Here is a 230,686-nt window from a genome sequence, read left to right as displayed (position 1 = left end):
CAGGATCGCCCCGGTGGCCATCGACACCAGCACCGGGGTGTTGATCAGGTAGATGCCGGTCAGGGAGGCCACCACGGTCAGGCCGGACAGCACCACGGCCAGTCCGGATGTCGCCATGGCCGCGTCGGCGGCCTCCTGCGGCTGGCGGCCGGCCCGCAGTTCTTCGCGGTAGCGCATCAGGATGAACAGCGAGTAGTCGATCGCCAGCGCGATCCCGAACATCGACACCGTCGAGGTGACGAACACCGACATCGCGGTGAACATCGACAGCAGATAGACCAGCCCCATGGTGACGATGACGGTGCCGATCCCGAGCGCCAGCGGGATGGCGGCGGCGGCCAGCGAACCGAACACCGCCAGCAACACGATCAGCACGATCGGCATGTTCCATTGTTCGGCGTCCGCGATGTCCTGCTTGGTCTTCGCCGACGCCGCCGCCCCCAGCGCGCCCTGGCCGATCACATACAGATTCACCGAGCCGTTCTCGATCCGGCCGGGCTGGTCGCCTTCCACCCCCAGCTTGGCCCGCAGCTTCTTGGCGACGTCGACCGCGCCGGTGTTGTTGAAGTCCACCCGCAGCGACACCACGTAGGGCCGGTCGGGGCGCGGCGGCGGCTGGGTCCGATCGGGCAGCACCGTGACGCTGGACGCCTCCGCGGCGACGCGCTGAAGCAGTGCGACGGCGTTCTTCATGTCCTGGTAGGTGGCATCGGCGCGGGGCGCGGCCACCAGAGCGAGCGGCGAGGCGCCCTGGTCGGGGAAGTGTTCCTCGAGCTGATACTGCACGTTCAGCGACTGGGACCCCGCCACCTCGAAGCCCCCGCCGGTGAGGTGGCCGGATTGGGTTCCGGCCAGGTAGAGGGAGGGGATCACAGCCAGAAGCCAACCTGTGAAGACCACCCAGCGGAATCTGCGCAGGTTGCTGCTGAAGCGCATCATGAACTGCTGGATCTCGGCTCTCCCCGCTCTCGCCCGCACCGGTGCGTCGCGTGCTGCGAGCCTACCGCAGCCGACCACTGCGCCGGGGGTTTCCCGTCGCCTCTGAGCTGGTCTGATGCCGTCCGGGAACCGCACTGTGACCAGGCCGACGTGCGCTCGGGTGGCGACGCTCGATCAAGGCTGACAGGATGGCGCACGGACCCCCGGATCGTGCCGTTGCTGCCGGGAGACGTCCCACCGATACCGAACACCCCGAGTGTTGTCCGCAACGTGGCGGACCCGAGGCGCAAATCCCCGGCCCTGAGGAGAATTCGTGAAGACCACCCGTGCCCTGTCCGGCCTCGGTGTCATTGCCGCCTGTGTGGGAGGCGGCGTCACTGCCGCGGTGCTGGCCGGCCCGTCCACGCCGTCGGCGACCGCGTCCAAGGATCCCTGCGTGGCCAGCGAGGTGGCCCGGACAGTGGGCAAAGCCGTCACCTCGGCCGGTGACTACCTCGACTCGCACCCCGACACCAACCAGGTGCTGACCGGGGCGCTGCAGCAGCAACCCGGCCCGCAGACCCTGGCGAACCTCAAGGGCTACTTCGACGCCAATCCGAAGGTCGGCGACGACCTGGCCAAGATCACCGCGCCGGTGCAAGAGATGAGTGACCGGTGCAAGCTGGCCGTCAGCCTGCCGCAGGTGCTCGGGCTGTTGCAGGCCGCCCAGGCCCAGGGTGGCCTGCCGGGCGGTCTGCCCGGCGGCGGCCTGCCGGTGAGTGGCCCGCCGGCCGGGGGCGTAACCCAGCCGGTGGCGGTTCGGTAGCGCCGTCCTCGGCCGCGTCGTCGGTGCGGAAGACGAAGAAGAACACCACCCAGCCGATGGCGCCGACCAGCAGCCAGCTGATCATCCGGTAGATCAGCACCGCGGAGATCGCTTCCGGCAAGGTCAGCCCGCTGGACACCAGGCCGGGTACCAACACGGCCTCGACGACCAGCAGTCCGCCCGGCATGACGGGAATCGTTCCCGCGGCGCGGGCGGCGGCATAGGCCACCGTCAAACCGGCCACCGATGCCCGCCCCCCGGCGGCGTAGGCCGCGCAGGCCAGGCAGGCGACGTCGGCGACCCAGTTGAACAACGACCAGCCGAATGCCGTCGACGCCGCGCGGCGGCCCAGGCTGACCGACTCCAGTTGCCCCAGCAGCCGGCGCCAGGTCGCCAGGCCGGTGTCGGCGGGCTTGTCGCGCACCGAGTTGACCCAGCACAGCACCCGCACACCGATACCGTCGATCAACTCCGGCCGGGCCGCGACCGACTGGGCCAGCAACAGCAGCGCGACGAAGCCGCCGAGGGTGAACAGCAGCGAGAACGGGTTGCTGCGCGCACCGAGCAGGAAAGCGCCACCGAGCCCCAATAGCGCCAGCCCGAGCGCCTGCAGCACTCCCGACATCACCAGCTGCCACGACGCCACCACCGGCGAGGCACCCCAGCGCCGCTGCTGGCGATACAGGAACGTCGTCGACAGCACCGGACCGCCCGGCAGCGTGGTGGACAGCGAGTTGGCGGCGTAGAAGGCGGCCTCGGATCGCCACTGGGTGACGCGCACCCCCGCCGAGCGCAGCAGGGTGCGCTGGATCTGGGCGAAGCTGTGCATGGACGCCGCTGCTGCCAGGATCGCGCCGAACAGCCAGCGCCGGTCGGCGCTGCACAGGCTGCGCCACGCCGCGGCGAGCTGATCCCACACCAGCACCACCTCGACGGTCAGCACCACCGCGACCAGACCGAGGACCACCGGACGCGCCCAGGTGCGGACGCCGGTGAGACGTTGCGGGACCCGGGTCGGGACACCGATTACGTCGTGGGACACGAAACTAGAGGTTAGCCGGGCACCACCGATATTCTCACTAGTCGATGTGCTCCTGCTGCGGCATCGTTACGCTACCGGGATGTCAGCCAGCACAGACGAATCCGTACATCCGACGGTGCGCAAAGCGGCGGCGTGGGCCTGGCGCCTACTGGTGTTGTTCGCCGCGGCGCTGGTGGTGCTGTTGATCGCCCGGCGACTGGAAGTGATCGTCGTCCCGGTGGCGCTGGCGATGATGATGTCGGCGTTGTTGCTGCCCGGCGTGGATTGGCTCGACCGGCGCGGCCTGCCCCGCGGCCTGGCGGTGTTTCTGTTGCTGCTCGGCGGGGTGGCGGTGCTCGCCGGATTGCTGAGCTTCGTGGTCGACCAGTTCATCGACGGGGTGCCCGGGCTGGTCGAACAGGTCACCCAGGTGGTCAACTCGACTCAGCGGTGGCTGACCGAGGGCCCCCTGCATCTGAGCAGCGAGCAGATCGACAGCGCCGGCGAAACCGTGATCAACGGCTTGCGCAACAATCAGGCCAAACTGACCAGCGGGGCGCTGTCGACCGCGGAGACCATCACCAAGATCTTCACCGGCGCCTTCGTCGTGCTGTTCACCCTGATCTTCTTCCTCTACGGCGGCCGTAACATCTGGCAGTTCGTCGTCAAGTTCTTCCCGAGCGAGGTGCGCGACCGCGTGCATGCGGCCGGGGTCGCGGGTTTCGAGTCGCTGATCGGTTACATCCGGGCCACCTTCTTGGTGGCGCTGGTCGACGCCGTCGGCATCGGCGTCGGGCTGGCGATCATGGCGGTGCCGTTGGCCTTGCCACTGGCCTCGCTGGTTTTCCTGGGAGCTTTCGTCCCGCTGGTCGGTGCGGTACTCACCGGCCTGCTGGCGGTGCTCGTCGCCCTGATAGCCAAGGGCTGGGTCTATGGGCTGATCACTCTGGGCGTGATCATCGCGGTCAACCAGCTGGAAGCCCACGTGCTGCAGCCGTTGGTGATGGGCCGCGCGGTGTCGATCCACCCGCTGGCGGTGGTGCTGGGCATCTCCACCGGCGGGATCCTGGCGGGCATCGTCGGCGCGCTGCTGGCGGTCCCGACGATCGCCTTCATCGACCGGGCGGTGCGGGTACTGGTCGGTTCGTCAGACGACGACGCGTCCGAGGGCGGCTTGCTCGAAGCCGAACCCGACGAGGTCAGTACCGGCCCTCCCGGCGCAGCAGCTCCGCCGCACTGAGACCACCGGCGGCACCGCGGCGCTGCGGGTTGTCCCCGCCCTTGTCGCCCTTGTCGGTCTTGTCGGCCTTGTCGCCCGGAGCGGTGAGCTTCTCGGTCGGCGGGTTGTCCGGATCGGAAGGGGCGCCTTGGGACCCCGGAACCGGGATGGCGGTGGTCGGGGCGTTTTCGTCGTCGCCGGCGTCCTGCGGCGGCACCGGCAGCGAGCGCGTGCGCTCGTCGCCACGCCCGCCCCGCAGTTCGCCGAGCCATGACTCGATCTCGCGCTCCGGAACGTCGCCCGGTGATTCCACCCGCTCGGTCACCGCATCGGTGGCGGAGAACCGGGTGGTCGGCGCATCAGGCGAACCGGTGTTGATCCGGCTGGTCCGGGCGCCCGACGGGTTGCCGGTCACCGGCCGGGTCGGCAACTGCTCACTGGCCCGTGAGCGAGCCTGGGTCGACCCGCTCGGGGCGGGGTGAGTCGGATCGTGCGCGGGGCGCGGGGCGCCGGCGCCTACCCCTGCCGGCGCGGGCGTCGCAGCCGGGAAGCGGCGGGTCACCTTGCGCCGCTCGTCGGGCAGCCGGATCTCGCCCAGCCCAATCCGGTTCTGAAGGCGCTTCATCCAGCGTGGAGCCCACCAGCAGTCGTCGCCGAGCAGTTTCATCACCGACGGCACCAGGAACATCCGGACCACGGTGGCATCCAGCAACAGCGCCGCCATCAGGCCGAACGCCAGATACTTCATCATCACCAGATCGGAGAACACGAACGACGCCGCGACCACCGCCAGGATCAGCGCGGCCGCGGTGATAAGACGACCAGTGGTTGCCGTGCCGATCCGGATCGCCTCGGCGGTGGACATCCCGGATTCTCGGGCCTCCACCATCCGGGAGACCAGGAAGACCTCGTAGTCGGTGGCCAGACCCCAGCCGACCGCGACCACCAGCGCGATCACCACCACCATCAGCGGCGTGGGGGTGAAGTTCAGCAGCCCGGCGCCGTGCCCGTCGACGAATATCCACGTCAGGATGCCCATCGTCGACCCAAGGGTGAGCGCGCTCATCACCGCGGCCTTCAATGGCAGCACCAGCGACCCGAACGCCAGGAACATCAACAACGTGGTGGTGGTGAGCAGGATGAACAGCATCAGCGGCCCTTGGCTGACCAACGCGTGGATGCTGTCCTGCTCAAGTGCGGGGGTGCCCCCGACCAACACGTCGAGGCCCTTGGGGGTGCTCATATGGCGCAGCGCCTTGATCTTCTGCGCGGCGTCGTCGCGGTCGATCAAGCCGTTCTCGATCACCCGGGTTGAAGTTTCCTTCGAAGCCCCGGGCAGATAAGGCCGTTCCTTCCACATCTCGTCGGGGTCGTCCTCGGGGACGACGAACCCGCTGATCGACATCGCCCGACTGCGCACCTCGGCGACCTGCTGGTCGGTAACCGGTTTGTCGTTGTCGCTCTTGATCACCAGCGTCAGCTTCTCGGTGCGGAAGCCGGGGAAAATCTCGTCGAATTGCTCCTGGGCCATCCGGGCGGTGTTGTCCGGCGGGAGATACTTCTCGCTCATCCCGCCGAACGTCAGCTTGCCCAGCGGGATGATCAGCAGGATCATCGCGACCACGATGGGGATCGCGAAGACCAGCGGTCGTTGCATCACGAAGTTGACCAGCTTGCCCCAGAACCCGGCCTCGACCTCTTCGCGGGTCTTGGTCTTCTGAGTCTTCTCGGCGAACCAGCCGATGATGCGGTTGGAGAACTCCCAATCCCGCAGGAACGGAATGCGGTAGAGGGTGCGCACCCCCAGCGCGTCCACGTTGGTGCCCAGCACGCCGAGAATGGCCGGCAGCAGGGTGATCGACAGCAGGGCCGCCAGCCCCACCGAGGCGAAGATCGCGTACGTGATCGCCTTGACGAAGCCCTGCGGCAGCACGAGCAGGCTGGCTCCCGACACGATGATCAGCACCGCCGAGAACACCACGGTGCGTCCGGCGGTCATCACCGAACGGCGGACCGCCGCCTCGGTGTCGTAGCCCTCGGCGATCTCCTCACGAAATCGGCTCACCACGAACAGGCCGTAGTCGATCGCGATACCGAGGCCGATCAGCGACACCACCGGTTGGGCGAAGAAGTTGATCGGCCCGAACATGGCAGCGAACCGCAGGATGCCGGTTGCGCCGGCAATGCTCAAACCGCCCACGATGACCGGCAGGCTGGCGGCGATCACCCCGCCGAACACGAAGAACAGCACCACCGCCACCAACGGCAGCGCCAGCACCTCCATCCGCTTCTGGTCGCTGGCGATGGTGCCGGTCAATTCACTGGCGATCGGCTGCAGGCCGCCCAGTTCGACCTTGCCGCCGTCGAGTTTTTGCAGATCGGGCTCGACCGCCTGGTAGTTCTTCAAGATGGTGTCGTCGTCGTCGCCCTTGAGCTGGATCGACGCGAACGCGTGCTTCTTGTCGGGGTCGGCCATGGTGGCCAGCGCTTCGGGATTGGTGAAGTAGCCGACCCAGCTCATGATCTGGTCGGGATGGTCGCTTTTGACCTGGTTCAGCCCATCTTTGACGCCGTCGAACCACCGCTTGTCATCGACGGTCTCGCCTTTCGGCGCGGTGAAGACCGCCACCACATGGCTGGTGCGGTCGCGGCCGTAGGCCTCGTCGCCGAGCACCGATGCCTTCACCGACTGGCTGCCGTCGTCGTAGAAACCGCTCTGGGTGACGTGGTTGCCCAGGCTCATCCCGTAGACCCCGCCGCCCAGACAGAGCGCCACCATCACGCCGATTACGATGAACCGGTAGCGGTATACAGTTCGACCCCACCAGGCGAACACCTATACGCTCCTCACTAAAGTCTGTTGAGAGATCTTTCGACCCGCGCGCCCCATTTCAGGCTCTCCAGTTATCACTCGCGCGAGGCCAGCAGTGAGCTCAGCGGCCGGAACGGCTGCAGCCATGCCCCTTGCTCCGGCAGCGAATCCAAGCTGATCCGCGGCAGCCGCTCCCGGAACACACCAGGAATGTCTTCCAGGTCGACAAACTCCAAGGTATCCGAGGCTAGCGCCCAGCTGGCATGTTCGCGAAATCCGAGCACGCAGACCGCGATGCCCAGCCCGCAGAGTTCTTCCAGTGGTTCCCGGAACGCCTGGCCGTCGGCAGATGCCACCGCCACCGCGGCCAGCCCTTGCTCCTTGCGCAACGCAATGTGTTCCAGCATGTCGGAATCGACATCGCTGTCCTCGTCGATCTTCGGCTTGGCGAAGACCGCGAAACCCACGTTACGCAACGCCTCCACCCACGGCCGGACGACGTCGGCGCTGCCCGGGGCGATGTTGGTGAACACCGTGGCCTCGGGTTCGACCGGCCATTGCGGGTGGCTCGCAGAGATCTCGGCGGTGCGATTGAGCAGCCAGCGGCCCAGCGCGTCGAACCGGGGCCGCTCCACCCCGGTCGGACGCCGGCCCAGGATCGCACCCAGACCCATGTCCAGATTCGGGGCGTCCCAGACGAGCAGCACCCGACGGGCCGGTGGCCCCGGGGAGGCCGGTTCGTGCGGGATGTCCGTCGCTGGGCCCGGCACCTCCGCCACGGTGTCGCTCACAGCGGCTTCTCCCAGATCAGCTCGGTGATCGCGCTGCCCGCGTTGCGGCCCTTCGCTTCGTATTTGGTGGTGGGCCGGGCGACCGAGATGGGTAAGCCGGCACCTTTGGAAGGGTCTGTCACTCGGCGCAGGCCGGGCTCGCCGTCGCCGGACTCGGCGATCTGTTCGGCGTAGCCGGCATGGTCGGTCGCCGCGTGCAGAACCCCGCCCGGCCGCAGCCGATCGGCGATCAGGGCCATGGTGGACGGTTGCAGCAGCCGCCGCTTGTGGTGCCGCGCCTTGGGCCACGGGTCCGGAAAGAACACCCGCACCCCGATCAGCGAAGCCGGGGCGATCAAGTGTTCGAGCACGTCGAGGCCATCGCCACGCAGCAGCCGGATGTTGCCCACCTGTTCGCGCTCGATCGCGCAGAGCAACTGCGCCAGCCCGCGCTCGTAGACCTCGACGGCGATCACGTCGAGATCCGGTTCGGTGCGGGCCATCGCGACCGTGGAGCTACCGGCTCCACAGCCGATCTCGAGCACCACCGGGGCCTCACGGCCGAACCAGCGGTGCGGGTCCAGCGGCTCGGGACGGTCGGTCCCCTCCGGCGGCAGCACGTCGGCGCCCAACTGAGGCCAAAGCCGCTCCCAGGTTTGTCGCTGGCCGGCGGAGAGCGCGGAGTGGCGGTAGCGGACACTGAAATTGCGGGCGCGTCGTGGAGTCGGCGCTTCGATACCGGCGACGTCTGATGGCGTCTCGACGTCGCGCTGCGCATGCATGCAGTCCATGGTGGCCCATGGACTGTTGTGTACCCACGGCGCGGTGCACATTGATACCCAACAGTTAGCACCGTGGTGACTCGCTTCACACGGGCACAGCTGACAACATGGCCTCAGTGGGGCGGGCCGATGGGGCGATGTGGGAGGCATGGTCGTGACGCAGGGGCACCAGCTCTTCGCTGCCGAGCTGACCCGGCTGGCCGGCGAGATCTGCGATCCGGGATTGTCGTCGATCGCGGCGGAGATCACCGCGCCGCTGACGATCGCGGTGTGCGGCCGGCGCGGGGTGGGTAGGCGCAGCGTCGCTGCGGCACTGGCCGCCGCCGGAGTGCGCGTCGCCGACCGGCCTGACGCGGAAGCGGACGCCGTGGTCTACGTGGTCGCCGAAGCGGTCAAGCCGGAGGATGCCGCGGCGGTGGTACGCGTGGCACGGCGTGCGCCGCTGCTGGTGGTGCTGAACAAGGCGGACCTGGCCGGGCATTGCGGTGTCGCCGGCGTCGCAGCCGCCACCGGGGCGCGGGCCGAACCGCTCTCGGCGTTGTTCGCGCGCGCCGCGCTGGAGGAACGGCTGGACCCTGGGCTGTGGGCGGCGCTGCGCAGGATCGCGGCGGAACCGGCCGACCTCAGCTGCGCCGAACACTTCGTCAGTTGCCGGCACGGCGTGCCACGGCAGCTGCGCGAGCGGCTCTGCGCCACCCTCGACCTGTCCGGGATCGGGCGAGTCCTCGAGCTGGCCCGGCGCGGCGGCACGGTGGCCCAGGCCGGGACGGTACTGCGTCGGCTCAGCGGCGTCGACGGCGTGCTGGCCCGGCTGGCCGCGCTGGGCGCCGGGGTGCAGCACCGGCGGATGTCGGAGGCGGTGGCCCGGCTGGAGGCGCTGGCGGTCGGCCGGGATTTCGCGGCACGCATCGATGAGTTCTTGACCCGCGACGCGACGGTGGCGGCCCGGATGGCCGCGGCGGTGGCCGTTCTTCCAGAGCACGCAGTGGCGGGTGGACCGCTGCGGGGGGCGCGCCGGTGGCAGGCCTACCGCAGCGCGCCGATGGGCATGACCCAGCGTGCCTGCGCCGGGGACATCACCCGCGGATCGTTGCGGGCCTGGGCGGCGACGCGGGGCCGCTCATGACCGCCCCTGAAGGCGCCGACGACCCGACCGCCGCCGTGGACGCCTTGGTGGCCGAGATCGCCCCGGGGATTCGCCCGCCGGCGGTGCGGCGCTGCGACGCGATCATGGTGACCGGGCCCTGGCTGGCCGGGGTGAGCGCGGTGGCCTCCGCACTGGCCGACCGGCTGCCGGAGTGGCGCGTGCTGGAAGCCACCGACCTGATGCCGGGCGAAGTGCCCTCGGCGGTGGTGTTCGTGGTGTCGGCCGCAGCGGCACTGACCGACTCGGACTGCGCGCTGCTCGACGCCGCCGCCGCCCACACCGACGTGGTGATCGGCGTGGTGTCCAAGATCGACGTGCACCGCCAGTGGCGGGAGATGCAGGACGCGGCTCGCGAGACCCTTGCCGACTACGCGCCCCGCTATCGCGACGTGCCGTGGGTGGGGGCGGCCGCGGCGCCCGAGCGGGGCGGCCCGCGGGTGGACGACCTGGTTGCCGAACTGGCCAAACAGCTCGGTGACAGCGACGTGCAGCGACGGAACCGGCTGCGGTCCTGGGAGTTCCAGCTGCGCACCGACGCCGACCGGATCGACCGCGACGCCCGCGCCGAGGGGCGGCGCGCGCGAGTGGCGTTGCTGCAGGAACAACGCGACGAGGTGGTGCGGCAGCGGCGGATGTCGAAATCCGAGCGGGTGATCGCGTTGCGCAGCCGCGTCGCCCAGGCCAAGGTGCAGCTGTCCTATTTCGCCCGCAAGCGTTGCGCCTCGGTGCGCGGCGAGCTCGCCGAGGACGCCGCGGGCATGACTCGGCGCCGGTTGCCCGAGTTCGAGACCTACCTGCGAAGCCGGCTGGAGCAGGTCGTGACCGAAGTCGACGAAGGGGTCGCCGAGCACCTGGCCGACGTGGCCCACGAGTTGGGCCTGTCCGGCGACGCCGCGGCGTCGGCCTCGACCCCGCCGCAGTTCGAGACCGGTGCGCCGGCGCTGACGTCCCGGCGCCTGGAGACCCAGCTGATGACGCTGCTCGGCGTCGGCTTCGGTCTGGGGGTGGCATTGACGCTGAGTCGGCTGTTCGCGCACCTGGCCCCGGGGTGGACGGCGGCCGGTGCGGTGCTGTGCGTCGTCGTCGGGGTGGCGGTCACGGTGTGGGTGGTCCGCATCCGCGGGCTGCTGCGTGACCGGGCGGTGCTGGATCGCTGGGTGGGTGAGGCCACCGCCGCGCTGCGTTCGGCGCTGCAGGAGCTGGTGGCCCTTCGGGTGGTGGCCGCCGAGTCGGCTTTGAGCGCCGAACTGGCCGAGCGCAACGAAATCGAGGCGGCGCGGGCCGCGGATCGGATCGCCGGGCTGGACCGGGAGCTGCGCGAGCACGCCGCGGCGACCGCCCGGGCCGCCGCGGTACGAGATCGGCACCTGCCGACGTTGCAGCGGGCGCTGGCCGCGGTGCGGTCCGAACTCGGCGGTTCAGCGAGTCTCGACGGAGGAGAGGCGACGCTGGGTTCGCCGCATGAGCCGAGCGGTTCAGCGAGTCTCGACGGAGGAGAGGCGACGCTGGGTTCGCCGCATGAGCCGAGCGGTTCAGCGAGTCTCGACGGAGGAGAGGCGACGCTGGGTTCGCCGCATGAGCCGAGCGGTTCAGCGGGTCTCGACGGAGGAGAGGCGACGCTGGGTTCGCCGCATGAGCCGAGCGGTTCAGCGAGTCTCGACGGAGGAGAGGCGACGCTGGGACCGGCGGATGAACTGGGTGAATCGGGTCCGTCAGAGACCGCCCGGAGGGTTGCCGACTAGGTGGGTGTATGCCCGCTTCGCCGCGCGCCGCTATCCACGGTAACCTCTTATCTAATGAAGCATTAAGAGGTGGACTGCGGCGCACCCAGCGGCAACGCCACGAAGTGACACAGGTTACAACAGGAGAGCTCATGACCTCAGCGACCATCCCCGGTCTGGACACCGCCCCGACGAAACACCGCGGGTTGCTGGCCTGGGTCCAGGAGGTCGCTGAGCTGACCCAGCCGGACCGGGTGGAGTGGTCCGACGGTTCCGAGGGCGAGTGGGACCGGCTGATGGCCCTGCTGGTGGAGGGCGGCACCGCGGTCAAGCTCGACGACGCGAAGAAGCCCAACTCCTACCTGGCGCTGTCCGACCCCGCCGACGTGGCTCGGGTCGAGTCCCGGACCTTCATCTGCACCCGCACCAAGGAGGGGGCCGGCCCCACCAACAACTGGATGGACCCCGACGAGATGCGGGCCACCATGACCGAGCTGTACCGGGGCTGCATGCGGGGCCGCACGATGTACGTGGTGCCGTTCTGCATGGGGCCGCTGGGTGCTGAGGACCCGAAGCTCGGCGTCGAGATCACCGACTCGGCCTACGTGGTGACGTCGATGAAGATCATGACCCGGATGGGCACCGCGGCGCTGGAGAAGATCGGTACCGACGGCGCCTTCGTCAAGGGCCTGCACTCGGTGGGTGCGCCGCTGGCCGAGGGGCAGCAGGACGTGCCCTGGCCCTGCAACGAAGAGAAGTACATCACCCACTTCCCGGAGACCCGGGAGATCTGGAGCTACGGCTCCGGCTACGGCGGCAACGCGCTGCTGGGCAAGAAGTGCTACGCGCTGCGGATCGCCTCGGCGATGGCCCACGACGAGGGCTGGCTGGCCGAGCACATGCTGATCCTCAAGCTGATCTCGCCGGAGAACAAGGCCTACTACATCGCCGCTGCCTTCCCGTCGGCCTGTGGCAAGACCAACCTGGCGATGATCCAGCCCACGATCCCGGGCTGGCGGGCCGAGACCCTCGGCGACGACATCGCCTGGATGCGCTTCGGCAAGGACGGCCGGCTGTATGCGGTGAACCCGGAGGCCGGCTTCTTCGGGGTGGCGCCGGGCACCTCCAACAGCTCCAACCCGAACGCGATGAAGACCATCGAGGCGGGCAACACCATCTACACCAATGTCGCCCACACCGACGACAACGACATCTGGTGGGAGGGCATCGACGGCGAGAAGCCTGCGCACCTCACCGACTGGAAGGGCAACGACTGGACGCCCGAGTCGGGAACCCCTGCCGCCCACCCGAACTCGCGCTACTGCACCCCGATGTCGCAGTGCCCGATCCTGGCGCCGGAGTGGGACGACCCGGCCGGTGTGCCGATCTCGGCGATCCTGTTCGGCGCCCGCCGCAAGACCACCGTCCCGCTGGTCAGCGAGGCCCGCGACTGGCAGCACGGGGTGTTCATCGGCGCCACCATGGGATCCGAGCAGACCGCCGCCGCCGAAGGCAAGGTGGGTGCGGTGCGCCGCGACCCGATGGCGATGCTGCCGTTCATCGGCTACAACGCCGGCCACTACATGCAGCACTGGATCGACATCGGCAAGAACTCCGATGAGTCCAAGCTGCCGAAGGTGTTCTTTGTCAACTGGTTCCGCCGCGGCGAGGATGGACGCTTCCTGTGGCCGGGCTTCGGCGAGAACAGCCGGGTGCTCAAGTGGATCATCGAGCGGGTCGAGGGCAAGGGCTCCGGAGAGTCCACCCCGATCGGCACCGTGCCGCACGCCTCCGATCTGGAACTCACCGGGCTGGACGTGGACCCCGCTGATGTGGAGCAGGCGCTGGCCGTCGACGCCGACGAGTGGCGCGCCGAGTTGCCGCTGATCGAGGAGTGGTTCGAGTTCATCGGCGACCAGCTGCCCACCGGCCTGCGCGACGAGTTCGACGCCCTCAAGCAGCGCCTGGGTTAATACCCGGCGAAGCAGACACATAAGCCCCCAAACGCCCGTCGTTTGGGGGCTTATGTGTCTGCTCGGCAACGTGCTTAGTCCGACTGGACTAAGTCCGGTAGGCTCGGGTCATGGCGACGGTCAACATTCACGAGGCGAAGACGCATCTGTCCAGCCTGCTCGCCCGCGTCGAAAACGGTGAGACGATCACGATTGCGCGCGCCGGCAGGCCGGTCGCCGATCTGACACCGCACTCGCGGATCGACATCGCCTTCGGAGCTCTATCCGGCCGGCTCCACTACGACGACGAACACTTCGACGACGTCGACGGCGCCCTCAACGCCCAGTTCGGGCTTGAATGACCGGCTTCCTGCTCGATACCCACGTACTGCTCTGGTCGCTGGACGACAGTCCACGTTTGGGTCACCGGACGCGCGCCCGAATGACTTCTGCCCCGGCGGTATTCGTCTCTGCGGCCAGCATCTGGGAGATCTCCATCAAAGCGGCTACCGGCAAGCTCGCGATGCCCGCAGACTTTGAGGACGCCGTCGGGAAATCCGGCTTCCGCATGCTGCCGATGATCGGTCGTCACGCCATGGTGTGCAATATCGCTGCGCTGCCACACAAGGATCAGTTCGACGCGATGCTAGTGGCTCAGGCCGAGGTCGAGCGCCTCGATCTGCTGACGGCGGATGCGAAGCTGCTCAAGGCGCTGCCCGCCGCAGTGGATGCGCGGCTCTGATCACTGGAGCGAACTCGGCCCGAACCCGACCACTTGACACCCGTCAAGTTTGACGACGGTACAGTCTGCGCATGCAGATTCGGGAACACGTCGGCGCCGGCAAGCCGGCCATCATCTTGCACCCGTCGGGCATCGTCATCACCTTCGACGATCTCGAGGCCCGCGCCAACCGGTTGGCGCACTTCTTCCGCCGCGCCGGCCTCGTCGAGGGCGACACCGTAGCGATCCTCATGGAGAACAACGAGCACATGCACGCGGTCATGTGGGCGGCGCGCCGCAGCGGCTTGTACTACGTACCGATCAACACCCACCTGACCGCGGCCGAGGCCGCCTACATCATCGACAACAGCTCCGCCAAGGGCATCGTCGCTTCAGCGGCGCTACGCAAGACGTGTGAGAACCTGGCCGAGCACTTGCCGAATGGCCTTCCCGACCTGCTGCTGATCGCAGATAACGACTTGCCGGGCTGGCAGCGTTACCCCGAATGCGTTGCCGATCAACCCGATACGCCCATCGACGACGAGATCGAGGGCGACCTGCTGCAGTATTCGTCCGGCACCACCGGCCGGCCCAAGGGCATCAAACGCGCACTGCCGCACCTACCGCCGTCGGAGGCGCCGGGCCTGATGTCGATGCTGGTGGCGGTCTGGATGACGCCCGACTCGGTCTACCTGAGCCCGGCGCCGCTGTATCACACCGCCCCCTCGGTGTGGTCGATGCAAGTGCAGGCCGCCGGCATCACCACGGTGGTGCTGGAGAAGTTCGATCCGGAGGGCTGCCTCGACGCGATCCAGCGCTATCGGGTCACCCACGCCCAGTTCGTGCCCGCTCATTTCACCCGGATGCTGAAACTGCCTGAGGCGGCCCGGAATTCCTACGACGTCTCCAGCCTGCGACGGGTGATGCACGCCGCGGCACCGTGTCCGGTCGAGATCAAGAAGCAGATGATCGACTGGTGGGGGCCGATCGTCGACGAATATTACGCCTCCTCGGAGGCGCACGGCTCGACGTTGATCAGCGCCGAGGAGTGGCTGGCCCGTCCGGGCTCGGTCGGCAAGCCGATGATGGGCGGGGTGCACATCCTCGACGAGGACGGCAACGAACTGCCCGCCGGCCGGCCCGGCGAGATCTACTTCGAGGGCGGCAACGCCTTCGAATATCTCAATGACCCGGACAAGACGGCCAATTCGCGCGACAGCCGCGGGTGGGCCACCGTCGGCGACATCGGCTACCTCGACGAGGACGGCTATCTGTACCTCACCGACCGCCGCCACCACATGATCATCTCGGGCGGTGTGAACATCTACCCGCAGGAAGCCGAGAACCTGTTGATCACCCACCCGAAGGTGATGGACGCGGCGGTGTTCGGGATTCCTGACAACGAGATGGGGCAGCGCGTCAAAGCGGTGGTGCAGACCGTCGATCCGTCCGACGCCACCGACGACTTCGCCGACGAGCTGTCGGCCTGGCTGCGGGATCGGCTGGCGCACTACAAGTGTCCGCGTTCGATCTCCTTCGAGGCGCAACTGCCGCGCACCGACACCGGCAAGCTGTACAAGAACGAGCTGGTGGCGAAATACTCCGTGTGATCACGTGCTGTAGCGCAGCCACAGCGGCAGAGCGTCGTCGAGCAACTGCATGAACTTGTACAAGCCGACCCGGTACTCACCGGATCCCAACGGGTTTATCCGGTATTCGGGAAACGCGATGCCGATCCCGAACAGCCCGGGCGCCAAGATCCCGTTGCTGTCGTCGTAAGTCAGTGGGCCCCATTGCGGCGTCAGCGGAAGCTGTCTGCGCTCGAACCCCACGGTGTAGACGACGTGGCTGCACTCCTGGAGGCGTTCGCCGAACTCAGGACCGTCCACCCAGCACCTGTGCAGGCGCGGCGGATAGGTCCCGTCGATGTTCTCCCGAGCCCACCGGGCGGCCTCCCCTTTGAGTCCGGTGTCGTCGAAGAGAATCCAATCCTTCAGGTACACCGCGTATTTGAGCGGGCTCCGGTAGAAATTGATCACCTTCCGTACCGGGGTCTGCAGCAGGTTCGGTAGGGCGATCATCGACGAGTGCGACGAGCCGAATACGGCGACGGTCGCACCGTCGAGGGCCAGCTGCGAAAGTTCGCCGGGATCCAGTGCCACCTCGAGCGGGATCTCCTCGAGTCCGGGATAGCTGAGGCTCTTGGGAACCGACCCGATAGCAAGGATCACATTCGTCGAGCGGAGCTTTCCGCTTTCGGTGTGCACGGTCCAACGCCGGTCCTGCAGCGTGAGTTCCGTCGCCACCGTCCGCAACGGAACAACGCGCTCGCACAGCCGCCGGGTCACCCAGACCAGGGGATCGGCGACCATGCCGAGCGCACAGGTCTGTTCCGGGTCGAGGGTAGTGACCTCGAACGCCGGCGCCTCATCGAAGCGAAACGATGGAGACGCGTTCAAGTAGTCCAGGAACAGCCCGACCTTGGTGTTACTGGAGACCACACGCCATTTGCCGCCGACATCACCTGCCCCGAAACCCGGGTCTATCCAAGCGATCTCATTCCCAGCAATGCCATGGTCGAGCAGCCGGCCCACCGCGGCGATGCCGGCCGGACCTGCTCCGACCACGGCCCAGGAATAGGTGTCCATACCTCGATGGTCCCTCCGCCCGCCGCCGGCTGGTAGGGCCGGACCGCTTGGCAGGCCGCAACCGGGACTTGTGGCGGTGCCTGCCGGTCTGCTCGCGGGATGCACCGCCGACCGAGCAGGCCAAGTGGCCGGCAATGCGCCGGGCGTCCCGTGAAGCACAGCCCGTTCTCGAGGTGACGGAAGCTAAACATGAACAAGAGACCTTTTTCCGAGCGAACGGTTCTCTAAAATGGACACCCTGCCGAATTGACGCTAACGTCAGCACCCGCCCGACAGGGGCTCAGGATTCATTAAGGGACACGCTAGGTTCGGCGAGGATTGAGGAAGGGGTCGCCAGCGATGGCAGACGATCGGCGCGGTAACGAGGGCGCACAGACTTGGCAGAAGCGGTCGCGGCGGCGTGATCGCGCCATCGGGGCCGCGGCCTCGGTTGGGGCGTTCTTGACATTCGGGATGGCTCCCCTGGCGGCCGCGCCGGCTGCACAAGCCGACGACTTCGGCTTGGACGCGTTCTGGGATTTCTTCGGCCTTGGGGGCAGCAGCACCACGTCCAACTTCGACCTGTTCGACGCCACCGCGTGGGGCATCCCGGGCGCTGCCGACGGTGGGCTGTTCGACGCCGACTTCGCCCAGATGTGGCAGGACAGCTTCTATCTGCCGTTGCATGGCTTGTTGCAGGACTGGATCAACTCTGACTTCGGCTCGAGCGTCAACGGCGTGATCAACCAGATGTTCGCGCCCTTCACCGACGGCTTCTGCGGCATGATCTGCAACGGCGCCGACGGCACCGCGGAGAGCGTCGACGGCCAGGCCGGTGGCCTGTGGTTCGGCGACGGCGGCAACGGCTGGTCGTCCAACCTCGACGAGGTGGCCGGCGGTAACGGCGGCCACGCCGGTGGTATCGGCAACGGCGGCGACGGCGGTGCCGGTGGCCTGGGTGCCGACGGCGGCAACGGTGGCCACGGCGGCGAGATGTGGGGCAACGGCGGCGACGGTGGCGCCGGCGGCAACGGCACCGCCACGCTGGCTGCCGGCGACGGCGGTACCGGTGGTTCGTCCGGTCAGGCCCAGGACTTCTTCGGCATGGGCGCGTGGGGTAATGGCGGCAACGGTGGCGCCGGTGGCGCCGGCTGGACCGGCACCAACGGCTCCACGGGCTCCGACGGCAACGGCACCAACGGTATTGCCGGTGGGGTCGCGGGTAACGGTGGCGCCGGTGGCGCTGGCTCGTCCTTCGTCGGTATCGGCGGTAACGGTGGCGCTGGCGGTGTCGGCGGTAGCGGTGGCCACGGTGGTAACGGCGCAACCGGTGACGCCGGGACGTTCGACAACAACGGCTCCGGAAACGGCGCGGTCGGCGGTAACGGTGGCGACGGCGCTGTCGGCGGCAAGGGTGGCGTCGGTGGCGCGGCCGGTATCGGCGGTTCGGCCAACGGCTCGGTCGGTGTCGACGGCGACGGTGGTCTCGGCGGTAACGGTGGCCTCGGTGGCGACGGCGGTACGGGTGCCAACGGCCTGGCGGTGAACGGCCTGGGCGCCAACGGTGCCAACGGTGGCGATGGTGGCCAGGGCGGTAACGGCGGGGCTGCGGCTGCCGGCGGTGCGGCCGGTGGCGCCAGCGCCAACGCAGGTGCCGACGGTGTCGACGGCGACGGCGGTAACGGCGGTAACGGCGGTAACGCGTCGGCCGGCACCCACGGTGTGGACGGCATCAACGGCTCGACTGCTGCCGGTGGCGGCACCATCAACCCGTCCGTCCCGGCGACCAGTGGTGGCAACGGCGCGGTCGGTGGTAACGGTGGCGCCGGTGGTAACGGCGGCGGCGTGGCCGGCAACGGCGGCAACGGCGGCGTCGGCGGTGCCGGCTCCGACGGTGGCGACGGTGGTCAGGGCAGCACCCGGATCCACGAGGACACCGACTCCGTGCACGGCCTGTACAACCCGCCGGGCAACGGCGGCACCGGTGGCGCCGGCGGCGACGGCGGTGCGGCGGGTGCCGGTGCGGCCAACGGTAGCGACGGCCAGATCGGTGACGGCGGCAACGGCGGCAACGGCGGCAAGGGCGGCAACCTCGCGGACCCGACCGACAACGCATCCGTTGAGGGTCCGGATGGCGCCGGCACCATGGGGCCGCAGGGCTCTGCCGGTACCGGTGGTGCGGGCGGCGCAGGTGGCTCCGGAGCCACAGGCGGTGCCGGTGGTAACGGCGGTGACGGCGGCAGCGACCTGAAGGCCGGCGGTGCGCACGGCGGTAACGGCGGCCAGGGTGGCGCCGGTGGCGCGGGCCTGGAGAACACCGACGGTTCCGGCGGTGTCGGCGGCGACGGTGGCGCCGGTGGTAACGGCGGCGAGGGCAGCAACATCCGCTGGGGTGACCCCAACTGGGCCACCACCTCCGGTGACTCCTCCTCGGGCCCGATCGACAACGTCCACGGTGGTGCGGGTGGCGACGGTGGCGCCGGTGGCGCCGGTGACGTTACCGGCGGTAACGGCGGTAACGGCGGCAACGGCGGCGACGTGCTCACCCCGCACCTGGGCGACGACGGCCTCAACGGCGGCGCGGGTGACACCCCGGGTACCGGCAGCACGGGTGGTACCGCGGGCACCGGTGGTGCCGCCGGTACCGGCCCCAACGCCGGTAGCGCAGGAGACGCCGGCACTCCCGCCACCGTCCTCCCGTAGTAGTCCGGACAGCGCAAGGGAAACACCCCGCACAATCGTGCGGGGTGTTTCTCGTTGGGCCTTCGCTGGGCGTGCCGGGCGGGGCTAGATCCCGCCGCGCAAAACCAGTTGCGCGGCAATAACGTTGCGCTGGATCTCGTTGGTGCCTTCGCCGACGATCATCAGCGGGGCATCCCGGAAATAGCGCTCGACATCGTATTCGGTCGAGTAGCCGTACCCGCCGTGGATGCGCACCGCGTTCAGCGCGATCTCCATGGCCACCTCGGAGGCGAACAGCTTGGCCATGCCGGCCTCCATGTCGCAGCGCTGGCCGCTGTCGTAGCGTTCGGCGGCGTAGCGGGTGAGCTGGCGTGCGGCGGTCAGCTTGGTCGCCATGTCGGCCAGATAGTTGCCGACGCTTTGATGCTTCCAGATCGGCTGGCCGAAGCTCTCCCGTTGCTGGGCGTAGGCCAGTGCGTCCTCCAGCGCCGCGGTGGCCACCCCCAGCGCGCGGGCCGCAACTTGAATGCGACCGGTCTCCAGGCCCTTCATCATCTGCGCGAAACCGTGGCCGGGTGCGCCGCCGAGGACCGCCGTGGCCGGCACCCGGCAACCGTCGAAGCTGAGTTCACAGCTCTCGACGCCCTTATATCCCAGCTTGGGCAGATCACGCGAGACCGTCAGCCCCGCAATCGGGTTGTCCACCAACACCACCGAGATGCCCCTGTGCCGCGGGGTGGCTTTCGGATCGGTCTTGGCCAGCAGCGCGATCAACCCCGAATAGCGGGCATTGGAGATCCAGGTCTTGGAACCGTTGATCACCAGGGTGTCCGGGGTGGCCGGAGAAGATACCGCGGTGGTCGTCATGTTCTGCAGGTCGCTGCCGCCGCCCGGTTCGGTCAGCGCCATGGTGGCCCGCAGCTCCCCGGTCGCCATGGCCGGCAGGTAGCGGCGCTTCTGCTCGGCGGTCCCGAACAGGGTCAGCAGTTTGGCGACGACGGTGTGCCCGCCCATCGCCCCGGCCAGACTCATCCAGCCACGCGCCAGTTCCTGCGTGACCTGCACATAACACGGCATCGACACCGGTGTGCCGCCATATTCTTCGGGCACGGCCAGGCCGTAGATCCCCAGGTGCTTCATCTGCTCGATCCACGCCTCCGGGTAGGTGTTGGCGTGCTCGACGTCGCGGACCGACGGCTTGACCTCCCGGTCGATGAATTGGCGCACGGTCTCGACCAGAATCGACTCTTCGTCGCTCAGCGGGGACGTCATCGGTTCACCGTATGTCAGGATTTTGAGATGACCAGCGAGCCCTACTTCGACGAACTCCATGTCGGCCAGGTCTTCGACGCGGCTCCGTCGATGACGCTGACCCCAGGAGCCGCGGCGCTGCACCAGGCGATCCTGGGCGACCGGTTGCGGCTGCCGCTGGACACTCAGCTGTCCTACGTTGTCACCGGGGCGACCGCGGCGCTGGCCCACCCGGGGTTGGTGTGCGACGTCGCGATCGGGCAGTCGACGCCTGCCACCCGGCGGGTCAAGGCCAACCTGTTCTACCGAGGCCTGGCTTTCTTTCACTTCCCGGTGATCGGTGACACCCTATTCACCCGCACCGAAGTCGTCGGGCTGAAGCAAAACTCCGCCAAACCCGGCCGCGAACCGACCGGGTTGGCGGCCCTACGGGTGACCACCATCGATCAGGTCGACCGGCTGGTGCTCGACTTCTACCGCTGCGCGATGCTGCCGCTGTCGCCCGGCGCCGAAAACACCGGGCACCGCGACGACCTGTCGGCCGTCGGCAGCGGACTCGCCGCACCACCGGATGTCACCGCGCACTGGGACGCCGACGAGTTCCGGCGGCGGGTGCCCGGGCCGCACTTCGACCCGGGCTTGGCGGGTGCCGTGTTGACCAGCACCGGCGACGTGGTCAGCTCGGCACCCGAGTTGGCCCGGTTGACCCTCAATATCGCTGCCACTCATCATGATTCGCGGGCGGCGGGCCAGCGCCTGGTCTACGGTGGGCACACCATCGGGCTGGCGCTGGCCCAGGCCTGCCGGTTGCTGCCGAATCTGGTCACGGTGCTGGGCTGGCAGTCTTGCGATCACACCGGGCCGGTCCATGAAGGCGACACTCTTTACAGCGAACTGCACGTCGAATCGGCCGCCGACAACATCCTGGGTTTGCGGTCGCTGGTCTATGCGGCCGGGGATGAGTCGGATCGCCAGGTGCTGGACTGGCGCTTCACCGCACTGCAGTTCTAGTGCGGCAGGTCGCGGAACGGGGCATCCCGGTAGGGATCCGGCTCCTTGGGTAGGCCGAGCACCCGCTCACCGATGATGTTGCGCTGAATCTGGTCGGTGCCGCCACCGATGGAGGTGAAGTAGGCGTTGAGCGCCCGGAACGTGACCGCGTCACCGACCGGATTCTCCGGTCCGCTCAGCATGGCCTCGGCGCCGACGATCTCGGTCGCCACCCGGGCCGTCTCGTGCAGAATCCGCGACATCGCGATCTTGCCGAGCGCCAGCAGGGTCGCGGCCTCGGCGCGGTCGGGACTGGTCTTGGCCCGCTGGGTATTCCACCGGTTCACGCCTGCCAGCGCGTGCGCGCGGGCGATCTGCTGGCGGATGTGGGAGTCGTCGAGGCAGCCGGCGTCGCGCGCCAATTCGAGCAGGTCGCTGGACTTGTCGCGGCGGCCGCGGGTGGTGCGGGCGGTGTCGCCCATCAGCCGGCGCTCGTAGCCCAATGCGACCTGCAGCACCGACCAGCCGGCGCCCGGCTCGCCGATCCGGTTCGCGTCGGGCACCCGGGCGTCGGTCAGGAATACCTCGTTGAACTCCGATTCGCCGGTGATCTGATGGATCGGGCGGATCTCCACGCCGGGCTGTCGCATCGGCAGCATGAAGAATGTGATGCCGTTGTGCTTGGGCACATCGGGGTCGGTGCGCGCCACCAACATGCCGTAGTCGGCGGTGGTCGCGAACGACGTCCACACCTTCTGCCCATTGACGATCCAGTCGTCGCCGTCGCGTTCGGCGCGGGTGCGCAGGCCGGCTAGATCCGACCCGGCGCCGGGCTCGCTGTAGAGCAGGCACCATTTGCTCTCCCCGCGCAACGCCGGGGGCAGCAGCCTGCGCTTCTGCTCTTCGGAGCCGCAATCGTGCACGGTGCAGGCGAACAGGTCGGCCCGGTCGTGCCCGGTACCCGGGGCTCCGGCGGCCGCGAATTCGGCTGCCACCAAACGTGATTGCCGGTCGGTGAGACCACGGCCGTAGCCGGACGGCTCCCATGACGGCGCCGTCCAGCCGTCCCGGAACACGGCCGCGGCGAAGGTCGCCCGGTCGGCCTCGGGTGACCAGTTCGCGGCCAGCCAGTCGCGGACCTCGGCGCGCAGGGCAGCGTCTTCGGTCATCTCACGCTCCGATCTCACGCAGGTAGCGCTCGCGGTGCCAGGACGGGCTGCCGAACAGCTGGGCATCGCCGCGCGCCCGGCGCAGGTACCGGTGGGCGGGGTGCTCCCAGGTGAACCCGATCCCGCCGTGCACCTGAATGTTGGTGGCGCCGACGAAGACGAACGCGTCCGAGCAGTAGGCCTGCGCCAGCGCCAGATCGGCGACCCAGCCCGTCGAACCAGCGGTTGCGGCGACGTGGCGCGCGGCCGACACCGCGGACTCGGCCTCCAACAGCATGTCGGCGCACATGTGCTTGACGGCCTGGAAGCTGCCGATCGCCCGGCCGAACTGGTAGCGGGTCTTGGCGTAGTCGCGGGCCATCTCCATGGCGTGCCGGGCCGCACCAGCCTGCTCGCCGAGCAGCGCAATAGCGGTGTGGTCCAGCGCCGTGGTCACCGCCTGCACGCCGCTTCCCGGCGCGCCGACCGCGGTGGCCGGGGCGTCGGCGAAGCGGACGACGCAGAGCCGGCGGGACGCATCGACCGTCGTCAACGGCTCCACGGTGACGCCCGGTCCGGCGGGATCGACGGCGAAAACACCCGGTCCGCTCTCGGCTGCGGCCAGGACGTAGAGCAGATCGGCGGAGTCGGCGTCCAGCACGTATCGCTTCTCGCCGGTCAGCAGGGGCCGGTCGGCGTCACTGCGGGCCGAGGTCGCCGGTTCAGCGGGCGGGCGGGTCGAGTTACCCTCGGCGAACGCGACCGCAACCCGCGTCGTCCCGGCGGCGATCGCCGGCAACACCGCGGCACACTGCGCCAAGTCATCCAGGGCCGTAAGAAGATTCACCGCGAGCACCGCGGTCGACAAGTACGGGCCGGCGAACAGGACCCGGCCCAGCTCCTCGGCCACCACGCCCACCTCGACCGGTCCGGCGCCGGCACCGCCGTACTCCTCGGGCACCAGCAGCCCCAGCAAGCCCATCGCGGCCAGCTCGTCCCAGCCGTCGTCGGAGCGCTTGGCCATCAAGTCGGCGACCGCGCCGCGCAGCGCGCGCAGCTCCTCGGTACCCGCCACCGGATCAGCCTTCCCGGGTGAAGGCGTTGCGCAGGCCGGCGCACTGGCTGGCGAAGAACGACCGCGACACCGGTGCCTTGGCCAGCAGCAGATCGAAACCGTGGAATGCGCCGGCGATGGTTTCGACCTCGCACGGCACGCCTGCCTGCCGAAGCCGCTCCGCGTACGCCAGGTTCTCGTCGTGGAACAGATCCAGGGTGCCCACCCCGATCCAGGCCGGTGCCAGCCCGCTCAGATCCGCACGCCGGGCCGGCACCGCGGCGTCGGGATCGGCATCGCCCAGATACGCCGTCCAGCCGAACAGATTGCTCCGCGGACTCCACAACCGGTAGCCCCGGTGGGCCGGCAACGAAGCGCTGCGGTCATCCAGCATCGGATACACCAGCAGCTGCAGCACCGGTTGGACCTCGCCGCGGTCGACGGCCAGCTGCGCCAGCGCGGCCGCCAATCCGCCGCCTGCGCTGGCCCCGCCGATCGCCACCCGCGCCGGGTCGACTCCGGGCAGCCCGGCCAGCGTCGTCAGCCCTTCCCAGCAGTCCTCCAACCCGGCGGGGTAGGGGTTCTGGGGTGCGAGCCGGTAGTCGACCGACGCGACGGTGATCCCGAGTTTGTGGCTGAACCTGCGGCAGAGCCGATCGTCCTGGGCGGCCTGGCCGAGCACGTAGCCACCGCCGTGGATCCACAGCAGCGCGGGTGCGGGGGCGGCGAACCCATGGTGAGGCTTATGTGGCCGAAAAATCCGGATGTTGCCGCCCGAGGGCAGCGTCAGGACCTCGATGCCGCGGGGCGTGCGACGGCCCTGGATGCCCGCGAGCGCTCGGATCATCGGCAGTGTCCGGGGCCCGATCCCGCCACGCGGCAGGAATCGGGCGGCTCTGCGCAGATCTGGATGGAACTCGGTGCTTACCATCGGCTCAGTATTGCCGGTGCCCGTTGCTTACGGCCGACAACCCGCCCGATTGTCGTTTACTCTCGGGCCAGCGCGGTACTCTCCCTTAATGACCGCTGCACCGCAGACCGGGCAGACCGGTTGGAACCTGACCGGTCGCCTGCGCTGGCTGAAGCGGGCCCGGCCCGCCGACTACCTGCTGGCTTTCAGCGTCGCTTCAGCTTCGCTGCCGGTGGTCGGGAAGCAGCTGGAACCCCTGGGCGGGATGACCGCGATGGGAGTGTGGGGCACCCGCCACATGCCGGAGTTCCTGTCCAGCGCGGCCAAAGCGTGGCTGACGCCGGGGGCCGCCACCGCCCGCAAGCGGGACCGCGAGCAGACCCAGGCGGTCTCCGAGGCCGCGTTACGCGGCGTCGTCACCGCCGCCGAGCTCGACATCGCCTGGCCGCAACCGGAGCAGGCCCCGCCGGTGTGGAAGGCATGGCAGCACCGGCGCCACATCCACCGTTCCGGCGTGCGCTACGGCAGTGACCCCGCCCAGGTGCTCGACGTGTGGGCGCCCCGAGAGCTGCCGACGACACCGGCTCCGGTGCTGATTTATGTCCCCGGCGGCGCCTGGGTGCACGGCAGCCGGATGCTGCAGGGCTACGCGCTGCTGTCGCACCTGGCCGAGCGCGGCTGGGTCTGCCTGTCCATCGACTACCGGGTCGCGCCGCACAACCGCTGGCCGCGCCACATCATCGACGTCAAGACCGCGATCGCCTGGGCGCACGCCAACGTCGACAAGTTCGGCGGCGACCGCAACTTTGTCGCGGTGGCGGGCTCCTCGGCCGGCGGGCATCTGGCCGCCCTGGCCGGGCTGACCGGCAGCCCAGTCGGCGATCGGGAATTCGCCGACCAACTCCCCGACGGCGCCGACACCTCGGTGGACGCCGTGGTCGGCATCTACGGCCGCTACGACTGGCAGGACCGGTCCACTCCGGAACGGGTCGCCTTCGTCGACTTCCTGGAGCGGGTGGTGGTCGGCAGGTCGCTGCGGCGCCACCGCGACCTCTACCGCAGGGCATCGCCGATCGCGCGGGTGCATCCCAAGGCGCCCCCGTTCCTGGTGGTGCACGGCAGCGCCGACACCGTCATCCCGGTAGCGCAGGCCCGGGTCTTCGCGGACCGGTTACGGGCGGTGTCGCGCTCCAAGGTCGGGTACCTGGAGCTGCCCGGAGCAGGGCACGGTTTCGACATGACCGACGGCGCTCGCACCGGCGCGGTGAGCACGGCAATCGGGTTGTTCCTCAATCAGATTCACCGGGACCGCGCCATGATCGGCGGCAAACAGGTCATCTGAGCGCCGCCCGCCGCGGTATGGTCCCTGCATGGGGATGGTGCGACGGTGAAGCGACTCAGCGGGTGGGACGCGGTGCTGCTCTACAGCGAGACGCCGAACGTGCACATGCACACCCTCAAGGTCGCGGTGATCGAGCTCGACGCTGACCGGCGCGGGTTCGACGTCGAGTCCTTCCGCCGGGTGATCCACAGCCGGCTCTACAAGCTGGATCCGTTCCGCTACCAACTGGTGGACATCCCCGGCAAATTCCACCACCCGATGTGGCGGGAGAACTGCGAAGTCGACCTGAGCTACCACATCCGGCCGTGGTCACTGGCCGCCCCGGGCGGTCGTCGCGAACTCGACGAGGCCATCGGGCAGATCGCCAGTACGCCGCTGGACCGTAGCCGCCCGCTGTGGGAGATGTATTTCATCGAGGGCCTGGCGAACAACCGGATCGCGGTGGTCGGCAAGATCCACCACGCCCTCGCCGACGGGATCGCCTCGGCGAATCTGATGGCCCGCGGCATGGATCTGTTGGGCGGTCCGCAGTTCGAACGGGATTCCTACGAAACCGATCCGGCCCCGAGCGGCGGCCAACTGGTGCGCTCGGCGTTTCGCGACCACCTGCGGCAGCTGGGCAAGATCCCGGCGACGATCGGCTACACCGCGGCCGGCGTCGGGCGGGTTCGGCGCAGCACCCGAAAACTGTCCGCCGAACTGACCCGGCCGTTCACGCCGCCACCGAGCTTCATCAACCACATGCTCACCCCCGAACGCCGGTTCGCCACCGCGACCCTCGCCCTGGCCGACATCAAGGCGACCAGCAAGCAATTGGGCGCCACGATCAACGACCTGGTGCTGGCCATTTCGGCGGGGGCGTTGCGCACGCTGCTGCTGCGCTATGACGGCAAGGCGGACCATCCGCTGCTGGCGTCGGTGCCGATGAGCTTCGACTTCTCCCCGGACCGGATCTCCGGAAATCGGTTCTCCGGAGTGCTGGTCGCGCTGCCGGTCGACGCCGAGGATGCGCTGGAGCGGGTGGGAAAGGCCCGGGAGGCAGCCAATCTGGCCAAGGAAGCCCACCACCTGGTCGGACCGGAGTTGGTCAGCAGGTGGTCGGCGTACCTGCCGCCGGCGCCGGCGGAGTCACTGTTCCGGTGGCTGTCCAGCCGCGACGGGCAGAACAAGGTGCTCAACCTCAACATCTCCAACGTCCCCGGTCCGCGGGAGCGCGGCAGGGTCGGCGGTGCTCTGGTCACCGAGATCTACTCGGTGGGGCCGTTGACCGCCGGCAGCGGTCTGAACATCACCGTGTGGAGTTACGTCGACCAGCTCAACATCTCGGTACTGACGGACGGCGCCACCGTCGACGACCCGCACGAGGTGACCACCGCCATGGTCGACGAGTTCATCGCAATCCGCCGGGCCGCAGGGCTTTCCGAGAAGCTGACGCCGGTCGAGACCGCGATGGCCCCGGCCTGAGCGTCAGGCGCGGGCCTGCAACTCCCGCCGCAGGACCTTGCCGGTGTTGTTGCGCGGCAGCTCCTCCAGGATGGTGATCTCGCGAGGCACTTTGTAGCCGGCCAGGTTGTCCCGGACGTGCTGCTTGAGTTCCTCGGGTGTGACGCGAGCGCCCGGCTCCAAGACCACGAAGGCCACCAGGCGCTGCCCGTAGTCGGCGTCGTCGACACCGATGACGGCGGCCTCGGCGACGGCGGCATGCTGGGTCAGCGCCTTCTCCGTCTCGATCGGGTAGACGTTCTCGCCCCCGGAGACGATCATCTCGTCGTCGCGACCGACCACGAAAAGCCTTCCGGTGGAATCGAAATAGCCCAGATCGCCGGAGGCCATGAAGCCGTCGTCGAACTGCTTCGAGTCGCCACCGGTATAGCCGTCGAACTGCGAAGAGTTCCGCACGAAGATCTGTCCGGTCTGCCCGGCCGGCACCTCGGCGAAATAGCCATCGAGGATCCGGATCTCGGTCCCCGGTGCCGGACACCCGGCGGTGTCGGGGGAGTAGCGCAGGTCCTCGGGGGTGGCCAGCGCGATCATGCCGGCCTCGGTCGCGTTGTAGTTGTTGTAGACCACGTCGCCGAAGGCATCCATGAACGCCGTCACCACATCCGGACGCATCCGTGATCCCGATGCGGTGGCGAACCGCAGTGAGGTGCAGGGGTATTCGGCGCGGACCTCGTCGGGCAACGCCATGATGCGGTCGAACATCACCGGGACGACGCACAATCCGCTCGCCTGGTTCTCGGCCACGAGCTTCAGAATGGCTTCGGGATCGAACTTGCGCCGGGTGGCGATGGTGCAGGCCATCGTCAAGGCCAACGCCAGTTGGGAGAACCCCCAGGCGTGAAACATCGGTGCGGCGATGACGACGGTTTCCTCGGTGTGCCAAGGGATTCGGTCGAAGATGGCGGCAAGGTCGGCGATCCCGCCGCCACCGCGCCCGGAGCGACGGGCGCCTTTCGGCGTACCGGTGGTTCCGGAGGTGAGCATGATCAGTTTGCCGGACCGGTCCGGTTTGACTGGGCGCCGTCCGATATTGGCGTCGATCAGCTCATCCGCCGTCAGGCCGGCAACAGCATCGTCGGCCCAGCTCACCACCCGGATGCACGCGGAGTCGGCCGGCAGCGCCAGATCCACTGCCGCGGTGAACTCCTCGTCGTAGCAGATCAGGTCGACGTCTTCGCGGGCCACGACTTCGGCCAGCGCCGGCCCGGCGAAGCTGGTGTTGAGCAGCAGTACGTCGGCGCCGATCCGGTTGGCGGCGGCCAGCGCCTCGACGAAGCCGCGGTGATTGCGGCACATCAGCGCTATCGCTCGCGGCGTCCGGCCGGGCAGCCGCTGCAAACCAGCGGCCAGCGCGTCGCTGCGGCGGTCGAGCTGGGCATAGGTCAGCGTGCCGCGTTCGTCGATGATCGCCGCACGTTCTCCGCAGCGCTGCGCCGCCATGGCGATCCCGGTGGTGGTGGTGCCGCCCTCACGGGCTGCGGCGGCAGCGATGCGCAGGTATTTGTCCGGCCGCAGCGGTGCCAGCAACCCGGCCCGGGTGAACGTCGCCAGCATCGAGCCGGCCCGATTGAGCGAGTCGACCAGGGCCATTTCGCTCAGCCCAGGATCGGGAGGCGACGCTCGCGCGCGAGCTGGTCCAGTGCGTCCTGCATGACGGCGCGCACATGCGCGTCGACGACGTCGATATCGGGATCCTCACCGAACTCGGCGACGATGTCGATCGGCTCGCAGACCTGCATGACGATCTTGGTCGGCAGCGGCAGGTTGATCGGCAGCACCGCGGACAGCCCGAACGGGAAGCCGAACGAGATCGGCAGGATCTTGGCCCGCATCAGCTTGTCCAACCGCAGCGCCTTGGCCAATCCGGTGCCCCGCGACAGGTAGAGCTGGCTTTCTTGGCCGCCGATACCGACCGTCGGCACCAGCGGCACGCCGGCGTTGATCGCCGCGCGGATGTAGCCTTTGCGGCCGCCGAAGTCGATCTTGTTCTCCTGCAGCGTCGGCCGGTAGACGTCATAGTCCCCGCCGGGGAACACCACCACCACACCGCCGGAGCGCAGCGCCTCGTCGGCGTTGTCGTGGTTGGCCGGGATGAAGCCGGTCTTGCGGAAGAAGTCGGCGGTGATGCCGGTGAAGATCAGGTCGTGGCTCAAGGTGTAGACCGGACGTTCGTAGCCGAACTTGTCGTAGAAGCCGGTGGCGAACACCGGGACGTCCATCGCGAACAGGCCGCCGGAGTGGTTGGACACCACCAGGGCACCGCCGTGGGGAAAGGACTCCAGGCCCCGCACCTCGGCGCGGTGGTACCCCTTGATCAGGGGCCGCAGCAAACCCATCACCCGCTCGGTCAGGCCCGGATCCCACTTGGTGATAGGCCTGGGCACGTCATCTGACCAGTCGTTGTCCGGTGTGTCCACCACGGGCCCCTTCAATTGAAACGTGTTCTAGTTTCGTCCATGCTACCGGCCCGCCCGCCCCCTGAGCCGGCATCGTCCTGGATGCGCCGAAACCCCGGAAGTCGCCGGGGTGTAAGAGCATGCTTGACCCATGGGTCATTACAAGAGCAATGTCCGCGACCTGGAGTTCAATCTGTTCGAGCTGCTCGGGTTGCAGCAGTGCCTGGCAGACGGCGCCTTCGGCGACCTCGACGGCGACACGGTGCGCCAGATGCTGGCCGAAGCCGCCCGGCTCGCCGAGGGGCCGGTGGCCGAATCGTTCGCCGACAGTGACCGCCACCCGCCGGTGTTCGACCCGGCCGCCCACACCGTGACCCTGCCCGAGCCGTTCAAGGCGTCGCTGCGGGCCTGGCAGGAGGGCGAGTGGTTCCGGATCGGCCTGACCGAGGACGTGGGTGGCGTGCCGGCGCCGTCGATAGTGGCCTGGGCGATCAACGAACTTGTGCTGGGCGCCAACCCGGCGGTGTTCATGTTCATGGCCGGCCCGATCTTCGCCAACATTCTCTACGGCCTGGGCAACGAACAGCAGCGGCACTGGGCGGCCATGGCGATCGAGCGAAACTGGGGCGCCACCATGGTATTAACGGAGCCGGATGCCGGCTCTGATGTGGGGGCCGGCCGGACCAAGGCTATTGAGCAGCCCGACGGCAGCTGGCACATCGACGGCGTCAAGCGGTTCATCACCAACGGCGACAGCGACGACCTGTTCGAGAACATCATGCACATGACGCTGGCCCGCCCCGAGGGCGCCGGGCCGGGAACCAAGGGGCTCAGCCTGTTTCTGGTGCCCAAGTACCTGCCCGATCCCAAGACCGGTGAGCCCGGCGAGCGCAACGGGGTGTTCGTGACGGGTCTGGAACACAAGATGGGGCTGAAGGTTTCGACCACCTGCGAACTGACTTTCGGCCAGCACGACGTTCCGGCGAAGGGCTGGCTGGTCGGAGACACCCGCAACGGTATCGCGCAGATGTTCCACGTCATCGAGTACGCGCGAATGATGGTGGGCACCAAGGCGATCGCCACGCTGTCGACCGGGTATCTCAATGCGCTGGAGTACGCCAAGACCCGTATCCAGGGTGCCGACCTGACCCAGATGACCGACAAGACCGCGCCGCGGGTGACGATCATCCACCACCCGGATGTGCGCCGCGCCCTGATGATGCAGAAGGCCTACGCCGAAGGGATGCGGGCGCTGTACCTCTACACCGCAGCTCACCAGAACCCGCAGGTCGCCATGCAGGTGTCGGGCGCCGACGCGGAGATGGCCGAGCGGGTCAACGATCTGTTGCTTCCGATCGTCAAGGGCGTCGGCTCGGAACGGGCTTATCAGTATTTGACCGACGCGCTGCAGACGTTCGGCGGGTCCGGCTTCCTGCAGGACTATCCGATCGAGCAGTACATCCGCGATGCCAAGATCGACAGCCTCTACGAGGGCACCACCGCCATTCAGGCGCAGGACTTCTTCTTCCGCAAGATCGCCCGCGACCGCGGCGTGGCATTGGGGCATCTGGTCGGCCAGATCGAAGGGTTCCTCGACAGCGGAGAGGCGCGCTCGGAGCTGACTGACTCCCGCAAGCTGCTGGCCAGCGCTCTCGACGACGTGCGGGCAATGGCCACCACCATGACCGGCTACCTGCTCGGTTCGCAGCAGGATTCCCGCGAGCTCTACCGGGTCGGCCTGGAGTCCGTGCGGTTCCTGCTGTCCGTCGGTGACCTGGTGATCGGCTGGCTGCTGTTGCGGCAAGCCGAGATTGCGCTGGGTGCGCTGGATGGCGAGGTCGCCGATGGCGACAAGAATTTCTATGCCGGAAAGATCACGGCGGCAACGTTTTTCGTCGGAACGGTGCTGCCCAGGCTTGGCGCGGAGCGGCGCATCCTGGAAAACAATGACCTTGCTGTGATGGACCTGAGCGAGAAGGCGTTCTGAACGCTCGCCGCCGTACCCGCGTCGGTGGTGGCGATCAACACCAAGTCGGCCCCGAGTTCGCCGTTGCGAGTAGGTGTTCTGCGCCTACGATGCGCAATTTTCGATATGCCTCAATTTAAGGACAAGCCGCCTTTTTGACGCTAGCGTAAACGCGACCTGAGTTTCCTGGGCGTTTCCGTTTAGAGAGGGCTATCCAATGGCTGAGATCAAGCGTCGCGGGGGCAAGCGCAAGTCGGCTCGGAGGCGGGTGATCGGTTCCGCGGCATCGGTGGGGGCTTTCCTGTCGTTCGGGTTGGGGCCGTTGGCGGCGCCGGCGGCCAACGCGGATTTCGAGGATTTCCTCAATGACCTCTTTGACCCCAGCGCCTGGGGCAATCTCTCGACGGACTTCAACGGCCTGTTCACCGTGGACTCGAGCATCGGTGCGGCCGATGACAGCGGAGCCGATTGGGCCCAGATGTGGGACACCTACTTCTACGCCCCGTTGCACGACAGCCTGCAGGACTGGATCAATTCTGACTTCGGCTCGCAGGTCAACGGCGTGATCAACCAGTTGTTCGCACCGCTCACCGAGGGCTTCTGCGGGATCATCTGCAACGGTGCCGACGGCACCGCCGAGAGCATCAACGGCCAGGCCGGCGGCCTGTGGTTCGGCGACGGTGGCGACGGCTGGTCCTCGAACCTCGAAGGTGTCGCCGGCGGTAACGGTGGCCATGCCGGTGGTATCGGTGACGGTGGCGACGGTGGCGCCGGTGGTTTCGGTGCCGACGGTGGCAATGGTGGCCATGGCGGGGAGATGTGGGGCAACGGCGGTGATGGTGGTGCCGGCGGTGCCGCCACCGCGACCCTGGCGGCCGGTAACGGCGGCATCGGCGGCAGCTCGGGTCAGGCCCAGGACTTCTTCGGCATGGGCGCCATCGGCAACGGCGGTGACGGCGGCGTCGGCGGCGCGGGCTGGAACGGCACCAATGGCACCACCGGCAGCACGGCCGGCGCCAGTGGCGGCAACGGGCTGGCCGGCACCAACGGCGGTAATGGCGGGGCCGGTGGTGCCGGTTCGTCGATTCTGGGTCTGGGCGGCAACGGTGGTGCCGGCGGTGCCGGCGGTAACGGCGGCAACGGCGGGGCTGGGGCGACCGGGGCAGCCGGGACCTTCGATGACAACGGGGATGGGAGCGGCGGCACCGGTGGCAACGGCGGTGACGGTGCGCTCGGCGGCAACGGCGGTAAGGGCGGCGCGGCCGGTATCGGCGCGTCGCTGTTCGGCGCCGGCGGCACGCAGGGCGTCGGTGGCAATGCCGGCAACGGCGGGGCCGCCGGAGTGGCCGGTGACGGTGGTGCCGGCGCGGCCGGGACCGCCGCGCACGTCGACGGCGGTAACGGCGGCCAGGGTGGCGACTCGGGCACCGCTGCGGCTGCGGGCAGTGCCGGCACGGGTTCGACCAACGGCAACGCCGGCACCGCCGGTGCCGGGCCGACCGGCGGAAACGGCGGCGTCGGTGGTAACGGCTATGACGCATCGACGGGCACCGTCGCCGGTGCCGTCGGCGGCAATGGCGGCCTTGGGGGTGACGGTGGCGCCTACGGCAACGGCGGTGACGGCGGAACGGGCGGCAGGGGCGCCAACGGTCTGGCCGGCGACGCGAGCATCGGCACCGATGGCACCACCGGCGGCGCGGGCGGTACCGGCGGTGCGGGCGGTCTCGGCGGTTCGATCGCCGGCAATGGCGGCAACGGCGGTGTCGGCGGCGCGGGTGGCACCGGTGGCGCCGGCGGCAGCGGCACCAACGGCAATGACGGCGCCAACGCGGCTGCAGACAGCGGTGCCGACGGCGGGAACGGCACCGACGGCACCGACGGCACGGACGGCGGCGATGGTGGTGCCGGTGGCGCCGGAGGTGTCGGTGGCACCGCTGCCCATGGCAACGCCGGCAGCGACGGCGCCGGCGGCGTGGGCGGCGACGGCGGCGCGGCCGGCAACGCCGGTAACGGCGGCAACGGCGGCAACGGCGCCAACAGTCTCACCGAGCCCGTCGGCGGTAAGGGCGGCAACGGCGGCCAGGGCGGCGACCGCGGAACCGCAGGCACTGGCGGCCAGGGCGGCCTGAGCGGTGACAGCCAGACCCGGTCTGCTGACGGTGCTGACGGTGCCGCCGGGACCGGCGGAAACGGCGGAAACGGCGGCGATGGCAGCGGCGGCCAGGTGATCACCGTCGGCGGCGTGCAGATCGTTCAGAACGGCGCCGACGGTGGCGCCGGCGGTGCGGCCGGGGCGGAAGGCACCGGCGGTGCCGGCGGCAACGGCGGTGCCGGCGCGAATGGCGCCAGCGGCAGCACCGACCCGGTGACGGGCGACGGCACGGCCGGTCTGGCCGCCGGCAACGGCGGTAGCGGCGGTGCCGGCGGTGCCGGCGGCACCACGTCGGGCGACGGCGGCGCGGGCGGTAACGCCGGTGCGGGCGGCAAGGGCGGCAATGGTGGCGCCGGCGCGGACGCCGCTGCCGACAGTGGCCTCTCCGGCGGTAACGGCGGCGACGCCGGGGCCGGTGGCGCCGGTGGAGTCGGTGGGCAAGGCGGCTCGGCGACCAATGGCAACGGCGGCTCCGGTGGCAACGCCGGGGCCGGCGGTGATGCCGGCACTGCCGGAAGCGGCGGCGACGGGGCCGGCGGTGGTAGCGGGGCCACGGCGGGCTCCGGTGGTACCGGCGGTGCTGGTGCAGATGGTGGCGCCGCGGGTGGGGCCGGCAACGGCGGCAGCAGCGTCGCTGGCGGCAGCGCCGGCAATGTCGGTGACAGCGCTGCCGACGGTGCCAACGCCGACGGTGGTACCGGCGGCAACGGTGGCGATGGTCAGGTGGTTGACATCGGCGGTGTGCCGGTCTCGCAGGCCGGTGGCGACGGCGGCGCCGGTGGTGCGGCCTCGACCGTCGGCAACGGGGGTGCCGGCGGTAATGGCGGCACCGGCGCCGATGGCGTTGACGGTGGCACCGACGCCAACGGCATCGGCACTCCCGGAACCGACGGCGGGGCCGGTGGCACGGGTGGAACCGGCGGTGCCGGCGGCACCACCTCGGGCAACGGCGGGGCCGGCGGCCAAGGTGGCGACGCCGGTGACGGTGGCGCCGGCGGTAGCGGCGCCGACGGTCCTAGCGGTGGCCCTGGCGGTGCCGGCGGTAGCGGCGGAACGGCCGGAAGCGGTGGCACGGGTGGTACCGCCACGCACGGGACCGGCGGTGGCGGCGGTGATGCCGGCAACGGTGGTAACGGCGGTACGGCCGGCAATGGCGGCGACGCCACTGACCCGGGCGGACTCGGCGGCGCCGGTGGCATCGGCGGCAACGCGGGCAATGCCGGCGACGGCGGCACCGGTGGTAGCGGTTCGGTCGGCGGTGGCGACGGCGGCGACGGCGGTGACCGCGGAACGGCGGGCTCTGGTGGCTCCGGTGGCACCAACGGCGACGGCAGCACGGCTGCGGACGGCGACGACGGCGCGGAAGCCACCGACGGCGGTGACGGCGGCGCCGGCGGGGCGGGTCTGGACGGCCTGCTTATCACCAACACCGATGGCAGCGTGACCGCGCAGGCCGGCGGCACCGGCGGTGACGGCGGCAACGCCGGCCGGATCGGCAACGGCGGCGTCGGCGGTGACGGCGGTAAGGGCGCCTCCGGGTTCGGCGACGGTGGCGTCGGCGGCGCGGGTGGTGACGGCGGCAACGGCGGGTCGGGCGGCACCGAATCCGGCGACGCCGGCAACGGCGGCAACGGCGGCGACGGTGGCACCATCACCGGTGCCAACGGCGCCAACGCCGCGGCGGGTTCCAACGGCAATGGCGAGGACGGCGGTACCGGTGGCAACGGCGGCGACGGCGGTGTCGGGGGCAACGGTGGCAACGCCGCCCACGGTGCCGGTGGCCTCGGCGGCAATGCCGGCAATGGCGGTGATGCCGGTAACGGCGGCAATGGCGGCAACGGTGCTGGTGGCCCTGCGATCAGCAACCAGATCGACGGCCCGGCCGGTAACGGCGGCAATGGCGGTGACGCCGGCCAGCACGGTGGCGCGGCGGGCACCGCCGGGCACGGCGGCACCGGAGAGAACGGTCAGCAGGCCGCCGACGGTCAGGCCGGGAGCGCGGGCAGTGACCGCGCCAACGGCGGCGACGGCGGCAAGGGCGGCGACGGCGCCAGCAGCCGGGTCACGCTCAAAATCGTTGACGGCCAGCGGGTGTACACGCTGGCGTCCATCCCGCAGGCTGGCGGTGACGGCGGTGCCGGTGGCGACGCCACCACGCTCGGCGACGGCGGGCACGGCGGCGACGGGGGCAAGGGCGGCGGCGTCGGCCTTGGTGGGCAGGGACCATTCGATATTTCCGGACGTGTCGGTGGCCAGGGCGGCAACGGCGGTGCCGGCGCCGGCGAGGGCGGCAACGGTGGTGGCGGAGGCAACGGCGGAAACGGCGGGGGCACCAGCAGCGCCTCGAATGCCAATGACAGTGTCCTGGGCGCCGGTGGCGCCGGCGGCGACGGCGGCACCGGTGGCGTCAACGGCACCGGCGGCGACGGCGGCTCCGGTGGCACCGGCGGCACCTATCCCCAAAATCACGGGATCGGCGGCACCGGTGGCTCCGGCGGTTCCGGCGGTACCGGCACCAACGGCGGCCACGGCGGCGGTGGTGGCGGCGGCGGTGGTGGCGGTGCCGGCAACCACGAAGGGAACCCGAATACCACGATCGTCTTCGGCCACGGCGGCGCCGGCGGTGCGGGGGGCGCCGGTGGTGACGCCGATGGTGCCGGCGTGGTCGGCGGTGTCGGCGGGACCGGCGGGACCGGTGGTGCGGGCGTGGGTGTCGGTACCGGCCCCGTCTCTATCGGCACCGGCGGCGCCGGCGGAACGGGCGGCGCCGGTGGCGTCGTCGGCCCGAACGGCGACGGCGCCGGTGGGACCGGTGGGACCGGCGGCACCGGCACCAACGGGGCCACCGGTGGCGACGGCGAGGCTGGCACCGCCGGCGGTCCCGACGGCACCCCCGGCACCGCGGGAGCCCCGGGGCCGAACCAGTAGCAGAGCTGATCCACCGCCCCGGCCACTACGCTCGGGGCGGTGGACCTCTACACCCGCCGCTACGGTCTGCCCGACCACGGCTACACGATCGTCCGGTGGGCGCACGAGCTGGCCAAAGGCCGCGGCGCAGTGGTGGTGGAGCCCGACGTCGAGCGGATCCGGCGCGCGGGTGGCGCACTGGCTTTCGTCGACGCCGCACCGTTCAAAACGGTGGCCGATGGGCCGGCGTCGGTGCTGCGCGAGCTGCTCGATCTGGAGGCCCGGGAGATCCGGTCCTGGAGCAAGGCCGGATTCGCGCGCTTCCACAAGGGAGCCGCCGCCCGGCGGGTCGACCGGATCTGCCGCGCCCAGGGCAGCGAAGCCGCCGTCGACTGGGTGCTGGCCAACGCCACCACCGACGGCGCCGACCTGGATCAGCTACGTGGCCGCCTGGGGCCGCGGCTCTACACCGCCGGCGGTTTCGACGAGGACCATTACCGCGCCGAGGTGGGGCGCTGTATCGAATACCGCCGCCGGAAGCGACTGACGCAGAGCTGATTTACGCCTTGTCCCCGCGGGTTGCAAGTATCTCCCGCAGGGTCGGCAGCACGCGCTGATCTTTCGGCCGGTTGGCCGCCTGCTTCGAGCGGACCACATCGGCGAGCGAGGCGATGAGGACCGGCGCGTCATAGATCTGGACCCGGGTGGCGTCCCGCTTCAGATCCGTATAGCCGTGGGTGCCGGCCGGTTGGAAAGCCAGGTCGAGATCGCCGACGTCGGTGGTGAGGTTCCACGTCTGGGCTGCCGCCAGGGTCTCGGCGTCGCACGCGAACGGGAAGCCGTCCGGTTCGGCGTCGGTGCGAACCCGGGCATGGACATCGCGTAGGGCAGCGGCGAGCCGCACCAGGTTCTCGCGGTCGGTCGCCGGGGTGATGTCGGCGTCCTCGGTCGGAAACGGTGAGCCGTGGTAGACCGCCGCCAGGCCGCCGATCAGTACGTAGTCCACCCGGTAGCGGTGCAGGGTCGTGAGCAGCTGCGGCAGGTCGAGTTCCCGAGCTGTCATGCGCGGCGTAGGGCGGTGAGCTGCCCGGCGAGCCGCGCATGCCGGTCCAAACGTTCCTGGCCCGTCAAGTCTGACAATCGGGCGGCTTGCGCCAGGTCGCTCTCCTCGCGTGGGACCAGTGCCAGCTCGAGGTCGAGTCCACAGAGCCGCACCAGACGCAGGACATCTTCGAGACTGACCGCGGTGCGACCGGACTCCCAACGTGCGATTGCCGGCTGGGCGGTTCCGGCCAGTGCCGCGAGTTCGCGCTGCGTGAGCCCGGCGCGTCGTCGCGCCTCCCGGATCAGATCACCGCCGTGTGAGCCCATTCATTCAATATAACTAAACTGCTATATTGACCGCACTCAGTTTCGGCGTTGCCGCACCTTGTAGGTGGATGGCCACGACACCCGGGTCTCGTCGCCCACCAACGCCGTTCCCTTCGCGCCGACGGTGACGTTGTAGGCCTCCTGGCCCGGGCCGACTTCGCGGTTGGCGTGTTGGTGAGCCAGGTAGTACAGCTGATCGATCTCCAGGTCGACGAACGCGACGAAGCTGGTCTTGCGCACCGCGTCGCCGAAGCCGGCCGTCATCCGGTCGGCCACGATGACCGACGCGATCGCCGCCACGGCCAGGACCATGAACGGGATCACCCAGGAACACAGGTAGGTCAGCGGTGCATCGGCGTGGCTCCGCAGGATCGGCGGAATCAGCGCCGACACCGACATGGCCGCAGGCGTCGCCAGCCAGAGCCAGGTCAGCCGGTTCACGACCGGAGCGAACAACTCGGTCTGCACCACTGCTGCGGGCAGATCCGCCTTCACGACGCCGTCCACCACGGATTTGCCCAGCACCGTGCCAGCGAGCAACGTCGCGAGCAATCCGGCGAAACTCAGCGGCAGCGTCCACCGCTGCGCACACTCCCACACCAGCGGCAGCACCGCCAGCGCGAAGAACGTCGCGACGGCGCCGGTCCCCAGGAACCGTGTCGTGGACTCGCGGTTGCTGACCAAGACGGCCGCCGCAATGGCCAGCGCCGCTGCCACCGCGATCGGCAGTGGCACATTTCCGGCGAGAACCCAATACACCGCCCACGGCGCAAATCCCAGCAGAACACCCACGGCCGGAGTATATGGCCTTACCGTTGCGTCGACGGCAGGGATCGTGGGTGATCAGGACTCCAGTGTGTAGCCCATCGGCATCAGCACGCTCTTCTGCTGGGTGAAGTGCTCGACGCCCTCTTTGCCGTTCTCCCGGCCGATGCCGGAGTTCTTGTAGCCGCCGAACGGGCAGCACGGGTCGAAGGCGTACCAGTTGATCGCGTAGGTCCCGGTGCGGATCTTCTGCGAGATCTCGATCCCGCGCGGGACGTCGGAAGTCCACACGCTGCCGGCCAGCCCGTACACCGAGTCGTTGGCGATCTTGATCGCGTCGTCCTCGGTGTCGTAGGCGATGATCGACAGCACCGGGCCGAAGATCTCCTCCTGGGCGATGGTCATGGAGTTGTCGACGTCGGCGAACACCGTCGGCTGCACGAAGTAGCCGCCATCCAGGCCCTCGGGACGGCCGCCGCCGCACACCAGCCGGGCACCCTCCTCGATGCCCTTGGCGATGTAGCCCTCGACCCGCTCGCGCTGCTTCTCGCTGATCAACGCGCCGACCTGCGCGCCCGGATCACTGGGCACTCCGACCGGCATGGCGGTGACGAAGTTCTTGACCGCCTCCACGATCTCCTCGTAGCGCGAGCGCGGCGCCAGGATGCGGGTCTGGGCCACGCAGGCCTGGCCGGTGTTCATGATCCCGGAGAACACCAGCATCGGGACCGCCGACGCCAGGTCGACGTCTTCGAGCACGATGGCCGCCGACTTGCCGCCGAGCTCCAGAGTGCACGGCTTGAGCATCTCGGCGGCGCGCTTGCCGATCTCCTTGCCGACGGCCGAGCTGCCGGTGAAGGAGAAGACATCCACATCGGCGTTGGAGGTCAGCGCCTGGCCGGTCTCCACGCCACCCGGCACCACCGACAGCACCCCTTCGGGCAGGCCCGCGTCGGCGAACGCCTGCGCCAACAGGTTGGCGCTCAACGGGGTCTCGGCGGCCGGCTTGAGCACCACCGTGCAACCGGCCAGCAGCGCCGGCCCCAGCTTGTTGACCGCCAGGAACAGCGGCACGTTCCAGGCCACGATCGCACCGACCACACCCAGCGGTTCCCGGCGCACGATCGTCTGGCCGTAGGCGCCGGTGCGGACCTCTTCCCAGCTGACCTCGTCAACGGCGGGGCCGGCGAAGAAGTTCAGTGCCCCCAGCGAGCTCATCCAGTGCATGGTCTCAACGCCCATCGGCGGCTGCCCGGTCTCGGCGGCCAGCAGCGAGGTGAACTGCTCTTTGCGCTCCTCCATGAGCTTGATAGCGGCGGCGATGACGGCGGCCCGCTCAGCCGGCGGGGTCGACGGCCAGGGCCCGGAGTCGAAGGCGGCGCGCGCGCCCGCCACTGCCGCATCGACATCGGCCTTGGCCGCCAGCGGCACCTTGCCGACGTACTCGCCGGTGGCCGGGCAGTGAACCTCGATGACCTGGTCGGTGGACGGGGCGGTCCACTTGCCGCCGATGAAGAGGGTGTCGTATTCGGTGATGCTGGAGTCGCTCATGGGCGTCACCCTACCTAGCCGACGGACGGATTAGAACACGTTGCAGTCAATCCGTCATCGGGGTTGCAGAACCAGCACCAGATTGCTCACCAACAACTCCCGCAGGCCCGGCGCCGAGGTCATCCACCACGCCCATCGCGGGTGATAACGGGGGAAAGCCGCGACCAGTGCGCCGGTGTGGCGGGCCCACTGCAGCCCCTCGGCCGCCGACACCGCAAACAGCGACGAACCGTAGTTGTTCTTGGGTGGATGGCCATGCTTGCGGGTGTAGCGCGCGGCGGCGCGCATGCCGCCCAGATAGTGGGTCAGGCCCATCTCATGGCCGCCGAACGGACCCAGCCAGACCGTGTAGGACAGCACCACCAGCCCGCCCGGCCTGGTGACCCGCAGCATCTCGTTACCGAGTCGCCAGGGCCGCGGCACATGCTCGGCGACGTTGGACGACAGGCAGATGTCCACGCTGTCATCGGCGAGCGGCAACGCCATCCCGGAGGCCCGAACGAAGGCACCCGGGGGAGCAGCGGATCCGGCCGCCTGCATGGTGTGCATCGCGTGTACTTCACGGGGGTCCGGCTCCACCCCGATGTAGCGCAGGCCGGCCTCGGCGAATGCGGTGGCGAAGTATCCCGGCCCGCCGCCGACGTCGAGCAGGGTTCTGCCGGCCGGATCGTCCCCGTTGACGCCCCACCACAGGTCGGTGACCAGGGTGGCGGTGTCCGCGGCCAGCGCACCGTAGAACCGGGCCGGGTCGCTCTGTTCGTAGCGGAACTGTCCCAGCAGGCGCATTGAGCGGCCCAGCGTCGCGCGTCGTGCGAACAGCTCGGTGGCGGCCACCGGGCCAAGCCTAGGCGGACTACCCTGTAGTCCTGTGTCCGCTGTGCGCTCCGTCCTGCTGTTGTGCTGGCGTGACACCGGACATCCGCAGGGCGGCGGCAGCGAGACCTATCTGCAGCGCATCGGCGCCGAGCTGGCCGCCGCCGGAGTCGCGGTCACACTGCGCACCGCCCGCTACCCCGGCGCACCCAAGCACGAGGTCGTCGACGGGGTGCGGATCAGCCGCCGCGGCGGCCCCTACACGGTGTATCTGTGGGCGCTGGCGGTGATGGCGGCGGCGCGCGTCGGTCTGGGACCGCTGCGGCGAGTGCGGCCGGACGCGGTGATCGACACCCAGAACGGGCTGCCGTTTTTGGCGCGGCTGATCTACGGGCGCCGGGTGGCGATGCTGGTGCACCACTGCCACCGGGAGCAGTGGCCGGTGGCCGGGCCGGTGTTGAGCCGGATCGGCTGGCTGGTGGAGTCGAGGTTGTCGCCGTGGCTGAACCGGCGCAACCAGTACCTGACGGTGTCGTTGCCGTCGGCGCGCGACCTGATCGAACTGGGGGTGAGCGCCGAACGCATCGCGGTGGTGCGCAACGGGCTCGACGAGGCGCCGCCACCGACGCTGACCGATCCGCGGGCCGACGCGCCCCGGGTGGTGGTGCTGTCCCGGCTGGTGCCGCACAAGCAGATCGAGGATGCGCTGGACGCGGTCGCCGCCCTGCGCACCCGGGTGCCCGGCCTGCGCCTCGACGTCATTGGCGGTGGCTGGTGGGCCGACCGGCTGGTGCAGCACGCCGCGGCGCTGGGGATCACCGACGCGGTCACCTTCCACGGCCATGTCGACGAGGACACCAAACATCGGCTGGTGCAACAGGCGTGGGTGCATGTGCTGCCGTCCCGTAAGGAGGGCTGGGGCCTGGCCGTCATCGAGGCCGGCCAGCACGGGGTGCCCACCATCGGCTACCGGGATTCCGGGGGGCTGTCCGATTCCATCGTCGACGGCGTGACCGGTCTGCTGGTCGACGACCGCGACCAGCTCGTCGAGCAGCTGCGCCGCCTGCTGGCCGACCCGGTGTTGCGCGAACAGCTCGGCGGCAAGGCGCAGGACCGCAGCGCCGAATTCTCTTGGCGGCAAAGCGCTGACGGGTTCCGCGAGGTCTTGGCGGCGGTCTGCGAACGGCGCTACGTCAGCGGGGTGGTCTGAACGACGTGGAGGTGCACCGATGACGAACGACGACGCTGCTCCGGTGCTGCTCTACGACGGCGTCTGTGGGGTCTGCAACCGATCGGTCCAGACCATCCTTCGCCACGACCGGCACGGCACCCTGCGATTCGCCGCTTTGGAGAGTGACTTCGCCCGCGCAGTGATCGAGCGCCATCCGGATCTGCAGGACATCGACTCCATGGTGTTCGTCGACAACCCAGGTCGACCCGACGAGCGAGTCAGTGTCCGATCAGCGGGTGCCCTGGAGGTGGTGCGCTATCTGGCCGGGCCGTTCCGGCTACTTCTGGCGGCCCGCATCATTCCCGCCGGAATCCGCGACCGGCTCTACGACCGTTTCGCCGCCATCCGTTACCGAATCGGCGGCAAGCACGACACCTGTCCGGTGCCGGCGCCGGAAGTACGCGCCCGGTTCCTGGGTTGAGGTCCCCGCCGGTCAGGATGGCGGGGGCCTGGTGTTGAGGGCGCGTTCGGCGATGATCGCCCGGGCGCGGTTCTGGGCCCGAGTCCGTCGTCGGGTGGGCATCATCAGGGTTCGGCCGGCCGAATCCGATTGTCGGTCAGTCGGTGCGGGTAGACGGCCGGTCGGTTCACAGAGGGCGGGGAACAACAATCGACTGCCGGGGCGGGTGGTGTAGGTCTGGCCGGTCGGACTGAGCCAGTCGATGGTGCCGTCGGCTTGCTGGCGGTCACGCCAACCGTGAAATGTCTTGAGCAAGTGGTGTTTTCGACACAGGCAACGCAAGTTTGACGGATGTGTCGGCCCGCCGAGCGCATAGGCGATGGCATGGTCGAGGTCGCAGAATTCCGCCGGCCGGTCACAACCGGGCCACCGGCACGTCATGTCCCGGCAGCGCACAAACTCATCCAATGCGGTCGAGGGCCGGTACCTCGGCTCGGGGGGACTATCGGGTCCGGGGTGTCGCACCGGTTTGACGGTGGCGCCGGCGGCGATCAGTTCGGCCAGCATCGGTGCCGGGATCAGCGGTCCGCCCAGCAGCAGCGCCGGCGGGGCCTTCGGGGGCGGGTCGGGCTCCGCGGGGCGCTCTACTGGCGCAAACAAGTTCCGTGGGTTGATCGGCGGCGGCGGTGGGTCTTCACCGTTGCGGTGCGCGTCGACACCGGTGGCCATGCTTTCGGCGCTGGCGACCACGTGGATCAGCACCGAGCTTGCCGGACGGTCCTGGGTGCCGGGGCAGTCCTCGTTGCCGCACCCGCAGACCAGGATCTGCCCGCCGGCGGCCAGCGCGCCGAGGGCGTCGGCGCGACGTTGGGCGATGGTGCGCGGATCGTCGTCGCACACGCTGTGCGCCATTGCCATCAGCCGCCGGTCGAGGGCTTCGGCGTCGTGGGCGTGCAGCCGGCCCCACAGCGGGGTGGTGGCATGGTCGGTGTTGCGTTTGTCGACCACCAGGTCGCGGGAGCGGGCATGTTGACGGCTGCGGCGCAGGGCTTCCGGGTCGTGCGCCTCGATGATCGCGTCGATGGCCTGCCCGGTCTTGAACGCCGACAGTGGCCCGTAGTGCAGGGCGTCGGCTGCTAGTGCGGTATCGACGGCGGCAAGGGCCCGACGGTCTTGGATCAAGGTGGTGTGCCAGGAGATGGTCGACACCAGGGCGGCGTTGAGCTGTCCGGCGGCGAACAGTGCCGCCACCTTGGGAAGGCGTTCGCGCAGCGCTGAAGCCAAATACATCTGCCCAGATGCTTTCCCGTGGCTGATATCGCAAGCCGCACCGACTTCGGCCGCCACCGCGTCCCAGCCGTCGCAGGCCCATTTCGAATGCGCCGGGTCGTCGTACAGTTTGCGGCCCATCAGCTCGGCGATCGCCGCCAGGCGGCGGGCGGCCGCGGCGGACTCCGCTTGAGCCCACCCTCCGATCGCTGCCACCAGCGCGGCCTCGTCGAGCTCGGCGAGGGCGTCGGCGTCGGGCAGGTCGATCCGTTCGAACATACTTTCGATTGTACGCCTCATCGGCGACACGGGGGCGCGCCGTGATGCGACGCGACGGCGAGCTGCCGGGCGTTGCTGGTCTCCAAATCCGCAAAGCCCACTGAACTAGGACGTACTCGCTCCGGATGGCGCTGCCATCAGGCCTGCGGAACCATGCTGCGCAGGGTACTGGTCATGAATTTCTTCAGTGCCACATCGCGTTCCGCCTGGGATTCACCCACCGTCGTCAGCAAGGCGTAGACGCCGAGGAGAAAGAACGCCGCGCTGTGGTAGGCGTCCACGTCGTCGTAGAGCTCACCGCGAACGCGTGCCCGTTCGATCTCGGCGGCCAGCAGCACGAAGGTCGGGTGGCTGGCCCACTGCTCCGGTTCGGGTCGGTTGGGCGAGAAGTAGAGACTCAAGACATCGCGGAACAATGCCGCGCCCCAGCGGCTTTCGAGGGCCAGGACCAGCTCCACGATCACCTTCAGCACCGCCGCCAGCGGGCGGCGCGTGTCGAGGAATTGCGCGAGCTCTTCGGCGAGGCGCATCTCGTCTCGCCGGATCAGCTCGAGCAGCACGTGCTCCTTGGTGGGGAAGTGGAAGTAGAAGGTACTGCGCGCCACCCCTGCCGCCTTGGCGATGGCGTTGATGTCTGCCGCATTGGTGCCGGCCCGCTGAAACTCCACGATCGCGGCGTCGAGCACTCGAGCACGTGTTCTGCGGCGTTGGGTCTCACGCTGGGTCGCACTCTCGGGCACGCGCCCATTGTGCCGCACCCCAGCCGATCACTGACGGATGTCACCCGAAAATGTCACTGAACTGGAGATCTGCACGCGTAGAAGCCATCAACCCCCGTCCTTTTCGTTGTCATTTGTCAGTGAGTGTGTTAGACCTAGCAACCGAGCGGGTGGTGGCAGACCAGGCAGGGGTGGGCGATGACGACAGCGACGGCGATGAACACCAGGGGCCAGCGCATCCTGTTGTGGACGGTGCCGCCGTCGGCGGCCTTGTTCGCCCTGGCCTATCTGTTGTTCCCGGTGTTCTCGCCGCCGCTGTCGCCGACGCTGACCCCCGAACAAGTCGCGGCCTTCTTCGCCGAGAACATCACCGGCATATTGGGCGTCACGATCCTGTGCAATCTCATCGCCTGCTCGCTGGTTCCGCTCTTCGCGGTGACCGCGGTGCAGATCTCGCGGACCGCAACATCGAGCAGCGTCTTCACCTACGCCTACCTGCTCTGTGTCGGGGTGGGCCTGACGGCGTTCATCCTCGCGGACTACTGCTGGGCGCTGGCGGCGTTCCGGCCCGAACGCGACCCGCAACTCATCAGCCTGCTCAACGACATGGCGTGGTTCTTCTTCATCGCACCCGTCGGCACCATCATCGTGCAGAATCTCTGCCTGGCCGTCAGCATCTACCTGGACGTCCGGCCAGACCCGGTCTTCCCGCGCTGGGTGGCGCACTTCAACATCGCGGTGGCCGCTCTGCTGGTTCCGAGCGCGTTTTCGCTGCTGTACAAAACCGGGCCGCTGGCCTGGGACGGTTCGCTCTCGTTCACCCTGCGGCTCAGCGTTTTCGCCGTCTATCTCGTGGTCATGTTCGCGGTTCTGCGCGATGTGGTGAATCGCCAGGGTAACGAGCGCGAGGCGCTGGCATGACCAAGGCCGCGAAACGGGATCAGTGGATCGCCTTCTGGTCGGTCCCGGTCTTCTTCGCGCTGTTCGGGCTGGTCTTCGTCCCCTTGAGCTGGATGATGCCGCCCCGCTCGCCGAGCGCCTCGCAGCCCCAGATCCTCGACTTCATGCAGTCGCACAATCTGCTGATCGCCTGCACCGTGCTGACACTGGCGTTCGGCCTGGCGCCGGTATCGAATGCGTGCTATCTCATCCAGATCAAGCGGATGTCGGTCAGCCCGGTGTTCCGGTACACCGTCATGATGGGTGCGATGACCGGCACCATCGTCGGCATGCTGTTCGGCATGTTCTGCTTCGGGCTCGGCGCATTCCGTCCCGGCTACGACCCGGCGATCCTGGCGATGCTCTACGACTTCGGCTACCTGGCGTTCATCGGTTCGCTGGGATGCTTCTGCATCATGTGGATGGCATTCGGCCTGGCGATCATTCTCGACGAGAACAATATCCTGCCGAAATGGCTGGGCTACTACACCGTTTGGCAATACGTGACCGAGTTGATGGCCGCGCCGGTGTGGATCACCAAGTCCGGGCCCTTCGCCTGGAACGGTCTGATGACCTTCTGGCTCGCCATGACGCTGTACGTGTCATGGCAGTTCATCGTGTACGTGTGCATCTACCGATCGATCAAGAACCAGCCCGAGGCCGAACTCGAAAACGCTTGGGTTGCACTTGAACCCGCGGGAGCCGCGTCCCACGGAGTCGTCGCATGACCGAAGTCGAAGCGGGGCCCGGCATCGGTACCAGCGAGATGACGCCAAGCCCCCGTGCACGCGGTCACCTCCCCGGTGAATCGAGCATGTGGTTCTTCGTCATCGGCGACCTGCTCATCTTCGCCGCCTACTTCGTGTCCTACATGTACTTCCGCGGCCAAGACCATGCCATGTTCCTGGCGAGTCAGGCCAAGGTGAACCTGAACGTCGGTATTGTCAACACCGTTGTGCTGCTGACCAGTTCGCTCTTCGTGGCACTCGGAACTTCGGCGGCCCGAGCCGGTAAGACCACCGATGCACACCGGCTGTTCTACGGCGCCCTGGCCTGCGGGGCCGCTTTCCCGTTGCTCAAGATGTTCGAATACATCCCGGAGATCACCGCGGGGCTGACGCCGGGAACCAATCTGTTCTTCATGTACTACTTCGTGATGACGGGAATGCACCTGTGTCACGTATTCCTGGGGTTGGTGATCCTGTGCTTCGTCATCCGCAGCCTGCGCGGACCGGCGAAACCCCGAATGTCCTTGGTGGAGACGGGCGCAACCTACTGGCACATGGTCGACGTGTTGTGGCTGATCCTGTTCGCGCTGCTCTACTTGATGAGGTGATCGCTCTGACCGCGTACCGCCGCAACCCTCTGATCTTGGTGTGGGCGTTGCTGACGGTGGTGACCGTAGCGTCGTGGCAGACCGCCCGCGACGGGGGCGAGGCACACCACCTCAACGCCACCGTCACCGTCATTGTGCTGTCGATCGCCGCGATCAAGACCCAACTGGTGATCTGGCACTTCATGGAGGTCCGGCACGCGCCCACTTGGCTCAAGGTGACCACGAACGGCTGGCTGCTGGGACTGTTCGGGCTGCTGTTCGGCTTCTACTTCGCCGCCGGATAGCATCGCCGAACCAGCGGCGCCGCCAGTCCGCCCGCTCCTGCCACCAGCATCGCCAGCCACACCAGATGGGCCGCCAGCACGGCTCGGCGCGGTCCGGCGGCAACCTTCGGCGCATGGCCGCCGACCCGGTACACGGTGAAGTCTGCGTCGCGGTAGGAGATCGGCAACCGCATCAGCGTTTTTGCGGCAGAGCCCATTTCGCCGTCGGTGCCGGACTCGCTGACCACCCAGCCCACACCGTGGACGCCGAGCGTGGCCGGTTCGGCGCCCGACAGCAGCGCCTGCTGCACCGCGCGGGCGTGGCCGCCCTCACCGCGCACAGTCTGCCCGCCCACCCTCAGATCGCCGGTGGCCAGCACCTCGGCGCGCACCCAACGGGGCAGCGGGTCGAGCACCGCCGCCGGCCCGGCCCAGGAGAAGTGCCGCATGGTGTCGGCCGGCAGCACCGCCACCGGCCGCGGATCGGCGTTGATCATCGCCGCCACCGCCGCCCAACCGGGCGGGTAGTGCACCGGTTGGACCCGCCCGGCCACCCCCCAGGCCAGGTCCGGCAGCACAACGATCAGCGCGACGCAGCACACCAACGCTGCCCGCGCCGGCGGCAGTCGGTCCCGCAGGGCCGCCACCGCCCCGGCCCCGGCCAGCGCGTAGCCGGGCATCGCCAATGCCACCCACTTCTGCCCGTCGCGCAGCATGCCCAGGCCGGGGATCACATCGACCGCCCAGCGCAACACCGCCAGTCCCGGCCCGGTAGCCAATACGGCGAACACCAGCACCGTCGCGCCCGCCAGCATCAGCAGTGGTCGCGCGGCGGGCCGGTCCCGTACCGTCGACAAGCCCAAAGCCACGACGCCGACGAAGACCGCGGTGGCCAGCACAGCGAAAACCGTTGTCCGCGAACCCGGCACCGCCTCGGCGTTCCAGATCCCGCCCAGCCCGGCGAGGCTGCCCAGGGTGCCCAGACCCGGCTCGGCGCGGGCCGCGAACGCCGCCACCCCGGCCGACTCGCCGCGAACGGATCCCGGCCCCACCACCACGGCCATCAGCCAGGGCAGCGCGGCGGTCGCCGCGATCGCCATCGCACTGGTCGCACACCACCACCTCGGCGCGCCGGAACCCGGCACCGCGACGCACGCCAACGCCACCACCGCGGCCAGCAGCAGCCCGGTCGGGGTCAACCCGGCCAGCGCCACGAAGAACACCAACCCGAACAGCCCGCCGCCACCGGATCGCAGCCTCAGCATCGCCACTGCCACCCACGGCAGGCACCCGTAGCCGACCAGCAGGCTCCAATGGCCCTGCAACAACCGTTCGGCCACATAGGGATTCCAGATCGCGACGGTGACCGCAACCAGCCGGCCGGGCAGGCCGGCCTCCGGCAGTACGGTCGCCGCCAGCCGCGCCGCGCCGCAGCCGGCCAGCCACAGGCCCGCGATCAGCAGCGCCTTGACCACGATGCCGCCGTCGACCAGCCGAGAAGCCAGCGTCACCGCGAAGTCCTGCGGTACCGCCCGGGGTGCCGCCTCACCCAGACCGAGGGCGGATGCGGTCAGGTAGGACCGCGGCGTCGACACCGCATCGCGCAGCAGCAGATAGCCCGGCCGCAGCAGTGGCGCCGCGATGAGCAGCGTCAACCCCAGTGCGTAGCACGGCGCGATCCAGCGCCCGGCTCGCACCACCGCGAGGTCAGAGCTGATCGGGTGTGGGATCCGGGGGGCCCGGCTCCGGTGGCGTCGCCGGACGGTCCAGTTGGGGACGTTGCGTCGGCAGCTTCTCCGTCTCGGCCTCGGCCCCGGAAGCATGCTCGGTCACCGGTGACTTCGGCGCGAAGCCGCCGAAGAACCCGCCGTCGGAGCCGCGGCCCGGCCGACCCAGGGCGGTCTCGGCGGGCAGGCTGAACCAGCCGACCAGGACGCCGCCGATCAAACAGATCAGCCCCGCGGCGGTGAAGGTGATCGGCAGGACCCGTGACCACAGGGCCACCCGGTCCCGTTCGTTGCGGGCCGCGTCGACCTGCGCCTCGATGGTCTCCTCGGAGCTGGTGACCGTGTAGTCGGCCAGTGCCACCTCCGGCTTCAGCGGATCGCGGGCGTAGTAGTGGTTGGCGTGCACCTTCGACTTGACGACGGTGCCCGAAACCGGATCCACCCACATCGTCTTCTGTGCGGCGTAGTACCGCGTCATGGTGACGTCTTCCTCAGGGTCGACGCCCTCGATGTTCCACATCCGGGCCGGAGCGGTGATCTCCCCGTCCTCGTCGTGGCCGTACAGCGACGGGTAGCGCACCGGTTCTTTCAAGCTGCCGTCCGGGTCGTAGCCGACGTTCTGCACGAACCGGTAGGTGGTCAGCCCGTTGACGTCGTCTTCGCCCTCGTAGTTGGCCTCGTAGGCCTTCTGCGCGATCGGATCGAAGTACTGATAGGACTGCTTCTGGGTGTCGAAGGGGAACCGGTAGGACAGCCCCTCGTGCGGCAGCGCGATGTTGGTCGGCGGGCTGTCGTCGTCGTAATTGCGCGGCCGCTGCACCGAGCCGCCCGGGTGATCGTCATCCGAAACCGCTTCGGCGGAGGTGCGATTCAGCGTCACTGTGTCGACGATGGCCAGCAGCAGACCGGTGTCCTTCTGCCGGTCCGCCCGCCGCAGCGACGAGCCGGCCTGCAGGGTGACCACGTCGGCGTTGGCGGGCGCCTCCACCCCGATCTGCTGCTGGGCGACCAGCGGCACATCCTGATCGACGACGGCATGTTCGCCGCCGAGGGACTCCGGGTCCAGCGCGGCGCCGGAGCCGTTGCTGATCAGGGTGACGTCGAGATCGAGCGGAATCTTGGCGATCTTGCCCGCGGTATAGGTGGACAGCAACAGGGCTGCGATCAGCAGCGCGGCGCCGAGGCCCATGACTGCGCATGCCGCGATACGCATCATGACTGCTCGGTTCACGTCGCCGTATCCTCCCTTTTCCGCTTTTTCCCGCCACACCTAAATCTGTCTGACCCTAACAGCAGAACTTCAAACAGCTACTGTGTGTCCATTGAAGTTTTGGACCGTGATCAGATGAACCAGCAGGTTGGCGGCGTACGCAGCTTCCTGCCGGCCGTCGAGGGAATGCGCGCCTGCGCCGCCATCGGCGTGGTCATCACACACGTGGCCTTCCAGACCGGGCACTCGTCGGGGATCACCGGCCGGCTCTGGGGCCGTTTCGACATGGCCGTGGCGGTGTTCTTCGCCTTGAGCGGGTTCCTGCTGTGGCGTGGGCATGCCGCGGCCGCGCGCGGCCTGCGCCAGGCGCCGCCGGCCGGGCATTACCTGCGCTCTCGCGTGGTGCGGATCATGCCGGCCTATCTGGTGTCGGTGGTGGTGATCCTGGCCCTGCTGCCCGACGCCGGTGACGCCAGCCTGACGGTGTGGCTGGCCAACCTGACGATGACACAGATCTATGTGCCGCTCACCCTGACGCCGGGACTGACCCAGATGTGGAGCCTGGCGGTGGAGGTCAGCTTCTACATAGCCCTGCCGCTGCTGGCGCTGGGGGCCACCCGACTGCCGGTGCGGGCGCGGGTGCCGGTGATCGCCGCGGTGTCGCTGCTCAGCCTCGGTTGGGGATTTCTGCCCATCCATACGCCCTACGGGGTGAACCCGCTGAACTGGGCGCCGGCTTACGGCTGCTGGTTCGGGGCGGGCATGCTGCTGGCCGAGTGGGCGTTCAGTCCGGTCGGCCGGGTGCACCGGCTGGCCCGTCGGCGACTGCCCATGGCGGTGGTGACCGTGGTCGCGTTCGTGGTGGCTGCCTCACCGCTGGCCGGCCCGGAGGGATTGACCTCGGCGACTGTCGGCCAGTTCATCGTGCGCACCGCGATGGGCGGGGTGCTGGCCTGGGCGCTGCTGGCACCGCTGGTGCTGGACCGCCCCGACACGCCGCATCGGTTCCTGGCCAGCGCACCGATGGTCACATTGGGCCGCTGGTCCTACGGGATCTTCATCTGGCACCTGGCCGCCCTGGACATGGTGTTCCCGGTGATCGGCCGCTTCGCTTTCACCGGGGACATGGCGGTGGTGCTCTTGTTGACCATGGTGTTCACCGTCGCGATCGCCGCGGTCAGCTACGCCCTGGTGGAGCAACCGTGCCGGGAGAAGCTACGCGGCTGGGAGAACCGGCACCGGGCCGTGCGCCCCGCCGCCGCTCAGGCGGCCGCGCCCGACGGGGTGTATTCGGCTACGTCGCTGGTGAATTCGGGCGTGCCGTAGGCCTTCAGCCGCCGCTTGAGCAGCCGCAGCACGTAGGCGTTCGTGAGCCGGCGCAAGCCGGGGGTGCGGACAGCGCGTTGCACCACCGCCGCGCGGCCGGACACGAACGGCGCGGTGAGGGCGATCCGCAGATAGTCGCCCACCCCGAGCGTGACACCCATCTTCGCGGCCACCGCTCGCTTGCCGCCACAGAACATCCGCACGAAGAAGAGCTTGCTGTAGCTCTTCTCGACCGCGTCGGCGATGCGTTCGCGCAGGGTGTCGTCCTGCCGCAGGTAGGCGGCCATCGTGGAGCGAACCAACTCCCCGCAGGTGGCGTCGTCGAAGTCGTCGCGCAGCAGCGCGGCGCGGGCGCTGAACACCCGAATGATCTCAGGGGGCGTGGTCGGCAGCAGCTCTTCGGGCAGGCCGAGCAGAACGCAGCGATAGCGGGTGAACTCGACCTGGGCACGCTCGCTGGGCGTGAACTCGGTGCGTCCTTGGCGGCGGGCGTCCATCGCCAGCACGTAGAGGTTGATCATCCCGGCCGGCATCTGATCGATCTGCGGGATGGGCAGCCCGTAGACCTCGACGTCCCATTTCGGGGATCGCTTGAGCGCGTTGAAGCGGACCATCGAGTGCATCAGCCGCACCATGGCCGCCGCCTCGAAGCCCGGGCCGTAGCGGTCTAGTGCGCCGGGCAGCGTGGTGACGGCGAAGAAACTGGTGGTCTCGTTGACCCGCCCGGCGGCACGCTTGCCCGACAGGGCGCCGGTCAGTGCCATCGGCAGCGCGGCGTAGGTGTTGAGGAAGGTCGCGATGAACGCACCGCGGACCACGAACGGTGCCAACAGCGCCATCGGGAGTCGGGAGTGCTCTGCTCCCTTTCGAACCAGGTCCATGTCCAGCCAGTCCGGGGTGGCTTCCATGTCGGCGATGAACGCCACCAGCTCGGGCGGCGCGTCGGGCACCCCGTCGACGCCGTGGCGGCACGCCTGCTTGAGCATGCCGATCAGGGTGCTGACGCTGTACTGGCCCATCAGTGCGGCGTAGGAGTCCGCCACCACATCACCTAGCCAGGTCGCCGTCGAAATCAGCTCGACCGCGGCCTCGTCGGCCAGCAGCTTGGCTCGGGTGGCAGGCCGGCCGCGCAGTGACGACACGTCGTCGGGGTCGGTCGTCGTGCGGTAGGGCTGCGTGTCGAAGTCCAGCTCGCCGTAGAGCTCCGGCAGCAGTTCGGCCTGACGGCGGACCCGCTCGCGCAGCTCGGGGTAGTGCGTGGGCAGCGTGGGCACAGAAGACCTCCGAGTAACTAACGTTTCGTTAGTTACAGCTAACAGTTCGTTAGTTATGCTGTCAAGCGTGATCCCGAGCGGACGTCGGCGGATGACGGGTGAGGCGCGCCGCGAGCAGATCCTCGATGTCACCCATGCGATCGTCGACGCCGAGGGGTTCCACGCGGCCACGCCGAACCGGGTCGCGGCGACGGCCGGCGTCAACCGCTCGCTGATCTACCAGCAATTCGGCAGTCCCGCAGGGCTTTTCGTCGCGCTCATCGATCGGGAAGCGGGTCGGGCCGCCGCCCAGTTCGCCGCTGCGATCACCGGCACCGAGAACCCCGAAGCCGAGGGTTTTTTGGCGCGTGTCTTCGACGGGGTGCTGCACGCCGCCGACAGTCACGCGCCGACCTGGCGGTTGTTCCTCTTTCCGCCCCAGGGGGCGCCGCCGGAGTTGCACGAACGCCTCGCCCGCGCCGAGGCCGGCGTCCGCGGCTTTCTCACGCGCGAACTGCTGCGCACCCTGCCGGATCTGCAAGACCCGGACTACACCGCCCATGTCGTGGCCGCCGTCGGCCGGGAACTGTTGCAACTGCGGCTCAGCGAGCCCGACGAGGCTTCGCCGGAGCGGCTGCGGGCGCTGCTGCGGTCGATTCAGTTCACCGCCGTGAGCCGAACCGCGCACGACTGAGCGCGCTCAGTAAGCCGCGGAGTTCTCGAAGATCTTGCGCGGGTTGTCCACCAGCATGGTGCGTAGCTGGTCGTCGGTGACGCCGCGCTGCCGCAACGCCGGGATCACGTCGTTGTGGATGTGCAGGTAGTGCCAGTTCGGGGCCGCCACCGAACTCAGCTCGCCGGGCAGCGCATCGAAGTAGCAGTTGGCGTCGTGCGAGAGCACCATCTTGTCGGCATGGCCGCGCTCGCACAGCTGCGCCACCGTGTTGACCCGGTCCTCGAACGGCAGGATCAGGTCGATGCCGAACCGGTCCATGCCCAGATACGAGCCGCCCGCGATCAGCTCCTCCAGGTAACCCAGATCGGTGCTGTCCCCGGAGTGCCCGATCACCACCCGGGACAAATCGACACCTTCTTCTTCGAAGATGCGCTGCTGTTCCAGGCCGCGGCGCAGCCCGGCGTGGGTGTGGGTGGAGATCGGCGCTCCGGTGCGCCGGTGAGCCTGGGCGACCGCGCGCAGTACCCGCTCGACGCCGGGGGTCACCCCGGGCTCGTCGGTGGCGCACTTGAGGATTGCCGCCTTGATCCCGGTGTCGGCGATGCCGGACTCGATGTCGCGGACGAACATGTCGGCCATGAGCTCCGGGCCGTCCAGCATGGTGCCGGGGCCCCGGTAGTGGAAGAAGAACGGCACATCGTTGTAGGTGTAGACGCCGGTGGCCACCACGATGTTCAGGTCGGTGCCCGCGGCGACCCGGGCGATGCGCGGGATGTAGCGGCCCAGCCCGATCACGGTCAGATCGACGATGGTGTCGACCCCGGCCGCCTTCAATTCATTGAGCCGGGTGATCGCATCGGCCACCCGGGCGTCCTCGTCGCCCCACGCCTCCGGGTAGTTCTGGGCGATCTCGGTGGTCATGATGAACACGTGTTCGTGCATCAGGGTGACGCCGAGGTCGGCGGTGTCGATCGGCCCGCGCACGGTGCTTAGCTGTGGCATGGCCTGATCGTAGGGACGCTTAGCCGTTGTGTACCAGGTTGTCGCGGATCTGCGCGTAGGAGTGGGCGAACTGTTCCACTTCACGCGGGCTGAGCAGATCGAAGAGGTTGGCGCGCACCGCCTCGACGTGCCCGGGCGCCGCCTCGGCCAACTTCTCCATGCCCGCCTCGGTGAGCTCGGCGTACAGGCCGCGCTTGTCCTCGTCGCACTTGATCTGGTGAACCCAGCCGGCGTCGGTCAGCCGCTTGACCGCCCGGGTGACCCCGCTGCGGGTCGTCACCGTGATGTCGGCCAACTCGTTCATCCGCATCCGCTGCTGCGGGGCCTCGGACAGTAGCGCGAGGATCTCGAAGTCGGACAGGTTGAGCCGCGCGTCGGTGGCCAGTTGCCGGTCCAGGGCACGCAGCAGCAGTCGGGTGCTGTCGAGGTACCCGCGCCACATCCGATGTTCCTCCGGGCTCAGCCACTGCGTGTCCATGCCCCCATAGTAGTTGATTTCAGAATGAGTTTCCCGTGGTAACGGTCGGAATAACCGGAAAACTAGTTTCGTTGTCAACTATCAGCTAGAGTATCCAACATGAGGAGGGCAGTCGTGTCGAGCACTGGTATGCAGTTCGGCATCTTCACCGTCGGCGATGTCACCGCCGACCCGACCACGGGTCGCACGCCGACCGAGGCCGAGCGGATCAAGGCGACGGTGGCGATCGCCAAGAAGGCCGAGGAGGTCGGCCTGGACGTCTTCGCCACCGGTGAGCACCACAACCCGCCGTTCGTGCCCTCATCGCCGACCACCCTGTTGGGCTACATCGCGGCGCAGACCGAACGGATTCAGCTGACCACCGCCACCACGTTGATCACGACCAACGACCCGGTGAAGCTCGCCGAGGACTACAGCGTGCTGCAGCACCTGGCCGATGGCCGGGTCGACCTGATGTTGGGGCGCGGCAACACCGGCCCGGTGTATCCGTGGTTCGGCAAGGACATCAGGACCGCCCTGCCGCTGACGGTGGAGAACTATCAGCTGTTGCGCCGGCTATGGCGGGAGGACGTCGTCGACTGGAGCGGGGAGCATCGCACCCCGCTGCACGGGTTCACCCTGGCGCCGCAGCCGCTGGACGGGGTTCCCCCCTTCGTCTGGCACGGTTCGATCCGCAGCCCCGAGATCGCCGAACTGGCCGCGCACTACGGCGACGGCTTCTTCGCCAACCACATCTTCTGGCCGCCGTCGCACACCAAGCGGATGGTGCAGCTCTACCGGCAGCGCTTCGAGCACTACGGCCACGGCGGCGCCGACCAAGCGATCGTGGGCCTGGGCGGTCAGGTGTTCCTGCGGCCCAACAGCCAGGACGCGGTCAACGAGTTCCGGCCGTACTTCGACAACGCCCCGGTCTACGGGCACGGTCCGAGCCTGGAGGAGTTCAGCGCCCAGACCCCGCTGACCGTCGGCTCACCGCAACAGGTCATCGACAAGACCCTGGGCTTCCGGGACTACGTCGGCGACTACCAGCGCCAGCTGTTCCTGGTCGACCACGCCGGCTTGCCGCTCAAGACGGTGCTGGAACAGCTCGACCTGCTGGGCGAGCACGTTATCCCGGTGCTGCGCAAGGAGTTTGCCGTCGGCCGCCCGGCGCACGTGCCCGGCGCGCCGACGCACCAGTCCCTGGTTGAGGCCGCGAGCCGGTCCGAGATCCAGGAGGCGTCATGAACCTCGTGGTGATCAGCGGTGGGCTGCGTGAGCCGTCGTCCACCCGGCTGCTGGCCGACCGGCTCGGTGCCGCGGTACACGCCGAACTCGGCTTGGCCGATATCGAGGTCGTCGAGCTGCGGCACCTGGCTCGGGCGATCACCGACGCCATGCTGACCGGCTTCGCCGCACCGGAGTTGGAGGCGGTGTTCGAGAAGGTCGCCGGTAGTGACGGGCTGGTCGCGGTGACGCCGACGTTCAACGCGACCTTCAGCGGGTTGTTCAAGTCGTTCTTCGACGTACTTCCCGAGCAGACCCTCAACGGCACGCCGGTGCTCATCGCAGCGACCGGCGGAACCGAGCGGCACTCCCTGGTGCTCGATCACGCCCTGCGGCCGATGTTCACCTATCTGCACGCGCTGGTGTCGCCCACCGGGGTGTACGCCGCGACGTCGGACTTCGGTGCGCGCGGGCTCGACGAGCGGATAGCCAAGGCGGCCAACGAATTTGCTCGACTTGTACCACTGTGCGGGCGCGCCCGCGGCGAAGCGGTCAACGCCGAACTCGATGAGATGCACCGCCTGCTCGCAGGCGCCCAACAATAAGGAGCAGTGAAAATGACGAACTTGGCGGTTATCTACTACTCGGCCACCGGACACGGCACCGCGATGGCGCAACGGGTGGCGAAGGCGGGCGAGGCGGCGGGCGCCGACGTGCGCCTGCGCCACATCGAGGAGACGCGGGACCCGGCCACCTTCGCGCACAACCCGGCGTGGACGGCCAACTATGAGGCGACCAAGGACCAGCCGGCCGCCACCGGCGATGACATCGTCTGGGCCGACGCCGTCATCTTCGGCTCACCCACCCGGTTCGGTTCTCCGGCAGCGCAATTGCGGACGTTCCTCGACTCGCTGGGCGGGCTGTGGGCCAAGGGTGCGCTCGCCGACAAGGTCTACGCCGGCTTCACCTCCAGTCAGACCGCGCACGGCGGGCAGGAGGCGACGCTGCTGAATCTCTACGTCTCGCTGATGCACTTCGGCGGGATCCTGGTGCCGCCGGGTTACACCGACCCGATCAAGTTCGCCGACGGCAACCCCTACGGGGTCGGGCACATCACCGGCCCGGACAACCAGAACGAGCTGAACGACGCCACCCTGGCCGCGCTCGATCACCTGGCCACCCGGGTGGTGGGGGTCGCCGCCAAGCTCGGTTGACCAGCGGCCCGCGATTGACCCAACTCCTGCTCGGGTAGACCACGGCCACCTACGAGATGGAGATTGGCCAATGAAGATCTTGATGCGGCTGCGTCACGCCCCGGTGCGGCTGGCCACCGGGGCGTTCATCCTGGATGCCGGAATCAACCACACCGAGCCTGACGAACAGACGGCGCAACAGGTCCACGGCATGGCGTCTGGTACCTACCCGTTCCTCTCCTCGATCGACCCGATGGCCTTCACGCGATTGCTCGGCTACGCAGAAGCGGCGTTGGGCGCGGCGCTGCTGACACCGGTGGTGCCGTCGATGCTCGCGGGCGCCGGTCTGGTGGCGTTCTCCGGCGGCCTCCTAGGGATGTATCTACGCACGCCGGGGATGCGGCGCGCGCAGAGTCTGCGCCCGACACCGGATGGCATCCCGCTGGCCAAGGATTCCTGGATGCTCGCCATCGGCGCCGGGCTGATCCTGGACGAACTGCTGTCACGTGCCCGACAGCCGGCGGCCCGCATCAGCGCCTAGCCCGACCTCTTGTGGCGTGACGCACCTCACACTAGGATGACCAGTGGTCATTCCAGTGAGGTGGTCCGATGCCGACGGTGACGTGGGGACGGGTCGACCCGGCGCGCCGGGCCGCGGTGCTGGACGCCTCCGAGGCGGAGTTCAGCGCGCGCGGCTTCTCGCACGGCAGCCTCAACGTCATCGCCCGGCGCGCCAAGGTCGCCAAAGGCAGCCTGTTCCAGTACTTCGCCGACAAGGCCGACCTGTACGCGTTCGTCGCCGACACCGCAGGTCAGCGGGTGCGGTCCTACATGGAGCGACAGATCGTCGAACTCGACTCCAGCCGGCCGTTCTTCGAATTCCTCACCGACATGCTCGACGTGTGGGTCGCCTACTTCGCCGACCATCCGCGGGAGCGGGCGCTGCATGCCGCAGCCAGCCTGGAAGTCGACACCGACGCCCGGATCAGTGTGCGTACCGTCATGCACCGGCACTACCTGGAGGTGCTGCGCCCCCTGGTGGCTGACGCGCAGGCCCGCGGCGACCTGCGTCCCGACGCCGACACCGGCGCACTGCTGTCGCTGCTGCTGCTGATCCTCCCGCACCTGGCGCTGGCGCCTTACCTGCGCGGCATCGATCCCATCCTAGGACTCGACGAGCCCACCCCGGAACTACCGGCCCTGGCGGTACGCCGGCTGGTCGCCGTGCTGGCCGCGGCATTCGGCGGCGAGACAACTCGCCATCGGCACCACTCGAAGGAGGCAGTTCCATGACCCGTACCCACTTCGACTCACTGGCGGCGGGCGGACTGAACTGGGACAGTCTGCCGCTCAAGCTGTTCGCCGGTGGCAACGCGAAATTCTGGAACCCCGCCGACATCGACTTCTCCCGCGACCGAGCGGATTGGGAGGCGCTGACCGACCGGGAACGCGACTACGCCACCCGGCTGTGCGCGCAGTTCATCGCCGGTGAGGAGTCGGTGACCCAGGACATCCAGCCGTTCATGGCGGCGATGCGCGCCGAGGGCCGGCTCGGTGACGAGATGTATTTGACCCAGTTCGCCTTCGAAGAGGCCAAGCACACCCAGGTGTTCCGGATGTGGCTCGACGCGGTCGGGATCACCGAGCAGTTGGACAGCTACCTCGAGCCGCTCCCGACCTATCTGCGGATCTTCAACGAGGAGCTGCCGGAATCACTCGGCGCGTTGTCGGATGATCCCTCACCGGCGACGCAAATTCGGGCGGCGGTGACCTACAACCATTTCGTCGAGGGCACGCTGGCACTGACCGGGTACTACGCCTGGCACAGGATCTGTGTGGAGCGCGGCATATTGCCCGGCATGCAGGCGCTGGTCGGGCACATCGCCGACGACGAGCGACGCCACATGGCCTGGGGCACGTTCACCTGCCGGCGCCACGTCGCCGCGGACGACGCCAACTGGACGGTGTTCGAAGCGCGCATGAACGAGCTCATGCCGCTACTGGGCAGCTACACCGCAGAGGGGGACGCGATCTACGGCGGCGACACCCCATTCGGCCTGTCCCCCGAAGTGGTGTTCAACTACGCGATGGACAAGGGAATGCGGCGGTTCGGCACGATCAGCAGCGCCCGCGGCCGCCCGGTCGGCGAAATCGACCTGGACTACAGCCCGGTGCAACTGGAGGACACCTTCGCCGATGAGGACAGCAAACTGCTGGCGGCCGCCTCCGCCTGAACCCGGCGGCTCAGGCCACCCACACCGTCTTGAGGTTGCAGAACTCGCGAATGCCGTGCCCGGACAGCTCCCGGCCGTAGCCTGACCGCTTGATCCCGCCGAACGGCAACTCCGGGTAGGACACCGTCATCCCGTTGATGAAGACCTGCCCGGCCTCGATCTCGTCGGCGAAGCGGCTGCTCTCGGCTTCGTCGCGGGTCCAGGCGTTGGATCCCAGTCCGAAGGTGGTGGCATTGGCGATCTCGATGGCCTCGTCGATGCCGGCGGCGCGGTAGACCGATGCCACCGGGCCGAACACCTCCTCGGTGTACAGCGCCATGTCGCGGGTGATGTCGGTGACCACGGTGGGTGGGTAGAACCAGCCCGGGCGGTCGAGTCGCTTCCCGCCGCAACGGATCACCGCACCGGCCGCGGCCGCAGTGTCGACCTGCTGCTCGACCTCGTCGCGGCCCTGCTCGGTGGCCAGCGGCCCGACGTCGGTGTCGGGGTCGGTGGGATCGCCGACCCGCAGCGCCGACATCTGATCGGTGAACTTGGCCACGAAGTCGTCGTAGATGTCGGTGTGGACGATGAACCGCTTGGCCGCGATACAGGATTGGCCGTTGTTCTGTACCCGGGCCTTGACCGCGGTGGTTACCGCGGTTTCCAGATCGGCCGACGGCATGACGATGAAGGGGTCACTGCCGCCCAGTTCCAGCACCGTGTGTTTGACCTCGTCGCCGGCGATGGCCGCCACCGACCGCCCGGCCGGCTCGCTTCCGGTCAGGGTTGCCGCGGCCACCCGCGGGTCGCGCAGCACCCGCTCGACAGCGCCCGATCCGATCAGCAGGGTCTGGAAACAGCCGTCGGGAAAACCGGCGCGCGACAACAGGTCCGCCAGGTACAGCGCGGTCTGCGGCACGTTGGAGGCATGTTTGAGCAGGCCGACGTTGCCGGCCATCAGGGCCGGCGCAGCGAACCGCACCGCTTGCCAGAGCGGGAAGTTCCACGGCATCACCGCCAGCACCACCCCGAGCGGCTGGTAGCGCGCGAACGCCTTCGACGCGTTGACCGTCGAGGCATCGGCGGGCTCGTCGGCCAACAACGCCGCACTGTGGTCGGCGTAGAACCGGAAACCCTTGACGCACTTGAGCGCTTCTGCCTTGGCGGAGGCCAGCGTCTTGCCCATCTCGAGGGTCATCATCGCGGCGACCTCGTCGGCTTCGGCCTCCAGCAGGTCGGCGGCCGCGTGCGTCCATTTGGCGCGCTGGGCGAAATCGGTACGACGGTAGTCGGTGAAGCGGGCCGCGGCGCGCGCGATCGCGGCCTCGATCTGCGCCTCGGTGGCTGCGGTGAACGTCTTGACCGTCTCCCCGGTCGCCGGGTTGGTGGTGGCAATTGCGGGCACGCGGGCCTCCTTCGGGCGCTGCGGTGTGGCGTGTGCAGGTCCAGCCTGCCATCCCCGAACCGCGTAGGCTCGCCACGAGCCAGAATCAGTACGTCGATACGGGAGTCACCGGATGCGTTTCAACCCCCCGCCCAACTGGCCGCCTGCGCCGCCCGGCTGGGCGCCGGATGCCAACTGGGCGCCGGATCCGTCGTGGCCGCCTCCGCCGCCCGGTTGGCAGCTGTGGGTCGACGACTCGACTCCGGTGCCCTATCCGCCGTACGCGGCGCCGTGGCCGATGCCGATGCCCGAGCACCGGCCGCGCAAAATGTTGTGGCTTTCGCTGGCCGCGGCCGCGGTTGCCCTCGTGGTGGTCCTCGGACTGGTGCTGAGCTTCGGCGGTCGCCTCACGGCCGAGGACAAGCCGTCCCGCAAGCCCGACATCACCGAGCTGACGTCGGACATGCTGGTCGACCGGGCTTCCTTCCCGGACCCCTCGGGCGGCAAATGGATCAGCGGGGTCAACGACGCCGGTGACGCTCCTTCGGAGATGCCGAATCTGACCGTCGACCCGCCGGAATGCGCTGACTTCTACTCCAGTCCCACGTCGGCCACCCAGACGGCGACGGCCACGTTGGCCAAGCTGCAACCCGGTGGTCTGCACTCGATGAGGGTGCGCCTGGCGCTGACGCCGGATCGCCCGAACCTCAAGGCCTTTGTGGACAAGTGTCAGTCGTTCCGACAGACCTTCGAGGCCGGTGGGCGCAGCGTCACCACCGATATTCAGCTCAGCCCGCTCGATGCCGAGGGGGTGCCGCCCTGGGCGGTCGCGACGGTGATCACGAGCTCCAGCAAGGCCGCCATCCGGTTGCCGATCGCGATCACCGCTTCCACGATCTCCGGTTACTACCGCGGGGTGCTCGTCGTCGCCACCAGCAATGACATCGGGCTGCGAACCGGCAACGACGACGCCGACGCTGAGGCGGCCAACGCCGAGGCACTGGTGAAGCTGTTTAACACCCAGATCGAGAAGCTCGAAGCCGCCTCGTAGGCCCCGGCAGCCCCAGTGGCCCCATGGCTGGACTGGGTAGACGCGTCCGAATCGGATAGCGCCGGCGCTATCGCTGGAGCTTCGTGCCCACTGATATCGCTTCCGATATCCGATTCGAACAGCTCACTATGCCGAGTTGGCGGTGCCAATGGTGCTGTTGGGGCCGAGGTTATCTCGACCACCGCGGGCGACCACCGCCGTCGCGACCAGCACCGCAACCGACACCAACGCCGCCAGCTGCACCCCCGCGGAATGGCCGGCATAGCCGTCGACCGACCGCCACGGATGCCGGCACAACACCGCACCCGCCAGGATCAGCCCGCCGGCACTCAACCCCAGCCGGGCCGCATCAAAGGCCCGCCGACGATGCCGCAGCGCGAACATCAGGGCCAGCGCCGCCCCGAACACCGCGGCTCCGGCGGTCCCGGCGATCAGCGCGCCGACCGTCAACGCCGCCACCACCGCCGCCCGGCGGCCGGGCTCCCAGGGCTGCGCCGGGGGACCGGGATCACCTCTCCGGCGTGCCGGCCACCAGGCCAGCAGGGCCAGCAGCGGCAAGAGGGCCAGACCGCCGGCCATCCCCAGGCGGTACATCCGGTTGGGTCCAAAGGTCAGCGTGAGCGTGCTGTCGGTACCTGCCGGCACCACCCAGCCCTGCTGCCATCCGTTGACCGCCACCGGAACCAGTCGGGTGCCGTCCTGCGTGCGCGCCACCCAGCCGCCGTTGATGCTCTCCGGAACGACCAGCACCCGCGGAGTCGCCGCGCCGGGCACCGTCACCTCCCGACGGGCCGCATCCCACGTGCCGATGTCGGCGGGCGTCGTCGTGGATCCGGCCAGACTGTGCGCCGCCGTCGGCCCGGACAGCGTCGCGCTGTCGATGACGAACGCCGAACCCGGACTGATCAGCAACTCCTGTTCGCCGGGCGGCAACGCGATCGGCCGCTTGTCGCAAGGGCGTGCCGGCACCGGTTGGTCATCGAGCAGGGCACCCACGGTGGTCGTGATCGAGGTGTGGACGAACCGGCCGGCGATCGCGATGATCGGGCCGTGGCCGCAGCCCAGGCTGACCCGGCGCGACCGGTTGCGCGACGGGTCGGCGGGCGCGACCGGACGGCCGTCGGCGCCGAGCACCCTGACCTCGGCCAGCCCCGGCGGTTTGAGCTGGTCGAAGCCGATCGCCGTGCGGTCGATCACATCCTCCCAGCCCAGCAGACTGATGGTGACGGTGTCGGTGACCCGCGGTTGCAACGCCACGCGCTGGTCGTCGGAGTCGTCCAGTTCCCGTACCTGCGGGCCGGAGCCGAGATCGATGGCCACCATGGTGGGCCGGGCCGGCAGCGGCGACCTGCTGGCGGCGAACTGCAATCCGGCCACGTGGACCGGCCGCGGCAGCGTCAGGGTCAGGGTCGGCGGAGAGCGGTGGGCGACCACCCGCTGCGACGCGGTCCAGGAGGTGCGCGGATCACCGTCCGCGGCGGCGTAGGCCGATCCGAGCACGTCGAGCACGTCGGCATCGCCATGGGCTCGGGTGGTGCCGGGCTCGGCGATCAGGTCGACCAGATTGGGCCCCTGACGTGGCCGCACCCACACCATCGGGGTCACCGAGATCGGCCGCGGCACGTTCAGGGTGCGGCTGAAGGTGGCGGGCTCCTCGGGCTCCAGCATCATCGAGGCCGCGCAGCGGACGGTGTCGGCGGTCGCCGCACACCCGGTCCGGCCCGGCAGGCCGGCACCCAGATCCCACTGCGCCACGTGTGCGCCCGCCGGCGGGGCCGGCACCAGCGCGGTGTGGCGCAGGTCGACCGGATGCGCGAAACCCGAAGCGTCGTACTGGGTGACCGACAAGTCGGTGATACCGAACTGCACGCCGCGCGATCCGTCGTCGGTGCCGGAGGCCGTGATGCGCACCCAGGGCGTCTCACCGTAGGGCAGCGCGGCGGTCAACGGCTCGCCGGCGTGGTCGAACCGCAGCGTGGTGGTGCCGTTGACGGTCGAGATCTGGATCCGCCGCACCTGCGCGCCGACGGCCGTCGCGCTGGGCGTCACGGTGATGGTGCCGTTGGTCAACGGACGATCGAAGTCCACCTGCAGCCACTGACCGACCGCGGACTGCAGCGCGTTGGACACCCAGGCGGTGCCCGAGTCGCCATCGATGGCGGCGGCCGGCGACGTCGACGGCGCGACGTCGGGCAGGGTGGTGGCGTCCGAGGAGGAACTCGACGCGGTGAGTCGCCCGCCGACCCAGCCGCCGAAGACGGTGGCGGCCCCGGGCGTCGGATAGTCCGGCACCCGGCTGTGGGTGTGGCGGGAGTCGCCGGCGGCCCGGATCGTCGATGAGTGGTCGTCGACCCGGCCGTAGTCGGTTTCGCGCGCCAGCGGGGTATCGGTGACGGTGACTCCGACATGGCGCGGCGGCCCCAGATCGGCGCGGCGGGCATCAGCGGTCATCAGCACTGGGCCCAGCACCGGCTCGCCGCGCAACCGACGGTGTTCGTCCAGTCGCAACAACACCTCCGGGCCCCCGGCGACCCGCGGCATCGCATCGAGCTCGGCCAGATACGGCGCGCCCGGGTTGGCGCCGGCGTCGCCGACCCGGTAGATCTCGATCGCCGGATAGGCCGGGCGCAGGCCGCTGTCGGAGACGAATCCCGGCACCGTGCCCGACCCCACCGGCTCGCCGAACTGCGCCACCAGGTGCAGTCCCGGAGAGCCGTCGACGGCGCGGTGCACCAGCAGCGGTCGGGCCGACCGCGAGGTGTCGGGGTCCAAGTCGTTACGTACCACCAGATACGAGATGCCTTGGCGGGCAAGGGTGTCGGCCAACCCAGCTGAGGGGCGGCCGGCGGCGAACAGGCGCTGCACCGAGTCCAGTGCCCGGATGGTCTGCGGTGGGGTCAGCGGAATCGAGTCCCGCACCCCCCACGGACCCGCGTCGAGCACCTGCAGGGGTTCGTCGTGACTGCTGCCCCAGGTCTGGGTGGCGAACGGCGCCCCCGGCGCCACCAGCACCCGTCCCGGGGTAGGGCCGCCATTGTTGTGTTCGTCGAGCCAGGCGGCGGCGTCGCGCCAGTATTGGGGCAGCGCGGAAAACGTCCCCGGCGGGGTGAGCCGGCCGGTCCAGGCCAGCGACGTGCTGACCATCAGCGCCGTCAGGAGCACCAGCCCGACCGCGGCCGCCTTGTGGTGCTCGGGGTGAACGTAAGCGCGCCGCCACACCGGCGCCGGGGCGCTGCCCGGCAGTGGGATACGGCCCAGCAGGTAGGTGAGCCCCAGCACCAGCGGGATCCGGATCACCGACTCGAGCTTGTGGACGTTGCGCAGCGGGGCTCCGGCGCCGTCGAGAAACGCCTGCACCAGAGGCGCCAGCGGCGAGCCCAGGCTGCCCGCATAGCCGAGGGCCAGCAGTGTCACCCCGATGAGCAGCATGGCCACCAGCCGCCCGGCGCCGGGAAGCTGCCGGCGCAGCATGCCGGTCAGGCCGGCGAGCCCGCCGGCGGCCACCAAACAGGTGCCCAGGATCATCACCGGGCGGGTGACCAGCGGCGCGCCCGCGGTGGCGTTCGGCGCGACGAACGGCGTCCAGCTGTGCGTGCCGCGCAGCATCTCGGTCAGCGACGTCCACCGGGTCGTCACACCGGCAGATTCGATGAAGTCCAGGAACGGCGGACTGACCCGGCCCAGCAGCACCAGGGCCACCACCCACCACGTCACGGCCAGCGCCAGGGCCAGCAGCCACCAGCCGGTGAAGGACAACCAGCGCCGGGTCGGGCGATGACACAGCCACCAGAGGATCGCCGGCAGGCAACCCGCCAGCGTTGCGACCGCATTGACGGCGCCCATCAGGGCGACCGCCACCCCGGCCTGGCCGGCCAGCATACGCACCGGTCGCGCCGGAGTTTCGGTGTCCGGGGCGCCGAGCGCCCGGATGACCGGCAGCAGCACCCACGGCGCCAGCATCATCGGCAGCGTCTCCGAGGAGATCGAGCCCAGGGTGGTCAACACCCGCGGCGACAGCGCGAAGGCCGCGGCGCCGATCAGCCGCGCCGTCGGCGTCCCGATCCGCAACGTCTCGGCGACCCGCAGCAGGCCCCAGAATCCGACCGTGAGCAGCAGGGCCCACCACAGTCGCTGGATGACCCAGCCGGGCAGCCCCACCAGGTCGCCGATCAGGAAGAAGGCGCCGTGCGGAAACAGGTAGCCGTATGCCTGGTTCTGCACCTGGCCGAACGGCAGCTCGCTGCTCCACAGGTTGACGGCGCGGGCCAGAAACCGCAGCGGAGCAGCGGTCAGGTCGAGCTTGGTGTCGGGGGAGATCCGTCCGGGCGCCTGGATGAAGCTGCAGGCCAATGAGAGTGTGCCGACCAGCCACAGCCAGCGCCGGGACAACGGTGTCACATCCTGCGACTCCGCCTGCGAACGGCCGGAAGCCGGCGGCGTTCGCAGGTCAGCCGCGGTTGCCGTATTCCACCCTGTTCAGCACCGAGGACGCCGGGTCGCCACCGGCGATCTGCGGCTTGGTGTCTTGTTGCACCATCAAGGTGACGCCGAAAACAGCCGCCGCACCGAGCAACACCCCGACGACGATGCTGATGGCCGCCGGCACCACGAATCGAGGCATGCTCTGGCTCCTTCCGCAGTCCCGCGACGTGATCTCGGGGCACCGTCAAACCCCGCTGGCCCCGACCGCCAACCTAGCATGCGGGCCTTGGGTGGCCTGGTGTTCCGGCCGTGACAGCATGGTGCAATGCCACGACCGATGCCTGGATCGCTGACTCGCCACCTGCCCGGCCTGCTGCTGGCGGCCGTGATGCTGCCGGCGCTGGTGACGGCCTGCTCGACCCGAACCCAGCCCTCCGAACCGTCAACGGAATCGGAGTCCGCTGGCGCCACGACGGCTGCTGCAGCACCGGTCGATCCGGTCTGCGAGCAGCTGGCGGCGTTGCCGCTCCGCGACAAGTTGGCGCAGCTGGTGATGGTCGGCGTCCGCGATGCAGCCGACGCGCGGGCAGTGGTGAGCGATCACCATGTCGGCGGCATCTTCATCGGCAGCTGGACCGAGTTGTCCATCCTGACCGACGGTTCGCTCAAAGAGATCGCCGGAACCGACGGGCTGCTGCCGCTGGCGGTCAGCGTCGACGAGGAGGGCGGCCGGGTGTCGCGGCTGTCGAAGTTGATCGGGCCGTCGCCGTCGGCGAAGGAACTGGCCGCCACACGCAGCGTCACGCAGGTGCGCGAGCTGGCGGCCGAGCGGGGACGCAAGATGGCCGAGCTGGGCATCACCGTCGACTTCGCGCCCGTCGTCGACGTGGTGGACGCCGGCACCGACGACGAGACGGTGATCGGGGACCGCTCGTTCGGGTCGGATCCGGCCAAGGTCACCGAGTACGCCGGGGCGTACGCCCAAGGGCTGCGTGATGCCGGGCTGTTGCCGGTGCTCAAGCACTTCCCGGGTCACGGCCACGGTTCCGGTGACTCGCACACCGCCGGCGCGGTGGCCACGCCGCCGTTGGCGCAGCTGCAGGACAACGATCTGGTGCCCTACCGCACACTGGTCAGCCAGGAGCCGGTGGCCGTGATGCTGGGCCACCTGGAGGTGCCCGGCCTCACCGAAGACCCCGCCAGCCTGAGCCCGGCCGCGGTCAACCTGCTGCGCACCGGCACCGACTATCACGGCCCGGCGTTCTCCGGGCTGGTGTTCACCGACGACCTGTCGTCGATGGCCGCCATCACCGAGCATTACGGCGTCGCCGAGGCGGTGCTGCGCAGCTTGGCGGCCGGTGTCGACATCGCGCTGTGGGTCACCACCGACGACGTACCGGCGGTGCTGGATCGCCTCGAGCAGGCGGTGGCCGCCGGCGAACTGAAGCAAGAGGGGATCGACGCCTCGCTGGCGCGGGTGGCCGCGGTCAAAAAGCCCGGTACCCACTGCCAACGGTGATCTCGCCGCCGCGACCGATCACAGAAGTTACTCTTCGGTAAGATCGTCCGGCAGGCAGAACGCGGAAGGACCCGGAGTCGATGGCAGCGGGCAGCAAGCGGTTACCCAGGGCCGTACGTGAACAGCAGATGCTCGACGCCGCCGTGCAGATGTTCTCGATCAACGGCTACCACGAGACCTCGATGGACTCGATCGCGGCGGCCGCGCAGATCTCCAAGCCGATGCTGTATCTGTACTACGGCTCCAAAGAGGAGCTGTTCGGAGCCTGTCTGGACCGCGAGCTGCAGCGCTTCGTCGAGGCGGTGCGCACCGCCATCGACTTCCAGCAACCCCCGAAAGACCTGCTGCGGAACGCGGTTCGGTCGTTCCTGCACTACATCGACGCCAACCGGGCGTCCTGGATCGTGATGTATGCCCAGGCCACCAGTTCGCAGGCGTTCGCTCATACCGTGCGCGAGGGCCGCGAGCGGATCGTTGAGCTGGTCGGCCGGCTGTTGCGCGCCGGCACCCGCAACCCCGAGCCCGGCGTCGACTTCGAGCTGATGGCGGTGGCGCTGGTGGGCGCCGGCGAGGCGATCGCGAGCCGGGTCAGCACCGGCGACACCGACGTCGACGAGGCGGGCCAGCTGATGATCGACCTGTTCTGGCGTGGCCTCAAGGAAGCCCCGGGCGGGCGCGACGGAGCCGAGAGCGCCGCTGCCGGCTAGATCGCCCGCACCGCGCCGGTCAGATACGGATAGCCCTTGGCGACGTTGCGCAGCGCCAGATCCCAGCCGCCCTCGACCCGGTCGACATAGAGGCCCGGGCTGGCCGGCAGCAGCATCGGCTTGCCGAACTTCACCGCGTACTCCACCGCGTCCGGCAGGGCCCCTTCGATGTTGGCCAGAACCGCTGCCGCCGAGAACATCCCGTGGGCGATCGCGGTCGGGAAGCCGAACAGCTTAGCGCCGATCGAACTGGTGTGGATCGGGTTGTGGTCGCCACCGGCCGAGGCGTAGCGCCGGATCTGGCCCGGCGTGACCCGCAGCACCGCATTGGGCGGTCCCAACTTGGGCTGTTTGGCCGGGGGCGGCTTCGGCTCGTCGGACAGGCTGGTGCGCTGCTGGTGCAGGAACGTCGTCACCTGATGCCAGGCTGGGTCGTTGCCGACGTTGATGTCGGTGACGATGTCGACCAGCAGACCCTTGCGATGCTCGCGCAGGTTCTCCGCGTGCACGCTGACCCCGACGGTGTCGGTGACCGCGATCGGGCGGTGTTGGACGATTCGGTTCTCGGTGTGCACCGAACCCATTGCGGCGAACGGGAAATCGAACCCGGTCGCCAGCTCCATCACCCTCGGGAACGTCAGGGCGAACGGGTAGGTCAGCGGCACCTGATCGCCGTAACGCAACCCGGTGGCCGCCGCGTACTCGGCGACGTGGCCCGGGTCGATGGCCAGCTCGTCGACCCGCAATGTGCGGTCCGGCACGGTGCCGGCGCGCGGCACGAATGGCAGCGCCCCGGCGACCGCCCGCAACATGTTCTTGATGCCACTTGGTTGAGTCATTTCGACTATGCCCCCAGCATGGCCTGGCCGCAGACCCGGATCGTGTTGCCGGTCACCGCATTCGACGCCGGGCTGGCGAAGTAGGCGATCAGCTCGGCGACGTCGACGGGCTGGCCGCCCTGGAACAGCGAGTTGAGCCGGCGGCCGACTTCGCGGGTGGCCAGCGGGATCGCCGCGGTCATCTCGGTCTCGATGAAGCCGGGAGCGACGGCGTTGATCGTGATGCCCTTGGGCGCCAGCACCGGCGCCAGCGCATCGGTCAGCCCGATCATCCCGGCTTTGGTGGCCGCGTAGTTGGTCTGGCCGCGGTTGCCGGCGATGCCGGCCATCGACGACAGGCCGATCACCCGGCCGCCCTCACCGATGCTGCCATTGGCCACCAGGCCCTCGGTAAGCCGTTGCGGGGCAAGCAGGTTGACCGCCAGCACCGCGTTCCACCGGGCGTCGTCCATGTTGGCCAGCAGCTTGTCGCGGGTGATGCCGGCGTTGTTGACCAGCACGTCGGCCTTGCCGCCATAGTGCTCTTTGAGATGGGCGGCGATCTGATCGACCGCGTCGTCGGCGGTGACGTCCAGGTCCAGCGCGGTGCCGCCCACCCGGGCGGCCGTCTTCTCCAGCGCTTCGGCCGCCTGCGGCACGTCGATCGCCACCACCTTGGCGCCGTCGCGGGCGAACACCTCGGCGATGGTGGCCCCGATACCGCGCGCGGCGCCGGTGATGATGGCCACCTTGCCCTCCAGTGGGCGGTCCCAGTCGGCGGGAGCGGTGGCGTCGTCGGCGCCGACGTAGAACACCTGCCCGTCGACGTAAGCCGAGCGGGCCGACAAGATGAACCGCATCGTCGATTCCAGGCCGGTGGCGCCGGGCTTGGCGTCCGGCGACAGGTACACCAGCTGCGCGGTGGCGCCGCGCTGCAGTTCCTTGCCCAGCGAGCGGGTGAAGCCCTCCAGCGCGCGCTGGGCGATCCGCTCGTCGGCGCTGCCGGTCGCATCCGGGGTGGTGCCGACCACGACGAGCCGGCCGCAACGGCCCACGTTGCGCAGCAGCGGCGTGAAAAACTCGTGCAGCGCGGTCAGCCCGGCCGGTGACGTGATGCCGGTGGCATCGAAGACCAGCCCGCCGAACGAGTCGGCCCACCGGCCGCCGAGGTTGTCGCCGACGACTTCGTAGTCGTCGGCGAGCGCGGCGCGCAGCGGTTCGGCCACCCGGCCGTCTCCGCCGATCAACAGCGGTCCGGCCAGCGGCGGCTCGCCGACCCGGTAGCGGCGCAGCGTCTCGGCCTGGGGGACGCCGAGTTGCTTGGCCAGGAACGATCCTGGGCCGGAGTTCATGATCTGGGACAACAGGTCCGAGGGAAGCTTGGGAGCCACTTAGCTGCCTTCCGTGTGGGGACGTGTGCCTGGTGCAGGCGACGGTGTCGACAACGAACTTACTCCAGAGTAAGAATACTGGGTAGTATCACGTCCAATCGCCCCGGCAATGCGGGGCGCCCCAGTAGACGGAGAGATCGTGGCATCTGGATCTGCTGCTAAGTCCACACCCGCCGACACCGGCGCGCGACGTCGCGTCGCCGTCCTCGGTGGCAACCGCATTCCGTTCGCACGGTCCGACGGCGCCTACGCCAGCGCGTCCAACCAGGACATGTTCACCGCGGCGCTCGGCGGCCTGGTCGACCGGTTCGGGCTGGCCGGCGAGAAGCTGGACGCGGTGATCGGCGGCGCAGTGCTCAAGCACAGTCGCGACTTCAACCTGATCCGGGAATGCGTGCTCGGCTCGGCGTTGTCGCCCTACACGCCCGCCTTCGACCTGCAGCAGGCCTGCGGCACCGGCCTGCAGGCGGCGATCTGCGCAGCCGACGGTATCGCCGCCGGTCGCTACGAGGTGGCCGCCGCGGGCGGGGTGGACACCACCTCCGACGCGCCCCTGGAGGTCGGCAACGAACTGCGTCGCACCCTGCTGGCGTTGCGTCGGTCCAAGTCGAACATGCAGCGCCTCAAGCTGGTCGGCAAGCTGCCGGCCACCCTGGGGGTGGAGATCCCGGCCAACAAGGAGAACCGCACCGGGCTTTCCATGGGCGAGCACCAGGCGATCACCACCAAGAAGATGGGGATCAAGCGGGTCGACCAGGACCAGCTGGCCGTCGCCAGCCACCGCAACATGGCCGCCGCCTACGATCGCGGCTTCTTCGACGACCTGGTCACCCCGTTCCAGGGCCTCTACCGCGACAACAACCTGCGGCCCGAGTCGAGCCCGGAGAAGCTGGCCACCCTCAAACCGGTGTTCGGAGCCAAGGCCGGCGACGCCACCATGACCGCGGGCAACTCCACGCCGCTGACCGACGGCGCGTCGGTGGCGCTGCTGGCCAGCGAGGAGTGGGCGGCCGCGCACAAGCTGACCCCGCTGGCCTACTTCGTCGACTCCGAGACCGCCGCCGTCGACTATGTCAACGGACCCGATGGGCTGCTGATGGCCCCGACCTACGCGGTGCCGAGGTTGTTGGCCCGCAACGGTCTGACCCTGCAGGACTTCGACTTCTACGAGATCCACGAGGCATTCGCCTCGACGGTGCTGTGCCACCTGGCGGCGTGGGAGTCCGAGGAATACTGCAAGGAGCGACTGGGACTCGATGCCGCGCTGGGTGCCATCGACCGATCCAAGCTCAACGTCAACGGCTCGTCGCTGGCCTCCGGGCACCCGTTCGCGGCCACCGGCGGGCGGATCGTGGCGCAGGCGGCCAAGCAGATCGCCGAAGCCAAGGCCGCCAAGAAGAACAAGCCGGTGCGTGCGCTGATCTCGATCTGTGCCGCCGGCGGCCAAGGCGTGGCCGCAATCCTGGAGGCATAGCGCCGGCCCGCGGGACGGGCCGTCGATAACCACGTTTGTGTCGGGCCACCCCGGGGTAGTCCACAGCACGGCGCGCTCCGTGTGGTCGTCTGCCCCCAGCGTTAGCGCGGAGCAGCCTGGGCTTGGCTCGCCGCTGGACTGAGGGGATCCAGCGGCGGCCAACCTCTTTCGGTTAACCTCGTCGGCTTCGAGCCGCTCCGATCGCGGCGTCCCACAGCAGCAATGCGGAGGCCTTCAACTGCGCCGGCCTGGCCAGATCCCGGGCCATCAACGCGGTAGCCGCCGCCTTGGTCTTCGCCGACGCCTTGGACAGGTGACCGGAGTCGAACGGCGGCTGCGGGTCGTATTCCATCGACAACTGGATGACCTTCGCGCGGTCCTCGCCACCGATTCGCCCGGCCAGCCACAACCCGAGATCGATGCCGGCCGAGACTCCGGCGCAGGTGACGATGTCACCGGAGTGCACGATGCGTTCGTCACCGACCGGGGTGACGCCGAATGCCTTCAGAGCGGGAAGCGCCAGCCAATGTGAGGTGGCCCGCTTACCGGCCAGCAGCCCGGCGGCGGCCAGGATGATCGACCCCGAGCACACCGACGCCGTCCAGGTCGCCGTCGCATGGGCTTGCCGCACCCACGCCAACAGTTTCTCGTCGCGGGCGTGCTCGGTCGTGGTCATGCCGCCGGGCACCACAATGACGTCCGGAGAAGGGGTTTCGTCGAATGAGTGGGTGGCTCCGACGATGAGCACACCGGAATCGGCGGTGATCGGGCCGGGCTCGTGCCAGACGAACCGCACCTGTGCGTCGGGCAGCCAGCGCAGCACCTCGTAGGGGCCGATGAAATCCAGGGCGGTGAAGCCGGGATAGAGCACGATTGCGATTTGCATGGGTTGTCCTTCCGGTGTCAGGCGAACGTCTTGCGGTAGTGGTCGGGGGAGATGCCGAGCCGACGGATAAAGGTGCGGCGCAACGTTTCCGCGGTGCCGAAGCCGCAGCGGCCGGCGATCGCGACGACGGTGTCGTCGGTCTCTTCGAGCTGTCGGCGCGCAGCCTCGGTACGCACCCGCTCCACGTAGGCGCCCGGCGCGAGTCCGACCTCGTCGGTGAAAACCCGGGTGAAGTGCCGAGGACTCATCGCGGCATGGGCGGCCAGGTCGGAGATCCGGTGCGGGCCAGCGGGTTCGGATTCGACCAGTTGTTGCACGTCGCGGATCGGCGCACGGCGCGCCCTCGGTAGCCAGACCGGGGCCGCGAATTGGGTCTGCCCGCCCGGCCGTCGCAGGTACAGCACCAGCCAGCGGGCCACGGTCTGGGCCACCTCGGTGCCGTGATCGTCTTCGACCAGCGCCAGCGCCAGGTCGATCCCGGAGGTGACACCCGCGGCGGTCCACACCGATTCCGAGCTCCGCAGGAAGATCGGCTCCGGGTCGACGCTGACCGCCGGGAACTCCCGGGCCAGCGCGTCGGCGAACGCCCAGTGCGTGGTGGCTCGGCACCCGTCGAGCAGCCCCGCCGATGCGGCCAGAAAAGCCCCGGTGCACACACTGATCACTCGTCGGCTGTGCGCCGAGGCGATACGGATCCACTCCAGAACCTGCGGGTCGGCCCGAGCTGCATCCACACCGCTGCCGCCGGGCAGCACCACCGCGTCGACGGCATCGGTGGGGTCGGGCAGTGCGCTCGTCGCCAGTGCCAGTCCGCTGCTGGTGGCGATCGGCTCGCCCCCGGCGCTGGCCACCGTGACCTCGTACCCGTCGTCGCCGCGGCCGGCGCCCAGCAGGGCCAGCGATGCCCCGGCGAACACCTCCGACGGCCCGAACACATCCAGCGCTTGGACGCCGGGATAGCCCACGATGATGACCTTGTGTGTCACGCCCCCAGTGTCAGCCGCCGAACCCGGTGGCGTCTACGCCATACATCCCACTAATCAGGCCATGCCCTCTCTCGCCGAGCAGACGCGTAAGCCCCCATTTCGCCTCTGATTTGGGGGCTTTCATGTCTGGTCGCCCGGATGAGGGCCGCCAATGGCAACAGGCCCCCGGGGGATCGCCCCGGAGGCCTGCGCGGTCTGTGGTGTTGTCAGCGCTTAGAAAGCCGCTTCGTCGAGCTCCATGATGTCGTTGTCGATGGCGTCGATCACCGAGCGGGTGCTGGTCAGCAGCGGCAGGAAGTTCTTGGTGAAGAACGACGCCACCGCGATCTTGCCTTCGTAGAAGGCCCGGTCAGCACCCTCGACACCGGCGTCGAGCTTCTCCACGGCCACCGCGGCCTGGCGGGCCAGCAACCAGCCGATCACCAGGTCGCCGACGCTCATCAGGAAGCGCACCGACCCCAGGCCCACCTTGTAGATGCTGGAGATGTCCTCCTGCGCGGCCATCAGGTAGCCGGTCAGCGTCGCCGCCATTCCCTGCACGTCGGCCAGTGCGGTGGCCAGCAGCTCCCGCTCCGCCTTGAGCCGGCCGTTGCCGGACTCGTTGGCGATGAACGCCTCGATCTCGCCCGCGACGTGGGCCAGCGCCTGGCCCTTGTCACGGATGATCTTGCGGAAGAAGAAGTCCTGCGCCTGAATCGCCGTGGTGCCCTCGTAGAGCGAGTCGATCTTGGCGTCACGGATGTACTGCTCGATCGGGTAGTCCTGCAGGAAGCCCGAGCCGCCCAGGGTCTGCAGGCTCTCGGTGAGCTTGGCGTACGCCTGCTCGGAGCCCACACCCTTGACGATCGGCAGCATCAGGTCGTTGACCTTGACCGCCAGCTCGGCGTCCACCCCGTGTAGGGCCTCGGCCACCGCGGCGTCCTGGTAGCTGGCGGTGTAGATGTACAGCGCCCGCAGACCCTCGGCGTAGGCCTTCTGGGTCATCAGCGACCGGCGGACGTCCGGGTGGTGGGTGATGGTCACCCGCGGTGCGGCCTTGTCGGTCATCTGGGTCAGGTCGGCGCCCTGCACCCGCTCCTTGGCGTACTCCAGGGCGTTGAGGTAACCGGTGGACAGGGTGGCGATGGCCTTGGTGCCCACCATCATCCGGGCCTGCTCGATCACGTCGAACATCTGCGCGATGCCGTTGTGCACCTCGCCGACCAGCCAGCCCTTGGCCGGGACCCCGTGCTGACCGAAGGTGAGCTCACAGGTGGCCGAGACCTTTAGGCCCATCTTGTGCTCGACGTTGGTGACGAACACGCCGTTGCGCTCGCCGAGCTCGCCGGTCTCGAAGTCGAACAGGAACTTCGGCACGAAGAACAGGGACAGGCCCTTGGTGCCCGGCTTGGCGCCCTCGGGGCGGGCCAGCACCAGGTGGAAGATGTTCTCGAACAGGTCGTCGGAGTCAGCAGAGGTGATGAACCGCTTGACGCCGTCGATGTGCCAGGAGCCGTCCTCCTGCTGGACGGCCTTGGTGCGGCCGGCGCCCACGTCCGAGCCGGCATCCGGCTCGGTGAGCACCATGGTCGAGCCCCAGCCGCGCTCGGCGGCGATGACGGCCCACTTCTTCTGCTCTTCGGTGGCCACGTGGTAGAAGATGTTGGCGAAACCGGTGCCGCCGGCATACATCCACACCGCCGGGTTGGCGCCGAGGATGTGCTCGTGCAAGGCCCACATCAGCGCCTTGGGCATCGGCATGCCGCCGAGCTCGTCGACGACGCCGACCTTGTCCCAGCCGCCTTCCAAGGTGGCGCGCACCGACTTCTTGAACGACTCGGGAAGTGTGACCGTGTGGGTGGCCGGGTCGAACACCGGCGGGTTGCGGTCGCCCTCGACGAACGAGTCAGCAATCGGGCCTTCGGCCAGCCGGACCATCTCGCCGAGCATCTCGGTAGCGGTGTCGACGTCCAGGTCGGAGTATTCGCCCTGGCCGAAGACCCGGTCCAGGCCGAATACCTCGAACAGGTTGAAGAGCTGGTCACGGACATTGCTCTTGTAGTGGCTCACTACTTCCTCCTCATGGAATGCCACCTGTGGTTGGGTACTAGGCTTAAGTTACCCACCAGTAACGTGCCCTGAAATATACCCCCTGGCGGCCACAGTGCAAGCCAGTGTGAGCTACATCGTCAAAGCTAACTAACCAACCAGTTGGTCTCCCCAGGTCAGCGGCGGGAACGCACCGCTCCCCCCAGGTGGCGGCGCGGCGGGTAGGGTTCTTCAGCGACCCGATCCGACGAGGTGAACGAGTTCCGGTGAATGCCCACGTAAGTTCCGCGAGCAATCTGAGCCCATCGTCGCTGCGGGAGGCGTTCGGCCATTTCCCGTCCGGCGTGGTGGCTGTTGCGGCCGAGGTCGACGGCGTCCGGGTCGGGCTGGCGGCCAGCACCTTCGTGCCGGTGTCGCTGGAGCCGCCGCTGGTGTCGTTCTGCGTGCAGAACACCTCCACGACCTGGCCCAAGCTCAAGGACTCGCCCCGGCTGGGCATCAGCGTGCTCGGCGAGGCTCATGACATCGCCGCGCGCACCCTCGCCGCCAAGACCGGTGACCGCTTCGCCGGGCTGGAGACGGTGACCAACGACGGTGCGGTGTTCATCAAGGGCACCGGGGTGTGGCTGGGCAGCTCAGTTGAGCAGTTGGTTCCCGCCGGGGACCACACCATCGTGGTGCTGCGGGTCTGCGACGTGACGGTGGATCCCGAGGTCGCGCCTATCGTGTTCCACCGCAGTGGGTTTCGCCGGCTCGGAGGCTAGACCACTTAGAACGGTGGGGGATCGTCACCGCCGGTGCCGGGTGTTATGTGGGGGAACAGGGCGGCGTGGCGGGCGGTTCGGCGGGCTTCGCGGGCTTTCCGGTTCTGGTTGCGTTCGGTGTTGATGCGGGCCGCCCGGTTCTGGGCGCGGGTGCGCCGGCGCCGCGGCATCATGGCGGTGCGCTGCCCGCACGGGACCTCGGGTTCCCGGTCAGAGCGTGCCAGCTCTCCGGTGGGCGCACATAGGTGGGGAAACAGCAGTGCACTGCCCGGGGTGGTGACATAGGTCTGCCCCGACGGTGCGGTCAAGATGAGCGTGCCATCGGGCAGCTGGGCATCGCGCCAGCCCCAGAATGTTTTGACCAGGTGGTGGGTGCGGCAGTAACACTTCAGGTTCGAGGCGTGGGTGGGGCCGCCGTCGGCGTAAGGGATGGTGTGGTCGATGTCGCAGTCCAGGGCGGGGCGGTCGCAGCCGGGCCAGCGACAGGTCAGATCCCGGGCGCGCACGAACGCCGCTAATGCTGCCGAGGGCGCATAACCCGTCTCGGGCGGGGCATCACCGGGGTGGACCAATGACACCAGGCGTGCTGAGCGGGCGAGTTCTTCGACCATCTCTGGCGGCACCAGCCCATTGGCTTCGACCATCCAGCCCGGTTCGATCCCGGTGCCCTCGACAGTGGCCTGCTCGGCGATCACGTGAATGATTACCGGTGCGGCGCCCGGGCGTTTTCCCGCGGCACAATCGGGGCGCCCGCAGCGGCAGCCCAGCCGATCCGCTCGCGCGGCCAGCGCCCCCAGGGCATCGGAGCGGCGCTCATCACGACTGCGCGGGTCGTGCTCGCACACCGTGGCCGCCAACGCATCCAAGGCCTTGCCCAGAGCGCGGGCGTCGGTGGTGAACAGGCTGCCGTAGATCTCGGAGATCCCGCCCTGTTGATCGCAGAACGCAATTTCGCGCCCCGCCTGGCGTTCTTTGCGGCGCCGCACCGCATCGGCGTCGGCGTTGGCCACGATCTTGTCGATCTTGCCCGCCAGCCGGGCCGCGGTCAGCGACGCCCACCGCGGCACCTGCAGCGCCAACGCGGCATCGACGGCGGCTAACACCTCACGGTCGGTGATCAACTCGGTGCGATAGACGATGGTCTGAAACAGTCGAAGGTCGATATCGCCGGCCCGAAACACCTCGGCGACCTTGGGCAACTCTTCGCACATCGCCCGGGCATACCGCAGTCGGCTGCCGGCCAGCGCCTGGCTGATCCGCAACGCCGCGGCCACTTCGGCGGTGACCGCCGCGGCGGTGTCGATCGCCCAGTCCTCGGTCTCGCCGCACCGGCTCAACCGCAGCGCAAACAACTCCCCGATCGCCACCAGGTGCGCCGCCGCCGCGCGATTCTCCGCCCGCGCCGAGGCGCAGATCTGATCCACCAAGGCCGCTGACTCCGGCGTCGTCGCAGGATGGCGCTGCGAAAACCACGCACTGAACTGCGCCACCGACGCCGGCGACGGCGGCCCCGACCTCGACGACTCGAACATACGTTCGACTATACCAGAAGTTGACGACGCCCCCCGGCGCCTTCGCCGAAGATGCAATGCTCGCCGCGGATGTGTTGCTATGGGCAGATGGCGACTCTCAGTAGTGACCCCGGGCAGTTGCGGTCCACGGCCGAGACGCTGGTGGCCGAGGCGGCGGAATTCGTGCGGCGTCGCCGCGCCGAGGTGTTCGGCGCGGAAGCAGCCGGCTCGGCCCACGACCTGGTCCACACCAAAAGCACTCCGACCGATCCGGTGACGGTGGTCGACACCGAGACCGAGCGCTTCATTCGCGACCGGCTGACGCAGCTGCGGCCCGGCGATGCGGTGCTGGGAGAAGAAGGCGGCGGCTCCGGCGATGTCTCGGGACGAGAACCCGGCGCTGTCACCTGGGTGGTCGACCCGATCGACGGGACCGTCAACTTCATGTATGACGTGCCCGCGTACGCCGTGTCGGTGGCGGCCCAGATCGGTGGGACCTCGGTGGCCGGCGCAGTCGCCGACGTGGTCGGTGACCGGATCTACTCGGCGGCCAGCGGGCTGGGCGCCCAGGTCACGGACCGGGGCGGCACGGCCGCGCTGCGCTGCAACGACGTCTCCGAGCTGTCGGTGGCGCTGCTGGGTACCGGGTTCGGGTATTCGCGCGGGCGCCGAGCAGCGCAGGCCCAGTTGCTGGCGCGGCTGCTGCCGATGGTGCGCGACGTGCGTCGGATCGGATCAGCGGCGCTGGACCTGTGCATGGTGGCTGCCGGGCGCCTCGACGTCTATTACGAGCACGGGATCAAGCCGTGGGACTACGCGGCGGGATCGCTGATCGCGGCGGAGGCGGGTGCGCGGGTGGTGCTGCCCGGCCCCGAGATCGACAGCGCGGACGCGATCATCGCCGCGGCGCCGGGTATCGCCGACGAATTCATCGCAACGCTGCAGCGCGAGGGCGGTCTCGGGCCGATTTCGCAGTAGCGTGACGCGCACTTGAATTGTGACTGAATTCACCGCGTCGGGGCAATTGTCGCCTATCACGCTTTGACCTCTGTTTGATCACATCGGTATAACGGAGCGTGCAAATCCGCTCTGTGCCAGCGGCGTCGCAAATAGCGCGGAACGTAACTGATGACGGCAAAGTAACCGAATGTGTAGGTCGAAAAGATGACGATTGCGTACGCAATTGAGAACGCCCGGGTCGATACGGACCCGATTCCCCAGATCACCCTCAATGACCGGACGGCCATGCCCGTCCTCGGCCTCGGGGTCGCGAAGCTCTCCGACAAGGAGACCGAGGCCTCCATATCGGCGGCCTTGGCGAACGGCTGCCGGCTGATCGACACCGCCGCGTCCTATGGCAACGAAGCCGTGGTGGGCCGCGCCATCGAGAAGTCCGGGGTGCCGCGCGAGGAGCTGTTCGTCAGCACCAAGCTCGGGACGTCCCGGCAGGGTTACGCCAGCACGCTGGACGCCTGCCGCGAGAGCATCGACAAGCTCGGGCTGGACTACCTGGACATGTACTTGATCCACTGGCCGGCTCCGCAGGTCGGCAAGTACCTCGACAGCTGGCAGGCCATGATCCACGCCCGCGAGGAGGGCCTGGTCCGCTCGATCGGTGTCTGCAACTTCACCGAGGATCTGCTCACCGAGCTCGTCGACGAGACCTCGGTGGCGCCCGCACTCAACCAGGTCGAACTGCACCCGCTTCTCAACCAGGAGGAGCTGCGCCGGTTCCACGCCCAGCACCGCATCGTCACCGAGGCGCACAGCCCGCTGGGCTTCGGCGAACGGCACATCATCGTTCGGGTGATCGACAACCCGACGGTGAAGGCGATCGGGGCCAAGCACGACCGGTCACCGGCGCAGGTGCTCATCCGGTGGAGCCTGCAGCTGGGCAACGTGGTCACGCCGCGGTCGTCGAAGCCACACCGGATCGCCGAGAACTTCGACGTTTTCGACTTCGAACTCAGCGACGACGACATGGACGTCCTCAACGGACTGCACAACGGGACCCGGATTCACCACCACCCGATGACGTTCGTCGGCACTTAGGAGCGGAACTCCCGCCACATCTCGGGGTAGGGACCGCCCAGCGGTGCCGCCGGGGCCAGGATCTGCGCTATCGCGGCCAGGTCATCGGGGCTCAAATCCAGGTCCACTGCCGCGGCACTGTCCTGCAGATAGCCGGCCTGCTGAGCGCCGACGATCGCGACATGCACCCCGGGCTGCGCCAACGCCCGGCCAGCGCGAGCTGGCTCAGCGTGACACCCAGATCTGACGCCAGGGACCGAAGTCCCGCAACGACTTTGAGGTTGCGAGCGAAGTCGTCGCCGCTGAAGATCCCGCTGCGGGCCCGCCAGTCGTCGGCGGCGAGACTGCTGTCGGAGGTGATGGCCCCGGTCAGCAGGCCGTGCGCCAGCGCACCGTAGACCAGCACGCCGATGTCGTGGTCGCGGCAGTAGGGGAACAAGGTGTCCTGCAGTCCGCGGCGCAACATGTTGAACGGGGGCTGGACGGTTTCCACCGGCAGCGTGGCCGAGAACTCCGCGATCTGCTCGGCGTCGTAGTTCGACACCCCGACGTGGCGGATCTTGCCGGTCGCCACCAAATCGGCCAGCGCGCCGGCGGTTTCGGCCGCCGGCACGGCCGGGTCGGGCCAGTGCACCTGATAGAGGTCGATGTGATCGACGCCGAGCGCGGCCAGGCTGGTGTCGACGTCGTGGCGAAGCCATTCGGGCCGTGCGTCGCGGACCGGTCCGTCGTCGGTCTCCCGCAACCCGCCCTTGGTGGCGATCAGCACCTCGTCGCGGGCGTGGTCCAGGTCGTGACGCAGCGCGGTGCCGAGAATGCGCTCGGCCGTTCCGAACCCGTACTCGTGGGCGGTGTCGAAGAAGTTGAACCCCAGCTCGCGGGCCCGGCGGACGATCGCGATCGCGTTGTCCTCGTCGACGTCACCCCACGCACCGCTGAACTCCCAGGTGCCCAGCGCCAAGCGCGAGACTCCGAGGCCGCTTCGACCCAGTGTGGTCGTCTGCATGCTCAGTCGGGCTTGCGGCGGAAGATCTTTCGGCCAAGCCAGACCACCGGGTCATAGCGGTTCCCGGCCACCCGCTCCTTCATCGGAATGATGGCGTTGTCGGTGATCGTGATGTGTTCCGGGCAGACCTCGGTGCAGCACTTGGTGATGTTGCACAGCCCCAGGCCGGCCTCGTCCTGGGCGAAGTCGCGGCGGTCGGCGGTGTCCAGCGGGTGCATGTCCAACTCCGCCAATCGGATGAACATCCGCGGCCCGGCGAACCGCGGCTTGTTCTCCTCGTGGTCGCGGATGACGTGGCAGACGTTCTGGCACAGGAAGCACTCGATGCACTTGCGGAATTCTTGGGAGCGTTCCACGTCCCGCTGCTGCATCCGGTACTCGCCGGGCTTGAGATCCGCCGGCGGCTTGAACGCCGGCATCTCGCGAGCCTTCTCGTAGTTGTAGGACACATCGGTGACCAGATCCCGGATCACCGGGAAGGTCCGCACCGGGGTGACGGTGATGGTCTGGTCGGGGTCGAACGTCGACATCCGCGTCATGCACAGCAGTCGCGGGTAGCCGTTGATCTCGGCCGAACACGACCCGCACTTGCCGGCCTTGCAGTTCCAGCGCACCGCCAGGTCCGGGGTCTGGGTCGCCTGTAACCGGTGGATGACGTCGAGCACCACCTCGCCTTCGTTGACCTCGATCTCGAAGTCCTGCAGCTCACCGCCGTCGACGTCACCGCGCCAGACCCGCAGCTGGGCGTTGTATGTCATTACGCTCTCCGTCCCGGGTGTTGGGCCAGCTCTTCGTCGGTGTAGTACTTCTCCAGCTCGGAGATCTCGAACAGTTCCAGCAGGTCCTCGCGCATCCCGGACCGGATCTCGGGGGTGATGGTGATGTCGGGGACCTCACTGTCGTCCGAGGCACGGCAGACCAGCAGGGTCTTACGCCAGTTGGAGTCCATGCCGGGGTGGTCGTCACGGGTATGCCCGCCGCGACTCTCGGTGCGTTGCAGCGCCGCCTTGGCCACGCACTCGCTGACCAGCAGCATGTTGCGCAGGTCGACTGCCAGATGCCAGCCCGGGTTGTACTGCCGGCCGCCGTCGACGGCGACGGCGGCGAACCGGGCCTTGAACTCCTCGAGCCGGGAGAGCGCTTGCTCCAGCTCGCCGGCGTTGCGGATGATGCCGACCAGGTCGTTCATCGACTGCTGCAAGTCGGCGTGCAGGGTGTACGGGTTCTCCGCGGCCCCGCCGCTTCGGTCCAACGGCGCCAGCGCCAGCTTGGCTGCGGCGTCCAGCGCCGCCGGCGCCACGGCCGGCCGACTGTCCAGCTTCTGCACGTATTCCGCGGCCCCCAGGCCGGCGCGCCGGCCGAAGACCAACAGGTCCGATAGGGAGTTTCCGCCCAGCCGATTGGAGCCGTGCATTCCACCGGAGCACTCACCGGCGGCGAACAGTCCGGGGACCACCGAAGCGCCGGTGTCGGGGTCGACCTCGATGCCGCCCATCACGTAGTGGCAGGTGGGGCCGACTTCCATTGCGTCCTTGGTGATGTCGACCTCGGCGAGCTGCATGAACTGGTGGTACATCGAGGGCAGCCGGCGCTTGATCTCCTCAGGTGTCAGGCGCGAGGCGATGTCGAGGAACACCCCGCCGTGCGGCGAACCGCGCCCGGCCTTGACTTCGGAGTTGATGGCGCGGGCCACCTCGTCGCGGGGCAGCAGGTCGGGCGTGCGCCGGGCCGAGTCGTTGTCCTTGAGCCACTGATCGGCCTCTTGCTCGGTCTCGGCGTACTGACCTTTGAACACCGGCGGGATGTAGTTGAACATGAACCGGGTCCCGTCGGAGTTCTTGAGCACCCCGCCGTCGCCGCGCACGCCCTCGGTGACCAGAATCCCTTTCACGCTGGGCGGCCAGACCATCCCGGTCGGATGGAACTGGACGAACTCCATGTTGATCAGCGTCGCGCCGGCCCGCAGCGCCAAGGCGTGCCCATCGCCGGTGTACTCCCAGGAGTTCGAGGTCACCTTGAACGACTTGCCGATGCCTCCGGTGGCCAGCACCACCGCCGGCGCCTCGAACAAGACGAACTTGCCGCTTTCCCGCCAATAGCCGAACGCGCCCGAAATGGCGCCGCTGGCCTCATCTTTGAGCAATTCGGTGATGGTGCACTCGTGGAAGATCTTGATCTTGGCTTCGTAGTCACCGAACTCCGCGTGATCGTCCTGCTGCAGCGAGACCACCTTCTGCTGCATGGTGCGGATCAGCTCCAGCCCGGTGCGGTCGCCGACGTGGGCCAGCCGCGGGTAGGTGTGACCACCGAAGTTGCGCTGGCTGATCTTTCCCTCTTTGGTGCGGTCGAACAACGCGCCGTAGGTCTCCAGCTCCCAGACCCGCTCCGGCGCCTCCCGGGCGTGCAGCTCGGCCATCCGCCAGTTGTTCAGGAACTTCCCGCCGCGCATAGTGTCCCGGAAGTGCACCTGCCAGTTGTCCTTGGCGTTGACGTTGCCCATGGACGCAGCGCAGCCGCCTTCGGCCATCACGGTGTGCGCCTTGCCGAACAACGACTTGCACACCACTGCCACGCTCAGGCCCTGCTCGCGGGCTTCGATCACCGCGCGCAGGCCAGCGCCGCCGGCACCGATCACGACCACGTCGTAGGAGTGCCGTTCGACTTCAACCATGAATTCTCGCTTACCCTTCGTGTGATTGCGGCGTTCAGCCGATGAATCGGAAGTCGGTGATGACGCCGCTGGAGACCATCCAGATGTAGAAGTCGGTGAATGCCAGGGTGGCCAGCGTGATCCAGGCGAACTGCATGTGCCGGCCGTTGAACCAGCTGATCTTCGTCCAGAACCAGTAGCGCACCGGGTGTTTGGAGAAGTGATTCAGGCGGCCGCCGAAGATGTGCCGGCAGGAATGGCAGCCGCCGGTGTAGGCCCACAGCATCGCTACGTTGACCAGCAGCACGATGTTGCCCACGCCGAAGCCGAATCCGCCCGCGCCGTTATTGGCATGTACCGAATAGAACGCGGTGATCGCGTCGTACGTGTTCAGCGCCGTGATCGCGAGCGCGGCGTAGAAGAAATAGCGGTGGCTGTTCTGCAGGATCAGCGGGAATCGGGTTTCGCCGGTGTAGCCGGCGCGCGGCTCGGGGACGGCGCAGGCCGTCGGTGACTGCCAGTAGGCGCGGTAGTAGGCCTTGCGGTAGTAGTAGCAGGTCAGTCGGAAGGCAAGCAGGAACGGCAGCACCAGCATGCCCATCGGGACCCACCACGGCGCCGCGAATGGGATCCATACCCCCAGGTGACTGGAGCCGGGCACGCACGACTCCCAGATACACGGCGAGTAGAACGGCGTCAGGTAGTGGTAGTCAGACACCCAGTACCCGCTGCCCCAGAACGCCCGGACGGTTGCGTAGATGACCCAGGCGGTGAGGCCCAGGTTCACCCGCAGCGGCGACAACCACCAGCGGTCGGTACGCAGAGTGCGATTCGCGATTCGGGCGCGAGTCGCCGAGAAGACGCCGGTGCCAGGACGGTTCACGGCGGGTGCGCTCATCTAGTGGGTTCCCTTCGGCTGGATTCGTCGGAGGGCGCCCCTATGCAAGCAGCACCCGATGGTGTCAGTACCTGCCCTGGCCGCCGACGCCCTCGTCGTCGACGTCACGCCAGAATTCGCTGTCGTACTCGGTGTCGGGGATGGTGATCTTGTCCTGGGCGCGTTCGGCAGCCCAGCGCTGCAGGTCGAGTTCTCCGGCGTCGGATTCGAGGAGTTCGACATCGGTGAGGATGCGCTCGGCGTCCATTTCGATGCGGCGCATCCCGGGTATGTCGCCGAACCGGGTTTTCAGCCCCAGCACGCAACGCCGCAGGTCGCCAATCAGGGCGTGCAGTTCGGCGAGTTCACTAGTGCCAGACACCGGTGCCTCCTCAGGTGTTACGGATCACAGTACGTTCACCCGATGCTAGTCACATCCGGAACGGAACGTGAGACAGATCACGTTGCGGTGCTGGCGTGTTCGCCGCACGAAAAACCCCCACACACGGTGTGTGCGGGGGTTTTCCGGGCCTTCGCCGATTACCGGCCTACTTCGTGATGGCGATCCGTCGCGGCTCGCTGCCCGCGTACACGCCGGCCACCCGGACGGTCAGCACACCGGCGTCGTAGGACGCGGTGACGGCCTCGCCGGTGACATGTGCCGGGACCGCGAACGAGCGGCGGAAGGATCCGTAGCGCACCTCGCGCAGCGTGCGCTTGGTCTCGGCGTCGGTCTCGGCGCGCTCATCGCGACGTTCGCCGCGGACGACCAGGCGGCCGCCGTCGAGTTCGACCGTCACGTCCTTGTCCACGTCGATGCCGGGCAGCTCCAGTCGGACCACCGCGTCGTCGCCGTCTTGGGTGATCTCGGCGGCCGGGCTGAACCCGCTCGGCGCCCGCCAGTCGCTGGCCGTCGCCGGGCCGAAGAAGTCGCGTACCCACCGGTCGGTGTCGAAGGGACGCTGCCACAGGGTCAGGGTGCTCATGGTGTCGCTGCCTTTCTTGAAGATCGATCTCTGCGTGCCGGTCGGTCGCCGGCCCGTCACCGAGTAGAACTTGAGTCGACCACGCTAAAGTTCCGTGTTCGCCGACGGTGAACAAACCCACAGTTCAGCGCCCCTGGTGAACGACTTCACACCTGCGTGAGCACACCGTCACACGCTTGTAACGCATGGCGATACTGCGGCAATATCGGCTTCCTAATCTCATCCGCATGGCCCCGATCGAAACGCCCCACGCCGTCCGCGACCTGGTCGTCGTGGGCCACGGCATGGTGGGCCACCGATTCGTCGAGGCGCTGCGCAGCCGGTCCGACAGCGGGCGCTGGCGGGTCACCGTGCTCGCCGAGGAATCCGATCCCGCCTACGACCGGGTCGGACTGACCTCGTACACCGAAGGCTGGGATCGATCCCGGCTGGCGCTGCCGGGAAACGACTACGCCGGCGACGACCATGTGCGGTTGCTGCTGCGCTCTCGGGTCGCCGAACTGGACCTGGCCGGCAAGTCGGTGCTCGCCGCGGACGGGCAGCGCTACGGCTACGACACCCTGGTGCTGGCGACCGGATCCCGGGCGTTCGTTCCGCCGGTTCCGGGCCACGACCTGCCCGGGTGCCACGTCTACCGGACCCTGGACGACCTGGACGGCATCCGGGTCGACATCCAGTGCATGCTCGAAGCCGGCCACACTCGCGCCGGCGTGGTGATCGGCGGCGGGCTGCTCGGGCTGGAAGCCGCGAATGCGCTTCGTAGCTCCGGCATCCAGCCCCATATCGTCGAGATGGCGCCGCGGTTGATGCCACAGCAGCTCGACGACGCCGGTGGCATGCTGCTGAGCCGGATGATCTCCGACCTGGGCATCGCGGTGCACGTCGGCGTGGGCACCGAGTCGATCGAGCAGCTCACCCACCAATACGGCTCACCCAGTCTGCGGGTGCGCCTCTCCGATGGCACCGAGATCGATGCCGGGCTGGTGATCTTCGCCGCCGGAGTGCGTCCGCGTGACGAATTGGCCCGCGAGGCCGGCCTGGCGATCGCCGAGCGCGGCGGCGTGCTGACCGATTTGTCCTGTCGGACCAGCGATCCCGACGTCTACGCGATCGGTGAGGTAGCCGCCATCGAGGGCTGTTGCTACGGCCTGGTCGGGCCCGGCTACACCAGCGCCGAGGTAGTCGCCGACCGGCTGCTCGAGGGAGCCGCCGAGTTCGGTGAAGCCGACATGTCCACCAAGCTGAAGCTGCTCGGTGTCGACGTGGCCAGCTTCGGCGACGCGATGGGCGCCACCGAGAACTCGCTGTCGGTCGTGATCAACGACCCGGTGAAGCGCACCTACGCCAAGCTGGTGCTCTCCGATGACGCCAAGACCCTGCTCGGCGGCATTCTCGTCGGTGACGCCTCCTCCTACGGTGTGCTGCGCCCGATGGTCGGCGCCGAGCTGCCCGGTGACCCGCTGCACCTGATCGCGCCGCCAAGTGACGGCGCCAAGACTTCCCTGGGCATCAGCGCGCTGCCCGGGGCGGCGCAGATCTGCTCCTGCAACAACGTCAGCAAGACGCAGTTGTGCGACGCGATCGCTGAGGGCTGCCACGACGTGCAGGCGCTCAAGGACCGCACCAAGGCCGGGACCTCGTGCGGTTCCTGCATCCCGCTGCTCAAAGAACTGCTGATCGCCGAGGGCGTGGAGCAGTCGAAGTCGTTGTGCGAGCACTTCGCCCAGTCCCGCGCCGAGCTCTTCGAGATCATCCAGGTCACCGGAATCCGCACGTTCTCCGAGCTGCTGGAGCGCTTCGGCACCGGACACGGCTGCGACATCTGCAAGCCGACCGTCGCCTCCATCCTGGCCTCCACCGGATCCGAGCACATCCTGGAAGGCGAGCAGGCCGCGCTGCAGGACTCCAACGACCACTTCCTGGCCAACATTCAGCGCAACGGCAGCTACTCGGTGGTTCCCCGGGTGCCCGGCGGGGAGATCAAGCCCGAGCACCTGATCCTGATCGGCCAGATCGCCCAGGAGTTCGGCCTGTACACCAAGATCACCGGGGGGCAGCGGATCGACATGTTCGGCGCCCGGGTCGATCAGCTGCCCGAGATCTGGCGCAAACTGGTCGACGCCGGCATGGAATCCGGCCAGGCATACGGCAAGTCGCTGCGCACGGTGAAAAGCTGTGTGGGCAGCGACTGGTGCCGCTACGGGCAGCAGGACTCGGTGAAGTTGGCCGTCGACCTGGAGATGCGCTACCGGGGGCTGCGCGCTCCGCACAAGATCAAGATGGGGGTGTCCGGCTGCGCCCGGGAGTGCGCCGAGGCGCGCGCCAAGGACGTCGGCGTGATCGCCACCGAGCTCGGCTGGAATCTCTACGTCGGCGGCAACGGCGGCATGTCGCCCAAGCATGCCCAGCTGCTGGCGGGCGACCTCGACACCGAGACGGTGTTCCGTTACATCGACCGGTTCCTGATGTTCTACATCCGCACCGCGGATCGGCTGCAGCGCACCGCACCCTGGATCGAGTCGATGGAAGGCGGACTCGACCACGTCCGCGAAGTCGTCTGCGACGACTCATTGGGCCTCGCTTCCGAATTCGAGGCGGCGATGGCCCGCCACGTCGACAACTACACCGACGAATGGAAGGGGGTGCTCGACGATCCGGAGAAACTGTCGCGCTTCGTGTCGTTCGTCAATGCCCCCGGCGCCGAAGACCCCACCGTCGCGTTCACCGAACGTGACGGCCGCAAGATCCCGTTGCCCATCCCGGTACTGCGCATTGAGGAGGAAGCATGATCACCGCTCACAACATTGAGGCATGGACCACCGCCTGCCGATACGACCAGCTGATTCCCGGCCTCGGCGTGGGCGTGCTGCTCGACAACGGCAAGCAGGCCGCGCTGTTCCGGCTCGACGACGGCTCGGTACACGCGGTGTGCAACGTCGACCCGTTCTTCCACGCGGCGGTGCTGTCGCGGGGGATCGTCGGTGACCGCGGTGGCCGGCTGACGGTCATCTCACCGCTGAAGAAGCAGGCGTTCGCCTTCGACGACGGCAGCTGCCTGGATGACCCGCGCGTCTCGGTCCGGGTGTACCCGACCCGGATCGTGGACGGCTACGTGCAGGTCGGGCGCTTCGAGGAAGCTCACCAGGCGGTCGCCTGATCCACCGCCAGCCGGTAGCCGCGCTTGACCACGGTCGCCACGATGTTCTTGTCGCCCAAGGCGGATCGCAGCCGCAGCACCGCGGTTTCCACCGCGTGAGTGCTACTGCCGTTGCCCGGCAGCGCATTCAGCAGCTCGTCGCGGCACACCACCCGGCCGGGGTGGTGGGCCAATGCCCGCAGGGTCGCGATTCCGGCGGGTGAGACCGGCTTGGTCACCCCGTCGACCAGCACGCAACTGCTGCGGACCTCGATCCGGTGCCCGGCGGCGTACACAATGTGAGTGCGCAACCGGGGTAGCTGGTCCACGATGTGACGTCCCAACGCTCCCAACCGCATTCGCCGCGGCGACGAAGTGGGCACCCCCAGCAGCGCCAGCGGCCGGGCTGTTACCGGACCGACGCACATCGCGTGCACATCTGAGCGCAGCGCACCGAGCAACTCCTCGGAGAGGCCGAGCTCGCCGGCACGCGTCAGGGTCGCCACTACCGCGGCGGCCGAGGTGAAGCTGACGGCGTCGAATTGCCGTTGGGCGATCTCGGTGGTCAGCTGGTCGAACTCCCCGCCCGGACGGGCGGCCCGCCACCGGTAGACCCGGACGGGCAGCACCTCGGAGCCTGCCGAACGGAGTAGGTCGAGAAGCTCGGGAACGGGGTCGAAACCACCGGTGGCGCCGTGCAACTGGACCGCTACCCGGGCGCCGATGATGCCGGATCGGATCAGATAGTCGAGTACGGCGGCCGACGATTCGGATTCGGGCGACCACTCTTCGGGCAGCCCGGCGGCGCGCAAGGCACCGATCGCCTTGGGTCCGCGTGCCACGATGCGGGCCGAGCGCAATGCCGCGATCAGCCCTTCGGCGAGCCCCCAGCCTTCGGCGGCAGCGATCCAGCCGCGGAAGCCGATGGCGGTCGTCACCACCAGAATGTCCGGCGGTACGGCGATCAATTCCTCGGTACACCGGCGCAATTCGTCGTCGTCCGTCAAGTCGATCATCGCGATCGCCGGTGCGGCGCACACGGTGGCGCCGTGGCGCCGCAGCAGTGCGCAGAGCTCATCGGCGCGGCGCGCCGAGGTCACCGCGACCCGGTAGCCGCTCAGCGAGGTGTGGTCTGGCCGGCTCACGCCGATGCCAACGCCGCCCGAGCCGGGTGCGGGATCAGGACGGGGCTGCGCACATACCTCAGCCAGGTCAGGCCCGCGGCACCGACATAGCCTGCCATAAAGATCCAGAAGGCCGCCGTCGCCGAGCCGTTGGCCAGATACGACTGGCGCAGCGCCAGATTGATACCGACACCGCCGAATGCGCCGATGGCACCGGCGAATCCGATCAGCGCGCCCGACATGGCCCGTGCCCACTGCCGGCGGTCGCTCTCGCTGAGACCCAGCGCGTGGCTGCGGGCCTCGAACACCGACGGAATCATCTTGTACACCGAGCCGTTGCCGATTCCCGAGACGATGAACAGCGCGACGAAGCCGATCACGTAGCCCACCATGGTGGCGCTGGTCGTGGGGCCGCCGCGATGATCGGCGAGGACGCTGACACCGACGAGCACTCCCGCTGCGGCAAACATCCCGCCGAAGGCAGCCAGCGTGACCGGTCCGCCGCCGATGCGATCGGCGATCCGGCCGCCGACGATCCGGGCCACCGAGCCCAACAGCGGCCCCAGGAATGCGATTTGAGCAGCATGCAGGGCGGCCTGCGCGGGACTCTGGCCGCTGCCCACGAAGCTGATCTGAAGCACCTGGCCGAACGCGAAGGAGTATCCGATGAACGAGCCGAAGGTGCCGATATAGAGCAGTGCGATGATCCAGGTGTCGACCGCCGGCAGAATCGAGCGCATCGCGGTCAGGTCGACTTTGTGGTTCTCCAGATTGTCCATGAACAGTGCTGCGCCAATCCCGGTGACGGCGAGGAACACCAGGTAGACCGCGCACACCCAGTGCGGCTGGCGGTTGCCCGCGGTCGCCAGCACCGCCAAGCCGACCAGTTGAATCAACGGCACCCCGAGGTTGCCCCCACCGGCGTTGACCGCCAGCGCCCAGCCTTTGAGCCGGTTCGGGTAGAAAGCGTTCACGTTGGTCATCGACGCGGCGAAATTGCCGCCGCCGAGACCGGTCGCCGCGGCGCACACCAGATACGGCCACAGCGGTAGGCCCGGATGGGCCAACAGACCCATCATTGCCACCGTCGGGATCAATAGGACCAACGCGGAGAAGACCGTCCAGTTCCGGCCGCCGAACGTCGCGGTGGCCATCGAGTACGGGATGCGCAGGCCGCCGCCGGCCAGGGTAGCGGTGGCCGCGAGAAGAAATTTGTCCCCGCTGGTGAAGCCGTACACCGATTCGGGCATGAACAGCACCATCACCGACCAGATCGACCAGATCGAGAATCCGACGTGTTCGGCGATGGTCGACCAGATCAGGTTGCGCCGGGCGATCTTGTCGTTACCGGCGGCCCAGGCCGTGGTGTCTTCGGGATCCCAATCGGTGATGACGTGTGAGCGAGGCATGATGACACGGTAGGAATCTTTCGTTACGGCAAAGCTGCACCCGATGTCCCTCCGGTGAACTTCTGCTCACGGCCGGCCGGGTCTGGCGTGAGACCTGTCTCGAGACCGGGTTACCGGCCGCCGCCAAAGGATCCGGATCGCAACGGAAGCCGGGTCTGTGCGGTGAGGAACCGGTTGGCGACGACTCGGGCGAGGACGGGGTGGGCGCCCAGTGGCTCGGTGACCAGATCCGCTCCCGCGTCGTGCAGTCGCCGCTGAAACAGCCCGTCTGCCAAGAGGTACGAGGCGACCGCCACCCGCCTCGCGCCTCGACTGCGCAAGGCGGCCACCGCGTCGGGAACACCAGGCGCGCCGGTGGCGGCGAACGCCACCTCGACGTGCGCGCGCAGCATCCCGGACAGCATCCGGGCGGCCCGGTCGAGGTCGGCCCGCGCCGTCGGGTCCGACGAACCGGCCGCCGCGAGGACCACCGAGTCTCCTGTCCGCCAGCCCGATTCGACCAGCCGCCCGGCGACCACAGCGGCCACGCGCCGGTCCGGCCCCAGGGCCGGGGTCATCGTGACGTCAGGGTGGCCGCTGGCCAGCACATGGGTGGGTACGTCGACCCGGACGTGATAGCCGCGGGCCAGGAAGGCCGGCACGACGACGGCCGGGCGGCCGGTATCGGCTTCAGCGGCAAGAACCTCTGTCGGGGTGGGGCCCAGCACATCGACGAACGCCACCCGCACCGGCTGCGCCAGCAATGTGCCGACCCGCTCGGCGAGTTCGCCGATCATGACGACACCTTCGGGCCGGCGAGTGCCGTGTGCGACCAGGATGGGAATCATGCGGCCCCCGCTTGATCGTCGACCGCGAGCCGGTACCCCCGCTTGACCACGGTGGCGACGATCTGACTGTCGCCCAATGCCGTTCGCAGCCGAAGCACCGCAGTGTCCACCGCGTGCGTGCTGCTGTCGCGCCCCGGCAATGCCCGCAGCAACGCCTCGCGCGGCACGACGACACCCGGTCGGTGCGCCAGCACCCGCAGGGTGGCCAGGCCGGCAGGCGACACCGGCTTGATCATCCCGTCCACGAAGACCCGGCCGTCCTCAATCGTGATGAGATGACCGGCCGCCTGAACGGTGCTCATGTATAAGGTTTAGCGGCAGTCGATTTCATCGGTGTTACCGACCGATTTCCAACCGGTTGCCCGGTGTGGCGGCGATTTCGGTCACACCGACACCGTCTGGGTGTCACGCGGAGCCCGCGGGCTCGTGCCGGTCCGCATCCGCGGCGGGCGGCGCACGTACATCACCCAGGTCAATGCCGCTGCGGCGCAATACGTCGCGAGGAAGATCCAGAAGGCGGGTGTCTCGCTGCCCGTGCTGGCCCAGGCCTGCCGCAGCGTCAGGTTGATGGCGACCCCGCCGAGCGCGCCGACCGCGGTGGCGAACCCGATCAATGCGCCGGAATGCGAACGCGCCCAGTGGCGGCGCTCGCCTTCAGGGCAGTCCAGCGACCGGCTGCGGGCCTCGAAGATCGACGGGATCATCTTGAGCACCGAACCGTTGCCCATCCCGGCCAGGATGAACAACGCGATGAATCCGGTGATGTAGAGCACGACGCTGGTCGAGGACACCGTGCCCGGGGTGCGGTCGTCGATCGTGCTGGTGACAGCCAGTATCGCGGCGGCCACGATCATTCCGACGAAGACGACGAAAGTGACCCGCCCGCCTCCGCGCCGGTCCGCCACCCGGCCCCCGTAGATGCGCGACAAGGCGCCCAACAGCGGCCCCAGGAAGGCGATTCGCGCGGCGTACAGCGAGGCTTCGGCGGGGCTGTGGCCGGTTTCCTCGAATGTGACGTGCAGCACCTGGGCGAAGGCGAACGCGAAGCCGATGAAGGAACCGAAAGCGGCGCAATACAACAGCGAGACGACCCAGCTGTCCGGGATCGACAGGATCGATCGGATGCTGCCTACCTCTTTCGCGCCGTGGTCGAGGTTGTCCATCCGCAGGGCGGCGCCGATTCCGACCAGGGCGAGCAGCACCAGGTAGACGCCGCAGACCAGCTCGGGCTTGGTGTTGCCGAGGGTGGAGAGAACCAGCAGTCCGACCAGCTGGATGGCCGCCACCCCGAGGTTGCCGATACCGCCGCAGAGCCCGAGCGCGACGCCCTTGAGGCGTTGCGGGTAGAACGCGTCGACGTTGGCCAGCGACGCTGCGTAGTTTCCGCCGCCGAGTCCGGTCAGGGCCGCACACACCAGGTACATCCACAGCGGTTGACCGGGGTTGACCAGCAGCAACAGCGTACCGACGGTGGGTATCAGCAGAATCAGCGACGAGGACACCGCCCAGTCGCGACCACCGAATTTGGCGGTGGCCGCCACGTAGGGAATCCGCGCACACGCACCGACCAGGGTGGCGACCGCCGCGAGCAGCAGCTTGTCACCCGCCTTGATGCCGTAGACCGACTCGGGCATGAACAGCACGACCACCGACCACAGCGACCAGATCGAGAAGGCGACGTGCATGGTCGCCGTCGACCAGATCAGATTGCGTCGCGCGACGGCCTTGTTGCCGCTTTCCCAAGCCGCACAGTCCTCCGGGTCGAATTCGCTGAGATGGGTAGGCGTCATTGAACTCTCCTCGTGCTCTCCGGTCACCGTCGCCGTGCTGACTCGTCGCGAGGGGCCGCCGTGCGAACATACCGACCCGAACTGGCAGCTTGCGGTGTAGAAGCTGTAAAAGCGTTGGAGGGGTTCGCCGGTGTGGGCCGCGTCACCTATTGCGTGTGGGCGCAGCCGAATTCGCCGGGGTTATCAGCCGACCGGTAGCCAGCTGTTGACAGCCTGAGTGATCTGGAGATAGAGCGGAATGCCGATCGTCACGTTGTAGGAGAACGTCAGACCCAGCGATGCGGCGAGCGGCACCGTCGGACTGGCCTCTGGGATCGCAATCCGTTGCACCGCAGGGACAGCGATATACGACGCCGCGCCGCAGAGCACGGCGAACAGTACGTAGCTGCCCGTCTCGAAGTGTGTCCCGGTGACTTGCGCGTAAGTGTGGATGATGAAAATTCCGGCTACGGCAAAGAGATTCGGGGCCAGTAATCCGAACGCGATCAAGCCGCGTCCCGCGCTCCGCAGATCCTTGAGTTTGCGGGATGCCGTCATGCCCATCTCTAGCAGGAACAGGCACAGCATGCCCTGGAACGCCGTGACGAAGACGTGGTCGCCGTCCTCGATGACCGAGACGCCTTGCAGCCGGCCGATGAAACCGATGAGGATTCCGCCGAAGAGCAGGTACAGCCCCGGGTTGAGCAGGACTTCACGCAGCAGCGTTCCGTTGACCGGAGCAGTCGCCACCCTCGGGTTCACCTCGACCGGATCTGGGTGGTCGCGCTTCTCCAGCGAGATCTCCAGTTCCGCTTCGACCTCGAGCTCATGCCGGGTCTGGGGCTGCTGCGCCTGGGCGGCGGTGACCAGTTCGAGGCGAGCTTTCGGGTTGTAGCCCGGCTCATCGGGCATGTTGCCCACCGGGTCCATCCCGCGCTCCCGCAACCGCGCCACCAGCAGCAGCGCCACCACGCAGCCCGGGATCTCCATGACGGCCAGCATCACCGGCATGTAGGCGTCGAATGCGATGTCCAACGCGGCCAGTACGCCCAGGCAGGTGGCGAAGGTGCCGGCTGAATCCGAGCCGTAATAGCCGGCCACGGTGGCCCGGTCGATTCGTCGCATCTTCGTCATCCGGGTCAGCAGCCCATAGGCGACGAATCCGATGATCAGGTTGGTGAAGAACCCCAGCACGATGAAGCCCAGGACGTGGGCGATGTTCGAGGAGTCGATGGTGGCGAGCTCCTCACCGCCGCGCCATCCGATCGCCAGCAGCAGGTACAGCGTCAAACCCTGATACAGCACGTAAGGGAACTCGAACTGGATCTTCAGCAGGGGAATCAGGAAACCCATGTAGAAGAAGAGAAGCAGTGGTTTGAAGAGGTTGTGCGTGAAGTTGTGCCAGAACTCAAACAGCATGGAGTCTCCCGAGTCAGTATCCAGCGGGCCAGATTACTTCTCGAGGCTGGCCGACAGCTCCCGTGCAGGGTACGCATTTGCTGTGAGGGCCGCGACCGGAAGAAGCTTGGCTCGGATGAGGTCGTGGTGGCGTCCTGCTTCTCGTTTTGGCCTGCGGCATGTTCGAGACGGAAGGCTGGCGTCCTGGACGCAAAGTCGAGCCTGAATGAGGTAACCGGAGCCGACAGCTGAGGCGCGAGACCGGCTGTCTCGCAAGCGTTTCGCTGTGATCTGGAACGCTATCGCCAATGAGGAGTCCAGTGCGCAGATCGGGTCGGTGGGGCTCGCCAAGGAGGAGTTTGCACGCTGCTGTCCACCGTGACGCGGACGGCGATACGCACCTGACCCGGCACCGCCTGGACCTGCTGGCCCGAGATCAACGCCGTCATCGCCACCGGCATCACCAATGCCCGACCGGGGGCTACAACGTGCTGGTCAGCAGGTCAAACGTGCTGCTGGTGGATTCCGCAATCCCTATTCCGACTATCGCGAAGCAATAGGAGCTGCCAGGTTGCTGTGGGCCCAGCTGCCAATTCTCTGGGAATGCGACATTGGTGTCTAAGCCCGGCGTCCTGGAGCGCCGATGTTCCTGCCCGGGTGGCGACGCTTACAGCCGAGATACCGTCGCGCGGGCCGGGGTTAATCGGTCGTGTCGGCCGGTCGTTCGGAGTTCACACTTGCCGTGCAGATTTCACGGTAACCGCGTTTAAGTAGCGCCCGCCGCTGTAACGACTATCATACGGTGGTCCGTCCCGCCCCCTATCTCCGTCCTCCCGTCATGGAGTTGGATTCACCCGCACGAGTTCCGGCAGTGCTTTGCGCCAACCGCTTTAAGCCGCTGCCGAGAGAGCTGACCCATGTCACAGAGCCTGACCGTTTCGACTGAAAAGCCGCGCAACGGCCTGGCCGGCCTCGAACACTGGCGCTACGATCTGCGGTCGGGTTTCACGGTGGCCATGATCTCGCTGCCGTTCTCGATGGGAATCGCGATCACCTCGGGAGCGCCGCCGATCTGTGGAATCGTGTCGGCGATCATCGCCGGTTTCGTCCTGCCGTTTCTGGGCGGCTCGTATGTGACCATCAGCGGCCCGGCGGCGGGACTGGCACCGGCCCTGTTCGCCGGCATGATCATGCTGGGGCAGGTCCAATTGGGCGACGGCGCCTCGGAAGCCGACTTGCTTGCGGTGGGATACCCCCTGGTTCTGGTTGCCATCGTCATTGCGGGCGTGGTGCAGGTGATCCTTGCCAGGTTGAAGGTGGCCCGCCTGAGCGCCATCTTCCCGGCCGCGGCGATTCAGGGCATGCTGTGCGCGATTGGCCTGATGATCATCGCTAAGCAGATCCCGCTGTTTATGGGCGTGGCGTTCGAGGGCCGCGAATTCTGGGCGATCCTGGGCGAAGTGCCCCGCCAAGTCGGGGCGATGAACCCTCAGGTCTTCGGCCTGGGGATCGGTTGCCTGGCGGGGCTTTTCGTGCTAACGGCGGTTTCCGGGCGGTTGCTGAAGGTCATGCCGCCTCCGGTCTGGGTGTTCTTCGCCGGCACGCTCGCCAGCGTGTTCATCCTGAAGCTGGACGAGCACTACCTGATCAACGTCCCGGGTTCGCTCACGGATGGGGTTGTCCTGCCCCAGTTCGGAACGGTGTTCGCTCATCCCGAACTATGGCTGCCGCTGGTCTATCTGGTGGTCACCCTGGTCTTGATCGACGGGACCGAGTCTCTGGCGACGATCTCGGCCGTGGACAAGATCGATCCCTTTCGCCGCCGCTCCGACCCGGACCGGACCCTGCTGGCCATGGGCGCGTCCAACATCGCCTCCAGCACGCTCGGTGGCTTGACCATCATCCCCGGCATGGTCAAGAGCACGGCCAATATCTTGGGCGGCGGCCGTACCCAGTGGGCCAACTTTTATAACGCCTGCTTCCTGCTGGTGTTCGTGCTGCTGTTCACCGACCTGATCAACCTGGTCCCGTTGGCGGTGCTGGCCGCCGTCCTGGTGTTCATCGGCTACAAATTGTGTAAGCCCGCGGTCTGGATCCATGCCGCACGGGTCGGGACCGAACAGTTCGTCGTCTTCGCGATCACTGTGTTCGTGACGGTGACGACGGACCTGCTCATCGGTATTTTCGCCGGCGTCGCCGCGGAATTGATACTGAATCTGTGGTTGGTGGGCCTTTGGCACACGGTGCGCAACGGCTCGGGAACCGCCAAGCCGAATCTTGCCGGCCGCTTCCTCGGTCTCTTTCGCAACCCGGTGTCGCAGCGGGAATTCGATGACGGCGTTTACCAGCTGTATCTGAATAGTTCCCTGGTGTGTTTCAACCTGTTCCACGTAATTCGGGAGTTGGGTCAGCTTCCGCAGGGCACACGGGCGGTGCACCTAAACTTGAGTTCGCGCGTGTCCCTCGTCGACCACACGACAAGTGAATCCCTTCGTTCTTACCTGGAGGAGTTCAGCGGCCAAGACCAGCGTCCAAACTTGGTGATCGAGGGATGGGCCCATCTGCGGCCCCTTTCCAAGCACGAGATGAGCACCCGAATCGCGCTGGCCAGCCTTGAGGAGTTGGGCTACCAAACGTCGCCGTCGCGCCAGTCGCAGGCCAGCTCAGCGGTGGTATCCAAGTCCAGCTCGACCGGCATCACGAATACCGTGCCGTCCTCATCCGGGGTGCGGACCAGCCCGGTCGGGGACAGCACCGAGGTCGGGCCCCGCCACGGCAACCAGCCCCGGGCGGTGTAGAGCCGGCGGCTGATCTCGGCCGAACTGAGCGCACCCAGCTCGAAGGCGCCGCGGATCACCTGCTCGCAGGCATCCAGCACCGCGGTGGCCAGCCCCCGCCCGCGCTGATCCTCCCGGACGGCGACGGCCTCGACGTAGCCGCAGCGCAGGGACCGGTCGCGGTAGAGCAGCTGACGCCGGATCACCGCGCCGTGGGCGATCAGGGCACCGCGTTGCCAGATCAGGGCGTGCATGCCACCGAGCGCGTGCTGCCAGTCGGCGTCCGAGAATGCGTCCCCGTAGGCCTCGATGACCAGCTGATGAGCGCCGCGGCGGGTCTCGTCGTCCAGATCGGAGGTGTGGATCAGGCGGGCGGTGCGGACCTTGCGAAGCACCCGCCGGCCTACCAGGTCGAGTGGGCGGACGGGTGCTGACGTGGCCGCGACCAATGCATCCGCACGGTCTGTCCGGGCCGGACCTGCGCCAGCGTGTCGATGTCGTCCTCGACAACCACGCCGACCACCGGGTAGGCGCCGGTCACCGGGTGATCCGGGCCCAGGATGATCGGAAACCCGTTCGGCAGCACCTGGATGGCACCGCGGTCGGCGCCTTCGGCGGGCAACTGCCGCTCCGGCCACCGGTACTCCAGCGGCATCCCGACCAGTCGCATCCCGGCCCGGTCGCTGTGGTTGGAGACCAGCCAGTTGGTGCGCACCATGATGTCGGGGTCGACGAACCAGTCGTCGCGCGGCCCCGGGGCCACCCGCAGCTCGACGACGTCGCCGGGGATGGTTGCCACCGGCGCCTGGTCGACCTCGGGGTACTCGCCGGTCGGCTCGCCGATCTGCAGCACGTCGCCGTCGCGCAACGGCGCCGGTCCGATGGCGGCCATCACGTCGTAGCTGCGCGAGCCCAGCACGGGGGTGACCTCGATCCCGCCGCGCACCGCAAGGTAGGTCCGCAGACCCGATCGCGGCGAGCCCAGCGAGATCACCTGACCATCGTGGGCACGCTGAATGCTGTTGGTGCCGAATGAGATTCCGTTGACTTCGGGGTCGGTGTCGGCGCCGGTGACCGCGATGTCGACGTCGCCGCCGTGGACGCGGGCGGAAAAGCCACCGAACGCCACCTCGATGGTGGCCCGGTCGTCGGGATTGGCCAGCAAGCGGTTGGCCAGCTGGTGCGAGCGGCGGTCGGCGGCCCCGGACCGGGTGACGCCCAGGTGGCCCAACCCGGGGCGACCAAGGTCCTCGACCAAGGCCAGCGGCCCGGTGCGCAGTATCTCCAACGTGGTCATCGCAACCTCCCGTTCTCGAGTCCCGCGGCCCTCAGGCGGCCCGGAATTGCACGGTCAGGCCCGGTGTGAGCAGCGCCGGGCCGGGCCGTTCCAGATCCCACAGCACCGCGTCGGTCCGCCCGATCAACTGCCAGCCGCCCGGCCACTGGCGCGGGTAGATACCGCTGAATTGGCCGGCGAGCGCCACCGAGCCGGCCGGAACGGCGTCCCGTAATTCGGCGCGGCGCGGTACCTGCAGTCGCGGGTCGCCGCCGATCAAGTAGGCGAATCCCGGGGTGGAGCCGCCGAATCCCACCCGCCAGGGTGTTGCGGTGTGAGCGTTGATCACCTGGGGAACGGTCAAGCCGGTGCGTTCGGCCACCTCGGCGAGATCGGGGCCGTCGTAGACCACGTCGATCGTCACGTCGACGGCGGTGCCGGGTGGCGTGGTCTCGATTTCGCCGGAGTCGACGGTCAGCTTGGCCAGGCGGCGCCGGACATCGGCCTGATAGCCGGGCGCGGCCAGCTTCACCAGCACGGTGTGCGACGCCGGCACGATGTCGACGACCCCGGGCAGCGCCGCGGCGCTCAGGGCCGAGGTCCAGGCCAGTACCTCGGCGGTGCGGCCGAACTGCAACAGCAGTGCGCAGTCGCCGTAGTCGAGGATTCTGTCGGTTTTGGTGAGATCAGTGAAATCCAGTGCCGTGCTCATGTCTCCGACCGTAGCCACGGAAAGTGATCCAGGCCACAATTCTGCGGGCTATGCCAGAGGGGCCTTACCAAACGCGCAGAGTTGGGCCGCTAACCGAGGATTTTGGCGATCGGTCCCGGCAGCTGCTGGGCCACCAGGGGGTAGCTCAGCGGGGAGGCGAAGGCGATCGCCGCGGCCTGATCCCCGGTGGTGAAGACGCTGCGCGATTCACACCCGGCGATGTCGGGGTCGTCCAGCAGCGCCCGGCGTTCGTCGTCGTTCTCGGTGGTCCAGATCAGCACGTCGGCGGCGGCGAGGGCCGCGCCGCGCCGGTCGTGCTCGATGACCGCCGGCGTATCGGCGACGGTCAATCCCATCCGGGAGAGGAACTCGGTGCGCCACCCGGTGCTGGCGGTGAGGTTGCCGCTCTCGAGGCGACCCGCCAGCAACAGCACCTTCTTGTCTTTGAAGCCGGGGTGCGCGGCGGCGACGTCGGCGAACTTCGCGTCGACGCCGTCGATGAGCGACCGCATCTGGGCGCCCTGATGTACCGCTGTGCCGATGGCCGCGGCCTGAGTTTTCCACGGCTCGAAGAATGCGTCGCCGCCCGACTGCGGCACGGTCGGCGCGATCGCGGACAGCTTCTGAAAGGTGTCGGCGTCCACCCCGGCGTTCGTCGCGATGATCAGATCCGGCTTGAGCTCGGCGATCTGATCGACGTCAATTCCGTTGTCCAAGTTGAGCACCGTGGGTTTGGCGTCACCGAGGCGCGGCTGCGCCCAGGGCCACACCGCGAAGGGCTGGTCGCCGAACCAGGCGGTGACGGCGACCGGTACGACACCCAGCGCCAGCAGGTCGTCCTGCCCGGTGTAGCCCGCACAGACCACCCGCTGGGGTGGTTCGGGCACGGTGGTCTCACCGAACAGGTGGGGGACGGTCACCGGGCCCGGGGCGCCGGCGTCGTCGGGGATCTTGGATGAGCAGGCCGTCAACAGCGCTGCGGCCCCGGCCGTACCGCAGAGCCCGAAGAAGCCGCGTCGGCTCCACTGGTCGCGCATCGCGTGAGATTAACGCTGTTCAGCGCGGTTCGCCATACCCGCCGCCGCCGGGAGTCTCGATCACCAGAATGTCGCCGGGCGCCACGTCGGTGGAGTCGCAGCCGGCCAGTTCGGTGACGGTGCCGTCGGCGCGCTCCACCCGGTTGTGCCCGATCGCCCCGGGGGATCCCCCGGCCATGCCGTACGGCGCGACGGTTCGATGTCCGGACAGCACACTGACCGTCATGGGCTCGCCGAACTCGATCCGCCGCACGCCGCCGTCGCCGCCGTGCCAGCGGCCGGCACCACCGCTACCGTGCCGGATCGCGAACTCACGCAACAACACCGGGAAACGCATCTCCAGCACTTCCGGGTCGGTGAGCCGCGAGTTGGTCATATGGGTCTGCACCACGGCGGCGCCGTCGAACCCGTCACCGGCGCCGGACCCGGAACCGAGCGTCTCGTAGTACTGGCGGCCGGCATTGCCGAACGTGACGTTGTTCATCGTCCCGGACCCCTCCGCCTGCACCCCCAGCGCGGCCAGCAGCGCCCCGGTGATCGCCTGGGAGGTTTCGACGTTGCCGGCCACCACCGCGGCTGGATATCGCGGTGCCAGCATCGTTGCGTCGGGGACCGTGATGCGCAGCGGACGCAGACAGCCGTCGTTGATCGGGATGTCGTCGACCACCAAAGTGCGGAACACATAGAGCACCGCGGCGGTGGCCACCGATGACGGCGCGTTGAAGTTCGTTGCCAACTGTGCCGAGGTTCCGTCGAAGTCGACGGTGGCACTGCGGGCGGCCTTGTCGACAGTCACCCGGACGGCGATCGTCGCACCGGAGTCCATCACGTAGCGGTAGTGCCCATCGTCGAGGGAATCGATGACCCGGCGCACCGCCTCCTCGGCGTTGTCCTGGACGTGACGCATGTAGGCCCGCACCACGTCCAGCCCGAAATCGTCGATCATGGCGTGGATCTCGTCGATACCCTTTTGATTGGCGGCGATCTGTGCGCGCAGGTCGGCGAGGTTGGTGCCGGGGCTGCGAGAGGGGAACCGCCCGCCGGTGAGCAACGCTCGGGTCTGCGCTTCGCGGAACTGCCCGTCCTGGACCAGCAGCCAGTTATCGAACAGCACGCCTTCCTCGTCGAGGGTCCGGCTGTCGGCGGGCATGGAACCCGGTGTGGTTCCGCCGATCTCGGCGTGGTGACCGCGGGATGCCACGAAGAACAGCACCGGGTCGCCGGCGTTGGCCGAGGCCGGGTAGACCGGGGTGACGACCGTGATGTCGGGCAGGTGGGTTCCGCCGTGGTACGGGTCGTTGACCGCGTAGACCTGCCCGGGCCGCATCTGGCCGGCCCGCCGAGCGATCACCTCCTTGACGGTGGCGCCCATCGATCCCAGGTGCACCGGGATGTGCGGTGCGTTGGCGACCAGGTTGCCGTCGGCGTCGAACAGTGCGCACGAGAAGTCCAGCCGTTCCCGGATATTCACCGATTGAGCGGTGGCTTCCAGTCGAGCGCCCATCTGTTCGGCGATGGCCATGAACAGATTGTTGAAGATCTCCAGCAGCACCGGATCGGCGTCGGTCCCGGCCCGGTCCGCCACCGTCGCGGCGATTCGCCGCAGGATCAGCTGTCCGTCGGCGGTCAGGCCGGCCTGCCAGCCGTCGTCGACGACGGTGGTGGCGTTGTCCTCGGCGATGATGGCCGGCCCGGACACCACGTCGGCGGAGGTGATCTGCTCTCGCCGGTGCAGCGGCGCGTCCCGCCAGCGTCCGCCGGCGTAGAGCCGGACGAGTTCGGCTGAATCCGGTGCGGTGCCGGATGCCACGTGCAGGGCCAGGTCGGGTTGTTCGGTCAGACCGGTCGCCTCGACCGCGACCGCTTCGGCGATCAGCGGGCGCGTCATCAGGAACGAGTACACGCCGCGGTGGGTGCTTTCGAACGCCGTGGTCATCTGCTCGAGGCTGCCGAGTTCGACCGGGATCGAGGTGTCGGTGCCCTGGTAGCGCAGGTGGACCCGGCGTGTCACCCTTATCCGGTCGGCCGAAACACCTTGGGCGGCAAGGTCGGCGCGGGCCTGCTGTTCCAGGTCGTCGGCGACGCCAGCGAGGCCGTCGGCGTCCAGCCGGGTCTCTGTCGCCCGCTCACGGATCACGGTGGTGTCGGCCAACCCGATGCCCAGTGCGGAGAGCACACCGGCCATCGGCGGTACCAGCACCGTGCGGATGCCGAGTTCGTCGGCGACCGCGCACGCGTGCTGTCCGCCGGCTCCGCCGAAGGTGGTCAGGGCGTAGCGGGTGATGTCGCGGCCCTTGGCCACCGAGATCTTCTTGACCGCGTTGGCCATGTTCGCCACCGCGATGCGCAAGAACCCTTCGGCGACCTGTTCTGGGCTGCGCGCATCGCTGGTAGCGCTGAGGATTTCGCCGGCCAGGGCGGTGAAGCCCCGTCGCACCGCCGCGGCATCCAGCGGCTGGTCGCCGTTGAGGCCGAACACCGCCGGAAAGTGCGCCGGTTGGATGCGTCCGAGCATCACGTTGGCGTCGGTGACGGTCAGCGGTCCGCCGCGCCGGTAACAGGCCGGGCCCGGATCGGCGCCCGCAGACTCCGGCCCGACTCGGAACCGGCTGCCGTCGAAGTGCAGGATCGATCCGCCGCCGGCGGCGACGGTGTGGATGTGCAGCATCGGAGCCCGCAGCCGCACTCCGGCGACTTCGGTGGTGAACACCCGCTCGTAACCGCCGGAATCCGCGCTGTAATGCGAGACGTCGGTGGAGGTTCCGCCCATGTCGAACCCGATCACCGAGTCGAATCCGGCCAGCGCCGACATCCGCACCATGCCGACGATTCCGCCTGCCGGGCCGGACAGGATCGCGTCCTTGCCGCGGAAGTGATCGGCAGCGGCCAGGCCTCCGTTGGACTGCATGAACTCAAGGCGCACCCCGTGCAGCTGCTCGGCGACCTGCGCGACGTAGCGGCGCAACACCGGCGACAGGTAGGCGTCGACGACCGCGGTGTCGCCGCGCGGAATCAGCTTCGGCAGCGGACTGACTTCACCCGACAGCGAGACCTGGGTGAAGCCCAGTTGCTGCGCCAGCGCGCCGATCGCCCGCTCGTGCGCGGGATTCCGGTAACTGTGCAGGCACACCACCGCCAGCGCACGAATCCCGTCGGCGTGCGCCGCGCGCAGCTGGGTACCCAGGGTTTCCAGGTCCGGTGCGCGCAGGACGCTGCCGTCGGCGCCGATACGTTCATCGACCTCGATGACGCGTTCGTATAGCTGCTCGGGCAGCACGATGTGCCGGTCGAAGATGCGGGGCCGGTTCTGGTAGGCGATGGCAAGCGCGTCGCCGAAGCCGCGGGTGATGACCAGCAGGGTGCGTTCCCCGGCGCGCTCCAATAGGGCGTTGGTGGCCACCGTCGTGCCCATCCGCACCGCGTCGATGGTGCCGTCCGGGATGGGCGCGGCGTCGGGAATCTGCAGCAGGGCGCGGATTCCGGCCACTGCGGCGTCGCGGTACTGGGCCGGGTTCTCCGAGAGAAGCTTGTGGGTGACCAGTCGCCCATCGGGGCGCCGGGCGACGATATCGGTGAAGGTGCCGCCCCGGTCGATCCAGAACTGCCACGTCGTCGACACGGCTCACATTGTTACTCGGTGAGCAGCGATACCGCGAAGTCGGCGTAGATGCGGGCGGTTGCCTCCGGTGTTGCCGGACCGGCGGCGTTGAACCACTGCGGCAGCGAGGTGCACATCGTCGCGATGGCGCGGCCGGCGATGCGGCGGTCTGCGACAACGACGTCCCCTTCGCGCGATGCGCGGTCTACGGCGGCATCGAGGGTGTGCTGGAGCTGGTTTCGGGAGTTGGCGATGCGCTGCCGATTCACCGGGGTCAGGCTGCGCATCTCGCTGGCACCGATGAACGCCAGCTTCTGCCGGTGAGTGTGGAACAGCGCCAGCGCTTCGACGATGCGCCGCACCTCTTGGATGCCGGTTGGCGCACCGGCGCGGGCCGCGTCGACGCGCCAGCGCAGTTCGGTCATGGTCAGATCCAGGATCGCGACCAGCAGCGTCTGCTTATCCGGGTAGTGGTGGTAGATGCCCGGAACGCTCATCCCGGCGCGGGCCGCCAGATCCCGCATCGTGCTGCCGTGATAGCCGGTTTCGACAAAAGCGTCGATCGCCGCGGACAGCACACCGTCCAGTACCAGCGGTGGAAACGTTCGCCAGTCGCCGTGCGGAATCCCCGAACCCGCCGACACATTCTCCGAGCTGGTTGCCGGCACTTCGATGCTGCCCTCCACGAGCTGGGCGGCCGTCACGCCCAACGCCTGCGCGTACTGCTGCAGCCGAGTCACCGTGATTCCGGTCTTACCGTTTTCGACCGCACTCACCGTCGCCGCGCTCGCCCCCAAACGCTGCGCCAGCTCCCGGACGGTCAGCCCGCGCCCCCGGCGGGCCGCGCGGATCGCAACGCCGCACGCCAACGGTCCGGTCACACCACCTCCATGTTCAGGAATCCTGAACTATAACGCGGGGCAGGTGCGCCGCCAACCCCGCGTTTTGACTGGTGGCGGCTTCTATGTCACAGTCCGTACTGTTCGGGCCGAGTGATCGGTCGGTCAGAATGGAGTGACATGGCAATCGAGCTGAGCTACTCGCCGGACGTGACGGCGCTGGTCGAACGCACCCGGGCGTTCATCGAGGACGTCGTGCTGCCGGTCGAGGACCGGTTCGGCGGGGACATCGCGGCCGCCGGCGGCGACACGGTGATCAAGGAACTGCAGGCAGCGGCCCGGGAAGCGGGAGTGTTCGCGCCCCACGCCCCCATCGAATACGGGGGCCTGGGCCTGAACATGTCCGATCGCGCGCCGGTGTTCGAGGCCGCCGGATATTCCCTGTTCGGACCTGCCGCGGTGAACATCGCGGCCCCGGATGAAGGCAACGTCCATCTGCTGGCGGAGGTGGCCAGCACCGAACAGAAGGCTCGCTATCTGGCCCCGCTGGCGGTCGGCGAGGTGCGGTCGGCGTTCGCGATGACCGAGCCGGCCCCGGGAGCCGGCTCGGACCCGGCGGCGCTGGCGACCACGGCGCAGCGCCGCTCGGGAGACTGGTACATCACCGGCCGCAAGTGGTACATCACCGGTGCTGACGGCGCCGCCTTCTTCATCGTGATGGCCCGGACGTCCGGGGAGGCCGGGCAGCGTGGCGGCGCCACCATGTTCCTGGTTCCCGCCGACACCCCCGGCCTGACCGTCGGCCGGCACATCCCGACCCTCGACCGGTCCATGGTGGGCGGGCACTGCGAGGTGCTCTTCGACGACGTTCGGGTTCCCGAGGAAGCGGTGCTCGGCGAGGTGGACCGCGGCTTCGAGTACGCCCAGGTCCGCCTTGGCCCCGCGCGCATGACGCACGTGATGCGGTGGCTCGGCGCGGCACGCCGCGGTCACGACACCGCGCTGGCTCATGTGGTGGAGCGTCAGGCGTTCGGCTCGGCGCTCGGCGATCTGGGCATGATCCAGAACATGGTGGCCGACAACGAGATCGACATCGCTGCCACCCGCGCGCTGCTGGTGCGGGCGTGCTGGGAACTGGATCAGGGCGGCAACGCCGGCGATGCGACGTCGATCGCGAAGACCTTCGCCGCCGAGGCGATCTTCCGCATCGTCGACCGCAGCGTGCAGATGTGTGGTGCGCTCGGCGTCACCGAGGACCTGCCGCCGGCGCGGCTGTCCCGGGAAGTACGCCCCTTCCGGGTCTACGACGGGCCCTCGGAAGTACACCGCTGGGCGATCGCCAAACGGCGCATCGGCGCGGCCCGGCGAGCGCTCAAGGCGTCCCCGCGGTGACGGTCGACGGACTGGACCCGGCTGCGCTGCGCCACTACCTCATCGCACACGACGTACCGGTTCGCGGCGAGCTCGCCGTCGAGCTGATCGCCGGCGGCCGGTCCAACCTGACCTTCAAGGTCAGCGACGACGTGTCGGCGTGGGTGGTCCGCCGGCCTCCGCTGGGTGGCCTGACGCCGTCGGCCCATGATGTGGGTCGCGAATTCGTGGTCACCCGAGGCCTGTTCGGTACGGGGGTGCCGATCGCGGAGCCCATCGCGTTCGACGCCGACGGCACGTTGTGCGGTGCTCCGCTGACGGTAACCGAGTTCGTGACCGGCCGGGTATTCCGGCACAAGGACGATCTCGGCGTTCTCGCCGATGAGGAACTGGCCGCCAACGCCTCCGCGCTGGTGCGGATACTCGTCGACCTGCACGCGGTCGACTATCGGGCGGTAGGGCTCGAATCATTCGGCAGGCCAGCGGGTTTCCTGGAACGCCAGGTTCGGCTATGGGCCCGCCAGTGGGAACTGGTCAAGACGCGCGGCGATGACGACGCGGTGGACGGCGATGTGGCGAAGCTGGCCGCCGCACTCGCCGAGGCCATCCCGCGGGCCTCGGAGTCCTCGGTCGTGCACGGCGACTTCCGAATCGACAACACCCTCTGCGATCCCGAGCAGGCCGGGGTCATCCGGGCGGTCGTGGACTGGGAGCTGTCCACGCTCGGCGATCCGCTCACCGATATCGCGCTGATGTGTGCCTACCGGTCGCCCGCGTTCGATCTGGTCTTCGGCCACCCCGCCGCGTGGACCAGTTCCCGGCTGCCGTCCGCCGATGACCTCGCCGAGCAGTACGCCCAGCTTTCCGGGCGCGACCTGGCGCGGTGGAGCTTCTACCTGGCGCTGGCGAACTTCAAGGTCGGGGTCATCGCTGAAGGGATCACCCATCGGGCCCAGCACGGGGCCGGAAACGTGCTGCACGCCGATGAGGCAGCGCAGGCCGCGCCGGAGTTCATCGCCGCGGCCCGAAAGGCATTGAACAGCTGACTGAGAAAGGTGAGACGGGTGGGCGTACTGGATAAATTCCGTATCGACGGCCGGGTTGCAGTGGTGACCGGGGCGTCCTCGGGCCTCGGTGTGTATTTCGCTCGGGCCCTGGCCGAGGCCGGCGCCGACGTCGTGCTGGCCGCGCGGCGAGTGGACAAGCTCGCCGATGCCGCCGAACTGGTCGCCGCGACGGGGCGCGCGGCCTTGCCGGTGGCCACCGATGTCGCCGACCCGGCGGCGGCGACCGCAATGGTGGAGGCCGCCATGGAGCGTTTCGGCCGGGTCGATGTGCTGATCAACAACGCCGGTATCGGCACCGCACACCCCGCCACCCGGGAAACGCCGGAGCAGTTCCGTGAGGTGATCGACATCAATCTCAACGGGGCCTACTGGGCCGCGCAGGCGTGCGGCCGGGTGATGGAACCGGGCTCGTCGATCATCAACATCTCCAGCATCCTGGGCCTGACCACGGCGGGACTGCCGCAGGCCGCGTATGCCGCCAGCAAGGCCGGGCTCATCGGACTCACGCGAGACCTGGCTCAGCAGTGGGGGAGCCGGAAAGGCATCCGGGTCAATGCGATCGCGCCCGGCTTCTTCGCCTCGGAGATGACCGACCAGTACCGTCCGGGCTACCTGGACAGCATCTCCCACCGCATGGTGCTGGGCCGGATGGGAGACCCCGAGGAACTCGCGGCCACCGCGGTGTGGCTGGCCTCCGATGCCGGCGGCTACGTCACCGGGCAGACCATCGCCGTCGACGGCGGCTTCACGATCAACTGAGGTCGGAGAATCGGATCGGGTCCTCCGGGCGATCGTAATGCGCGTACCGCGCCTCCTCTTTTGTCACATCGTCGTACCCGCTGAACTGCACCGCCAGTTCGTCGGCGAAAAGCAGCAGCTGCTTGGACTTGAGGATCTGCGGGTCGTCGATGTCGAAGACGCGGGGCGGTGCGTCGTCCAGTGCGCGTTGCAACCTGGCCAGCACCGCCTCCTGCCCGGGCCGGAAGGCTTGCAGGGCCGCGCCCACGGCCGACGGTTCGGCCCGGGCGAGCTCGGGGCCTTCCGCGCGGGTCTCGTTGTTGAACTCCCGGATCACCAAATAGAAGGTCACGGTGGTGAGGCTACTGGGTGACGCCGTCCGGATTCGGGCGTGGCACGAGCGTCGGCGAACGCGTTGGCGCGGAACTGGACTGGGCGTGCATCGCCGAGGTCACTCGACGACGCACCGGCTGGTCACGGCGCGATCAACCGGCTGAGCAACTCGAGTGAATCCTGCGCGCCCGAGCCGGGTTCGGTGGTGACCACCACCACGGACTGCTCCGGCGAGTGGGCCACCTGCAGGGTTTGCTGGGTGACGGTGACCTCACCGACCAGCGGGTGGTGCAGCCGGTAGGTGCCGCCGGTGCACGGCCTGACCCGGTGATCGCTCCACAGCGCGGCGAACTCGGCACATTGCACCGACAGCTCACCTACCAGTGACGCCAGCGCTGCGTCGTCGGGGTGGCGGCCGGCGGCCGCACGCAGGCTGCCGACGACAGTGCGGGCCTTACGGTCCCAGTCCGCGTACAGCTCGCGGGTATGCGGGTCGAGGAACAGCATCCGGGCCAGATTGGGTCGCTCGGCGGGGCGGTCGGGGGCGGTGCGGTCGGTGTGTCCGGCCAACAGCGCATGGCCCAGCGGATTCCAGGAGAGCACATCGGTGCGCCGTCCCAGCACCAGCGCCGGCGTGTCCCCGAAGGTCTGCATCAACTCTCGCGTCCACTGGTGGACACGTTCCGGCGGTGGGCGCTTGAGGGGGCGCGGGCGTTGCGCGGCGAGTTCGTGCAGGTGCGCGTGCTCGTGCGCGTCCAGCTGCAGCGCTTTGGCTAGCGCATCGAGTACTGCCCCCGAGGCGTTCACCGACTGTCCCTGTTCCAGACGGGTGTAATAGGACACGCTCACCCCGGCCAGCTGGGCGAGTTCCTCGCGGCGTAACCCTGCCACGCGCCGCTGGTTCACCGTTTCGAGCAGACCCACCTCGTCGGGTCGAAGCTGCGCGCGCCGGGCCCGCAGGAACTCGCCTAGTTGCCCGGATACCGCCACTTGACCCACTATGCCAGCGGCCGAGGACGGCAGCCTGTCCCTACCAGTGGTAGCCAGTGCAGGGGCTGGTTCGCGGGTCGCGGACTCGGCACTCTGGCCGCATGAACGAAATCGTGTTGGGTGACGTCAGCATCACTCGCGTCGTCGAGTACTACGGATCGGTGGCGCTTTCGCCGAGTGACTTCTTCCCGGACCTCCCAGCCGAGGCTTGGCGCCACAACGAGGAGTGGTTGGTTCCCGATTTCGTCGCTGTCGGAGCGGATACCTGCATCAGCGCGATCCAGACCTGGGTGTTGCGCAGCGAGGGCAAGGTGATCCTGGTCGACACCGGCGTCGGGAACCACAAGGAGCGGCCGAATTCGCCGATCTGGGATCATCTGGATACCGATTTCCTCGGCGGGCTTGCCTGGGCCGGGGTGCGGCCTACCGACGTCGACCTGGTGATCAACACCCACCTGCACGTCGATCACGTGGGTTGGAACACCCGGCTCGACGGCGGTGACTGGGTGCCGACCTTCCCCAACGCGACCTACCTGATCCCCCGGGCCGACTTCGACTTCTGGAATCCGGTCAACGGCGGTCAGGACGAGCGAGTCCGGGTGAACAGCAACGTGTTCGAAGACAGCGTTGCTCCGATCCACGGCGCCGGGCAGGCGCTGCTGTGGGACGACGCCCACACCATCGACGCCAACCTGTGCCTGGACCTGGCGCCGGGTCACACCCCCGGGTCATCGGTGCTTTCGCTGCAGTCAGGCACCGACAGAGCTGTGTTCGTCGGGGATCTGCTGCACAGCCCCATGCAGTTTCTGCATCCCGACGCCAACAGTTGCTTCTGCGTCGACGCCGCCGCCTCCCGCACCACCCGGCGTCGGCTGCTCGGTCGCGCCCACGACAGCAACGCCCTGGTGCTTCCTGCTCATCTGGGTGGGCACGGTGGAGCCGAAGTTATCCGTGACGGAACGGGTTTCGCCATCAAGGCGTGGGCACCGTTCGGCAGAATCTGAAACCGGCGACACCATGCCCGATCCGATCGTGGCTACCGAGTCCGGAGCGGTGCGCGGACGCCGGGTAGGTGGCATCTATTGTTTTCTGGCGGTCCCATACGCCGCACCGCCGCTCGGAGCCGGCCGATTTGCACCGCCTGTCGCCCACCCGCCCTGGGCGGGTGTGCGAGATGCGACCCGACACGGGCCGACCGCCCCGCAACCGCGCCGCGACGGGTTTGGGGCCCTCGACATGTCGCCGTACTTCGGTCCGGGATGGATTCGCGGTGACGACTACCTCACACTCAACATTTGGAGCCCCCCACCGTGGATTCCAGTCCGGTGATGGTGTTCGTCCATGGCGGCGGCTTCGTTGCCGGCTCCAACCGTGCCGCGTTGTACGACGGAGCGGCCTTCGCCCGCGACGGCGTGGTTATGGTGACGGTGAACTACCGGCTGGGTATCGCAGGGTTCCTGGACCTTCCGGATGCGCCCCGTAACCGAGGCCTGCTCGACGTCCTGGCCGCGCTCGCCTGGGTGCGTGACAACATCGCTGCATTCGGCGGCGATCCGGCCAACGTCACGCTGTTCGGGCAGTCCGCCGGTGCGACCATTGTCGGCGCCGCTCTCGCCACACCCGAAGCCGACGGGTTGATCCGGCGCGCGATAACGCAGAGCGGAAGTGGGCTGCGCGCGTTCTCCGGCGAACAAGCCGAGCGGGTCGCCCTGGCGGCTGCTACCGCCCTCGATGTCGCGCCGACGGCAGCCGACTTCGGCGCCGTCGCCGATGACGACCTCATCGCGGTCATGCCCGCGCTCACCGGCCTTGATCTCGCAACGGTCGACCGAATGGACCCGCTGGCCGGGCTCAGCCCATTGGGCGTTGTCTCGGATCGTCGGCCCGCCGAACACCGGCTCGCGCCGGTTGATCTGCTGGTTGGCACCAACACTGAGGAAGCCAACCTGTATCTCGCACCGCAGGGAGCGCTGACGTCCTCGACCGACCGGGAAGTTCGGGATACCGCGGCGTTGGTCCATCCCGATCCGGACGCGCTGGTGGCGTCGTACCGGGCCGCACTGCCGGGCGTCGCGCTCGGGCAGTTGCGTTCGACGATCCTCGCCGACGCGCTGTTCCGGATCGGCAGCCGTGAGCTGGCCGAGGTGCATGGTAATGCTTACGGCTACGAATTCGCTTGGCAGTCAAAGGCGCTCGAGGGGCGGCTGGGCGCTGCACACGCGGTGGAGCTGCCCTTCGTGTTCGACCGGCTCGATCTTCCCGAGTTGCGTGGATGTCGGGGCCTGCTCGGCGCCGGCGAACCGCCGAAGTCACTGGCCGCAGAGATACGCGCGTGCTGGGTGTCGTTTGCGCGCAGCGGAAACCCGGGCTGGCCACCGCTAGGCCGCAGTCAGAGGGTCCATCGGTTCGCTGCCCGATAGGCCGTCGGGCTCTGCTGTACCAAGCTAGGTACTCTGCGCTGATGAGCGTCGATCCGCTCCGCATATCGGAATTGGGCGCCGAACCGGATGCCGTCGTGCGACTGCTCGCCTACTTCGACGAGCTCGTCGAATCGTCGGCCGACGCCGACAGGGTGCTCCGGATCGCGACCGAGGCCGCCGAGTGCCCGCTGGGTGTGCGGTGGGTTTCGCCGACCGAACCCGAGGTCTGGCTCGAGCGAACGGGTGCCGGGCACCCGCTTGATCCGGTGTTGGCAGACCGGGTGCGCCATGCGCTGCGGATGGCCGCTTCCCGGGTCGGGGCGAGAGTGCAGCTGGGCGATCCAGCATTGCTGGAATTGGTGTTGTCCGACAACGAGTTACCGGCAGAGCGGGCGCGGGCTATCCGGCTGCTGGGCCTCGATGAGACCCGCGAGATCCGGGTACTGGCGGTGTCGGCTGGATCCCCCGCCGAGGCGCTGCGCGTCGTGGTGCGCGAACTGGGCGACCAACCGGTGCGCTCGGTCGCCATCGGCGCCGACACGGCGCTGCTGTGTTACAGCGCCGAGGATGCCCGGACGTTGTCGGATCGCCTGGACGCGGCGATCATCGCGGCGTTTCCCCCGCCGCTGCCCGCACACATCGGCCGCGGGCCCTGGGTCGGGATCGGCGCCAAGACCACCGTCTTCGGCGCGGCGACGTCTTGGCGGCAGGCCCAACGGGGACTGCGGTTCGCTTCGTCCACGCACTACGGGCGGCGGGCGGTCGCCTACGAACGCCTGAGCGCGCTGGAGTTGCTCGCCGACCTGCCGTCAGAGCAGGTGCTGCGGCACCACGATGTCGCCCGGATCAACGCGATCGCGTCAACACCGGCCGGTGCGCACGACGTCGACACCACCGAGGCGTTCTGCGTGCTCGGGTCGCTGCGCCGCACCGCCGCCCAGCTGCATCTGCACCACAGCACGGTGGCGGCGCGCATCGCGCACGTCGAGGCCGCGATGGGCTGGGATCTGGCCGACCCGATCGATCGGTTCACCGCCACCCTGGTGCTCTTCGTGCGCCGCATCGCGCTCTCGTCCGCCGAACTCACCGACGCAGGTCCGACAGGCGTCGGATGAAAACGATTATCAACCCGACGTCTGGCGGATGACCAGGTCTACGGCGGCAGTGATGATGATCACTGCACCCGCTCAACCGATACGAGGAGTTAGAACCGTGGCCGTCATCGACCCCAGCCGGACCTGGGCCCCCTTGGAGAAGCGGTTGGCGACGACCACCAACGAGCGGCACCGGGCGGCGCTCGAAGTGGTGATCAAGCACATGAAGGGTGAGGCCGCGCCGGATCTCGACTGTGTGATGGAGACGCTGAGCGGCGAGCCGGACTACCACTTCTGGATGGGCGGTCAAGACGTCGGGCCGAAGACCACCGAGGGCGTCCGCACCTACTACACGAACTTCATGGGGACCCGCACCAACGTGTTGGAGTTCGCGATCGACCGCCTGGTCGTCGACGACGACTGCGTGGTGACGGAGGGCGACATGAAGCAGCTGTACCCCGGTGCTCTGGCGACCGCCATCCTCGGGGTGGAGGTCGAGGATCCCGCCGCCGACTACCTGGTGGTGTACCGGCAGGTGCTGCTGTGGCCGATCGATGCCAGCGGCAAGATCGTCGGTGAAGACTCCTACTTCGCCGGTGTGCGCAGCGTGATCCCGGTGGCCCGTGAGGACCTCCCGCAGCAGTACCTCGATCTTGTTCACGCGCCTGCGGCGAATGCGTAGCGACATCGCGGGCATGCTGCTCGACCGACTCGGCGATCACCATCCGGGATTGCGTACCCGACAGCGGGATTGGACCTGGGACGAGGTGGTGCGTGAATCCGCCGCGCGCGCCTCGTTGGCCTCGGCGTTGCGCCGGGACGGACCGTTTCACGTCGGCGTGCTGCTGGAGAACGTCGAGGATTTCGTGTTCTGGCTCGGGGCCGGCGCACTGGCGGGCGCCGTCATCGTCGGGATCAATCCCACCCGCGGCGACGCCGAGCTGGCCGCGGAGATCCGCCACGCCGACTGCCAGCTGATCGTCACCGACACGAGCGGAGCAGACCGGCTGCGCGACCTGGACCACGGACTGGAGTCGACGCGCTTCCTGGTCGTCGACGACCCCGGTTACGCCGAGCTGATCCAGGCGCACCGCTCGGAGCCGGCCGCCGCGCCGGGGGTCGGTCCGGAATCGCTGCTGCTGCTGCTGTTCACCTCCGGTACCACCGGCGCCTCGAAGGCGGTCAAGTGCAGTCAGGGCCGGCTGGCCCGGATCGCCGAACTGGCCACCGCGAAGTTCGGCCATGTGCGCGACGACGTCGACTACTGCTGCATGCCGCTGTTTCACGGCAACGCGATCATGGCGCTGTGGGCGCCGGCGCTGGCCAACGGGGCCACGGTCTGCCTGACGCCGAAGTTCTCGGCGTCGCAGTTCCTTCCCGACGTGCGCTATTTCGGCGCGACGTTCTTCACCTACGTGGGCAAGGCGCTGGGTTATCTGCTCGCCACCGAAGAGCGTCCCGACGATGCGGACAACACGCTGGTCCGCGGCTTCGGCACCGAGGCGTCGCCGCAGGATCAGGCCGAGTTCCTCCGCCGGTTCGGCGCCGTGCTGCATGAGGGCTACGGCTCCAGCGAGGGCGGCAACGCCGCGTTGCCCGACCCGGCGGCGCCGGCCGGCGCGCTGGGACGTCCGGCGCACGCAGGCATCGCCGTCGTCGACCCGCAGACCCGAGCCGAGTGCGCCGTCGCGATCCTCGATGAGCACGGGCGGGTGTCCAACGCCGACGAAGCGGTCGGCGAGATCGTCGACAAGACCGGAGCCCGCGACTTCGAGGGCTACTACAAGAACGACGCCGCCGACTCGGAAAAGGTTCGCGACGGCTGGTACTGGACCGGCGATCTCGGCTACCGCGACGAGGCCGGATTTCTGTACTTCGCCGGCCGGCGCGGGGATTGGATCCGGGTCGACGGCGAGAACACCTCCGCGCTGACTATTGAACGGGTGTTGCGCCGGTATCCGGGGACGATCAGTGCCGGGGTATATGCGGTGCCCGATTCCCGCTCCGGTGACCAGGTGATGGGGGCGGTCGAGGTCGCCGACCCCGCGGGTTTCGATGTGGCGGCGTTCGCCGGATACCTGGCCGACCAGCCCGACCTGGGCAGCAAGGGCGCACCGCGGTTCCTGCGGGTCTCGGCTCGCCTGCCCGTCACCGGCTCGAACAAGGTGCTCAAACGTGAACTGCAGGCGCAGCGCTGGCACACCGACGAACCGGTGTACCGCTGGGTCGGGCGGGGTACGCCCGTCTACACCCGGATGACCGACGACGACAAGCGGTCCCTGGACGCCGAATTCGCGTCCTACGGCCGGCAAAACTACCTGCGAGGCGAAGGTGAGAAGCGATGACGGACTGCGCGATTCGCGAACTGGACCACGGCCGGCCGCAAACCCGGTACGCCCGGGGTTGGCACTGTCTGGGGCTGGCTGAGACCTTCCGGGACGGCAAGCCGCACGCCATCAACGCCTTCGGCACCCGGCTGGTGGTGTTCGCCGACTCCGGCGGGGCCGTGCATGTGCTCGACGCCTACTGCCGGCACATGGGCGCCGACCTGTCCCGCGGGACCGTCAAGGGCGACACCCTGGCGTGTCCGTTCCATGACTGGCGCTGGCAGGGCTCGACCGGGCGCTGTGTCGAGGTGCCGTACGCCAAGCGGCCGCCGCGGATGGCGCGCACCCGGCGCTGGCCCACCTGCGAGGTCAACGGTCAGCTGCTGGTGTGGAACGACCCGGAGGGCTCGACACCGCCGCCGGAGCTGACACCGCCCACGATCGAGGGGATGGACGAGGGCCGCTGGTCGCCGTGGCAGTGGAGCTCGGTGTTGATCGAAGGTTCCAACTGCCGCGAGATCGTCGACAACAACGTCGATATGGCGCACTTTTTCTACATCCACCACGCCTACCCGACGTACTTCAAGAACGTCATGCAGGGCCACACCGCCAGCCAGTTCATGGAGTCCAAGCCGCGGCCCGACGGCGCCGGCTACGAGAAGCTCTGGGAGGGCACCTATTTGCGCTCAGAGGCCACCTACTTCGGGCCGGCCTACATGATCAACTGGCTGCACAACGACCTGGGGCCCGATTTCACCGTCGAGATCGCGCTGATCAATAGCCACTACCCGATCACCCACAACTCGTTCATGCTGCAGTGGGGCGTGGCCGTGCAGAACATGCCCGGCCTGCCGCCGGAGAAGGCCACCAAGCTGGCCGCGGCGATGAGCCGGTCGTTCGGCGAGGGATTCCTCGAAGACGTCGAGATCTGGAAGCACAAAGCGCCCGTTGACAATCCGCTGCTGGTCGAGGAGGACGGCCCGGTCTACCAGCACCGCCGCTGGTATCAGCAGTTCTACGTCGACGTCGCCGACGTCACCCCCGACATGACCGACCGGTTCGAGGTGGAGGTCGACACCTCCCACGCGTTCGGGCGCTGGGAGGCCGAAGTCGCCGCGAATCTGGCGGCGCGCGTCCCGGCGACGTGAGCTACCGGCTCTGGCCTTTCTCGCTCTGCTGGCTTTTCCAGGGGCTGTAGTCGGCGATCAACTCCTCTTGCGGCGGGCGCTGCCCCGCCGGGACGTGCTGCAGGTTGATCCGGATCCGGTACCAGATCGAGCTCGGCCCGCGCATGCCGTCGACCAGGACGTCCTCTGGCGCCAGCCGTTTCGCGGCCGCAGGGTGCCGCTCCCGCCAGACGTCCAGGGCGGCCATCGCCTCGTCTTTGGTTTTGGTGCGGGCGATCTCGATCAGCGGCAGCGGTGAGGTGCGGCGCCCGTCGACGTTCTTGCGGGCCCCTTTGGGCGCCTTCTCCGCCGGGCCCTGCTTGTCGGCCAGCTCCAGCAGCGACTCCAGGTCGCCGACGGAGTCATCCATTGCTTCCCACGGGTCGCCGATGCGCGCGAACCGCTCGGGGACCGTGTCGATGGTGAATGCCGCCGGGTCGACGTCGGTGACCTCGCCCCAGTACAGCGGCGTCGACACCCGGGCGTCGGCGGTGGCGCGCACCGAGTAGGCCGAGGCGACGGTGCGGTCCTTGGCGTTCTGGTTGAAGTCCACGAAGACGCCGTGCCGTTCCTCTTTCCACCACCGGCTGGTGGCCAACTCTGGAGCGCGCCGCTCGATCTCGCGGGCCACCGCCTGCGCGGCCAGCCGAACCTGACCGAACTGCCAGCGGGGCGCGATGCGGGCGTAGATGTGCATGCCCCGCGAACCGGACGTCTTCGGCCAGGCGGTCAGCCCGTGGTCGGTCAGTACCTCTCGGGCCAGCATGGCCACCTCGACGATCTGCGGCCAGCTGACGCCGGGCATCGGATCGAGGTCGACCCGCAACTCGTCGGGGTGGTCCAAGTCGCCGGCGAGTACCGGGTGCGGGTTGAGATCCACGCAGCCCAGGTTGATCACCCAGGCCAGCCCGGCCGCATCGTCGATGACGGCCTCTTGCGCCGACCGGCCCGAGGCATAGCGCAGTTCGGCGACCGACACCCAGTCGGGACGTTTGGCCGGTGCCCGTTTCTGGAAGACGGCTTCGGCGTCGATGCCGTCGACGAAGCGCTTGAGGATCATCGGCCGCCCGGCCACGCCGCGCAACGCGCCGTCGGCCACCGCCAGGTAGTAGTGGATCAGGTCCAGCTTGGTGCGCGGGGCGCTGCCGTCGCGGCCCGGGAACACCACCTTGTCCGGGTGGGTAACCGCCACCCGGTGTCCCGCCACTTCCAGCGACAACCCGCCGGCCATGAAGCCATGCTAACGATCACGTCGAATCCGCTGACCGGCAGCGACCTGAGTCACATAAGGTTGCTCCATGGCAAAGCTCACCGACCTGCCCGGCCAGGCCGTAACCACGCTCAGCCGCTACTTCGAACGTGGTAGCGCCGAGCTGCACTATCTGCGCAAGGTCATCGAATCCGGTGCCGTGAGACTCGAGTCGCCGCGCATCATCGCGAACGCACTCGCCGACGGGGCCCGGTGGGGCGAGCTGGGGATGATTCCGGCCCTCAATGCCCGCCGCAACCCCAATGGCCTCGCCGTCATCGACGACGACGGCAGTATCACCTTCAAAGAGCTCGACGCCGCCGCCAACGCGGTGGCCAACGGCCTGGTGGCGATGGGCGTGCGGGGCGGCGACGGGGTGGCGATCCTGGCCCGCAACCACCGCTGGTTTCTGATCGCCAACTACGGCTGCGCCCGGGTCGGCGCCCGGCTGATCCTGCTGAACAGCGAATTCTCCGGCCCGCAGATCAAGGACGTCTCCGAACGCGAAGGCGCCAAGCTGATCATCTACGACGACGAATACACCGCCGCGGTCGCGCAGGCCGACCCACCGCTGGGCAAACTGCGGGCGCTGGGCGTCAACCCGGATTCGGAGGAACCGTCGGGCAGCACCGACGAGACGCTGGCCCAGCTGATCGCCCGCAGCAGCAAGGCGCCGGCGCCGAAGGTCACCAAGCACGCCTCGATCATCATCCTGACCTCCGGCACCACCGGCACCCCCAAGGGCGCCAACCGCAGCACCCCGCCCACGCTGGCGCCGATCGGCGGCATCCTGTCGCACGTCCCGTTCCGCGCCGGCGAAGTGACGTCGCTACCCTCGCCGATGTTCCACGCCCTGGGCTACCTGCACGGAACCCTGGCGATGTTCTTCGGCTCGACCTTGGTGCTGCGCCGGCGCTTCAAGCCGGCCACCGTGCTGGAGGACCTGGAGAAGCACAAGGTGACGGGCATGGTCGTCGTCCCGGTCATGCTGTCGCGGATTCTGGACCAGTTGGAGAAGACCAGCCCCAAACCGGACCTGTCGCAGCTGCGGATCGTGTTCGTCTCCGGTTCCCAGCTCGGCGCCGAGTTGGCCACCCGGGCGATGAAGGACCTCGGGCCGGTGATCTACAACATGTACGGCTCCACCGAGGTCGCGTTCGCCACCATCGCCGATCCGGGTGATCTGCAGTTCAACCCGGCGACGGTGGGACAGGTGGTCAAGGGCGTCAAGGTCAGAATCCTCGACGACAACGGTCACGATCTGCCGCAGGGCGAGGTGGGGCGGATCTTCGTCGGCAACTTCTTCCCGTTCGAGGGCTACACCGGCGGCGGAGGCAAGCAGATCATCGACGGGCTGCTGTCCTCCGGCGACGTCGGCTACTTCGACGAGCGTGGCCTGCTCTACGTAAGCGGCCGCGACGACGAGATGATCGTCTCCGGCGGCGAGAACGTCTTCCCGGCCGAGGTCGAAGACCTCATCAGCGGGCATCCCGACGTGGTCGAGGCGACCGCTCTGGGTGTCGACGACAAGGAGTGGGGTGCGCGGCTGCGCGCCTTCGTGGTCAAGAAGGAAGGCTCCAGCGTCGACGAGGACGCCATCAAGATGTACGTCAAGGAGCACCTGGCGCGCTACAAGGTGCCGCGTGAGGTGGTGTTCCTCGACGAGCTGCCGCGTAACCCGACCGGCAAGATTCTCAAGCGCGAACTCCGCGAGCTGTAGGGCGGGTTCGCGCACGCTCGCGCACCCTCACGCGCCGATGCTGACTGCCTGTTCCCAAGTGGCGCCGCTGATATCGGTGAGTACGAGCGTGTACCGGTGGGTGGCATCCCACCGGGTTTTCCCGGTGGGGATCGTCAGCTGCGCTTTCGCGCCCAACGGGACCACCAGGCTGTGCGCGCCCGGTTTCACCTTGGCCACGTAGCGGTTGGCTATCGCCGCCTCGGGCAGCCGACTGAGCTGGGTGCCGTCGAGCTGGACGACGGTATCGCCGGTGGTGTCGTCGCGGACGCTGACCCCGATCAGGAAGGAGCCGTACACGTCGGCTCCTTCGGTTCGGAACACCTGGAATTGCAGGCTGTTGCCGGCGATGCTCGCATCGGTGATCTCGATCTGCGGTGCCACTGATTTGTTGTGCAGCGGGCCGTATACCCCGCCGTGGAAATGCTGGTTGGTGAACAACGCCAATGCCAGGACGGCTACTGAGCCGGCGAGCACCGCCGGCTTCGGGACGCTGATTTCGCCGGAAGCCAACCAGCGCAGGCGTTTTCGCTGCACCAGCTTCGGGAACCGGTCGGAAAGAACATGATCGACCGAATAACGTCCGCCACCGCTCAAAAACAGCATCAACCCGCCCGCCACCCCAAGGATACCGATTTGCCACTCGTCCAGACAGGTGGTGCCCAGCCAACCTGCGCTGAGCAAGATACCGAACGCCAATCCTAGGATGGCCACGCTCATGACTCGCGTGCAAAGGCCGATGATCACGCAGAACCCGACGATTCCTTCCACGATGGTGAAGACCGTCATCGCCGCGGCGAGCAGAGCGGGGTGGGTCAGCAGGTACTCGATGATCGGGCCGATGCCCAGTGCGTTCGGCAGAAAGTGGTTGAACTTCTCGCCGACATAGCCGGGCAGGTTCGGGTCCAACTTGTCGGCGATCCCGACGCGGCGCCAGAACGCGGAGAAATAGGTCCATCCGATGACCAGACGGACCGGCAGTGTGAAGAGGGCGGCGGTCGTGAAATGGCTTTCGGTGATACGGCTTCGTTCGGTGGTGTCAGTGCTCACGTGGACGGCCCCGGTGCAGTAGTCTCCTGGCGAATTACGCCCGCCATGCTAGCAGCGCAATCCCCTTGCGCCGAGCAGACGTGAAAGCCCCCAAATTCCAGTAGATTTGGGGGCTTTCACGACTGCTCGCGGAACTACGGGTCGCGGGGCAGCCCCAGCAGCCGTTCGGCGATGATGTTGAGCTGAACCTCCGACGTGCCGCCGTAAATGGTTGTGGCACGGCTCATCAACAGATACTCGGCCCACTTGCCGGGCAGCTGGTCGCTGTCGCCGATCGCGGCGTCGCCGCCGAAGGTGCCCACCGCGAACTCGGCGTACCCCTGGGTGGTGCGCATCGACAGCAGCTTGGACACCGCCGCCGCCGGCATCGGGTCGCGTCCGGCCAGCGTCAGCAGGGTCGAGCGCAGATTGAGCAGCTTGGCGGCATGGCCCTCGGCGATCAATTCGCCGGCCCGGCGGTGCTCGCCCTGATCGAACTGGCCGTCGCGCATAAACTCCACGAACCCGTCGAGGCTGGCCAGGAACGGCATCTCCGAGCCGCCGATCGAGACCCGCTCGGCCGTCAGCGTGTTGCGGCTGACCTCCCAGCCCCGGTTCACCTCGCCGAGCACCAACTCGTCCGGGACGAACACGTCGTCGATGAACACCGTGTTGAACATCGCCCCGCCGGAGAGTTCACGCAGCGGACTGATGGTCACCCCTTCGCTCTTCATGTCCAGCAGGAAGTAGGTGATGCCATCGTGTTTGGGAACCGAGGAGTCGGTCCGGGCCAGCAGGGCACCCCAGGCGGAGAACTGCGCGGCCGACGTCCAGATCTTCTGCCCGCTGATCCGCCAGCCGCCGTCCACCTTGGTGGCCTTGGTGGTCAGGCTGGCCAGGTCCGAACCCGCGCCGGGCTCAGAAAACAGTTGGCACCACACCATTTCCCCGCGGAAGGTGGGCGGCAGGAAGCGCTGCTTCTGCTCGTCGGTGCCGAACGCCACGATCGACGGGATGAGCCACGCCGCGATGCCCATGCCCTGGCGGCGCACCCGCCCGGCGGCGAACTCCTGCTCGATGATGATCTGCTCGATCGGTTCGGCGGCCCGTCCCCAGGGCTTCGGCAGGTAGGGCAGCACCCAGCCACCCTCGGCGATCGCCACGGTGCGCTCCTCGCGCGGCAGGGCCTTGAGCGCGGCCACCTCGGCGCGGATCTCGGTGCGCAGCTTCTCGGTTTCCGGATCCAGGTCGATGTCGATCTTGCGCATGCCACCGGCGGTGGCGGTGTCCAAGACCTGCTGGGGATAGTCGGCGCGGCGGCCGAACGAGGCGGCCAGGATCAGCGCCCGCCGGTAATAGACGCCCGCGTCGTGCTCCCAGGTGAAGCCGATCCCACCGTGCACCTGGATGCAGTCCTGGGTGCAGTGTTGCGCAGCGTCGGGGGCCAGGGTGGCCGCCACGGCCGTGGCGAACTGCACCGTCGAACTCGCGGCCTCGTCCCAGCCGTTTTGGTCGGCCTCGTCGATCGCCCGGGCGGCGTCCCAGACCGCGGCGGTGGCCCGCTCGGTGGTGGCGATCATCTCGGCGCACTTGTGCTTGATGGCCTGGAACTGGCCGATCGGCCGGCCGAACTGCTCGCGGATCTTGGCGTACTCGGCGGCGGTGTCGGTGGCCCAGCGGGCCACGCCGACCGCTTCCGCGGACAGCAGGGTGGAGATCAGCGCCTGGGCCCGCACCTGGCTCAGGTTGTTCAAGACGGCCGCCCGGGCGACCTCGACGCCGTTGGCCCGCACGTGGGCGATCGGACGCAGCGGGTCCACGCTGGTCACCGGCTCGATCTCGAGTTGGTCGGCGGCCAGCACCACCCATGCCGCACCGCTGTCGATCGCCACGGGCAGCACCAGCAACGATGCCTCGGCGGCCGCCGCGACGGCGCGCGCCTCACCGCGAATCACCAATCCGTCACCGTGGGCGGTGGCGGTCAAACCCGGGCTGAGCGTGTAGGTGGCGATGACCTCGCCGGTGGCCAGGCCGGTCAACTGGGGGGCGGCCGGGTCGTGGGCGGCGATCAGGGCGCTGGCGATCGCCGACGGCACGAACGGGCCCGGAACCGCGCCGTAGCCGAACTCGGCCAGCACCACCGCCAGCTCCAGAATGCCGAAACCCTGCCCGCCGGCCTGCTCGGCCAGGTGCACGCCCGCCAAGCCCTGCTCGGCGGCGGCCCGCCAGTACGGCGGTGGATTCTCGATCGGAGAGTCCATCGCCGCGTGCAGCATCTCGGACGGCACCGCCCGGGTCAGCAGCGACCGCACGGAATCGGCCAGGTCCTGATGCTCAGAGGTGATCGCTATCGCCATGATGTGCCTTTCGGGTTGTGCCTGTGGCCAAACTAACAACCAGACGGTTGGTTGACGACATGGGTCAGGGGTTGGCCGTCGCGCAGTCGGCGGCAGTTGTCGACGGCCGCAGACAGATACCGCTGCATGGTGTCGGCCGTGTACCAGCTGACATGCGGGGTCAGCACCACGTTGTCCAGGCCGAGCAACGGGTTGTCGGCACCGACCGGTTCGACGGCGAACACGTCGAGTCCCGCGCCGGCCAGCCGTCCGCCGGCCAGCGCCTCGGCCAGGGCGGGTTCGTCGACGACTTGGCCGCGGGAGGTGTTGATCAACACCGCGTCCGGCTTCATCCGCTGCAGGCCGGCGCGGTCGATCAATCCCTCGGTCGCTCCGGTGAGCGGCACATGCAGTGACACGACATCGGCTTCGGCCAGCAGATCCGGCAGCGGCCGCCAGCCGGGCCGGCCATCGTCGCCGGTGCTGGTGTGCAGCACGCGGGCGCCCATCGCGCTCACCATCCCGGCCACCCGTTGGGCGATGCTGCCGTACCCGACCAAACCGACGGTGCAGCCGCCGATATCGCGGCAGTGCTCGCCCAGAGCGGGATCGGTGGGCCAGCCGCGGCCCTGCCGGGTCGAGCGGTCCAGCGCCAGCAACCGGCGCAACACGGCCAGCATCAGCAGGACGGTGCCCTCGGCCACCGAGGCCGCATTGGCGCCGGGCATGTTGGCCACCGCGATACCGCATTGGGTGGCGGCGTCGACGTCGATGGTGTTGATCCCGACGCCGAACTTGTGCACCAGCCGCAGCCGCGGCGCGCTGCGTAGCTCCTCCCCGGTCAGCGGCCGCAGCACATGCCAGATCACCTCGGCATCACTCAGTTCCCGGCGGAAGGTGGTGTCGTCGTCCGCGCCGCACCACCGGATGTCCAGCCAATCAGACTCGGGCGCAACGAAATCGCTGACCTTCGGGCCGGGGACGAAGTGCGCCAGGACTCGCAAGCTCACCGCTGGCCCACCGGCTCGGCGTAGATGGCCCGATAGAAGACGTTGGCCAAGGTGCGGATGCACGCTTCGTCGTCCAGGTCTGACTCGGATCCCGCTGGACGCGCTGTGGCCAGTTGGACATAGCAGAACTGGTTGAGCATCGACACGATCGCCACCGCGAGCAGTTCCGGGTCGTCATCGGCACAGTAGCCGTCGGCTTGGGCGCGCTTCACCATCTCGGTGATGAAAGTTGCCGGCACCGCGCAGATCTCCGCCCAGTACCGGGCGAAGTCATCGTTGACCATCGCCAGCTGGGAGACCCCGACCATCTCGGCCAGCCGGTTGCGGTAGGTGTACCAGTGCGCGGCGGCGGCCTGCTCGATCCGCTCCCGGTTGGACAGCCCGTGGCGCACCGCGCCGGACGCCCGCTCGCCGGCCTCGTCGCGAAAGCGCAGGGCCCACTCCCGGACCATGGCCTCTTTGGAGTCGTAGTAGTTGTAGAACGACGCCGCCGACCGGCCGGCTTCGGCCGCGATATCGGCGATGGTGGTGGCCAGCACCCCTTTACGGGCGATCACGGTGCGCGCAGCCGCATCGATTGCGGCCTGGGTGCGCCGGCCACGCTGGGTGGGCAACGGTTCGCGGCGGGCGGGTTGCTCGGAAAGGGTCGACACCGATCACCGATTTCTGTCGAGGCGGGGCCTGGATCACAACTGAATCTGATGTTAGATTCAGATCCGGGTCTTGACCAGAGGAGTCGCCATGATCAAACCGCACGGAGTCAACACCGAGTTCGAGATCAGCGGTATCAACCACGTCGCGCTGGTCTGCGCCGACATGGCGCGCACGGTCGACTTCTACAGCAACGTGCTCGGCATGCCGCTGGTCAAGTCCCTCGACCTGCCCGGCGGGATGGGGCAGCACTTCTTCTTCGATGCCGGCAACGGCGACTGCGTGGCGTTCTTCTGGTTCGCCGACGCTCCCGACCGCGTCCCCGGTATCTCATCGCCGGCCGCCATCCCGGGCGTCGGAGAGATCACCAGCGCGGTGAGCACCATGAACCACCTGGCGTTCCACGTGCCGGCCGAGAAGTTCGACGCCTATCGACAGCGGCTGAAGGACAAGGGTGTGCGGGTCGGCCCCGTGCTCAACCACGACACGTCCGACTTTCAGGTCAGCGCAACCCTGCATCCCGGCGTCTACGTGCGGTCGTTCTACTTCCTCGACCCGGACGGGATCACATTGGAGTTCGCCTGCTGGACAAAGGAGTTCACCGCAGACTCCGAGCACGTCACGCCGAAGACCCAAGCCGACCGGCGGGTTCCGGCCGCCACTTAGTCCCGATACAGCCCCGGATCGCCGAGTTTGTCCAGCAGTGCGGCCAACTGCTCGATCAACCGTTCCGGTTTGAACCGCACTTCACCGGCCAGCCAGGCGCTGATCGTCTGGGCCACCCCGCCGACGACGAAGTGACCGGCCGCCTTGATCCGGTCGTTCTCGGGCAGCCGCAGCGCGGTGCCGGCGTGCTGACCCGACAGCATCGCCAGCAGCGCAGTGGATTCCACCCGCTTGCGTACGACGACCGCGTTGCTCAGGTGCACGCCGAACAGCAGCCGCCCGATCCGGGCGTCGCCGGCGATCGTTCGCACGATGTTGGCGATGCCGGCCCGGGTCTGCTGGTCGGGCGGCGCCGACTGCACGACCGCCTGGGTCTTCGCGGCCAGGTCGGCGATCACGGTATCGAAGACCGCGCTGACGAATTCGTCCTTGTCGGCGAAGCTTTCGTAGAAGTAGCGGGCGGTCAGGCCGGCCTGCCGGCAGATGCCCCGCACGGTCAACTCGGCGGCCTGCGGAACGTCGGCGCCGAGTAGGTCGAGTCCGGCCTCGAGAAGTTTGGCGCGGCGCGACGCGAGCCGGTCGGCGGCGTCGATACCGCCGTACGGGCGCGCCCCCGAGACGTTCGTGGAGACCATGCCCACCATCTTGACACCGAGGCCGAATGCGGACCAATATCAGGAAACAAGCGTTCTCAGAAATGGGGTGGTGGCAATGACGACAGGCGCAGGGCTTGAGCAGGTGGAGCGGCCGGTCAGCGCGCCGCCGGACCCGACCCGCCGGCGCGCCCCCCAGCAGCGACACGGCGTGGACATGTCCGACGGCATGTTCGGCTTGTCGTTGATGGCCGGCTCGGCCAACGTGATCATGCAGTTGGCACGCCCGGGCGTGGGCTACGGGGTGCTGGAGAGCAAGGTCGACAGCGGCCGCGCGGATCTGCACCCGTTCAAGCGGGCCCGTACCACGATCGGCTATCTGGCGGTGGTGGCGCTGGGCAGTGCGGCCGAACGGCAGGCGTTCACCAAAGCGGTCGACGGGTCCCATCGGCAGGTCCGCTCCAGCAAGGGCAGCCCGGTCAAGTACAACGCCTTCGACCCGGAACTGCAGCTGTGGGTGGCGGCGTGTTTGTACAAAGGCTCGGTCGACCTCTACCGGATGTTCTACGGCGAGATGGACGACGAGGCGGCCGACCGCCACTACCAAGAGGCCAAGGTCTTCGGCACCGCATTGCAGATGAAAGAGGAGATGTGGCCGGCGGACCGGGAGGCGTTCGATAAGTACTGGCAGGACCAGTTGAACACCAACATCCACATCGACGGCCCGGTCCGCGATTACTTGTATCGCATCGCCGCGGTCCGGATGCGCGGGGTGACGCTGCCCGGCCCGCTGCACAAGCTGGTCGAAGGGCCGATGCTGTTCATTACGACCGGCTTTCTGCCGCAACGGTTCCGCGACGAGATGCGGCTGTCGTGGGATGCCGACAAGCAGCGACAGTTCGACGCCCTGATCGCACTGCTGCGGATCGTCAACAACGTGACGCCGGGGCCGCTGCGGCGTTTCCCGTTCAACGCTCTGATGGCCGACATGCGGTGGCGGATGCGGACGGGCCGGCCGCTGGTGTGAAGTGCGGCTAACCGCCGCTGCTGCTTCCCCTGGTTAGCGCCGTCAGGTAGTAGGACGTCAGGTAGAGCACGGCGAACAGGCCGGCCGACGAGATCGTCGCGATGACGAACTGCAGGGTTTGTCGTTGCGCCAGGGGGTATTCGTTTACCGCCTCAATGAATCCCAGGGCGACGCCGAATAAAAAGAGGAATATGAGGATGGACGCGAACATTATTCGATCGTGTCCGTCGTTCAATACCGGGCCACCGTGGACGAGCGAACCCGCGATGGAAGCGTCGAAGACCAACCATATTGCCGCAACAAACCACCACACTCCGCGCGCGGTCGCGAGCCATTCTTCGAGGCTGAGCCTCCGACTGTTGCCTTTCCGCGGGCCGGACGGGTTCTCCGCTTCGGCATTCACATCGTTGGCGCGGAGCGCGTAGATCCTACCGTTGACCCGAATGTACGGAGTCCAGCGAAATGCCAGGGCTGTCATTGCGAAAAATGTAAAAGCGACGAGTCCTAGGCCCAACTGCAAGTTCGGGTAGGCCGATAGAAAGGAGAACATGGATGCGAGGAGCGTGCAACACCAGTAGATGCGACGCTGCAGTTGGAGCGATAGATTCAGCCACGCCAAGCTGATTACCACCGCGACGCACAGGCCGGCCGCTACGAGAAACCCGTTCCCCATGTCAGTACCCCAAGCCCTTATCGACAAGCCATTGGCCCACCGATGATCCTCCGATCACCCCTCCAGCCACGACGACGGGCACAGCAATCTCCGGGGCGACCACAAAAGACATCAATAGCCCGGCGCCCCACGCACCTGCTGCACCACCCGCCGTACGACCACCCAATTCTGCAAGGCCCCGCCCGGGCGAGACGGTGCCGTTGTTGATGTCCTTGCCGGTCAAAACGATATCCAGTGCGGTACCCGCGCCGCCCAGATGTTTGCCGAATTTCGTCAGAGCTTCGGCATCGGCTTTGGTGAATGCGCTGGGGTCGAAGCCGTGACGCACCGGGGAAGCCGTTACGCCGTACGTCTCCAAGCCTCCGCCCACAGCGGAAGTTGCATTCGAAAGCTGGTTGAAGAACTCCCTGGGCGGTGTCCCGTTCTTGATGGCGGTTATGGCCTGTTGGACACCTCCGGAGGAGACGCCGCTATTGCGGAGGCGGTCGGCGAAGCTGTTGAGAGCAAACGCACGGGCAGCCGCTTCGGCGTCGTCGAGGGCTCGGGTGGCTTGGTCCGGTGTCATTGGTGAAAGGTCGGGGTGCAGCGCCCCGGATTCCAGGCGGCGTTGTAGGTCCAGCCGGTTGGCGGCGTTGCTTCGCGCATCGCCACCCAGCACCGGGTCCACCGGCAGCGGGCCGATGAAGTGGGCCATGCGGCAGTCCTCGAGGCGGTCACCGGCCAGGCGTCGAGCCTGAGGATCGGCGGCCGGATCCGTGGCGGTGGCATAGTCACGCAACCGCGCGGCGGCGGCAGTTTTCTCGGGTGTCATCTCGCCGGGGCTGTTCACCAACTCCTGGTCGCGATCACGTTGGGTGGTGCCGTAAATCCCGGCAGCCTGATCGGCCTGCTGGTCTTGGTTCGGTTGGCCGTCGCCGTCATAGCCGTGCAAAGGTGCCGGATCGTAACCATCGGAGAGCAGTTTGCTGGTGGCCTCTTGCAGGACGGTGGCGTAGTCGTCGCGCAGCTTTTCGAGTTGATGCAGGATTCCGGCGGTGTCGTCGATCGCCACCTGCTCCAACTCGGCGGTGTCGAGTTGCGCCTCCTGGTACATGCCGATGCGATTGTCGATGTCTTGGAGCTGGATCTCCAGCGCATTGATCTTCGCGGCCGCTGCCTTCTGGGCCTCGGCCAGCGCAGCGGCGACATTCTCCAGATCGGTGCCGATCGCGGTGAGCTGGGTCTGCTGGAGATGCAAGGTGGTGGTGGCGCGCTGCACTTCGAGCGAGTCGTTGATCGGATGTTCGCCGTTCTCCCGGTTCCAGGCCGCGTGAAAGCGTTGGCGGGCTTGAGCGAACGCCGCACTGGACTCGGCGGTGCATGACCCGGCGTCGTGAAATGCCTGCGCCAGCTCGTCGACGACGGCCGGGCTACCGCTTTGCAAGGTGTTGTTGACCTGCCATGGGTCGCCGCCGGCCGCCTCGATCAGCAGCGCCAGGTTTATGTGCTGGAGTTGCACCGCACCGCGCGAAGTTCGGCCGCGTTGGCCTGGTCCATGTCGGTGAATCCGCGCCGGGCCAGGTGGGCTTTGTCGGCGAGATCGGCCAGCGTCCGGTGGTGGTCGTTGAGGGTGGTGATGTGCTCGGAGTGGCTGGCCGAGAGCGCCTGGTGGAAGACGTCGGCGGCTCCGAAGCTCCCGAAAATGCCGGTAGCGACGGCGTTCTGACCCAGTGACGCTGCCCCGGCCTGGGCATGCTGTGCAGCACTGTGAGAATCCGACGCCCCTGCTTGCAGCATCGCCGGATCGACAAACACCGCAACCCCTCTCAGGTCAGTCATCGACAACTCTGGCAGCCGGCGCAGCGAGGGTCAATTCACCCGGCGAAGATCCCGCGGCTACCCGCCTGGCCGCCGGTACGCTCATCCCCATGCCATCGGCCACGACGCCCGCCGCGCTGAGCGGCTATGAGGCGCGCTGGCAGCAGCACAACGCCGAACGCCGCACGCAGATCCTGCAGGCGGCGGTGCAGGTGATCGAGGACAGCCCCGCCGGCGCGGATATCTCGGTGCAGGCCATCGCCAAACGCGCCGGTGTCGCCAAGTCGGTGGTCTATCGACAGTTCAGCGGCAAAGACGAATTGGAGCGCCGGATCCGCTCGTATCTGATCGACGACTTCGCCGCGGTGCTCGACGCCAAGCTCGACGTCTCCAGCGGTTCGCTGCGGGAGATCCTCAACCGCTCGCTGCTGGCGGTGGCCGACTGGATGGTCGACCACCAATCGCTGAACGAATTCGCCCGTCGCGGACCGGCTTTGGAAGGTTCGCAGGACGCCACCGAAGAGCTCAAGCGCCGCATCGCGCTGCGGGGGGCGGACGTCATCTCTTCGCTCGCCGAAGCCATCGGGGTGGGCGGCGAGGTATTCGAGTCGGTGCCGTTCGTGGTCGTCACCATGGTCGATGCGACACTGGCGAGTTGGTTGTCGGAGTCCCCGCCGACCCGGTCCCGCACTCAGATGGCCGAAACACTGACCGACATCATCTGGTTCATCCTCGACGGCGCGGCCCGCTCGATCGGGGTGACGCTGGACCCGGACGAGGAGCTGACCGCGGTGATCGAGGCCCTGCAACGGTCCTGAGGAACTACCCTTGGGGCGCAGCGGCTTTCACAGGGCGCGCGCGATGATCTCCTTCATGATTTCGTTGGTGCCGGCGTAGATTTTCTGGACTCGCTGGTCGGTCCACATCCGCGAGATGGGGTACTCGGTCATGTAGCCGTACCCGCCGAACAGCTGTAGGCATTCGTCGGCGACGTGCATGGCACGGTCGGTGGTCCACCACTTGGCCATCGCCACGGTGGGGATGTCGAGTTCGCCGCGGATGTGCTGTTCGATGCAGTCGTCGATGAACACCCGGGCGATCTTGGCCTCGGTGGCCACCTCGGCGAGCTTGAACTTGGTGTTCTGAAACCCGAAGATCGGCCGCCCAAATGCCTGACGTTCCTTGGTGTAACGCAGCGTGTGCTCCAGCGCGGTCTCCATCCCGGCCACCGAGCCGACCGCGATGACCAGCCGTTCCTGGGGAAGTTGTTGCATGAGCTGGATGAACCCCTGGCCCTCCACGGTGCCGAGCAGGTTGGAGACCGGGATCCGGACGTCGTCGTAGAACAGTTCGGAGGTGTCCTGGCCGCGCTGGCCGATCTTGTCCAGCGACCGGCCGCGCCGGAAGCCCGCGCGGTCGGCCTCGACCAGCACCAGGGAGATACCGCCGGCGCCTTCGGCGGTGTCGGTCTTGACCACCGTGATGATCAGATCCGCCTGCTGGCCATTGGTGATGAACGTCTTGGAGCCGTTGACCACGTACTCGTCGCCGTCGCGGGTGGCGCGGGCCTTGACGTTCTGCAAGTCCGAGCCGGTGCCCGGCTCGGTCATAGCGATAGCGCCGACGACCTCGCCGCTGGCCATCTTCGGCAGCCAGGTCTTCTTCTGTTCCTCGGTCCCGTAGGCCAGCAGGTAGTGGGCGACGATGGTGCTGTGCACGCTGACACCCCAGGCGGTGTCGCAGACGCGCGCCTGCTCCTCCATCAGCACCGCTTCGTGGGCGAACGTGCCACCGCCCCCGCCGTACTCCTCAGGAATTGAGAGGCACAGCAACCCCAGCTCGCCGGCTTTGTTCCACAGGTCGCGGTCGACCTGGTGCTGGCCGATGAACTTCTCGATGTTGGGGGCGATCTCCTTTTCGCAGAAGGCGCGAGCCAGCTCGCGCAGCGCGTCGAGGTCGTCGGTCATCCAGGGGGAGCGGCGGTTGGACACGGCGGTTCCTTATCGAAAGGTCCCGGTGATTTACCGAGACGTACGGTCCCATCAAATTGGTTCAAGGTACTCGACCGCAGCCCCGGGATCAAGAGAATCGGTTCGTTCCCAAAAAAAACCTGTGAGAAAACTTGACGTCAGATCGGGACAGCCCTACAGTTACGCTACCGTCAAAAGAAAAAGAATGACGGTTTCGAACAAGGGAGAATGTCATGAAGTTCCGTGCACTGGGTGTGGCGGTAGGTGGCGCTGCGGCAGCGGCGTTCCTGGCGGCCGGGACTGCCAACGCCGACACGGCCGAAACGCCGGCGCCGACGTGGACGCCGGTCTACCAGACCGACACCGCGGAGGTCCTGCAGCAGGCGAACTCGTTCACCAACACCTGGGCCGTCGGGTCCACTTTCGTGAACGACGACACCACGCTGGTAGGGACCACGTACCTCACGCCGTCGACCGGTGGGCTCAACACCCTGTTTATCGACGAGGCCACCAAGGACGTCTACAACCAGAATCAGTTGGGTCTGGGATTCACCAACCTGTACTACGACGCCGAGGGTGACGGCAAGGACGTCGTCGACATCCTGAAGACGCCGTTCGGAAACATCAACATGTCCTCGATGGCGTGGCTGTTCACCCCGGAAGACGTCACAAAGCTGCACGAGGCCTCGCCGGACAAGGCGCTGGAGAACGCCGGACTGTACAGCGCGCTGAACCTGGCGTATGGCAAGGACATTCCGGAGAACCTGACCTGGACGCCGGTGTACGGCACCGACGACGCGCAGTTGCTCGTCGACAAGGATCCGTTCTCGCAGACCTGGAAGCTGGATGCCACCTTCGTTCCCAGTGAGGGCGACACGCTGGTTGGCACCAACTACCTCACGGAGTCGCTGTTCGGCGCCGGGATCAACAACGTGTTCGTCACGGAGGATGGAGACGTCTACGCCCAGAACCAGCTGGGCTTCGGCTTCACCAACCTCTACTACGACGCCGCCGGTGACGACACTGCCGCCGTCGACTTCCTCAAGACGCCGTTCGGCAACTTCGACATGTCGTGGGCGGCGTCGTGGTTCGCGCCGGCCGACTACTCCGACGTCGACGTGATCACGCCTGACGCCGACCTGGCAGCCGCCGGTCTGTACAGCGCGCTCGACCTCGGCTTGCTGACGCCGGACGCGTAACCGACCACAACAGCACGCACGAATGCCCCGGTTCGCCGGGGCATTTCGTGTTTGCGGGGCGGGTTACCGTCGGTGCCGCGGTGAGCGGGTCGAACAGGGTGTCAGCGCGGCGCGAGAACGATGACCCGGTCCAGTTCGTCCACGCAGGTGTCGAGGGCGGCAGCCAGCGGGGCCGCAGTACCGGGCTGCGCCACACCGCGCGCCGACGCCGCGTGGGCTGCAGCGGGAGCGGGCTCGTCGCCGGCGAGGGCCGACGCTGCGGCGGCGAGTTCGCCGATCGCGGCGCGGACCGGTTCGGCGAGGGGCTTGTCGGTCCCGGTGACGGTGCGCGCCAGCTGCACCACGGAGGTGGCCAGTAGGGACAATTGTGCGGCCTGGCGATCGGCCGCGCGGGTCGCGTCGCGCAGCGACCAGCGAAGTGGGCAGATCCGCGCCAATTGTTCGGCGGTGCTGCGGGCTTCGGTCAGGCGGGCGAGGCGGTGGTGCAGCTGCGCCGCGGCTGCCAGCATCCAGTCTGAATCGCCGGTGTGGCAACACGTCTGGGACAGGATGTCCCGTAGCGCCGCTAATACCTCGACCCGGGCCTCGCGCAGCACAGCCAGCGGATTTCTGGGGAAGACCAGGATGCTGAAGGTCGCCGCCACTCCACCGCCGATCAGCGCGTCGAAAAGCCGCTCCGTTCCGATGCCCCCGTGCGGGAACGCCAGGACCAGGATCGCCGAGATGACGGTCTGGTTGACGAACATCGGACGGTGGAGCAGAAAGCCCCGCCCGATGAGCAACGCCGCGGACAGCGAGACCAGTACGACCACGGACATCGCGAACGGCCCGGTACCGAGCGCGTGGTGTACACCGCTGCCCAAGCCGATACCCAACCCCACCCCGACCACCATCTCGATCGCGAGCTGTGCGCGGACCACGTTGGTCGCCCACATGCACACGGCTGCCGCGATCGGCGCGAAGAATGGTGCAGTGTGGCCGAGCACGTCGCGGGTCAGATACCAGGCCAGGCCGGCGGCCAGCGCGGTCTGCAGGATCGTCCACAGCGGGGCGCGCAGCCGAGAGGTGCCGATCATGGTGCCAGAAAACCGCATCTGATTTATCGGCGCACCACTTCGCGTTGGATCGCATCGATCCGCCGGGTCCAGCCGCGAGCGTCGAGGTACTCCAGTAGCGGGATCATCACCCGCCGGGTGGTGTGCAGCGCTTGTCGGGCTTGGCTGGCAGTGAACGGCTGATCCAACCGAGCAAGCTCACGCATCGCCAGGGCGGGCGCGGTCGGCAGCAGCACCAAGCTCTCGGTGAGCCGCAACAGCCGCCCGACCCGTTCGGCCGCCGCCAGCTCACGGCTGCCCAGGTGCAGGGCGGCCAGATCGTCGGCTTCCGGTGCATGGAACGGATCGGCGGCCAACCGCGACTCGAGCTCGGCGATCGCGGGGTCGGCCGGGCCCAGATCGCCGGGCGGGCCGGGCAGCCGGATCAGCCCGTTGTGCTGCTCCAGCCCGGTGCTGCCGACGACGTCGTCGAGCAGGACCGGATCGGGGAGGACCAACACGTCAACGGCTGCACCCCGGGACAGCCCGGCGGCCAACGGATCTCGCTGCCGCAGTTCGCGCACTTCGCTCTGCAGGCGCTCACACCAGGCATCGTAGGTGGGGGCATGCACCCACCAGTCGCCGATCACCCGGACGCCGGCGGGCACCGTGGTGCAGTCGCAACCCAGGATGTGCAGTCGCTGTCGGGTGACCGCGCCACGCCGCGCCACCTCGGCGTGCGCCCGGCCGGTGTGATCAGTCAGATCCAGCTCGGCCAGTGCGGCGGACCGCCGGCCCGCGTCGCCGCGCCGGCGCAGGGCGGGCGGGTCGGCGTCGAGCACCAGCACCCCGCCCAGGATCCGGCGGCTGCCGTGGTTACGGAGCAGCAGTCGGTCGCCGGGAATCAGTGGCAGTGGGCGTTGCAGGGTGAGGCGGGCATGGTCGTCGTCGAAACGCCGCAATCTCGCCGGTATCGCCGCGGTTCCGATGTGCACCGTGAGCTGTTCCGGCGCCGTGCCCAGCCCCGCTCCGGTGCTGCGCCGCACGTCGATGACCCCGGTGCTGCGCCAACGGTCCGGCGTGGTCAGGGCGGCACCGCGATGCACCCCGTCGACGGTGATGCCGCGCAGGTTAACCGCGACCCGGGCCGTGGGCGCAACACTGGTCATCGGTTCACCGCAGCACTGCAGACCGCGGATGGCGACCGGCGTCGGTCGTTCCCCGGCGAGCAGGTCCAGATGGTCGCCACGGGTCAGCGTGCCGGAAGTCAGCGTGCCGGTCACGACCGTCCCGGCACCGCTGACCGGAAACACCCGATCCACCCACAGGCGCACCCGCCCGTCGGCTCGAGGCGCCGGCACGCCGGCCACTACGTCGTCGAGGGCGGTGCGCAGCTCGTCCAGCCCGGTGCCCTCGACCGCCGACACGGCGACGACCGGGGCGTCGCGCAGGCCGGTTCGGGCCAGTTCGATTCGGGCTTGCTCCGAGACTTCATCGACACGTTGCGCGGTGGCCCGATCGGCGCGGGTGAGCACCACCAGGCCGTGCGAAACACCCAGGGCGGCAACCGCGTCGCGGTGATCATCGGACTGCGCACACCAGCCCGCGTCGGCGGCGACCACGAAGCACACCACCGGCGCGGGCCCGAGCCCGGCCAGCGTGTTGGGCAGAAACCGTTCGTGGCCCGGCACGTCGACGAAAGCCACCTGACGACCGGACGGCAGCCTGGTCCAGGCGAACCCCAGGTCGATGGTGAGCCCGCGGCGGCGCTCCTCGGCCCAGCGATCGGGCTCCATGCCGGTGAGTGCGCGCACCAGGGTGGATTTGCCGTGATCGACGTGGCCGGCCGTGGCGACTACAAACATGGTCGGAACACGCTCAGCCGATCCGGTCGAGGGCGGTGCGCACCGCGGCCAGCAGCCGCTCATCGTCGGCTTCGGGCACACAGCGCAGATCGAGCAGGCAGGCGCCGTCGTGTACCCGGGGCAGTACCGCGGGTTCGCCGGCGCGCAGCGCGGCGGCGGTGGCCTCGGGCAGCCGGACCGCCCAACCCGGTAGCGGCACCCCGGGGGCGCCGCCGCCACCGACCCGGCCGTCGTGGGCGACCACGGTCGCTCCCACCGCGGCAGCCAACCGCTCGGCGCGGGCACGCAGCGGGCCGGGATCGGCGTGCAGGGCCCGGGTCACCGGGGGAGCGGCGCCGGCGACGGTGGCCTCGAGTGCGGCCAGGGTGAGTTTGTCGGCGCGGACGGCACGAGCCAGTGGGTGCCGCGCCAGCCGGGTGATGATCTCGGCGCGGCCCAGCATCAGACCGGCTTGTGGGCCGCCGAGCAGCTTGTCGCCGCTGGCGGTGACGACATCGGCGCCGTCGGAAAGTGCGGTGGCAGCGTCCGGCTCGTCGGGCAACAGCGGGTCGGGCGCCAACAGGCCACTGCCCAGGTCGGCCACCAGTGGGACGCCGTGTTCGTTTGCCAGCGGCCGTAATTCGCGCAGTCCGACGGCGGTGGTGAAGCCGTGCACGACGAAGTTGCTGGGATGGACCTTGAGGATGCAGCCGGTTTGCGGTCCGAGGGTTTCGGCGTAGTCGCGCAGGTGGGTGCGGTTGGTGGTGCCCACTTCGCGCAGCGTCGCGCCGGTCGAGGCGATCAGGTCCGGCAGCCGGAAGCCGGCCCCGATCTCGATCAGCTCACCCCGGCTGACCACTACCTCTTTGCCGGCGGCCAGCGCGGTGGTGGCCAGCACCAGGGCGGCGGCACCGTTGTTGACCACCAGCGCGTCCTCGGCGGCCGGGCAGGCGGTCAGCAGCGCGGCCCGGGTGGCGACACCACGCTTGGACCGGGCGCCGGTAGTCAGGTCGAGTTCGACGTCCACATAGCCGCTGGCCGCCACCAGCGCATCGACTGCCGCCTTCGATAGCGGGGCGCGACCGAGGTTGGTGTGTACCACTACGCCGGTGGCGTTGAGCACCGGCCGCAGGCTGGTTGCCGAACTGTGTGAAAGCTGCTCCAGCAACGAGGCTTTCACCTGCTCAGGATCAAGATCGCCGCGCCGCGCCCGGTCCTGGGCGTCGCGCACCAGGGCGCGGACGGCGTGGTCGCCCAGCTGGGTGCGTGCTGCAAGGACTTCGGGCAGCGCCAGCAGCGCGTCGGTGCGCGGAATGGCGCGACGCGGATCGAGCTGGCTCACTGCGCCTCCTGTCGGCTGGCGGAGGCGGACGGGAATCGAACCCGCCAGGCCGAGCTACTCGGCCTCACCGGTTTTGAAGACCGGGGAGCCCACCAGGACCCAAACGCCTCCGGGGATCAACCTATCGGCTGAGCCGCCCACGCGCGGTAAGTCACATCCGTCTCGGGCGTCCCGTGGCGGGACCGTGTGGGTCCTTTCGAATTGGATATCGCATGCGGTATCGCTTTCCGACGCCCTCACCTGCCTGGTGCTGCGTCAAGGGACACTGAACGGATGAATCCAGATGTCGTCCGGCTGACCGGCTACGCACATGGCGGCGGCTGCGCCTGCAAGATCCCGCCCGGCGAACTGGAGGACGCGGTGCGCGGCCTGACCGGGCAGGCGCACGACCGCGTCCTGGTCGGTCTCGACGACGGCGACGACGCGGCCGCCGTGCTGGTGCGTGACGACCTCGCGGTGCTCTCGACGGCGGACTTCTTCACCCCCGTCGTCGACGATGCCTACGACTGGGGCCGGATCGCCGCCGCCAACGCGCTCTCGGACATCTACGCGATGGGCGGAACCCCGGTGGTGGCGATCAACCTGGTCGGGTGGCCACGGGAGACGCTTCCCCTCGAGCTGATGACGGAGGTACTGCGCGGCGGACTGGTAGTGGCGCAGCAGGCGGGCTGCCCGGTGATCGGCGGGCACTCCATCGACGACCCGGAGCCCAAGTACGGCATGGCGGTCACCGGGGTGGCCGACCCGAACCGGTTGTTGCGCAACGACGCCGCGGTGCCCGGGTTACCGCTGACGTTGACCAAACCGATCGGGGTGGGGCTGCTCAACAACCGCCACAAGCGCACCGGCGAGGTGTGTGCCGAGGCCGTGTCGGTGATGACTGCACTGAACCGCGACGCCGCACACGCCGCGCTGTCGCACGGTGTCCGGGCGGCCACCGACGTCACCGGCTTCGGACTGCTGGGTCACCTCCACAAGATGTGTCGGGCCTCGGGCGTGGGCGCGGTGATCAACCATGCGGCGGTGCCGGTCATCGAGGACGCCCGCGCGGCGCTGCGTGACGGCTACGTCTCCGGCGGCAGCCGGCGCAACCTGGACTGGGTGCGTCCGCACCTGCGCCCCGGCCCCGGAATCAGCGAGGACGAGCTGCTGCTGCTGGCCGACGCCCAGACCTCCGGCGGCCTGCTGGTTGTCGGGGAGCTTCCCGGGTATCCGGTGATCGGGCATACCGTGACGGGAAGCGGAATCGAGGTGCGATGAGCAAGTTCAAAGTCGGCGATCACGTGCGATGGAACTCCGAGGCCGGGCATGTGACCGGCAAGATCACCAAGGTCCACACCAAAGACACCGAATACAAAGGCCATACCCGACGCGCGAGCACCGATGAGCCGCAGTACGAGATCAAAAGCGACGAGACCGATCACATCGCCATGCACAAGGGATCGGCGCTGGAGAAACTGAAGGACTGAAGTCCGCTCAGCCCGCCGTGGTGATCGAATCTCCGGTGATGCCCGCGGCCCGGCGTTCCGCCAGTCGGCGCTTCTGCGGCTCGATGGTGTAGCGCGGGTCCTTCGCCGATTCCATCCCGGCCTCGAACACCCCGAACCGGGTCAGCGCGGACGCGGCCAGCAGCGCCAGCCCCGACACCGCCGCCACCGCCCGGTTCCGCCCGCCCAGCAGCGTCCCGATACCGCCGGCCACAGCCAGCCGTTCGCTGGCGCGCAGCATCGCCCCCGCCCGGCCCTGATGCAGCGGTTCGGCGGTGATCGGGTCCATCCGGTGCTCCATCGCGCGGGTGGCGATCACATCACCGAGCACCCCCAGCACCGCCAGCCGGCGCGCCGGGCCGGCCTCGCCGACCGGCGTGGTCAGCATCGCCAGGCCCCCGGAAGCCAGGCTCGCCGAGCTGACGAACACGAACGGCAGGTCGCGGTGCGCGCCGTGCCAGGTCGGGGTGGCGGTGTCGCCCAGCAACGCCGCGGTGTAGACGGCCAGCGGCGCGGCGAACACGGCGGCCTCCAGCCCGGCCGGGCCCTCGACGGCGCGCAGCACGCCGCGCAGCGGGCCCAGTGGCAGCCGCTCACCGGTCATCCGGTCGACCTCGGCGACGGCCGCCACCCCGGCGCCCGCACCGAACCCCGACAGGATCCAGGAGCCCAGGCTCATCGGTGAGGTCAGCTTGATGGTGCGCAGCATGTTGACGAAGCGCTCCGGGCGACCGAGGTCGCTGATCAGCGCCGCCGCGCTCAACACGATCGCCACCAGCGCCGCCAGCCGGGAGTTGCGGCGCAACACCTTTCGGCCGGTGAGCTGGGCACCGGCAGCCAGCAGACCTGAGCCGCCGGCGAGGCCGCCGAGGAACAGGTAGGCGGCGATCTCATGCGACCACGGCGCGCGCTTGACCACCGGGCGCCCGTAGTAGGAGCTGAACTGCACGTCGGGCACCATCGGCATCTCGCGGCCACCGTCACCGCCGCCCCGTCGCCGGCGTCTGCCGCCGCCACGCCGCGAACTGCTCGGTGGCGTGCTCACGAGCGTCCCAGGAACGCCACGGCGGCGGCGGCCAGCATCCCGGCCGCAGCCACGGCCGACCGTTTGAACATCGCCGGCAGGTCCGCGGTGCCCACCCGCGGGTCCGGGGGCAGGCCGTAGACCTCCGGCTCGTCGAGCAGCAGGAAGACCGATCCGGTGCCGCCGACTCCGTCGTGTTCATTGGCGCCGTAGAGCCGGGCTTCGGTGCGGCCCTGCGCGTGTAGTCGGGCCACCCGCTCCCGGCCTTCCGCTACGAGATCGTCGTGGTCGCCGAACTTGATCGATTCGGTCGGGCAGGTCTTGGCGCATGCCGGGATCTGCCCGTCGACGAGCCGGTCGTAGCAGAGCGTGCACTTCTGGGCGACCCCTGCCTTGGGCACCGGCTCGGCGCCGCGAGCAGACTTCGGCGCCGCGGTGCCGTCGGTGCGGCGCTCGATCACCCCGAACGGGCAGGCCGGCACACAGTTGCCGCAGCCGTTGCAGACGTCGTCCTGCACCACGACGGTGCCAAACTCGGTGCGGAACAGCGCACCGGTGGGGCAGACGTCCAGACACCCCGCGTGCGTGCAGTGCTTACACACGTCGGAGGCCATCAGCCAACGGAACTGATCCGTATCGGGAGGTGCGGTATCCACCTGCGCGCCCGGCATTTTCGGCATGCCGAGGCTGATCAGCTGGCGGCCGGACTCGCGTGCCTCGTCGATGGCGTCGCGGCCCTGTTCGATGAACGCGACGTGCCGCCAGGTGTTGGCGCCCAGCGCGCCGGTGTTGTCATAGGACGACCCGAGCAGCTCCAGCTCGCCGTCGGCCGGGTTGTGGTTCCACTCCTTGCAGGCCACCTCACAAGCCTTGCAGCCGATGCAGATCGAGGTGTCGGTGAGGAACCCCTTGCGCGGATGCTGCGGCGACCACCGGGCGTCGGCGGCAGGGTCGGAAGGTCCGGACAGTTGGCCCATCAGCCCCGCCTTTCCGGGTGGATATCGGTGTTGCCGGTCTCCGGCGTTGCGCCGGAACGGCTTTGGTACTCGGCGATCAGGCGCAGCAGTTCCTCGCCGTGCGGCCGCCGGCCCGGCTGGATGTCGCAGGAACCGGCCTTGGATTCCTGGATCTGCACGTTGGGGTCCAGGGTCACCCCGAGCAGATCGTTGGCGGCATCGCCGCTGACCACCGCGTCACCGCCGACACCCCAGTGATACGGCAGCCCGATCTGGTGCACGGTATGTCCGCCCACGATCAGCGGCGTCATCCGGTCGGTCACCAGCACCCGCGCCTCGATCGCCGCCCGTGGCGAGATGATGGTGGCCCAGCCGTAGTTCTCCAGACCCCGCTCGGCGGCCAGCGCGGGGGAGACCTCGCAGAACATCTCCGGCTGCAACTCGGCCAGATAAGGCAGCCAGCGGCTCATCCCGCCGGCGGTGTGGTGCTCGGTGAGGCGGTAGGTGGTGAACACGTACGGGTAGACGTCGGCGCCCGGCTCGCCGGCGCTTGGAGCCGACAGATTATCCTTGCGGGGGAACGTGATTCGCGCGGGATTGCGCTGTTGGCGATACACCGCATTGGCGATCGGGGACTCCTGCGGCTCGTAATGGGTCGGCAGCGGCCCGTCCACCACACCCTTCGGCGCGAACAGCCAGCCCTTGCCGTCGGACTGCATCACGAACGGGTCGTCGCCGGCCAATGCGTCGGGCCCGCCCAACGCCGGGTCGGGCCGCGCACCCGGAGCGCGGTCGATGACGAAGTCGGGAACATCGTCGCCGGTCCAGCGGCCCGACTCGGCATCCCACCAGACATAGCGTTTGCGTTCACTCCACGGAACCCCATCGGGGTCGGCCGACGCGCGGTTGTACAGGATCCTCCGGTCGGCCGGCCAGGCCCAACCCCACTGCGACTGACTGCGACTCGGCCCGCCCCCCGGAGCGCGGCGGGCGGCCTGGTTGGCGCCGTCGGCGTACACCCCGGTGTAGATCCAGCAACCGGCAGCAGTGGAGCCGTCGGCACGCAGCTCGGTGTAGGACGACAGCGGAATGCCGTCCGCGCCACGGCCGTTGATTTCGGCCAGCACGGACTCCGGATCGGGGTCACCGTGGTCATCGACCGGGTAATCCCAGACCAGATCCAGCAGCGGCCGATCCCGCGGATCGGTCGACCCGGCCAGCTTGGCGCGAATCCGGTTGCCCAACTCGATAAAGAACTGCAACTCGCTGATGCAGTCCCCCGGCGGGGCGACCGCCTGGTGGCGCCATTGCAGCAGCCGCTGAGTCTGGGTGAACGTCCCGGCTTTCTCGACGTGGCTGGCGGCCGGCAGAAAGAACACCTCGGTCTCGATGTCTTCGGTACGCAGCTCCCCGGAGGCGATCTCGGGGCCGTCCTTCCACCAGGTGGCCGACTCGATCAGGTTGAGGTCGCGCACCACCAGCCACTTCAGGTGCGACATTCCCATCCGCTGCTGGCGGCCGTTGGCCGAGCCGACAGCCGGGTTCTGACCGAGCAGGAAGTAGCCCTCCACTTCGTCGGCGAGCATTCCGGTCACGGCCTGATAGGTGCCGTGTGGTCCGGTCAGGCGGGGCAGGTAGTGATAAGCCCAGTCGTTGTCGGCGGTCGCCGCATCGCCCCACCACGCCTTGAGCAGGCTGACCAGATACGCGTCGGCGTTGGCCCAGAATCCCTTCTGGCTCTTGGACCCGACCCGGTCCAGGTACTGGCGCAGGGTGTCGTCGCGCCCGGCCTTGGGCATCGGCAGATAACCGGGCAACATGTCGTAGAGCGTCGGGATATCGGTGGAGCCCTGAATGCTGGCGTGCCCGCGCAGTGCCATGATCCCGCCGCCCGGCCGGCCGACGTTGCCCAGCAGCAGCTGCAGGATCGCCGCGGTGCGGATGTACTGGGCGCCCAGGGTGTGCTGCGTCCAGCCCACCGCGTAGGCGAAACAGGTGGTGCGCTCGCGCCCCGAGTTGGCCGTGACCGCGTGGGCCAGGTAGCCGAACGTCTCGGGGTCGATGCCACAGACTTCCCGGACCATCTCGGGGGTGTAGCGCGCGTAGTGCCGCTTGAGGATCTGGAAGACCGTGCGCGGATGCTGCAGAGTTTCGTCGCGCTGCACTCGATGGTGTTCGAGTGCCGGGCCGCCGCTGCCGAACGTCTCGCCGACCGCGCGCGCCGATGCGCTGGTGCCGTGCTCATGGCCGCCGCCGGGCGAGCCGATGTCGTTGTCGCGGGCCTCGCGGCTCTGGTACGCCCAACTCGACGGGTCGTACTGGCCGGTCTTGGGATCGAAGCCGGAGAACAGCCCGCCCAGATCCTCGGTGTCGCGGAAGTCCTCACTGACCAGCGTCGCGGCGTTGGTGTAGGCGAGCACGTACTCACGGAACCACAGGTCGTGGGTGAGCACGTGGTTGATCAGCGCGCCCAGCAGCACCACGTCCGACCCGGCCCGGATCGGGACGTGCTTGTCGCACACCGCCGAGGTTCGGGTGAACCGCGGGTCGACGTGGATCACCACCGCGCCGCGGGCCCGCGCCTCCTCCACCCACTGGAAACCCACCGGATGGCACTCGGCCATGTTGGAGCCCTGGATGACGATGCAGTCGGCATTCGCCATGTCTTGCAGGCTTTGCGTCGCGCCACCGCGACCGAAGGAGGCTCCCAGACCGGGAACCGTGGCGGAGTGTCAAATACGAGCTTGGTTGTCGATCTGTATCGCGCCGGCGGCGGTGAGGAGCTTCTTGATGACGTAGTTCTCTTCGTTGTCCAGCGTGGCGCCGCCCAGCGAAGCGATCCCCATGGTGCGCCGCAGCGGCCGGCCGTCGGCGTCGTGGTCCTGCCAGGTGTTGCGCCGCGAGGCGATGAACCTCTCGGCCACCATGTCGATGGCGGTGTCCAGCTCCAGCGGCTGCCACTGCGTGGCACGCGGCGCCCGGTACAGCACGCTGATCTGGCGGCCGGGGGAGTTGACCAGCTGCTCGCTGGCGGCGCCCTTGGGACACAGGCGCCCCCGCGAGATCGGTGAGTCCGGATCGCCCTCGATCTGCACGACCTTCTCGTCTTTGACGTAGACGCGCTGGCCGCAGCCGACCGCGCAGTACGGGCAGATGCTTTGCACCACCCGGTCGGCGGTCGCGGTTCGCGGCGCGATGGCACGGGTGCGTTCGGAGGTGACGGCCGGCCCGCGGCCGAGCAGGTCACCGGTGCGCAGTTGCCGGATTACCGGCCACTCCAGGAATTTTCGCTGAACCATCCCTGCAGCGTAGTCCCGGTGTGCGCGAGCGACGCGCTGTTCGGCGGCAACCCGGCGCCGGTGAGAACCCGAGCCGGGATGATGGAGCGATGAGTCGGATAACCCAGCGCCGGCGGGTCAGCCACCTTGTCGCCGGTGACGCGACCCAGCGGTCCGAGACCTTGGCGGTCGAGGAACCGCTGGAAATCCGGCTGGGCGGCACGCCGCTCACGGTCACTATGCGCACGCCCGGATCGGATATCGAGCTGGCGCAGGGCTTTCTGCTCACCGAGGGGATCATCTCGGGTCGCGATGATGTGCTCAGCGCCCGATATTGCGGCCGGCCGGACGGAACGAACACCTACAACGTGCTGGACGTGTCGCTGGCGCCGGGCGTTCCGGCGCCCGCGGTGGACGTCACCCGCAACTTCTACACCACCTCGTCGTGCGGTATCTGCGGCAAAGCCTCACTGGAAGCGGTGCGGCTCGCCAGCCGCTACGACCCGGGCGACGACCCGGTGCGCGTCACCGCCGCGGCACTGACCGCGATGCCGGATCAGCTGCGGGCCGCACAGGACGTCTTCGCCACCACCGGCGGTCTGCATGCCGCGGCGCTGTTCGACTTCACCGACGGCGGCACCATGCGGGTGGTTCGCGAGGACGTCGGCCGGCACAACGCCGTCGACAAGGTGATCGGGTGGGCCCTCGAGAACGGCCAAGTGCCGCTGGCCGGGGCCGTGCTGCTGGTCAGCGGGCGGGCGTCGTTCGAGCTGACCCAGAAGGCGGTGATGGCCGGGATTCCGGTCCTGGCTGCGCTCTCCGCGCCGTCGTCGCTGGCCGTCGACCTGGCCGCCGACTGCGGACTGACCCTGGTGGCGTTTCTGCGGGGCGCTTCGATGAACGTCTACAGCCGTCCGGACCGCATCATCGGCTGAGTCGTGCGCCGCAATCGCGGATAGGAACGGCATCAGAGGTTCGTAGATCCTGTTAAATACCGGACAATCAGTCCTCAGATATTGACCTGACCGACTCCCCCGGGCGTACCGTCGTTGCGTGCCGTGTCTCGGGAACCGGACCGGCATGGTTCACGACTAACCGGTAGTGGAGAAAGGAGTGCGGTGATGAGTTTGTTGGATGCCCATATTCCGCAGTTGGTGGCCTCGGAGTCGGCGTTTGGGGCTAAGGCGGCGTTGATGCGGTCGACGATGGCGCAGGCCGAGCAGGCGGCGTTGTCGGCGCAGGCGTTTCACCTCGGTGAGGCGGCGGCGGCGTTTCAGGGGTCGCATGCGCGGTTTGTGGCGATGGCGGCGCGGGTGAATGCGTTGCTGGATATGGCGCAGGCGAATTTGGCGGATGCCGGCAGTACTTACGTGGCGGCTGATGCGGCTGCTGCGTCGGGTTACACGGGGGTTTAAGGGATATCGGGGCCAGAGAGAGGAACACAGTCTGATGTCGCAGATTATGTACAACTACCCGGCGATGTTGGCCCATGCGGCTGAGATGAATGGGTATGCGGGCACGTTGCAGGCCGTCGGTGCCGATATTGCCAGTGAGCAGGCGGCGTTGTCGGCGGCGTGGCAGGGCGATACGGGGATGACGTATCAGGCGTGGCAGGTGCAGTGGAATCAGGCGATGGAGGAGTTGGTGCTGGCTTATCGTGCGATGGCGAGCACCCATGAGACCAACACCATGATGATGAATGCCCGCGACACCGCCGAAGCGGCCAAGTGGGGCTGAGCGGTCGGCAGCCCGAAGTAATCGGGGATTCCACGCTGATCACTCCGGCGTAGGGTCACTGGAATGCCTGAGATGCGCAGTGAAGGTGACAGTTGGGACATCACCACGAGTGTCGGTTCGACCGCCTTATTCGTGGCCACCGCCAGGGCGTTGGAAGCCCGCAAACCGGAACCGTTGGCGGTCGATCCCTATGCCGAGGTGTTCTGCCGGGCGGCCGGCGGGGACTGGCAGGCCGTGGTCGAGGGCAACCTGCTCGACCATCAGTTGTTGACCAGTGATTTCGGGGAGCACTTCGTCAACTTCCAGGGTGCGCGCACCCGCTACTTCGACGACTACTTTCGCCGCGCCGCCGAGGCCGGGGTGCGCCAGGTGGTCATGCTGGCGGCCGGGCTCGACTCCCGGGCCTACCGATTGGACTGGCCGGACGGGACGATGATCTTCGAACTGGACCAGCCGCAGGTGCTGGCCTTCAAGAGCTACGTACTCTCCCAGCGCGGGATCCGGCCGACAGCGGAGCGGCGTGAGGTCGCCGTCGACCTCCGCGAGGACTGGCCCGCGGCGCTTGTCGCCAGTGGCTTCGACCCGGCCCAGCCCTCGGCGTGGATCGCCGAGGGTCTGCTGATCTACCTTCCGGCCGACGCGCAGGAGCAGTTGTTCACCGGCATCGACGGCCTGGCCGCTCCGGGCAGCCAGGTCGCGGTCGAGGACGGCGCCCCGCTGTCCGATGAGGACTTCGCCGCGGCGGTGGAGGCCGAAGTGGCGGCCGACGACGACAGCCGCATCTTCCACCGGTTGGTCTACAACGAACGCTGCGCGCCGGCCGATGAGTGGTTCGGCGCACGGGGCTGGACCGCAGTGGCGACGCCGCTGGCGGATTACCTGCGCGAGCTGGGCCGGCCCGTCCCGGGGCCGGGTACCGAGGCCGGGCCGATGGTCGCACGGAATGCGCTGGTCCGGGCGGTCAAAAAGTAGGAGAGGTCGGCGTTTGCCGGGGAACTCCGGTGCGGTACCGTGCAGGGATAAACGAAAATGATTTTCAATAAGGAGTCTGACATGGGGTGGAACGGTGGCCGCGCGCTCGGCCCGGGTCTGGGCGCCCGCAAAGCGCGGATAACGGTGACGGAAGCCACCCGGCGATCGCCTCGACCCACCTCGACAGTTAGCTTATGCAATGCTAACTTCAGCCGAGTTAGCTTAGGCAACACTGGCGAAGGGGCGAGCCACGCATGACCAACGGTGACGCGGCTCTGTTGACACCGCACCCACGGGTCGACGAGGAAACCCTCAGCCGATTCGCCACCTGCTGCCGTGCCCTGGGCCTCCCGGTCTACCAGCGGCAACGCCCCGCGGACCTGACTGCGGCCCGCACCGGGTTTGCCGCGCTGACCCGAATCGCGCACGAGCAGTGCGACGCCTGGGCAGGCCTGGCCGCAGCCGGCGACCAGTCACCGCGAGTGTTGGCCGCCGTCTCGGCGACCGCGGCCAGCGCCGGGGCGCTGCAGCGGCGACTGGACCTGCCGGCCGGCGCGCTGGGCTTCCACTATGACACCGGGCTGTATTTGAAGCTGCGCGCCACCGACGCCGACGACTTCCACCTGGCCCACGCCGCCCAACTGGCGATGGCCGGCCGGTGCGCGGAGGCCAACGAGCTGGTCGCCGAGATCACCGCGCGGCGTCCGGGCTGGAACGACGCGCGCTGGCTGGCGATCGCGGTGAACCACCACGCCGGGCGCTGGTCGGACATGGTCAAACTGCTGACCCCGATCGTCAACGACCCCGACCGCGACGAGCTGTTCACCCACGCCGCCAAGATCGCCCTCGGCATCGCCCTGGCCCGACTCGGCATGTACGCCCCGGCGCTGTCCTACCTCGAGGAGCCGGACGGGCCGATCGCCGTCGCCGCCACCGACGGGGCGCTGGCCAAAGGGCTGATCCTGCGGGCGCAGGGCGACGACGAGACGGCCGAAGAGGTGCTGCAGGACCTCTACGCCGCCAACCCGGAGAACGAACAGGTCGAGCACGCCCTGCTCGACCACAGTTTCGGGATCGTCACGACCACCGCGGCTCGGATCGAGGCCCGCACCGATCCCTGGGACCCCGAGACCGAGCCGAGCGCCGAGGATTTCGTCGACCCGGCCGCTCATGAGCGCAAGGCCGAACTGCTGGCCGAAGCCGAACGTGAGCTCGGCGAGTTCATCGGCCTCTCGGAGGTCAAGAACCAGGTGCAGCGCCTCAAGAGCTCGGTGGCCATGGAGGTGGTGCGCAAGCAGCACGGCCTGGCCGTCGGCCAGCGCACCCACCACCTGGTGTTCGCCGGGCCGCCCGGAACGGGTAAGACCACCATCGCCCGCGTCGTGGCCAAGATCTATTGCGGCCTGGGGCTGCTGAAGAAAGAGAACATCAAAGAGGTGCACCGTGCCGACCTGATCGGTCAGCACATCGGTGAAACCGAGGCCAAGACCAACGCGATCATCGATAGCGCGCTGGACGGCGTGCTGTTCCTCGATGAGGCCTACGCGCTGGTGGCCACCGGCGCCAAGAACGACTTCGGCCTGGTCGCCATCGACACCCTGCTGGCGCGCATGGAGAACGACCGTGACCGCCTGGTGGTGATCGTCGCCGGCTACCGCGCCGACCTGGACCGGTTCCTGGACACCAACGAAGGTCTGCGGTCGCGCTTCACCCGCAGCATCGACTTCCCGTCCTACCAGCCGCCGGAACTGGTCGAGATCGCCTACAAGATGGCCGAGCAGCGCGACAGTCGCTTCGAGCAGTCCGCGCTCGAGGAGATGCAGGCACTGTTCGGCCAGCTGGCCGAGGCGTCCCACCCCGACGCCAACGGGATCGCCCGGCGCAGCCTCGACATCGCCGGCAACGGCCGGTTCGTCCGGAACCTCGTCGAACGCTCCGAGGAGGAGCGCGAGTTCCGGCTCGACCATTCCGAACAGTCCGGTACCGGTGTGTTCACCGATGAGGAGCTCATGACCATCACGACCGAAGATGTCCGTTACTCGGTGACGCCGTTGCTGCGTGGCCTGGGTCTGGAGGCCAACGCGTGAGCGCCGCTTCCCAAGACCGATCCGATGAGGAGCGGCGCTCGTTCGCATCCCGCACCCCGCTCAACGAGAACCCTGACCGGGTCGAGTACCGGCGGGGTTTCGTCACCAAGCACCAGGTCAGCGGCTGGCGGTTCGTGATGCGGCGGATCGCCTCCGGGGTGGCCCTGCACGACACCCGGATGCTGGTGGAGCCGCTGCGCTCGCAGGCCCGTGCGGTGATGATGGGACTGCTGGTGCTGGCCACCGTGGCTGGCGGCTGCTTCGTGTTCACCCTGATCTGGCCCAACAGTGCCGCGGCCAATGACCCGGTGCTGGCGGACAAGTCGACCTCGGCGCTGTACGTGCGGGTCGGCGACCAGCTGCACCCGGTGTTGAACCTGACCTCCGCGCGGCTGATCGCCGGTCGCCCGGTCAACCCGACCGCGGTGAAAAGCACTGGGCTGGACAAGATTCCGCGCGGCAACCTGATCGGTATCCCTGGTGCCCCGGAGCGGATGGTGCAGAACACCAGCCGTGATGCGGACTGGACGGTGTGCGACTCGGTGGCCGGTACGGCAGCCGGGACGACGGTGATCGCCGGGCCGCTGGGCGACGGTGGATCCCGGGCCGGCGCGCTTGACGCACAGCATGCGGTGCTGGCCGACAACGGTGCCGGCGCCTGGCTGCTGTGGGAGGGAAAGCGCAGCCGGATCGACCTGTCCGACCGGGCCATCACCGGCGCGCTCGGGCTCGGCGAACGGGGCACGGCAGTCCCGACGCCGCGGTCGATCTCGACCGGCCTGTTCAACGTCATCCCGGAGGCGCCCGCGCTGACCGCGCCGGTGATTCCCGGCGCCGGCGACAAGCCGTCATACGACCTGCCGGGCGGCGCACCGGTGGGCGCGGTGGTGGCGGCGCACGCCCTGGAGGGCAACGCGCAAGGAACCCTGCGCTACTACGCGGTGCTGCCGGACGGTCTGCAGCCGATCTCCGGTGTGGTCGCCGCGGTGCTGCGCAACACCGACTCGCACGGCCTGGACCGGCCGCCGCTGCTCGGCGCCGACGACATCGCGCGGCTGCCGGTGTCGCACGCCCTGGACACCTCCCGCTTCCCCGAGCAGCCGGTCAGCATCACCGACTCGGTGGCTGCCCCCCTCACGTGTGCGCACTGGAGCAGAGCGGCCGGGGCCAGCACCAGCACGCTGACGCTGCTGTCCGGCTCCTCGCTGCCGCTGCGCGACGGAGTCCGCACCCTGGATCTGGTGGGAGCCGGAGTCGGCGGCACCGCCGCCCGGGTCGCCCTGGCCCCGGGCACCGGCTACTTCACCCAGAGTGTCAGCGGCGACCCGACCGCCAACCCGACTGGGGGCCCGCTGTTCTGGATCTCTGACACCGGGGTGCGCTACGGGGTCAACACCGAGGCCGGTACCACCGGTGGCGACGGTGACACCGTGTCGGCGCTCGGGCTGAGCCAGCCCGCGCTGCCCATCCCGTGGTCGGTGCTGTCGCAGTTCGCTCTCGGGCCCACCCTGTCGCGCGCCGACGCGCTGCTGGCCCACGACGCACTGGCGCCGGATCAACGGCCCGTCCGCCGCGCTACGACCGAGCTGGGTGCCACCGACGGGGGAGAGACCCGATGAGCCGACTGATCTTCGAGGCCCGGCGCCGGCTGCCGGCGCCGCCCACCGACAAGGGCACCATCACCATCGAGCCGCCTCCCGAGCTGCCCCGGGTGGTGCCGGCGTCGTTCCTGCAGCGGGCGCTGCCGGTGGTGATCGTGATCCTGATCGTCGGCATGGTGATCGCCATGGTCGCCACCGGTATGCGGCTGATCTCCCCGGTGATGCTGTTCTTCCCGTTCGCCTTGCTGGTGGCGGCGGCCGGCATTTACCGCGGCGGCGACAAGAAGACCCGCACCGTCGAGGTCGACGCCGAACGGGCCGACTACCTGCGCTACCTGTCGGTGGTGCGGGACAACATCCGGGGTTCGGCCGCCAAGCAGCGCGCCGCCGCGGAGTGGTCGCACCCGGAGCCGTCGGATCTGGCCGCCGTGCCCGGTTCGCGGCGGCAGTGGGAGCGCGACCCGCACGACGAGGACTTCCTGGTGGTGCGCACCGGCCGGCACTCGGTACCGCTGGCCAGCGCGGTGCGGGTTACCGACACCGCCGACGAGATCGACCTGGAGCCGGTGTCGCACAGCGCATTACGCAGCCTGCTCGACACTCAGCGCACGGTGCGCGACGTGCCCGTCGGTCTGGACCTGACGAAGGTGTCCCGGATCACCGTGCTGGCCGATTCGGCCGACGAGGTGTCCGCTGCGGTGCGGGCCTGGGTTGCTCAGGCCGTCACCTGGCACGACCCCACCATGCTCGGGGTGGCGCTGGCCAGCCCCGAGCTGGAGAGCCCGGCCTGGTCCTGGCTGAAGTGGTTGCCGCACATCGACATTCCCGGCGCCGTCGACGGCGTCGGCCCGGCCCGCTACCTGGCGAGCAGCCCTGAGGAGCTGGCCGTGCTGCTGGCTCCGGCGCTGGCCGAGCGTCCGCCGTTCACCGGAGAGCCGGCCGAGACGGCGCGGCACCTGCTGGTGATCATCGACGACCCGGACTGGGACGTCAGCGACCTCTCGGCCTCTGTGCTGGGCGCCGCCCGGGCCGGGGTCACCATCGTGCAGCGCGGCAGCGTCGCACCGAACCGCGAACAGTACTCCGACCCCGAACGCCCGATCCTGCGGATCAGCGCTGACGGGGAGTCCATCGACCGCTGGCAGACCGGCGGCTGGCAGCGCTATGTGGATCAGGCCGACGCCCTCGGCGCCGATGAGGCCGCCCACCTGGCGCGGCGGCTGTCCCGTTGGGACTCCAACCCGACGCACGCCGGGCTGCGTTCGGCGAGCACCCGCGGGGCGACCTTCACCACCTTGCTGAACATTCCCGACGCCTCCCGCCTCGACGTACCCGCGCTGTGGGCGCCGCGGAACCGCGACGAGGAACTGCGGGTTCCGATCGGGGTCACCGCGACCGGCGAGCCGCTGATCTTCGACCTCAAGGACGAGGCCGAGGGCGGGATGGGCCCGCACGGCCTGATGATCGGCATGACCGGCTCCGGCAAGTCGCAGACGCTGATGGCGATCCTGCTCTCGCTGCTCACCACGCACTCCGCGGACCGGCTGATCGTGATCTACGCCGACTTCAAGGGGGAGGCCGGCGCCGACATCTTCCGGCACTTCCCGCAGGTCGTCGCGGTCATCTCCAACATGGCCGAGAAGAAGTCGCTGGCCGACCGGTTCGCCGACACCCTGCGCGGCGAGGTGGCCCGGCGTGAGCTGCTGCTGCGCGAGGCCGGCCGCCAGGTGCAGGGCAGCGCGTTCAACTCGGTGACCGAGTACGAGGCCGCGATTGCCGCGGGCCACGATCTGGCCCCGATCCCGACGCTGTTCATCGTCGCCGACGAGTTCACCTTGATGCTCGCCGATCACCCCGAGTACGCCGAGCTGTTCGATTACGTTGCGCGCAAGGGCCGTTCGTTTAGGATCCACATCCTGTTCGCCTCGCAGACCCTGGACGTCGGCAAGATCAAGGACATCGACAAGAACACCTCCTACCGGATCGGTCTGAAGGTGGCCAGTCCCAGCGTCTCTCGGCAGATCATCGGGGTGGAGGACGCCTACCACATCGAATCCGGCAAGGAGCACAAGGGCGAAGGCTTCCTGGTGCCCGCCCCGGGTGCTGCGCCGATCAAATTCCGCAGCACCTACGTCGACGGCATCTACGACCCGCCGCGGCAATCGCGAGCCGTTGTGATGCACGCGATTCCAGAACCCAAGCTGTTCACCGCCGGTGCGGTGGCCTCCGGTGCGGAGACCACCATCGTGGCCGAGCACGACGACGAGACGTACGCGCCGCCGCGCAAGCTGATCGCGACGATCGGTGACCAGCTGGCGCACTACGGCCCGCAGGCTCCGGTGCTGTGGCTGCCTCCGCTGGACGACACCATCCCGCTGGCCGAAACCGTGGCTCGCGCGGGAATCGGCGAGCGGCAGCTGCGCTGGCCGCTGGGTGAGATCGACAAGCCGTTCGACATGCGCCGCGACCCGCTGGTGTTCGACGCCCGCTCGGCCAGCGGCAACATGCTCATCCACGGCGGGCCCAAGTCCGGGAAAACGACTGCGCTGCAGACGTTCATCATGTCGGCGGCCAGTCTGCACTCGCCGCGTGAGGTGACGTTCTACTGCCTGGACTACGGCGGCGGGCAGCTGCGTGCGCTCGAGGACCTGGCCCATGTGGGCAGTGTCGCGTCCGGGCTGGAGCCCGAGCGGATCCGCCGCACGTTCGGCGAGCTCGAGCAGTTGCTGACCGCCCGCCAGCAGCGGGAGGCGTTCCGGGACGGCAGCATCGGTTCGCTCAACGACGGGTACGGCGAGGTCTTCCTGGTCATCGACAACCTGTACGCGTTCAGCCGGGACAACACCGACCAGTTCAACACCCGCAACCCGTTGCTGGCCAAGGTGACCGAGCTGGTCAACGTCGGGCTGGCCTACGGCATCCACGTGGTCGTCACCACCCCGAGCTGGCTCGAGGTGCCGCTGGCGATGCGCGACGGGCTGGGGCTGCGCCTCGAGCTCAAGCTGCACGACCCGCGCGACAGCAACGTCCGGGTGGCCGGGGCCCTGACCCGTCCCGCCGAGGCGGTGCCGGCCAATCAGCCGGGCCGCGGCCTGACCATGGCCGCCGAGCACTTCCTGATCGCCCAACCGGAGCTGAGCCAGATCGCCGAGATCAACGCCCGCCACCCCGGGCTGGCCGCGCCGCCGGTGCGACTGCTGCCGACGAACCTGGCGCCCGAAGAGGTCGGGACGCTGTGGCCGGGCTCGGAGCGGATCGTCATCGGTCAGCGCGAAGAGGACCTGGCGCCGGTGGAGTTGGACTTCACCGACAACCCGCTGGTGATGGTGCTCGGGGACAGCAAGTCCGGCAAGACCACCCTGCTGCGGCACATCATCCGCACCGTGCGGGAGAACAGCACCGCCGAGCAGGTGGCGTTCACCGTGCTGGATCGCCGGCTGCACCTGGTCGACGAACCGCTGTTCGCCGACAACGAGTACACCGCCAACGTCGACCGGGTGATCCCGGCGATGCTGGGCCTGTCAGCGCTGATCGGCTCGCGCCGGCCGCCGGCCGGACTGTCGGCCGCCGACCTGGCCGGGTGGACCTACCAGGGGCACACCCACTACCTGATCATCGACGACGTCGACTCGATCCCGGACTCCCCGGCGCTGACCGGGCCGTACGCCGGTCAGCGGCCGTGGACCAACCTGATCGGGCTGCTGTCGCAGGCCGGTGATCTGGGGCTGCGGGTGATCGTCACCGGCCGGGCCACCGGGTCAGCCCACGCGTTGATGACCAACCCGCTGCTGCGTCGCCTCAACGACCTGCAGGCGACCACCCTGATGTTGTCGGGCAACCCGGCCGATTCCGGCAAGATCCGCGGCCAGCGGTTCGGCAGGTTGCCGGCGGGCCGGGCGATGCTGCTCGGCGACAGCGACGAACCGACCTATCTGCAGCTGGTCAACCCATTGTTCAGCCAGAGTCTGACGCGCTGATGCGCAACGAAGTACGAAGCGATAGCGATAAGGAGGAGGAACAGTCATGACGCTCAATGTGGTTCCGGAAGGTCTCGCCGCCGCCAGCGCGGCGGTCGAGGCGCTGACCGCCCGGCTGGCGGCCGCACAGGCCAGTGCCGCCCCGCTGATCACCGCGGTGATTCCGCCGGCGGCCGACCCGGTGTCGCTGCAGACCGCTGCCGGTTTCAGCGCGCAGGGCAGCGAGCATGCCGCGGTGGGCGCCCAGGGCGCCACCGAACTCGGCCGCGCCGGTGTGGGTGTCGGTGAGTCCGGCGTCAACTACGCCGTCGGTGACGCCGCGGCCGCCTCGACCTATGTGGCAGGCCACGCGGGGGGCACGAGCACCTGATGATTGCCGCCCCGGTCTGGATCGCCTCCCCGCCGGAGGTGCATTCAGCATTGCTGAGCAGCGGTCCCGGAGCGGGTCCGCTGCTGAGCGCTGCCGGGGTGTGGAATGCGCTGAGCGTCGAATACGCCACCGTCGCAGACGAATTGACCGCGCTGCTCGGTGCGGTGCAGAGCGGTGCCTGGCAGGGCCCAGGCGCCGAGCAGTATCTGGCGGCGCACGTGCCCTACCTGGCCTGGCTGGGCAAGGCCAGCGCGGACAGCGCCGGAGTGGCCGCCCAGCATGAGGTGGCGGCCTCGGCCTACACCAGTGCGCTGGCGTCGATGCCGACGCTGGCCGAACTGGCCGCCAACCACATGACGCACGGAGTGTTGGTCGCCACCAACTTCTTTGGTATCAACACCATCCCGATCGCGCTCAACGAAGCCGACTACGTCCGGATGTGGGTTCAGGCGGCCACCACCATGGGCACCTATCACGCGGTGTCCGGTGCGGCGCTGGCGTCGGCGCCGCGGGCGGTGGCAGCACCGCCGGTGGTCAAGGCCGACTCGGCACAGCCCGCCGATGCCGCCGGGGGCGGGGACTTCTTCACCCAGCTGTTCAACCAGCTCGGCCAGCTGCTGCAAGATCCGGCCGGGGTGATCCGGGAGATCCTGGGCGGCGGCCCCGCCGCCTTGACGACCTGGTTCCCGCTGCTGTTCTTCATCGCCTACGAGGCGTTCTTCATCCCGTTCGGTTTCACCTTTTGGGGCGTGATGCTGTCTGCCCCAGCATTTTTGCCGATCATCCTGGGCGCGGCGCTGAGCCAGCTGCCCACCATGGGTGAACCGGCCGCGGGTGAGGACGAGATCGTGCCGACGCCGCTCGGCGTCGCCCCCTCGGGTGACCGGCCGATCGCGGTGGTGACTGGTTTCGCCTCCGGTATCGCCACGCCGGGTGCGCCCGCAGTGTCGGCGGCACCGGCCACGCCGGCGGTGGCGCCGCCGCCACCGGCGGCCGGAGTGCTGGGTTTCGGCTACCTGATGGGCGGCACCGACCCGGGCACTGGGCTGGGGCCGACCCTCACCGACCGCAACAAGGCGCAGGCACCGGCCTCTCGGGTGCCGGCGGCCGCGGCGGGGGTGGCCGCCTCGGCGCGCGACAAGGCCCGGGCGCGACGGCGCCGGCGTGCGGTGTTGCACGACCACGCTGACGAGTACATGGACATGGATTCGGGTCCGGCCGGTCCGGTGGAGCAGCCGGCTGCTTCCGGTTCCGATCGCGGGGCCGGGGCGCTGGGCTTCACCGGAACGGTGGGCAAGCGCAGCACCGCGACCGCGTCGGGGCTGGCCACACTGGCCGACGACGGATTCGGTGGGGGCCCGAGCGTGCCGATGTTGCCCGACACCTGGAGTGAGAACGATCGGGGCGATCCGGAGCCGGAATCGCCAGTCGAAGTATCGAAGGAAGAGAAAGGAGTGCGGTGATGAGTTTGTTGGATGCCCATATTCCGCAGTTGGTGGCCTCGGAGTCGGCGTTTGGGGCTAAGGCGGCGTTGATGCGGTCGACGATGGCGCAGGCCGAGCAGGCGGCGTTGTCGGCGCAGGCGTTTCACCTCGGTGAGGCGGCGGCGGCGTTTCAGGGGTCGCATGCGCGGTTTGTGGCGATGGCGGCGCGGGTGAATGCGTTGCTGGATATGGCGCAGGCGAATTTGGCGGATGCCGGCAGCACCTATGTTGCGGCTGATGCGGCGGCTGCTTCTGGTTACACCGGGGTTTAGGGAGGGTTTGTCTGATGTCGCAGATTATGTACAACTACCCGGCGATGTTGGCCCATGCGGCTGAGATGAATGGGTATGCGGGCACGTTGCAGGCCGTCGGTGCCGATATTGCCAGTGAGCAGGCGGCGTTGTCGGCGGCGTGGCAGGGCGATACGGGGATGACGTATCAGGCGTGGCAGGTGCAGTGGAATCAGGCGATGGAGGAGTTGGTGCTGGCTTATCGTGCGATGGCGAGCACCCATGAGACCAACACCATGATGATGAATGCCCGCGACACCGCCGAAGCGGCCAAGTGGGGCTGAGCCAGGTGATCCGCTCGACGAAAGAACGCTGCGATGGGTGCTGAGCCCAACGCCGCTGAACTGACCGTCGAGCAGGCCTGGTACATCGCGGAAACCATTGGCGCCGGGTCTTTCCCGTGGGTATTGGCGATCACCATGCCCTACACCGACGCCGGGGAACGTGGTGCGTTCATGGCTCGCCAGCGCGACGAGCTTACTCGGATGGGCGTCGTCTCGCCGGACGGCACGGTCAATCCGGCTGTGGCCGAATGGATCCGGGTGGTGTGCTTCCCGGACCGGTGGCTGGACCTGCGTTATGTGGGTTCACCGTCCAGCGGGGCGACCGAGATGTTGCGTGGCATCGTGGCTCGCCGCGACCCGGGCGCCGGTAAGCGCACCCGGACCGTGGTGGCACTGCGCAACGCCCAACTGGTCACCTTCACCGCGATGGACATCGACGACCCACGGCTGCTGGTCCCGGTGCTCGCGGCCGGGTTGCGCCAGCGCCCACCGGCCCGGTTCGACGAGTTCACCCTGCCCGCCCGGGTCGGGGTGCGCGCCGACGAGCGGTTGCGCGCCGGCGCCCCGCTCGCCGAAGTCCTGGAATACCTGGGCATTCCCGCCTCCGCCCGACCGGTCGTGGAATCGGTGTTCTCCGGTCCGCGCAGCTACGTCGAGGTGGTCGCGGGCTGCGCCCACCATGGCCGGCACGCCACCACCGAGGTGGGCATGAGCCTGGTCGACACCGACGAGGGCCGGATCCTGGTCACCCCATCGCAGGCATTCGACGGCGAGTGGGTGTCGACCTTCCGGCCCGGAACCGATTTCGCGACCGCCGTCGCGATCGAACAGCTGACCGCCACGCTGCCCGACGGGCAGTGGTTCCCCGGTCAGCGACTGTCCCGAGATTTCACCACCCAGCTGACCTAGTACAGAAAAGAATAGGGAACACCCATGACCGAAGCCCCGGTGCTGACCAGCGCCGTCATGCCGATCGTGCGCATCGCGGTGCTGGCCGACAGTCGGCTGACCGAGATCGCCGTGCCCGCGGAGTTGCCGCTGCGCGAAATCCTGCCCGCCGTGCAACGTCTGGTGGCCCCAGACGCCGGCGATGACACCGAACCCGGCGACGGCGCGACGACCCGCCTGAGCCTGGCGCCGGTCGGCGGTGCGCCGTTCAGCCTGGACGCCAGCCTGGACACGGTCGGCGTGGTCGACGGCGACCTGCTGGCGCTGCGGCCGGTGCCGGTCGGACCGGCGGCGCCCGGCATCGTCGAAGACATCGCCGACGCCGCCGTCATCTTCTCGGCATCGCGGCGTAAGCCTTGGGGAGCGCAGCACATTCAGCGTGCCACGCTGGCGGCCGGGGTGGGGCTGATCCTCGCGGCCACCGGGCTGGCCATCGCGCATCGCGCCCTCACCGGCGAACCGGCCGGCCTGTTCGCGGTGGCTGCCGTCGCGCTGGTCACCATCGTGGCGGCGCTGGCGACCCGGACGCGTTCGGCCGACGCGGGGCTGACCCTGGCGATCGCGGCGTTGGTACCGGTCGCTGCCGCAGGCATCCTGGCGGTGCCCGGCGTGTTCAGCCCGGCGCACCTGGTGCTGGGCGCGGCCGCGGTCAGCGCGTGGTCGTTGATCTGCCTGATTCTGCCGCCGGCTGGGCGCGGCGAGCGCGGGATCGCCTTCTTCACCGCCGCGGTGGTCGCCGGGGTGGGGGTGCTGGCTGCCGCCGCCGTCAGGACCTTCTGGGAGCTGCCGGCGCTCAGCCTCGGCTGCGGGCTGATCACCGCGTCGCTGCTGCTCACCGTTGCCGCTCCGCAGGTCTCGGCGTTGTGGGCGCGACTGCCGCTGCCGGTGATCCCGGCGCCGGGTGACCCGACCCCGTCGGCGCTGCCGCAAAGCGTGCTCGAAGACCTGCCGCGCCGCGTTCGCGTCACCGACGCCCACCAGACCGGTTTCATCGCCGGCGCCGTGTTGCTGGCCGTGCTCGGCTCGGTGGCGATCGCCACCCGGCCCGAGGGTCTTTCGGGGTGGGCGTGGTACGTGGTCGCCGGTATCGGGGTGGCCTCGGTGCTGCGCGCCCGGGTGTGGGATTCGGCGTGGTGCAAGGCCTGGCTGCTGGCCCAGCCGCACCTGACCGCCGTCGTGCTGCTGGTCTGCTACGCCGCGACGGGCCGCTACCCGGCCGCCTTCGGTGCGGTGCTGGTGCTGGCCGCGCTGGTGGCGGTGTGGGCGGTGGTCGCCCTGAGCCCGACCGTTGCGTCGCCGGACAGCTACTCGCTGCCGGTGCGGCGGTTGGTGGGCTTCCTGGCCTCCGGCGTGGACGCCACCCTGATCCCGGTCATGGCCTACTTGGTGGGCATCTTCGCCTGGGTTCTGTCTCGATGACGTTGGCCGACATCCGGCGGGGACGTGCGGTCCGCGGGGCCGGGATCGCGGCGCTGATCGCGCTGCTGACCAGTGCACCGGCGCTGGCGATCACCCCGCCCAAGATCGACCCGACGGTGCCGCCGCCCAACGGGGCGCCCGGGCCCGTCGCCGCGATGGAGCAGCGCGCCGAGTGCGCGAGTTCGGGTTTGCTGCCCGGCAGCGACCTCAGCGGCCCGACCGGCGGGCAGCGGATGCTCGACCTGCCCACCGCATGGCAGTTCTCCCGCGGCGAGGGCCAGACCGTGGCCGTCATCGACACCGGCGTGCGGCCGGGTCCGCGGCTGCCGGCGGTGGACCCGGGCGGCGACTATATGGGCACCACCGACGGGCTGACCGACTGCGACGGGCACGGAACGCTGGTCGCCGGGATCATCGCGGGCCAGCCCGCGCCGGACGGCCAGGACGGTTTCACCGGGGTGGCCCCGGCGGCGCGCCTGCTGTCACTGCGCACCGCCTCGGCGACGATTTCGCCGCGGCTGGCCGGGGACGACCCCCGCACCACCCGCGTGGTCACCGACATCACCGCCCTGTCGCGGGCCATCGTGCGCGCCGCCGACCTGGGCGCGCGGGTCATCACCATCTCCACCACGACCTGCCTGCCGGCTGACCGCGACGTCGACCAGACCGCGCTGGGCGCGGCGCTGCGCTACGCGGCGGTGGAAAAGGACGCGCTGATCGTGGCCGCCGCCGGCGACAGCGGGCAGACCGGCTCGGTCGGGGGCGGCAGTGAGGCGTGCGAATCCAATCCGCTCACCGACCTCAGCCGGCCGCACGACCCGCGCAACTGGACGGGCGTCACCTCGCTGTCGGTGCCATCGTGGTGGCATCCCTATGTGCTGTCGGTGGCATCGCTGTCCCCGACCGGGCAGCCGTCGGCATTCACCATGGCCGGGCCGTGGGTGGGTGTCGCCGCACCCGGTGAAGGCATCGTTTCGGTCAGCAACCGCGACGACGGTGGTCTGGCCAACGGACTGCCCGGCAACCAGGGCCGATTGGTACCGCTGACCGGCACCGGTTACGCCGCCGGCTACGTCGCGGGGGTGGCCGCGCTGGTGCGTAGCCGCTACCCCGACCTCAATGCCATGCAGGCGGCCCACCGGATCGTCTCCACCGCCCACAACGGCGCCCGTGCCCCGTCGGGCCTGGTGGGCGCCGGGGCCGTCGACGCGGTAGCCGCGCTGACCTGGGAACTGGCGCCGGCCGCCGATCCGGCCAACCCCCCGTCGAAGAAACTCTCGCCACCGCCGGCCCCACAACCCGAGAACCCGGCGCCGCGGATCGTGGCCTTCGCCGGAACCGCGCTGCTGGCCGGACTCGTCGTCGCCGTCGGCGCCGCGGCGGCCGCCCGCCGACGAAAGGAAAACCAGCTGTGAGCCCGCTCCGTTCCACCATTCCCCGGCCCGGGCCCGCCCGGATCACCCTGGTGCTGCTGGTCGTCGTGCCAGCGTTGCTGGCCTGCCCGTGGCCGACCACCCGGGACCGCTGGGTGCTCGGCGTGGCCGTCGCTGTCGCGATCCTGCTGCTGAGCTGGTGGCATGGCCTGCATCTGACCACCATCGTCCGCCGCCGGCTCGCCATGACGCGCTCGCGGCGCGGCGCGCACACCGACCGGCGATCGGTCTCCGGTGCCCGGGCCACGTCGGCGCTGCGGATCTCGGCCTCGGCGGCCGGGGATGCGTTGCCGCTGTCGCTGATCGCCGGCTACCTGAACCGCTACGGCCTGCGAGCCGACGCGGTGCGCATCACCAGCCGCGGTACCCGGCCGGACGGCGGTATGGCCGCCTCCGACACCTGGATCGGCCTGACCTATTCTGCCGCGCCGAATCTGGCTGCGCTGCAAGCCCGTTCGTCGCAGATCCCGCTGCAGCGGACCGCTGACATCGCTGTCCGGCGCCTCGCCGACCATCTGCGGGAGCTCGGCTGGGATACCGCTCTGGTCGCCGCCGACGAGGTGCCCGCGCTGCTCGACGCGGGTGCCCGGGAAACCTGGCGCTCGGTGGTCGACGGCTCGGGCGACCACGTCGCCGCCTACCAGGTCGCTATCGACGCGGCGCTGACGGACACGCTGAGCCGGATCCGCGCTGCGAACGCTGGGGAGACCTGGACGGCAGTGGAATTCGCCGACGACGGCGGTCAACTGAGCGTCGCTGCGGCGTGCGCCCTGCGCACCGGGTCGGCCCCCGACGGCGCGGCACCGCTGGCCGGCCTGGTGCCCGAGCAGGGCAATCACCGCGACGCGCTGCTGGGCTTGCACCCGCTGTCGGGAAGCCGTCTCGACGGCCACACCGCGCTGTCAGACGATGACCTCGCCGGACTGCGCTGGCCGGTCGCGGCGGCCGGTGTCGCCGCGCGTTAGCCGATCGGGCTAGAACATGTACCCGCGCAGGAATGCGGTCATCCGGCGTAGGTAGGTCGGCTGGCTGACGTGCAGTATGTGGTTGCCCGGGAACCAGTGCAGCGCGCAGCGATCCCAGTGCTGCCACAGCATTTCGGACTGCTCCGGCGGCGCCAGCCGATCGCCCAGACCGGTGATGATCAGCCGCCGGTCCTTGGCCACCAGTGGCGGGTAGTTCAGCGGGGAGTGATACGCCGTGGCGGAGGTGAAGTCGTCGTGATCGACCCGGCCCAGCAGTTGCCCGGCCTGTAGCACCCTGTTGGCCGGGAACCAGTCCCTGATCTCGGCGTCCACCGAGACCACCGGAACATTCGGGATCACCGCCTGCAGTCGGGGTTCGACGGCGGCCAGCAGCGCGCTGGTGTAGCCGCCCAGCGACAGGCCGGTCAACGCGATGCGGTCGACACCGGTGAACTCCAGATAGTCGACCACCGAACGGAAGTCGTGCACGGCTTGGGCCATCGCCTCGGCGAATCCCGACATGCCGTGCGAGAAGATGCCGTATCCGCTGAAGGGCGAATACTTTTCGGCGCGCCGACCGTGGAAGGGCAGGGTGTACAACACGACGTCGTAGCCGGACCGGTAGAACCAGGGCAGCGCGAAGAACAGGCCGTTGAACAGGTAGGCCGACCCCATGAACCCATGGATGACGCACAGTGTCGGCCGGGGCCCGTCCTCGTGCCGCCAGTGCTGGAACCGGGCGGTGTTGTTCAGGGCCAAGCCATTCCAGGAATCCCGCATGGCGGGGTTGACCGCCTCGAAACTGCTGTGGAACGCCACGTTTTCCACCACGCCACGCGCCACCCGTTCAGCGAGCGGATTGGCCCGCCGCGAGGAGATTCTGGGCAGCGCTGTGGGGGCGGGAAACGAGCGGGCCGGGTCGCGCTCGGCGGCCAGCTCGGCGTAGAACGCCAGCCGTTCCCGTTCCCGGCGCGACTGGTCGCGCCCGACCGCGGTCGTCAGCACCGAGGGGACCATCGCCGCCGCGACCATGGACGCGACCGCGGTGCGCAAGCCGATGTCCGCCCACGCCGAGGCGTCGACGATCAGCTTGTCCCGCAACGACAACTCGCTGCGATCCGGCAGGCCGTGGGCGCCGGCGTCCTCGCCCGGAATGTCGGGGACCGGGATGGGCGGCGTCAGCGGGGTCACGTCAGAACTCACGGTCGCCGGCCTTTCTCGGGTGAGATCGCCCCCGTAGTGGCGCGGGGCACCGTCAATCCGATGGTAGCCCGATGGCGAACAGCCGCGCCGCGTTGTCGTGCAGAACGCCCCGCAGCCAGGCGTCGTCGACGCCGGGAACTGCGGCGATGGCGTTCAGCGCGTCGCAGTAGCCGTACGGGATGTTCGGAAAGTCGCTGCCGAACAGGATCCGCTCGCCCGCGGCGCGCAGTCGCGGCTCTTCACCGGCCGGAAAGGGCATCATCTCGTCAACGAACGCGGTGAACGCCATCGTGGTGTCCAGGTACACGGCAGCCGAATTCAGGCAGATGTCGAGGAACTCGCCGTACTCCGGCATGCCCATATGCGCGACGATCAGGGCCAGCCGCGGGTGACGGCGCAGCAGCCGCCGAATCGGTTCGGGACCGGTGAAGCGTCCGGGCTGCGGTCCGGAGCCGCAGTGGACGACGACCGGAATGCCGGCGTCCTCGAGCGCGCCCCAAACCCCTTCGAGCATCGGGTCGTTCGGATCGTAGTCGCCGACCTGGATGTGCGCCTTGAAGACCTGGGCGCCTGACCCGATCGCCGCAGCCACGTAGTCGGCCGCGCCCGGCTCGGGATAGAACGTCGCGGTAGCCAGGCAATCCGGTGTCTCCCGGGCGAATTCGGCCGACCACTGGTTCAGCCAGGCGGCCATCGCCGGTTTGTGCGGGTAGACCAGCGAGGTGAATCGCCGGATCCCAAACGCCCGCAGCGTGGCGACCCGCTCGGACTCGTCGGTGCGGTAGGTGATCGGCCAGCTGCGTCCCACCATCGGGCCGGCCGAGTCGAAGTAGTTCCATACCTTGTCCATCACCGGCTTCGGCATGAAATGCGTGTGCACGTCGATGATCCCAGGCAGCCCGAGACTGGACCAGACCTGCCGCACCGCGGCGGCTTCGTCATCGTATCTCACGAACGCTCCCAGCTGTTCTCGGAGACGAACTCGCTCAAGGGTTTCCGATAGGCCCAGTCATCGAGTTCCAGCGCCGGCCGGTCCGGAAACTCCGGCACCGGTCCCAGGCACAAGATCGCCACCGGCTCGGCGTCGGCGGGCATACCCAATAGCGCCGCCAGCGGCTGCGGTTCGAACAAGGACACCCATCCCATGCCCAGTCCCTCGGCGCGGGCGGCCAGCCACAGGTTCTGGATCGCGCACGACACCGACGCCAGATCCATCTGCGGCAAGGTACGGCGACCGAAGATGTGCGCCTGCCTGCCCTCGCGCAACGCCACCACCAACAGCTCGGCGCAGTCGCGGATGCCTTCCACCTTGAGCGCCAGGAACTCCTGTTCGCGCCGCCCGAGCGCGCGGGCGGTGCGATGGCGCTCCTCGTCGACCAGCGCGTGGATGCGATGCCGCAGGTCCTCGTCGGTGATCCGGACGAATCGCCACGGCTGCATGAGCCCCACACTCGGTGCGGCGTGGGCCGCGGCCAGCAGGCGCGCCAGGACGTCGGGCTCGACGGTGCTGCCGGGAACGAACCGGCGCATATCGCGGCGTTCGGCGATCACCCGGTACACGGCTTGACGCTCCTGAGCGGTGAAGGAAGGATCGGCCACGCGATCATGGTAGGAGTCAGGAGAAGGGACGCCCGCCATGAAACGTTCGGAACCGCTCGACCGCCTGTTCACCGACTCCGCCGGAAGCCTGGTCTACGGCGAACCGCACCAGACCCCCGACGGCGCCACAGTCATCACCGCCGCCCGCGTGAAGGTTGCGGGCGATTCCGGGATGACCGCCACGCCGCTGGGCGTGGTGGTGATCCGCGGTGACCGGGCCAAGTGGGTGCCCGCCGTCGATGCGGACCGGATCGCGTTGGTGGGGGTACTCACCGGTCTGTTGTCGGCGGTGATCGCGTCGCTGGCGGTGCTGCGCCGCCCGCCGTGGCCGGACCTGCGGGGCACCGGTGCTCGCCGCGACGAGGCCTTATGACGCCGTCGAGCGTGCGTGCGACCGCGCTGGTCTCGGTGCTGGCGGCCGCGGCGGTGTATGTGCTGATGCTGGTGGGCTATTGGCAGCATTGGGGTTGGCTGGCCACCGTCGACGCCGCCGCGCTGGACACGAGCTACGACATCGGGATCAAGCATCGGGGCTGGGTGCGGTTCTGGGACGGGTTGTCCACGGTCTTCGCGCCGGCGGTGTTCCGGGTGCTGGCCATGGTGGCGTCGGTGGTCGCGCTGGCGCGCCGCCGGTTGCGGCCGGCGCTGTTTCTGCTGGTGACCGTCGAGATGAGCTGGCTGCTCACCGTCGTGGCCAAGGGTTCGGTCGACCGGCCCCGTCCGGGTACCGCTTTGGCCACGGCATCGTCGTCGTCGTTTCCCTCCGGCCACGCACTGGGCGTGATGGTCGCGGTCGGCGCACTGCTGGCCCTGACGCTGCCGTTGCTGCGACGCCGGGCCCGGGTGGCTGCGGTGTGTGCCGGCGTGCTGGTGGTGGCCGCGGTCGGGATCGCCCGGGTGGCGCTCAACGTGCACCATCCCTCCGATGTGCTGGCCGGCTGGGCGCTGGGCTGGGCCTATCTGGCGCTCTGGGCGATGCTGCTGACACCGTGGCAGGTTGACCGGTCCACGTCCGCGCCGCAGGATGATCTTGATGACCAGTTGTGAACCCGACCCGGTAGGGGAGCTCGTCTGTTCGCGCAAGGGCTGCAGCGCCGCGGCGACCTTCGGCATGCTGTGGAACAACCCGAAGCTGCACACCCCCGAACGGCGCAAGGTCTGGCTGACCTGTCCCGAGCACCGGGAGTACTTCCGCGGTTATCTGTCGTCGCGGGGCCTGCTCAAGGACGAGACGCCGGTCGAGCAGCTGCAGCGGCGCGCGGAACCCTAAAAGCCCCGGCACGCCGTGAGCGGTGTTTGACCGGACCCCGGTCTGCACCGATCATGAGTCCATGCGCCGACTGCTGAGCTTGTTGTGCGCTGCGGTATGCGCCGCCGGTACGACGCTCGGCGCTTCGCCGGGAGCCCAAGCCGATGTCACTCCGTGGTTCGCCCGGTCGGTCGGCAATGCCAGCCAGGTGATATCCGTTGTCGGAGTTGGTGGTTCAAACGCCAAGATGGACGTTTACCAGCGCAGCGCGACGGGTTGGCAGCCGGTGGCCGCGGGAATTCCCACCTTCGTCGGCTCGGCCGGGATGGCGCAGAAGGCCAAGAGTGGCTACCCGGCGACGCCGATGGGCGTCTTCACACTGCCGTACGCGTTCGGCACCGCACCGAATCCCGGTGGGGGACTGCAATATGTCCAGGTCGGTCCGGACCACTGGTGGGACGGCGACGACCACAGCCCCACCTTCAACACCATGCAGGTCTGCAAAAAGGCGCAGTGCGCGTTCGATACCAGTGCGAGCGAGAACCTTCAGATTCCGCAGTACAAGCACGCGGTGGTGATGGGCGTCAACACCGCGCGCACCCCGGGCGACGGGGCGGCGTTCTTCTTTCACACCACCGACGGCGGCCCGACCGCGGGCTGCGTCGCCATCGACGACGCCAAGCTGGTGCAGGTCATTCAGTGGCTGCGCCCCGGCGCGGTGATGGCCATCGCGCAATAGGCGCCCGGGTCAGCCGCGGTCGCGTTCCAAGTAGTGGCTGACCATCTCGATCAACGTCCGCCGCTCGGCCTGCCAGTCGAAGGCACCGCCGACGATCATCTGCGCCAATATGATTCCCCGTAGCGATGCCCAAATCACCTCGGCCACACCGGAGTCCGCCGGGTCATCAGATACCAGCCGGCCCAGTCGGTTGATCGCGTCGTTCATCTGCAACAGGTGCTCGTGGGACTGCTCGCCGAGGCTGCCGCGGGTGGCCCGCAGGATCTCGAACGCGGCCAGCGAGGTGGGGCTGGCGTAGCAGCGCCAGGCGGTGTCGACGACGGCCTCGATGCGCTGGCGCAGTTCCAGTTCGCCGACGTCGACCGCTGAGAGGCTGTCCAACAACCGGGCCACGCCGTCGTCGACCACGGCCATCAGCAGGCCGTTGCGATCGCCGAAGTGGTACTGGATGACGCCCCAGGTCACCCCGGCCCGTTCGGCGACGTGCTTGGCGTTCGCCGCGCCGAAGCCCTCCTCCAGGATGCAGCGCACCGTCTCGTCGATGATCCGGGCGCGCGTGTCGTCGCCGCGCTTGCGGGGCGCGCTGGTTCGCCGAGTCGGGCTGGGACCTGCGGAAATAACCATTGTTGACTTTATAACATAGACCGGTCTATTTTTCCTCTGTGACCGAATCCAGGTATGCGTCGCTGTCGCGCGACGAGTTGGCCGTGCTGGTACCCGAGCTGCTGCTGATCGGGCACATGATCGACCGCTCCGGGATGGCCTGGTGCATCCAGGAATTCGGCCGCGAGGAGATGTTGCAGATCGCCATCGAGGAGTGGGCGGGCTCCAGTCCGATCTACACCCGGCGGATGCAGCGGGCGCTGAACTTCGTCGGCGACGACGTGCCGACCATCTTCAAGGGCATCCAGTTCGACATCGGCTCACCGCCGCAGTTCATGGACTTCCGCTTCACCGTCCACGACCGCTGGCACGGCGAGTTCGAGCTGGCCAGCTGCGGTGCGCTGCTCGACGTGGAGCCGATGGGTGACGACTACGTCTTCGGCATGTGTCACACCATCGAGGACCCGACGTTCGACGCCACCGCGGTGGCCACCAATGTCAAGGCGCAGTGCCGCCCCGTGCACCGGCCGCCGCGCACCCCGTCGGACCGCCAACCGCACTGCTGCTGGACCGTCATCATCGACGAGTCCTACCCGCCGGCCCAGCCGATCCCGGCCCTGGAGCTGGTCAGTCAAACACGGGCCGCCACTTGGGAACTCGCGGACATCGACCGCACCGACGACGGTCTGGCCGACTACACCGGGCCACTGCTGTCCGACGTCGACTTCACCGCGTTCTCGCACTCGGCGCTGGTCCGGCTGGCCGACGAGGTGTGCCTGCAGATGCACCTGCTGTACCTGTCCTTCGCGCTGGCGGTGCGTGCCCGCGCCGCAACCGACGAACTGGCCGCCTCGGTGGGCCGGCGCCAGCTCACCGGGCTGGCCGGGCTGGGCGCGATGCGCATCAAAAACGCCCTGCGGCTCTCCGAGGACATCGACGGGGCGCTGCGCACCTTCGAGTTGCACCCGCTGCTCAATCCGGTCGGCTACGTGTGCGCCGAGATCGGCGAGGGCCGGATCGCGGTGCGCCACTCGCCCGCACACGATGACGGCGCCTGGCTCGCGCTGTGTTCGCCGACCGAGGTCAATCCGCTGCAGGCCATCGCGACCGCTGTCAACCCGCACCTGCGGGTGACGGTCGACGGGTCGGACACCGAGTGGACCGCCCGGCTGACCGAGACCGACACCGCGGCATCCGAGCTGCCCGAGGTGATGGTGACCAAGGTCAGTGGCGGGGCGAATTTCGTGTTCCGTACCCGAAAATCGTTGCCGCTAACGGTTGTATAACCCTACGGTCTCGGCGGTGGCGGCACACCGCGCCGTGCCCCTATCGTGGGGCAATCCCCAGCCGTTGTCGATCCAAGGTATGCCGCATATGTATGACCCGCAGGACGACGAGGTCACCCGGGAAGCCGACGCAATCGGAGCAACCGAGATGGCGCCGACGGTGACGTCCGGCCCCGCCTCCGGTTCCGTGGTGGACGCCCTGGCCTGGTCGCAGGAGGACGGCAGCGCCAGCGCCGAACCGGTGCCCTACGTCGACGACTTCTACGACCCGGCGCCGGGCACCGGCCGCCGCCCCGTCGCGGCACCGCCCTCGGCGCCGGTGCCGGCCCGTCGGCACCCGTCGCAGTGGCCGCGCTACGCGCTCGGTATCGGCATCCTGGTGGCGCTGATCGCCGTCGCCGGCGCCCTGTTCAACCTGGCCCGCACCTCGCAGGACGAAGCGCCGGTGCAGCCGGAGACCAGCGCCGTCGTGCCGCCGGTACCGTCGTCCAGCGCGTTGCCGCCGCCGCCGGCGCCCAGCACGCCCGCACCTCCGCCGCCGCCGGTGGCCACCACCCCGGCGCCGCCGCCGGTGACCACCACCGAGGCGCCGGTCACCACCACCACGACGGCGCCGCCCACCACGACCACCACCGCGCCGCCGAGCACCACGACGACAACGGCGCCACCGACGACTACCACCGCACCCCCGACTACCACGGCGCCGCCGACCACCACGGTGCCGCCGACCACGACGGTGCCGATGACCACGGAGTACCTGCGCATCCCGCTGGTGCCGATACCGATCCCGATCACCGTTCCGGAGAACTAGCCGCCCGGCCGATGCTGGCCGGGCCCTGCCTGCGGCAGGCACACTGGGGTGTGGCCACCGAGGCAGATAGGAGCGAGCCATGAGCGATGAGGGTGCGTTCGGATTCGATGCCGAGGACTTGGACCGGGTGCTCCGCGAGGCGGGTGAGGGGCTGCGCGCGGCGTTCGACCGCTTCTCCGGAACGTTCGGCTCCGCCGGAAACCGCGCCGGCTGGGGCGCGCTGTTCGCCGACCTGGCTCACGCGGCGCGTTCCGGGCCGCCGACCACCGGCGAGACCGGCGATGGGGTGTGGGCCATCTATACCGTCGGCGACGACGGCGCGGCCCGGGTCGAGCAGGTGTTCGCCACCGAGATCGATGCCCTGCGTGCCAGCCAGCGCAATCCCGATCCCAAACGAAAAGTACGGTTTTTGCCCTACGGGATTGCGGTCGGTGTGCTCGACGACAGTGCCGGCGCGAGCGAGTGAGATAGCCCACTGATGGGCGCGGCTCGCCTGGTTTGACACCGTTGCGGCGTGGGTTACATTGCCACCGTGCCTGAGATGAACCGCCGCCACGTCATGTTGATGCTGGGTGCCGGGGCGCTGGCCGCCGCCGCCCCGAATCCGCTGGCCAGAGCCGTTCCCGCGTCTCCCAGGGCGCCCGGCGACCCGGCGCAGCAACCGGTCTCCCCGGCCGATCCCGCGGCACCGCCGGCCGCTGCCAAGCCCGGCGGCTTTATCTGGCATGACGAATTCGACGGCCCGGCCGGTTCGGCCCCGGACCCGTCCAAGTGGACGATCTCCAACCACCGCACCCCGATCCGCCGCCCGGTCGGCTGGGACCGGCCGGAGTACTTCTACCAGTACCGCGACAGTCGCAAGAACGTCTTCCTCGACGGCAAGTCCAACCTCGTCCTCCGGGCCACCCAGGAGGGCAACACCTACTTCGGCGGCCTGGTGCACGGCAACTGGCGCGGCGGCCTCGGCACCACCTGGGAAGCGCGGATCAAACTGAACTGCCAGACCGCGGGCGCCTGGCCCGCCTGGTGGTTGTCCAACGACGACCCGGGCCGCGAAGGCGAAATCGACATGATGGAGTGGTACGGCAACGGCGAGTGGCCGTCCGGCACCACGGTGCACGCCAACCCGTATGGCACCGCGTTCGAAACGTTCGCGTTTCCCGTCGACGGCAACTGGCACACCTGGCGGGTCACCTGGAACGCCAGCGGCATGTACTTCTGGCAGGACTACGCCGAGGGCATGGAGCCCTACTTTTCCGTCCCGGCTGTGGGCATCGAGAACATCGAAGAACCCGGCCGGGAGTGGCCGTTCAACGACCCCGGCTACACGGTGTTCCCGATCCTGAACCTGGCCGTCGGCGGATCTGGGGGCGGCGACGCCCGTCAGGGGTCCTACCCGGCGGACATGCTGATCGACTGGGTGCGGGTCTTCTAACGGCGGCGGGGATTCAGTGGCACCATGCGAAGGTGCCCGAGATGAATCGCCGCAACCTGATGCTGAGCACCGGGGTCGGGATGCTGGCCACCGCGATGCGCGTTCCGCAGGCCTGGGCGCAGCCGGCGCCGGCCGGTCCGCTGCCCGCCGCCCCCGCCCAGACCTACCTATTCAGTGACGAGTTCGACGGTCCCGCCGGGTCGGCCCCCGATTCGGCGAAGTGGACGGTGGCGCGGGCGCGCGAATCCATGAAGGACCCGACGTTCTGGGAGCGGCCCGAGAACGTCGGGCAATACCGCGACGATCGCCAGAACGTGTTCCTCGACGGCAAGTCCAACCTGGTGCTGCGCGCCGCCAAAGACCGCAACACCTACTACAGCGGCAAGGTCCAGAGCCGGTGGACCGGCGGCATCGGCCACACCTGGGAAGCCCGCATCAAACTCAACTGCCTGACCCCCGGCGCCTGGCCCGCCTGGTGGATGGGCAACGACGATCGCGGCGAGATCGACGTGCTGGAGTGGTACGGCAACGGCAACTGGCCGTCGGCGACCACCGTCCACACCAAGGCGAACGGGGCCGAGTGGGCCACCCACCAGATCGCCATGGACACCGCCTGGCACACCTGGCGATGCCGCTGGGATGACGAGGGCATCCGGTTCTGGCGCGACTACGTCGACGGCGCGCAGCCCTACTTCACCGTTCCGGCGAACTCGATCGCCGACTGGCCGTTCAATGACCCCGGCTACCAAGTGTTTTCGGTGTTGAATCTGGCCGTCGCCGGGTCCGGCGGGGGCGATCCCGGGGCGGGCAGCTACCCGGCGGAGATGCTGGTCGACTGGATCCGGGTGTCCTAACCGGCGGTGTGCGCGTCGAGCCAGGCCACACCGTCGGCAGCGGATCGGAACAGCGCGTCGCGCTCGCCGAAGTAGCCGGCGATCGCCCCGACCCCGGGCAGGACACTCAGCCGCTGGTAGAGCTTCTTGGGCTGCGGCCGCTTGGCGGCCTCCTCGAAAGTCGCCCGCAAGATCCCGGCCAGCCGCCAGAGAGTCCGGGGGATCGCCCGGCGTTGCGGGAGCGGCTCGGGTTCGGGCGGTGGCGGCACGTCGACATTCTCGGGCAGCTCACGTCGGCACAGCACCGCGGCGAGCAGCCGCACCTGCTGGCGCCGGTCGGTGACGCCGTACTCGCGGGCCAGCGCGCACAGCACGATGGCGTGGTTGACGAATCCGGCCAGCTCGTCGACCGGCAGCAGCCGCGCCAGCCAGCCGAAGACGCGCGGTGAGGCCACCACCAGGGTGTTCAGCGCGCCGACCCGGTGCACCCACCAATGGACGCGCTCGTCGCGGCTCATCCGCTCCCAGGCGGCGGTGCCCGGAAGGTCGGCGGCGTTCATCAACTGCGCGCCGGCGTTGCGGGCCCGGTCGGCGTTGCTGGGACCGCGGCCGGCCTCCTGGCGGCGCCGCCTCAGCCGTAAGCGGCGGATCCGCTGGATCAGACCGCGGGGCGGAGTGAGCAGCCGATGGGTGCGGTCGCGCAGGCCGATGGGATCCGCTTGCGCGAGCAGGTCGAGCAGCGGGTTGATGATCGCCACCGCGCGACCGAGAGCGTCGGCGACTTCGGCGTCGGTGAGGGCGGGGTGCGGCTTGGGGAACAGACCCATGGCGTTGATTGTGGCGTGCATCGCTGAGCGATGTTAAGCCGATGACGGGAATCGAACCCGCGTATTCAGCTTGGGAAGGCTGATGTGTGACGCGTGACGCACCACGGCCACTGCGATGCATGTCGGTTCTTGTACGACTCCATAGCGCCGGCCAGCAGCAGAGATGAACGTAGTTGCACAAGTGCCGTTCAGTCTTTCTGCCTTTCATAAAAACTGAACGTCTCGTGCGGCCGAACGTCACCTGTCGTGATCTGATCGAACAGTGCAACCACCAGGGGCTGTCTGGCTGCGGCAGTGGTGGGCCAGCCAGGATGGCCAACGCCAAAGTTGTGCGCTAGGCGATCGACGTTCGCGGTAGCGATTCTCCTGCTTAGTGCAGCTTGCTCGTCGGCGCTGAGGCCTTGGCGCATCGAGGCGCCCAGCAAGGCTGCCGCAGCTTGGCGAAGCTCATGATCGTGGAGTTCGAGCGCCCAGATGTTCGCGTCGTGGTAGAGCAAGTCGGTGTCCATGAAAAGCCAGTACGCTGCAAGCGCCAAGTCCGGCCCGTCTCGGTATTCGCCATATGTGGAACGATCGAGCCAGGCGTGCGCCTTTAGGACTGCGTAGCCCTCGACCTGCGGAATCTTGATCGACAACCCATCGGCGACATTCAGCCGGTCTGCGCGCACAAACGCGTCCTGGAAGCCGTGGACGTTCATGCTCGAGTCCCCAGGCGGATGGCTTGACGTTCCTTGGGGCGCTTCGACAGCACCGAAAGGAATTACATCGGTGAGGATTCCATTAATGCGGAACCGATGACCCGATTCACCCTCAGAGGTAAACCGGTCACGCAACTGAACGAACTGATTCCAGTCCGCTATCGCTACCGCGATGTCGGTGTCGTTGGTGCGCCGCAGTGGCGCACCCCCTACAAGCCTTGAATGTAGGAGATTTCGGCACTGAGCGCCGACGAGCATCGCCTGCTCAGGAAGGATGACATCTGATATGGCCTGCACTACGGGGGCGATCTCCGCCAAAAGTTCTTGGCTGTAACTAAATTCGTAGCTCAAGATCGCGTCTCATCTCATGTGCGGCCTGAGTCTGACGTGGTTCGTGGGCTGCGAGCAGGTCGGCGTAAATCAGGAGCGGCGGAGCGACGTTGTTGGCGAGGCTGTCAAGATCCCGCCAGAATAGTCTGCGTATCGTGACGTTCCCCCCTGGTTCTCGGTGCCAACGATTCCGTCGAAGCAGGTCAGTGGGTGTACGGGTGTTTTTGTCGGCCCGAATGTAGAGGACCAATGTTTCGGCGTGCCGGATGTAGCCTGGCGTGGCCTGCTCGCCGCTGACTGCGAACTCCATCCCCTCCGGCACCGACCAGTCGCTCACATCGCCGCTCCCCACAAACATCTGGTTTGCTCTGCCGAGGTTTGCTGAGTAGGTCGATCCCCAAAGGTCCAGCAGTTCGTTCGCGCGAATCAGTTCTCGATAGCTTGCCGTTTGTTCCACGAATCCGATGGACGCAAGGGTGTCGATGGTTTCCTTCGCGATTCCGACCGATACGCCTGCGTGGCGGGCGATCTCTCGGAGCGGCGCAGCGGCAAGGTCGGGGCGACTGAGCAGTACGAACACAACCTGAGCCCGTCTGGGGGAAAAAGGATTGGTCGGCCCGACGTGGACGCTGTCGTCGTGCAGTGACGATCTATCGCTTCGCCTGCCACGGACATCAATCAAGAGTCCATCGTTGCGCAAGTATGCATTTCCAGCTTGGTCTAGATACCAAATACCGCGTGCCCGAAAGGTTTTAGCACTCGATTCGTGAACGCGGGGACCGATGACCAATAGTGGAATTCCTTGAGGGGCAGCGTGGGCTGCTTGCAATGCTTCAGTGGCAGACATGTGAGGTAGGTACAGAACGGCGATATCGATGAATCGGTCGCCGGTGGCAAGGGTCATGGGCGTCGGGCGTAGCCAATTGATCTCGGTGAGGTCGCCGATCTGGATGTTGAGATCAGCGAGTTGCCTCTGAACAGCCTCCGCCAGCGACCTAGGAACAGTGTCCATGTGTTCAGTGTATGCGTTGTTCATTTTTTCTGAATACATCTTGAGCTGAACGCACGTGCAGTCGATCCGGGGCCCGGCCAATGGCACCGAAGGCGTGTTCGCCTCCACCGAGGTATATGAGGTGCGGAAGAGCGACTCTACGCCGCCCTCGCACAACGATCTTCTAGAAGTGACACATCCAACCGGGGTGTGGCACCGAAGCGGGGAACCGAACGGCTCGAACAGAGTCTTGCCTGAGCGACGTGGAGCCGATGACGGGAATCGAACCCGCGTATTCAGCTTGGGAAGCTGATGTTCTGCCATTGAACTACATCGGCATTGCTGCGCTAGCAGGCTAGCATCTGGGCGCTCGCTGCCTGCGAGAGTGCATCTTCATCCGCCGGACGCGGCGTGTTGCGGATGAAACCGCACCCTCGGCGCCCCGTGGTACGGCCCATCCAAGCGGTCAGCGGATACGCTCGTGCGGTGCTGCTCTCCGATCGCGATCTGCGGGCCGAAATCGCCGCCGGCCGGCTGGGCATCGACCCCTTCGATGACGCCCTGGTACAGCCGTCCAGCGTGGACGTCCGCCTCGACAGCCTGTTCCGGGTGTTCAACAACACCCGCTACACCCACATCGACCCGGCGAAACAGCAGGACGAGCTGACGACGCTGTTCGAGCCCGATCCCGGTGAGCCGTTCGTGCTGCATCCCGGCGAGTTCGTGCTGGGCTCCACCCTGGAGTGCTGCACGCTGCCCGACGATCTGGCCGGCCGGCTGGAGGGCAAATCGAGCCTGGGCCGGCTGGGATTGTTGACCCATTCGACCGCGGGTTTCATCGACCCGGGCTTCTCCGGGCACATCACGTTGGAGCTGTCCAACGTGGCGAATCTGCCGATCACGTTGTGGCCGGGGATGAAGATCGGTCAGCTGTGCCTACTGCGGCTGACGAGTCCGGCGGAGCACCCTTACGGCAGCACGCGGGTAGGGTCGAAATATCAGGGCCAGCGCGGGCCGACGCCGTCCCGCTCGTACCAGAACTTCATCCAGTCCGGTTAGCCCTTCGGATGCGACGGCCGCCGCGCCGCCGGGATGAAGCCGGTACCGCTGGCCTTGGCGGGGGTCTGGCCCTCATCACTGGCCGATCAGCAGCGTGTGGAGGTATTGGTGGACATCGTTCTCGGGGTGTCGGTAGCACCCTCGACGGTCCGCATGGTGTTGGTGGAAGGTGAAACCGCCAACGGGGTGACGGTCGAGCATGACGACTTCGACGTCGGCGCCGGTAACGAGGGCGCCCCGGAGCGGGTGGTCTCGGCGATCCTGGGCACCCGCGAGGGTGCGCGCGAGGGCGGCTATCAGCTCAGCTCGACCGGGGTGACCTGGAGTCATCCCGCCGAGGCCGCCGCGCTGCGCGATGCCCTGGTCAGCCACAAGGTCGAGAACGTGATGCTGGTGTCGGCGTTCCTGGCCGCCGCGGCGCTGGCCCAGGCGGTCGGCAGCGCGACCCGCTACAACCGGACGGCCTTGCTGTTCGTCGAGCCGGAGGCCGCCACCCTTGCGGTGGTCAACTCCGACGACGGCTCGATCGCCGAGATCCACCGGCAGCCGCTGTCGAGCGATGACGCCAGCGCCGTCGGTGAGCTGACCGAGCTGGCGGCCGGCGCCCAACGCCTGGAGTCGCGTCCCGACGGGCTGTTCGTGGTCGGATCGGGCGGCGTCAACGTCGCCATGATCAAGCCGGAGCTGGACAAGGCCAGCCCGCTGCCGGTCAGCGCCCCCGAAGAACCGGACATGGCGCTGGCTCGAGGAGCTGCGCTGGCCAGTGCACACGCCCCGCTGTTCAACTCGTCCACCCGGGCGCTGGCCTGGGCGCAGGACCCCGGCACCGGCGCAGTGGACCCGGCGCTGGTCAGTGCCGGCTACGCCTACGTCCCCCCCGGGGCGGTGGACTACAACGCCACCTCGGACATCGAGCCGCTGGCCTACAGCGCGGTTCCTGACTTCGCCGACAGCGGCTACCTGCCCTCGGGCATCCAGGACGTCGTCGACCAGCCCGAGCTCGTCGACTCCCGCATGCTGGACTTCAGCACCGGAATCCAGCAGCGGGAGCGCAAACCGATACTGGTGACCGGTGGGGTGGCGGCACTGTTCGTGGTCGGTGTGCTGGCCCTGGCGGTCGCGCTGGCCGTGGGCATGCGGGCGGCCAACCACCACGGGCCGGACGTGCGGGCCAACGTCGTCACTCACCAGCCCCCGCCACCCAAGGCCGCTGTCCCACCCCCGGCGCCGCCACCCTCGGCGCCGCCGGCACCGGCCGCCGAGCCTGCCCCGCCCCCGCAAGCCCCGGCCCCCGCTCCGGCGCCGCGGGCGCCCGCCCCGCAGCCGGTGGCCCCGGCCCCGCCCCCGCCGGCGCTGCCGCCCCCGCCGGCGCTGCCGCCGCCGATGATCCCGAATCTGGAGATTCCCGGCCTGCCCGGCGGTCCGCCGATCCTCGGCCCGCCCCGGGGCGGATGGGACGGCCCTGGTCACGGCGGTGGTCACGGTCGCGGTGGTGGCAAGGGCCGCGGCGGCGGCGGGATCAAGATCCCGTTGCCGATTCCGGGCCTGCACTTCTGAGGTGGGGGTTTCCCCCGCAAACACCTAAGATGGGCTAATCAATCACCGGCCGTAGGGGAGGAGGTGCGATGGACATCGTTCTGGGCGTGTCGACGGCACCGCCGTCGGTACGGATGGTGCTCGTCGAAGGGGAGAACGCCGGTGGCGTCACCGTCGACGAGGACGGCTTCGAGGTCGACTCCGGCGGGCCGGCGTTTCCCGACCAGGTGGTGTCGGCCATCCTGGGCACCCAGGAGAGCGCTGAAGAGGGCGGCTATCGGCTGGCCTCGACCGGGGTGACCGTCGCCAATCAGCTGCAGGCCGGCCAGTTGCGCGACGCGCTGGCCCATCGCCGGGTCGAGAACGTGATGCTGGTCTCGGCGTTTTTGGCCGCGGCCGCGCTGGCGCAGACGGTGGGCGGGACGGTCGGCTACCAGCGGACCGCGCTGATGTTCATCGAGCCCGACGGCGCCACGCTGGCGGTCGTCGACTCGTCGGACGGCTCGATCACCGAGGTGCACCGGGTGGCACTGCCGTCCGACGACGCCGCCGCCCTCGGCGAATTGACCGCCCTGGCCGCGCAGGCCGGCCGGCTCGAGTCTCGGCCCGACGGGTTGTTCGTGGTCGGCTCCGGCGTCAATGTCGGCGTGGTCAAGCCCGACCTGGATGCGGCCAGCCCCATCCCGGTCAGCGTGCCCGAGGAGCCCGAGACGGCGCTGGCCCGGGGTGCCGCGCTGGCCAGCGCACACGCGCCGTTGTTCGACTCGTCGACGTCGGCGTTGGCGTGGGCGCGCGACCCGGGCACCGGCGTACTTGACCCGAATCTGGTCGCGCTGGGCTACGCCTACCAGGCCGGTGGCGACTACGACGCCACCAGGGGCGAGTACGCCCTGGCCTACAGCGCCGTTCCCGACGACGCCGACGCCGACTACCTGGCGTTCTCCGACACCGGCACTACCCAGGGCGCCGTCGCCGAGGACTACGCGCCGAGCTCCGGTCTGCGGCTGTTCGAAGAGACCGAGCATCCCCGCCGCCGCAATCCGTTCCTGCTGGCCGGCAGCGGGCTGGCGGCCTTCTTCGTCGTCGGGGTGGCTTCGTTGCTGGTGGCGCTGGCGGTCAGTATCCGGCCCACCGCGTCGGACCGTCCTGCGCCCGGCCAGCACATCGTGGTACCCACGCAGCAGGCGCCGGCCCCGGTTCCCCAGGTGGCGCCCAAGGTGCCACCTGCCGCGCCCGCCCCAGCGGCTCCAGCACCAGCGGCCCCGGCGCCGCCCGTCGCGCAGGCCCCGGCGGCTCCTGCGCCGGTGCCCGCGGCGCCTGCGCCCGCGCCGGCGGCTCCCGCCCCGGCGGCCCCGGCCCCTGTGCCGATTCCGGTCCCCATTCAGGTGCCCAGCCCGCCGGCGGTCGAGATTCCCCCGCCGGCCGCACCGGCCCCGCCGGTCAAGCAGCCCGAGTGGCCACGGATCTTCGACCCTCCCAAGCAGAGTCCGCCCAAGAACGACAATCCGTCGTGGCTGCCGGGGAACAACGGTGGCGGCGACAGAGGTGACAATCCGTCGTGGCTGCCGGGGAACAACGGTGGCGGCAACAAGGGCGGCAACCCATCGTGGCTGCCGGGCAATAACGGTGGCGGCAACAAGGGCAATAACCCCTCGCCGTGGCTGCCCGGCGTCGGCACCAACGGCGGTGGAAACAATCCCTGGTTGCCGGGCCTGGGCGGCGGTAGCAGCGGCGCCCGCGGTGGTGGCGGCGGCTCCTGGTTCCCGGGCCTTGGTGGCGGCGGGGGCAAGGGCGGCGGCGGCAAGGGCGGCGGCTGGCCCTTCTGAGTTGACGCCCAGTCCACTAGCCTGGCGGCGTGGACTACGCCGCAGCATTGCTCGACGAGAACCGCGCCTTCGGTGAGCTGGTCCGCTCCGGGGATCCGGAAGTGCGGATCCCGACCTGCCCGGAGTGGAACCTGACGCAGCTGTTCCGGCACGTCGGACGCGGACACCGTTGGGCCGCCCAGACCGTCGCCGACCGCTTGGACCACGCGCTGGACCCACGCGAGGTCGTCGACGGCAAACCGCCCGCGGACCCCGACGCGGCCATCGACTGGCTGCACGACGGCGCCCAGCGGGTGCTCGACGCGATCACCGGCATCGGGCCGGACAATCCGGCATGGACGTTTCTGGGTCCCCGCCCGGCCGTCTGGTGGCTGCGCCGCCGGCTGCACGAGGCGACGGTGCACCGCGCCGACGCCGCCCTGGCACTCGGCGCTGACTTCAACCTGTCGCCGGAGTTGGCTGCCGACGGGATCTCCGAATGGCTCGATCTGGTCACCGCACGGCCTGGCCGCGACGGGCAATCGCCGCTGACCGGCGGTCAGAGCGTGCACCTGCACGCCACCGATGACGGCCTGGGATCGGCGGGCGAGTGGACGATCAGCCGGTCGGCCGACACCGGCGCACTGAGCTGGTCGCATGAGCACGGCAAGGGCTCGGTGGCACTGCGCGGCCCGGCCCGCGACCTGTTCTTGGTGGTCATGCGCCGGGTTGCGGTGGCCGACACCGACATCGCGGTGTTCGGTGACGCCGCGGTGTGGCAGGACTGGGTCGAGCACACCGCGTTCTGAGGGCGCGCCGACACGGTAGTTTGCAGACCATGAGCACATCGGAGATCGCGACCGTCCTCGCCTGGCACGACGCCCTGGCCGCCGGTGACGTGGACACCTTGGAGCAGCTGTCCAGCGAGGACATCGAGGTAGCCGACGCCGACGGTGCCGCGCAAGGCCATCAGGCGCTGCGGCAGTGGGCAGCCTTGGCGAAGACCAGCGCCGGGATCGGCCGGATGTATGTGCACGGCGGGGTGGTGGTGGCCGAGTTGACGCCCGCCGAAGCCGGCGCCACCGCCCAGGCGGTTGCCTTCCGGGTGGTGCACGACCACGTCACGGCGGTGTTCCGTCACGACGACCTCGACGCGGCGCTGACCGCTACGGACCTCACCGAGGCCGACCGCGCCGACTGAACCGTTACTCTCTACCCCATGCGCGGGATCATCCTGGCCGGCGGCTCAGGCACCCGCCTGTATCCGATCACGATGGGCGTCAGCAAACAGCTGCTGCCGGTCTACGACAAGCCGCTGGTCTACTACCCGCTATGCACCTTGATGCTGGCCGGTATCCGCGACATCCAGGTGATCACCACCGGCCATGACGCGCCGGCCTTTCAGCGATTGCTGGGCGACGGCAGCACATTCGGGGTCGACATCACCTACGCGGTCCAGGATCGGCCCGAGGGACTGGGGCAGGCGTTCCTCATCGGCGCCGAGCACATCGGCACCGACTCGGTCGCGCTGGTATTGGGGGACAACATCTTCTACGGCCCCGGGCTGGGAACCAGCCTGCGGCGTCACCAATCCGTTTCCGGCGCAGTCATATTCGCCTACTGGATGGCGGACCCCTCGGCCTACGGCGTCGTCGAGTTCGACGCGGACGGCACCGCGGTGTCGGTGGTGGAGAAGCCGACGGCCCCCAAATCGCACCACGCGATACCGGGGCTGTACTTCTACGACAACGACGTCGTCGAGATCGCCCGGGGCTTGAAGCCATCCGGGCGCGGCGAGTACGAGATCACCGATATCAACCAGACCTACCTCGAGCAGGGCCGGCTGCGGGTCGAGACGCTGGCCCGCGGCACCGCCTGGCTGGACACCGGGACGTTCGATTCACTGCTGGACGCCGGCGATTACGTCCGCACCATCGAGCGCCGCCAGGGCCTCAAGATCGGCATCCCCGAGGAGGTCGCCTGGCGGATGGGGTTCATCGACGACGCCCAACTCGCGGACCGCGCGCAAGCCCTGCTCAAGTCCGGATACGGCGGTTATCTGCTGGAGTTGCTGGACCGGCGTTGATCGGCTACCGAGCGCCGGCGATCGTCGCCGCCGCGCGCTGCAGCGAGCGCTCGGCGTCTTCACGCCGATCGCCCATCCCGACGAACATGTCGACGGTCATCGGCCCCAGGATGTTCGTGAGTGCACGGCCGTCCCGCTCGAAGGTGCCGACAATCTCCAGCAACACCACGCCGTGGATCATGCTCCAGATCCGCCCGGCCAAATCCACGACGTCGTCCGCGCGGATCCTCCCGGCGGTGACCATGCGCTGCACGGCGGCGATGAGTTGTTCGAATGCATTGTTCCCCACCGGCATTCCGATGTTCGGCGTGCCGATCAGCCGGGGCGACGCCAGCCCGAACATCAGCCGGTACCGCTGCGGATTCTCCAGCGCGAACTCGCGGTAGTTGTAGCCCATCACGAAGAAATCGGCCATCGGGTCGTCGATTCGCGGACCCGCGCCGAGCGCAGCGCCGAACCGCTCAAACGACGCCGCGACGATGGCGTCCAGCAGGCCGTTCATTCCGCCGAAGTGGGTGTAGACCGCCATCGTCGACGCCCCGATCTCGGCGGCGACCTTCCGTGCCTGTAGCGCCTCGGGACCCGAGGTTTCCAATAGGTGCAGCCCGGCTTCGATCAAGCGCTCACGCGGATTCACCCTTGCCATCCTGCCATAACGATGTTATACACGAACATAACGTCGTTATGGCAAGGAGGTGCCAGTATGAACAATCCGTACCTGGAGGGCGGTTACGCCCCGATCGCCCAGGAATACACCCTCACCGACCTCAAGATGTCCGGGGTCATCCCCGACTACCTGGACGGCCGCTACCTGCGCAACGGCCCCAACCCGGTCGGCGAAATCGATCCCGCCGTCTACCACTGGTTCATCGGAGACGGGATGGTCCACGGCGTGCGGCTGCGCGAGGGCAAGGCCGAGTGGTATCGCAACCGCTACGTGCGCGGGCCGCAGACAGCCCAAGCACTCGGCGAACCGCCGCCGCGCGGCTACCACCGCGGGGCGATGGGCATCGGTGCCAACACCAATGTGATCGGCCACGCCGGGCGCACCTACGCGCTGATCGAGGGCGGCGTCTCCTGCTATGAGCTGACCGACGAGCTGGACACCATCGGCGCCTGCGACTTCGACGGCACCCTGCCCGGCGGCTACACCGCGCATCCCAAACGCGACCCGGACACCGGCGAGCTGCATGCCGTGTCGTACGCGTTCAACCGCGGTAACACCGTGCAGTACTCGGTGATCGGCGCCGATGGCCGGACGCGGCGCGCCATCGACATCGAAGTCACCGGCTCGCCGATGATGCATGACTTCTCGCTGACCGAAAACCACGTCGTCTTCTACGACCTTCCGGTGACCTTCGATGTACGCCAGGTCGTCGAGGGGTCGGCGCCTCCGGGCCTGCGGCTGCCGGTGCGACTGGTCCTGAATGCCTTGATCGGGCGGGTCCGCATCCCGGACCCGATCACCGCCCGGTTACCGAGGCCCAAGGACGGCGACCGCCGCATGCCGTATCGGTGGAACCCGAAATACCCTGCGCGGGTCGGGGTTATGCCCCGTGATGGCGACAGTTCAGACGTGCGGTGGTTCGACGTGGAACCGTGCTACGTGTTCCACCCGCTGAACGCCTACGACGACGGCGACACCGTCGTGCTCGATGTGGTGCGCCACCCCAAGATGTTCGACACTGACCTTCGTGGTCCGGCGGAGGGTCCGCCCACGCTGGATCGGTGGACGGTGGACCTGGCCGATGGCAAAGTCCGGGAGTCCCGCATTGACGACCGGGGCCAGGAGTTCCCCCGGGTTGACGAGCGCCGGGTCGGACGACGGCACCGGTTCGGCTATGCGGTTGGTTTCAACGGCGACGAGTCGACGCTGCTCAAGCATGACCTCGTCGGCGGTTCGACGGCGACGCGCTCGTTTGGGGCGGGAAAACAGTTGGGCGAGTTCGTCTTCCATCCGTCCGCAACCGACGCGGCCGAAGACGACGGTGTGCTGATGGGCTTCGTGTACGACAGCGCGACCGATCGCAGCGGGCTGGCCATCCTGGATGCGGCCACGCTGGAGGACGTCGCCGGTATCCAGCTGCCGCATCGTGTTCCCGCCGGCTTCCACGGCAACTGGGTGCCCAGCGGGCAGTAGGAGGTCGAGATGAGCACGAGGTTGGTAACGCCGTCGGAGCCCGCTATGCGGGCCGGCGATCCGGAGCGGGGAAGCACTGCCGCCCATCTCGGACAGGCATTCGCCCAGGGATATCTTTCTATGGAGGAGTACGAGACACGACTGGGGCGGGCGTTTGAAGCTGAGACCGTTCGTGCTCTCGACGACCTGCTCGTCGATCTGCCCGTCGGGCGGATTGGCCGGCGGGATCCGCAGCGTCGTGCCGCGCGCCACGCCGCCGCCGGTCGTGCCGTGCGGATTCACCTGTTCGCCTATCTGGCCGTGTCGGTGCTGATGATCGGAATCTGGCTGGCGACCGCCGTGGCCGCCGGGGCGTGGTATTTCTGGCCGGCTTGGCCCATCCTCGGCTGGGGCATCGGGATCGTCTCCCACGCGATTCCCGTTGGGGCGTGTGGGCGAAGGGCTTCCCGTGCCGCCGACCCTGTCGTTAGCGTGTTCGGTACTCGAACTTTCCCGCGCTAACGACAGTTTCGGCGCAAACGGCGAACAACTACACCCGGTAGCCGACCAGGAAATTGCCCAAACGTTCGATAGCGCTGGACAAATCACGAGCCCACGGCAGCGTCACGATACGCAGGTGGTCCGGGGCGGGCCAGTTGAATCCGGTGCCCTGGGTGACCAGGATCTTCTCCTGCAACAGCAGATCCAGGACCAGCTGCTCGTCATCGGCGATCGGGTAGACCTCGGGGTCTAGCCGCGGGAACGCGTACAGCGCACCGCTCGGCTTGACACAGGAGACGCCCGGAATCTCGTTGAGCTTGGTCCAGGCGACGTCGCGCTGTTCGAGCAGCCGCCCGCCGGGCAGCACCAGATCGTCGATGCTCTGATGACCGCCCAATGCCACCTGAATGGCATGCTGGGCCGGCACATTCGGGCATAGCCGCATATTGGCCAGCAGGTTGATGCCCTCGAGGAAACTGGTCGCGTGCTCCTTGGGGCCGGTGATCGCCACCCAGCCCGCCCGGTAGCCGGCCACCCGGTAGGCCTTCGACAGCCCGTTGAAGGTCAGGCACAGCAGATCCGGCGCCAGGGAGGCCAGGTTGATGTGCTCGGCGTCGTCGTAGAGGATCTTGTCGTAGATCTCATCGGCCAGCAGCAGCAGTTGATGCTTGCGGGCCAACTCGGCGATCTGGTCGAGCACCTCCCGGCCGTAGACCGCGCCGGTGGGGTTGTTCGGGTTGATCACCACTAGCGCCTTGGTGCGCTCGGTGATCTTCGATTCCATGTCGGCGATGTCGGGTTGCCAGCCCTGCGTCTCGTCGCACAGGTAATGCACGGGCGTGCCGCCGGCCAGCGAGGTCGACGCCGTCCACAGCGGATAGTCCGGCGCCGGGATCAGCACCTGGTCGCCGTTGTCCAGCAGGGCCTGCAGCACCAGGGAGATCAGCTCGGACACCCCGTTGCCCAGGTACACGTCGTCGACGTCGAAGCGCGGGAAGCCCTCGACGAGTTCGTAGCGCGTGACCACTGCCCGGCGGGCCGGCAGGATGCCCTGCGAATCGGAGTAGCCCTGTGCGTGCGGCAGCGCCTGGATCATGTCCCGCATGATGACGTCGGGCGCCTCGAACCCGAACGGTGCCGGGTTACCGATGTTGAGCTTGAGGATGCGGTGCCCCTCGGCCTCCATCCGGGCGGCCTGGGCGTGGATCGGACCGCGGATCTCGTAGAGGACGTCCTGCAGCTTGGTCGACTGCGCGAAGGTGCGCTGCCGCAGCTGGCTGCCGGGCGCAGGCCAGGGCATCTGATGAGGCAACTGGTGAGCGGTCACGTCGACAATGGTCCCATAACTGTCCAATCAAAATTTGCCCGAGAAACAGATCGGGGCCGTATGTGCACCCACACGGCCCCAACCTGTTATCTCAGCGTTTGCCCGGTGGCTTCGCGCCGCGCTGGATCCCCAGCCCCTTCACCGGCGGCTGTTCCTTGGGAGCCTCGGCCGCCGGTGCCGCCTCGGGAGCCGCCTCGGTGGGGGCAGCTTCAGCAGCCGGCTCAGCCGCGGGCTCGGCTGCGGCCGGCTCGGTCTTGGCGGGTTCGGCAGCCGGAGCCGCCGCGGCCTTCTTGGCGCCGGGCTTGCGGGCGCCTGCCGCCATCCCCAGACCCTTGACCGGTGGGGCAGCCGCGGGCTCCGCGGCGGTGCTGGTCGGCTCGCTGGCCGTGCTGGCCAGTTCCGCCGCAGAGCTGACGGGTTCGGCCGGGGCCGCGGCCGCCTTCTTGGCGCCGGGGCGCTTGGCCCCACCGGCGATGCCCAAGCCCTTGACCGGAGCAGCGGGCGCGGCCGGTTCGGCAGGTGCCGCAGTACCGGCCTGGGCAGCCGGGGCCGCGGCCGCCTTCTTGGCGCCAGGGCGCTTGGCCCCACCGGCCATCCCCAGTCCCTTGACCGGGGCCGCGGTTTTGGCCTCGGCCGCCGGGGCCTCGGCGGGCTTCTCCGCCGTCACGGTGGCCACAGCGGCGGGGGCGGGCGCCTCCTGCTCGGCCTTCTTGGGGGCCCGCTCGGCCGCCGCCGCGGCGGTGCCCTTGGCCGGCAACGTCACGCCGGACAGGTCCAGTGAGTCCAGCAGGATCTGCGCGATGTCACGCACGTCCACACCGGTGCGCCCGGAAGCCTCGATGCGGTCGTCGAGACCGTCGGAGATCATCACCCGGCAGAACGGACAGGCGGTGGCGATGGTGGTGGCACCGGTGGCCAGCGCCTCGTCGACGCGGTCGTGGTTCACCCGCTTGCCGATGTGCTCTTCCATCCACATCCGCGCCCCGCCGGCCCCGCAGCAGAACGAGCGGTCGCGGTTCCGCGGCATCTCGACCAGATTGGCGCCTGAGGCGGTGACGAGCTCGCGCGGCGGCTCGTACACCTTGTTGTGCCGGCCCAGGAAGCACGGGTCGTGGTAGGTGACGTCCCGCGCCATCGGGGTGACCGGGATCAGCCTCTTGTCCCGGATCAGCCGGTTGAGCACCTGGCTGTGGTGCAGCACCGTGTATTCGCTGCCCAGCTGCGGGTATTCGCGGGAGATGGTGTTGAAGCAGTGCGGGCAGCTGGCGATGATCTTGCGCTCCGGCTTGTCCACCCCGTCGAACACCTCGTTGAGCATCTCGACGTTCTGAGTGGCCAGCTGCTGGAACAGGAACTCGTTGCCGGACCGGCGGGCCGGGTCACCGGTGCAGGTCTCGCCGGTGCCCAGCACCAGGAACTTCACCCCGGCCGCGGCCAGCAGCTCCGCGGTGGCCTTGGTGGTCTTCTTGGCCCGGTCCTCATAGGCACCCGCGCAGCCCACCCAGAACAGGTACTCGAACCCGTCGAAGCTGTCGACGTCCTGGCCGTAGACCGGGATGTCGAAGTTGAGCTCGTCGATCCAGGCGGTGCGCTCGCTGGCGTTCTGCCCCCATGGGTTGCCCTTGTTCTCCAGGTTCTTGAACAGCACAGCCAGCTCGGACGGGAACTCCGACTCCACCAGCACCTGGTAGCGGCGCATGTCCAGGATGTGGTCGATGTGCTCGATGTCCACCGGGCACTGCTCGACGCAGGCGCCGCAGTTGGTGCAGGACCACAGCACGTCGGGATCGATCACGCCGCCCTGTTCCTCGGTGCCGACCAGCGGCCGGACCGCCTGCTCCGGACCGGAGCCGCCGATGCGCTCGAAGCCCTTCTCCGGCACGTGGTGGCCCGCCAGCGGTTTGGCGTCGGCGAGGTCGACGTCCATGGCCGGCGCCTCCGAGGTGCCGAGCAGGTACGGCGCCTTGGCCATCCAGTGGTCGCGCAGGTCCATGATCAGCAACTTGGGACTCAGCGGCTTACCGGTGTTCCACGCCGGACACTGCGACTGGCAGCGGCCACACTCGGTGCAGGTGGCGAAGTCGAGCATGCCCTTCCAGGAGAAGTCCTCGATCTTGCCGCGGCCGAACACCGCGTCCTCCGGCGGGTCGTCGAAGTTCAGCGGCTCACCGTCGTACTCGATCGGCAGCAGCGGACCCAGGCCGTTGGGCAGCCGCTTGAACGTGACGTTGACCGGCGCCAGGAAGATGTGCAGGTGCTTGGAGTGCAGCACGATGACCAGGAACGCCAGCGCCACCCCGATGTGCAGCAGCAGCGAGACGGTCTCGATCGTCTCGTTGGCGGACAGGCCCAGCGGCTCCATGAGCTTGCCCATCAGGTGCGACAGGAAGGCGCCATTGCCGTAGGGCAGGCTGCCGGTGTTGACCGCGGCCCCGCGCAGCAGCAGGAAGGTCCAGACGACGTTGAGGATCATCACCAGGATCAGCCAGGCGCCGCCATTGTGCGAGCCGTAGAACCGGGAGTCCCGGCCGTGCTCGGTTGGGTTGCGGATGATGCGGATGATCATGAACGCGAAGATCGACAGGGTCACCGCGGTGATGAAGAAGTCCTGCAGGAAGCCCAGCGCGTCCCAGTGCCCGATGAGCGGGATGGCGAAGTCGTGCTTGAACAGCTGGCCGTAGGCCTCGATGTAGACCGTGAGCAGGACGAAGAACGCCCACATGGTGAAGAAGTGCGCGATGCCCGGGATCGACCACTTCAGCAACTTGGCCTGGCCGGCGACCTCGCGGATCTGCGTCCAGACGCGGTCTTTGATGTCGGTCATCCGCTCGGCGCCGGTCTTCTGACCGGACATGACCAGCCGGTACAGCCAGAAGACCCGGCGTGCGGACAGCAGGCCGACGATTGCCGTCATGCCCAGGCCGACGACCAGCCTGATCAGCATCTGGGTGTTTTCGGTCACGGAGAGCCTCTCCCATCCACAAGTTACTGACTGGTAACCCCACTGCGGTTACTGACGGGTAACTTACGCCAACCTTGCGCAGCACCTGTTCAAGCCCTGCTCGGTGCTCGCTCATAGTGCCACCCCGCACCCGCCCGGCGCGACAAAGGTTGGCCTAACTGTATCGGTCGGCGACCCTTCGGCACGGGCTTTCTCGGCGGGCGACGGCTATCCGTTCTCCTCCGCGGTCGTGGTGGCGGGCGCCTGAGACGCGGTCGTGGTCGGCGCCTCCGTGGTCGTCGTCGGCGGTTGCGTCGTGGTCGGAGCCGTCGTGGTCGGGGATTCGGTGGTGGTGGTCGGTGCCTCGGTGGCCGTTGACTCCGTTGTCGTGGCCGGCGGCGCGTTTTCTTCGGTGGTGGTCTCCGGGGCGACCGGCCCGGGGACCGGGGCGATCGGTGCGTCGCCGGGCGCCACCGGGGTCGAGGTGACCGACGTCGTCGCCGGTGTGGTGTCACCGGAGTCCTTGTTCACCAGCCGGACCATGCCCCACACCATCGCCGCGATCAGCAGCGCCGTCAGCACGCCCCAGCCGATCAGCGCGAGCGGCTGCAGGTACCAGGGAGTCGGTGGCGGTTCGGGCGGTGCGGACCAGCTGGCGGGCGGGCCACCGGGTTCGCCGTATTCGCTGTAGTAGCCGGCCGGCTCGCCGTAGTTGCCGGTCCCGCGGTAGTCGTAGCCGGCCATCTGGGTCGGTTCGTTGTTCGGATCGTCCGGCGTTCGTTCCACGCGCACCAATGGTAGGTGCCGCGGCTGACGAAAGGCGGCGGCGCCGCCTGACGAGTCGCTGTGCCGTCTCCGGACGGCCGGGTCATTCCCGACCGGTAGCGGTCCGTCGTGCAGCGAGCGCGAACACGGCTCGCCAGCCGAGCAACAAGACCGCCGTCGCTGTCGAGGCGACCACAATGAAGGACCACGCCACACCCGCCGATGTCGCTGCGCGCAAGACCATGCCGACCAGCACCGTCGATATCCAGACGATCACCCCGGTGGGAACCAGGGCGGCCGGCCGGCGCCAGGCCCGGGACAACAGCCAGCCCAGCACCGTGCCGCTCAGAAAGGGCCAGGCCGTCACCGCCAAGTCGCTGAAGTCGACGCCCTCGTCGTGGCTGCGCCGGCCTAGGGCGCAGAAGATCAGAACGGCCACCAGATCCATACCGAGCCAGGCCGGTTTCTGCTGCGGTCGCATGCGGCGAGACTACTGGGCCAGTGCGCCGCCTACCGGTGTGGCGGGATGGTGATCACCGTCGGCAGCTCCGGAACCTTGGGGATCGGCGGGATGGTGATCACCGACGGCAGCGACGGCAGGCGGTGGCGGTGCGATTCGCCGGGCGCCGGGGGCTGCTGGGCCGGTGGTTGTTGCGGCGGGGCCTGCTGCGGTGGGGCCGCCGGTGGGGCCGACGTGCTCGAGGAACTCTCCGACGGCGTGGTGCTGGAGGTGGTGCTGCTGCTGGTGGTCGTGCTGGTGGTGCTCGAGGAGCTGGTCTGCGGCGCTGGGCTGCCCCCTCCGGGGCCCCGGCTGGTCAGCTGGATGATGCCCCAGATCACCAGCCCCAGCATCACCGCGATCAGCGCGAACCAGGCGATCAGCACCGACCGTCGCCGGAACCAGGGTGTGGGCGTTACAGCGGCGAAGTTCGCGGTGTCGGCCTCGGCGGCAGGCTGCTGGTCGAACGGGTTGTAGGCCGGCCCGTACTGGGTCGGCGCATTGCCGGGGTGGTAGCCCGGCTCGCCGGGACGGGGGCCCAGGCCGGCGGGGCCGAAGGGCGCGGGTTGCGGCCCGGGCGGCTGAGGTCCGCGCTGGCCGTATTGAGTGGAGCGGGTGGGGTCGTCGCCGGGGTTGCCGGGGCGGTCTGAAGATCCGTAGCGCGCCATTCCAGCGATCGTAATGGACAGCGGTTACCGGCGACCCGACTGAGAGGTCAGAACGTTTCGACGTTGTCGATGCTGACGAACATGCCGTGACCGGTGCGGTCATTGGTGAACCGGGTGCCGTCGATATCGGCTTTGATGCGCCACCCCTGCGCCTGGTAGGTCAGGTAGTCGATGGTGACGACCGGGATGTCGCCCAGGTTTCCCAGCACCCATCGCACGGTGCCGTCGGTACCGACGCTGACGCCGTTGGCGTGTTGGCCGTCCTTGAGCGGGGTGTTGGTGAACTCCGCCTCGCAGTCGACTTGCGGCGTCGAGATCTGGCAGCGGGTCCTGCCCGACTTCGTCTCAATGAAGACGTAACCGTTCTCGTCGGGCGCCAAGGGGACGACGCCGGCGGGCACTTTTGTGGTGCCTGAGGGGGGCGGTTTGGACGGGGTCGGGGTATTGGGAGGCGCCGTGGTAGGGCGGGGCGTGCGCAACGAGGGCTCCGGTGGACCGCCGCCGCCGGGAGCAGCGGTCGGGTGGCCGTCGATGGTAGAGGTGCAGCCGGCCAGCAGGAGCGCGGCGGCCAGCGTCAGCCGTCCGCCGATCGCCGCCGTTCTCGTCCGATCCGGTACCCGCAATTGATCCCCCGCCGACATAGATTGACGCCCAGCCTACGCACCGTGTGACGCAAGTGGCAGCAGTGACTCGCGGTTTGCCTGACCGGCTGCCGGTCAGGACAGGTCGCGGAACGCCAACGCGCCGCCGGCCACCGCCGTCACCGCGGCGAGGCCATAACCGAGCGCCGACCACCAGCCGGCGTGCAGATAGGCGGTGATAGCCACAATCGCGATGGCGCAGAACACCAGCGCCATCCCGTAAAGCGGCGGCTTGTCGGCATATCGATTGCGGGCCATATCTTTTCGGCCTTACTGCTCGTCGGTTTCCGCCGGTGCCATGACCGCGGGCGGTTTCTCGGGATCGGCGGGTGCGAGCGCGGCCGCGGCCATGACCCGCCCGCGAACCAAATACCAGCCGATGACCAGTGCCGGTGCGCCGATCAGCACCGCGGCACGGATCCAGGTGCCGTACTCGGGGTCGAACAGCATCAGGGCGAACACGGCGGCCAGGAACAGCAGCGTGACGTAACCGCTGTACGGAGCCAGCGGCATCCGGAACCCCGGTCGTTGCAGCTCTCCGGTTTTGGTCAACCTGAAGAACCGCAGTTGGCAGGCCACGATCGTGGACCACGCGGCCACCACACCCACCGCGGCGATGTTGAGCACGATTTCGAAGGCGTGCTCGGGTATCACCGCATTGAGCGCGACCCCGAACAGACCGATCGTTCCGGTCAGCAGAATCCCGCCGTAGGGCACGCCGTTTCGCGACAACGGTGCGGTGAACTTCGGCCCGCTGCCGTTGACCGCCATCGACCGCAGGATCCGACCGGTGGAGTACAACCCGGCGTTGAGGCTGGAGAACGCCGCGGTCAGCACCACCAGGTTCATCAGGCCGCCGGCCCCGGCGAAACCGATCTTGGAGAAGAACGTGACGAAGGGGCTCTCGCCATGCCGGTAGGCGGTGTAGGGCAGCAACAGGGCCAGCAGCACCACGGAGCCGATGTAGAAGATCGCGATGCGGGCCACCACCGAGTTGATCGCACGCGGCATGACCTTCTCTGGCTCGGGGGTCTCGCCGGCGGCGGTCCCGACCAGCTCGACCGCGGCATAGGAGAACACCACACCCGAGGTGACCAGGACCAACGGCAGCAGTCCGGTCGGGAGGAACCCGCCGTTGTCGCCCCACAGGTGCAGGCCGGTGTCTTGTCCGTCGACCTGGAAGCGCCCCCCTAAAAAGACGGTCCCGACGACCAGGAACGTCATCAGCGCCACCACCTTGATCAGCGCCGCCCAGAACTCCAGCTCGCCGAAGAGCTTCACCGAGATGAGGTTCATCGCCACCACCGCCACCAGCGCGGTCAGCGCCAACACCCACTGCGGGACCACGTGGAAGGCGCCCCAGTAGTGGAAGTAGGTCGCGATCGCGGTGGTGTCGACGATGCCGGTCATCGACCAGTTCAGGAAATACAGCCAGCCCGCGACGAAAGCCGTTTTCTCACCGAAGAATTCGCGCGCGTAGGAGACGAAAGAACCTGATGTCGGCCGGTGCAGCACGAGTTCGCCGAGCGCCCGCAGGATGAAGAACACAAAGACGCCGCAGATGCCGTAGATCAGAAACAGGCTGGGCCCGGCCTCGTGGAGCCGTCGTCCTGCTCCCAAGAACAGCCCGGTTCCGATCGCGCCGCCGATGGCGATCATCTGCACTTGTCGGGGGGCCAGGCCCTTGTGATAACCCTCGTCTTCGCGGGCCAGCGCCGCCGGCGAGGCCAGGTTGGGGTCAGGGGCGTGGGACATCGGTGCGAGGGTAACCCACCGCGGTGGTCACGAGGTGGCCCTCGTTGGCTCGACCAGCTCTGCGCCGAGTTCATCGGCCTCGACTCGGTGGCCTTCGGTGCAGCGGATTTCGACCGCCGCGTCGGCCCCGCAGCCCAGATGCGTCAGGCGTAGCCGGCCGCGGTTCGGCAGGTGACGTTGGCCCCACTGGAACATTGCCCACACCACCGGCATGAAATCGATGCCGGCTTCGGTCAGGACGTATTCGTCGCGGCTACGCTGGCCCGGCTCACGGTAGGGCCGCCGGGCCAGTAACCCGAGGTCGACCAGCTCGGCGAGCCGTGTCGCGGTTGCGGCCTTGGTGATGCCAACCCGCTGGGCGAAATCGTCGAACCTGGTGGTGCCGTAGTAGGCCTCGCGCATGACCAGCATCGCGGACTTGGTGCCGACCACAGCCATGGTTTTTTCGACCGGGCACTCGCCGATCGCCGACCAGCTCTCGCGGTCTGCCAGCGGCCCCTGCAGGAAATTCATCTCAGCTCACCTCCCCATCTGGGTTGACTCTACTATACCCAGGGTGTATAGCTGAGTATAGAGAACAATACTTAGCTAGCCGGGAGGATCCATGATGAGCGGATATCAAGGTCGCGACGCCGTGATCGTCGGCGCCGTTCGCACCCCGATCGGCAAGGGCAAGCCCGGTGGCGCATTGCACGACGTCCTGCCCGCCGACCTGCTGGCCCACAGCCTGCGCGAAGTGGTCCGACGCGCCGGCATCGACCCGGTCGACATCGACGACGTGATCGCCGGAGCCGTCACCCAGGTGGGCGATCAGGCCGTCAACATCGGGCGCAACGCCCTGTTGGGCGCCGGATTCCCCGAATCGGTTCCCGGCACCACCATCGACCGGCAATGCGGGAGCAGCCAGCAGGCCATCAGCTTCGCCGCCCAGGGCGTGGTGGCCGGCGCCTACGACGTCGTCATCGCGGCCGGAGTGGAGTCGATGAGCCGTGTCCCGATGGGCTCCTCGGTTCTGCCCGGCGCCAACCCCTTCGGCCACGGTCTGGCACGTCGCTACCCGGACGGCCTGGTGTCGCAGGGCATCAGCGCCGAGCTGATCGCCGCCCGGTGGGGTTTCTCCCGCGCCGAACTCGACGAGTTCTCCGCGGCCAGCCACGAAAAGGCGGCGACGGCCACCAAAGACGGGCTCTTCGACGACGAGCTCGCTCCGCTCGCCGGGCTGAGTACCGACGAGGCCATCCGGCCCGGCACCACCGTCGAGACGCTGTCGGCGCTGCGGCCCGCGTTCTACGACGAGGCAGTGCAAGCGCGCTTCCCGCAAATCAATTGGGAGATCACCGCCGGAAACTCGTCGCCGCTCTCCGATGGCAGCGCAGCGGTGCTGATCGCCAGCGGCGAAGCCGCCGAGAAGATGGGTCTGCGGCCACTCGCACGCATCCACACCGCCACCATCGTCGGCTCGGATCCGCTCTACATGCTCACCGGGGTGATTCCGGCCACCGAGAAGGTGTTGCGCCGGGCCGGGATGAGGCTGTCAGACATCGACGTGTTCGAGGTCAACGAGGCCTTTGCTCCGGTGGTGCTGGCCTGGGCGAAGGAAACCGGTGCCGATCTGGCGAAGACGAACGTCAACGGCGGCGCTATCGCCATCGGGCATCCGTTGGGGGCCAGCGGTGCACGCCTCATGACAACTCTTGTCAACACCTTGCAGCGCAGCGGAAAACGCTACGGACTGCAGACGATGTGCGAGGGCGGCGGCATGGCCAACGCCACCATCATCGAACGCCTCGGCTAGGAGGGCTCCGCCATGACCACCGAACGGATCGGCACCCGCGCCGAGCGACTGACAGATCGCATCGCCGGCTTCTACGCCGCCGACGCCCAATTTCAAGCGGCGCAACCGAACCCCGACATCATCGCGGCGGCGCGCCGGCCCGGCCTGCGGCTCGCCCAGGTGTTGCAGACCTTGGTCGACGGCTATGGGGACCGCCCGGCGGTGGGCCAGCGCGCCCGTGAGGTGGTGACCGATTCCGCGACGGGCCGCACGACTGCGCGCCTGTTGCCTCGGTTCGAGACGATCAGCTATCGCGAGCTGTGGGGGCGGGCGGGGGCGATCGCCGCCTCCTGGCGGCACCACCGCAGCTATCCGCTCGGCCCCGGCGATTTCGTGGCCACCATCGGTTTCGCCAGCCCGGACTATCTGGCGATCGATCTTGCTTGCGCCTATCTCGGCCTGGTATCGGTTCCGTTGCAGCACACCGCCTCCGCATCGCAACTCGCCTCGATCATCGCCGAGGTGCAGCCGTCGGTGGTCGCGGTGGGCACCGCCTACCTGGAGCTCGCGCTGGAGTCCGCGTTGGACAGTGCGTCGCTGCGACACCTGTTGGTCTTCGACCACCAACCGGAACTCGACGCGCACCGGGAGGCGCTGGCACGGGCTCGCGAGCGCGTCAGCGGCGCCGGGGTGCCGGTTGTCGTCGAGACGCTGGACGAGGTAGTACAGCGTGGACGCGCACTGCCGCCCGAACCGCTCTACACCGCCGACACCGACGAGCGGCTGGCGATGATTCTCTACACCTCGGGAAGTACCGGTGCCCCGAAGGGCGCCATGCATTCCGAACGGACGCTCACGCGATTGTGGACGGCATCGGCAACGTTTCTTTCGTCGTCGGAGACACCGGTGTTCAACGTCAACTTCATGCCGCTCAATCACCTTGGCGGCCGGCTGCCGCTGGTGTCGTCGTTCATGGCCGGCGGTACCAGCTATTTCGTCCCCGACCCTGACCTGTCGACGCTGTTCGAGGACTGGTCACTGGTGCGCCCCACCGAGCTTCCGCTGGTACCAAGGGTGATCGACATGCTGTATCAGCGTCACCGCAGCGCAGTGGCCGGACTGATCGCCGGCGGCGCCACTCCCGAAGCCGCGGAGGCCGAAGCGGCGGCAGAGCTGCGCGAGGGACTGCTGGGCGGCCGGCTCCTGGGCGGGTTCGTCGGCACGGCACCGCTGGCTCCGGCAATGGCGTCGTTTCTCGATTCCGCACTGGACATACACCTGTCTGACGGCTACGGCTTGACCGAGGTCGGCGGTGTCAGCCGGGATGGCACCGTCCTTCGCCCCCCGGTGCTCGCCTACAAGCTCGTCGACGTTCCTGAGCTCGGGTACTTCACCACCGACCGGCCATACCCGCGCGGTGAGCTGCTGATCAAGTCGGCAACCGCGACGATGGGCTATTTCAAGCGCCCCGAAGTCACCGCCGAGGTCTTCGACGACGACGGCTATTACCGCACCGGTGATGTGATGGCCGAGTTGGCTCCGGACCGGTTGGCCTACGTCGATCGCAGCCGAAACGTCCTCAAGCTTGCGCAGGGCGAGTTCGTCGCGGTGGCGCGCTTGGACGCGGTTTTCGCTGCGGCGCCCGGGGTGAGCCAGATCTACGTCTACGGCAACAGTGCACGCGCATACCTGCTTGCGGTGATCGTTCCGACCCCGCAGGCCCGTGCGGAATTCGCCGACGACGCCGCCGCGTTGAAGTCCATGCTTCGGGATTCGCTGCGGCAGGCCGCAAAATCGGCGGAGCTGCAATCTTACGAAGTCCCCGTCGACTTCCTCATCGAGACGCAGCCGTTCACCGCAGCCAACGGGCTCGTTTCCGGTGTCGGAAAACTGTTGCGGCCCAAGCTCAAGGCGCACTTCGGACAGCGGCTTGAGCAGCTTTACGCCGATATCGACCTGGCTCAGGCCGACGAACTGCGTGCGCTGCGCAACTCCGCGACGGACCAGCCGGTACTCGAGATCGTGCGCCGGGCCGCGGTTGCGGTACTCGGTTCCGCAGGCGCCGAAGTCGACGCGAACGCTCATTTCACCGATCTTGGTGGCGATTCGCTGTCTGCCCTGACCTTCTCGGAGCTGCTTCAGGAAGTCTTTGGGGCCGACGTACCCGTGGGAGTCATCATCAGCCCCACGTCAACGCTCGCCCGGCTTGCCGACCACATCGCGGCTCAACGCGGGTCGGCATCAACACGTGCCACTGCCGCCACGGTGCACGGGCCGGGTGCCGCCGTCTTGCGGGCGAGCGATCTGACGCTGGACAAGTTCATCGATGCCACGACGTTGGCCAAGGCCGGGACGCTTCCGCACGTCACCGGCGAACCGCGTACCGTCCTGCTCACCGGAGCCAACGGTTATCTCGGCCGGTTCATCGCCTTGCACTGGCTGGAAAGGCTGTCGCGGACCGGCGGCACCCTGATCTGCATCGTGCGGGGCAGCGATGATGCGGCGGCGTGGGTGCGCCTTGAGCAGATGTTCGACAGCGGTGACGCAACGCTGAGGGGGCGCTATCGTGCGCTGGCCGCCGAGCATCTCGAGGTGCTTGCCGGCGACATCGGCGAACCCGACCTCGGGCTGGACGCGGCCGTCTGGAATCGGCTGGGACGCAGCGTGGATCTGATCGTGCATGCCGCCGCCCTGGTCAACCACGTACTGCCCTACGAGCAATTGTTCGGCCCGAACGTCGTCGGCACCGCGGAGTTGATCCGGCTGGCGATCACCACCCGGATCAAGCCGATCACGTTCCTGTCGACGGTGGCGGTTGCCATGACGGTGGACCCGGCCGACTTCATCGAGGACGGTGACATTCGTCAGGTCAGCCCCGTCCGAACGGTCGCCGACGGTTACGCCAGCGGCTACGGCAACAGCAAGTGGGCCGGGGAGGTGTTGTTGCGTCAGGCTTTTGATCACTGCACGCTGCCGGTGACGGTCTTCCGATCGGACATGATTCTCGCGCACCGTCGATACCCGGGACAGCTCAACGTCCCGGACGCATTCACCCGGCTGGTCTTCAGCCTGCTGGTGACCGGTCTCGCTCCACGCTCCTTCTACGAAACCGGGCCCTTCGGCGACCGGCCGCGCGCGCACTACAGCGGCTTGCCGGTCGATTTCGTCGCCGAGGCGATCGCGGTCCTCGGCGCTCGGGGCAGTGGAGGGTTCCGCTCCTTCGACGTGATGAACCCGCACGATGACGGTATCTCGTTGGACACCTTCGTCGATTGGCTCGTCGGTGCCGGCCATCCGATCGAGCGCCTCGATGACTACGACGCATGGTTGGCACGTTTCGAAACGGCGTTGCGGACGCTTCCCGAAAGGCAGCGCCGGCACAGCGTGCTACCGCTGCTGGACGCTTACCGGAAACCGCAGCAACCGCTGCGCGGTGCCCCGGCTCCGACGGCGGCCTTCCGCGCCGCGGTGCGAGCCGCACAGGTCGGTGACGACAAAGACATTCCGCAGCTGTCGTCGGAACTGGTGGCAAAGTACGTCGCCGATCTGGAACACCTCGGCGTGCTCTCGGACTGGCGCCCCAATAACGGATTGGACGCAAGAGGAAAGAAGGTTGGCAATGAATGAGATTCGAGCTGCCGCCGTGCAGATCAGCCCGGTGCTTTACAGCCGGGAAGGGACCGTCGAGCGGGTGATCGCCAAGATCGAGCAGTTGTCGCGCCACAGTGTGCGGTTCGCGGTCTTCCCCGAAACGGTGATCCCGTATTACCCCTACTTCTCGTTCGTGCAGCGTCCGTTCGAGATGCGTCCGCAACACCTCACATTGATGGAGCAGGCCGTGACGATCCCGTCACCGGAGATCGATGCGATCAGCGCGGCGGCCCGACAGGCCGAAATGGTGGTCTCGATAGGCGTCACCGAGCGCGACGGCGGCTCGCTGTACAACACGCAGTTGCTGTTCGACGCCGACGGGAGCCTGCTGCAACGCCGTCGCAAGATCATGCCGACGTATCACGAACGGATGATCTGGGGACAGGGCGACGGCACCGGACTGCGTGCTGTGGACAGCGCGGTCGGGCGCGTCGGCCAGCTGGCCTGCTGGGAGCACTACATCCCGCTGGCCCGCCATGCGCTGATCGCCGACGGCGAGCAGATCCACTCGGCCATGTGGCCGGGATCGTTCGCCGGCGAACTGTTCACCCGCCAGATCGAGACCAGCGTGCGCAATCACGCACTCGAATCGGCCGCTTTCGTCGTCAACGCCACCGCCTGGCTGGATGCCGACCAACAGGCCCGGATCATGGCCGACACCGGGTGTCCGATCGGCCCGATCTCGGGCGGGTGCTTCACCGCGATCGTCAATCCGCAAGGCGAGCTGCTGGGGGAGCCACTGCTCGTCGGCGAGGGCGAGGTCATCGCCGACCTGGACTTCTCGGTGATCGATGCCCGGAAGTCGCAGATGGATGCCGCCGGTCACTACAGCCGGCCGGATCTGCTGAGCCTGCTGGTGGACCGCACCCCGCATGCACATGTTCGGGACCGCTTCGACGGATCCACGGAAGCCGATGTCGAGGAGGTGGACCGTGTCGCAGTCTGATCCGCGCGAGATCCGGTTCTCTGGAGCCAGGGTGTGCTACGAGAGCACGAAGAGCTACGACGAATTGGTGGCCGCGTTGTTCTCCGAAGTCGGCGACCGGCCGGTTCCGATCGACGACATCGCGAAGGACTTCGCCGGCTGGGAGTCGTATCGCGATCAGGTCCAAACTCACGTCGGTCGTGGCGGATTCATGTTGTTCACGGTCTTCGATCACGGCGGCTGGATCGCCAAGGCCGGCATCGACCGGAAAGCGTTGCGCGTCATTATCGGTAACCCGCTGATCGCGATCACGATGTTGCGCCACGACGTGACCGCGGGGTTGTTTGCACCGGTGGAGTTGCTGCTGGTCGGTGAGGACAACGGCAGCAGTCTGACCTACGTCAAGCCGTCGTCATTGATGGTCGTCGAGCCCAATCCTGAGCTGCATGCGGCCGCCGCGGAGCTTGACGTCAAGCTGGCCGCGCTGGCCGCGAAGGTCACGGCATGACGGCCGGTGGCTCCGCAGCGGGACGGCGCATCTTCTTTGCGGGTGCTTCGGGTGTGATCGGTGCTCGCCTGGTGCCTCTGCTGATCGACGCCGGCCACACCGTCGGCGCCATGACGAGATCGGCAGGGAAAGCCGATCGGCTGGCCGCGCTGGGGGCACAACCGATCGTCTGCGACGTCTTCGACCGACCGGCGCTGACCCGGGCCGTCCGTTCTTTTGCGCCCGACGTGCTCTTGCATGAGCTGACCGACCTTCCCGACGACTTGGCGGAGCTGCCCGCGGAGTCACTGGTCAATGCCCGGATACGGGCCGAGGGCACCCGCAACCTCATCGAGGCGTTGGACATCTCGCGCCCGGCGAAGGTGATCGCCCAAAGCGTCGCGTGGACGATGCAGCCCGGCCGAGAAGCCGACGCGGTCGCCTTCCTCGAGGAGGCCGTGCTTGCCGCCGAGGGGGTGGTGCTGCGCTACGGGCTGCTTTACGGACCCGGCACCTACTACCCGGGCGAACTCCCGCCGGCGCCGCGGGTGCACATCGACACCGCCGTCGCGGTCACCCTCAAAGCGCTCGACGCGGCACCGGGGGTGATGACGGTCGTCGACGGCTGAGCGATGCATGTCGCGGACCCGTCTCGTTCTATTGCTTATATAGCAATACATGCATATATTGCGGTGACCGTCATATCGTCCCGTCCGGCAGGAGTCCTCGATCATGGCCGTCATCGCGATAGCGCTCTATGTCGTCTTCGCCGCGCTCGGTTTCGGCTGGCGGAGCTGGGTGCAGTACCGCCGCACCGGGAGTTCCGGATTTCGCGGCGTGAGCGGGCGCCTCGGTTCACTGGAATGGCTCGCCGGCGCCGGGTTCGTGGTAGCCCTCATCGCCGGCATCGCGGCCCCGGTGCTGCAGCTTGCCGGTGCGGTCTCGCCGGTCTCGGTGCTGCAGCTGCCCGGGCTGCAGGGGGCGGGGACGGTGCTGGCCCTCGTCGGCATCGCGGCGACGGTGTACAGCCAGCTCGACATGGGCGACTCCTGGCGCATCGGTGTCGACGCCGGGGAGACCACCACCCTGGTCCGACACGGCGTGTTCGCGCGGGTGCGCAATCCCATCTTCGCCGCCATGTTGGCCTTCGCTGCCGGCATCACCTTGATGGCGTCCAACCCGCTGGCGCTGAGCGCGTTCTGCGTGCTGCTGGGAACGATCGAGCTGCAGGTCCGCGTTGTCGAGGAGCCCTATCTGGAGGGCGTCCACGGCGACGCTTACCGCCGGTACCTGCAGACGGTGGGGCGTTTCCTGCCTGGTATCGGCCGCGTCGGCTGAGCTGTGGAACAAAACCCCGAGCCCGCCCGTTGAGCACATCGACAAGTTGAGTCACCAGTACTCAAGTCTGGGTTGACAGCGGGACCGCCAGAAGAGCATCCTTGAGCGCAGTCCACTCAGACTCGGTAAACGTCTATAGGGAGGAAACCACAATGGCTCGTGCGGTCGGAATCGACCTCGGGACCACCAACTCGTGCGTCTCGGTGCTGGAGGGCGGCGATCCCGTCGTCGTAGCCAACTCGGAGGGCTCGCGTACCACCCCGTCGGTCGTCGCGTTCGCCCGTAACGGCGAAGTGCTGGTCGGCCAGCCCGCCAAGAACCAGGCGGTCACCAACGTCGACCGCACCATCCGCTCGGTCAAGCGCCACATGGGCACCGACTGGAAGGTCGAGATCGACGGCAAGGACTACACCGCGCAAGAGATCAGCGCCCGCGTGCTGATGAAGCTCAAGCGCGACGCGGAGGCCTACCTCGGTGAGGACATCACCGATGCGGTCATCACCGTGCCCGCCTACTTCAACGACGCCCAGCGTCAGTCCACCAAGGAAGCCGGCCAGATCGCCGGGCTGAACGTGCTGCGCATCGTCAACGAGCCGACCGCGGCCGCGCTGGCCTATGGCCTGGACAAGGGCCAGAAGGAACAGACCATCCTGGTGTTCGACCTCGGTGGCGGCACCTTCGACGTCTCGCTGCTGGAAATCGGCGAGGGCGTGGTCGAGGTCCGGGCCACCTCCGGCGACAACCACCTCGGTGGCGACGACTGGGACGACCGCGTCGTCGAATGGCTGGTCGACAAGTTCAAGGGCACCTCGGGCATCGACCTGACCAAGGACAAGATGGCGATGCAGCGGCTGCGTGAAGCGGCCGAGAAGGCCAAAATCGAGCTGTCGAGCTCGCAGAGCACCTCGATCAACCTGCCCTACATCACTGTCGACGCCGACAAGAACCCGCTGTTCCTCGACGAGCAGCTGACCCGCTCGGAGTTCCAGAAGATCACCCAGGACCTGCTGGACCGCACGCGCAAGCCGTTCCAGTCGGTGATCAAGGACGCCGGCATCTCGGTGTCCGAGATCGACCACGTGGTGCTGGTGGGTGGTTCCACCCGGATGCCCGCGGTGACCGATCTGGTCAAGGAGCTGACCGGTGGCCAGGAGCCCAACAAGGGTGTCAACCCCGACGAGGTGGTGGCCGTGGGCGCCGCGCTGCAGGCCGGCGTGCTCAAGGGTGAGGTGAAAGACGTTCTGCTGCTTGACGTCACCCCGCTGTCGCTGGGTATCGAGACCAAGGGCGGCGTGATGACCAAGCTGATCGAGCGCAACACCACGATCCCGACCAAGCGCAGTGAGACCTTCACCACCGCCGACGACAACCAGCCGTCGGTGCAGATCCAGGTCTTCCAGGGTGAGCGCGAGATCGCCTCGCACAACAAGCTGCTCGGCTCCTTCGAGCTGACCGGTATCCCGCCGGCACCGCGCGGTGTCCCGCAGATCGAGGTCACCTTCGACATCGACGCCAACGGCATCGTGCACGTCACCGCCAAGGACAAGGGCACCGGCAAGGAGAACACGATCAAGATCCAGGAGGGCTCCGGCCTGTCCCAGGAGGAGATCGACCGGATGATCAAGGACGCCGAGGCGCACGCCGACGAGGACCGCAAGCGTCGCGAGGAGGCCGACGTGCGCAACCAGGCCGAGTCGCTGGTCTACCAGACCGAGAAGTTCGTCACCGAGCAGCGTGAGGCCGAGGGCGGCTCCAAGGTTCCCGAGGACACCCTGGCCAAGGTCGACGCCGCGATCGGCGAGGCCAAGAAGGCGCTGGAGGGCACCGACATCGGCGCCATCAAGTCGGCGATGGAGAAGCTGGGCGTCGAGTCGCAGGCGCTGGGTCAGGCGATCTACGAGGCCACGCAGGCCGAGCAGTCCGCTTCCGAAGGAGCGGGCGGTGCGTCCGCCGGTGCTGATGACGTCGTGGACGCCGAAGTAGTCGATGACGGTGATGTCAAGTGAGCGAAGGCGATTCACGCGAACCGACCCCGGAGACCATCACCGTAACCGACAAGCGGCGTATTGACCCCGAAACCGGTGAGGTGCGCGCGAGTTCCGCCGGGCCGGCCCCAAGTGGGCCGGCACCGGCGGAGCCGGCCGCTGATGCCGGCGAGGCCGCCGAAGTCGACCAGGTTGTGGAGCTGACCGCGGATCTGCAGCGGGTGCAGGCGGACTTCGCCAACTACCGCAAGCGGGCGGCGCGCGACCAGCAGGGTGTCGCCGACCGGGCGAAGGCCTCGGTGGTGACCGAACTGCTGCCGATCCTCGACGATCTGGATCGTGCCCGTAGCCACGGCGACCTGGAATCCGGGCCGCTGAAAGCATTGGCGGGCAAGCTGACCGGTGTGCTCAGCGGGCTGGGCTTGGCGGCGTTCGGTGCCGAAGGCGAAGAATTCGACCCGCTTTTGCACGAGGCCGTGCAACATGAAGGTGACGGAACCCATTCGGTGATCGGCACCGTCATGCGGCAGGGCTACAAACTCGGCGAGCAGGTGCTGCGCCACGCGATGGTCGGGGTGATAGACACCGTCCCCGACGACGAGACCGGCGACGCCGTCGTCGACGGTGACACTGCTGACGAGAATTGATCAGGTAAGGAGGTGACGCATCATGGCTCAGCGTGAATGGGTCGAAAAGGACTTCTACAAGGAGTTGGGCGTCTCCTCCGACGCCGGCGAGAAAGAGATCAAGAGCGCCTACCGCAAGCTGGCCTCCGAACTGCATCCGGACAAGAACCCGAACAACCCGGCTGCCGCGGAGCGATTCAAGGCGGTGTCCGAGGCCTACAGCGTGCTGTCCGATGAGGCCAAGCGCAAGGAGTACGACGAGACCCGCCGGCTGTTCGCCGGGGGCGGTTTCGGGCGGCGCTTCAACGGCGGAGGCGGTTTCGGCGGCGGCAACTTCGATCGGTTCTCCACCGGCGGCGACGGCAACGAGTTCAACCTCAACGACCTGTTCGGTGCGGCCGGGCAAACCGGCGGGGCGAACATCGGTGACCTGTTCGGAGGCCTGTTCGGCCGCGGTGCGCAACAGCGGCCCAGCCGGCCCCGGCGCGGAAATGACCTCGAGACCGACTCCGAGCTGAGTTTCCTGGAGGCCACCAAAGGCGTGGAGATGCCGTTGCGGCTGACCAGCGCCGCGCCGTGCACCAACTGCCATGGCAGTGGCGCCCGGCCGGGCACCAGCCCCAAAGTCTGCGTCGCCTGCAACGGCTCCGGGGTGATCAGCAGCAACCAGGGCGCCTTCGGCTTCTCCGAGCCGTGCACCGACTGCCGTGGCAGCGGTTCGATCATCGAGCATCCGTGCTCGGAGTGCAGGGGAACCGGGCGGGCTGCCCGCACTCGCACCATCAACGTGCGGATTCCGCCGGGAGTCGAAGACGGCCAACGCATTCGGCTGGCCGGCCAGGGCGAGGCGGGGTTGCGCGGTGCGCCGTCGGGCGACCTGTATGTGACGGTCCGGGTGCGTCCGGACAAGGTCTTCGGCCGTGACGGCGACGACCTGACCGTCACCATCCCGGTCAGTTTCTCCGAACTCGCCTTGGGCACCACGCTTTCGGTGCCGACACTGGAGGGCAAGGTCGGTGTGCGGGTGCCCAAGGGAACCGCCGACGGACGGATCCTGCGGGTGCGCGGGCGCGGGGTGCCCAAGCGCAGCGGTGGCAACGGCGACCTGCTGGTCAAAGTGAAGGTCGCCGTGCCGCCGAACCTGGAGGGTCAAGCGCAGGAAGCGCTCGAGGCGTATGCGGCAGCGGAGCGGTCCGCCGGGTTCGACCCGCGGGCCGGATGGGCGGGCAACCGGTCATGAGCAAATCGGACAATGCCCGCACCTTCCTGATCTCGGTGGCTGCCGAGCTGGCCGGTATGCACGCGCAGACGCTGCGGACCTATGACCGGATCGGTCTGGTCAGCCCGCGCCGCAGCTCCGGCGGCGGACGACGCTACTCCGAGCGGGACGTCGACATGCTGCGCGAGGTGCAGCGGCTCTCCCACGACGAGGGCGTCAACCTGGCCGGAATCAAGCGGATCATCGAGCTGACCAACCAGGTCGAGGCGCTGCAGTCGCGGGTCAAGGAGATGGCGGCCGAGCTGGAGATGTTGCGCGCCAACCAGCGTCGCGAGATCGCGGTGGTGCCCAAGAGCACCGCAGTGGTGGTCTGGCAGCCGCGCAAGTGATTTCTTCCGCGCGAGCAGACATGAAAGCCCCTTATTTGGGTGCCAAATGGGGGCTTTCGCTGGGGGCACCTCCCGCTTGCGGGGGACTGCTCGCCGGACTTCAGCGGGCCCGGATGGAGAACTGGGCTACTCCGGGTTCGCCCGGGCGGGCCATCCGATAGCCGCCGCGGCGCAGCGCGTCGGTGGGCGCGGCCATCGGTTCGAAACAGATGACCTCCTCGGTGGCCGGGGCGAAGATCTGCGCCGCCGGATACCCGCTGTCGAAGTGCACCTCGATGCGCCGCCCACCGCCGCTGACCGCGAACGCCGCTCCGGCCGGCACTTCGTCGAAACCGTCGTCAAACACCTGCTCGCCCAACAACTCGGTGGATTGTGCATGAGGTTCGGTCGCTCCGGTCGGGATGCCGCGGGCGTCGACGAGCCGAGCGCGCATCGTCGGCGTCTCGATGCTCCACTGATCTCTGGGGACTCCGGGCAGCCGCAGGTAGGGATGGAACCCGAAGCACAGCGGCACCCCGGCGCCGGTGGTGGTGGTGACCGTGGTGCGCACGGTCAGCGTGCGGTCTCCCAGAGTGACCGCCAGGCTCAGCAGATGCGGGAACGGGAAGGACGCCAACAACTCCGGCCGCGAGCCGAAGTCGAGTTCAGCGGTCACCGTCGACGCCGACCGCTCGGTCACCAGCCAACCGGAATCCCCGGCCAGGGTGCCGTGAATCGGGGCACCGTGCGCGTCGGTGTGTACGCCGCCGGTGCCGGGAGCCAGGGCTACGTTGGTGCCGGCGACGCGGTATTGGTTGCCGCTCAACCGATTCGCCCACGGATACAGCAGCGGGATGCCCATAGTCTTGTATTCGGAGACGTATGCCGCCACGCCCTTGCGCTGACCGAGCAACTCCACACCGCCGTCGGACAGCGAGGTGCCGATCATGCCGGCGCTCGGGACGAACGTCGCCGTCAGATCCGACGACGGATCAACCAATGTGCAGGATTCGAATTCGCTCATGCTCACTCCGACAGTGGGTCGTGTTGAATGCGTTGCGCAGGAGCGCCTCTGGCGATCAGAGCGGCCTCGGTGGCACGGGTCATCTCGGGGCCGCCGCAGACCAGGATCTGCCGGTCGCTCCAGTTGCCATAGCGCGTGACCACATCCGGCAGCTGCCCGGTTTGTCGCACGTGCAGGCCCCGCGGCGGCGTCACGTCGGGGTAGTCGGCGGCCCAGCTCGGGTCGCGGGCGTACTCCGACACCGGGGTCACCGACAGCCACGGGTTGTGCGCCGCGATCTGCCACAGGGTGGGCAGGTCGTAGAGCTCGCAGGGGTATCGGCCCCCGAAGAACAGGTGCACGCGCGGGTTCACGCCCCACCGGGTCAGGTCCATGATGATCGCCCGTAGCGGCGCCAGGCCGGTGCTGCCGGCCACCATCAGCACGTCACCGGCGTCGCGGTCGACGTGCAGGCCGCCGTGCGGACTGGACAGGCGCCAGCGGTCACCGGGCCGGGTCTCGTTGACGATCGCGGTGCTGACCAGCCCGCCCGGCACCCCGCGGACGTGGAACTCGATGGCGCCGGTCTCGTCGGCGGGCATGGCAGGCGAGAGATAACGCCACGAGCGCGGGCACTGCGGCACCTCGACTTTGACGTACTGGCCCGGGTAGTAGGGCAGCGGGTGGTCGAGCTGGATCCGGACCACGGCCAGGTCGCGGGATACCCGCAGGTGCTCGACGACGCTGCCGTCCCACCAGGCCGGGCCTTCTTCGGCGTCGGCGGCGCCGCCCATCACCCCGATGATCAGATTCAGCGACTCGCGGGCGGCGTCCTCGACCGCGGGGGTCCAGTCCTCGGCCAGCTCGTCGCGCAGGGCGGCGTAGAGCACGCGTCCCATGGTGTCGTAGTGGTGTTGCGTCACACCGTATTTACGGTGATCTCGGCCGAGCTGTGCGATAAACGAGATCGGCTCCTGCGCACGCTGTGCCACCAGCTCGCCGTACACCCAGCTCAAAGCCTGGGTGAACGCCGTGCGGGTACCGGAAAGGTCGGCCGGGAACAGATCGCGGGCCGACGGGTCGGTGCCGAACCAGCGGGCGAACAAGCGGGCCACAAAGCCGTCGGTGCCTTCGCTGGCATCGGGGGCGGCGAACGCGCCGCGCAGCACCTGCAGTGCGTCACGGTCGTCTAGGCCCACGGCCGCGATTTTATGCGGGCCGGCGGCGATATCAGCTACAGCGCGTGAATCCCGTTGTAGGTCACCATGGCACCGATGAGGACGAGGATGACGGCGACCAGCGCGGCGTGCTGTTGTTGCATCCAGTCCTTGAGCCGCTCCAGCGCCGGATCGAGCCGGTGGCTGGCCGCGAGATAGCCCAGAATCGGGACCACCACCGTGGATGCGGCGATGGCGACGAAGAACGCGGCCGCCTGCCACGCCCCCGCGCTGGTCAGCCCGGCGCTGCCGATGGCCAGCCCCGCAGCGGCGGCCATGAACAGCACCTCGGGTCGGACCACGGCCAGTACCGCGGCCATCAGCCCGGCGCGCAGCGGGGTCATCGCGGTGAATGAGCGCATCCAGCCCGGCATCTCGCCGTGTCCGTGCCGGGTGGTCCAGCGGTAGATACCGAACGCGATCAGCGTCACACCGACCACAATCCGTAGCCACGCGGCCCACGCCGGCGGTGTGGTGCGCAAACCGCCCAGCAGTCCCGATGCGGCCACGAAGGCCGCGGTGAGTGCGGCCAGACCCGCCAGCCAGCCGACGAGAAATGCCAGCCCGGTCTCGCGCGGACTCGGGGTATGCAGCACCAGCACCGCCGGGATGACGGTGATCGGGGAGAGCGCCACCACCAGCGCGAGAGGAATCAACGCGGTCCACACCGAACCCAAGCCGGACGTCATGGCAGCACGGTAGCCGACCGGTCGGTAGTGGAACGTCACCACTGGCCTTGCTAGATACCCGTACGGGGTATAGGTTCAGTGGCGTGCGCAAGGCGGATATGGTGGGACGCCGGGTCGGCGTCACCGGACTGATCGCGGCATTGGTCTGCACCCTGGGTTGCTGTCTGCCGGCGATCCTGGTGGCACTCGGCGTCGGAGCATCGGCTGCGGCCGGCATGGGTCACGCCGCGCACGGCGCTGGGGAGGCCGGGGGGTGGCTCACCGGCGCACTCGACGTGTTGCACCGGATCAGCCCGGTGCTGCTGATCGTGTCGATCGTGCTCGTCGCCGCAGCGCTCGGCATGCGGCGTCGCGCGGCGGCGCTGCCGGCATTGGCGGCCGGCGTCGTGCTCTACCTCAGCGTGCACGCCCAAACCGATCCGGCTGTGATGTACACCGGTATGGCGGTGGGCTACGCGGTGTGGCTCGGGCTCTACCTCTGGACGCGTTTGCGACCCGGCGCCTGCGGAGAATCAACTCCCCGACGGGCCGGTTCCGCCTAGGCTGGCCAGCACCAGGCCGGTTGCGAACGCCACCAGTTCGGCGCGGCTGACGCGCAGCCGGCCGCCGACCCAGTCCAGAACCAACTCGGTGAGCGCACCCGAGAGCGCGCTGGCGTGCATGGCGCGCACGGCGGGGGGCAGGGGCGGATCGCTGACGCCGGCTGATCCGGCCAGCTCGGTCAACAGGCCGGGCAGCACGTCGGAGCGGTGGCCGGCGAGGAGGTCGCTGGACTGCGGCTCGCGCAGCAGGATCCGCAGCCGGCGTGGGTCGGCCTCGAAGTATCCGGCGGCCGCGTCGACCGCCGCGCTCACCGGGGATTCGGTACCGGCGGCGTCGGCGATGGCGGCCACCAGCTCGGCATTGCAGTGGTCGTACACCGCGAGGGTCAATTCGTCGGTGTCGGTGAAGCTTTCGTAGAAGTAGCGAGGGCTCAGCCCGGCGTGGCGGCACACCGCCCGCATGGTGACACCGGCTGCGCCCTCGGTGCCCAGCAGTTCGAACCCGGCCTGCATCAGCTGGGCTCGGCGAACCTGACTCCGGTCGTCGTGGGTCTGGCCTCGCCATACCCGCGGCGTCGTCGCGTCCATCGATCACCCGTCCCGCGTTATAGGAATCGCTTGATTCTACTGGGGGCGCCTGTCATTCTTAAAGGAATCAATCGATTCCAATCGGGGTGAAAGGTGGGCAGCATGTTCGACGAGGCGCTTTTCCGGGAGGCCATCGCCAAACCGCGGTTGCGTCAGCCCCTGCCGGAGTACCTCGCCGGAAACCGGGCGGGTGGGAAGGTCAAGGTGCTCACCGAGCCGGAGCTCAACGCCATGACCGAGCAGTGGTTCGTCGACCTGGACCGCAAGATCGCCCACTACGCTGACCGCGGCATCGACGTGGCGTTCGCCGCCGACTGGGCCAAGAAATACTGGTGGAGCTGGCTGGTGCGCGACATGTCGCTCAACGAGGAGCTCTACACTCCGGACCTGCGCTACAAGGACCCCACCACGTTCGGCCGGATCATCGCCGGATCATCGTGGGGCTCAAGGAATTCGAGCGCTACAACTTCTCCTTCCTGGACGCCATCCCGGACTGGCGCTACGACCCACTGCCCGGGCAGGTCTACTTCGACGTCACCCCGGAGGGCGAGACCCGGGTCATCGTCCGCTACATCGGCAGTGGGCACTTCAGCGGCAGTCTGCGGTTCTACCCGTACGACGAGTCCGCGCCGACCATCCACGGCGTCGGCACGTTCGTGCAGTGCACCGCGGTGGATCGCTACCACTTCAACGCAGACGGGCTGATGTATGAGGGTGAGACCCTGTTCGATCTGCTCGATGCCACCCAATCGGCCGGCGTGCTGCCCTCCGATGACAGCTGGCTGTTCCGGGCGCTGATGGGGGCCTCCCGGTTGCCACGGATGGCGCAGAATGCGCGTCGGGTGCTGCGGCTGGGGTGAGGTTCAAGCCTGGTTTAAACCACTGAGTGCACGCGTCTTGCTAGAGCCAGATAGTCATCGACGCGGCCGGGCAGGATATTGAGGTGTACGACCGTGCCGTTGGGGTGGGCGACCATGTCGACGACGACTGCCACCGCAGCCGCGTCGGCGTCGCCTGCGACCACCACTGCGCCCGGGGTGATGATCGACGGATCACGCGCCTCGTCGAGAAAGGCCCAGACGTAGCCGGACTGGTCCTCCGCGTTCAGGTCTGCAGCGACATCAACGACGATCATCGGGGAACCTCCAATGCTTGTCTCCACCATACTGATCGTTGACCTGCGCCGGGCCTAGCGCGGACAGGAGTGCTGGAATCTCGTCCGCAGATTCGATCAGGACGGTGACGTGCGGCTGACGGAATGTCGGGAGAATCTTGAATCCGGCCGCCGCGAGATCCCCTGGCTGTACGGAGTGGATACACCTGTAGGTGCCCAGCTTCCCCGCCAATATTCCGCCCAAGGAACCAAGACCAATGTCGTCGGTTGCAGCGAACATCGAGATGCCGAGCGCCGGAGCACCGTCGAGGCAAAACATGCGGCGCGTTCGCTCGGCGTGCCGGAGAAGCTTTGCAACCGAGTCGGGTCCTCCCCTCAACAGCAGACAATCAACGGGAATCTGTTCGTCCCGCATGTTGTCGCGAAGGTCGGGCAGGTTGGCCACGCTGCCGAACGTACGATCGGATGCCGACATCTAGCCGTTTGGAAGGTGTCGCAGGCCGCCGAAAGTGCCGATTGATACGCCCGCAACGGCGTGTCGGGTATGAAATCGCGCAGCCGGCGCAAAGAAATCTAGGGTTGAGCGGAACAGACTCAACCTTGACGACGTTGGACAACACGACAAGCATTTTTGGCGAGCCTTCCCAGGCCCGCTCTGACCCCGATATGGAGGTGTCGTGGACTCGTTCAACCCGACCACCAAGACGCAGGCGGCCCTGACCGCGGCGTTGCAGGCGGCCACCGCCGCCGGCAATCCCGAAATCCGGCCGGCACACCTGCTGCAGGCCTTATTGACCCAGAACGACGGGATCGCCGCGCCGCTGCTGGAGGCGGTCGGGGTAAACCCGGCGACGATTCGCACCGAGAACCAGCACCTGCTCGACCGGCTGCCGCAGGCCAGCGGCGCCAGCGCGCAACCGCAGCTGTCCCGCGAATCGCTGGCCGCGATCACCGTCGCCCAGCAGCTGGCCACCGAACTCGACGACGAGTACGTCTCCACCGAGCACCTGATGGTCGGTCTGGCCACCGGCGACTCCGACGTCGCCAAGCTGCTCAGCGGCCACGGTGCCTCACCGCAGGTCCTGCAGGACGGCTTCGTCAAGGTGCGCGGCAGCGCCCGGGTCACCAACCCTGACCCGGAGGCCAGCTACCAGGCCCTGGAGAAATACTCCACCGACCTGACCGCCCGCGCCCGCGAAGGCAAGCTCGACCCGGTGATCGGGCGCGACACCGAAATCCGTCGGGTCGTGCAGGTGCTGTCCCGGCGCACCAAGAACAACCCGGTGCTCATCGGTGAGCCCGGCGTCGGCAAGACCGCGATCGTGGAGGGCCTGGCCCAGCGCATCGTCGCCGGCGACGTCCCGGACAGCCTGCGCGACAAGACCGTCGTCTCCCTGGACCTGGGGTCGATGGTGGCCGGCGCCAAGTACCGCGGTGAGTTCGAGGAGCGGCTCAAGGCCGTCCTCGACGAGATCAAGAACGCTGCGGGACAGGTGATCACCTTCATCGACGAGCTGCACACCATCGTCGGCGCCGGTGCGACCGGCGAGGGCGCGATGGACGCCGGCAACATGATCAAGCCGATGCTGGCCCGCGGTGAGCTGCGGCTGGTCGGCGCGACCACGCTCGAGGAGTACCGCAAATACATCGAGAAGGACGCCGCGCTGGAGCGCCGGTTCCAGCAGGTCTACGTCGGCGAACCGTCGGCCGAGGACACCATCGGCATCCTGCGCGGCCTCAAGGACCGCTACGAGGTGCACCACGGGGTGCGGATCACCGACTCGGCGCTGGTCGCCGCGGCCACGCTGTCCGACCGCTACATCACCGCACGGTTCCTGCCGGACAAGGCGATCGACCTGGTCGACGAGGCCGCCTCGCGGTTGAGGATGGAGATCGACTCGCGGCCCGTCGAGATCGACGAGGTCGAGCGGCTGGTGCGCCGGCTGGAGATCGAAGAGATGGCGCTGAGCAAGGAAGAGGACGCGGCGTCGAAGGATCGGCTGGAGAAGCTGCGCGCCGAGCTGGCTGACTACAAGGAGAAGCTGGCCGAGCTGACCACCCGGTGGCACAACGAGAAGAACGCCATCGACGTCGTGCGGGAACTCAAGGAACAGCTGGAGACCCTGCGCGGGGAGTCCGACCGCGCCGAACGCGACGGCGACCTGGCCAAGGCCGCCGAGCTGCGCTACGGGCGCATCCCTGAGGTGGAGAAGAAGCTCGAGGCGGCGTTGCCGGACGCGCAGGCCCGCGAAGACGTCATGCTCAAGGAAGAGGTCGGGCCCGACGACATCGCCGACGTGGTGAGCGCCTGGACCGGCATTCCGGCCGGGCGGCTGCTGGAGGGCGAGACCGCCAAGCTGCTGCGGATGGAAGACGAGCTCGCCAAGCGCGTCGTCGGGCAACGTAAGCCGGTGCAGGCGGTCTCCGACGCGGTTCGGCGCAGCCGGGCCGGGGTCGCCGACCCGAACCGGCCGACGGGCTCGTTCTTGTTCCTCGGCCCCACCGGCGTGGGCAAGACCGAGCTGGCCAAGGCCCTGGCGGACTTCCTGTTCGACGACGAGCGGGCGATGGTGCGCATCGACATGAGCGAATACGGCGAGAAGCACTCGGTCGCGCGGCTGGTCGGGGCGCCCCCCGGCTACATCGGCTACGACCAGGGCGGTCAGCTGACCGAGGCGGTGCGCCGCCGGCCCTACACCGTGGTGCTCTTCGACGAGGTGGAGAAGGCGCACCCGGACGTGTTCGACGTGCTGCTGCAGGTGCTCGACGAGGGCCGGCTCACCGACGGCCAGGGCCGCACCGTCGACTTCCGCAACACCATCCTGATCCTGACCTCCAACCTTGGGTCGGGGGGCAGCGACGAGCAGGTGATGGCCGCGGTGCGGGCCGCGTTCAAGCCCGAGTTCATCAACCGGCTCGACGACGTGCTGATCTTCGAGGGCCTCAACCCCGAGGAACTGGTGTCGATCGTCGACATCCAGCTCGAGCAGCTGTCCAAGCGGCTGGCGCAGCGCCGGCTGCAACTGGAGGTCTCCCTGGAGGCCAAGAAGTGGTTGGCGCACCGCGGGTTCGACCCGATCTATGGGGCGCGTCCGCTGCGCCGGCTGATCCAGCAGGCCATCGGCGACCAGCTGGCCAAGATGCTGCTGGCCGGGGAAGTGCACGACGGCGACGTCGTGCCGGTCAATGTCGGCGTGGATGGCGAGTCGCTGATCCTGGGCTGACGTTCCCCCGAGAGTGAGAGGTCCCCCGCTGCCCGGCGGGGGACCTCTTCCTTGCCTCCGCTTGCTCGCGGATGCGATGACGAAGCTGATCGGTTAATCTAACGATGCTGAGAAAGTCCGGGGTTTTACAATTTCGTCGTTAATTCGGAGGGGCACGCTATGTCAGGTCGTCGTCATCGCCTGGTCGGCGCCGTCAGTGCGGCAGGGGCCTTCCTGGCACTGAGCGCGCCCGCGCCGGCGGCCCACGCCGACTGGGACGACCTGTTCCAGCCCATCCTCGACGCCTTCAGCAGCGTCGACCCCGGCATCGCGGCCGACACCGACCCGGGCTCCGCTCTGGCGTCGTTGGACGCGCTGTTCGAGGGCTGGTACCAGGACCTCGTCTACACCCCGCTGCACGGCGTCGCGCCGTGGCTGTTCGGTGCGGATCTGCCCGGCAGTGCGGTCGCGTACGACGAGGACAGCACCAACCTCCCGGACAGCTTCACGGTTCCGATGGACGTCAACCTCGGGACCCAGCCGGTGGTCAACGTTTCGATCGGCGGCGGCGCGCAGACCGAGGTGCTGGTCGACACCGGCGCGGCCGGGCTGGTCGTGCCGATCTGGAACATCAACCCGTTCGGCATCACCGGACTGCCCACCGGCTTCAACATCGGCCAGTTCGGCGGGGCGCTGAACTACTTCTATCTGGAGCTGCCCACCACGGTCACCTTCGCCGACGCCGGCGGCAACACCGTCACCGCCGACACCACGGTGGACGCGGTGCTCTTCGCGTTCCCGGCAGACCTCAATCCCTTTGGCTCCTGGTCCATCTACGACTACCTGGCCGGCTCGTCCACCGGGGTCTTGGGGATCGGTCCCAACGCGCTCGGGCCCACTCCCGACCACATTCCGACCGCCGATCTGCCCGGCAACCTCGGCAACGGCGTGCTGATCGACCAGGCGAACAAGCAGTTGATCTTCGGGGACAACCCGTACGAGGGCGGCACCGTGATTGCCGGGTCGCCCTGGGCCGACTTGAAGGTCCAGCTCAATGACGGGCCGATGAGCGACGTCAAAGCGGTGATCGACTCCGGCGGTGTCTACGGCACCATGCCGTCCTCGGTGTTGACGGGCGCGGGTATTACCCCGACCGCCAACGGAGCCCTGCCCGACGGGACGGACATCTCGGTCTACGCCAAGGACGGCACGCTGCTGTACTCCTACACGGTGGGCTCCCAGGCGGGTGAGGTGCGCAGCCCGGTCGTGGTTGGCGCCAACAGTGGCATGAACACCGGCAACTGGCTGTTCGGCCAGGAGCCGGTCTACATCAACTACACCGTGCCCGGCGGGCAGACCATCGTCGGGGGCACCCTCATCCAGGCGGGATGACATCACCGGCCTCGCTGACGTCCCCGGCGATTTTTGGCTGTTTCTTGGGTAAATCCCCTGGTGTTCTACGCCCCTGCGGGGGTTAACGTAACCGCTGTTGGTTGCGGCTGTCCGTGACCGGGGGAGGTTGCGGGTATGTCAGCAGCTCATCGACGCCAGGTGATCGGTGCGACCGCGACGGCCGGGGCGTTCCTGGCGTTCGGGGCCGCGCCGGCGGCCAATGCCGACGTCGATGATCTGTTCCAGCCGATCATCGATGCGCTCAGTGCGGTTGATCCCGGTATCGCCGCCGATACCGATCCCGGCTCGGCGCTGGCCTCCTTGGACTCCCTGTTCGAGGGCTGGTACCAGAACCTGGTCGCTACCCCGATCAACGACCTTGAGCAGTGGCTGTTCGGCGGGGCCGCCGATGCGAGCACGGCCGGCAGCGCCGTCGCGTCCAGCCCGGACGTCGTCACCCCGGACACCTTCACCGTCCCGCTGACGGTCAACGCCACCACCGAACCGGTGGTGAACGTTTCGGTGGGCGGCGGCGCGGCGGAACCCCTGCTGGTCGACTCCGGCGCGGCCGGCCTGGTCATGCCGATCTGGGATATCCCGTGGACCGGCATCACCGGCCTGCCCACCGGCTTCAACATCGGCCAGTTCGGCGGTTCCCTGGACTACTTCTATGTGGAGTTGCCCACCACGGTCACCTTCACCGACGCCGCCGGCGACCACGTCACCGCCGACAGCACCGTCGATGCCGTGCTCTTCGCGTTCCCGGCGAACTTCAACCTCTTCGGCCCGTGGTCCATCCAGGACTACCTGGGCCCGGCCAACGTCGTCGGCGTGCTGGGGGTCGGACCCAACGCGCTCGGGCCGACACCGGACAGCATTCCGACGGCGGCGCTGCCCGGGGATCTCGGTCAGGGCTTGCTGATCGACCAGGCCAACCACGAATTGGTCTTCGGCGCCAATCCGTTGACCGACGGGACCTCGGTCGCCGGGGCGCCCTGGACGACCTTGGACCTCAGCATCAACGGCGGTACACACCAGGCCGTCAGCGCGGTCGTCGACTCCGGCGGGGTGTACGGCACCATGCCGTCCTCGGCGCTCAACGGCATCACGCCGGAGAGCAACGGCGGCCTACCCGACGGGACGACCATCGCGGTCTACCAGCACGGCACCAACAACCTGCTGTACGAGTACACGGTGCACAACTCGAACACGGCCTTCAACTCCCCGACCGTGACCTCCGGCGACAGCATGAACACCGGCAACTTCCCGTTCGCCCAGCAGCCGATCTACATCTCCTACAGCCCGAGCGGCACCGGGACCACCATCTTCGGCGGCTCCAGCGCCCTCGAGCTGTGACGTTGACCTCTTGGAATCGTGCTGATACGCGGTTGTGACCGGCAAGCGTTCTCGCTTCCGGGCCGACAACAGATACGCTAGGCCTAATGGTCCCGCTCTGGTTCACGCTGTCCGCGCTGTGTTTCGTCGGCGCGGGCGTCTTGCTGTACGTGGACCTCGACCAGCGCCGCGGCCGCAGCCGGCGCCGCAAGTCCTGGGCCCGCTCGCACGGCTTCGACTTCGAACCGGAGTCCACCGAGATCCTGCGACGCTGGAAACGCGGCGTGATCTCGACCGTCGGCGACGCGCCGGTCCGCAACGTGGTGCTCGGCCAGATCCGCGGTGAGGCGGTCTACATCTTCGACCTGGACGAGGTCGCCACGGTGATCGCCTTGCACCGCAAGGTCAGCACCAACGTCGTCGTCGACGTGCGGCTCAAAGGTCTCAAAGAGCCACGCGAGAACGACATTTGGCTGCTCGGGGCGATCGGCCCGCGGATGGTCTACTCCACCAACCTCGACGCAGCGCGCCGTGCCTGCGACCGGCGGATGGTCACCTTCGCCCACACCGCGCCGGACTGCGCGGAGATCATGTGGAACGAGGCGAACTGGACCCTGGTCAGCATGCCGGTCACCAGCACCCGCGCCCAGTGGGACGAGGGTCTGCGCAGCGTCCGCCAGTTCAACGACCTGCTGCGGGTGCTGCCGCCGACGCCGCGGCGTCAGCCCGTCGAAGCCGCTGCCGCATCGGCCAAGCCGGCGGCCCGGCGCAACGGGCAGCCCAGCCGCCCGCTGGGTTCCGGTGGCGTGGCGGAATCCGCGGAGGACGGCGCAGCCGAGCAGACGGCGGCTCCGTCCCGGGCGGCCACTCCGCCGTTGGGCAACACCGCCGCCGCCGTCGAACGGCCACGGCGCCGGACGGCCCGCGATGAGGGCATGCTGCACGCCCCGGCTCCGGGCCGCAACGGCCGGCAGACCGCGCACTATCAGCGCTGACCGCGGCCGCCGGTCCACCGGCTCGGGCTGATGGCGGCGACCCGCGGCGCCCGACTTCGTCGTGCTGGCGATCGCCGCTACGCTGTCCGTCATGTCACGACCCACGGCCCTGGTCACCGGGCCTACCTCCGGGTTGGGCGCCGGCTACGCGCGCCGCTACGCCGCCGACGGCTATGACCTGGTTCTGGTCGCCCGCGACGCCGAACGACTCGAGGCGCTGGCGGCCGAACTGCGGGGCAGTCACGGTTGCGATGTCGAAGTGCTGCCCGCCGACCTGGCCGACGCCGACGGCCGCGCGACGGTGGCCGAGCGGCTGCGCGCCGGCGTGCGGGTGCTGGTCAACAACGCCGGCTTCGGCACCTCCGGTGAGTTCTGGACCGCCGACCCCGCGCTGCTGCAATCGCAGCTGGACGTCAACGTCACCGCGGTGATGCAGCTGACCCGGGCCGCACTGCCCGCGATGGTCGAAGCGGGCGCCGGCACCGTCGTCAATGTGGCCAGCGTCGCGGGCCTGCTGTCCGGGCGCGGCTCGACGTACTCGGCGTCCAAAGCCTGGGTGGTGTCGTTCACCGAAGGCCTGGCCGGGGGACTGAACGGCACCGGCGTCGGCATCCACGTGGTCTGCCCGGGCTACGTGCACACCGAATTCCACGAACGCGCCGGCATCGACATGGCCACCTTGCCGTCGTTTCTGTGGATGGAGGTCGACGACGTCGTCGCGGCCAGCCTGGCCGACATCGCCCGCGGCGACGTCATCAGCGTCCCGGGCCTGCAGTACAAGGCCTTGACCACCGCCAGCCGGCTGATTCCGCGGGGGCTGTCGCGGACGCTGACCAACACCTTCGGGCGGGGCCGTGGGCGCACTTAACGGCGACGAGCGCGACGAACTGGCCGCGCTGGTGCGCGACCTGTCGGTCGTGCACGGCCGCGTGACACTGTCCTCGGGCGCCGAGGCCGACTACTACGTCGACCTGCGCCGCTCCACCTTGCACCACCGGGCCGGCGCCCTGATCGGCCGGCTGGTCCGCCAGCTCACCGACGACTGGGACTACGTCGCGGTGGGCGGTCTGACCCTGGGCGCGGATCCGGTGGCGACCGCCGTCATGCACGCCCCGGGCCGGCCGATTGACGCCTTCGTAGTCCGCAAATCGGTGAAAGCCCATGGCATGCAACGCCTTATCGAAGGCGCCGACGTGAGCGGGCGGCCGGTCCTGGTGGTCGAGGACACCAGCACCACCGGCGGGTCGGCGCTGACCGCGGTGCGTGCGGTGCGCGACGCCGGCGGGCAGGTCGTCGGCGTGGCCACCGTGGTGGACCGCGCCACGGGAGCGGCCGAGGCCATCGAGGCCGAGGGCGTGCCCTATCGCAGCGTGCTCGGCCTGGCCGAGCTCGGACTGGGCTGAGCCCGGTTGTGCGGACACTGATCGCGGCGTGGCTGGCGCTGGCCGTCGCGTGCGTGGCCGGCTGCTCCAGCCCGGGCCCGACCGGCCCGTACGGCGCCCAGGGCGCCCGGCTCGGTGAGGCGCTGACCCTGCTGGGCTGGGAGATGACGCTGACCAACCTGCGCTGGGAAGTCGACCACGTGCTGATCGACGTCAAGGGGCACCTGGCCGACTCGGATGCGCCGCACGCCGCGGCCAACGAGCTGCGATTCGGGGTGTACGGCACCCCGGCGCGCACGGTCGAGGCCACGGGGCTGGGCAGCTGCGATGCGCTGGGGGAGCTGACGCCGACGCCGCTGTCGAACCGCGAACCGGATCGGCTGGACGGCACCGTGTGCCTGGGCCCGTTGAAGGAACGCAGCGCGGTGCGCGGGATTTACGCCTACTCGCCGGCCGACCGGATCAAGGACACCACGGTGGCCTACGGCGCGGCGTTCCCGGTGGGGCTGCCACCGGTCAACCCCTACGACACCGGGCTGGTGCTCACCACGCAGGGCGTGGCGGCCTACCGGGCCGACGGTGTGCCGCTGGCGCCGGCCGCCCTCGGTGACCCGAAAGCGTTCTCCGGCAACGGATATATGGTGATCACCCTGACCGCCGATGCGCTCGCCGGTCAGTACCGGGACGACGCGCAGGCGCGCGGTGGGCCGTTGATGCTGATCGCCGGCCCGTCGACGCCGATCCGCGGGCTGGGACCGGACTGCCTGGCCTCCGGGTCGGCTGTGCTGATCCTGCCGGAGGCGTCGCTGAACTCGGTGCACGTGCCGACGTCGCTGTGCACACACGGAGAGATCAACGCTGCGCTGCTCTACGCCTCGGTGTCGGTGGTGGGCACCCACGCCGCGGTATGGACCACGACGTGACCGACGCACAGGGCCCGGACCCATGCGGCGGTCCCAGCTTCGCCTCTCCTTCGTCGAGCCTCGCTGAACCGCCGGGCCCGACCGAGTGGTTCCCGCCGGCCAACGGCGTCGGGCCGTGGCCGGGCGAGCCGCCGGCCGACCCGCGCTACGACCCGGAACTGCTGCGCGAAGGCGACCACCGCAACGTTGTCGACGCCTACCGCTACTGGAGCCGCGAGGCGATCATCGCCGACATCGACCGGCGGCGGCACCGGCTGCATGTGGCGATCGAGAACTTCGGGCATGACGCCAACATCGGCTCAGTGGTGCGCACCGCCAACGCGTTCGCCGTGCACACCGTGCACATCGTCGGGCGGCGGCGCTGGAACCGGCGCGGCGCCATGGTCACCGACCGCTACCAGCGGCTACGGCACCACGACGACGTCGCCGGACTGCTGGATTTCGCCGCGCAGCACGGCCTGACCGTCGTCGCGGCCGACAACGTCGCCGGGGCGGTGCGCCTGGAGCAGACCGCGCTGCCGGCCGACTGCCTGCTGGTCTTCGGCCGGGAAGGCCCCGGTATCAGCGACGAGATGCGCGCGGGCGCCGATGTGCTGGTGTCGATCGCCCAGTTCGGCTCGACCCGCAGCATCAACGTCGGGGTGGCCGCCGGTATCGTCATGCACGCCTGGATCGCCCGGCATGGCAACCTGGAAAACGCCTGGTAGCAGCGAGCATTGGAGACGTGGTGCGGGACAACCAGCTGACCACCCGGCGCATCCGCTTCCAGTTTCACGCCCCCGACGGCCGCTATTTCGCCGACGACAACATGGTGCTCAGCCATTTCGTCGCCGAGCTGTCGGGCAGCTTCCCGCCCGGTGAGGAGTCGTTCATCCGTTCGGTGCGTCGGGTCACCGACCAGATCACCGATCCGATGCTCAAGCGCCGGGCCGCCGGCTTCATCGGCCAGGAATCCACCCACGGGCGGGAACATCGCCGGCTCAACGCCGCACTCATCGACCGCGGCTACCGGATCGCATGGCGCGACTCGAAATCCATGCGGGACAAGCTGTGTCGACGCGAGCAACGAATGTCACCGCGGGTGCACCTGGCGATGACCGCCGGTGCCGAGCACTACACCGCGGTACTGGCCGAACGGATCCTGTCCAGCGCGGAGATCCAGGCCATTCCGGGTACACCGGAGGTGTGGAACCTGCTGAATTGGCATGCGCTGGAAGAACTGGAGCACAAGTCGGTGGCGTTCGACGTCTACCGTGCCGTCGGCGGCACCGAGCCCATCCGGATCGCGGCGATGACGTTCCTGATCGCCACCACGGTTCCGGCCACCTTGCTGGCGGTGGCGATCTCGATCGCCCGCGACCCGGTGGCGCGCCGCCATCCGGTTCGGCTGCTGCGAGAAAGCCGCGCGCTGCTGCGTGGCCCGTTCTTCAAAGGGCTGTTGCGCGACCTACTGCGCTATCTCAAACCCGGCTTCCACCCCGACGACGTGGACACCACAGCGCTGCTGGAACTGTGGCAGCGCAAGCTCTTCGGCGACGGCGGCACATTAGTCGAGCACCTGCGCTGACGGTGAATCAAACAGGTAGCCGGGCATGGCCAGAAGCACATTCAGGTCACTGAAGGTCTTCAACTATCGGCTCTGGGCGGCCGGGGCGCTGGTCTCCAATATCGGAATCTGGATGCAGCGCACCGCCCAAGACTGGCTGGTGCTGACCGAGCTCACCGCCCGCAGCGGAACCGCGGTCGGGGTCGTCATGGGCCTGCAATTCGGGCCGCAGCTGCTCCTGCTGCCCTGGACCGGTTACGCGGCCGACCGTTTCGACCGGCGCAGACTCCTGATCGCCACCCAGGCGGCGTTGGGAATCCTGGCGCTCGTCCTCGGCATCCTGACCGTCACCGGCCTGGTCGAGCTATGGCACGTCTACGTCCTGGCGTTGCTGTCCGGCTGCGTCAGCGCGGTCGACATGCCGGCGCGCCAAACGTTCGTCTCGGATCTGGTGGAAGACGACGATCTCTCCAATGCGGTGGCGCTGAATTCGGCGTCCATCAATGCCGCCCGGATGATCGGTCCCGCCGTCGCCGGTGTGCTGATCGCCGCCGTCGGCACCGGATGGGCGTTTCTGATCAATGCGGCGTCCTTCGGTGCCGTGCTCGCCTCGCTGGGGCTACTGCGGGTGTGCGAGCTCCATCCCAACCCTCGTGCGGTCGGACCGGCCCGGGGCAACCTCATGGAGGGCTTGCGCTACGTCTGGGCGCGTCCGGATCTCAAGGCGATCCTGTGGATGCTGTTTCTGATCGGTACCTTCGGACTCAATTTTCCGATCTTCATCTCGACCATGTCGGTCACGGTCTTCCACGGCGGCGCAAACCAATACGGGCTACTGTCCTCGGTAATGGCGGTCGGTACGCTCGCCGGGGCACTGCTCGCCGCGGGCTGGGAACGGCCCCGCTTCCAGTCACTGCTCATCAGCGCGGCGGTCTTGGGCGTCGGTTTCGCCTTCGCCGCCGTCGCGCCCGGCGTCTGGCTGTTCGGCGTCGCGCTCGCGGTGATCGGGGTCTGCACGCTGACGTTCACCAATGCCACGAACAGTCTGATGCAACTGACCACCGACCCGGTGATGCGCGGGCGGGTGATGGCGCTGCGGCTGGCCATCGCGGTGGGCACCACGCCGATCGGTGCGCCCCTGATCGGTTGGATCGCCGACGCGTTCAGCCCGCGCTGGGCGCTGGGTGTCGCCGCGCTGTCCGGGCTCGCCGCGACGGTCGTCGCGCTGGCCTACCTGTTGAGGCGTCCGGGGCGGGCAGCCCGGGGCGGTTGTGGCGGTACGACGTGAGCTGGTAGGGCAGGATCTGGGGCTATGGATCTGCGATGGGCGAATCGGGCCGAGAGTGCCGAGGCCGCTGTCACCGCGAGGCACCTCAAACCGCTCTGGCATCTGCCGGGCACCCAGCTGGGCGTGGTGGCCTGGCCGCCGGTCCGGCGCGCCCCGCATTGGCACTACTGGTGGCAGGCGCACCTGCTGGACTGCCTCGTCGACGCGCAACTGCGGGACCCGCAGCCCGAACGGGCGACCCGGATCAAGCGGCAGATCCGCAGCCACCGGCTGCGCAATGTGTTCCGCTGGACCAACGCCTACTACGACGACATGGCGTGGCTGGCGCTAGCGATCCAGCGGGCCTGCGCCGTCACCGGCATCGACCGGCACCGTGCGCTGGGCACCCTGACCCGCCAGCTGACCGACTCCTGGATGCCCGAGGCCGGCGGCGGCATCCCCTGGCGCAAAGACGAACAGTTCACCGAGCCGTTCTTTAACGCCCCTGCCAACGGGCCGGCCGGGATCTTCCTGGCCCGCGAAGCCGAGTGGCTCCAGCGTGCGAGGGAGATGGGCGACTGGATCGACGACACCCTGATCGACCCGGAGACTCACCTGGTGTTCGACGGCATCAGGGGTGGGTCGCTGGTGCGGGCCCAGTACACCTACTGCCAGGGCGTGGTGCTGGGGCTGGAGACCGAGCTGGCGGTGCGCACCGGAGCTGAGCGGCACGCCGCCCGCGTGCACCGGCTGGTGGCCGCGGTACACAAGCAGATGGCCCCCGGCGGGGTGCTCAAAGGCGCCGGCGGGGGCGACGGCGGGCTGTTCGCCGGGATCACCGCCCGGTATCTGGCGTTGGTCGCCACCGACCTTCCGGGTGATTCCGCCGCCGACACCGAGGCCCGCGACACCGCCGCCGAGCTGGTGCTGACGTCGGCGAAATCGGCGTGGGACTACCGGCAGTCGGTGGACGGGCTGCCGTTGTTCGGGGCGTTCTGGGACCGCGCCGCCGACCTGCCGCGGGCCGAGGGTGCGGTGGCCACCTCCGTCGGCGGTGCCGTCAACGAGTCCGAGGTGCCCGAACGCGACCTGTCGGTACAGCTGTCGGGCTGGATGCTGATGGAGGCCGCCCACACGGTGGCAGCGGCCGGCCCGAGCGGGCTTAGTCGGGATTCCGCAGGCTGAGCGCGGACTCGTCGTCCGGCGTCTCGGCCGCGCGATTGCGCCGGCGCGACAGGTAGGCCTTGGTCGCCGAGAAGATCGCCGGCAGCAGCGAGACGAACAGGATCCCGATGATGATCAATTCCAGGTGGTCGGTGATGCCCGGCACCTTGGTCCCCAACAGATAGCCCGTCAGCGTCATCCCGGCTCCCCACAGGATCCCGCCGACGATGTCGAAGGCCAGATAGACCGGGTAGCGCATGTAGGACACGCCGGCGATCGCCGGGACGAAGGTCCGGGCGAACGGCACGAAGCGGGCCAGGATGATCGCCACCGGACCGTACTTTTCGAAGAAGGCATGTGAGTCGGTCACATAGTGCTTCTTGAAAAAGCGGGAGTCCTCCTTCTTGAACAGCGCCGGACCGATACGACGGCCGATGAAATAGCCGCACTGGTCACCCAGCACCGCCACGACCGCCACGGACGGCGCCAGCACCCAGATGTCGGGGTTGCCGGCGGCGGCCAGCAGGCCACCGGTGACCAACAGTGATTCACCCGGCAGCAGCGGAAACAGCAGACCGGTCTCGATGAAGACAATCACCAGGATCGCCGGGAGTACGGCGTGCTCGAATACCCCGCCCTGCCCGATCCAGTACATCGGGTCCAAGATGTGGGGCATCGCCGCCACCGTCATGCTCATGACGCACCAACATACCCGGGGCTCCGTGGGAAACCGTTGCTGAGATACTCGAGGGCAGGTTCGGTCAGCCAAGAGGAGAGTGTTCCATGCCCATCGCCACCCCCGAGGTCTACGCCGAGATGCTGAGCCGCGCCAAGGAGAACGCGTACGCGTTCCCGGCGATCAACTGCACGTCGTCGGAGACCATCAACGCCGCCATCAAGGGTTTCGCCGACGCCGGCAGTGACGGCATCATCCAGTTCTCCACCGGCGGCGCGGAGTTCGGCTCCGGTCTGGGCGTCAAGGACATGGTGACCGGCGCGGTGGCGCTGGCCGAGTTCACCCACGTGATCGCCGCCAAGTACCCGATCAACGTGGCGCTGCACACCGACCACTGCCCGAAGGACAAGCTGGACGGTTTCGTGCGTCCGCTGCTGGCGATCTCGACCGAGCGGGTCAAGGCGGGCAAGGACCCGCTGTTCCAGTCGCACATGTGGGACGGCTCGGCCGTGCCGATCGACGAGAACCTGGCCATCGCCGAGGAGCTGCTGGCCAAGGCGGCGGCCGCCAAGATCATCCTGGAGATCGAGATCGGCGTGGTCGGCGGCGAAGAGGACGGGGTGGAAGCCGAGATCAACGAGAAGCTCTACACCACCCCCGAGGACTTCGAGAAGACCATCGACGCCCTCGGGGTCGGCGACCACGGCGAGTACCTGCTGGCCGCCACCTTCGGCAACGTGCACGGCGTCTACAAGCCCGGCAACGTCAAACTGCGCCCCGACATCCTGGGCGAGGGTCAGAAGGTGGCGGCGGCGAAGCTGGGTCTGGCGGCCGGCTCCAAGCCGTTCAACTTCGTCTTCCACGGCGGCTCGGGTTCGCTGAAGTCCGAGATCGAAGAGGCGTTGCAGCACGGTGTGGTGAAGATGAACGTCGACACCGACACCCAGTACGCGTTCACCCGCCCGATCGCCGCGCACATGTTCACCAACTACGACGGGGTGCTCAAGATCGACGGCGAGGTCGGCAACAAGAAGACCTACGACCCGCGCAGCTACCTCAAGAAGGCCGAGGCCGCAATGACCGAGCGGGTCATCGAGGCGTGCAACGACCTGCACAGCGCCGGCAAGACCCTCAGCAGCTGACCGGCCTTACGCCGAGCAGTCGCGAAAGCCCCCAAATCCACCGCGATTTGGGGGCTTTGGCGACTGTTCGCGGGGTTGCTACCCGCCGTGGGACTGGCAGATCTTCCACTGGTCGTCGCGGAACTGCAGGTCGAAGCTGCGGGTGGAGCGGACCCGCGGCTCATAGGCCATGAACGCGGTGACGTTGGCTTCGGCGTGCCCCTCGTTGACCACGACCTCGTCGATGCTGGCGACCACCGGATACTGCTTGGCCGCCGCGATCCGGCGGTAGGTGTCGTCCCAGGCCTTCTGGTCGTAGTTGACGTAGCGGTCGCGGATGTCGCCACAGGTCAGGCTGCGCAGCGCAGCCAGGTCGCCGTTCTGCATGGCGACGTCGAAGTTCGAGATCGTGCCGCGCACCTTCTCCTCCTGCGAGGCGGCTTGCCGCTCGTCGCGGGTCAGCCATAACGTGCCGAGCACCGCGACGACGGCCAGCGCCAGGATGATCAGGATCAGCGCCATCACCCAGCCCCAGCTGCGGGAGACGGTGACGGGCAGTTTGCCGCCCAGCCGCGGCGGAATCTGTTGCGGGGTGGCCTTTCCGGCCTTCCCGCCGCGCCGGGCGAACAATTCCGTGTCGGCGTCGCCCACCGACGGAATGACCTCGGTCTGTCCGGCGTCGAACCCCGGCGCGGTGAATCGGCGCTCCGGCGGCCCGGTGGGGCCGGCGGCCGAAGGGCCGGAGGGGGCTTCGGTGGTGATCACCTCGGTGACGGCCTCGGCGTCGTCGTCGGATTGCGGGCCGGTTTCGGTAATCACCGTGGTGGCGGTGTCGTCGTCCGCCGAGACGACGGGGTGGACTTCGGTGGCCTGGTCGTCGCCGTCGGGCTGCTCGATGGCGGCTTCGCCGGTCTGGGGACCGTGACCGGGTGCTGGTGAGGCAGGAACGTCGTCGCGGTCGGGGCCGGATGGGTTCGGCATGGGCTAGTGCTGTCCTCCCGCTAGCGAATCTGCTGGGCGCCAGCTTACTGAGCGAGCAGGCGGGTTGCCGGAGTGGCTGGCCGTGGATGGCGCGGCAGAATGAACGATGTGACTCACACCGGTAATCTCCTCGGCCCCGATCCGGTCTTGCTGCCCGGCGACCCCGACGCCGAGGCCGGCCTGCGGGCCAACCAGAACCCCGAGATTGTCGCGGCCGCGCATCCGGCAGCCTCGGTGGCGTGGGCGGCGCTGGCCGAAGCGGCATTGGCCGAGGACAAGGCGGTCACCGCCTACGCCTACGCGCGCACCGGTTACCACCGGGGCCTGGACCAGCTGCGCCGCAACGGGTGGAAGGGCCACGGTCCGGTGCCGTACGCGCATGAACCCAACCGGGGCTTCTTGCGGTGTGTGGCCGCGCTGGCGCGTGCCGCCGCCACCATTGGGGAGACCGAGGAGCAGGCGCGCTGCCTGGCCCTGCTCGACGACTGCGACCCCGACGCCCGCTCGGCGCTGGGGCTGAGCTGACCCTCGTCAGCATCCGATGGGGCAGTCGCCGCCCTGCCCGGGCGGCTCCACCTGCACGGTGGCATGGGTCAGGCCGCGGGCGGCCAGCACCGCGCGCGCCTGGCCGAGCACCCGGCCGGGGTCGGTATCGGCGCACAGGTGGGCGGTGGCCATGTCCTGGCCCGGCACCAGCGTCCAGACGTGCAGGTCGTGGACGTCGGTGACGCCGTCGACGCCGGCCAGCGCCGCGCGCAGTTCGTTGACGTCGATGTGGCTCGGCGAGGCCTCCGACAGGATTCGCAGCGCGGCCCCGGCCAGCGCGAACGCCCGCGGCAGCACCCACAGCGCGACGAAGACGGCGACCACCACGTCGGCGTAGGGCCAGCTGGTGGTCAGCGTGACGACACCGGCGATCAGCACGCCCACGCTGCCGACGGTGTCGGCTACCACCTCCATGTAGGCGCCGCGCACCGCGAGGCTGTGCGCCGAATGCGAGCGCAACAGCAGGGCCACCCCGACGTTGACGGCCAGTCCGGCGATCGCGACGACGATCATCGGCCCGCCGGGCACATCCGGTGCGGTGCCGATGCGGCGGATCGCCTCGGTGAGGATGAACGTCGCCATTCCGATCAGCAGCACCGCGTTGGCGACCGCGGTGAACACCTCGGCGCGGTGCCAGCCGTAGGTGCGCGACGGCGACGTGCTGCCGCGCCGGGCCAGCATCACCGCCGCCACCCCCATGAACAGGGCGGCCAGGTCGGTGAGCAGATGCCCGGCGTCGGCCAGCAACGCGATCGAGCCGATCACCACGGCCGTGGTCAGTTCGACGGTGAACAGCGCGGCCAGGATCACCGCCGCGATGACCATCCGGGACAGCCGGGCGTCGGTGTGGCTGTGCATGCCGACGAATCTAATCCGTTGCCGGTCCGCAGGAGCCGACCGGATGTGGCCCAACCCCGAACTGGGCTTGCAGGTGTCCTCGCACACAACTACTATTGTACGAATATTCGGTAATCAGATGACGAATAATCGACATTTACGCAGTGTCACTTGAGCCGCCGCAGCACGTGAGATGGAGGAGCCGCATGACGACGATGCAGGACGAGGCAGTGACGTTCTCACCGCGCTCGGGTGAGTCCTGGCGCAGTCCGTGGCCGATGTATGCCGCGTTGCGTGAACACGACCCCGTGCACCACGTAATTCCGGACCACGCTCCGGACAAGGATTATTGGGTGCTGTCCCGCTATGCCGATGTGGTGGATGCGGTTCGTGACTGGGAGACGTTCTCGTCCTATCACGGGTTGACCGTCGACTATGGCGAGGTCGAGAGGCTGGGCCTCGCCGACAATCGTCCGCTGGTGTTTCTAGACCCCCCGGAACACACCGAGTTGCGCCGTCTGGTGCACAAGGGATTCACCCCGAAGCAGATGGTCAAGGTCGAGCCTGCGGTTCGCAAATTCGTCGTCGAGCGTATCGAGCGGTTGCGCGCCAATGGCGGCGGCGACATCGTCACCGAGTTGTTCAAACCTCTGCCCTCTATGGTGGTCGCGCACTACCTCGGTGTCCCCGAAGGGGATCAGGGGCAGTTCGACGTGTGGACCGACGCCATCGTTTCCGGCGCCGTAGCCGAGGGCCAGTCGCAGGCGGCCATGGACGCCGCTATGGAAATGTTCGGGTACTTCGCCGAGTTGGTCGAAAGACGCAAGGCTGACCCGGGCGATGACACGATTTCCCATATGGTTGCGGCTGGCCTCGGCGCTGACGGCGATGTCAGTGGCTTGCAGAAGATCATGGGCTGGACATTCACCATGGTCACGGGGGGTAATGACACCGTAACCGGGATGCTCGGCGGGAGCGCCCCGTTGCTCACCGAGCACCCCGATCAGCGGGCGAAGTTGATCGAGGACCCAAGCCGGATCGGCGAAGCTGTGGAGGAGTTGTTGCGTCTGACGTCGCCGGTGCAGGGATTGGCCCGCACCACAACTCGTGACGTACAGATAAATGGCGTGACGATCCCCGCCGGGCGCAAGACGCTATTGCTGTACGGCTCGGCGAACCGCGACTGGCGCCAGTATGGACCGGATGCCGAGGAACTCGACGTGCTGCGCAAGCCAAAAGGGATCCTGACCTTCGGTCAAGGCAACCACCACTGCATCGGCAACGCCGCGGCACGGATGGAGTCGCGGGTGGCTCTCGAAGAGTTGCTCGCGCGGTGCCCGAACTTCAGCGTCGACTGCGATGCCATCAAGTACGCCAAGGGCATGTTCACCCGGAGGCCGATCAGTATCCCGTTCGTCCCTGAGGCCTGAAATTCCAAGGAAAGTTGTCATGAAGGTAGAAGCCAACGACAACTGCGTCGGCAACGGGATCTGCGAAGGGATACACCCGTCTGTATTCGAGGTCGGCGACGATGGTGTGGTCATCGTGCACAATGCCAAGATCCGCGAGGAAGACCACGATCTGGTGTGTTTTGCGGTCAAGAGCTGCCCCGCCCAGGCCTTGCGGCTCGTCAACGAATCGTAAATGGTAGCGAGTGCCCGGGATCGCGATCATTTTGGGCTGCAACCGATTCAGCATCGGGTTGATCGTTGATCCAAGGCCGCAGCCCTGACTTCGGACATGGACAGCGAGTTTTCGATCGGCTAGGGCTTTGACCTGTGGGTTCTCCTTTCCCGGTGCTGTGTTTGGGGTACTAGCCCGGTAGGTTCGGGCGGTGGCGTACGTGCGGAAGGTGCGCACGACCTCAGGCGCGGTGGCGGTGCAGGTCGCGCGCAAAGATCAGGGCCGTGTGGTGATCCTGGCGCATCTGGGTTCCGCGCATACCGATGCTGAGCTGGGCATTCTGCTGGATGCGGCCCGGCAGGTCGTGGCTGGTGGGCAGGCCGCACTCGATTTCGAGGTGGCCGCGCGTGCGCAGTCGATGACCGAGGTGGCCGACTTCCGCGCCGAGCGCTCACTGATCGCCGATCCGGCAAAGCCGGCCGTAGTGCCCGTGGTCCCGCCAGGGCGCACGATGGGCACTTGCTCACGACTGCTCTATGACGTCCTCGCGGGCGTCTACGACTGGCCGGGTTCGGTGTGGTCGCCGACGACGTGTTCCGGGATCTGGTCATCGCCCGGATCGTGGAACCCACGAGCAAGGCCGACGCCGAGCGGGTGTTGACCGATCTGGGCGTATCGACGGTGTGCTACCGCACGATGGCCCGTCATCTCGACCTGGTCGGACCGGGCGGGTATCGGGATACGATCGCCACCAAATGCTTTGACTACAGCAGTGATTGCGGTGGCCTGTCCCTTCTGCTCTACGACGTAACGACGCTCTATTTCGAGGCCGAGAACGAGGACGAACTGCGCAAAGTAGGGTTCAGCAAAGAGCGGCGCATTGACCCTCAGATCGTTGTCGGTCTGCTCGTCGACCGGACCGGATTCCCTTTGGAAATCGGATATTTCGAAGGTAATACCGCCGAGACCACGACCATCGTGCCGATCATCACCAGCTTCCTGGAGCGTCACGGCCTGCAGGACACGCCGATGGTCGTGGCCGCTGACGCCGGGATGCTGTCGCAGAGCAATCTGAAAGCGCTCGACGAGTTGGGCCTGTTGTTCATCGTGGGCTCGCGGGTTACGAAAGCGCCCGGGGATCTGGAGTCCCATTTCCATTGGAACGGCGATGTTTTCGCCGATGGCCAGGTGATCGACACCGTCACTCCCCGGCACGGCAACACCAAGGTCAACGACACCAAGCTGCGTGCTGAACCCGTCTGGGATCGCGAGCACGATTCCGGGGCGTGGCGGGCGATCTGGTCGTACTCGGCCAAACGGGCGCGGCGTGACCAGAAGACGCTTGCGGCCCAGGAGGCCCGGGCGCGGGCGATCGTGGCCGGAGACAAGAAGGCCAAGGCCGCGCGATTCGTGAAGGTCCGCGGTGGTGACCGCAGCCTCGATGAGGCCAATCT

206 protein-coding genes, 3 tRNA genes and 5 pseudogenes (1 of these 214 cut by a window edge) are annotated in these 230,686 nt (G+C 68.4%); 116 read left to right on the top strand and 98 right to left on the bottom strand.

Translation table 11 applies throughout. From position 1 onward, the window contains the following. A protein-coding gene (locus tag AC5Y31_RS10185; RefSeq protein WP_499980089.1) for an MMPL family transporter crosses the window boundary here: on the bottom strand, positions 1-939 show its 5' portion. The gene continues 2,049 nt to the left of window position 1, outside the view; the window shows 939 of its 2,988 coding nt (coding positions 1-939); it begins with the start codon at positions 937-939; its stop codon lies beyond the left edge, outside the window. A 313-nt stretch (positions 940-1,252) separates the two neighbouring features. Between AC5Y31_RS10185 and AC5Y31_RS10180 the strand changes: the two are divergent. Beyond that, positions 1,253-1,588 (top strand): annotated as a pseudogene (locus AC5Y31_RS10180) (hemophore); the annotation flags it as partial. A gap of 19 nt (positions 1,589-1,607) precedes the next feature. On the opposite strand, the gene AC5Y31_RS10175 reads toward AC5Y31_RS10180, so the two are convergent. Beyond that, entirely contained in the window at positions 1,608-2,816 is a 1,209-nt protein-coding gene (locus AC5Y31_RS10175; RefSeq protein ID WP_499980354.1) for a lysylphosphatidylglycerol synthase transmembrane domain-containing protein, read from the bottom strand. Positions 2,817-2,865: 49 nt separating this feature from the next. Between AC5Y31_RS10175 and AC5Y31_RS10170 the strand changes: the two genes are divergently transcribed. After that, positions 2,866-4,005: an AI-2E family transporter gene (locus AC5Y31_RS10170; protein ID WP_499980087.1), complete on the top strand. Its 1,140-nt coding sequence runs from the start codon at positions 2,866-2,868 to the stop codon at positions 4,003-4,005. Here AC5Y31_RS10170 and mmpL3 read toward each other — a convergent pair. From mmpL3 to trmB, 3 genes are all read right to left on the bottom strand, one after another. After that, positions 3,965-6,820 carry a trehalose monomycolate exporter MmpL3 gene (gene mmpL3, locus AC5Y31_RS10165; RefSeq protein WP_499980084.1) on the bottom strand — a complete coding sequence of 952 codons (2,856 nt, stop codon included), beginning with the start codon at positions 6,818-6,820 and terminating at the stop codon, positions 3,965-3,967. The genes AC5Y31_RS10170 and mmpL3 overlap by 41 nt on opposite strands. A gap of 71 nt (positions 6,821-6,891) precedes the next feature. Then, positions 6,892-7,587: an NYN domain-containing protein gene (locus AC5Y31_RS10160; RefSeq protein WP_499980082.1), complete on the bottom strand. Its 696-nt coding sequence runs from the start codon at positions 7,585-7,587 to the stop codon at positions 6,892-6,894. Continuing rightward, positions 7,584-8,348 (bottom strand): tRNA (guanosine(46)-N7)-methyltransferase TrmB, encoded by a 765-nt coding sequence (gene trmB / locus AC5Y31_RS10155; RefSeq protein WP_499980080.1) that lies wholly within the window; start codon positions 8,346-8,348, stop codon positions 7,584-7,586. The genes AC5Y31_RS10160 and trmB overlap by 4 nt, the downstream gene beginning before the upstream one ends. A 154-nt stretch (positions 8,349-8,502) precedes the next feature. Here trmB and AC5Y31_RS10150 point away from each other — a divergent pair, with 154 nt between their 5' ends. From AC5Y31_RS10150 to fadD4, 6 genes are all read left to right on the top strand, one after another. After that, positions 8,503-9,474, top strand: a complete 972-nt coding sequence (locus AC5Y31_RS10150; RefSeq protein ID WP_499980078.1) for a hypothetical protein — start codon at positions 8,503-8,505, stop codon at positions 9,472-9,474. Next, positions 9,471-11,237, top strand: coding sequence for a hypothetical protein (locus tag AC5Y31_RS10145; protein ID WP_499980076.1), 1,767 nt, complete (start codon positions 9,471-9,473; stop codon positions 11,235-11,237). Before AC5Y31_RS10150 ends, AC5Y31_RS10145 begins: the two co-directional genes overlap by 4 nt. 131 nt (positions 11,238-11,368) lie before the next feature. Continuing rightward, positions 11,369-13,189 (top strand): phosphoenolpyruvate carboxykinase (GTP), encoded by a 1,821-nt coding sequence (locus AC5Y31_RS10140; RefSeq protein WP_065023675.1) that lies wholly within the window; start codon positions 11,369-11,371, stop codon positions 13,187-13,189. A gap of 110 nt (positions 13,190-13,299) precedes the next feature. Continuing rightward, complete coding sequence (locus AC5Y31_RS10135; RefSeq protein ID WP_065023674.1) at positions 13,300-13,530, top strand: type II toxin-antitoxin system Phd/YefM family antitoxin; 231 nt, start codon at positions 13,300-13,302, stop codon at positions 13,528-13,530. Continuing rightward, positions 13,527-13,910 (top strand): type II toxin-antitoxin system VapC family toxin, encoded by a 384-nt coding sequence (locus tag AC5Y31_RS10130; protein ID WP_499980075.1) that lies wholly within the window; start codon positions 13,527-13,529, stop codon positions 13,908-13,910. The genes AC5Y31_RS10135 and AC5Y31_RS10130 overlap by 4 nt, the downstream gene beginning before the upstream one ends. 71 nt (positions 13,911-13,981) lie before the next feature. Then, a complete protein-coding gene (gene fadD4 / locus AC5Y31_RS10125; protein ID WP_499980073.1) occupies positions 13,982-15,499 on the top strand; it encodes a fatty-acid--CoA ligase FadD4 in 1,518 nt (505 codons plus the stop codon). Here fadD4 and AC5Y31_RS10120 read toward each other — a convergent pair whose 3' ends face one another. Further along, complete coding sequence (locus AC5Y31_RS10120; RefSeq protein ID WP_499980071.1) at positions 15,500-16,537, bottom strand: pyridine nucleotide-disulfide oxidoreductase; 1,038 nt, start codon at positions 16,535-16,537, stop codon at positions 15,500-15,502. Between the two features lie 339 nt (positions 16,538-16,876). Between AC5Y31_RS10120 and AC5Y31_RS10115 the strand changes: the two genes are divergently transcribed. Beyond that, entirely contained in the window at positions 16,877-19,219 is a 2,343-nt protein-coding gene (locus AC5Y31_RS10115; RefSeq protein WP_499980069.1) for a PGRS repeat-containing protein, read from the top strand. A gap of 84 nt (positions 19,220-19,303) precedes the next feature. On the opposite strand, the gene AC5Y31_RS10110 is transcribed toward AC5Y31_RS10115, so the two are convergent. Further along, positions 19,304-20,470 (bottom strand): acyl-CoA dehydrogenase family protein, encoded by a 1,167-nt coding sequence (locus AC5Y31_RS10110; protein WP_499980068.1) that lies wholly within the window; start codon positions 20,468-20,470, stop codon positions 19,304-19,306. Between the two features lie 27 nt (positions 20,471-20,497). Here AC5Y31_RS10110 and AC5Y31_RS10105 point away from each other — a divergent pair, with 27 nt between their 5' ends. Beyond that, entirely contained in the window at positions 20,498-21,460 is a 963-nt protein-coding gene (locus AC5Y31_RS10105; RefSeq protein ID WP_499980066.1) for a MaoC family dehydratase, read from the top strand. Here AC5Y31_RS10105 and AC5Y31_RS10100 read toward each other — a convergent pair. From AC5Y31_RS10100 to AC5Y31_RS10090, 3 genes are read right to left on the bottom strand one after another with little or no spacing between them, the layout of a single operon-like run. Beyond that, complete coding sequence (locus AC5Y31_RS10100) at positions 21,457-22,608, bottom strand: acyl-CoA dehydrogenase family protein (RefSeq protein WP_499980065.1); 1,152 nt, start codon at positions 22,606-22,608, stop codon at positions 21,457-21,459. The genes AC5Y31_RS10105 and AC5Y31_RS10100 overlap by 4 nt on opposite strands. Position 22,609: 1 nt before the next feature. Further along, positions 22,610-23,662 carry an acyl-CoA dehydrogenase family protein gene (locus AC5Y31_RS10095; protein ID WP_499980063.1) on the bottom strand — a complete coding sequence of 351 codons (1,053 nt, stop codon included), beginning with the start codon at positions 23,660-23,662 and terminating at the stop codon, positions 22,610-22,612. Between the two features lie 4 nt (positions 23,663-23,666). Beyond that, positions 23,667-24,572, bottom strand: coding sequence for an alpha/beta hydrolase (locus AC5Y31_RS10090; RefSeq protein WP_499980060.1), 906 nt, complete (start codon positions 24,570-24,572; stop codon positions 23,667-23,669). Between the two features lie 88 nt (positions 24,573-24,660). Here AC5Y31_RS10090 and AC5Y31_RS10085 point away from each other — a divergent pair, with 88 nt between their 5' ends. Both AC5Y31_RS10085 and AC5Y31_RS10080 read left to right on the top strand, forming a co-directional pair. Further along, complete coding sequence (locus tag AC5Y31_RS10085) at positions 24,661-25,893, top strand: alpha/beta hydrolase fold domain-containing protein (RefSeq protein WP_499980059.1); 1,233 nt, start codon at positions 24,661-24,663, stop codon at positions 25,891-25,893. 45 nt (positions 25,894-25,938) lie between these two features. Continuing rightward, the gene (locus tag AC5Y31_RS10080) at positions 25,939-27,357 is read left to right on the top strand and encodes a WS/DGAT/MGAT family O-acyltransferase (RefSeq protein ID WP_499980057.1); all 1,419 of its coding nucleotides are present in this window, start codon (positions 25,939-25,941) and stop codon (positions 27,355-27,357) included. Positions 27,358-27,360: 3 nt separating this feature from the next. On the opposite strand, the gene fadD12 is transcribed toward AC5Y31_RS10080, so the two are convergent. Continuing rightward, positions 27,361-28,986, bottom strand: a complete 1,626-nt coding sequence (fadD12, locus tag AC5Y31_RS10075; RefSeq protein ID WP_499980056.1) for an acyl-CoA ligase FadD12 — start codon at positions 28,984-28,986, stop codon at positions 27,361-27,363. Positions 28,987-28,991: 5 nt separating this feature from the next. Beyond that, complete coding sequence (locus tag AC5Y31_RS10070) at positions 28,992-29,732, bottom strand: 1-acyl-sn-glycerol-3-phosphate acyltransferase (RefSeq protein WP_499980353.1); 741 nt, start codon at positions 29,730-29,732, stop codon at positions 28,992-28,994. A 211-nt stretch (positions 29,733-29,943) separates the two neighbouring features. On the opposite strand from AC5Y31_RS10070, the gene AC5Y31_RS10065 reads away from it, so the two are divergent. From AC5Y31_RS10065 to AC5Y31_RS10055, 3 genes are all read left to right on the top strand, one after another. Further along, on the top strand, positions 29,944-31,779 hold the full coding sequence (locus tag AC5Y31_RS10065; protein WP_499980055.1) for an acyl-CoA dehydrogenase: 1,836 nt from the start codon (positions 29,944-29,946) through the stop codon (positions 31,777-31,779). 196 nt (positions 31,780-31,975) lie between these two features. Next, positions 31,976-36,838 carry a PGRS repeat-containing protein gene (locus AC5Y31_RS10060; RefSeq protein ID WP_499980053.1) on the top strand — a complete coding sequence of 1,621 codons (4,863 nt, stop codon included), beginning with the start codon at positions 31,976-31,978 and terminating at the stop codon, positions 36,836-36,838. A 39-nt stretch (positions 36,839-36,877) separates the two neighbouring features. Then, positions 36,878-37,375, top strand: a complete 498-nt coding sequence (locus tag AC5Y31_RS10055) for a hypothetical protein (protein WP_499980052.1) — start codon at positions 36,878-36,880, stop codon at positions 37,373-37,375. 1 nt (position 37,376) lies between these two features. Here AC5Y31_RS10055 and AC5Y31_RS10050 read toward each other — a convergent pair whose 3' ends face one another. The 5 genes from AC5Y31_RS10050 to AC5Y31_RS10030 are packed head-to-tail and all read right to left on the bottom strand — an operon-like array spanning position 37,377 to position 41,338. After that, complete coding sequence (locus AC5Y31_RS10050; protein ID WP_499980049.1) at positions 37,377-37,880, bottom strand: hypothetical protein; 504 nt, start codon at positions 37,878-37,880, stop codon at positions 37,377-37,379. Continuing rightward, positions 37,877-38,188 carry a helix-turn-helix transcriptional regulator gene (locus AC5Y31_RS10045; protein ID WP_499980048.1) on the bottom strand — a complete coding sequence of 104 codons (312 nt, stop codon included), beginning with the start codon at positions 38,186-38,188 and terminating at the stop codon, positions 37,877-37,879. Before AC5Y31_RS10045 ends, AC5Y31_RS10050 begins: the two co-directional genes overlap by 4 nt. Positions 38,189-38,224: 36 nt before the next feature. Further along, positions 38,225-38,980 (bottom strand): hypothetical protein, encoded by a 756-nt coding sequence (locus AC5Y31_RS10040; RefSeq protein ID WP_499980047.1) that lies wholly within the window; start codon positions 38,978-38,980, stop codon positions 38,225-38,227. A gap of 51 nt (positions 38,981-39,031) precedes the next feature. Beyond that, a complete protein-coding gene (locus AC5Y31_RS10035; protein WP_499980046.1) occupies positions 39,032-40,504 on the bottom strand; it encodes an aldehyde dehydrogenase in 1,473 nt (490 codons plus the stop codon). A gap of 54 nt (positions 40,505-40,558) precedes the next feature. Beyond that, positions 40,559-41,338 (bottom strand): class I SAM-dependent methyltransferase, encoded by a 780-nt coding sequence (locus AC5Y31_RS10030; protein WP_499980044.1) that lies wholly within the window; start codon positions 41,336-41,338, stop codon positions 40,559-40,561. 34 nt (positions 41,339-41,372) lie between these two features. Between AC5Y31_RS10030 and AC5Y31_RS10025 the strand changes: the two genes are divergently transcribed. Next, the gene (locus AC5Y31_RS10025; protein ID WP_499980043.1) at positions 41,373-42,527 is read left to right on the top strand and encodes a glycosyltransferase family 4 protein; all 1,155 of its coding nucleotides are present in this window, start codon (positions 41,373-41,375) and stop codon (positions 42,525-42,527) included. A 19-nt stretch (positions 42,528-42,546) separates the two neighbouring features. Then, positions 42,547-42,969, top strand: coding sequence for a thiol-disulfide oxidoreductase DCC family protein (locus tag AC5Y31_RS10020; RefSeq protein ID WP_499980042.1), 423 nt, complete (start codon positions 42,547-42,549; stop codon positions 42,967-42,969). A 12-nt stretch (positions 42,970-42,981) separates the two neighbouring features. Here AC5Y31_RS10020 and AC5Y31_RS10015 read toward each other — a convergent pair whose 3' ends face one another. Together AC5Y31_RS10015 and AC5Y31_RS10010 are read right to left on the bottom strand one after the other, a co-directional pair. Continuing rightward, positions 42,982-44,496 (bottom strand): HNH endonuclease signature motif containing protein, encoded by a 1,515-nt coding sequence (locus tag AC5Y31_RS10015; protein ID WP_499980039.1) that lies wholly within the window; start codon positions 44,494-44,496, stop codon positions 42,982-42,984. Between the two features lie 137 nt (positions 44,497-44,633). Then, positions 44,634-45,254: a TetR/AcrR family transcriptional regulator gene (locus AC5Y31_RS10010; RefSeq protein ID WP_499980038.1), complete on the bottom strand. Its 621-nt coding sequence runs from the start codon at positions 45,252-45,254 to the stop codon at positions 44,634-44,636. Between the two features lie 159 nt (positions 45,255-45,413). Between AC5Y31_RS10010 and AC5Y31_RS10005 the strand changes: the two genes are divergently transcribed. Genes AC5Y31_RS10005 through AC5Y31_RS09990 form a run of 4 tightly spaced genes read left to right on the top strand, consistent with a single transcriptional unit; the run spans position 45,414 to position 47,774 of the window. Next, positions 45,414-46,136 carry a hypothetical protein gene (locus AC5Y31_RS10005; RefSeq protein WP_499980035.1) on the top strand — a complete coding sequence of 241 codons (723 nt, stop codon included), beginning with the start codon at positions 45,414-45,416 and terminating at the stop codon, positions 46,134-46,136. Next, the gene (locus AC5Y31_RS10000) at positions 46,133-46,882 is read left to right on the top strand and encodes a hypothetical protein (protein WP_499980034.1); all 750 of its coding nucleotides are present in this window, start codon (positions 46,133-46,135) and stop codon (positions 46,880-46,882) included. Before AC5Y31_RS10005 ends, AC5Y31_RS10000 begins: the two co-directional genes overlap by 4 nt. After that, on the top strand, positions 46,879-47,490 hold the full coding sequence (locus tag AC5Y31_RS09995; RefSeq protein ID WP_499980033.1) for a cytochrome c oxidase subunit 3: 612 nt from the start codon (positions 46,879-46,881) through the stop codon (positions 47,488-47,490). Before AC5Y31_RS10000 ends, AC5Y31_RS09995 begins: the two co-directional genes overlap by 4 nt. A gap of 5 nt (positions 47,491-47,495) precedes the next feature. Continuing rightward, entirely contained in the window at positions 47,496-47,774 is a 279-nt protein-coding gene (locus AC5Y31_RS09990; protein WP_499980352.1) for a cytochrome C oxidase subunit IV family protein, read from the top strand. Here the strand turns inward: AC5Y31_RS09990 and AC5Y31_RS09985 are convergent. Beyond that, entirely contained in the window at positions 47,756-49,453 is a 1,698-nt protein-coding gene (locus AC5Y31_RS09985) for an MmpA family trehalose lipid delivery protein (protein ID WP_499980031.1), read from the bottom strand. The genes AC5Y31_RS09990 and AC5Y31_RS09985 overlap by 19 nt on opposite strands. 7 nt (positions 49,454-49,460) lie before the next feature. Beyond that, on the bottom strand, positions 49,461-50,711 hold the full coding sequence (pgfA, locus tag AC5Y31_RS09980) for a cell envelope lipid trafficking protein PgfA (protein WP_499980029.1): 1,251 nt from the start codon (positions 50,709-50,711) through the stop codon (positions 49,461-49,463). A gap of 114 nt (positions 50,712-50,825) precedes the next feature. Between pgfA and AC5Y31_RS09975 the strand changes: the two genes are divergently transcribed. Beyond that, a complete protein-coding gene (locus AC5Y31_RS09975) occupies positions 50,826-52,016 on the top strand; it encodes an acyltransferase family protein (RefSeq protein ID WP_065024390.1) in 1,191 nt (396 codons plus the stop codon). Here the strand turns inward: AC5Y31_RS09975 and AC5Y31_RS09970 are convergent. After that, entirely contained in the window at positions 51,953-53,281 is a 1,329-nt protein-coding gene (locus tag AC5Y31_RS09970; RefSeq protein WP_499980351.1) for an oxygenase MpaB family protein, read from the bottom strand. The two genes, AC5Y31_RS09975 and AC5Y31_RS09970, sit on opposite strands and share 64 nt — an antisense overlap. A 100-nt stretch (positions 53,282-53,381) precedes the next feature. On the opposite strand from AC5Y31_RS09970, the gene AC5Y31_RS09965 reads away from it, so the two are divergent. Then, on the top strand, positions 53,382-53,963 hold the full coding sequence (locus tag AC5Y31_RS09965) for a TetR/AcrR family transcriptional regulator (protein WP_499980349.1): 582 nt from the start codon (positions 53,382-53,384) through the stop codon (positions 53,961-53,963). A 6-nt stretch (positions 53,964-53,969) separates the two neighbouring features. On the opposite strand, the gene AC5Y31_RS09960 is transcribed toward AC5Y31_RS09965, so the two are convergent. Beyond that, positions 53,970-54,947: a phosphotriesterase family protein gene (locus tag AC5Y31_RS09960; protein ID WP_499980027.1), complete on the bottom strand. Its 978-nt coding sequence runs from the start codon at positions 54,945-54,947 to the stop codon at positions 53,970-53,972. A gap of 19 nt (positions 54,948-54,966) precedes the next feature. Next, the gene (locus tag AC5Y31_RS09955) at positions 54,967-55,425 is read right to left on the bottom strand and encodes a MarR family transcriptional regulator (RefSeq protein ID WP_301632155.1); all 459 of its coding nucleotides are present in this window, start codon (positions 55,423-55,425) and stop codon (positions 54,967-54,969) included. A gap of 129 nt (positions 55,426-55,554) precedes the next feature. On the opposite strand from AC5Y31_RS09955, the gene AC5Y31_RS09950 reads away from it, so the two are divergent. From AC5Y31_RS09950 to AC5Y31_RS09925, 6 genes are all read left to right on the top strand, one after another. Beyond that, complete coding sequence (locus AC5Y31_RS09950) at positions 55,555-56,652, top strand: LLM class flavin-dependent oxidoreductase (protein ID WP_065024394.1); 1,098 nt, start codon at positions 55,555-55,557, stop codon at positions 56,650-56,652. Continuing rightward, positions 56,649-57,236: a CE1759 family FMN reductase gene (locus tag AC5Y31_RS09945; RefSeq protein WP_499980024.1), complete on the top strand. Its 588-nt coding sequence runs from the start codon at positions 56,649-56,651 to the stop codon at positions 57,234-57,236. The genes AC5Y31_RS09950 and AC5Y31_RS09945 overlap by 4 nt, the downstream gene beginning before the upstream one ends. A gap of 12 nt (positions 57,237-57,248) precedes the next feature. Continuing rightward, a complete protein-coding gene (gene wrbA / locus AC5Y31_RS09940) occupies positions 57,249-57,845 on the top strand; it encodes an NAD(P)H:quinone oxidoreductase (RefSeq protein WP_065024409.1) in 597 nt (198 codons plus the stop codon). Between the two features lie 70 nt (positions 57,846-57,915). After that, entirely contained in the window at positions 57,916-58,365 is a 450-nt protein-coding gene (locus AC5Y31_RS09935) for a hypothetical protein (RefSeq protein WP_499980022.1), read from the top strand. A 68-nt stretch (positions 58,366-58,433) separates the two neighbouring features. Next, complete coding sequence (locus AC5Y31_RS09930) at positions 58,434-59,117, top strand: TetR/AcrR family transcriptional regulator (RefSeq protein ID WP_499980020.1); 684 nt, start codon at positions 58,434-58,436, stop codon at positions 59,115-59,117. After that, positions 59,114-60,058 carry a R2-like ligand-binding oxidase gene (locus AC5Y31_RS09925; protein WP_065024398.1) on the top strand — a complete coding sequence of 315 codons (945 nt, stop codon included), beginning with the start codon at positions 59,114-59,116 and terminating at the stop codon, positions 60,056-60,058. Before AC5Y31_RS09930 ends, AC5Y31_RS09925 begins: the two co-directional genes overlap by 4 nt. 10 nt (positions 60,059-60,068) lie before the next feature. Here the strand turns inward: AC5Y31_RS09925 and AC5Y31_RS09920 are convergent, their stop codons facing one another. Beyond that, entirely contained in the window at positions 60,069-61,445 is a 1,377-nt protein-coding gene (locus AC5Y31_RS09920; RefSeq protein ID WP_499980016.1) for an NADP-dependent succinic semialdehyde dehydrogenase, read from the bottom strand. Positions 61,446-61,557: 112 nt separating this feature from the next. Here AC5Y31_RS09920 and AC5Y31_RS09915 point away from each other — a divergent pair, with 112 nt between their 5' ends. After that, positions 61,558-62,475: a hypothetical protein gene (locus AC5Y31_RS09915; RefSeq protein ID WP_499980014.1), complete on the top strand. Its 918-nt coding sequence runs from the start codon at positions 61,558-61,560 to the stop codon at positions 62,473-62,475. Between the two features lie 126 nt (positions 62,476-62,601). On the opposite strand, the gene AC5Y31_RS09910 is transcribed toward AC5Y31_RS09915, so the two are convergent. Both AC5Y31_RS09910 and AC5Y31_RS09905 read right to left on the bottom strand, forming a co-directional pair. After that, on the bottom strand, positions 62,602-66,873 hold the full coding sequence (locus tag AC5Y31_RS09910) for an alpha-(1->3)-arabinofuranosyltransferase domain-containing protein (RefSeq protein ID WP_499980011.1): 4,272 nt from the start codon (positions 66,871-66,873) through the stop codon (positions 62,602-62,604). Between the two features lie 49 nt (positions 66,874-66,922). Continuing rightward, positions 66,923-67,096: a DUF2613 domain-containing protein gene (locus AC5Y31_RS09905; protein WP_019738802.1), complete on the bottom strand. Its 174-nt coding sequence runs from the start codon at positions 67,094-67,096 to the stop codon at positions 66,923-66,925. A gap of 138 nt (positions 67,097-67,234) precedes the next feature. Here AC5Y31_RS09905 and AC5Y31_RS09900 point away from each other — a divergent pair, with 138 nt between their 5' ends. Then, positions 67,235-68,416: a glycoside hydrolase family 3 N-terminal domain-containing protein gene (locus AC5Y31_RS09900; RefSeq protein ID WP_499980346.1), complete on the top strand. Its 1,182-nt coding sequence runs from the start codon at positions 67,235-67,237 to the stop codon at positions 68,414-68,416. A gap of 80 nt (positions 68,417-68,496) precedes the next feature. Further along, complete coding sequence (locus AC5Y31_RS09895; RefSeq protein ID WP_065024401.1) at positions 68,497-69,123, top strand: TetR/AcrR family transcriptional regulator; 627 nt, start codon at positions 68,497-68,499, stop codon at positions 69,121-69,123. Here the strand turns inward: AC5Y31_RS09895 and AC5Y31_RS09890 are convergent. After that, positions 69,120-69,962 (bottom strand): MaoC/PaaZ C-terminal domain-containing protein, encoded by an 843-nt coding sequence (locus tag AC5Y31_RS09890; RefSeq protein WP_499980005.1) that lies wholly within the window; start codon positions 69,960-69,962, stop codon positions 69,120-69,122. The genes AC5Y31_RS09895 and AC5Y31_RS09890 overlap by 4 nt on opposite strands. Before the next feature lie 5 nt (positions 69,963-69,967). After that, complete coding sequence (locus AC5Y31_RS09885; RefSeq protein ID WP_499980004.1) at positions 69,968-71,332, bottom strand: 3-oxoacyl-ACP reductase; 1,365 nt, start codon at positions 71,330-71,332, stop codon at positions 69,968-69,970. 109 nt (positions 71,333-71,441) lie between these two features. On the opposite strand from AC5Y31_RS09885, the gene AC5Y31_RS09880 reads away from it, so the two are divergent. Beyond that, positions 71,442-72,806 carry an acetyl-CoA C-acetyltransferase gene (locus tag AC5Y31_RS09880; RefSeq protein WP_499980002.1) on the top strand — a complete coding sequence of 455 codons (1,365 nt, stop codon included), beginning with the start codon at positions 71,442-71,444 and terminating at the stop codon, positions 72,804-72,806. A 172-nt stretch (positions 72,807-72,978) separates the two neighbouring features. On the opposite strand, the gene AC5Y31_RS09875 is transcribed toward AC5Y31_RS09880, so the two are convergent. The 3 genes from AC5Y31_RS09875 to AC5Y31_RS09865 form a co-directional block, all read right to left on the bottom strand. Beyond that, positions 72,979-73,692 (bottom strand): DJ-1/PfpI family protein, encoded by a 714-nt coding sequence (locus AC5Y31_RS09875; protein ID WP_499979998.1) that lies wholly within the window; start codon positions 73,690-73,692, stop codon positions 72,979-72,981. A 17-nt stretch (positions 73,693-73,709) separates the two neighbouring features. Further along, positions 73,710-74,678 (bottom strand): GlxA family transcriptional regulator, encoded by a 969-nt coding sequence (locus AC5Y31_RS09870; RefSeq protein ID WP_499979997.1) that lies wholly within the window; start codon positions 74,676-74,678, stop codon positions 73,710-73,712. Positions 74,679-74,891: 213 nt separating this feature from the next. After that, positions 74,892-76,727: an acyl-CoA dehydrogenase gene (locus tag AC5Y31_RS09865; protein WP_499979996.1), complete on the bottom strand. Its 1,836-nt coding sequence runs from the start codon at positions 76,725-76,727 to the stop codon at positions 74,892-74,894. A gap of 245 nt (positions 76,728-76,972) precedes the next feature. Between AC5Y31_RS09865 and AC5Y31_RS09860 the strand changes: the two genes are divergently transcribed. Beyond that, a complete protein-coding gene (locus AC5Y31_RS09860) occupies positions 76,973-77,470 on the top strand; it encodes a flavin reductase family protein (protein ID WP_065024407.1) in 498 nt (165 codons plus the stop codon). A gap of 5 nt (positions 77,471-77,475) precedes the next feature. Here the strand turns inward: AC5Y31_RS09860 and AC5Y31_RS09855 are convergent, their stop codons facing one another. Continuing rightward, on the bottom strand, positions 77,476-79,002 hold the full coding sequence (locus AC5Y31_RS09855; protein ID WP_499979993.1) for an HNH endonuclease signature motif containing protein: 1,527 nt from the start codon (positions 79,000-79,002) through the stop codon (positions 77,476-77,478). Positions 79,003-79,089: 87 nt separating this feature from the next. Here AC5Y31_RS09855 and AC5Y31_RS09850 point away from each other — a divergent pair, with 87 nt between their 5' ends. After that, entirely contained in the window at positions 79,090-79,959 is an 870-nt protein-coding gene (locus AC5Y31_RS09850) for an inositol monophosphatase family protein (RefSeq protein ID WP_499979991.1), read from the top strand. 186 nt (positions 79,960-80,145) lie between these two features. Continuing rightward, positions 80,146-81,033, top strand: a complete 888-nt coding sequence (locus AC5Y31_RS09845; protein WP_499979990.1) for an aldo/keto reductase — start codon at positions 80,146-80,148, stop codon at positions 81,031-81,033. Here the strand turns inward: AC5Y31_RS09845 and AC5Y31_RS09840 are convergent. The 6 genes and pseudogenes from AC5Y31_RS09840 to AC5Y31_RS09815 form a co-directional block, all read right to left on the bottom strand. Next, positions 81,030-82,018: pseudogene (locus tag AC5Y31_RS09840) on the bottom strand (aldo/keto reductase). The gene AC5Y31_RS09845 and the pseudogene AC5Y31_RS09840 sit on opposite strands and share 4 nt — an antisense overlap. A gap of 2 nt (positions 82,019-82,020) precedes the next feature. Then, positions 82,021-82,776 (bottom strand): succinate dehydrogenase/fumarate reductase iron-sulfur subunit, encoded by a 756-nt coding sequence (locus tag AC5Y31_RS09835; RefSeq protein ID WP_065023059.1) that lies wholly within the window; start codon positions 82,774-82,776, stop codon positions 82,021-82,023. Then, on the bottom strand, positions 82,776-84,689 hold the full coding sequence (locus AC5Y31_RS09830; protein WP_065023060.1) for a fumarate reductase/succinate dehydrogenase flavoprotein subunit: 1,914 nt from the start codon (positions 84,687-84,689) through the stop codon (positions 82,776-82,778). The genes AC5Y31_RS09835 and AC5Y31_RS09830 overlap by 1 nt, the downstream gene beginning before the upstream one ends. A gap of 34 nt (positions 84,690-84,723) precedes the next feature. Next, positions 84,724-85,566, bottom strand: a complete 843-nt coding sequence (gene sdhC, locus AC5Y31_RS09825) for a succinate dehydrogenase subunit SdhC (protein WP_065023061.1) — start codon at positions 85,564-85,566, stop codon at positions 84,724-84,726. 64 nt (positions 85,567-85,630) lie between these two features. Then, entirely contained in the window at positions 85,631-85,927 is a 297-nt protein-coding gene (locus AC5Y31_RS09820) for an Rv0250c family protein (RefSeq protein WP_065023062.1), read from the bottom strand. Positions 85,928-86,093: 166 nt separating this feature from the next. Then, complete coding sequence (locus tag AC5Y31_RS09815) at positions 86,094-86,531, bottom strand: Hsp20/alpha crystallin family protein (RefSeq protein WP_499979988.1); 438 nt, start codon at positions 86,529-86,531, stop codon at positions 86,094-86,096. 227 nt (positions 86,532-86,758) lie between these two features. On the opposite strand from AC5Y31_RS09815, the gene nirB reads away from it, so the two are divergent. Next, a complete protein-coding gene (nirB, locus tag AC5Y31_RS09810; RefSeq protein ID WP_499979987.1) occupies positions 86,759-89,320 on the top strand; it encodes a nitrite reductase large subunit NirB in 2,562 nt (853 codons plus the stop codon). Next, positions 89,317-89,688: a nitrite reductase small subunit NirD gene (nirD, locus tag AC5Y31_RS09805; RefSeq protein WP_065023063.1), complete on the top strand. Its 372-nt coding sequence runs from the start codon at positions 89,317-89,319 to the stop codon at positions 89,686-89,688. The genes nirB and nirD overlap by 4 nt, the downstream gene beginning before the upstream one ends. On the opposite strand, the gene AC5Y31_RS09800 is transcribed toward nirD, so the two are convergent. The 6 genes and pseudogenes from AC5Y31_RS09800 to AC5Y31_RS09775 form a co-directional block, all read right to left on the bottom strand. After that, positions 89,670-90,812, bottom strand: coding sequence for a uroporphyrinogen-III synthase (locus tag AC5Y31_RS09800; RefSeq protein ID WP_499979986.1), 1,143 nt, complete (start codon positions 90,810-90,812; stop codon positions 89,670-89,672). The two genes, nirD and AC5Y31_RS09800, sit on opposite strands and share 19 nt — an antisense overlap. Further along, positions 90,809-92,200 carry a nitrate/nitrite transporter gene (locus AC5Y31_RS09795; RefSeq protein ID WP_499979984.1) on the bottom strand — a complete coding sequence of 464 codons (1,392 nt, stop codon included), beginning with the start codon at positions 92,198-92,200 and terminating at the stop codon, positions 90,809-90,811. Before AC5Y31_RS09795 ends, AC5Y31_RS09800 begins: the two co-directional genes overlap by 4 nt. A 110-nt stretch (positions 92,201-92,310) precedes the next feature. Continuing rightward, entirely contained in the window at positions 92,311-93,027 is a 717-nt protein-coding gene (locus AC5Y31_RS09790) for a sirohydrochlorin chelatase (RefSeq protein ID WP_065023066.1), read from the bottom strand. Beyond that, positions 93,024-93,323, bottom strand: a pseudogene (locus AC5Y31_RS09785) (winged helix-turn-helix domain-containing protein); the annotation flags it as partial. The pseudogene AC5Y31_RS09785 and the gene AC5Y31_RS09790, both read right to left, overlap by 4 nt. Positions 93,324-93,410: 87 nt before the next feature. Further along, positions 93,411-94,817, bottom strand: coding sequence for an MFS transporter (locus AC5Y31_RS09780; protein ID WP_065023068.1), 1,407 nt, complete (start codon positions 94,815-94,817; stop codon positions 93,411-93,413). 183 nt (positions 94,818-95,000) lie between these two features. Beyond that, a complete protein-coding gene (locus AC5Y31_RS09775; RefSeq protein ID WP_499979979.1) occupies positions 95,001-96,215 on the bottom strand; it encodes a sodium-dependent bicarbonate transport family permease in 1,215 nt (404 codons plus the stop codon). A gap of 896 nt (positions 96,216-97,111) precedes the next feature. Here AC5Y31_RS09775 and AC5Y31_RS09770 point away from each other — a divergent pair. Further along, a pseudogene (locus tag AC5Y31_RS09770) lies at positions 97,112-98,326 on the top strand (SulP family inorganic anion transporter); the annotation flags it as partial. A gap of 494 nt (positions 98,327-98,820) precedes the next feature. On the opposite strand, the gene AC5Y31_RS09765 reads toward AC5Y31_RS09770, so the two are convergent. The 6 genes from AC5Y31_RS09765 to AC5Y31_RS09740 all read right to left on the bottom strand — a co-directional run bounded on the left by AC5Y31_RS09765 (position 98,821) and on the right by AC5Y31_RS09740 (position 106,475). After that, positions 98,821-99,366: a GNAT family N-acetyltransferase gene (locus AC5Y31_RS09765; protein WP_065023070.1), complete on the bottom strand. Its 546-nt coding sequence runs from the start codon at positions 99,364-99,366 to the stop codon at positions 98,821-98,823. An 8-nt stretch (positions 99,367-99,374) separates the two neighbouring features. Further along, positions 99,375-100,268, bottom strand: a complete 894-nt coding sequence (locus AC5Y31_RS09760; protein ID WP_499979978.1) for a 5-oxoprolinase/urea amidolyase family protein — start codon at positions 100,266-100,268, stop codon at positions 99,375-99,377. A 31-nt stretch (positions 100,269-100,299) separates the two neighbouring features. Then, positions 100,300-100,959, bottom strand: a complete 660-nt coding sequence (locus AC5Y31_RS09755) for a 5-oxoprolinase subunit B family protein (RefSeq protein WP_499979977.1) — start codon at positions 100,957-100,959, stop codon at positions 100,300-100,302. 89 nt (positions 100,960-101,048) lie between these two features. After that, positions 101,049-101,996, bottom strand: coding sequence for an ABC transporter substrate-binding protein (locus tag AC5Y31_RS09750; RefSeq protein ID WP_499979976.1), 948 nt, complete (start codon positions 101,994-101,996; stop codon positions 101,049-101,051). 19 nt (positions 101,997-102,015) lie between these two features. Further along, complete coding sequence (locus tag AC5Y31_RS09745; protein ID WP_499979975.1) at positions 102,016-105,615, bottom strand: hydantoinase B/oxoprolinase family protein; 3,600 nt, start codon at positions 105,613-105,615, stop codon at positions 102,016-102,018. 11 nt (positions 105,616-105,626) lie between these two features. Continuing rightward, on the bottom strand, positions 105,627-106,475 hold the full coding sequence (locus AC5Y31_RS09740) for a TetR-type transcription factor C-terminal domain-containing protein (protein ID WP_499979971.1): 849 nt from the start codon (positions 106,473-106,475) through the stop codon (positions 105,627-105,629). Positions 106,476-106,613: 138 nt separating this feature from the next. Between AC5Y31_RS09740 and AC5Y31_RS09735 the strand changes: the two genes are divergently transcribed. Genes AC5Y31_RS09735 through AC5Y31_RS09725 form a run of 3 tightly spaced genes read left to right on the top strand, consistent with a single transcriptional unit; the run spans position 106,614 to position 109,630 of the window. After that, entirely contained in the window at positions 106,614-107,825 is a 1,212-nt protein-coding gene (locus AC5Y31_RS09735; RefSeq protein ID WP_499979969.1) for an acyl-CoA dehydrogenase family protein, read from the top strand. Next, a complete protein-coding gene (locus tag AC5Y31_RS09730; protein WP_499979967.1) occupies positions 107,822-108,850 on the top strand; it encodes a phosphotransferase family protein in 1,029 nt (342 codons plus the stop codon). Before AC5Y31_RS09735 ends, AC5Y31_RS09730 begins: the two co-directional genes overlap by 4 nt. A gap of 18 nt (positions 108,851-108,868) precedes the next feature. Further along, complete coding sequence (locus AC5Y31_RS09725) at positions 108,869-109,630, top strand: SDR family NAD(P)-dependent oxidoreductase (RefSeq protein ID WP_499979965.1); 762 nt, start codon at positions 108,869-108,871, stop codon at positions 109,628-109,630. Here AC5Y31_RS09725 and AC5Y31_RS09720 read toward each other — a convergent pair. Both AC5Y31_RS09720 and AC5Y31_RS09715 read right to left on the bottom strand, forming a co-directional pair. Beyond that, complete coding sequence (locus tag AC5Y31_RS09720) at positions 109,623-109,961, bottom strand: hypothetical protein (protein ID WP_301632087.1); 339 nt, start codon at positions 109,959-109,961, stop codon at positions 109,623-109,625. The two genes, AC5Y31_RS09725 and AC5Y31_RS09720, sit on opposite strands and share 8 nt — an antisense overlap. A gap of 122 nt (positions 109,962-110,083) precedes the next feature. Further along, positions 110,084-110,932 (bottom strand): helix-turn-helix transcriptional regulator, encoded by an 849-nt coding sequence (locus AC5Y31_RS09715; RefSeq protein WP_499979963.1) that lies wholly within the window; start codon positions 110,930-110,932, stop codon positions 110,084-110,086. 101 nt (positions 110,933-111,033) lie between these two features. Between AC5Y31_RS09715 and AC5Y31_RS09710 the strand changes: the two genes are divergently transcribed. From AC5Y31_RS09710 to AC5Y31_RS09680, 7 genes are all read left to right on the top strand, one after another. Then, entirely contained in the window at positions 111,034-111,936 is a 903-nt protein-coding gene (locus tag AC5Y31_RS09710) for an MBL fold metallo-hydrolase (RefSeq protein WP_499979962.1), read from the top strand. Positions 111,937-111,949: 13 nt separating this feature from the next. Continuing rightward, positions 111,950-112,261, top strand: a complete 312-nt coding sequence (locus tag AC5Y31_RS09705; RefSeq protein WP_499979961.1) for a carboxylesterase family protein — start codon at positions 111,950-111,952, stop codon at positions 112,259-112,261. Further along, positions 112,228-113,352 carry a carboxylesterase family protein gene (locus AC5Y31_RS09700; protein ID WP_499979959.1) on the top strand — a complete coding sequence of 375 codons (1,125 nt, stop codon included), beginning with the start codon at positions 112,228-112,230 and terminating at the stop codon, positions 113,350-113,352. Before AC5Y31_RS09705 ends, AC5Y31_RS09700 begins: the two co-directional genes overlap by 34 nt. A 41-nt stretch (positions 113,353-113,393) precedes the next feature. After that, on the top strand, positions 113,394-114,467 hold the full coding sequence (locus AC5Y31_RS09695) for a PucR family transcriptional regulator (RefSeq protein ID WP_499979958.1): 1,074 nt from the start codon (positions 113,394-113,396) through the stop codon (positions 114,465-114,467). Between the two features lie 97 nt (positions 114,468-114,564). Next, positions 114,565-115,128, top strand: a complete 564-nt coding sequence (locus AC5Y31_RS09690; protein WP_499979957.1) for a nuclear transport factor 2 family protein — start codon at positions 114,565-114,567, stop codon at positions 115,126-115,128. Further along, on the top strand, positions 115,121-116,791 hold the full coding sequence (gene casI / locus AC5Y31_RS09685; RefSeq protein WP_499979955.1) for a steroid-22-oyl-CoA synthetase: 1,671 nt from the start codon (positions 115,121-115,123) through the stop codon (positions 116,789-116,791). Before AC5Y31_RS09690 ends, casI begins: the two co-directional genes overlap by 8 nt. Beyond that, positions 116,788-117,921: a 3-ketosteroid-9-alpha-monooxygenase, oxygenase component gene (locus AC5Y31_RS09680; protein ID WP_499979954.1), complete on the top strand. Its 1,134-nt coding sequence runs from the start codon at positions 116,788-116,790 to the stop codon at positions 117,919-117,921. The genes casI and AC5Y31_RS09680 overlap by 4 nt, the downstream gene beginning before the upstream one ends. 1 nt (position 117,922) lies before the next feature. Here the strand turns inward: AC5Y31_RS09680 and AC5Y31_RS09675 are convergent, their stop codons facing one another. Continuing rightward, positions 117,923-119,170 carry a DNA polymerase domain-containing protein gene (locus AC5Y31_RS09675; RefSeq protein WP_499979952.1) on the bottom strand — a complete coding sequence of 416 codons (1,248 nt, stop codon included), beginning with the start codon at positions 119,168-119,170 and terminating at the stop codon, positions 117,923-117,925. A 67-nt stretch (positions 119,171-119,237) separates the two neighbouring features. Between AC5Y31_RS09675 and fadD2 the strand changes: the two genes are divergently transcribed. Continuing rightward, positions 119,238-120,908: a long-chain-fatty-acid--CoA ligase FadD2 gene (gene fadD2 / locus AC5Y31_RS09670; RefSeq protein WP_065023087.1), complete on the top strand. Its 1,671-nt coding sequence runs from the start codon at positions 119,238-119,240 to the stop codon at positions 120,906-120,908. Between the two features lie 27 nt (positions 120,909-120,935). Here the strand turns inward: fadD2 and AC5Y31_RS09665 are convergent, their stop codons facing one another. From AC5Y31_RS09665 to AC5Y31_RS09650, 4 genes are all read right to left on the bottom strand, one after another. Then, the gene (locus AC5Y31_RS09665; protein ID WP_499979950.1) at positions 120,936-121,976 is read right to left on the bottom strand and encodes a TQO small subunit DoxD; all 1,041 of its coding nucleotides are present in this window, start codon (positions 121,974-121,976) and stop codon (positions 120,936-120,938) included. Positions 121,977-122,110: 134 nt separating this feature from the next. Next, a complete protein-coding gene (locus AC5Y31_RS09660; RefSeq protein WP_499979949.1) occupies positions 122,111-124,312 on the bottom strand; it encodes an acyl-CoA dehydrogenase family protein in 2,202 nt (733 codons plus the stop codon). A gap of 32 nt (positions 124,313-124,344) precedes the next feature. Beyond that, the gene (locus AC5Y31_RS09655; RefSeq protein ID WP_499979948.1) at positions 124,345-125,301 is read right to left on the bottom strand and encodes a 2-hydroxyacid dehydrogenase; all 957 of its coding nucleotides are present in this window, start codon (positions 125,299-125,301) and stop codon (positions 124,345-124,347) included. Next, positions 125,298-125,954: a TetR/AcrR family transcriptional regulator gene (locus AC5Y31_RS09650; protein WP_065023090.1), complete on the bottom strand. Its 657-nt coding sequence runs from the start codon at positions 125,952-125,954 to the stop codon at positions 125,298-125,300. The genes AC5Y31_RS09655 and AC5Y31_RS09650 overlap by 4 nt, the downstream gene beginning before the upstream one ends. Before the next feature lie 88 nt (positions 125,955-126,042). On the opposite strand from AC5Y31_RS09650, the gene AC5Y31_RS09645 reads away from it, so the two are divergent. After that, positions 126,043-126,618, top strand: a complete 576-nt coding sequence (locus tag AC5Y31_RS09645; protein WP_499979947.1) for a VOC family protein — start codon at positions 126,043-126,045, stop codon at positions 126,616-126,618. Here AC5Y31_RS09645 and AC5Y31_RS09640 read toward each other — a convergent pair. Further along, entirely contained in the window at positions 126,615-127,262 is a 648-nt protein-coding gene (locus AC5Y31_RS09640; protein ID WP_065023092.1) for a TetR/AcrR family transcriptional regulator, read from the bottom strand. The genes AC5Y31_RS09645 and AC5Y31_RS09640 overlap by 4 nt on opposite strands. A gap of 67 nt (positions 127,263-127,329) precedes the next feature. Between AC5Y31_RS09640 and AC5Y31_RS09635 the strand changes: the two genes are divergently transcribed. Then, complete coding sequence (locus tag AC5Y31_RS09635) at positions 127,330-128,238, top strand: oxygenase MpaB family protein (protein WP_065023136.1); 909 nt, start codon at positions 127,330-127,332, stop codon at positions 128,236-128,238. Positions 128,239-128,245: 7 nt separating this feature from the next. Here the strand turns inward: AC5Y31_RS09635 and AC5Y31_RS09630 are convergent, their stop codons facing one another. The 3 genes from AC5Y31_RS09630 to AC5Y31_RS09620 all read right to left on the bottom strand — a co-directional run bounded on the left by AC5Y31_RS09630 (position 128,246) and on the right by AC5Y31_RS09620 (position 130,729). Then, the gene (locus tag AC5Y31_RS09630; protein WP_131810510.1) at positions 128,246-128,716 is read right to left on the bottom strand and encodes a hypothetical protein; all 471 of its coding nucleotides are present in this window, start codon (positions 128,714-128,716) and stop codon (positions 128,246-128,248) included. 196 nt (positions 128,717-128,912) lie between these two features. Continuing rightward, the gene (locus AC5Y31_RS09625; RefSeq protein WP_499979945.1) at positions 128,913-130,409 is read right to left on the bottom strand and encodes a putative alpha/beta hydrolase; all 1,497 of its coding nucleotides are present in this window, start codon (positions 130,407-130,409) and stop codon (positions 128,913-128,915) included. Then, positions 130,391-130,729, bottom strand: a complete 339-nt coding sequence (locus tag AC5Y31_RS09620) for a DUF2563 family protein (protein ID WP_499979944.1) — start codon at positions 130,727-130,729, stop codon at positions 130,391-130,393. Before AC5Y31_RS09620 ends, AC5Y31_RS09625 begins: the two co-directional genes overlap by 19 nt. Positions 130,730-130,818: 89 nt before the next feature. Between AC5Y31_RS09620 and AC5Y31_RS09615 the strand changes: the two genes are divergently transcribed. After that, positions 130,819-131,526 (top strand): TetR/AcrR family transcriptional regulator, encoded by a 708-nt coding sequence (locus tag AC5Y31_RS09615; protein WP_499979943.1) that lies wholly within the window; start codon positions 130,819-130,821, stop codon positions 131,524-131,526. A gap of 27 nt (positions 131,527-131,553) precedes the next feature. Here AC5Y31_RS09615 and AC5Y31_RS09610 read toward each other — a convergent pair whose 3' ends face one another. Then, positions 131,554-132,675 (bottom strand): acyl-CoA dehydrogenase family protein, encoded by a 1,122-nt coding sequence (locus AC5Y31_RS09610; protein ID WP_065023097.1) that lies wholly within the window; start codon positions 132,673-132,675, stop codon positions 131,554-131,556. A gap of 236 nt (positions 132,676-132,911) precedes the next feature. On the opposite strand from AC5Y31_RS09610, the gene AC5Y31_RS09605 reads away from it, so the two are divergent. Further along, on the top strand, positions 132,912-133,877 hold the full coding sequence (locus AC5Y31_RS09605; protein ID WP_065023098.1) for a hypothetical protein: 966 nt from the start codon (positions 132,912-132,914) through the stop codon (positions 133,875-133,877). 101 nt (positions 133,878-133,978) lie between these two features. Here the strand turns inward: AC5Y31_RS09605 and AC5Y31_RS09600 are convergent, their stop codons facing one another. The 4 genes from AC5Y31_RS09600 to AC5Y31_RS09585 form a co-directional block, all read right to left on the bottom strand. Further along, entirely contained in the window at positions 133,979-134,953 is a 975-nt protein-coding gene (locus AC5Y31_RS09600; RefSeq protein ID WP_499979942.1) for an FUSC family protein, read from the bottom strand. 23 nt (positions 134,954-134,976) lie between these two features. After that, complete coding sequence (selB, locus tag AC5Y31_RS09595; RefSeq protein WP_499979940.1) at positions 134,977-136,776, bottom strand: selenocysteine-specific translation elongation factor; 1,800 nt, start codon at positions 136,774-136,776, stop codon at positions 134,977-134,979. Positions 136,777-136,789: 13 nt separating this feature from the next. Continuing rightward, a complete protein-coding gene (gene selA / locus AC5Y31_RS09590) occupies positions 136,790-138,097 on the bottom strand; it encodes an L-seryl-tRNA(Sec) selenium transferase (protein WP_499979938.1) in 1,308 nt (435 codons plus the stop codon). A gap of 16 nt (positions 138,098-138,113) precedes the next feature. Next, positions 138,114-138,208, bottom strand: a tRNA-Sec gene (locus tag AC5Y31_RS09585). A gap of 162 nt (positions 138,209-138,370) precedes the next feature. Between AC5Y31_RS09585 and selD the strand changes: the two genes are divergently transcribed. Then, positions 138,371-139,357 (top strand): selenide, water dikinase SelD, encoded by a 987-nt coding sequence (selD, locus tag AC5Y31_RS09580; protein ID WP_499979936.1) that lies wholly within the window; start codon positions 138,371-138,373, stop codon positions 139,355-139,357. After that, positions 139,354-139,566 (top strand): hypervirulence associated TUDOR domain-containing protein, encoded by a 213-nt coding sequence (locus AC5Y31_RS09575; protein ID WP_499979934.1) that lies wholly within the window; start codon positions 139,354-139,356, stop codon positions 139,564-139,566. The genes selD and AC5Y31_RS09575 overlap by 4 nt, the downstream gene beginning before the upstream one ends. A gap of 7 nt (positions 139,567-139,573) precedes the next feature. Here AC5Y31_RS09575 and nrfD read toward each other — a convergent pair whose 3' ends face one another. From nrfD to fdh, 3 genes are read right to left on the bottom strand one after another with little or no spacing between them, the layout of a single operon-like run. Further along, positions 139,574-140,629, bottom strand: a complete 1,056-nt coding sequence (gene nrfD, locus AC5Y31_RS09570) for an NrfD/PsrC family molybdoenzyme membrane anchor subunit (RefSeq protein ID WP_499979932.1) — start codon at positions 140,627-140,629, stop codon at positions 139,574-139,576. Then, positions 140,626-141,585, bottom strand: a complete 960-nt coding sequence (locus tag AC5Y31_RS09565; RefSeq protein WP_065023105.1) for a 4Fe-4S dicluster domain-containing protein — start codon at positions 141,583-141,585, stop codon at positions 140,626-140,628. Before AC5Y31_RS09565 ends, nrfD begins: the two co-directional genes overlap by 4 nt. Continuing rightward, entirely contained in the window at positions 141,585-144,863 is a 3,279-nt protein-coding gene (gene fdh, locus AC5Y31_RS09560) for a formate dehydrogenase (protein WP_499979929.1), read from the bottom strand. Before fdh ends, AC5Y31_RS09565 begins: the two co-directional genes overlap by 1 nt. 89 nt (positions 144,864-144,952) lie before the next feature. Here fdh and fdhD point away from each other — a divergent pair, with 89 nt between their 5' ends. The 15 genes from fdhD (at position 144,953) to eccE (ending at position 162,409) form a co-directional block, all read left to right on the top strand. Then, a complete protein-coding gene (gene fdhD / locus AC5Y31_RS09555; RefSeq protein ID WP_499979927.1) occupies positions 144,953-145,777 on the top strand; it encodes a formate dehydrogenase accessory sulfurtransferase FdhD in 825 nt (274 codons plus the stop codon). 186 nt (positions 145,778-145,963) lie between these two features. After that, positions 145,964-146,257 carry a hypothetical protein gene (locus AC5Y31_RS09550; RefSeq protein ID WP_064857096.1) on the top strand — a complete coding sequence of 98 codons (294 nt, stop codon included), beginning with the start codon at positions 145,964-145,966 and terminating at the stop codon, positions 146,255-146,257. A 34-nt stretch (positions 146,258-146,291) separates the two neighbouring features. Next, a complete protein-coding gene (locus tag AC5Y31_RS09545; protein WP_064857090.1) occupies positions 146,292-146,579 on the top strand; it encodes a WXG100 family type VII secretion target in 288 nt (95 codons plus the stop codon). 72 nt (positions 146,580-146,651) lie between these two features. Then, on the top strand, positions 146,652-147,551 hold the full coding sequence (locus AC5Y31_RS09540; RefSeq protein ID WP_499980341.1) for a class I SAM-dependent methyltransferase: 900 nt from the start codon (positions 146,652-146,654) through the stop codon (positions 147,549-147,551). 254 nt (positions 147,552-147,805) lie between these two features. Continuing rightward, positions 147,806-149,638, top strand: a complete 1,833-nt coding sequence (eccA, locus tag AC5Y31_RS09535) for a type VII secretion AAA-ATPase EccA (protein WP_499979926.1) — start codon at positions 147,806-147,808, stop codon at positions 149,636-149,638. Further along, complete coding sequence (eccB, locus tag AC5Y31_RS09530; RefSeq protein ID WP_499979925.1) at positions 149,635-151,257, top strand: type VII secretion protein EccB; 1,623 nt, start codon at positions 149,635-149,637, stop codon at positions 151,255-151,257. The genes eccA and eccB overlap by 4 nt, the downstream gene beginning before the upstream one ends. Continuing rightward, positions 151,254-155,216, top strand: a complete 3,963-nt coding sequence (gene eccCa, locus AC5Y31_RS09525) for a type VII secretion protein EccCa (protein ID WP_499979923.1) — start codon at positions 151,254-151,256, stop codon at positions 155,214-155,216. The genes eccB and eccCa overlap by 4 nt, the downstream gene beginning before the upstream one ends. A gap of 46 nt (positions 155,217-155,262) precedes the next feature. Next, positions 155,263-155,586, top strand: coding sequence for a PE family protein (locus AC5Y31_RS09520; RefSeq protein ID WP_499979921.1), 324 nt, complete (start codon positions 155,263-155,265; stop codon positions 155,584-155,586). Then, positions 155,586-157,049, top strand: a complete 1,464-nt coding sequence (locus AC5Y31_RS09515) for a PPE family protein (RefSeq protein WP_499979919.1) — start codon at positions 155,586-155,588, stop codon at positions 157,047-157,049. The genes AC5Y31_RS09520 and AC5Y31_RS09515 overlap by 1 nt, the downstream gene beginning before the upstream one ends. Further along, positions 157,049-157,342: a hypothetical protein gene (locus AC5Y31_RS09510; protein WP_064857096.1), complete on the top strand. Its 294-nt coding sequence runs from the start codon at positions 157,049-157,051 to the stop codon at positions 157,340-157,342. The genes AC5Y31_RS09515 and AC5Y31_RS09510 overlap by 1 nt, the downstream gene beginning before the upstream one ends. Positions 157,343-157,356: 14 nt before the next feature. Next, positions 157,357-157,644, top strand: coding sequence for a WXG100 family type VII secretion target (locus tag AC5Y31_RS09505; RefSeq protein WP_064857090.1), 288 nt, complete (start codon positions 157,357-157,359; stop codon positions 157,642-157,644). A gap of 33 nt (positions 157,645-157,677) precedes the next feature. Next, positions 157,678-158,553: an ESX secretion-associated protein EspG gene (locus AC5Y31_RS09500; protein ID WP_301632024.1), complete on the top strand. Its 876-nt coding sequence runs from the start codon at positions 157,678-157,680 to the stop codon at positions 158,551-158,553. A 24-nt stretch (positions 158,554-158,577) separates the two neighbouring features. Beyond that, positions 158,578-160,011 (top strand): type VII secretion integral membrane protein EccD, encoded by a 1,434-nt coding sequence (gene eccD / locus AC5Y31_RS09495; RefSeq protein WP_499979915.1) that lies wholly within the window; start codon positions 158,578-158,580, stop codon positions 160,009-160,011. Beyond that, entirely contained in the window at positions 160,008-161,426 is a 1,419-nt protein-coding gene (gene mycP, locus AC5Y31_RS09490) for a type VII secretion-associated serine protease mycosin (protein WP_499979912.1), read from the top strand. The genes eccD and mycP overlap by 4 nt, the downstream gene beginning before the upstream one ends. Next, positions 161,423-162,409 (top strand): type VII secretion protein EccE, encoded by a 987-nt coding sequence (gene eccE, locus AC5Y31_RS09485; RefSeq protein WP_499979911.1) that lies wholly within the window; start codon positions 161,423-161,425, stop codon positions 162,407-162,409. Before mycP ends, eccE begins: the two co-directional genes overlap by 4 nt. Positions 162,410-162,418: 9 nt before the next feature. On the opposite strand, the gene AC5Y31_RS09480 is transcribed toward eccE, so the two are convergent. Genes AC5Y31_RS09480 through bluB form a run of 3 tightly spaced genes read right to left on the bottom strand, consistent with a single transcriptional unit; the run spans position 162,419 to position 165,250 of the window. Then, complete coding sequence (locus AC5Y31_RS09480) at positions 162,419-163,612, bottom strand: alpha/beta hydrolase family protein (RefSeq protein WP_499979906.1); 1,194 nt, start codon at positions 163,610-163,612, stop codon at positions 162,419-162,421. 52 nt (positions 163,613-163,664) lie between these two features. Beyond that, positions 163,665-164,564, bottom strand: a complete 900-nt coding sequence (locus AC5Y31_RS09475; RefSeq protein ID WP_499979905.1) for an amidohydrolase family protein — start codon at positions 164,562-164,564, stop codon at positions 163,665-163,667. After that, entirely contained in the window at positions 164,561-165,250 is a 690-nt protein-coding gene (bluB, locus tag AC5Y31_RS09470) for a 5,6-dimethylbenzimidazole synthase (RefSeq protein WP_499979904.1), read from the bottom strand. Before bluB ends, AC5Y31_RS09475 begins: the two co-directional genes overlap by 4 nt. Here bluB and AC5Y31_RS09465 point away from each other — a divergent pair. From AC5Y31_RS09465 to AC5Y31_RS09450, 4 genes are all read left to right on the top strand, one after another. Next, the gene (locus AC5Y31_RS09465; RefSeq protein ID WP_499979902.1) at positions 165,249-165,584 is read left to right on the top strand and encodes a hypothetical protein; all 336 of its coding nucleotides are present in this window, start codon (positions 165,249-165,251) and stop codon (positions 165,582-165,584) included. The two genes, bluB and AC5Y31_RS09465, sit on opposite strands and share 2 nt — an antisense overlap. Continuing rightward, entirely contained in the window at positions 165,581-166,258 is a 678-nt protein-coding gene (locus AC5Y31_RS09460) for a phosphatase PAP2 family protein (protein WP_499979901.1), read from the top strand. The genes AC5Y31_RS09465 and AC5Y31_RS09460 overlap by 4 nt, the downstream gene beginning before the upstream one ends. Then, positions 166,245-166,481: a hypothetical protein gene (locus tag AC5Y31_RS09455; protein WP_064857082.1), complete on the top strand. Its 237-nt coding sequence runs from the start codon at positions 166,245-166,247 to the stop codon at positions 166,479-166,481. Before AC5Y31_RS09460 ends, AC5Y31_RS09455 begins: the two co-directional genes overlap by 14 nt. 61 nt (positions 166,482-166,542) lie before the next feature. Continuing rightward, a complete protein-coding gene (locus tag AC5Y31_RS09450; RefSeq protein WP_065023122.1) occupies positions 166,543-167,199 on the top strand; it encodes a L,D-transpeptidase family protein in 657 nt (218 codons plus the stop codon). Between the two features lie 9 nt (positions 167,200-167,208). Here the strand turns inward: AC5Y31_RS09450 and AC5Y31_RS09445 are convergent, their stop codons facing one another. Continuing rightward, positions 167,209-167,823 carry a TetR/AcrR family transcriptional regulator gene (locus AC5Y31_RS09445; RefSeq protein ID WP_499979896.1) on the bottom strand — a complete coding sequence of 205 codons (615 nt, stop codon included), beginning with the start codon at positions 167,821-167,823 and terminating at the stop codon, positions 167,209-167,211. A 38-nt stretch (positions 167,824-167,861) separates the two neighbouring features. Between AC5Y31_RS09445 and AC5Y31_RS09440 the strand changes: the two genes are divergently transcribed. From AC5Y31_RS09440 to AC5Y31_RS09420, 5 genes are all read left to right on the top strand, one after another. Further along, positions 167,862-169,088 (top strand): hypothetical protein, encoded by a 1,227-nt coding sequence (locus AC5Y31_RS09440; protein ID WP_499979895.1) that lies wholly within the window; start codon positions 167,862-167,864, stop codon positions 169,086-169,088. An 88-nt stretch (positions 169,089-169,176) separates the two neighbouring features. Then, entirely contained in the window at positions 169,177-169,899 is a 723-nt protein-coding gene (locus AC5Y31_RS09435; protein WP_499979893.1) for a hypothetical protein, read from the top strand. Positions 169,900-169,978: 79 nt separating this feature from the next. Then, positions 169,979-170,365: an Rv0313 family protein gene (locus tag AC5Y31_RS09430; RefSeq protein WP_499979892.1), complete on the top strand. Its 387-nt coding sequence runs from the start codon at positions 169,979-169,981 to the stop codon at positions 170,363-170,365. A 75-nt stretch (positions 170,366-170,440) separates the two neighbouring features. Further along, the gene (locus AC5Y31_RS09425; protein ID WP_499980340.1) at positions 170,441-171,334 is read left to right on the top strand and encodes a glycoside hydrolase family 16 protein; all 894 of its coding nucleotides are present in this window, start codon (positions 170,441-170,443) and stop codon (positions 171,332-171,334) included. Positions 171,335-171,375: 41 nt separating this feature from the next. Then, a complete protein-coding gene (locus AC5Y31_RS09420; RefSeq protein ID WP_499979890.1) occupies positions 171,376-172,188 on the top strand; it encodes a glycoside hydrolase family 16 protein in 813 nt (270 codons plus the stop codon). On the opposite strand, the gene AC5Y31_RS09415 is transcribed toward AC5Y31_RS09420, so the two are convergent. The 5 genes from AC5Y31_RS09415 to AC5Y31_RS09395 all read right to left on the bottom strand — a co-directional run bounded on the left by AC5Y31_RS09415 (position 172,185) and on the right by AC5Y31_RS09395 (position 175,351). Then, positions 172,185-173,015, bottom strand: coding sequence for a hypothetical protein (locus AC5Y31_RS09415; protein ID WP_499979889.1), 831 nt, complete (start codon positions 173,013-173,015; stop codon positions 172,185-172,187). The two genes, AC5Y31_RS09420 and AC5Y31_RS09415, sit on opposite strands and share 4 nt — an antisense overlap. 15 nt (positions 173,016-173,030) lie before the next feature. Further along, positions 173,031-173,102: transfer RNA gene (locus tag AC5Y31_RS09410), tRNA-Gly, on the bottom strand. An 80-nt stretch (positions 173,103-173,182) separates the two neighbouring features. Further along, complete coding sequence (locus tag AC5Y31_RS09405; protein WP_499979888.1) at positions 173,183-174,043, bottom strand: hypothetical protein; 861 nt, start codon at positions 174,041-174,043, stop codon at positions 173,183-173,185. Then, positions 174,027-175,034 carry a type IV toxin-antitoxin system AbiEi family antitoxin gene (locus AC5Y31_RS09400; RefSeq protein WP_499979887.1) on the bottom strand — a complete coding sequence of 336 codons (1,008 nt, stop codon included), beginning with the start codon at positions 175,032-175,034 and terminating at the stop codon, positions 174,027-174,029. Before AC5Y31_RS09400 ends, AC5Y31_RS09405 begins: the two co-directional genes overlap by 17 nt. Before the next feature lie 243 nt (positions 175,035-175,277). Further along, positions 175,278-175,351 (bottom strand) — tRNA-Gly (locus AC5Y31_RS09395). A gap of 148 nt (positions 175,352-175,499) precedes the next feature. On the opposite strand from AC5Y31_RS09395, the gene dcd reads away from it, so the two are divergent. The 6 genes from dcd to rfbA all read left to right on the top strand — a co-directional run bounded on the left by dcd (position 175,500) and on the right by rfbA (position 181,499). After that, positions 175,500-176,072, top strand: a complete 573-nt coding sequence (gene dcd / locus AC5Y31_RS09390; RefSeq protein ID WP_499979885.1) for a dCTP deaminase — start codon at positions 175,500-175,502, stop codon at positions 176,070-176,072. 105 nt (positions 176,073-176,177) lie between these two features. Beyond that, entirely contained in the window at positions 176,178-177,629 is a 1,452-nt protein-coding gene (locus AC5Y31_RS09385; RefSeq protein WP_499980334.1) for a DUF7159 family protein, read from the top strand. A gap of 68 nt (positions 177,630-177,697) precedes the next feature. Further along, positions 177,698-179,434, top strand: a complete 1,737-nt coding sequence (locus AC5Y31_RS09380; protein WP_499979883.1) for a DUF7159 family protein — start codon at positions 177,698-177,700, stop codon at positions 179,432-179,434. Between the two features lie 29 nt (positions 179,435-179,463). Next, on the top strand, positions 179,464-180,222 hold the full coding sequence (locus tag AC5Y31_RS09375) for a maleylpyruvate isomerase family mycothiol-dependent enzyme (protein ID WP_499979882.1): 759 nt from the start codon (positions 179,464-179,466) through the stop codon (positions 180,220-180,222). Between the two features lie 29 nt (positions 180,223-180,251). After that, positions 180,252-180,614 (top strand): nuclear transport factor 2 family protein, encoded by a 363-nt coding sequence (locus AC5Y31_RS09370; RefSeq protein ID WP_499979880.1) that lies wholly within the window; start codon positions 180,252-180,254, stop codon positions 180,612-180,614. A gap of 18 nt (positions 180,615-180,632) precedes the next feature. Beyond that, the gene (gene rfbA, locus AC5Y31_RS09365; protein WP_499979879.1) at positions 180,633-181,499 is read left to right on the top strand and encodes a glucose-1-phosphate thymidylyltransferase RfbA; all 867 of its coding nucleotides are present in this window, start codon (positions 180,633-180,635) and stop codon (positions 181,497-181,499) included. A 4-nt stretch (positions 181,500-181,503) separates the two neighbouring features. On the opposite strand, the gene AC5Y31_RS09360 is transcribed toward rfbA, so the two are convergent. Continuing rightward, positions 181,504-182,136: a TetR/AcrR family transcriptional regulator gene (locus AC5Y31_RS09360; protein WP_428844320.1), complete on the bottom strand. Its 633-nt coding sequence runs from the start codon at positions 182,134-182,136 to the stop codon at positions 181,504-181,506. 66 nt (positions 182,137-182,202) lie between these two features. Between AC5Y31_RS09360 and AC5Y31_RS09355 the strand changes: the two genes are divergently transcribed. Together AC5Y31_RS09355 and AC5Y31_RS09350 are read left to right on the top strand one after the other, a co-directional pair. Continuing rightward, on the top strand, positions 182,203-183,639 hold the full coding sequence (locus AC5Y31_RS09355; RefSeq protein WP_499979877.1) for a carotenoid oxygenase family protein: 1,437 nt from the start codon (positions 182,203-182,205) through the stop codon (positions 183,637-183,639). Positions 183,640-183,648: 9 nt separating this feature from the next. Next, on the top strand, positions 183,649-184,140 hold the full coding sequence (locus AC5Y31_RS09350; RefSeq protein ID WP_499979876.1) for a DUF1707 domain-containing protein: 492 nt from the start codon (positions 183,649-183,651) through the stop codon (positions 184,138-184,140). Positions 184,141-184,168: 28 nt separating this feature from the next. Here the strand turns inward: AC5Y31_RS09350 and AC5Y31_RS09345 are convergent, their stop codons facing one another. The 9 genes from AC5Y31_RS09345 to AC5Y31_RS09305 all read right to left on the bottom strand — a co-directional run bounded on the left by AC5Y31_RS09345 (position 184,169) and on the right by AC5Y31_RS09305 (position 193,228). Further along, positions 184,169-185,473 carry a pyridoxal phosphate-dependent aminotransferase gene (locus AC5Y31_RS09345; RefSeq protein ID WP_065024035.1) on the bottom strand — a complete coding sequence of 435 codons (1,305 nt, stop codon included), beginning with the start codon at positions 185,471-185,473 and terminating at the stop codon, positions 184,169-184,171. Between the two features lie 64 nt (positions 185,474-185,537). Beyond that, on the bottom strand, positions 185,538-188,390 hold the full coding sequence (locus tag AC5Y31_RS09340) for a (Fe-S)-binding protein (RefSeq protein WP_499980331.1): 2,853 nt from the start codon (positions 188,388-188,390) through the stop codon (positions 185,538-185,540). Positions 188,391-188,615: 225 nt separating this feature from the next. Next, positions 188,616-189,173: a hypothetical protein gene (locus tag AC5Y31_RS09335; protein WP_499979871.1), complete on the bottom strand. Its 558-nt coding sequence runs from the start codon at positions 189,171-189,173 to the stop codon at positions 188,616-188,618. An 82-nt stretch (positions 189,174-189,255) separates the two neighbouring features. Continuing rightward, positions 189,256-189,633: a DUF3054 domain-containing protein gene (locus tag AC5Y31_RS09330; protein ID WP_499979870.1), complete on the bottom strand. Its 378-nt coding sequence runs from the start codon at positions 189,631-189,633 to the stop codon at positions 189,256-189,258. Between the two features lie 29 nt (positions 189,634-189,662). Next, the gene (locus AC5Y31_RS09325) at positions 189,663-190,319 is read right to left on the bottom strand and encodes a hypothetical protein (RefSeq protein WP_131810536.1); all 657 of its coding nucleotides are present in this window, start codon (positions 190,317-190,319) and stop codon (positions 189,663-189,665) included. Between the two features lie 47 nt (positions 190,320-190,366). Next, a complete protein-coding gene (locus AC5Y31_RS09320; RefSeq protein ID WP_499979865.1) occupies positions 190,367-190,960 on the bottom strand; it encodes a hypothetical protein in 594 nt (197 codons plus the stop codon). Positions 190,961-191,035: 75 nt separating this feature from the next. Then, on the bottom strand, positions 191,036-191,218 hold the full coding sequence (locus AC5Y31_RS09315) for a hypothetical protein (RefSeq protein ID WP_065024354.1): 183 nt from the start codon (positions 191,216-191,218) through the stop codon (positions 191,036-191,038). A 12-nt stretch (positions 191,219-191,230) separates the two neighbouring features. Next, complete coding sequence (locus tag AC5Y31_RS09310; RefSeq protein WP_499979861.1) at positions 191,231-192,715, bottom strand: amino acid permease; 1,485 nt, start codon at positions 192,713-192,715, stop codon at positions 191,231-191,233. Positions 192,716-192,742: 27 nt separating this feature from the next. Beyond that, a complete protein-coding gene (locus AC5Y31_RS09305; protein WP_499979857.1) occupies positions 192,743-193,228 on the bottom strand; it encodes a winged helix-turn-helix transcriptional regulator in 486 nt (161 codons plus the stop codon). 94 nt (positions 193,229-193,322) lie between these two features. Here AC5Y31_RS09305 and AC5Y31_RS09300 point away from each other — a divergent pair, with 94 nt between their 5' ends. The 10 genes from AC5Y31_RS09300 (at position 193,323) to AC5Y31_RS09255 (ending at position 205,109) form a co-directional block, all read left to right on the top strand. Next, positions 193,323-194,510, top strand: a complete 1,188-nt coding sequence (locus tag AC5Y31_RS09300) for a thiolase family protein (protein WP_499979855.1) — start codon at positions 193,323-193,325, stop codon at positions 194,508-194,510. Between the two features lie 12 nt (positions 194,511-194,522). Beyond that, a complete protein-coding gene (gene car / locus AC5Y31_RS09295; protein WP_499979853.1) occupies positions 194,523-198,116 on the top strand; it encodes a carboxylic acid reductase in 3,594 nt (1,197 codons plus the stop codon). Further along, the gene (locus AC5Y31_RS09290; protein WP_499979851.1) at positions 198,109-199,086 is read left to right on the top strand and encodes a nitrilase-related carbon-nitrogen hydrolase; all 978 of its coding nucleotides are present in this window, start codon (positions 198,109-198,111) and stop codon (positions 199,084-199,086) included. Before car ends, AC5Y31_RS09290 begins: the two co-directional genes overlap by 8 nt. Continuing rightward, positions 199,055-199,573 carry a DUF302 domain-containing protein gene (locus tag AC5Y31_RS09285; protein ID WP_499979846.1) on the top strand — a complete coding sequence of 173 codons (519 nt, stop codon included), beginning with the start codon at positions 199,055-199,057 and terminating at the stop codon, positions 199,571-199,573. The genes AC5Y31_RS09290 and AC5Y31_RS09285 overlap by 32 nt, the downstream gene beginning before the upstream one ends. Then, positions 199,570-200,181, top strand: coding sequence for an NAD-dependent epimerase/dehydratase family protein (locus AC5Y31_RS09280; protein ID WP_499979843.1), 612 nt, complete (start codon positions 199,570-199,572; stop codon positions 200,179-200,181). Before AC5Y31_RS09285 ends, AC5Y31_RS09280 begins: the two co-directional genes overlap by 4 nt. Positions 200,182-200,284: 103 nt before the next feature. Continuing rightward, positions 200,285-200,890, top strand: a complete 606-nt coding sequence (locus tag AC5Y31_RS09275) for a methyltransferase family protein (RefSeq protein ID WP_499979839.1) — start codon at positions 200,285-200,287, stop codon at positions 200,888-200,890. Between the two features lie 152 nt (positions 200,891-201,042). Beyond that, on the top strand, positions 201,043-202,896 hold the full coding sequence (gene dnaK, locus AC5Y31_RS09270) for a molecular chaperone DnaK (protein WP_301631954.1): 1,854 nt from the start codon (positions 201,043-201,045) through the stop codon (positions 202,894-202,896). Further along, entirely contained in the window at positions 202,893-203,522 is a 630-nt protein-coding gene (gene grpE / locus AC5Y31_RS09265; RefSeq protein ID WP_499979835.1) for a nucleotide exchange factor GrpE, read from the top strand. The genes dnaK and grpE overlap by 4 nt, the downstream gene beginning before the upstream one ends. 22 nt (positions 203,523-203,544) lie before the next feature. Further along, positions 203,545-204,741, top strand: a complete 1,197-nt coding sequence (dnaJ, locus tag AC5Y31_RS09260; RefSeq protein WP_301631950.1) for a molecular chaperone DnaJ — start codon at positions 203,545-203,547, stop codon at positions 204,739-204,741. Then, a complete protein-coding gene (locus AC5Y31_RS09255; RefSeq protein WP_065024365.1) occupies positions 204,738-205,109 on the top strand; it encodes a heat shock protein transcriptional repressor HspR in 372 nt (123 codons plus the stop codon). The genes dnaJ and AC5Y31_RS09255 overlap by 4 nt, the downstream gene beginning before the upstream one ends. A 100-nt stretch (positions 205,110-205,209) precedes the next feature. Here the strand turns inward: AC5Y31_RS09255 and AC5Y31_RS09250 are convergent, their stop codons facing one another. The 3 genes from AC5Y31_RS09250 to AC5Y31_RS09240 are packed head-to-tail and all read right to left on the bottom strand — an operon-like array spanning position 205,210 to position 207,997. Continuing rightward, positions 205,210-206,112 (bottom strand): aldose 1-epimerase, encoded by a 903-nt coding sequence (locus AC5Y31_RS09250; protein ID WP_499979833.1) that lies wholly within the window; start codon positions 206,110-206,112, stop codon positions 205,210-205,212. Positions 206,113-206,114: 2 nt separating this feature from the next. Continuing rightward, entirely contained in the window at positions 206,115-207,290 is a 1,176-nt protein-coding gene (locus tag AC5Y31_RS09245; RefSeq protein ID WP_499979831.1) for an FAD-binding oxidoreductase, read from the bottom strand. Between the two features lie 35 nt (positions 207,291-207,325). After that, positions 207,326-207,997 (bottom strand): GAP family protein, encoded by a 672-nt coding sequence (locus AC5Y31_RS09240; RefSeq protein ID WP_499979830.1) that lies wholly within the window; start codon positions 207,995-207,997, stop codon positions 207,326-207,328. 83 nt (positions 207,998-208,080) lie between these two features. Between AC5Y31_RS09240 and AC5Y31_RS09235 the strand changes: the two genes are divergently transcribed. Next, the gene (locus AC5Y31_RS09235) at positions 208,081-208,539 is read left to right on the top strand and encodes a hypothetical protein (RefSeq protein ID WP_499979829.1); all 459 of its coding nucleotides are present in this window, start codon (positions 208,081-208,083) and stop codon (positions 208,537-208,539) included. Here the strand turns inward: AC5Y31_RS09235 and AC5Y31_RS09230 are convergent. Beyond that, positions 208,510-209,127 (bottom strand): TetR/AcrR family transcriptional regulator, encoded by a 618-nt coding sequence (locus tag AC5Y31_RS09230; protein WP_499979828.1) that lies wholly within the window; start codon positions 209,125-209,127, stop codon positions 208,510-208,512. The two genes, AC5Y31_RS09235 and AC5Y31_RS09230, sit on opposite strands and share 30 nt — an antisense overlap. 437 nt (positions 209,128-209,564) lie before the next feature. Here AC5Y31_RS09230 and AC5Y31_RS09225 point away from each other — a divergent pair, with 437 nt between their 5' ends. Continuing rightward, positions 209,565-209,987 (top strand): hypothetical protein, encoded by a 423-nt coding sequence (locus AC5Y31_RS09225; RefSeq protein ID WP_499979826.1) that lies wholly within the window; start codon positions 209,565-209,567, stop codon positions 209,985-209,987. Positions 209,988-210,001: 14 nt separating this feature from the next. On the opposite strand, the gene AC5Y31_RS09220 is transcribed toward AC5Y31_RS09225, so the two are convergent. After that, entirely contained in the window at positions 210,002-210,262 is a 261-nt protein-coding gene (locus tag AC5Y31_RS09220) for a hypothetical protein (protein ID WP_499979824.1), read from the bottom strand. Further along, positions 210,249-210,686 carry a hypothetical protein gene (locus AC5Y31_RS09215; protein ID WP_499979823.1) on the bottom strand — a complete coding sequence of 146 codons (438 nt, stop codon included), beginning with the start codon at positions 210,684-210,686 and terminating at the stop codon, positions 210,249-210,251. The genes AC5Y31_RS09220 and AC5Y31_RS09215 overlap by 14 nt, the downstream gene beginning before the upstream one ends. Positions 210,687-210,918: 232 nt before the next feature. Here AC5Y31_RS09215 and clpB point away from each other — a divergent pair, with 232 nt between their 5' ends. The 11 genes from clpB to AC5Y31_RS09160 all read left to right on the top strand — a co-directional run bounded on the left by clpB (position 210,919) and on the right by AC5Y31_RS09160 (position 223,469). Beyond that, a complete protein-coding gene (gene clpB, locus AC5Y31_RS09210; protein ID WP_065024341.1) occupies positions 210,919-213,465 on the top strand; it encodes an ATP-dependent chaperone ClpB in 2,547 nt (848 codons plus the stop codon). 159 nt (positions 213,466-213,624) lie between these two features. Then, a complete protein-coding gene (locus AC5Y31_RS09205; RefSeq protein ID WP_499979821.1) occupies positions 213,625-214,836 on the top strand; it encodes a PecA family PE domain-processing aspartic protease in 1,212 nt (403 codons plus the stop codon). 135 nt (positions 214,837-214,971) lie between these two features. Beyond that, positions 214,972-216,192, top strand: a complete 1,221-nt coding sequence (locus AC5Y31_RS09200) for a PecA family PE domain-processing aspartic protease (protein ID WP_499979818.1) — start codon at positions 214,972-214,974, stop codon at positions 216,190-216,192. An 86-nt stretch (positions 216,193-216,278) separates the two neighbouring features. Continuing rightward, positions 216,279-217,166, top strand: a complete 888-nt coding sequence (gene ttfA / locus AC5Y31_RS09195; RefSeq protein WP_499979817.1) for a trehalose monomycolate transport factor TtfA — start codon at positions 216,279-216,281, stop codon at positions 217,164-217,166. Positions 217,167-217,257: 91 nt separating this feature from the next. Next, positions 217,258-218,034 (top strand): SDR family NAD(P)-dependent oxidoreductase, encoded by a 777-nt coding sequence (locus tag AC5Y31_RS09190; RefSeq protein WP_499979815.1) that lies wholly within the window; start codon positions 217,258-217,260, stop codon positions 218,032-218,034. Beyond that, the gene (pyrE, locus tag AC5Y31_RS09185) at positions 218,021-218,569 is read left to right on the top strand and encodes an orotate phosphoribosyltransferase (protein WP_065024337.1); all 549 of its coding nucleotides are present in this window, start codon (positions 218,021-218,023) and stop codon (positions 218,567-218,569) included. Before AC5Y31_RS09190 ends, pyrE begins: the two co-directional genes overlap by 14 nt. A gap of 8 nt (positions 218,570-218,577) precedes the next feature. After that, entirely contained in the window at positions 218,578-219,471 is an 894-nt protein-coding gene (locus AC5Y31_RS09180; RefSeq protein ID WP_499979812.1) for a hypothetical protein, read from the top strand. Further along, on the top strand, positions 219,468-220,178 hold the full coding sequence (locus tag AC5Y31_RS09175; protein ID WP_234787381.1) for a TrmH family RNA methyltransferase: 711 nt from the start codon (positions 219,468-219,470) through the stop codon (positions 220,176-220,178). Before AC5Y31_RS09180 ends, AC5Y31_RS09175 begins: the two co-directional genes overlap by 4 nt. 20 nt (positions 220,179-220,198) lie before the next feature. Continuing rightward, positions 220,199-221,038: a metal-dependent hydrolase gene (locus tag AC5Y31_RS09170; protein ID WP_499979811.1), complete on the top strand. Its 840-nt coding sequence runs from the start codon at positions 220,199-220,201 to the stop codon at positions 221,036-221,038. Positions 221,039-221,063: 25 nt separating this feature from the next. After that, positions 221,064-222,305, top strand: a complete 1,242-nt coding sequence (locus AC5Y31_RS09165) for an MFS transporter (protein ID WP_499979809.1) — start codon at positions 221,064-221,066, stop codon at positions 222,303-222,305. Positions 222,306-222,335: 30 nt separating this feature from the next. Then, a complete protein-coding gene (locus AC5Y31_RS09160; protein ID WP_499980327.1) occupies positions 222,336-223,469 on the top strand; it encodes a glycoside hydrolase family 76 protein in 1,134 nt (377 codons plus the stop codon). Here AC5Y31_RS09160 and AC5Y31_RS09155 read toward each other — a convergent pair. Then, the gene (locus tag AC5Y31_RS09155; protein WP_499979808.1) at positions 223,447-224,145 is read right to left on the bottom strand and encodes a DedA family protein; all 699 of its coding nucleotides are present in this window, start codon (positions 224,143-224,145) and stop codon (positions 223,447-223,449) included. The genes AC5Y31_RS09160 and AC5Y31_RS09155 overlap by 23 nt on opposite strands. Before the next feature lie 86 nt (positions 224,146-224,231). Between AC5Y31_RS09155 and fbaA the strand changes: the two genes are divergently transcribed. Further along, entirely contained in the window at positions 224,232-225,266 is a 1,035-nt protein-coding gene (gene fbaA, locus AC5Y31_RS09150; protein ID WP_499979806.1) for a class II fructose-bisphosphate aldolase, read from the top strand. Between the two features lie 78 nt (positions 225,267-225,344). Here the strand turns inward: fbaA and AC5Y31_RS09145 are convergent, their stop codons facing one another. Further along, a complete protein-coding gene (locus AC5Y31_RS09145) occupies positions 225,345-226,226 on the bottom strand; it encodes an Rv0361 family membrane protein (protein ID WP_499979805.1) in 882 nt (293 codons plus the stop codon). A gap of 108 nt (positions 226,227-226,334) precedes the next feature. Between AC5Y31_RS09145 and AC5Y31_RS09140 the strand changes: the two genes are divergently transcribed. After that, positions 226,335-226,751 carry a DUF3151 domain-containing protein gene (locus AC5Y31_RS09140; RefSeq protein ID WP_499979803.1) on the top strand — a complete coding sequence of 139 codons (417 nt, stop codon included), beginning with the start codon at positions 226,335-226,337 and terminating at the stop codon, positions 226,749-226,751. Between the two features lie 6 nt (positions 226,752-226,757). Here AC5Y31_RS09140 and AC5Y31_RS09135 read toward each other — a convergent pair whose 3' ends face one another. After that, positions 226,758-227,630, bottom strand: coding sequence for a cation diffusion facilitator family transporter (locus tag AC5Y31_RS09135; protein WP_499979801.1), 873 nt, complete (start codon positions 227,628-227,630; stop codon positions 226,758-226,760). Positions 227,631-227,815: 185 nt separating this feature from the next. Between AC5Y31_RS09135 and AC5Y31_RS09130 the strand changes: the two genes are divergently transcribed. The 3 genes and pseudogenes from AC5Y31_RS09130 to AC5Y31_RS09120 form a co-directional block, all read left to right on the top strand. Beyond that, positions 227,816-229,039, top strand: a complete 1,224-nt coding sequence (locus tag AC5Y31_RS09130) for a cytochrome P450 (RefSeq protein WP_499979798.1) — start codon at positions 227,816-227,818, stop codon at positions 229,037-229,039. 19 nt (positions 229,040-229,058) lie between these two features. Beyond that, on the top strand, positions 229,059-229,253 hold the full coding sequence (locus AC5Y31_RS09125) for a ferredoxin (RefSeq protein WP_499979796.1): 195 nt from the start codon (positions 229,059-229,061) through the stop codon (positions 229,251-229,253). 190 nt (positions 229,254-229,443) lie between these two features. Further along, positions 229,444-230,686, top strand: a pseudogene (locus AC5Y31_RS09120) (IS1634 family transposase); the annotation flags it as partial.

This window comes from Mycobacterium sp. NGS18 (assembly GCF_059813185.1).
This window is presented reverse-complemented; position numbering and strand designations above follow the sequence as displayed.

Bases quoted from the DNA above. Each gene is read 5' to 3' on its own strand.
- AC5Y31_RS10170 (WP_499980087.1), top strand. From the start codon at position 2,866: ATGTCAGCCAGCACAGACGAATCCGTACATCCGACGGTGCGCAAAGCG.
- trmB (WP_499980080.1), bottom strand. From the start codon at position 8,348: ATGCATGCGCAGCGCGACGTCGAGACGCCATCAGACGTCGCCGGTATC.
- AC5Y31_RS10145 (WP_499980076.1), top strand. From the start codon at position 9,471: ATGACCGCCCCTGAAGGCGCCGACGACCCGACCGCCGCCGTGGACGCC.
- AC5Y31_RS10140 (WP_065023675.1), top strand. From the start codon at position 11,369: ATGACCTCAGCGACCATCCCCGGTCTGGACACCGCCCCGACGAAACAC.
- AC5Y31_RS10135 (WP_065023674.1), top strand. From the start codon at position 13,300: ATGGCGACGGTCAACATTCACGAGGCGAAGACGCATCTGTCCAGCCTG.
- AC5Y31_RS10130 (WP_499980075.1), top strand. From the start codon at position 13,527: ATGACCGGCTTCCTGCTCGATACCCACGTACTGCTCTGGTCGCTGGAC.
- fadD4 (WP_499980073.1), top strand. From the start codon at position 13,982: ATGCAGATTCGGGAACACGTCGGCGCCGGCAAGCCGGCCATCATCTTG.
- AC5Y31_RS10120 (WP_499980071.1), bottom strand. From the start codon at position 16,537: ATGGACACCTATTCCTGGGCCGTGGTCGGAGCAGGTCCGGCCGGCATC.
- AC5Y31_RS10115 (WP_499980069.1), top strand. From the start codon at position 16,877: ATGGCAGACGATCGGCGCGGTAACGAGGGCGCACAGACTTGGCAGAAG.
- AC5Y31_RS10110 (WP_499980068.1), bottom strand. From the start codon at position 20,470: ATGACGTCCCCGCTGAGCGACGAAGAGTCGATTCTGGTCGAGACCGTG.
- AC5Y31_RS10105 (WP_499980066.1), top strand. From the start codon at position 20,498: ATGACCAGCGAGCCCTACTTCGACGAACTCCATGTCGGCCAGGTCTTC.
- AC5Y31_RS10100 (WP_499980065.1), bottom strand. From the start codon at position 22,608: ATGACCGAAGACGCTGCCCTGCGCGCCGAGGTCCGCGACTGGCTGGCC.
- AC5Y31_RS10090 (WP_499980060.1), bottom strand. From the start codon at position 24,572: ATGGTAAGCACCGAGTTCCATCCAGATCTGCGCAGAGCCGCCCGATTC.
- AC5Y31_RS10085 (WP_499980059.1), top strand. From the start codon at position 24,661: ATGACCGCTGCACCGCAGACCGGGCAGACCGGTTGGAACCTGACCGGT.
- fadD12 (WP_499980056.1), bottom strand. From the start codon at position 28,986: ATGGCCCTGGTCGACTCGCTCAATCGGGCCGGCTCGATGCTGGCGACG.
- AC5Y31_RS10070 (WP_499980353.1), bottom strand. From the start codon at position 29,732: ATGGGTTTGCTGCGGCCCCTGATCAAGGGGTACCACCGCGCCGAGGTG.
- AC5Y31_RS10065 (WP_499980055.1), top strand. From the start codon at position 29,944: ATGGGTCATTACAAGAGCAATGTCCGCGACCTGGAGTTCAATCTGTTC.
- AC5Y31_RS10060 (WP_499980053.1), top strand. From the start codon at position 31,976: ATGGCTGAGATCAAGCGTCGCGGGGGCAAGCGCAAGTCGGCTCGGAGG.
- AC5Y31_RS10050 (WP_499980049.1), bottom strand. From the start codon at position 37,880: ATGACAGCTCGGGAACTCGACCTGCCGCAGCTGCTCACGACCCTGCAC.
- AC5Y31_RS10045 (WP_499980048.1), bottom strand. From the start codon at position 38,188: ATGGGCTCACACGGCGGTGATCTGATCCGGGAGGCGCGACGACGCGCC.
- AC5Y31_RS10035 (WP_499980046.1), bottom strand. From the start codon at position 40,504: ATGAGCGACTCCAGCATCACCGAATACGACACCCTCTTCATCGGCGGC.
- AC5Y31_RS10020 (WP_499980042.1), top strand. From the start codon at position 42,547: ATGACGAACGACGACGCTGCTCCGGTGCTGCTCTACGACGGCGTCTGT.
- AC5Y31_RS10015 (WP_499980039.1), bottom strand. From the start codon at position 44,496: ATGTTCGAACGGATCGACCTGCCCGACGCCGACGCCCTCGCCGAGCTC.
- AC5Y31_RS10005 (WP_499980035.1), top strand. From the start codon at position 45,414: ATGACGACAGCGACGGCGATGAACACCAGGGGCCAGCGCATCCTGTTG.
- AC5Y31_RS10000 (WP_499980034.1), top strand. From the start codon at position 46,133: ATGACCAAGGCCGCGAAACGGGATCAGTGGATCGCCTTCTGGTCGGTC.
- AC5Y31_RS09995 (WP_499980033.1), top strand. From the start codon at position 46,879: ATGACCGAAGTCGAAGCGGGGCCCGGCATCGGTACCAGCGAGATGACG.
- AC5Y31_RS09975 (WP_065024390.1), top strand. From the start codon at position 50,826: ATGAACCAGCAGGTTGGCGGCGTACGCAGCTTCCTGCCGGCCGTCGAG.
- AC5Y31_RS09965 (WP_499980349.1), top strand. From the start codon at position 53,382: ATGACGGGTGAGGCGCGCCGCGAGCAGATCCTCGATGTCACCCATGCG.
- AC5Y31_RS09960 (WP_499980027.1), bottom strand. From the start codon at position 54,947: ATGCCACAGCTAAGCACCGTGCGCGGGCCGATCGACACCGCCGACCTC.
- AC5Y31_RS09955 (WP_301632155.1), bottom strand. From the start codon at position 55,425: ATGGACACGCAGTGGCTGAGCCCGGAGGAACATCGGATGTGGCGCGGG.
- AC5Y31_RS09950 (WP_065024394.1), top strand. From the start codon at position 55,555: ATGCAGTTCGGCATCTTCACCGTCGGCGATGTCACCGCCGACCCGACC.
- AC5Y31_RS09945 (WP_499980024.1), top strand. From the start codon at position 56,649: ATGAACCTCGTGGTGATCAGCGGTGGGCTGCGTGAGCCGTCGTCCACC.
- wrbA (WP_065024409.1), top strand. From the start codon at position 57,249: ATGACGAACTTGGCGGTTATCTACTACTCGGCCACCGGACACGGCACC.
- AC5Y31_RS09935 (WP_499980022.1), top strand. From the start codon at position 57,916: ATGAAGATCTTGATGCGGCTGCGTCACGCCCCGGTGCGGCTGGCCACC.
- AC5Y31_RS09930 (WP_499980020.1), top strand. From the start codon at position 58,434: ATGCCGACGGTGACGTGGGGACGGGTCGACCCGGCGCGCCGGGCCGCG.
- AC5Y31_RS09925 (WP_065024398.1), top strand. From the start codon at position 59,114: ATGACCCGTACCCACTTCGACTCACTGGCGGCGGGCGGACTGAACTGG.
- AC5Y31_RS09915 (WP_499980014.1), top strand. From the start codon at position 61,558: ATGCGTTTCAACCCCCCGCCCAACTGGCCGCCTGCGCCGCCCGGCTGG.
- AC5Y31_RS09905 (WP_019738802.1), bottom strand. From the start codon at position 67,096: ATGCCTCGATTCGTGGTGCCGGCGGCCATCAGCATCGTCGTCGGGGTG.
- AC5Y31_RS09900 (WP_499980346.1), top strand. From the start codon at position 67,235: ATGCCTGGATCGCTGACTCGCCACCTGCCCGGCCTGCTGCTGGCGGCC.
- AC5Y31_RS09895 (WP_065024401.1), top strand. From the start codon at position 68,497: ATGGCAGCGGGCAGCAAGCGGTTACCCAGGGCCGTACGTGAACAGCAG.
- AC5Y31_RS09890 (WP_499980005.1), bottom strand. From the start codon at position 69,962: ATGACTCAACCAAGTGGCATCAAGAACATGTTGCGGGCGGTCGCCGGG.
- AC5Y31_RS09880 (WP_499980002.1), top strand. From the start codon at position 71,442: ATGCGGGGCGCCCCAGTAGACGGAGAGATCGTGGCATCTGGATCTGCT.
- AC5Y31_RS09875 (WP_499979998.1), bottom strand. From the start codon at position 73,692: ATGCAAATCGCAATCGTGCTCTATCCCGGCTTCACCGCCCTGGATTTC.
- AC5Y31_RS09855 (WP_499979993.1), bottom strand. From the start codon at position 79,002: ATGTTCGAGTCGTCGAGGTCGGGGCCGCCGTCGCCGGCGTCGGTGGCG.
- AC5Y31_RS09850 (WP_499979991.1), top strand. From the start codon at position 79,090: ATGGCGACTCTCAGTAGTGACCCCGGGCAGTTGCGGTCCACGGCCGAG.
- AC5Y31_RS09845 (WP_499979990.1), top strand. From the start codon at position 80,146: ATGACGATTGCGTACGCAATTGAGAACGCCCGGGTCGATACGGACCCG.
- AC5Y31_RS09835 (WP_065023059.1), bottom strand. From the start codon at position 82,776: ATGACATACAACGCCCAGCTGCGGGTCTGGCGCGGTGACGTCGACGGC.
- AC5Y31_RS09830 (WP_065023060.1), bottom strand. From the start codon at position 84,689: ATGGTTGAAGTCGAACGGCACTCCTACGACGTGGTCGTGATCGGTGCC.
- sdhC (WP_065023061.1), bottom strand. From the start codon at position 85,566: ATGAGCGCACCCGCCGTGAACCGTCCTGGCACCGGCGTCTTCTCGGCG.
- AC5Y31_RS09815 (WP_499979988.1), bottom strand. From the start codon at position 86,531: ATGAGCACCCTGACCCTGTGGCAGCGTCCCTTCGACACCGACCGGTGG.
- nirB (WP_499979987.1), top strand. From the start codon at position 86,759: ATGGCCCCGATCGAAACGCCCCACGCCGTCCGCGACCTGGTCGTCGTG.
- nirD (WP_065023063.1), top strand. From the start codon at position 89,317: ATGATCACCGCTCACAACATTGAGGCATGGACCACCGCCTGCCGATAC.
- AC5Y31_RS09795 (WP_499979984.1), bottom strand. From the start codon at position 92,200: ATGCCTCGCTCACACGTCATCACCGATTGGGATCCCGAAGACACCACG.
- AC5Y31_RS09790 (WP_065023066.1), bottom strand. From the start codon at position 93,027: ATGATTCCCATCCTGGTCGCACACGGCACTCGCCGGCCCGAAGGTGTC.
- AC5Y31_RS09780 (WP_065023068.1), bottom strand. From the start codon at position 94,817: ATGACGCCTACCCATCTCAGCGAATTCGACCCGGAGGACTGTGCGGCT.
- AC5Y31_RS09775 (WP_499979979.1), bottom strand. From the start codon at position 96,215: ATGCTGTTTGAGTTCTGGCACAACTTCACGCACAACCTCTTCAAACCA.
- AC5Y31_RS09760 (WP_499979978.1), bottom strand. From the start codon at position 100,268: ATGACCACGTTGGAGATACTGCGCACCGGGCCGCTGGCCTTGGTCGAG.
- AC5Y31_RS09755 (WP_499979977.1), bottom strand. From the start codon at position 100,959: ATGAGCACGGCACTGGATTTCACTGATCTCACCAAAACCGACAGAATC.
- AC5Y31_RS09750 (WP_499979976.1), bottom strand. From the start codon at position 101,996: ATGCGCGACCAGTGGAGCCGACGCGGCTTCTTCGGGCTCTGCGGTACG.
- AC5Y31_RS09735 (WP_499979969.1), top strand. From the start codon at position 106,614: ATGGCAATCGAGCTGAGCTACTCGCCGGACGTGACGGCGCTGGTCGAA.
- AC5Y31_RS09710 (WP_499979962.1), top strand. From the start codon at position 111,034: ATGAACGAAATCGTGTTGGGTGACGTCAGCATCACTCGCGTCGTCGAG.
- AC5Y31_RS09705 (WP_499979961.1), top strand. From the start codon at position 111,950: ATGCCCGATCCGATCGTGGCTACCGAGTCCGGAGCGGTGCGCGGACGC.
- AC5Y31_RS09695 (WP_499979958.1), top strand. From the start codon at position 113,394: ATGAGCGTCGATCCGCTCCGCATATCGGAATTGGGCGCCGAACCGGAT.
- casI (WP_499979955.1), top strand. From the start codon at position 115,121: ATGCGTAGCGACATCGCGGGCATGCTGCTCGACCGACTCGGCGATCAC.
- AC5Y31_RS09680 (WP_499979954.1), top strand. From the start codon at position 116,788: ATGACGGACTGCGCGATTCGCGAACTGGACCACGGCCGGCCGCAAACC.
- AC5Y31_RS09675 (WP_499979952.1), bottom strand. From the start codon at position 119,170: ATGGCCGGCGGGTTGTCGCTGGAAGTGGCGGGACACCGGGTGGCGGTT.
- fadD2 (WP_065023087.1), top strand. From the start codon at position 119,238: ATGGCAAAGCTCACCGACCTGCCCGGCCAGGCCGTAACCACGCTCAGC.
- AC5Y31_RS09660 (WP_499979949.1), bottom strand. From the start codon at position 124,312: ATGGCGATAGCGATCACCTCTGAGCATCAGGACCTGGCCGATTCCGTG.
- AC5Y31_RS09645 (WP_499979947.1), top strand. From the start codon at position 126,043: ATGATCAAACCGCACGGAGTCAACACCGAGTTCGAGATCAGCGGTATC.
- AC5Y31_RS09640 (WP_065023092.1), bottom strand. From the start codon at position 127,262: ATGGTGGGCATGGTCTCCACGAACGTCTCGGGGGCGCGCCCGTACGGC.
- AC5Y31_RS09635 (WP_065023136.1), top strand. From the start codon at position 127,330: ATGACGACAGGCGCAGGGCTTGAGCAGGTGGAGCGGCCGGTCAGCGCG.
- AC5Y31_RS09630 (WP_131810510.1), bottom strand. From the start codon at position 128,716: ATGACAGCCCTGGCATTTCGCTGGACTCCGTACATTCGGGTCAACGGT.
- AC5Y31_RS09620 (WP_499979944.1), bottom strand. From the start codon at position 130,729: ATGACTGACCTGAGAGGGGTTGCGGTGTTTGTCGATCCGGCGATGCTG.
- AC5Y31_RS09615 (WP_499979943.1), top strand. From the start codon at position 130,819: ATGCCATCGGCCACGACGCCCGCCGCGCTGAGCGGCTATGAGGCGCGC.
- AC5Y31_RS09610 (WP_065023097.1), bottom strand. From the start codon at position 132,675: ATGACCGACGACCTCGACGCGCTGCGCGAGCTGGCTCGCGCCTTCTGC.
- AC5Y31_RS09605 (WP_065023098.1), top strand. From the start codon at position 132,912: ATGAAGTTCCGTGCACTGGGTGTGGCGGTAGGTGGCGCTGCGGCAGCG.
- AC5Y31_RS09600 (WP_499979942.1), bottom strand. From the start codon at position 134,953: ATGATCGGCACCTCTCGGCTGCGCGCCCCGCTGTGGACGATCCTGCAG.
- selB (WP_499979940.1), bottom strand. From the start codon at position 136,776: ATGTTTGTAGTCGCCACGGCCGGCCACGTCGATCACGGCAAATCCACC.
- selD (WP_499979936.1), top strand. From the start codon at position 138,371: ATGAATCCAGATGTCGTCCGGCTGACCGGCTACGCACATGGCGGCGGC.
- AC5Y31_RS09575 (WP_499979934.1), top strand. From the start codon at position 139,354: ATGAGCAAGTTCAAAGTCGGCGATCACGTGCGATGGAACTCCGAGGCC.
- AC5Y31_RS09565 (WP_065023105.1), bottom strand. From the start codon at position 141,585: ATGGGCCAACTGTCCGGACCTTCCGACCCTGCCGCCGACGCCCGGTGG.
- fdhD (WP_499979927.1), top strand. From the start codon at position 144,953: ATGAGTCGGATAACCCAGCGCCGGCGGGTCAGCCACCTTGTCGCCGGT.
- AC5Y31_RS09550 (WP_064857096.1), top strand. From the start codon at position 145,964: ATGAGTTTGTTGGATGCCCATATTCCGCAGTTGGTGGCCTCGGAGTCG.
- AC5Y31_RS09545 (WP_064857090.1), top strand. From the start codon at position 146,292: ATGTCGCAGATTATGTACAACTACCCGGCGATGTTGGCCCATGCGGCT.
- AC5Y31_RS09540 (WP_499980341.1), top strand. From the start codon at position 146,652: ATGCGCAGTGAAGGTGACAGTTGGGACATCACCACGAGTGTCGGTTCG.
- eccA (WP_499979926.1), top strand. From the start codon at position 147,806: ATGACCAACGGTGACGCGGCTCTGTTGACACCGCACCCACGGGTCGAC.
- eccCa (WP_499979923.1), top strand. From the start codon at position 151,254: ATGAGCCGACTGATCTTCGAGGCCCGGCGCCGGCTGCCGGCGCCGCCC.
- AC5Y31_RS09520 (WP_499979921.1), top strand. From the start codon at position 155,263: ATGACGCTCAATGTGGTTCCGGAAGGTCTCGCCGCCGCCAGCGCGGCG.
- AC5Y31_RS09515 (WP_499979919.1), top strand. From the start codon at position 155,586: ATGATTGCCGCCCCGGTCTGGATCGCCTCCCCGCCGGAGGTGCATTCA.
- AC5Y31_RS09510 (WP_064857096.1), top strand. From the start codon at position 157,049: ATGAGTTTGTTGGATGCCCATATTCCGCAGTTGGTGGCCTCGGAGTCG.
- AC5Y31_RS09505 (WP_064857090.1), top strand. From the start codon at position 157,357: ATGTCGCAGATTATGTACAACTACCCGGCGATGTTGGCCCATGCGGCT.
- AC5Y31_RS09500 (WP_301632024.1), top strand. From the start codon at position 157,678: ATGGGTGCTGAGCCCAACGCCGCTGAACTGACCGTCGAGCAGGCCTGG.
- eccD (WP_499979915.1), top strand. From the start codon at position 158,578: ATGACCGAAGCCCCGGTGCTGACCAGCGCCGTCATGCCGATCGTGCGC.
- mycP (WP_499979912.1), top strand. From the start codon at position 160,008: ATGACGTTGGCCGACATCCGGCGGGGACGTGCGGTCCGCGGGGCCGGG.
- AC5Y31_RS09465 (WP_499979902.1), top strand. From the start codon at position 165,249: ATGAAACGTTCGGAACCGCTCGACCGCCTGTTCACCGACTCCGCCGGA.
- bluB (WP_499979904.1), bottom strand. From the start codon at position 165,250: ATGGCGGGCGTCCCTTCTCCTGACTCCTACCATGATCGCGTGGCCGAT.
- AC5Y31_RS09460 (WP_499979901.1), top strand. From the start codon at position 165,581: ATGACGCCGTCGAGCGTGCGTGCGACCGCGCTGGTCTCGGTGCTGGCG.
- AC5Y31_RS09455 (WP_064857082.1), top strand. From the start codon at position 166,245: ATGACCAGTTGTGAACCCGACCCGGTAGGGGAGCTCGTCTGTTCGCGC.
- AC5Y31_RS09450 (WP_065023122.1), top strand. From the start codon at position 166,543: ATGCGCCGACTGCTGAGCTTGTTGTGCGCTGCGGTATGCGCCGCCGGT.
- AC5Y31_RS09445 (WP_499979896.1), bottom strand. From the start codon at position 167,823: ATGGTTATTTCCGCAGGTCCCAGCCCGACTCGGCGAACCAGCGCGCCC.
- AC5Y31_RS09435 (WP_499979893.1), top strand. From the start codon at position 169,177: ATGTATGACCCGCAGGACGACGAGGTCACCCGGGAAGCCGACGCAATC.
- AC5Y31_RS09430 (WP_499979892.1), top strand. From the start codon at position 169,979: ATGAGCGATGAGGGTGCGTTCGGATTCGATGCCGAGGACTTGGACCGG.
- AC5Y31_RS09425 (WP_499980340.1), top strand. From the start codon at position 170,441: ATGAACCGCCGCCACGTCATGTTGATGCTGGGTGCCGGGGCGCTGGCC.
- AC5Y31_RS09420 (WP_499979890.1), top strand. From the start codon at position 171,376: ATGAATCGCCGCAACCTGATGCTGAGCACCGGGGTCGGGATGCTGGCC.
- AC5Y31_RS09415 (WP_499979889.1), bottom strand. From the start codon at position 173,015: ATGCACGCCACAATCAACGCCATGGGTCTGTTCCCCAAGCCGCACCCC.
- AC5Y31_RS09400 (WP_499979887.1), bottom strand. From the start codon at position 175,034: ATGGACACTGTTCCTAGGTCGCTGGCGGAGGCTGTTCAGAGGCAACTC.
- AC5Y31_RS09380 (WP_499979883.1), top strand. From the start codon at position 177,698: ATGGACATCGTTCTGGGCGTGTCGACGGCACCGCCGTCGGTACGGATG.
- AC5Y31_RS09370 (WP_499979880.1), top strand. From the start codon at position 180,252: ATGAGCACATCGGAGATCGCGACCGTCCTCGCCTGGCACGACGCCCTG.
- rfbA (WP_499979879.1), top strand. From the start codon at position 180,633: ATGCGCGGGATCATCCTGGCCGGCGGCTCAGGCACCCGCCTGTATCCG.
- AC5Y31_RS09355 (WP_499979877.1), top strand. From the start codon at position 182,203: ATGAACAATCCGTACCTGGAGGGCGGTTACGCCCCGATCGCCCAGGAA.
- AC5Y31_RS09350 (WP_499979876.1), top strand. From the start codon at position 183,649: ATGAGCACGAGGTTGGTAACGCCGTCGGAGCCCGCTATGCGGGCCGGC.
- AC5Y31_RS09340 (WP_499980331.1), bottom strand. From the start codon at position 188,390: ATGCTGATCAGGCTGGTCGTCGGCCTGGGCATGACGGCAATCGTCGGC.
- AC5Y31_RS09330 (WP_499979870.1), bottom strand. From the start codon at position 189,633: ATGCGACCGCAGCAGAAACCGGCCTGGCTCGGTATGGATCTGGTGGCC.
- AC5Y31_RS09325 (WP_131810536.1), bottom strand. From the start codon at position 190,319: ATGGCGCGCTACGGATCTTCAGACCGCCCCGGCAACCCCGGCGACGAC.
- AC5Y31_RS09320 (WP_499979865.1), bottom strand. From the start codon at position 190,960: ATGTCGGCGGGGGATCAATTGCGGGTACCGGATCGGACGAGAACGGCG.
- AC5Y31_RS09315 (WP_065024354.1), bottom strand. From the start codon at position 191,218: ATGGCCCGCAATCGATATGCCGACAAGCCGCCGCTTTACGGGATGGCG.
- AC5Y31_RS09310 (WP_499979861.1), bottom strand. From the start codon at position 192,715: ATGTCCCACGCCCCTGACCCCAACCTGGCCTCGCCGGCGGCGCTGGCC.
- AC5Y31_RS09305 (WP_499979857.1), bottom strand. From the start codon at position 193,228: ATGAATTTCCTGCAGGGGCCGCTGGCAGACCGCGAGAGCTGGTCGGCG.
- AC5Y31_RS09300 (WP_499979855.1), top strand. From the start codon at position 193,323: ATGAGCGGATATCAAGGTCGCGACGCCGTGATCGTCGGCGCCGTTCGC.
- car (WP_499979853.1), top strand. From the start codon at position 194,523: ATGACCACCGAACGGATCGGCACCCGCGCCGAGCGACTGACAGATCGC.
- AC5Y31_RS09290 (WP_499979851.1), top strand. From the start codon at position 198,109: ATGAATGAGATTCGAGCTGCCGCCGTGCAGATCAGCCCGGTGCTTTAC.
- AC5Y31_RS09285 (WP_499979846.1), top strand. From the start codon at position 199,055: ATGTCGAGGAGGTGGACCGTGTCGCAGTCTGATCCGCGCGAGATCCGG.
- AC5Y31_RS09280 (WP_499979843.1), top strand. From the start codon at position 199,570: ATGACGGCCGGTGGCTCCGCAGCGGGACGGCGCATCTTCTTTGCGGGT.
- AC5Y31_RS09275 (WP_499979839.1), top strand. From the start codon at position 200,285: ATGGCCGTCATCGCGATAGCGCTCTATGTCGTCTTCGCCGCGCTCGGT.
- dnaK (WP_301631954.1), top strand. From the start codon at position 201,043: ATGGCTCGTGCGGTCGGAATCGACCTCGGGACCACCAACTCGTGCGTC.
- dnaJ (WP_301631950.1), top strand. From the start codon at position 203,545: ATGGCTCAGCGTGAATGGGTCGAAAAGGACTTCTACAAGGAGTTGGGC.
- AC5Y31_RS09255 (WP_065024365.1), top strand. From the start codon at position 204,738: ATGAGCAAATCGGACAATGCCCGCACCTTCCTGATCTCGGTGGCTGCC.
- AC5Y31_RS09250 (WP_499979833.1), bottom strand. From the start codon at position 206,112: ATGAGCGAATTCGAATCCTGCACATTGGTTGATCCGTCGTCGGATCTG.
- AC5Y31_RS09240 (WP_499979830.1), bottom strand. From the start codon at position 207,997: ATGACGTCCGGCTTGGGTTCGGTGTGGACCGCGTTGATTCCTCTCGCG.
- AC5Y31_RS09230 (WP_499979828.1), bottom strand. From the start codon at position 209,127: ATGGACGCGACGACGCCGCGGGTATGGCGAGGCCAGACCCACGACGAC.
- AC5Y31_RS09220 (WP_499979824.1), bottom strand. From the start codon at position 210,262: ATGATCGTCGTTGATGTCGCTGCAGACCTGAACGCGGAGGACCAGTCC.
- AC5Y31_RS09205 (WP_499979821.1), top strand. From the start codon at position 213,625: ATGTCAGGTCGTCGTCATCGCCTGGTCGGCGCCGTCAGTGCGGCAGGG.
- AC5Y31_RS09200 (WP_499979818.1), top strand. From the start codon at position 214,972: ATGTCAGCAGCTCATCGACGCCAGGTGATCGGTGCGACCGCGACGGCC.
- ttfA (WP_499979817.1), top strand. From the start codon at position 216,279: ATGGTCCCGCTCTGGTTCACGCTGTCCGCGCTGTGTTTCGTCGGCGCG.
- AC5Y31_RS09190 (WP_499979815.1), top strand. From the start codon at position 217,258: ATGTCACGACCCACGGCCCTGGTCACCGGGCCTACCTCCGGGTTGGGC.
- AC5Y31_RS09165 (WP_499979809.1), top strand. From the start codon at position 221,064: ATGGCCAGAAGCACATTCAGGTCACTGAAGGTCTTCAACTATCGGCTC.
- AC5Y31_RS09155 (WP_499979808.1), bottom strand. From the start codon at position 224,145: ATGAGCATGACGGTGGCGGCGATGCCCCACATCTTGGACCCGATGTAC.
- fbaA (WP_499979806.1), top strand. From the start codon at position 224,232: ATGCCCATCGCCACCCCCGAGGTCTACGCCGAGATGCTGAGCCGCGCC.
- AC5Y31_RS09145 (WP_499979805.1), bottom strand. From the start codon at position 226,226: ATGCCGAACCCATCCGGCCCCGACCGCGACGACGTTCCTGCCTCACCA.
- AC5Y31_RS09135 (WP_499979801.1), bottom strand. From the start codon at position 227,630: ATGCACAGCCACACCGACGCCCGGCTGTCCCGGATGGTCATCGCGGCG.
- AC5Y31_RS09130 (WP_499979798.1), top strand. From the start codon at position 227,816: ATGACGACGATGCAGGACGAGGCAGTGACGTTCTCACCGCGCTCGGGT.
- AC5Y31_RS09125 (WP_499979796.1), top strand. From the start codon at position 229,059: ATGAAGGTAGAAGCCAACGACAACTGCGTCGGCAACGGGATCTGCGAA.